Below are 217,602 nucleotides of genomic sequence, written 5' to 3' on the forward strand. Positions count from 1 at the left end.
GCCTGCGGGAACGCTGGGGCCGGGACGTGGTGCACTGCCCCTACTGCCACGGCTGGGAAGTGCGGGACCAGGCCATCGGGGTGCTGTCCAGCGGCCCGATGTCGGTGCACCAGGCGCTGCTGTTCCGGCAGCTCAGCGCCGATGTCACCTTCTTCGCCCACACCGCTCCCCCGCCCTCCGGCGAGCAGGCGGAGCAACTCGCCGCGCGCGGCGTCACGGTGGTGGAGGGCAAGGTGACGGCCCTGGAGATCGCCGGCGACCGGATCGTGGGCGTGCGGCTGGCCGACGGCTCGGTCGTGGCGCGCGAGGCGGTGGCGGTGGCGCCGCGCATGGTCGCCCGCGCGGCCTTCCTGGCGGGCCTCGGGCTACGGCCGGCCGAGCATCCGAGCGGGGCCGGCGAGCACGTGCCGGCCGACGCGCTGGGCCGCACCGACGTGCCCGGGCTGTGGGTCGCTGGCAACGTCACCGACCTGACCGCCCAGGTCGGCGCCGCCGCGGCGGCGGGCGCGTTGGCGGGGGCCCAGATCAACGCCGACCTGGTGGCCGAGGAGGCCCGGCAGGCGGTCGAGGCCCGCCGCCACGGCGGGTGATCCGGGGCCGGTTGCGCGCGGAGCCCTCCCCGTGCAATCTTGGAATGGTTGTACCAAGATTGCACGGGGAGGCGCGAGCGGGATGCCGGACGTCAAGCACTTCGATCCCGACGCGGTGCTGGACCAGGTGGTGCGCCTGTTCTGGCGCCGCGGCGCCGCGGCGACCGGCATCGCTGAGGTGGTCGCGGAGACGGGGCTCAGCCGGTCCAGCCTGTACGCGACGTTCGGCGGCAAGCGGGACCTCTACCTGGCGGCGTTGCGCGGCTATGTGGAGCGCCATTCGCGTCCGGTGTTCGACCGGCTCGCCGCGGACGAGCGGGGCCTGCCCGCGATCGCCGACTTCTTCGGCGGGCTCATCGCCGCCCGGTGCACGGGCGAGTACGCGCGCTGGGGCTGCATGGTGTCCAACGCGCACGCGAGCCTGGACGGCGCCGAGGACGACGACGTCAAGCAGGTCCTGGACGTCCACCACGACGGGCTGTGCGCGGCGGTGCGCGCAGCCCTGCGGGCCGCCGACCGGCGCGGGCAGCTGCGTCCCGGCCTGGACGTGGAAGGCGCCGCGCAGACGCTCGCGCTGCTGGCCTACGGCGTGAACCTGCGGTCGCGCGCGGGCGCGTCCCCCGCCGACCTCGACGCGACGGTGCAAACCGCGCTCGCCTCCCTGACCCCCCGATGAGGAGAGACCGATGACCGAGTTCGCCGTGTACGACGAGACCGACGCCCCCGAGGACGCGCGCCCCCATCTGGAGGCGGCGAAGAAGCGGATGGGGTTCGTCACCACCCTGAACGGCGTGATGGCCGAGTCGCCCGAGCTGCTGGCGGGCTACAACACGCTGTCAGAGCTGTTCGGCAAGTCGTCGCTGCCCAGGAACGCCAAGCACGTCGTGTGGATCACCGTCAGCGTGCTGAACGGCTGCGAGTACTGCGTGGCGGCCCATTCCACGCTCGCGCTGCGGTCGCGCGTCCCGGCCGAGGTCGTCGAGGCGCTGCGCGACGGCCGGGCGCTGGACGACCCGGCCTTGGAGGCCGCCCGCGTGTTCACCGCCGCAATGGTCGACCAGCGCGGGTGGGTCGGCGACGAGCAGGTCGAGGCGTTCCTGGCCGCCGGGTACACCCGCCGCCACGTCCTGGACGTCGTGCTCGGGATCGGCATGAAGACGCTGTCGAACTACACCAACCACATCGCCCACACCCCGCTCGACCCCGCCTGGAAGGACCAGGAGTGGACGGCGCCCGCCACCTCCTGAGGCGCGGCCCGGGACCGGCGGACGTGCGGGCCCGCGCGTCCGCCGGCAGGCGCAGTTCAGCCGGGGCTCAGCGCACCGGTGTGCTCTGGTGCGCGGTGGCCAGCAGCCGCAGCGCGGCGTGCGACGGGGAGTCCTGCTCGACGGTGTGGGCGATCAGCGCCTGGTCGGGGTCGTCGGGCAGGCGCAGCGTCTCGAAGCCGAGTTCGAGGGTGCCGACGGCGGGGTGCCGGTAGACGTACCGGCCGTAGGTCTTCTCCTTCAGGCCGTGCTCGGCCCAGATCTCGCGGAACTCGGGGCTGGCCGCTGAGAGCTCCTCGACCAGCGCCGCGGCCGCGTGGTCGCCGGGATGCCGCCCGATGTCCAGCCGCAGGTAGCCGACGATGTCGGCGGCCTTGGCGCGCCAGTCGGCGTACAGGCCGCGCATGCCCTCGTCCAGGAACACCAGCCGGGCGAAGTTGCGCTCCTCGGGCGGCAGCGCGCCGAAGTCGGTGATCAGCGCGGCGGCCAGGTCGTTCCAGGCCAGCACGTTGGTGTAGCGGCCGACGACGTAGACGGGCACGTCGGGCGTCGACTCCAGCAGCCGCCGCAGGCCGGGCCGGACCCGCTGGGACTCGTGCGCGGGCGCCCCCGCGGGTTCGGTGTAGGGGCGGGCCAGGCGGTACAGGTGGCCGCGTTCGACCTCGTCCAGGCGCAGGGCGCGGGCGACCGCGTCCAGGACGGCCTCGGAGAACTGCAGGGTGCGGCCCTGCTCCAGCCGGACGTAGTGGTCGACGCTGACGCCGGCGAGCCGGGCCAGTTCCTCGCGGCGCAGCCCGGGCACGCGGCGGCGGCCGCCGTAGTCGGGCAGTCCCAGTTCCTCGGGCTTCAGCCGGGCCCGGCGTGAGCGCAGGAACTCCCCGAGTTCCGCTCGCCTGTCGAGTGCCATGCCCCGATTATCCCTTCCCCGCGGCGGCGGGAGGCTGGTCACGCCGTGCCTAGGCTGCGGCCGCCACTGGGTACGGCCGCGCCCGCCGACGACAGTGATCATCACGAACTCCCGCAACCGGAGGAAGAACGATGATCACCACTCGTCCGCTGGGAAGCACCGGCATGGACATCACGACCGTCGGGTTCGGTTCCTGGGCGGTGTCGGGCTCGGGCTGGCGGTTCGGCTGGGGCGCCACCGACGACGCCGAGTCGGTCGCGGCGATCCGGCACGCGCTGCGCTCCGGCGTCAACTGGATCGACACCGCCGCGGTTTACGGCCTCGGCCATTCCGAGGAGCTGGTCGGCAAGGCCATCGCGGACCTGCCGGAGGCCGAGCGGCCCTTCGTCTTCACCAAGGCGGGCCTGGTCTGGGACCCCGCCGACCCGCAGGCCGCGCCGCGCCGCATCATGAAGCCGGCGAGCGTGCGCCGCGAGGTCGAGGACTCGCTGCGGCGGCTCGGCGTCGAGCGCATCGACCTGTACCAGGTGCACTGGCCCGACACCGGCGAGTCGCTGGACTACGCCGGCGACGGGTCCGGCGCGGTGTCGCCGAACGCGACGCCGCTGGAGGAGTACTGGCAGGTGATGGCGGACCTGAAGGCCGAGGGGAAGGTCCGGGCGATCGGGCTGTCCAACCACTCCCCCGCCCTGCTGGGGCGCGCCGAGAGGGTCGCGCACGTGGACGCGGTCCAGCCGCCGTTCTCGGCGATCAACCGGTCGGCGGCCGGGGAGATCGCCTGGGCCCGCGAGCACGGCACCGGCGTGATCGTCTACTCGCCGCTGCAGTCGGGGCTGCTCACCGGCGCGTTCTCGGCCGAACGGGCCGCCGCGCTGCCCGCCGACGACTGGCGCGCCTCCCACCGCGACTTCACCACCGGGCTCCCGGCGAACCTGCGGCTGGCGGACGCGCTGCGCCCGATCGCGGAGCGACGCGGCGTGACGGTCGCGGAGGTCGCGATCGCGTGGACGCTGGCGTGGCCCGGCGTCACCGGCGCGATCGTCGGCGCCCGCAAGGCGGAGCAGGTGGACGGCTGGATCGGCGCCGGCTCGGTCGAGCTGACGCCGGCCGACCTGGAGGAGATCGCCACCGCGATCACCGCGTCCGGCGCCGGCGCCGGCCCCGCGCGCCCCTGAGCCCGCGCGCAACCGAAAAGAGAGGAAGCACCATGTCGCTGACCGTCGTCGCCGAGTGCCTCGCCGCGCCCGGCCGGGAGGACCGGCTCCGCACCGCCCTGGAGGCGATGATCGAGCCGTCCCTGGAGGAGCCGGGATGCCTGTCCTACCGCCCCTACGCCGACCCGAACCGGCCGGCCCGGATGGTGGTGGTCGAGGAGTGGACGGGTCCCGGCGCGCTGGAGGAGCACTTCGCCACGCCGCACTTCCGGCACGTCGAGCAGGTGCTCGCGGAGATCCTCGCCGAGCCGATGACGATCCGGCGGCTCGTCCCGGCCGGTTGAGCCGCCCGCATCCGCCCGCGCCGGTCAGGTCACCAGAAGGCCGGCGCGGGCGGCTGCGCAGGCCGCCGCGGCCGCTCGTGCGGCCGCAGCCTCGTCGATCGGCTCGCCGCTGACGAACAGCCGGTAGTACAGCGGCGCGACGGCGAGCCGGACGACCTCGGCTGGGTCGGTTCCGGCGGGCGCCTCGCCGCGTTCGACGGCGCGCGCGACGATGGGGGCGGACTGCTCGTGGCGCCGCGCGAAGAACCGGTGCAGGGCGCGGGCGGCTTCGGGGCTCTGCGCCGCGGCCTGCACGAACGCGCGCGCCACCGGCCCGTCCTGCGGATCGGTGAAGCCGGTCAGGACGAGTTCGGCGAGGGCGCGCAGGTCGCCGGCCAGGGTGCCGGTGTCGGGGACCGGCCACGGCTCGCCGGAGGCCAGGTCGAGGGCGTCGGCGATGAGCCCGTCGGCGTCGGCCCACCGCCGGTAGAGGGTGGTCTTGTGGACGCCGGAACGGGCGGCGACGCCCTCGACGGTGAAGGCGGCGTAGCCGCGCTCGGCCAGCTCCGCCAGGGTGGCCTCGCGGACGGCGGCGCGGACGCGCGCGGTGCGGCCGCCGGGCCGGACGGTCCCGGGCCCGGCGCTCACCGGTGCGTCCCCATGCCTGCGATCCGCTGCACGAACCGATCGTAACGCAACTTCGGTTGCGTTAGTCTCGGCTCCGCGCGGAAAGAAGTGGGACGAGGGGGGACCATCCATGCCGCAGGGTTCGCACGTCGTGATCAGGGAGTTCGCCGTCACCGGCCCCGAAGCCGGCCCTTACGGAATAGCCGCCGGTCCCGACGGGGCCCTGTGGTTCACGCTGGTGCACGAGGGACGGATCGGGCGGATGGCGCCGGGCGGCGAACCGGAGTTCCATCCGGGCGAGCCCGTCCAGGCCGGGCCGATGAACATCGTTCCGGGCCCCGACGGCGCGCTGTGGTTCACCGGGTTCCGCGGCGACCGCGTCGGCCGGGTCGACACCGGCGGCGCGGTGACGCAGTTCGAGGTCCCGCCCGGCGGGCCGTGCGGGATCGCCGCCGGACCGGACGGCGCGCTGTGGTTCACCCTCATGCACACCGACCGGATCTGCCGCATCACCGCGGACGGCGAGGTCACCGAGTTCCCGCTGCCGGTGCGGGGCGCCTTCCCCTCCATGATCACGGCCGGGCCGGACGAGGCGCTGTGGTTCACCCTCAACCAGGGCAACGCCGTCGGGCGGATCGCACCGGACGGCGACCTCGCCGTGCACGCCCTGCCGACCGAGGGCGCCGCGCCGGTCGGGATCGCCGCCGGGCCCGACGGGGCGCTGTGGTACGCCGCGATCGGCACCGGGCAGATCGGCCAGATCACCACGGACGGGAAGGTCACCGAGTTCCCGCTGCCCGACCCGCGGGCCCGTCCGCACGCGATCGTCGCCGGCCCGGACGAGGCGCTGTGGTTCACCGAGTGGGGCACCGCGCACGTCGGCCGCATCACGCCCGAGGGCCGCATCGACGAGCATCCGCTGCCGACGCCCGGCTGCGAGCCGCACGGGATCGCCCTCGGCCCGGACGGCGCGCTGTGGGTCGCGCTGGAGACCGGCGCGCTCGCCCAGGTCGCCATCGGCTGATCTGTCCGGATCGAGGCGCGCCGATCATGGTTCGAGCCGCGGCGAAACGTCTGCGGGCCACCGTGGAGGCATGAGACCGACGACCCGCACCGGCGCCCCCACCACCACCGAAACGAATCAGACCACCGAAACGAGTCAGACCACCGCCGCGCCCGTCCCCCGGCGCGGGGCCGTGCTCGCCATCCTGTGCGCCGGGATGTTCCTGGTGCTGCTGGACGTGACGATCGTCAACGTCGCCCTTCCCGGGATCGGGCGGGCGCTCGGCACCGGGCTTCCCGGGCTGCAGGGCGTCGTCGACGGGTACGCGGTCGCGATCGCCGGGCTGCTGCTGGGCGGCGGCGCGCTCGGCGACCGGATCGGGCACCGCCGCATGACGCTGATCGGCCTCGGGCTGTTCGGCGTGGCGTCGCTGGCGTGCGGGTCCGCGCCCGGCGCCGGACCGCTGATCGCGGCGCGGGTGGTGCAGGGCGCGGGCGCGGCGCTGCTGCTGCCCGGCAGCCTCGCGGTCATCACCGCGGCGTACCCGGGCCGCGCCGAGCAGGCGCGGGCGCTCGGGGTATGGGCGGGCATCTCCTCCACGGCGCTGCCCGCCGGGCCGCTGCTCGGCGGGATGCTGGTCGACTCGGCCGGCTGGCGATGGATCTTCCTGCTCAACGTGCCGATCGTCGCCGCGGCGATCGCAGGCGTGCTGACGATCGTCCGCGAACCGCGGCGGGAACGGCCGGGCGGCGCGCGGCCGCCGCTGGACCGGGCCGGGATGGCGCTGGCGCCGCTCACGCTCGGCGGCCTGGTGTGGACGGTCATCGCCGCCGGCCACGGGCACCGCGACGAGACGGTCGTGACGGCGGCCGTGACGGTCGTCGCGGCGGCGGCGTTCGTGTGGGCCGAGCGCCGCGCGGCGGCGCCGATGGTGCCGGGCGGGCTGCTGCGCGCCCCGGCGTTCCTCGGCGCCAACGGCATCGCGTTGGCGATGAACCTGGTCACCAACGGGGTGCTGTTCGTCGCGACGCTGAAGCTGCAGCAGGGCGAGCACCATTCGGCGTTCTCCGCAGGGGTGCTGCTGCTGCCGATGGCGGTGCCGCTGGCGCTGCTGGCGCCGGTCAGCGGGCGGCTCACCGCCCGGTTCGGCACGCGAGTCCCGCTGGGCGCGGGCACCGCGCTTGCCGCCGCCGGGTGTCTCAGCCTGCTGCGGGTCGGTGCGGGCGGCTCCTACGCGGCGCTGCTGCCGGTCCTGCTGGCGATCGGGATCGGTGACGGCCTCATCGTGACGGCCGTGGTCGCGGCGGCGATGCGGGCCGTCCCGCCGGAGCACGCGGGGCTGGCGGGCGGCTTCAACAACACCGCCCGGCAGATCGGGACGGCGCTCGGGGTCGCGGTGTACGGGGCGGTGGCGGGTTCGGCGCTGGCGCCGGGGCCTTTCGTGTCCGGCGTGCACGCGCTGGCGTGGGTGAGCGTGGTGCTGTGGCTGGCCGCGCTCGCGCTCACCCGGATCGTCCCGAGCCGCTGAAATTCGGTTGGCACGGCCGACCGGGTTCGTTAGAACGGTCGGCATGCTCCGCAAATACCCCCGCACCCGGCACATCGAGGGGTCGCGGTTGCAGCCGGGCGACCACGACCTGGCCGCGCGGCCGTTCTCGGCGATCGCCGGACGGTACCTGGTGGTGGAGGAGAAGCTGGACGGCGCCAACGCCGGGATCAGCTTCTCCTCCGCGGGGGAGCTGCGGCTGCAGAGCCGCGGCCACTACCTGACCGGAGGGCCCCGCGAACGGCAGTTCGGGCCGTTGAAGGCGTGGGCCGCGTCCGTCCAGCACGTCCTGTGGGAGCGGCTGGGCGACCGGTACGTGATGTACGGGGAATGGCTGTACGCCAAGCACACCGTCTTCTACGACGCCCTCCCCCACTACTTCTGCGAATTCGACGTCTTCGACCAGCGCGAGGGGACGTTCCTGTCGACGGCGCGTCGCCGCGAGCTGCTGGCCGGGACGCCGGTGGTGTCGGTGCCCGTCCTGCACGAGGGGACGCTGCCGGACCTGAAGGCGCTGACGGCGTTCGTCGGCCCGTCCACCTGCCGCACGCCCGGCTGGCGGGACGCGCTGCGCGCGGCGGCGCGGGCGGGCGGCGCCGACCCCGATCGTGTCGCCGAGGAGACCGACAAGTCCGACGAGATGGAAGGCCTCTACATCAAGGTGGAGGAGGACGGGCAGACCGTCGACCGCTACAAGTGGGTCCGGCCGAGCTTCCTGACCGCGATCCTCGACTCCGGGACGCACTGGCAGGAGCGTCCGATCGTCGCCAACGGCCTCGCCGACCCGGAGGTGCTGTATGCGGGTGTTCGATGAGCTGTGCCCGGCGCCGCCGCACTGGGACCTGCGGTGGGACGACGTGCGTGAGGCGTTCGGGTGGGTGCGCGATATGGCGGGCGTCCCGCAGGACGCGGTGTTCCACGGCGAGGGCGACGTCGAGGTCCACACCCGGATGGCGTGCGAGGCGCTGGCGGCGCTGCCGCAGTGGCGCGCGCGTCCGGCCGAAGAGCGGGTGCGGCTGTTCGCGACCGTGCTGATGCACGACATCGCCAAGCCGCACTGCACCCGCACTGAGGACGATGGCCGCATCACCGCGCGCGGCCACTCGCGGCGCGGCGACCTGATGGTGCGGCGGATCCTGTGGGAGATGGGCGCGCCGGTCGCCTGGCGCGAGCACGTCGCGGCGCTGATCCGCCACCACCAGGTGCCGTTCTGGGCGCTGGAGCGCCCGGACCTGCAGAAGATCGCGTTCCGGGTGAGCCTGCTGGCCCGCAACGACGACCTGGTGCTGCTGGCGTCGGCCGACATCCTCGGCCGGATCTGCCCCGACACCGAGGAACTGCTGGACAACGTCGCCCTGTACGGGGAGTACTGCGCCGAGCAGCGGTGCCTGGACGCGCCGCGCGCCTTCCCGTCCGACCACGCGCGGTTCTGGTACTTCCGCAAGGACGACCGCGACCCCGACTACGACGCCTACGACGACACCCGCTGCACGGTGACGGTGCTGTCGGGCCTGCCGGGCGTCGGCAAGGACCACTGGATCGCCGCGAACCGCCCGGACCTGCCGGTGGTCAGCCTGGACCGGCTGCGTGCGGAGATGGGCGTGTCCCCCGCCGGTGACCAGCACGCGGTCGCCGCGGCCGCGCACGACCTGGCCCGCGAGCACCTGCGCGCGGGCCGGTCGTTCGTCTGGAACGCCACCAACGTGTCGCGGACGCAGCGCGAGCAGTGCACCGGGCTCATCGCCGGTTACCGGGGACGGGTCGAGCTGGTCGCGCTGGAGGCGCCGCCGGCGGTGCTGCGCGACCGCAACCGCGGCCGGGCGGCGCCGGTCCCGGACGCGGTCATCGACCGGCTCGTCCGCCGCTGGGAGATGCCCGACCCGACAGAGGGACACAGCGTCCACTGGGTCGGCACGGCCTGACCATAGGTTTCTCAGGTGCGCTTGTAGCTGGTGCTGGTGGCTCCCTTTCCTCAGTGCTGGGTGCGGTGGGCGTTCAGATGGCGGGCGCCGGTGACGTGCGGTGCGGGATGCGCCGGCGCCGGTGCCGGTGAGGCCGGGTTGGTGCCGAAGATGCCGGTGAACAGGTCGGTGCTGTTGACGGCGGGTCCGGTGTCGTTGGTCTCGACCACCGCCGGCTGGAATCCGCGCCCGGCGGCCGCGACGCTCTCGTAGTCACCGAGGAAGTGACCCCATCCAGCGTACGGTGCCTTCAGCCAGTCGAAGACGCGGGAGATGCGGCGTTCGGACGGGCGGCCCTCGCCGCCGCGCGGGAAGGTGAGGTACCACATGGCGGTCGGCAGCGTCGTGGTGTTGCCGGGCTGCAGGTAGCGCAGGTCGTAGTAGGTGATGGCGACCGTCCCGCGGGTGTTCACCGCGATGGACGGGGTGAACGCGGGCGCGTTCGGTGCCTGGTTGATGCGCGCCGGAGCGGACCAGGTGCGGCCGCCGTCGGTGGAGTGGACGAGGAGGATCTGGTCGTAGGAGCCGGTGGGGTCGGCGCCCTCGAACGTCGCGTACAGCTCGCCGGTCTGCGGGTCGGCGGCGGCGCTGATGAGGTTGGCGCCGCCGCGCAGCGCCTTGGACGGGTCGTCGGGGGCGTTGGGGTCGACCTCGGGCACGGCGGTGTCGGGCGCGACCGTGACGGGCTTGCTCCACGTCCGGCCCTGGTCCTTGGAGGCGACGACGGCGAAGTGCAGGTCGATCGGTTCGGTGGCGTTGACGTCGCTGTAGGTCTGCCATTCGAAGAAGTCGTACAGGACGTCGCGGCGGGCGTCGGCGACGATGACATTGCCGATGGTCTGGGAGTTGGGGACCGCGCCGGTGTCCACGAACGGGTGCGCGGGCGTCCAGGTGCGGCCGTGGTCGCGGGTGATGGCGATGTAGGACGGCCCGGTGTAGTGGGCGCCGGGTCCGGTGGTGACCTGGTCGATGCGGTCCCACACCTGGTAGGCGGTGCCGGGGTGGCGCGGGTCGGCGGTGACGGAGTTCTTGTCGTCGATGATGGACGGTTCGGTGTCGTCGATGAGCTGGGTGGTGTGGCGCCAGGTGCGTCCGCCGTCGTAGGAGGTGGCGGCGCCGACGCCGTTGCGGGGCGTGGAGGCGTCGAAGTCCAGGCCGCTGGCGTAGGCGACGCCGTCGGGGCCGAAGTCGACCCAGGCGTCGGAGGCGCGTTCGTAGTTCAGGCCGCCCGGGGCGCACTTGCTGAACGGCAGGGTGGTCTTGGTGAAGTGCCGTCCGTCGCGGCCGTAGGAGGCCGCGAGGCCCTTGGCGCCGCCGTCGGACCAGCGGTCCTGCTGGTAGACGGCGATGACGCGGCCGGGCCGGTGCCGGTCGGCGGCGATCCACGGTTCCACTTCGGCGCCCGGGTACACGGTTCCGTTGGGGCTGGCGCCGGCGGTGCAGGCGGCGTAGGGGTCGCCGGGCGAGATCGGGTGGACGGGTTGCGCGGCCGGGCCGGGCGCCGCGTGCGCGGCGGGCACGGCGGCGGGCACGGTGGCGAGCGCGGAGCCGAGCAGCAGCGCGGCCGCGGCCGCGATCGTTGTGCGGGTCGTCATCGCAGGGGTGCTCCTCGCCGGGTCAGTGGAGCCGGACGGCGGTGGTGAAGATCTGCTCGTCGTTGGCGACCGACGCGTTGGCCGCGGCGGCGGTGCACAGCGCCGGCGGGTGGCCGGGCGTGCCGGTGCCGGGGCACAGGAACAGCGCCGCGGCGCGGGTGTCGGACCAGGCCGGGTAGGCGGTGGTGGCGGTCGCGTCGAGCATGATGTAGTCGCCGTAGAACTGGCCGTTGAACTGCGACGGCGGCGGCATGCTGGAGGAGGTGGCGCGCCTGGTGGTGAAGTGGGTCAGGTCCCGGGTGGCGGCCACGGTGATGTCGGAGAAGCCGGTCGTCTCGTCCGAGCCGTACTGCCGGTCGTAGTAGGCGGTGACCAGTTCCCCGCGCGGGTTGAACACGGTGCCCTGCCAGTACTGGTCGGTGCGGGCCTGCGCGCCACCGGCGCCGACGAGGGGCAGTTTGCGGACGTCGGTGGTGGTGCCGGTGAAGGTGGCCGCGCCGTCGGTGGACGACGACAGCACGACGCCGTTGTTGCAGCCGCCGGTCTTGACGCCGGTGTAGAGGGCGCCGAGGCCCTCCTCGGCGGGGGTCAGCCCGGCGGGGGTGCAGCCGCTCGCCTCGTTGGAGTCGCGGTTGAGGTAGGAGCCGGTGGTCACCACGACCCGCTTCGGGTTGGCGGGGTCGACGGTGATGTTGGGGTAGTTGGTCGCCCGGAAGATCGAGTTGGTGCCGGCGCCCTTCTCCGGGACGCACGCGCGGCCGGGGTCCTTGCCCTCGCCCTGGTAGGTGTCGCAGTCGGGCAGCTCGTAGTAGTCGGCGGCCTTCACCGGCGCCGAGAACGTCGCGCCGCCGTCCTTGGACGTGGCGACCAGGACCTGGAAGCGGTTGTCGGAGCCGGTCTCGGCGACGTTGTAGTTCGCCCACGCGACGTACAGCGTCCCGTCGGGCGCGGTGACGGGCTGGGAGAACTGGTTGTTGTTGCACCGGCCGTGCGGCGTGGGGATACCGTCGGGCTGCGCGCACAGCGCGGAGTCGGAGCTGATCAGCGCGGGTGCGCTGAAGTGCTCGCCGTAGTCGGCGGAGTAGGCGCCGTAGATGTAGCCGGTTCCGTCGGCGGCGAAGGTCGTCCAGGTGACGTAGACGCGGTCGCGGTAGGGGCTGCGGGCGTGCGCGTCGACCGTCATCAGCTGCTTGTCGAGCAGGAAGTTCCCGGCGCCGGCGGTGTCGTCGTGCTCGGCGACGGGCCGTCCGGGGAAGTTGAACGACGCGCCGGCGTTGCCCGTCGAGCGGTACACGTAGAAGCCGCTGGACTGGTCGGGGTCGGGCGAGACGGCGCTGCCGCGCTTGAACTCCTGGCAGGACAGGTAGGCGTTGCCGCGGGTGTCCCAGGCCACGGAGGTGTCGCCGCTGCTCTGGAAGTACTCGCGGGGCTTGCCGCCGAACGCCGCGCCGGACACGAACCCGTTGGGGGCGGTGGTGTCGGACCAGGTGCGTCCGCCGTCGCCCGACCGCGACACCCCGCAGGTGCCGTCGCCGCGGCGGTAGTCGTTGTAGCTGGCCAGCAGGTGGCGGGGATCGCTCGGGTCGGCCGCGATCCAGGTCTCGTTCTGGGCCTGCCCGCGTCCGGCGAGCGGCTGGTCGGTGACGGTCAGGCAGTCCTGGTCGACCTTGACGTTCGCGCCGTGCCGGCCGCCGCACGGCGGGGCGCTCGCGGGGCGGGCGCCGGTGACGGCGCGCGGCGCGAACCTCGGGCCGAGCGCCTCGGCCAGCGCGCCGGAGACGTGCCGCTTCTGGATCGGGGTGAGCTTGTCGTAGCCGAACCCCTGGGCGTGCGCTCCGGGCGCCGCCACGCTCAGCGCGGCGAGCAGGAGCGTGCCTGCCGCCGCCGAGCCCAGTGTTCTGCGCATCCGCATCGGAACCTCCCTGCAGGCGTCGTCGCCTGGGACCGGGGCGCTGGGAGCAACGCCCGCGCGGAACGTAGATCCGCCTCAGCAGGCCCACAAGACCCGGTGGCCGACTCCGGACACGGTCACCGAGGCCGGAACCGGCCAGACGGGAACCAACCGGGCGCGGGATCGGGCGACGGCGGCGGCGACTTCCAGGCCGATCGGAGCCGCCCGTAACGTCGCGTTCGGCCGAGGTCATCCGTGTTGTGAACGCCGGTTTTGACATGGGAGACGCCGGGGAGGGAGGCTCGGAGCGTGTCCGATCATGGGAGCGGCCCCGGCCCGCAGAGCGGTGGGGAGCCGGTCGCGCTCGTCACCGGAGCGGGCTCGGGCATCGGCGCGGCCGTCGCCGCCGCCCTGCTGGAGCGCGGCTGGCGGGTCGCCCTCGCCGGACGCCGCGCCGCCCCGCTGGAGGAGACCGCCGCCCGCGCCGCCGATGGCGCCGCCGCCGGGCGGGCGCTGCCCGTCACCGCCGACGTGACCGACCCCGAGTCGGTCGAGGCGCTGTTCGGCGCCGTCGCCGCCCGCTGGGGGCGGCTTGACCTGCTGGTCAACAACGCCGGGGTGTTCGGGGCGCCGCAGCCGGTCGAGGAGTTCTCCCACCGCGAGTGGCGGGCCGTCCTGGACACCAACCTGACCGGCGCGTTCCTGTGCGCCCAGCAGGCGTTCCGGATGATGCGGGAGCAGGACCCGCAGGGCGGCCGGATCATCAACAACGGGTCGCTGTCGGCGCACACCCCGCGTCCCCTCTCGGTCGCCTACACCGCCAGCAAGCACGCGGTCACCGGGCTCACCAAGTCACTGTCGCTGGAGGGCCGCCCGTACCGGATCGCGTGCGGGCAGATCGACGTCGGCAACGCCGCGACGGAGATGACCGGCCGGTTCGGCTCGGGCACGCTGCAGGCCGACGGGTCGGTGAAGGCCGAGCCGGTGATGGACGTCCGGCACGTCGCCGACGCCGTGCTCTACATGGCGGGCCTGCCGCTGGAGGCCAACGTCCAGTTCATGTCCGTGCTGGCCACCACGATGCCCTCGTTCGTCGGCCGCGGTTAGCCCCCGGCCGGGCCGCGGCGCAGGTTCAGCTCCCACGTTTAGCTCCCTGGCAGGGGGAACGGGTCAGCCAGGCTTCGAAAACCAGAGCACGCGGAGGGGGCCTGAGGGCATGAGCACCCTGCGGACACACGACGGCCAGAGCGCCGCCGAGAGCACGGGGGCGTCCCGGCAGGACGCCGGACGCGCCCCGGAGCTCACCGGCTCGAACAAGAGCGAGGCCGGCACGGGCGAACTCGTCCGGCAGGCCACCCAGCAGGTCTCGGAACTGATGCGCGCCGAGCTGCGGCTCGCCGTCGCGGAACTGAAGGACAAGGGCCGGCACGCCGGCACCGGCGCCGGCATGTTCGGCGGCGCGGCGCTGATCGGGCTGTACGGCGCGGCCGCGCTGCTGACCGCCGCGATCGCCGCGATCGCGCTGGTGCTGCCGCTGTGGGCCGCCGCGCTGATCATCGGCGGGTTCCTGGTGCTGGTGGCGGGCGTGCTGAGCCTGCTGGGCGTCGGGCAGACCAAGCGGGCCACCCCCGCCAAGCCGGAACGGGCGGTGGACGAGGCGCGCCAGACCGTCGCGGACCTGAAGGAGAGGGCGTCGCACCGATGACCACCCAGGGCAGGCACGGCGCCGCCGCCGGCACCGAGGAGCTGCGCCAGGACGTGGACCGGGCCCGGCAGGAGCTCGGTGACACCGTCGAGGCGCTGGCGGCCAAGGCCGACGTCAAGGCGATGGCCCGGGAGAAGGCCGAGCACGCCAGGGAGCAGGCCCGCGAGAAGGCGGAGCAGGCCAGGGACCAGGCCCGCGAGCGGGCCCGGCGCGTCCGGCGGGCCGTCACGTCTCCGCAGGCCAGGACCAGGGCCGTGCAGGGCGGCGCCGCCATCGCGGCCGCCGGCGCCGTCGCCGCGCTGACGGTGTGGATGCGGCGGCGCCGCACCCCGCAGGCGCGGCTGCGCCGCCGCATGCGCAGGGCGCCGGTGCAGGTCCGGGTCCGCCGCACGCAGCGGGCCCCGATCCGGATGCGCCGCACCGGCCGCGGACCACTGAGACGCTAGGGAGCACGCATGCGCAGGCCCGCCGCACCCACCGAACTGTCCGTCCCCTCGTGGGGGCACGCCGCCAAGCGCGCCTTCGGCGAGTTCCAGCGCGACAACCTGTCGGACCGGGCCGCCGCCCTGACCTACTACGCCATCCTGTCGATCTTCCCGGCGATGCTGGTGGTGGTGTCGCTGGTCGGGCTCGGCGGCAAGTCGGTCACCGACGACCTCATCGACAACCTCGGCGGGATCGCGCCGGGCGCGGTGAAGAACGTCCTGGTCGGCGCGATCACGCAGCTGCAGGGCAACCGCGGCGGCGCCGGGGTGGTCGCCGTGATCGGCCTGCTGGCCGCGGTGTGGTCGGCGTCGGGGTACGTGGGCGCGTTCATGCGCGCGTCCAACGCCATCTACGACATCCCCGAGGGCCGGCCGATCTGGAAGACCGTCCCGCTGCGCATCGGTGTCACGATCGTCACGCTGGTGCTGCTGTCGGCGTCGGTGATCGCGGTGATCGTCTCCGGGCCGCTGGCCCGCAAGATCGGCGACATGCTCGGGCTCGGGTCGACCGCCGTGACGGTCTGGAACATCGCCAAGTGGCCGGTGATGCTGGTCGTGGTCAGCTTCCTGTTCGCGCTGCTGTACTGGGCCGCGCCGAACGCCAAGCGCGGGTTCCGCTGGGTCACGCCGGGCGGCCTGCTGGCCATCGCGCTGTGGCTGGTGGCGTCGGGGGTGTTCGCCGCGTACGTGGCGAACTTCTCCAATTACAACAAGACCTACGGCAGCCTCGCCGGCGTCGTCATCTTCCTGGTGTGGCTGTGGATCACCAATCTGGCGATCCTGCTGGGCGCGGAGATGAACGCCGAACTCGAGCGCGGCCGTGCCATCGCCGCGGGGCAGCCCGCAGATCGCGAACCCTATGTCGAATTCCGCGACACCCGCGGGTTCAGCGACGAGGAGAAACGCGAGAGCGGCGTCGCGGACGAGGCCGCCCCGGGCGGCGATGAGGGGGCCGGAGGGCCCGGGGACCGGCCGGGCCGGCACGGCGCGTCCCGCTCCTGATCCGCGGCGGCCTTAGCGCAGGTCGCCCGTGCGACGCGCGGGCGACCGGGCGGTTACCGGGGAACCACGGGTCGCCGAACACGGAAACGGGTGAATAGGATCGGCGCGTGCTGCGTCCCACCTTTCCCATCGAGACCGAGCGGCTGTCGCTGCGGCCGTTCCGTGAGGACGACCTGGACGGGCTGTACGCCTATCAATCCCTTCCGGAGGTGGCGCGTTTCCTTTATTGGGAGCCGCGCGACCGGGAGGAATCGCGGTCGTTCCTGCGGGAGAAAATGGCCGCGTCCGCCCTGGAGAAGGAGGGCGACTGGCTGGTGCTGGCGATCGAGTGGCGCGCGACCGGTGATCTGGTCGGCGAGGTGAATCTGCAGTGGCGCAGCCGCGAGCACCGGCAGGGCGAGATCGGCTACATCCTCAACCCCGCCTTCCACGGCCGGGGGATCGCGACGGAGGCGGCCGGGGCGGTGCTGCGGCTGGGGTTCGAGGGGCTGGGGCTGCACCGGATCGTGGGGCGGCTGGACGGCCGCAACGCCGCGTCCGCGCGGGTGCTGGAGCGGCTGGGGATGCGCCGGGAGGCGCACCTGCTGCAGAACGAGATCGTCAAGGGCGAGTGGACCGACGAGGTCATCTACGCGATGCTGCGCGACGAGTGGGAGCGGCGCGCCGCCGGGTCCGGGGCGTCCGCCGCCGCCGGCTCGAGCGGCTCGACGGGTGAGCCCGAGCGGGACTGATGCGGCCGCAGGCGGACGCGGCGGTCAGCGGGCGGCCTGCTCGTCCAGGCTGCGGGCGAGGGCGCGGAGGTGTTCGCGCAGTTCGGCGGGGCGGCGGATCACGAACGGCCAGCCGAGTCCGGCGAGCATGCGCGCCATTCCGTCCAGGTGCTCGGCGCGGGTGGTCATGACCACTCCCCCGTCGGTCTCGGTGAGCGTGGCGACCGTGGCGGGGATCCGGCGGCGCGCCTGGTCGAGGGTGGTCTCCAGCAGCACCTCGACCTCGTGCGCGTACGGGACGCCCGCCAGGGACCGGGTGACGTGCTGGACGGGGTCGATCCCGGCGGGGATGTCGTAGGTGGCGGTGCCGGGGTCGGCGGAGGCGATCCGGTCGACGCGGAAGGTGCGGACCTCCCCGCTGCGGTGGTCGTGGCCGGTGACGTACCAGCGCCCCGAGTGGAACACCAGGCCGTAGGGGTCCAGGTCGCGTTCGGAGTCGGCGCCCTGCCAGGAGCGGTAGCGCAGCCGGACGCGGCGGCGTTCGCGGACGGCGGCGGCCAGGGTGAGCACGGCTCCGGTGGAGGGCGCGGCGGCGTCGCGGGCGGGCAGGGTGAACCCGAGGGTGTCGCGCAGCGCCTGGACGCGGTCGCGCAGCGCCGTGGGCAGCACCCGCTGCACCTTGGCCAGCGCGCTCTCGGTCGCCTGTCCCGGCAGGCCCAGGCGGCGTCCGGCGATCAGCCCGAGCACGACGGCGGCGGCCTCGTCGTCGGTGAGCATCAGCGGCGGCAGCTTGTAGCCGGGCATGAGCCGGTAGCCGCCGTACCGGCCGCGGTCGGCGACGACGGGCACGCCGAGGTCGTCCAGGCGGGCGGCGTAGCGGCGGACGGTCCGCTCGTCGACGCCGAGCCGCGCCGCCAGTTCGGTCCCGGTGATGCGGTGGTGGGCCTGGAGCAGTTCCAGCATGGCCAGCACGCGGGTCGTCGGGTGGGACGGCCCGGAGTCCGGCGCCGGATGTGACATGGGCCACTCCCCCAAACCGGGCGGGTTCTGTCCGGTATCGAGCCTAGCGTGGAGGCACATCCGCGAGGGAAGGGCGCTGACATGGCGACGTTCGTACTGGTCCCGGGGTTCTGGCTGGGCGCGTGGGCGTGGGAGGAGGTGGCGGCGGGGCTGCGGGACGCGGGCCACGAGGCGCGGCCGGTGACGCTGACGGGGCTGGCCGAGCGCGCCGCCGAGCTGACGCCGGAGGTGGGGCTGGACGCCCACATCGACGACGTCGTGCGGGCCGTCGAGGACGGCGGCGCGGGCGAGGTGGTCCTGGTCGCGCACAGCGGCGCGAACATGGCGGTCACCGGCGCCGCCGACCGGATCCCGGGGCGGGTGTCGCGGGTCGTCTACGTCGACAGCGGGCCGATGCCGCCCGGGATGGCCGGGATCGACTTCCACGCCCCCGACGACCGCGCGGAGCTGGAGAAGAGCGTCGCGGGGGCGGGCGAGGGCTGGAAGATCCCGGTGCCGCCGTTCGACCCGGACGCCCACCCGGTCAACCTCGCGGGGCTGGACGCCGGGCGGCTGGCCGAGATGCGCCGGCGCGGCACGCCGCACCCGTTCGCGGCGGCGTCGCAGCCGCTCGCGCGGCCCGAGCCGTTGCCGTCCACGCCGCGCACCCTGGTGCTGTGCACCATCCCGCTCGCGGCGGTGCGGCAGATGGCCGGCAGCGGCAACCCGGTGTTCGCGATGATGAGCGGCCCGGAGTGGACCTACCGGGAGCTGCCGACCGGGCACTGGCCGATGTTCTCCAGGCCGCGCGAGCTGGCCGCGCTCCTCGCCGAGTCCGCCGGAGGCGAGTGACGCCAGGCGCCTCGTGCTTCAGACGTCCTCGGGCAGGGGCGCCGCGTTGCGGACGCGCCGGGCCGCGGGCAGCGGCGCGCGCGGCACGACCAGCACGCGGGCGGCGCAGGCCAGCAGCATGCCGGTGCCCCAGCCGGCGAGCGCGTCGGTGGGCCAGTGGTAGCCGAGCGCGACGACGGCGACGGCGACCAGCGCGGCCAGGGTGTGCGCGGCGATCGTCCAGCCGCGCGACGCGCCGGTCATCGCGGCGATGAACAGCAGGCAGGCGGCGGCGTTGGCGGCGTGCCCGGACGGGAACGACAGGTGCCCGCCGGCGAACAGCGCGTCCTCGCCGTACAGGGGCGCGGTGCGGGCGAACAGCACCTGCGCGGACCGCACGAGCAGTTCCGTGCAGGCCAGCCAGATCCCGGCGCGGATCAGCAGCGGGAGGCTGCGGCGCTTCCAGGCGGCGGTGACCGCGGCGATCCCGGCGAGGCTCCCGACGATCCAGTACTGGCCGCCGTTGACGATCGTCCGCCAGGTCCAGTGCCAGGCGCCGGTGCGGGGCGGCAGGCCGCCGGAGAACGCCCAGTGGTCCAGGTGGCGCAGCGGCCCGCCGGCCAGCACGTCCAGGACGGCCGCGGCCGTCGCGGCGGCCGCGACCGCCGCCAGTGCTCGGGGCGGGCGTCGCGCGGGGCGCCCGCCCCCCGGCCGGTGCGCCCGCATCCCTCGATCCTGCCCCATGCGCGGGACCGCCCGTCCCGAGAGGTGCCTCACACCGCGCCGCGCGCCGGATGACCCGGCTGTCACCGGACGATCACGACGCATCCGAAATGACTCACTTATCCACAGTGGCGCGGTGGTTTCTTGTCACTCTGGCCTGTAGATCATTTGCCGGGTCGGCGGCACACTCTGCGGAAGTCGCACGGCCACGGGGGTCGGGCCCATTTTCCGCAAGGTGAGCATATGACACCCTCTGTCCGCCGTCCGGTACTCACGGTCGTCCGCTGGCGGCGTTCGGTGACGGCGAGCACCGTCGCCACCGTCCTGGTGGCCGGGCTCGGCGCGGCCGGGGCCGGGGCGGCGCAGGCGGACACGGCGCCGGTGAAGGCGGACGACGGCGCGCGGATCACCCAGGAGACGCAGGTCGCCGACCACGAGGTGGACGTCACCATCTCCTCCCCCGCGCTCGGCAAGTCGGTGAAGACGCGGATCCTGCTGCCCAGGGGCTGGCAGCGCGGGGCGACGCGGACGTGGCCGGTGCTGTACGCCTTCCACGGCGGCCAGGACAACTACACCTCCTGGACCAAGAACACCGACATCGAGGCCTGGGCGGCCAAGTACGACGTCCTGGTGGTCATGCCGGAGGGCGAGAACGGCTCCTACACCGACTGGTACAACTACGGCAAGGGCGGGACCCCCAAGTGGGAGACCTTCCACACCGCCGAGGTGCGCCAGCTGATGGAGCGCAACTACGGCGCGGGCGCGGTCCGCGCGGCGATCGGCAACTCCTCGGGCGGGCAGGGCGCCTACAGCTACGCCGGCCGCCACCCGGGGCTGTTCAAGTACGTCGCCTCGCTGAGCGGCACGCTGTCGCTGCGGTCGGCGGGGATGCCGGCGATGCTGATGTTCACCAACGCCGGCAACGGGCAGGACCCGTTCGCGATCTGGGGCGTCCCGTGGGCCGACGACGCCAACTGGGCCGCCCACGACCCCTACGCGCTGGCCGACAAGCTGCGCGGCACGCAGCTGTTCTTCTCCGCCGGGACGACCGGCCGGCCCGGTCCCGGCGACCCGGACGTGGCGCCGTGGGACATCGGCCTGCTGAGCGAGATCGCGGTCGGCGCGGACAACCAGGAGTTCAAGAAGCGCCTGGACGAGCTGAAGGTGCCCTACACCGCCGACATCTACGGCGACGGGCGGCACAACTGGCCGGCGTGGATCCGCGAGTCCGGCAAGATCTGGCCGACGATGATGAAGGCGATCGGCGCCCAGCAGGTCACCGTCACCGCCAAGCACCGCTGAGCCGCGCCCGCGCGGGCTTCGGCCGCGCGGGTGCGAGCAGAGACCGAACCCGGCCCGGTCCCGGGGACGACCGCGGCCGTCGTCCCCGGGACCGGGCCGTCGGCGTGCCGGAGCCGGTGCGCCGAGCCGCGGCTCTAGCCGTTCCGTTGCCGGTAGGTCAGGCCGTGGCCGAACGGGTACAGGGCGGTGCCGGGGTCGTCGCGGGTGGGGATCGCGACGGGCAGCTTCCCGTGCGGCGGGTTCTCGCCGAACAGGGTCTTGACGGCCGAGCGCAGCGCCTCGGTTGTGTAGGAGTAGGTGGCCAGGTAGGTGGCGGCCTCGGGGAAGTAGGCGATGTCGTAGGGGTCGCGGACGGCGATGACGACGACGGGCTTGCCGGTGGCGACCAGCGCCTTGACGAGGTTCATCTGCCCGGGGCCCTGGTGGCCGGGTTCGGTGCTGACGTCCCAGGCGCGGTTGGTGACGGCGACGACGAGGTCCTGGTCCTTGGCGGCGGCGAGGGCGTCGTCGATTTGGGCCTGGGTGGGGCTGAGCCCGGTGCTGCGGACGGTGGTGGCGGCGCCGTGCTCGCCGATGCCGGCGGCGATCCCGGCGGTGGTGGCGGCGCCCCATCCGGCGACCAGCGCCTTGCGGGGTCCGGCCTTCAGCGGGAGCAGGCCGGCGTCGTCCTTGACCAGGGTGGTGGTGCGGTCGGCGGCGCGCTGCGCGGCGGCCAGGTGCGCGCGGGTGCCGACGGTGCCGCCGATGCGGGAGGTGTCGGCGTAGGGGTCGCGGAACAGGCCGCGCTTCTGCTTGAGGGCCAGCACCCGGTACACCGACGCGTCGAGGCGTTCCCGGCTGATCTCGCCGGTGTCGACGGCGTTGACGACGGCGGCGAGCTGGCGGGCGAACACGCCGTTGCCGGAGGCGTCGGCGGGTGGTTTGAGCAGCACGTCCGCGCCGGCCTTGAGGGCCAGGACGGGGATGCGCTCGTCGCCGTACTTGGTGCGGACGCCCTGCATGTCCAGGGCGTCGGTGACGATGAGGCCCTTGTAGTGCAGCTGGTCGCGCAGGATGCCGGTGAGGATCGGCCTGGACAGGGTGGCGGGGTCCTCGGAGGGGTCGAGGGCGGGCACGATGATGTGCGCGGTCATGATGGCCTCGGCGCCGGCGGCGATCGCGGCGCGGAAGGGCGGCAGGTCGAGCTTCTCCCACTGGGCGCGGGTGTGGCCGATGCGGGGGACGCCGGTGTGGCTGTCGGTGGTGGTGTCGCCGTGCCCGGGGAAGTGCTTGGCGGTGGCGGTCACTCCCCCGGCCCGGTAGCCGCGGATCTGCGCGGTGACCATGGACGACACCAGCGCGGGGTCGGAGCCGAAGGAGCGGACGCCGATGACGGGGTTGGCGGGGTTGACGTTGACGTCGGCGTCGGGCGCGTAGTCCTGGTTGACGCCGATGGCGCGCAGTTCCTGCCCGGTGATGCGGGCGAGCGCACGGGCGTCGCCGGTGCGGCGTCCGGCGGCCAGCGCCATGCTGCCGGGCGACTGGGTGGCGGGCGGCTGGACGCGGGCGACGATGCCGCCTTCCTGGTCGGTGGCGATCGTCTCGGGGACGCGTAGCGGCTGCGCCATCGCGGCGCGCTGGATGCCGTTGGAGAACCCGGCGAGCTGGCGGGGGTCGTCGACGTTGTTGGCGTAGTAGATGAATCCGCCGGGGTGGTAGCGGGCGACGACCTGCGCGGCGTTGTCGACCCCGTACAGCTTGCGGTTGGCGGCGACGTCGGCGGGGTCGGTGGTGTCGGCGCTCTTGCCGTACACCTGCAGGACGAACAGCTGGGCGGCCTTGTCCTGCAGGCTCATCGAGCGCAGCAGCCGCATGAGCGCGGGGTCCTTGCCGCCGTCGCGTCCGATGGTGCCGGTCGTGCCGGCGTGGGCGGCGGGTGCGGTGAGCGAGGTGAGCGCGGTGGCGGCGAGCGCCGCGGCGGTCAGTCCGGCGGCGGCGCGGCGGGCGCGGGGACCGCGGGCCGCGGGCCGGGGAGGACGGTGCGTGCGGGGCAGGTGCATGACGGCTCCCTCCGCCCCCGAGCGGCTAATTGATCAAGGTTCTGCTGGCACGCTAACCCGGCGGGGCGGGCTCGTCCACGGCAATGGTCGACGATGTGGTCCGGGTCCGTCCTGCTGACGGTAAAGGCGTGCGATCGCCGAGGCGGGGGTCATTTGCGGCGCGGCCAGCGTCGCAGGGACCATCGGCGGGTGCGTTCGGGGGGCGAGGTGCGGGTGAGGGGGTGCTCCTCGACGTCGTAGCGGCGGATGTAGGCGCCGGCGAACGCCTGCACGCTCGCGCCGAACGGCAGCGCGACCAGCGCTCCGACGGGTCCGGCGACCGCGACCCCGGCCAGCACGAGCCCGAACGCGACGGCCGGGTGCATGTCCAGGGTCCGGGCGGTGATGCGGGGTTGCAGCAGGTAGTTCTCCACCTGCTGGTAGGCGACGATGAACAGCAGGATCCACAGCGCGGTCGCCGGCGAGCGGGTCAGCGCGATCAGCACCGGTACCGCGCCGGCCAGGTAGGTGCCGACCGCGGGGATGAACTGCGACACCACCCCGACCCACAGCGCCAGCGTCGCCGCGTACGGGACACCGAGCAGGGCCAGCGCGACGTAGTGCGCGATCCCGGAGATCAGCGCGAGCAGCGCGCGCGAGTAGATGTAGCCGCCGGTCTTGCTGATCGCGATCTCCCAGGCCCGCAGTACCTCGCGCTGGCGGCGCGGCGGCAGCAGCGAGCACACCGTGCGGCGCAGCTGCGGGCCCTGCGCCGACAGGTAGAAGGTGAACAGCAGCACCCCGAGCCCTTTGAACACCACCCCGAAGGCGGTGGCGCCGATCCCCCAGACGTTCTGTGCCAGGGACGACAGGTGCCGCGACAGCGTGCCGGTCACGGTGGGGAGCCGCTGGAACAGGGTGTCGCGCGACAGGTGGGTGCCGAAGGTGGCGTTGGCCCAGTCGATGACCTGCCGGACGTAGCCGGGGAACCTGTTGATCAGGTGGGTGGTCTGGGTGGCCAGCAGGGACCCGATCCCGCCGAGGAACCCGGCCAGCAGCGCCCCGATGACCACGAACATGAGCCCGGTGGCGGCGCCGCGCCGCCAGCCGCGCGCCGCCAGCCAGTTCACCGCGGGCTCGATCGCGAACGCCAGGAACAGCGAGACCAGCACGACCAGCAGCAGGTCCCGCAGCCGCTGCAGCAGCCACAGCAGCGCCATGAACGCCAGGACGACGGCGCCGGCGAGCACGAACGCGCGGGGCAGCCATGCCGGTACCCGCCGCGGGCCGGGCCGTCCGTCGGCCGCCGTCCCCGGTTCGGGTGGGTCGGGGGGTGCGGGGGGCGCGTCGGGCGGGACGTCGGCGGGCGCGTATGCGGGCCTGTCGCCGGGCGTCTGCGGCATGCCCGCACGGTAGCCGCGCCGGTGCCGGGCGCCCGCGGGCACGCGCCCGCCTTTGCCGAGACTTCAGCCGGGGCGGGGCGGCGCGGGCCGGTAAAGAAAGGTCGACCGGGGTTTGCCGTCCCCGGCCCCGGGGTGCCGGTACCGGCGCGCCGTCGCGGGAAGGTCGCCGGGATCGCACCGATACGTCAGGGGGTTGGACGGATGGCGTTCGTCACGACGCGCGACGGCAACGAGATCTTCTACAAGGACTGGGGTTCGGGCCCGCCGGTGGTGTTCATCCACGGCTGGCCGCTGAACGCCGACGCGTGGGAGGACCAGATGAAGGCGGTGGCCGACGCGGGGTACCGCGGCATCGCCCACGACCGGCGCGGGCACGGCCGCTCCTCGCAGCCGTGGGACGGCTATGACTTCGACACCTTCGCCGACGACCTGGCCGACCTGCTCGGCACCCTGGACCTGCGCGAGGTCGTGCTGGTGGCGCATTCGATGGGCGGCGGGGAGCTGGCCCGCTACATCGGCCGGCACGGCACCGCCCGGGTCGCCAAGGCCGTCCTGCTGTCGGCGATCCCGCCGCTGATGCTGCGCACCGACGCCAATCCCGAGGGCGTCCCGGCGCAGGCGTTCGAGGACATCAAGGCCGGGATCCTGAAGGAGCGGTCGCAGTTCTGGAAGGACAGCGCGGAGGGGTTCTTCGGCGCGAACCGTCCGGGCAACAAGGTGACGCAGGGCAACAAGGACGCGTTCTGGTTCATGGCGATGCACGAGAGCATCAAGGCGGGCGTGGACTGCACGACGGCGTTCGCCGAGACCGACTTCACCGACGACCTGAAGAAGTTCGACGTGCCGACGCTGATCGTGCACGGCGACGACGACCAGATCGTCCCGATCGACGCGACCGCCCGCAAGTCGGCGCAGATCATCCCGGACGCGACGCTGAAGGTCTACGAGGGCGGCTCGCACGGCATCGCGATGGTGCCGGGCGACAAGGAGCGCTTCAACCGGGACCTGCTGGAGTTCCTCGCGAGCTGACCCGTCGCCTCCCCCGGGCCCCGCCCCGGCCGCCCCGGCCGCCCCGGCCGCCGCGCGGGCGTGTCGCGGCGTGTCCGGGGCACGGCCGGTCAGGCGCCCGGGGTGACGAACTCGGGCTGGTCGAGGACGCGGAGCCAGCTGCCGTCGGGCTGGCGGCGGACGACCTGGGCGCGGGCGCCGGCGCCGTCGCGGGGCGGGGTGGAGGTGAGGGCGATGTCGCCGCTGACCAGGGTGGGCAGCGGCTCTTCGGGTTCGAAGTGCGGGCGTCCGGCGAGCACCTTCTCCCAGAGCTCGCGGATCGCCTCGCGTCCGACGGTCTGGGAGCCGGGCGGGTAGGCCAGCACGGCGTCCTCCTCGTAGAGGGCGGCGACCCCGGCGGCGTCGCCGGCGTTGGAGCGCTCGACGAACAGGCGGGTGATGTCCTCGGGGTGCATGGCCTTCTCCATGGGGTCCTCCCTGGTGGGCTGCTGTGTCACCTCCCATGCTCGGCGCCCGACGACCAGAAGTCCAACAGATGGTTCTTCTCGACCCCAGAAGCGATGGTTATATCCTCCGCCGCGCTCGGCAACGAGATCATTTGGGGGGTGGCAATCCGCTGCTTAAGGGGTGCGGCAGGATGTGGCGGTATGGGGCAGATCTTCGCGCATCGGCTGCGGGTGCGGTACAGCGAGTGCGACCAGCAGGGCGTCGTGTTCAACGGCCACTATCTCTTCTATTACGACGTTCCGGCGATGAGCTGCGGTTTCTCCTGATTCGGGGAGATCGAGGGCACATCGGGGGCACTCCTGCGGAGTCCGGCGTCAATGATGCGGCGCATCCGGCCGCGGCTGTGCGGCATCAGGTGACCGTAGATCGTCGTGGTCGTCTGGACGTTAGCGTGCCCGAGCCACTCGCTGACCGCCACGATGTCCTCCCCGTCCGCCAGGAGCAGCGAGGCGAAGTAGTGCCGCAGCGCGTGCAGGCCGTGCTCGCGCGCCGGCGGCCGCTTCTGCCCCTTCTTGGGCCGCGGAACGATCCCGGCACGCTCGAGGGCGGGCCGCCAGTGGTCCCGGTGGAACACGTCGGTGCGGCAGGCGTCGCGCGGCCCCGGGAACATCAGCAGCGCCGTGTGCGGCGCGCCATCGCGGGTCTTCCACGGCAGCGTCACCTCCCGGGGCGGGAACCGGCGCACGTGCTCCGACAGCGCGAGCTTCACCGACTCCGGTAGAGGGACCTCCCGCTCCTTGTCCCCCTTGGGCCTGGCGAAGATCAACTTGCCGTTGATCCGCTTGACCTGACGCCTGACGTGCACGATGCCGCGCAGCCAGTCGATATCGTCCGGCGACAGCCCGAAGATCTCGCCGCGGCGCAGGCCGAGCCCGGCGCCGGCGTCCACGATCGCGGCGTACTGCTCCGGCAGCTCGTCGCGCATCGCGCAGATGTAGTCGACCGTCCAGGGGACGACCTTCTTCTTGCGGACGGGCGGTAGCCGCACCGCCTTGGACTTCGTTGGGTTCCGGGCGACCTTCTCGTCGGCGATCGCGGAGGAGAAGACGGTGTAGACGTGCGCCATCAGAACGCCGATGTAGTCGGCGCTCAGGCCCTTCTTCTGCAGGTTCCGGATGAGGCCCTGGATCAGGGACGGGCGGCGCGCGAGCACCGACAGCTCCATGTTCCCGATGACCGGGTAGACGTGGTTCTCCATGCGCTGCTGCATCAGCACGCGGGTGCCCTCGTCCAGCGTGCGGTTCTCGATGACGTCCACGGCGTAGACGCGGAACTGGACCCGGCCGGCGGTCGGGTCGATGTAGCGGCCCTCGTTCAGCTCGGAGATGACCTTCGCCTCGAACGCCTCGGCGTAGACCTCCGGGTCGGTCTCGTCCCGGCCGCCGCCGCGGAGGGCGAAGTTCCGCTTGGGCTGCTTGCGCTTGCCGGTCTCGGGGTCGGTCACGTTCCAGCGGACCTGCCAGCGCTGCGCGCAGCCGTGGTCACTGGTGGGGTAGAGCTTGTTCTTGCCGCGGCCGCACTTGCACGGCTCCAGGCGCTGGGCGGGGTCCTTGTGCTTCCACCCGGGGTGGTTTTCCGGGTGCGATAGGTGCCAGCGGTCGTAGATGGCCATAGGTGTCCCATCTGGTTGGGGGGTTGGTGCTGCCGAACAGTACGCGCCACCTGGGACGGCGAGGAGTCCCAGGTGGCGCGCGGCGGGGCGTGCTAGTTCAGGCTGAACACCGCTGCGGCGGTCACGGTGACCGTCGTCTGCAGCGGCGAGGGGCCGGCGCCCGGGAAGGACGAGGCGGCTTCGCTCGTGAAGCCGCTCGGGCCGGGCGTGGGCCTGCCATCGAAAGAGGCGTCGTCCGTCGGGGTCGGCGAGGCCGTCGGGGTCGGGGAGCTGGTCGGCGTCGCGGAGACGGAGGGCGACGGGGAGCCGGACGGGGACGCCGAGGGCGACGGGAGCGGGATCACCGGCTGACCCGGCGCGGCGGGCACACCGACCCTGGCGTTCGGCGCCGGGGCCTGGACCGGCGGCAGTGGGCCGCGGTCGCGAGCGTCCGAGTCGGACGGCTGCGCGGGGGTGTGCTTCACCCAGGGCGGCCGCGCCCTGGTGGTGGCGCGCGTCGGCCAGAAGGGAAAGATCGAGGCCCAGGTGTTCAGGTCGCGGGAGAACAGGTCCCGCGCGGAGGCGCCCGGCGGCCGCTCCACCCAAAGCGGGTCGTCAGAGCCGTCCTGCATCGTGAGCGGCCCAGGGACCAGGGTGAGGCTCGCGGCGGCGGCCGCCGTGCCGACCTTCGCGCTCACCGAGGCCGTGAGGTTGCGCCACAGCGCGCCGAGCGCGACAGGGACGGCGGCGAGGCCGTTGAGGGTGTGGCGGGCTCGGCGGCGTCTGGTTGCCGGGCGCCTGGCGGTGCTGGTCAGGGCGACGGGGCCGTCCGGTGACTGCCACCGCACGACGCCGACCTCCGGGGGCAGGTCGGGCCGCACGTGGTATGGCACGTACGGCCCGGCGTTGATCTGGCTGATGATGTGGTCGACGGCGGCGTCGAGGTCTTCGTCGCTGAGGTCCTGTCCGCCGGCGGGACCCTCGTCCATTTCGCCGTGGTGCTCGAGTATCTCCAGCTCGCGGATTTTAAGGGCGGTGATTCTGTCGAGACGGGCGCGGATTTTCCTCAGCTCGGTGGACAGCACCTTGTAGACGGCGGCGACGGCTGCTATGCACATGGCGGTGCACAGCAGCGGGAGCAAGGACTCGAACATGAAAGCTGTTCCTGTGTTGACTCGGGGGGCGTCCTCGCTGGATCTTTCTGTGCTCGCGGGGTGACTCAGCGTCGAACCGTCCCAGCGGGAGGTACGGGAGGTACGTGAGAGTCACACATTCACACATTTGGTTGGAGCGTTACAAGTGTCGCGCCTTGCTCAAAGGTAAGGTTTTGGTAACCCGGTGTTTACTGACGAGTCAGTAGGTTCCCGCTGGCTGGGACGTCAGCCTTCCATTGCCTCCAGCGTCTCATCCATAGTCTCGGCCCACCGGATAACGACCCGTCGCTCCCGGGTGCTGAGCGCCCGGCCGAGCTTCGCCTCGACCAGCTCCTCAAGCCGTGCCTCGAAGACGGCCAGAGCCTCATCCTCGGAGCGCGGTAGTTCGGGCCGCCCCTTGCGGCCGGCGCTGCGCCGGGACTTCTCCTCGGCCAGGGGGGTGGGGTCCCCGCCGTCATAGATGGCCTCGACGGACCCGTCTTCCCACCGCACCGCCCTGTCGATGGCGGCCGCGGTGATGTCGCTGGCGCGGTAGTCGCCGCGCCGGATGGCGCGCAGTGCCTCATAGGAGATGTCGGCGGCCGTGGCGATCGCCCGCCAGGTCATCCCCAGCTCTCTACGTCGGCGGTCCAACGCTTCGCTGAGTCGCTCGTGCGGCTCCATGATCGTTTCTCCTTGTCATCTCTACCCCCGACGCAGGTTTACGCAACATAACGCAACATGCCGTGCCCGCGAGGGTAGCGACGCGGGGAGACCTTGGTCACTCGAACAGCCGTGCGAACGCCGTCCCCCGGCGGGGCGAACACCCGTTCGAGTGTGGGCGAACACACTTTCGCTTCCCTTGTGGCATGTTGTGTTATGTTTCCCGCATGCCACAAGATCCCACAACCCCCACCCGGGCGACACCGCCCCACAGGCGGGCGGATGGGCTGACCCCCATGGCGATCGCCCGCAGCCGCAAGGGACTGACGCTGGAGGAACTGGCCGACCTGTGCGGGCAGAAGGGCGCCCCCATCTCCAAGGGACAGCTCAGCCGGATCGAGCGCGGCGCGGTCCCCCGCCCCGCGCTCCGCAAGGTCCTCGCCGAGATCCTCGAGCTGGACGCCGGTCTCGACTTCCCGAGGGCGGCATGACCCGCCGCACCAGCAGCGCGACCGCGAAGAAGCCCGGCACCGGCCACACCACGGGCCCGGCCCTCGTCGGCTACGCCACCAGCGCGCAGGTCGCCGAGTACACGGGATTCAGCCCCAACACCCTGCGCAAGTGGCGCAGCCAGCGCAGGCACGGAAAGGACGCCGGACCGGACTTCACCGGTCAGGGCGCCGGCGTCCGCTACCCGTGGCCCGAGGTCGAGCGCTTCATGCGCGAGCGCGGCAGGTGATGACGCCAGACAGCACACGGGCCCGGCGGTTGCCCTACAACCGCCAGGCCCTGGCCCGCACCCACACCCCTGCACGGAGAACGGAGCACGAGATGACAGCCCAGACTATCGCGGTACGGCGGACGCCGTCCCGCAGAGAGGTCGAGGCCATCGCCTACCGGGCGATGACCTTCCCCAACATGTCCCACGCGGACGACCTCGCCGAGGTCGCGCCGCACCTGACCCCGGCCGAGCGGGACGCCGCCCTCGCGGACCTGGTCGACGCGATCAGGCTGCGCGACGCCGCCTGCCGCGCCTGCACCGCCGCGTCCGCCGACGTCGCCGCCGTCCTCGCCGAGCACGCCGACCCGCTCACCGCCCGCGCCGCGAAAGCCGGGCACCTGCTCGTCGACGCGCTGACCGCCGCGCGAACCCGCGCGCAGATCGCGGCCCGCGACCTGGACGCCATCGACGGCCTCGACGCCAACGTCGACGGCGCCCGCGCCGAACTGGACGACGTCCGCGACGGCTACACCACTCCGGCGGAGATGGACGCCGACACCGACCCCGACCGGATGGAGGAGGCCGCCGAGCAGAAGCTCACCGCGGCGCTGGCGAACCTGTCCTTCGTGGTCGAGCACCGGCTCGAGAAGCTGCTGATCGACCTCACCCGCGCGGCCTGGCGCCACTGCGACACCACCCGCCTGCACATGACGGGCGGTGCGGTGTGAGCGACTACCGCGAGGGCGAGCACCTGCGCGTCACGATCGAGGGCACCTTCAAGCGGGACGGCGGCCCCGGCTACCTGATCCTCGACGTCAACGGCACCCTGCACCGCACGCAGGAGGCCAACAAGGCCGTGACGGTCGAGCGGATCGCCCCGGCCGACTGGCCGCCGCAGAAAGACGACGTCTGGTCCGACCGGGACGGCGACACCTGGCTCGGCGTCCTGGTCGACAACGACGACACCGTCGGCGAGCCCTACGTCGACCTGGTGTGCAGCCGGACCAGCAAGCGCGTCCCGGTCGGCTTCACCGACGAGGCCATCAGCCTGTACGGCCCGATGTCCCTCGTCCGGCGGATCCGCGAGCAGTGGACCGACGCGGACGGAACCGCCTGGGACCTGAACCGCGCCTACGTCGACCGCTACGGGCGGTCGTGGGTCCACACCGGCGCCTGGCACGACCTGCGCGACCGCGGCCGCGAGCCGAGCTTCGGCACCGAGGACATCAACGTGCCGGACCTGCCGATCGGCGACCTCATCACGATGCACGGCCTCACCGCCCACGACCAGGAAGGAGCCGACCGGTGAACGAGAACATGCCCACCCGCCCCGCGGACCTGCGGCGGCCACTGCCCGCCGACGTCATCGCGCGGTGCGCCGACACCGACTCGGCGCACGGGTTCCCCACCGTCGTCCGGCCCCTGCCCAGCGCGCAGGACTACGGGCTGAACGGGGCCGACCAGTGAGACGACTCGCGGCCAACCTCCGCGGTCGCCGCCGCGGCCGGATCTGCACGGTGTGCCTCACCGTGCAGACCGGCCGGGGCCGGCACGCCTGCCGCACCTGCGGGTGGTGGTGACCGTGACCGTGACGACCGAAGCCTCCTCCGACGGCGGCCGACCGCTGTCGGTGACCAAGCCCGGCGTGTACGACATGGCGCCGGAGGTCTACCACGCCGACCCGTGCCCGGCCGAGAGCCTCAGCTCGAGCCTCGTGCGGCGGCTGCTGGCGACCTGCCCCGAACGGTTCCGGTACGAGCTGGACACCGGCATGCACAAGCGGACACCGGAGATGGACCTCGGGTCGGCAGCGCACAAGCTCGTCCTCGGGTCCGGCCCGGAACTGGTCAAGGTCGAGGCCGACACCTACCGGACCAAGAAGGCGCAGCAGAAGCGCGACCAGGCATACGCCGAGGGCGCGATCCCGCTCAAGTCCGCCGACTACGACGTGGTCGAGGCGATGGCCGAGAAACTCCGCGAGCACGACCTCGCCTCGGTCCTGCTCGGCGGCGCCGGGAAGGCCGAGCAGGCGCTGTTCTGGAAGGACGGCCCGTCCGGGGTGTGGCGGCGCGCGCTGCTGGACTTCCTACCGGACGTCGAGCCGGGCAGCCGGATGTACCTCGCCGACTACAAGACGGCGAAGTCGGCGTCCCGCGAATCGATCTCCAAGCAGATGTTCGAGCTCGGCTATCACCTGCAGGGCGCGTGGTACGTCGACGCCGTCAAGGCGCTCGGCCTCGCCGAGGACATCCGCTTCTACCTGGTGGTCCAGGAGAAGACGGCGCCGTATCTGGTCAGCGTCGTGGAGGTCAAGCCCCTCGCGCTGGACGCCGGCCGCCACGAGAACCGCAAGGCGATCGACCTCTACACCAAGTGCCGCCGCGAGAACCACTGGCCGCCCTACATCGAGGGCCTGGAGCAGGTCGGCCTGCCGTCCTGGGCCGAGGCCCGGTTCCTCGCCGAGGTCACGGGCTCATGACCGGCTCGGCCTAGCGGCCGCCCCGTGGGCAGCCGCCCCCGCGCAGGCGCGGCGGCTGCCCACCCCTCCCCCACACATCCCTCCTGAAGGAGACACCTTGAGCAACAACCAGATCGAGCGCCCGGCCGGTCCGCGCACCGCCCAGGCCCCGGCCGTCGCGCCCGTGCCGTCCCCCGGCCGGATCGGACAGGGCACGGTGGTCGAGCAGTCCCGCGCCGCCGCGGAGGTCCTCGCCGCCGTCCAGGTCGCGCAGCAGTTCCCGCGCGACATCCAGCGCGCGAAGGCGCAGATGCGGGACTCCTGCGCGCAAGAGCGTCTGGCCGAGCGCGCGTTCTACCGCTACCGCCGCGGCGGCTCGGCGATCACCGGCCCGACCGTGCACCTGGCGCGGGAGCTGGCGCGCTGCTGGGGGCACGTGCAGCACGGCCTGATCGAGCTGCGCCGTGACGACGAGTACCACCAGTCGGAGATGCAGGCGTTCGCCTGGGACGTCCAGGAGAACACCCGGGTCGCGTCGACGTTCATCGTCCCCCACATCCGCGACACCCAGGACGGCCCGGTCGCACTGACGGACATGCGCGACATCTACGAGAACAACACCAACCAGGGCAGCCGCCGGGTCCGGGAAATGATCCTCGCCGTCCTCCCGCCGTGGTTCGTGGAGGAGGCCAAGGACCTGTGCCAGGCCACGCTGCGCGAGGGCGGCGGGCTGCCGCTGGCGCAGCGCATCGCCAACTGCATCTCCAAGTTCGCCGACGTCGGGGTGTCGCTCGACCAGCTCGAGGCCAAGCAGGGCCGCCCGAACGGCCGGTGGACCGAGTTCGACACGGCGCAGCTCGCGATCATCTGGCGCAGCCTCGAGCGGCGCGAGATCACTGTCGAGGACGAGTTCCCGCCGGTGGTCACGACTGCGGAGGAGATCATCGCGGCGCGGACGCCGAAGCCCGCCCCGGCCACGCCGGACGCACCCGCCGCGAACGAGGCGCCCGCTGGGCAGGAAAGCCCGGACGGGCAGGCCGCGCGGCCCACGGCGCCCGCGCAGGATTCCCCCGCCGACGGGCCCGCCCGGACCGAGCCCGACCAGGTCCCGGCCCGCGACGGTGGCGCGGCCGCGGACGAGCCGGGCGCCCCGCTCGGCGACCCCCTGCACTACGACGACGACGAGGTGTTCGAGGGCGGCGGTCACCGGTGACGAAGGCGGCCCGCTCATGACGGGCCGCTGGGTGAGCACCTTCGCCAAGGAGGTGCTCACCCTCACCGGATACCTGCGGCCCGGCCACCCCACCGGCACGCCCTACGTGTGCGCCCGAGGACACCTCACCACCCGGCTCACCGCCCGGCAGCGGCACGCCCTCGAACGGTGGGCCGCGGGGCACCCGGACCGGCTGGCGTGCAGGCGGCGCGGCTGCGGCCTGGAGGTCTGGCCGAGCCCGATCACCCCGGCCCTGGAAGACCGCCTCCGCGGCGCCCTTCACCAAGCCGCCGACACCGTCCACCCCGCCCCCGACGCACTGACCCGCATCCGCGCCCGCGCCCGCGGCAGCCGCCGCCGGCGTGGGCGCCGCACCCCGAGATGACGAGGGAGGCCGACGCCATGACGACCCGAGTCCCCCAGGCCCGTCCGGCGCCCTTCCCCCACCCCGACCCAGAACAGGACTACGGCATGACCAGCAATGACGACCTCACTCGCATCGTGGCCGGGCAGGTCCTCGACCAGGTCCGCAGCAGCATCGCCGCCGACGAGGACCAGCTCCGCGGCCTGCAGGCCGACGCCGACCGGATCCGTGAGCAGATCGCCGACCGTCAGGCCGCGCTCGGCCTGACCGAGCGGCGCGCGGAGGCGTGCGGCATCGCCATCCGGATCAAGCACCAGGTCGTCGCCCTCATGGCGGGGACCGCCGACGTCCCCGACCCGGCGACGGTCACGCGCATCGACGGCCTCGGGATGGTGATCGGCGCGCAGAAGCTGGCGCCGCCGCCCGACTCCCCGATCGAGGTCCTGCACCGCTACCAGGCGCTCATGCGGGAGGTCTACGAGAACGCGTTCGAGGAGACGAAGGCGGCCGGGCACGCGATCAGGGCGGCGCAGGGAACGGTCCAGACCGGTGAGCTGCCCGAGGAGTTCCAGCCGCAGCCCGACCCGCTGACGGCGCCGGCCCTGGAGGTGCCCGGTGCGCGGGCCGCGGCCGCCGAGGGTCAGGCGGAGCTCGCGCCAGCGTTGCCCTGGGCGGAGCACATCGGCCACCGCGTGGAGGTCCTCACCTCCGACCTTGAGCGGACGCGCGGCGACCTGGTCCGCTCGGACGCCGGTGGCCTGGTGCTCGCGGTCCCCGGCGAGGGAGAGCAGACGATCCCGAGGGAGCTGGTCCGGCACGTCGCGCGGGCCGAGGGGTCGGGCGCCTACCCCGTGCAGCCCGCCGTGCAGCCCACCCCGCAGAAGCCCACCCCGCAGTTCCTCGAGCGGCTCCGCGACGGGCTGGAGCGGCTCCCGTCCCGCTGCGGCGACTGCCACGCCAAGCTGCCCGGCGAGCACGTCCCCGGCTGCGTCCAGACCCGCCGCGGGCCGGCCGTCCTGCAGCTCGCCGAGCAGCGCCCCGCCGACACCCGCCCGGACACCGGCGACGGCCAGGACCACCCGGCCGACAGCGGCGTCTCCCCCGCGCCGGTCACCGCGGACGCCCCGCACGGTGAGGTCGCCTGACCATGGCCGACCCGATGACCCCGGATCGGTACGCCGAGATCCGGGACATGGACACCGGTCCCCTCACCGGCCCCGACGCGCCGTACAACCCGCTCGCGCTCGAGCTGAACAAGGCGCGTGAGGACCTGCTCGCCGAGCTGGACGCCATCCGGCGCCGCGACGAGACGACCGGCGGTGTGCTGTACGACGTCATCCGCCGGGCGCGCGCCGGGGAGCTGGACGAGCACGAGGCCGTCCGCGCGATCGAGACGCGCCTCATTCAGCCGCTCGCCGCGCAGGCTCGCGCGGCGCGGCTCGCGGCGCCCGGCCGGTCCCGGCGCCGGGCGCCCGCCGCCGACCGCTGGGCCGCGGACCGGTTCCGCAGGCTCGTGGACCGCGCCCATGACCTGCGGTCGCTCGGCGAGGGCGCTCCCGGCCTCACCGACACCTGGGCCGCCTGGGACCGCGACGCCGCCCGAGCCCTCCGCGGGGAGGCCCAGTGATGGAGGCCGTCAAGGTCGTGTTCGCCGCCGTCCCGGCGTGGGGCTGGTGCCTGCTCGGCTGGTGGGCTCTGGTCGCGCTGTGGCTCGCCTTCATCCACGGCGGAACCCGGCTGCCCGCCCCGCGGCCGCCCCGCCGCGACACCAGCGAGCAGGGGTGGCGGCGGTGAGGGGCCCGTCCGCCGACCGGCACGCCCCGGGCCCGCTCACCAAGGACAAGCTGCACACCCGCCGCCAGTTCGCCGCGCTGGAGGCCGGACAGCACCCGCTGAGCCTGCGGCTCCCGGAGCCGGTAGCGCTGCACCCCGAGGCCGCGCCGGTCGATGACCCGGCCGCCGGTGGCCGCCGCTGCGGCACCTGCCGTTTCCGGCGGCTCGCCGGCCGCGGGGCGTCCGGCCCGAAGTGCGCCCACGAGGCGATGCCGGTCCCGCGCGGCGCCACCACCGACTGCCGCGCCTGGTGGCCGGCCTGCATTCACCACGAACCCAAGGAGGGGCAGTGACGATCACGCCCATGTACCGGGCCGGCCGGGACCGGCGACCCGTGCTCCCGGAGGACCTGCGCGGGATGGTCCAGGACGCCGAGACCGCCCGCCAGCAGGTGGGCAGCCAGTGGCACGCGCTACTGGCCGCGCACGTCGACCGGCTCGCCGACGAGGTCGCCCGGCTGCGGAACGAGCACGAGTGGCACCGGATGACGCTGTCCCGCGCGATCGGCGCGCCGCTGGACCTTCCGTGGCCCGTCCTGCTGAACCGGACCGGCGTCGACTACGCCGCGCTGATCGCGCAGCGGCGCGCGGCGCAGGCCCAGGCCGCCGCGCTGCTCGAGCGGCGCGCCGGGCGGACGGGCGGCGCGTCATGACCGCCCACACCGACGAGGCGCCCGCCGCAGCGAACAGGGGCACGGCGGGCGCCTGCCACACCGGCCCGGCGGCGGGCGACCCCGCCACCGGGATCCCGGCCGCGCTGCTCGCCGACCGGCCCGAGGACCTGCCCGAGCGGTGGGAGTCGTGGGGCGCCGCCGCCCTCCAGCTCGCCGCGGAGCTGCCGGAGCCGGCGCGCCAGTTCCTGCAGGGCCAGGCGCACACCGCCGAGCTGTTCGCCAGGGTCCTGCGGAACGCGCTCCGCGACGCCGAGGCGGTGAGGCCGTGGAACCCCGCGTGATCGGCCTCGATCTGTCGTTGACGGCGACCGGCGTCGCGTGCGCCGACGGCAGCCTGCTCACGATCCGCACTGGCCCGGGAGATCACCTCGCCGACGAAAGGGACCGGCTCCGGTGGATCGCCGACGAGGCGGTTGCCCGCACCGAGGCCGCCCGGGTCTTGACGTTCGCCGTCGTGGAGGGCCCGTCGTTCGGGTCGAAGGGGAACGCGCTGCACCAGCTCGGAGGGCTGTGGTGGCTCGTCGTGGACGCCCTGATGGCCGTCGGCGCCGCTGTCGCCGTGGTGCCGCCCGGGACGCTCAAGGTCTACGCCACCGGCAGCGGCTCGGCGACCAAGCCGGACATGCGGATGGCGCTCTACAAGCGCACCGGCCTGGACGTGAAGGACGACAACCGCGTCGACGCGTGGTGGCTGCGCGCGATGGGCCTGGACTATCTCGGCCGGCCGCCGGTGGCGATGCCACAGGCGCAGCGCGCCGCCCTCGGAAAGGCGCGGTGGCCGCAGGTCCCGCGGGGCTCGACGGCGGCCGCGGGATGAGTACCCGCCGGGCCGGACGCGCCCGCACGCGCCCGGCCCGGCTGACGCACCGGGGGAAGGTGATCACGATCAACAGGCCGATGCGGATGTGGCTCGGCGAGGCGTTCAACGCGCCGCGCGGAGTCCACGAGCAGATCGGGCGGCGTGAGGGGACGCCGAAGCGCAAGAACCGGTCAGGCGGCAGGCGCCGTCAGCAGCGGCGCGGGAAGCGCCAGTGACCAGGCGGCGGCAGATGCGGCCGGGCGTGCGATCGGGCCCGGCCGCCTCGTCATGCCTCGGCGTCGAGCGCCTTGACCGCCCGCTCATAGAAGTCCGGGGTCACCAGGTAGACGCGCCGGCGGCCGCGGACGGTCAGGGCGCTCACCAGGTCGTCCTCGCGCGTCTGCTCGATGAGGCGGGTCAGCAGCGGCCTAGCGATGGTGGCCGGCACGTCCTGCACGCCGTCGTCGGCGATGACCGGGGCCGGTTCGGGGCGTTCGACGCCGGAACGGTTGTACTTCGGCGCTTCGCCTCTGACGGCCGTCACTTCGGCGCGCTCAGCGGTTTCCCGGTCCCCGAGCCAGGTCACCGTTTTGCGCGCGACTTCTGGCCACCAAGGCTTCTCTCGACTGTGCTGGTAGAAGCGGGCCCCGGGGTCATAGGCAATGCCGACGTACAGCAGCAGGCCGTTCGCGTCGTACAGCCGGTACAGGGCGGTTCGGCGGGGCGGGTTCGGAGGGTGCCCGGCGTTCATGCCTCACTCTTCCTAGTCAGGGAACAGCGGAAGCCGACCGGGTCAGCGCAGGCGCTCGAGGCCGTTGGCGTCCTCGTAGTCCCGCTGGAAGCGGCGGACCTGCTCGCGGGTCAGGCCCAGCTCCTTGGCGATCGTCTCCTGCGGAACGTTTTCGAGGCGCGCGTTGCGGATGGCCTCGCCGAGCCTGTGGCGCGCGCGCTGAATCACCAGGCGGGCCTCGTCCTGCGCTTCCTCATACGCCTTGCGCGCGCTCTTCACGTCAACCATCGGGTCTGCCACCCCTCCATCGTCGCACGGGACGCCTACGCCCGCGCTGGCTTCTTTGCCCGAATGCCTGTATGCCTATATGCCTACAGGCCACTTTGCATAGTATGGACCATGGAACGCCGACCACAAGCAGTGAAGGGGTGCACGTGAGCGTCAAGGTGGTGCGCCTCAAGCGGGACGGGTGGGCGCGCATCCCCAACGGCGTCCTGCGCGACCCGCGGCTCAGCGACCGGGCCCGCGGGCTGCTGTGTCGGATGCTCAGCCACAAGGACGGCCGGGGTCCGGCGAGCGCCGCCGAGTTGGCCAAGGGCACCAGGGAGGGCCGCGACGCGGTCAGCCGTGCCCAGGAGGAGCTGGAGGCGGCCGGTTACCTGGAGCGCCGGACGTACCGGAAGCCCAACGGGCAGATGGTCACCGAGGTCACGGTCTACGACTATCCGCACGGCGCCGGTGACGGTTATCCACAGGGCTCGGACGGCGACCGGGACGCCGACGAACCGATTCCGGATTCTCAGGAATCGGCGCGAGCTGCGGAAACAGACGTTTCTGCTGGTCACACCGGATCCGGGTTTTCAGGAACCGGCCGCGAGCAGGGGAAAGACGCATCTGCGCAGGTCGCGCCGGATACGGATTCTCAGGAACCGGCCGGACCTGCAGAAACGGGCGTTTTCCCTGGTCGCACCGGATACGGGTTTTCAGGAACCAATCAGAAGACTAGAGAAGACGAACTACAGAAGACTAAGAAGATCAGTCAGTCCGCGCAGGAGCGCGAGGCCGCCCGGTACCTGCGTGGCCGCTACGGAGACGGACTGACCGACTTCGTCATCGCCCACACCATCGCGGTCGCCCGCGAACGCGCGGCCCGCGCCGGGAAGCCCGTCCGGAACCTGCGCCGCTACCTGCAGTCGTGGGCGGAGGGAGACCTCGCCGACGTCCTGTGCGCCGCGATGGACGCCGAGGACGCCCAGGAACAGGCCGAGCCGCCGTCGCTGCGCGCCATCGATGGCGCCGCCGGACCTGACCAGGCCCGGCCGACGCAGCCGCCGATGCTGCAGGTGATCGAGACCGACCCGCGACCGGCCGCGCCCGCGCCCCGCGAGATTCCGCTGACCCACCGTCGCATCGCGGCCGCGCTCGAGCGCCTCGCCCTCGCCGGGCGCCCCTACCAGGCGCAGGCCGCCCGCTACTTCGAGGCGCACGGCACCGACGCCTCGGACGCCGAGATCGACGCCTACGCCCTGCAACTGGCTTGGGAAGCGCCGAAGGACCGCGCGGTCCTCGCCCAGGCCACCGACGTCGCCGCCGCCCTGTCCGACGCGGCGAACTCCCCCGCTGAAAGGAACGCGCGATGACGCACACCACCCCGCGCGTGCGGCAGGTCCCCGACGCCGGCGTGCCGGACCTGACGCCCGTCGACGGCTGCCGCCACTGCGGCCTGCCCCGCCTCCTGCCCGACGGGCTCCCCCACGCCCGCCGCTGGAGCCGCGGCCCCGGCTGGCACGGCTGGACGGCCCCGACGCAGCAGCAGATCAAGGACCGCATGATCGCGCGCCGCGCCGACCGCATCGTCACCGGCCGCCTCGCCGCGGGCCGCCCCGTCCGAAGGGAGCTGCCGTGACCCACCCCGACCCCCGCGTGCGTGAGGTGCTCGAGCGCAACGCCCGGGACTACGCCGAGGCCACCACCGCCCCGCCCGCCGACGTCGTCAGCTACCTGGAGTGGCGCCGGAACCGGCCCGTTTCGGTGCCTCAGCGGCCCCGTCAGGCCCGTACGTACCTAGATCGTTCTCAGATACCGCACCACCACCGGAAGGGCGCTGACGCGCCGCTACAGCGTTCCGGGCCGCCGCCGCAGGAACGCGACCCCCGGTACGACCGGGCCAAGGCCCAGCTGCAGGCGCTCCCCGACTTCGGCGCGGCGTCGATCGAGGCCGTCCGCGCGGAACTCCCAGCGGACGCCAGCTGGCAGGCCATCGTCATCGCCGCCGCGGCGCGCCCCGTCATTCCGCAGCAGCCCGCCGACGAGCCCGCCGAGGCCCACCGCCCGGCCGCAGCCGCGAAGCCGTGCCCCGACTGCGGCACCGCCCTCGACCCCGACGGGTCCTGCCTCACCTGCACCACGAAGGCCACCGCATGACCACCGCCAAGCGCCGGGCCGCGCTGCACGCCGCCGCCTGGGCCCTGCGCACCCCCGACCCGGCCGCCACCCTCCGGGAGCTGCTCGACGCGCTCGGCGTCCGCCCCGCCCGCCGGCCGCGGCCGCCGCGCGACTTCGAGACGGCGCTGCGGCCCCCGATCGACGCCGACCTGTACCGCCGGGTCCGGGCCGCGTACCGGTCCGGTACCGGCGTCGACGAGATCGCCGCCGACATCGGCCGGACCCGCCGCGCCACTGAACGGCTCATCGCCGGTCAGCTCGCCGGACCGCTGCGGCCCGGACAGCCCGACCCGCGGCCGCCGTCCACCGGCGGCGGCTACATCGCCGACCCGGCCGCGCGCGCCGCCTGGGTCGCCGCGCACGCCCCCGACTACGTCACCCCGATCAACACGGAGCAGCAGTGAAGACCACCCCCCGCACCTACGGCCAGGGCGACCGCGTCCGGCTCCACGGCCCCTACGGCGGGATCACCGGCCGGGTCGTGGAAGTGATCCGCCGCGACACCCCGCCGTTCGCCGGATACCTGGTCGACTTCGGCGACGGCGACCCGATCGAGATCGCCGCGCACGAGGCCCGCGAGCCGTTCCGGCCGATGCTGCGCGAGTGGCGGCGCTGGTCCGCGAAGGACCTCGGCGGCGACTTCGTCGCGTGGCTGACCGACGCGGAACTCGAGCAGCTCCGCGCCGAGTACCTGGAGGAGCACCCCGACCGCCGGTCCGGGCCGCTGGCGCGGTTCGTCCCCCACCGCATCCCCGGCTACGAGCCGCTGCACCTGGTCGTGGTCGCCAAGCAGACCGAGCGGTACGAGGCGACCAAGTCCAACGGGTCGTGCCTGCGCACCAGAGAGCGTCACTTCTGGTGGGTGCGGTGCCTGTGCGGGCTGCACGTCGTCAAGGAGAGCGCCAGCGAGGCGCGGGCCCTGCGCGAGGAGCACGAGAAGCTCGTCGGCCGGCAGGCGGCGCAGTCATGACCGTCCCGCCCCTCACGCCCGACCGGGCCGAGTGGATCCGCGTTCACGTCTGGACCGCCCGGATGCGCAGGACCCACGCCGAGGTCCCCGGCTTCTACACCACCTGCGCCTGCGAGTGGGGGCGCTCGCTCCACTGCGGGCGCGGGCGACACGGCAAGTGCGCCGCCGGAACCCCGCTCCGCGACTACGCGGCCCTCATCGTCTTCGAAGACGGCCGGCCCGCCTACTTCCCCGAGCCGTACGCGCACAAGACCGGTGCATCCGCGACCGGCCCGAAGTTCACGCAGCTCGCGCAGGTGTGGCTTGCCGACCGGGTGTGCCGGTGGGTGTGCCCATGCTCCTGCCACGACGCCCCAGCCTCGGCCCCGGTCGTGTGTCAGCCCACCGAGGCCGTTCAGCTCGATCTCCTCGACCTTGCGTCGGTGTCCGCATGAACAGGTTCACGTTCTACCTCGGCTCGCACCGCCCGTCGTGGCTGACGCGCTCGGACCTCGACGTGCCGCTGTTCTACTCCGCGCCGACGATCCACCGGCTGCAGCGGGAGCGGCGCCGCCGGCCGACCGTGTCCGGTGCCCGGTGGGTGCTGGACTCCGGCGCGTTCATGGCGGTCACCACCGGCAATCCGCTGCTCCCCTGGCACGAGGACCCCGACGCCTACGGCGGGATGGCGGCCCGGGTCGTTGACGAGGTCGGGATCCTGCCGGACTTCGCCGCGCCGCAGGACTTCCCGTGCGAGCCGACCGTCCGCGCGATCACCGGCCTGTCGGTCGCCGATCAGCAGGACCTCACCACCGCGTCCTACGAGTGGCTCGCCGACGGGTTCCCGTGGATCCCGTGGGTGCGGGTCGTGCAGGGCTGGACCGTCCCGGAGTACCTGCGGCACCTGGACGACTACGCCGCCCGCGGCGTGGACCTGTCGGCGGACCCGGTGGTCGGGCTCGGGTCGGTGTGCCGCCGCGGGTCCGCGCGGCCCGTCGTCGCGGTCGTCCAGGCCATCCAAGCGCACGCCGTCGAGCTGTGGGGGCGGCCGCTGCGGTTGCACGCCTTCGGGATCAACGTGCGGGCGCTGCGCGAGGTCGCGCACCTGCTCGCCTCCTCCGACAGCCTCGCGTGGTCAGACACCGCCCGTAAGGAGTCGATCCGGCTGCCGGGCTGCACGCATGAGGCGCAGTACTGCCAGGGCTGCCCGGCGTGGGCGCTGGCGTGGCGGGACAAGGTCCTGGCGGCCGCGGCGCAGCCCGCCCAGCTCGACCTGCTCACCCTCGGAGCCGCGGCATGACCTTCAAGGGCATCACTCACTGTCTGCGCTGCGGGAAGGAGCTGCGCGCCTCCGCACTGTCCTTCATCGGGGACTGCTGCGCGACGAAGGTGACGCCCGCGCAGCTCGAGGCGATGCGGATCTACGCCGAGCAGCTCGCCGACCCGTTCCGCATCCCCGAGCCCCGGCCGATGTCGGCGGAGGGCCGCCGCAACCGCGCGAACCTCCACGCGGCGCTGCAGGTCGGCGTTGAACGGTACTGCCGGCACGACAACGTCATCGGCCGGTGCGGCGCCTGCGTCCGCGAGCGCGACCCAAACCGTGCCGCCGAGCGGATCCTCGCCGACGTCTGCGGCCTGTCCGCCGCTGAGCGCCGCGCCGAGCGCGTCGCCGTCCAGACCGCCCGCCGGGACCGCGGCATCCCCGCGTGGGCGCCGCGCCCCGCCCCTGCCCCCGCCCCGGCGCCGTCCCCGGCGCCCGCGCCGCGCCCCACCAGGCCGCAGCGCGCCACCCGACCCGCCGCCCACCGGGCGGTCCCCACCGGACAACTGGAGCTGCTATGACCACCACCGCCCCCGCCCGCAACCCGCACCAGTGCCCCGGCTGCGGGCTGCGGCCCCGCGCCGCCCGCCAGTACCTGTGCCGCGGCTGCTGGGTCACCCTCCCCGCCGCCACCCGCCGCGCGCTGAACCTCAAGGACGACCAGGCCGCCGCGCGGCTCGCCGAGCTGCACCGCCAGCTCGCCGCCGGCGTCGCCCTCCACCGGATCGAGATCGCGGCCCGATGACCGACACCCCGAGCGTGCGCCCCGCGACGCGGGAGCTGCTCGCTCTCGTCCGGGAGGCGCGCGAGGACATCGACCTGCGGGAGGTGGAGGCCGTCATCGCCGAGGCCCTCGCCGTCGGCAAGCCGTGGCCGGGCTTGCTGGTGCAGACCGCCCGCATGGTCGCCCGCCTGGAGGGCCCTGACGACCTCTGGAACGCGATCAACGACCCCATCGGCCTGAACCCCGCCGCCCGCCGGCGAGCCCAGAACCGCCGCCCCCAGCACCCCCCGGAGAGGACTCTGATGCCCGAGACGCCTACGCCCCGACCCCGGCTCGTGGGCCCGCACTGCCCGCACGGCGAGTGCAGCTGGCACACCTGCAACCACACCGGCTACGCCGAGTACCCGTGCCGCGCGGAAGGCTGCGAGATCTGCGGCGCCCCGCCGACCGACACCCCGGAGCACTGGGGCGGCGACGCCGGCCGGTACGCCGCGATGAGCCCGGAGGAGCAGCAGCGGGTCCGCGCGCACTGGGAGCGGTACCCGCTGCTGCGCCGCGCGACCGACACGACCGAGGTCATCCCCGGCGACCGAGCCGAGGCCGCCGCCCGCGTGATCGGAGGGCAGTGATGCTCACCGCGGCCCGGCAGCTCCCGCGCGCCGACGAGGACCAGGACGCCGCGCCCCGCGCCGCAGCGGCCGGCCGGGACCTCGCCCTCGCCGACGCCGAGGACCGCGTCAGCGCCGCCCGCCGTGACCTGTTCGAGGCGGGACAGGCCGAGCAGGCGGCCCTCGCCGACTACGAGCGGCACCGCATCACCGACCCCACCGGCCCGGCGACCGACCACGCCCGGCACGCCTGGGCGCAGGCCCTCGCCGACCAGGCCGACGCGCGCGTCGCGCTCGCCGCCGCAGCCGACACGCTCCGAGCCGTCCACCGCCAGCCCACCACCCGCAGCGAGGAGAACCCGTGACCGTCCCCGCCAGCTACCCGCCGCCGTCCCGGCGGCCCGTGCCCGTCCTGTACCTCGACATCGACGGCACCGTCCGACGCGGCAAGGACCAGCTCGGCCGGTTCGTCAACGGCCCCGCCGACGTCCAGGTGTTCCCCGAGGCCGTGACGCTGATGCGCCGCTGGAAGGACGCAGGTGGCCGCGTCGTCGGCGTGTCGAACCAGGGCGGCATCGCCCTCGGGCACGTCTCCCGGCACGCGGTCGCCGCGGCGATGGCCGAGACCTGCCGGCAGGCTGAGGACCTCATCGATTACCTGCTCTGGTGCCCGCACCACCCGGCCGCGACCGAGCCAGAGGACGCGCGGTGCTGGTGCCGCAAACCGGCGCCCGGCCTGCTGATCGTGGCCGCTACCCGGCTCGCCGAGACGTTCCCGGAGTACTACCCGCCGCACCTGGGGCGGATGGTCGGCGACCGGCCCGAGGATGAGCAGTGCGCGGCCGCCGCCGGCGTGGACTTCCAGTGGGCCGAGGACTGGAGGGCCGCAGCGTGACGGAGCCGCAGCACGACGACCTGCCCGCCTTCGTCCCCAGCCCGTCCGCTGTCCCGCCGCACCAGCGCGCTGGCTATGACGCGGTGTGGACGCTCCTGCAGGAGTTCCCCGGCGGCGCCGAGCAGAACGCGGTGGTGTGGCGGGCCGTCGAGGCGTACCGGCTCGCGTCCGAGCCCGAGCACGAGCGGGAGCTGCGCGAGCGCGCCGCCGGGGAGATCGCGGCGGCCGCGGAGCCGTACGCCGACACCCGGACGGGCCCGCGCGCGTCGTTCCGGCGCGGGATGCTCGCGGCCGCGAGGCGTATCACGCCGGCGCCGACCCCGCGGCAGATCCTCGACGCGATCGCCGAGGGCCGCGCCGTGGTGTGCGCCCCGCCGGACGCGAGCGGCGGCCGCGCGCCGCGGCCGGGCCCGTCCTGACCGCCACGGCGCCGCTGTAGCGGCCACAGCGGACCGCCCCGCACCCCCAGGGAATGAGGGGGTGCGGGGCGGTCCCGTGTCGGCTGTAGCGGCCTGTTAGGCGCTCTTCGGTGGGCGACCGCCGCCGGCGCCGCGCCCCGGGCGGGACTCGTACCACGCCCGCCATTCGGGCTCGCGGTCCTCCGCCCATCCGGGGTTACGGTCCCCGACCATCACGTCGGGGACCGGCGTGGGGTGGGAGCTGGCGTAGCGGCGGCGCCATTTGGCGACGGTGGGGCCGGGCACGTCGAACCACTTGCCGACCCCCACCATGTCGAGGTACTGCACGGGCCGCTTGTCGCTCATGCGGACAAGGTTAGTGGGCGCCGCGCGCCTCCGCACGGGGGCTGGCCGGTGCGGGCGTGCGGCTGTCTGAACGGGCGTCACGCGGCCGCGCGCCGTGCGGCCGGGTATCGGGGTGGGCTTGGGGGTGTGCACGGTCTCCTCCTTTGCGTACGGGCCGCTCGAGCGGCTGGGCCCGCGGCCGCCCGGGGTGGGCGGCCGCGGGGCGGCGGCGCCGGTCAGGCGCTCCGCAGGGCCTTCACGGCGGCCTGGCCGATGATCCCGGCGGCCTGCGCCGGGTCGGTCAGGGACACCAGGTGCGCGCCCTTCATCGGCTTCGCGTCGCCGAGCGCCAGCCACAGCACCGCGCACCCGGACTTCACCAGCCGGTCGATCTGCGCCTGTCCCCCGTTGATCTCCCGGGGGGCGAACTTGCCGTCGGACACGATCACCAGGAGCCGCGCGGCGCCCGGCTGTGCGAGCCCGAGGACCTGGTCGAGGGCCTGGACAGCGCCGCCGATCTCGTGGCTGCCGTCACCGGCGGGCCAGGTCGCGACGTCCTTGGGGGCCTGGCCGGGACGGGTGACCGCCCGGACGTAGCGGCCGAAGATGACGCTGGCGGCCGTCGCGTCCGGGACGTGGGAGGCGGCCCGGCTGAGGATGTAGGCGGCGGAGGCGACCGGCTCGGCGAGCGGGCCCATGGAGCCGGACACGTCGCAGGCGATCCCGACGCGCAGCGGGGGGTTGGGGACGTGGCGGCGCTGGACGTTCAGGAACGGCTCGGCGGTCGGCTTCTGACCGGCGGCCCGCTGCGCGTCGGCGGCGAGCGCGCCCCGCATCCGCAGCCGTCCGGGGGGCGTCGCCGAGGTGGTCACGGTGACGGCCCGCTCGCGGTGGGCGGCGCCCCGCAGCAGCTTGGCCAGGCGGCGCGCGGCGCCCTGCTCGGCGGCCGTGGCCGTCCGGGTCCCGCTGAACCGGGTGTACCCGGACGTGCCGCCGGGGGCGGCGGTGCCGTCGCCCTTGAAGACGTCCTCGGCGGCCTGGCGGGCCTTCTCCGCCTCCTGGATCGCCTTGGCGACCTTCTCGGCCTCGGCGCGCTCGGCGGCGTGGTCGCGGCGCTCCTTGCTCTCGACCTTCTTGACCGCGCTGGCGACCGCCTCCTCCAGCGGGGTGGGCGCGGGCGGCTCCTGCTGACCGGACCCGCCGGGGTTGCCGCCCTGCTGGCCGTTGCCGCTCTGCTGCTGTCCGCCCTGACCGGCCGCGTTCGGGTCGCTGGGCTTGTCGGGGTCGACGCCGACGACGTCGCACCAGCGGCGGCCCAGGTCGAGCATCGTGGCGGCGTCGGTGTCGGCGGTGACGTGCGCGGCCTGCCAGATGGCCTGCAGGTCGGCGAGGCGGCCCGCGCCGAGCGTCTTGGTCACCAGGGCCTCGACGTCGGCGACCTCGTGGGCGTCGAACACGCCCGCGTCGCGGCGGGCGAGCATCAGGGCGGCGGCGTGCGCGGCCTGCCAGTCGGTCAGCGTCTGGTCGCCGTTGGCGGTGAAGCCGTGCATGACGATCTCGGTCGCGCAGGACCGCAGCCACCGCCGGTCGGCGGGGCGGCGGCGAAGCTGCCCGGCCTCGATGCGGGACTCCTCCAGGAGGATCGCGGCCTCCACGTGCGCGCCGGTCGCGCCCGCCGCGCCGTGCGTCCACCGGCTGTGGTGGGCGTGGGCGGCCTCGTGGGTCAGCACGCCCCACAGCGCCGGGTAGCGGTTGCGGTCGCCGGTCCGCATCGGGTCGCAGGTGGCGGCGTCGACCTTCAGGAACTCGCCGTTCAGCTCGATGTCGGCGACGGCGAACACGAAGCAGCCGGGGGCGCCGCGGCCCGCGCCGGGGACGATCGTGACGGTCAGGTCGTCGCGGTCGGCGATGTCGGCGACGGCGTCGGTCAGGGCGGCCGACAGCTTGAGCCACTTGCCGTAGGCGCGGGGGCGGCGGGTGTTCTCGGTGCTGATGTGGCTGGCGGTCATGTCGTCCTCCGTAACATTGTCCCTTATGGAGACAAAGTTAGCTCGACCTAGAAACGTTGTCAACTCAAGAGACAACGTTTTCGGGGCAGGGCAGGCCGGCCAGCGGTCCGGGGCCCGAGCCCGCCGAGGCGGGCCCGGACCCCGGACCGCTGGTCAGATCTGCTCGCCGAGCGCCAGCGGCTTGTACTCGTCGCCGAACACCGTCTGGACGACCTCGCTGACGACCTCCCGGTCCTCCTCCGGCGCGACCCCGACCAGGTTGGACACGGCGGCCGGGAGCCCGAGGACCTCGGCGATCTTGGAGAAGGCGAGCAGTTCCCGCAGCTGGGGCGCCCAGCCGACCTCACCGTTGCCCTGCTTGGTCGAAAGGTTCTTCGCGACCCGGACCGCCTTGGGGTGGATGTCCAGCTTCGCGGCGAGGTCGTAGTCGCTCGACACCTGGATCTGCGCGGCGAACCGGGAGGACAGGGCCTCGGTCAGGATCGCGCCGTGCACGCCGGGGTTGTGACCGGCGACCACGTAGAACCCCTCGGCGGCGGTGATGGTCTCGCCCTTGTGGGCCTTGACGACGATCTCCCGCCGCCCGTCCATCGCCGGGTAGACGACCGCCAGTACCTTCGGGGAGATCAGCGTCGCGTCGTCGATGAGGAGCGCGCGGCCCTCCTGCATCGCCCGGATGAGCGGCCCGTAGACGAACTCGTATCGGCCGTCGGGGGTCTGGACGTACTCGCCGATGAAGTCGGCGACGGCGGTGTCGCCGTCACCGGCGACCGTGATCAGGTCGGGGAACGCGGCCTCGATCAGGGAGGTCTTGCCGGTCCCGGGCGGGCCGTACAGCAGGGCGGAAACCCCGGCGGCGCGCAGCTTGCGCAGCGCCGTCACGTCCGACAGACCGGCCAGCGTGCGGGGGTGGTAGGTCTGGCCGTTCGGGCGCGTCACCGGGCCGTTCACGGTCGTCTGAAGGGACTGCACGGCCGGGCTCGCCGAGACCGCGCGGGCGGCGGCGGCGCGGGCGCCGATCGGCTGGGTGGCGGCCGCCGAGGTGGAAAGGGTGGCGCGGTAGGTGACCGGCTTGCCGCTCATCTTCTCCGCCTGCCCCTGGTCGGCCAGGGTCTCCAGGGCCTTGCCCACCGCGCCGCTCGAGCGGTTCAGCGCGGTCGCGATCCGCGCGGCGGTGTGGGCGTCGGCGGCGTGCTCGATCAGGTACCCGGCGACCTGGCGGCGCAGCTCGCCGGGGGCGAGGCGGGGGGTCTGGGCGGTGGGGGTCTGGGCGGTCATTTCGTCCTCCGTAAAACCTTGTCTCTTACGGGGACAAAGTTAGCTCGACCCCTAAACGTTGTCAACATGAGGGACAAACTTTTCGCAGGCCAGGAGCATGATCGCTGCTCACACCCCCTTCCGCCGTCCGGCGCCGGCGCCCCGTCGAGGGCGGCCCGCGCCGAGCCCGAGGACCCGCCCGCACACCGTCACACCCGGCCCTGGCGCGCCCGGCGCGCCGCCTGCTCGGCGGCCCGCCGCGCAGCGCGAACCTCGGCCGACAGCCGCAACCGCGCCAGCGCGTCCGCCCCCGCACGCGCCGCATCCGCCTCGAGCGCGCCGATCGCGGCCACCGCCTGGTCCAGCTCCGCGGCCGCCTCGTCGCACCGCCTACGGGCCCGGTCCCGTAGCTCCCGCCCGTACGCGGTGTCGCCGATGCTCGGGCGCAGCTCCTCCAGCGCCGCGCGGCGCCGCTCGGCGCGGGCCCGCAACAGCGACAGCTCCTCCAGCGCGGCCCGGTACGCCTCGACCTCCGGGACGCCGGACGCGACCTGGACGTCCGTCGGCGCGGGCAGGGTGGCCATGTGCTCCTCCGAAATGGTCAGTAGCGGATCGGGGTGACGGTCCGGGCCGGTCCGGTGGGCGCACGGACCGGCCCGGCGGCGTCAGTGCGGCTCGCGTACGGTGAACAGGTGATCGCCGTTGCCGTCCCTGGCGAACGACGCCTCGAGGGCGACGTAGGCGGGCTCACGGTCATCGTCCGGGTCGAACACCACGTCGCGCAGGAAGCACGCCACGTCGAACGGCAGCGGCCGGGTCCGGTTCAGCGGACCGGCGCGGCGGATCGCGTCGGCCAGCGCGCGCAGGACGTCCAGGAGCCGCCCGTCGCGGTCCTGCAGGAGCACGCCCGTCCGGTCGCCGTCCTCCTCGCTCCACGCGACGCACCGGTCCCACGCCTCCGGGGTCAGGAACACCCGGCCGAGCAGGTCGGCGGCGTCGACCCGCTCGGCGGGCGCCTCGATGAGCCGCTGCCCGAACACGGCGTCGTCGCCGAGGTAGGCGGCCGCGTGCTCCTGGGCGTCGTCCTCCGCGTAATTCGCGTCGCAGCCCTCGCCGCGGAACCGGTACGCCCGGCCGCCGAGGCGCGCCTCCACCCAGACCTGCACGCCGGCCTCGTCCGGATCCTCCCGCCGCAGGCGGGCGCACCTGGGGTTCCGCGAGCAGGTGTCCAGCTCCGTGATCTGCTCCACCTTGTCCTCGATCCGCTCCATGATCTCCTCCGGGTCGGGGCCGTCGCCACTCGACTGGCGCCCTGTCCCGGACCCGTCCGCGCGGCGGCGGACGGGCCCCGGACAGGACGTCAGGCGAGCCCGTCCAGGAGCGCGCGCCCCTCGTCGGTGATCATGTGGTAGAAGGTGCCGAGCTCGCGGCCCGCCCACTCCCGGTACTGGATGTCGCGCTCCTCGGTGGTGATCAGGCCGCGCCGCTCGAGGGCGTGGGCGCAGTTGCCGTGCAGGCCGGCCTTGCGCATGTCGGTGAGGTTGGCCTTGACCGCGCCGCCGTAGGCGGCGAGGTTGCGCAGCGACTCGATCGCCTTGGCCGACGGCGGGGTGGTCGGCTTGGGCTGCTCGCGCCGGGTGGTCCTCATGTCTTTCTCCTTCGGTGGTGGGGTGCGCCGGGCCGGTGGCCTGGCGCCCTGTCCCGGACCCGTGCGGGACGGGCCCCGGGCGGGGCGCCAGGTCAGTGCAGGGACACAACGTGGCCGCCGCCGTGGTTGGCGCCGCGGCAGGAGCAGTCGCACCGCGGGCCCGCAGCCGCCTCGCACTTGGGGGTGCAGGACTTCTCGGGGTTGTAGGTGAACCGGCCGCCCTCCCAGCGCAGGAACTTCTCGTGCGCGCCGCAGACCAGGTCGTGGGCGCGCATGGTCGCGATGAACTCGGCGCGGCGCTCCCCGGTGAACCCGGCGTACTCGTAGGCGTTCAGCGAGGTCCACCGGCCGTCGATCTTCACGGCCATGCGCTTGTCGCCGTCCACGACGCGGCGGGTCTTGCAGCCCTTGACGGGGCACTTGCCGAAGTAGCGGATGGCGGTGGTGGTGGCGGTCATCGGGGGGCCTTCCCGTTCGGTGCTCGATACGCCTTTACTGTATCGGGTACCCGATACAAAGGCAAGCGGGGTACCCGATACACGCGCCGCCACGCGCGCCGGCCCCGCCCGACCCGACGGCGCGGCCCGGCAACTCCGACCCGCCACCAGCCGGGTCCGGCCCGCGGTAACCCCACCGCCGCCCCGCCGCGTCTATACGGGCACCGGCACGACGAGGAGCCCCATGACCCCCACGGCAGACCTGCCCGCCGACGTCCACGCCGAGCGGCACCGCCGCCGCCTCTGGTACTCGGTGGTGCTCGCCGCGCTGATCCCCGTCGTCGTGGTCCTCTTCCTCGCCGGCAGTCTGCTCGTCGGCCCGCTCCTGTTCTGGGCCACCCTCCTGTGGGCGGTCGGCGGGGCCGTGTGGATCACGTCCCCCGTCCGCGCCTACCGCCGCCTCGAGCGGCGCCTCCAGGCCGAGGCGCACATCCGGGCCCGCCAGCAGTAACGGCACGGCGAAGGGCCCGCACCCCGACGTGGGATGCGGGCCCTCGAGCGCTCGGCCGGTCAGGCGACTGCGCCACCACCGGTGACGAGGTCGCCCCGGACGCGCGCGATCTTCGACATCGCGGCCACCGCCCGCTCCCCCGGCGCCGCGATCTCCGCGACCCCGTGCGCGGCGGCCTCGGCACCGGACGCGAACAGCGGCACCGGGGACTCGTAGCCGACGACGGCGTCCCGCTCCTCGGGCGAGAGCCGACCGTCCGCCACGGCGATCCGCAGCGCGAGCAGGTTCGCGCCGTCATGCACGCCCGCCCATCCGCCGCACAGCCGCGCGCCGACAGCGTCCCGGTTCTGCTGGTGGCACAGGAACACCCCCGGCGGCTGCGCGAACGTCGGCGCGTCGTAGCGGCGTAGCTTGTCGTACTCGCTCGCGGCCCACACCCCGGACGGCACGTCACGCCGGTACGGGCAGGACGCGCACGGCCTGGGCGCCGGTGGCCGGAGCCGGTTGTCGTCGTCCATTGCGTTCTCCTTCCGAGGGGGCGCCCCGCCGCGGGTTGGCGGGGCGCCCGTCGTGCCGTGTTAGGCGTTCGTGCCGTCCGCGATCGCGAGCAGCCGGTCCCGGACCGCGTGCGCCGCGTCCCATCCGAGGGAGTCGCGCAGCTGGTCGTCCAGGTCGTAGGCGGCGCCCCGGATCCGGTTGGCCATCTGGTCCCGCTCGGACCGCAGCCGCTCCTCCTCCGGCACGGGCGCGTCTTCGCCCTCGTACGCCGCGAGCATCTCAGCCACGCCCGGCTCGACGCGCCCGGCGTTCAGCGCACGCTTCTGCAGGATCGCCGCGGCCGCCCGCACCAGCACCCCGGGCGCCGGGACCGGACCCAGGAGCAGCGCCGTGTGCAGGTTCCGGCGGTCCGTCTGCGGGTCGTAGCACGCCGCGGTCCAGCCCGCTGCGCGCGGGCTCATGCCGCCCCCGCTGTACCGCAGGGCGACGCCCGCCCGGCCGTACTCGTCGGTCCACAGGTCCGGAATCAGGATCTCGCCCCTCAGCTCGTCGGGCCCGCGCGGCGCGGTCACCTCCACCGTGTGCCCGTCCGCGGTCAGCGCCGCGGCGACGGCGGCGACGTAGCCGGCCACCATCTCGTGCGTGATCTCCGTCATGCGTTCTTCCTTGTCGTCGGTGTGGGGGCGTGGCGTTGACCGCCCCGCCACGGGGCCGCGGGGCGGTCAACGTCACGTGACTACTGTATTGGGTACCCGATACATAAGCAAGCGCGCACCCGAGAGAGACGCGTCCCGTCCCGGGCCGCTGCGGGAACGGCCCGGGACGGGGCGTCAGGCACCGTCCCGGAAGTAGCGGATGGCCTGCCCCGGCTCGGCGGCCCGGCGCCGCAGGGTGGCGAGCGCGGGCTCGACCGCGTGCGGCGCGGCGCGGACGAGCGCGCCGAGCAGGAAGTGAAATCCCTCCGCCGTCAGGCCGGCCTCGCCCACCGCCTGGAGCGCGGCGGCACGGGGCACCTCGGCCTCCTCGGCGGCGCGCCGGGCGGCGATCTCCCGGCGCCGGAGCTGCTCGAGGCAGTGGGCGCAGGTGACCGCGGCGTCGGTCGGCCGGAACCGCGTCTGGACGCGGTTGGAGCCGTAGGTGCGGCACAGTGGCCAGTTCTCGAACGCCGGGTGCGGGAGGTGGACCTCGCCGCCACCGACGGGCGTGACGTTCTGCTCGGTCATCTGTCGTTCCTTTCTCGCGGGAGGCGGGGGGCGGGCGCTGCGGTGGGCGGCCCGGCGCCCTGCTCCGGGCCCGTGCGAGACGGGCCCGGAGCAGGCCGTCAGGTCAGGTCGACGCTGGTGACCCGCGCGACCAGGCGCACGCCGCGCCCGATCTCGGTGATCTCCACCCGTCCGCCGTCGATGGCGGCGACCAGGAACTCCCGGCCCACGTACTCGCGCAGGCTGCCCCGGTAGATCACGCGGTCGCCGACCTCCGGCCGCTCCTCCTGGGCGCGCCAGGCCGGGTGACCGTAGGCGAGCACGTCCCCCGGCCAGAGCGGGCCGAACAGGCGGCGCGCGGCGAGGGTGACCTGCGCGCGGTTGCAGCAGAACTCGGAGATGCGGGCGCCGTGGGTGTCGACCAGCCAGTAGGCGTCACCGTCGGTCATCCCCTCGCCGACGAACCGGCCGTCGGTGCGGGTGACGTAGACGCGGAAGCGCTTGGCGGTGGCGGTGGCGATCATCGGATCCTCCTCGGCGCGGTGCTCGGTACGCCATCACTGTATCGGGTACCCGATACACAAGCAAGCGACGGCCCCGGAACAGCCCACCACGGCGGCCGCTCGAGCAGCCGCCGGCAGCCAGGCGCGACCGCCCGCCTCGAGCCGGAGAAGGACCGGACCGAGGCGGGCCGCGCGACACCTGACGGCGCGCACCTGCAGGACTAGCCGAGCCGGAAGCGACGGCGCGCAGCGGCAAGGGCCTCGTCGGAAACGTCCCCGTCGCGGATCACCTCGTGGTCCCCCGGGCTCACCAGGCGCTCGGCGAGGTCGCCGCGGAACATCGCGCCGACCATCGCCCACTCGCTGGGGTCGTCGGAGACCTCACGGAAAGCCGGGTCGTAGCCGTACGACGCGCCCAGGACGGCGAGGATCCGGTTGCGGGCGTCGACGTCGTCACGGGCGCGCACGACCACGACGAGGGTGCCGATGTCGGCCAGCGCGGGGCACCATTCCATGACCGCGGTGAAGGTGTTCAGCGGCGCAGGCCGGGGCGTCGTGGGCATAGGTCGTCCTTTCGGTTCTTCGGGAGGGAGGGGCGTCGCGCGCGTTCACCAGCGCGCGCGGCGGCGGGCGGTGCCGGTGCTCAGCTCGGATAGCTCGCCGGGCTGGAACTCCCGGCGGTATGGCTCCAGGAGGGTGACCCGGGCGCCGGTCTCGGTGATCGTCCACAGCGTGCCCAGCTCGGCGGTGAGGTGAAGGACCATGTCGTCGTACGCGCGCCGTTGGCGGGGCGTGTCCAGCGCAGCGGGGCCGATCCCCTCGGCGCGCGCGGCCCACCACCGCTCGGCGTCGTAGTCGATCAGGTACCCGACCGTCACCTGAACCGTGCCGTCCAGCGCGGGCCCCTGCGGGTCGGGCGGGACAGTGCGGCCGCGCACGCGGATGTCCCAGTTGTCCTCCATGATCGGCAGCGAGTCGATCGCGTCCGAGAGCTGACAGCCGAGCTCGTACTGGCACCGCGCCGGGTCGCAGCCGGTTCGGTCGGCCCACCGCTCGGGGTCGATGTGGATACGCATGGTCAACGCGATTCGCACGGGTGTGGCCTTTCCGCGCGGCAGCCGGGAGGCTGCGCGGCATCGGCGGTTAGGAGGGGGCCAGCGCCCCCAGGACGGGCAACGCATGGCCGGGCAACGCGAGGCGATCAGCGGGCGGCAACGGGGCCGCCCCTGCCGGACGTAGGACAGGGGCCCTCTGCCCGGCCGCGCGACCGTCAGCGACCCTTACAGCGGCTGCGGGGTGCGGCACGTGTTGACCGCCGGTCCCCGTTCCCTGGCGTCCTGCCCCGGGCCCGTCCGTGACGACGAGGACGGACGGGCCCGAGGCGGGGCGTCAGGCCACCCCTGCTCCCAGCGCCGACGGCCTCGTGACCGCCAGCTCCGAGGCGTGCGCCAGGGCGTCACGCGCCAGCCCGTCCGCCGTCGGGCGGTCCTCGGCGCGCCCGAGGAGCTTGTGGCCTCGGTACGGCGCGCCCGACCGCGACAGCAGGTCGCTGCGGTGCTCCCACCGCACGGTCACCTCGCGGGTGCGGCGGTGCCAGACGACGCGCCGGATCCACCGGTCGTCGTCCGCGCACCAGTACTCGGCGGTGTTGTCGCGGATGGTGGTGATCTCCATGGGGTTCCTTCCTGGAGGGGGGCCTTGCGGCCCCCCGGTGGGGTGGTGCTCGTCAGGCGGCGAGCATGTGGGCGGCGGCGCGGTGGTAGCAGGCGTGGCGGGCGCGGAGTCCGGCCGGGCAGTTGCACGCCTCGCGGGCGGTCAGGTAGCGGCCGGTGCCGTCGGAGGAGACGACCGCGAACACCCTGCGGCCGCGCACCGGGACGATGCCGTGGTCGGCGATCAGCTGGAGCGCCTTGTCGATCGCGGCGTCCTTGAAACCGGCCTCGCGGGCGGCGGCCTCGCGGCGGTCGAGGCGGGCGCAGTGGGCGCCCTTGCCTCGGGCGATGCTGGCCGCGCTGCGGAGGATGCGGCCGCAGCGGGCGCACTTGGCGGTGGGGGCGGTGGTGTTCGTGTTCGTCGTCATGCCTATGACTGTACTGGGTACCCGATACACATGCCAGCGGGTACCCGGTACACCTGGGGTGTCGTCCCACACATCGACCGGCCGGCCCCCGATCCGAGCACCGCGACGGCCCCGGACCCAGGGGCCCGGAGCCGTCGTCGTGTCCTGCTCGGGGTTACGCCTCCGCGGTGACGTGTGCCGGTGCAGGCTCGTCCCGGTCCGGGTCCAGCGGCCCCCCGTGGATCAGGTCGGCCATCATCGCCGCGATCAGCTCCGCGGGGGTCGCGGGGGTGAACGTGGCCTCCCACGCAACGGTGCGCCGGTCGCTGTTGTCGTAGGCGCGGATCACCCACAGCGGGGTCTTGCTGTCCCAGCCGTTGGCCGTCGGGGCGAAGCTGTCGCCCTCGGGCAGGTACGTGAGGATCACGGTGCCGTCGGGCGCGTAGGCGAACACGTTGCCGGTGGCGGGGTAGTGCAGTCGCCAGGCCGCGGCGCGGAGCACGTTCAGGACGGCGTCAGGCATCCCCGCTCCGGCCATGTGGCGGGGCATTTCGTTCGTGCCGTTCATCCTCTTCATCCTTCTGTCGGGGTTGGCTTCCCTTGCGCTAATCAATGTATCGGGTACCCAATACAAAAGCCAGCGGGTACCCGATACATCGCCAGTGTGGCTCCACACATCCGCCCGCCGGCCTGTCCGCCAAGAGCGCGAAGGCCCCGGGCGCGCGCCCGGGGCCCTGCTCGCCGCTCACCAGATCAGCGCGGCGCCCGTCGACAGGTCGACAATCCTTGCGTTCGGGCCGAGGTCGAACGAGGCCGACGCGGCGTCGAGGACCTGCGCGGCCATGTACCGGTACCGGTCGCCGATGACGTCGACCACGACGGTGCGACCGTCCTTGATCCAGACGGCGAGGGACCGGGTCGCAGCATCCTGGGCGGCGCGGTACTCGGCGAGGCCCTCGCGGTACGGGAGGTCGGCGATCCGGGCGTCGATGACGCCCTGGACGGCATCCCGTAGGGCGCGAGCGAGGTCGCCGGGGCAGGCGGTGGAGGCGGTGCTGTTCTGCGTCGTCATGCCTCGACTGTATTGGGTACCCGATACACATACAAGGCGGGTACCCGGTACACCCGAGTGTGGGTCCACACAAGTGAGGCTAGGCGGCGACGTATTCCAGGAAGCTGCGTACGGCCGGGACATGCTTGTGCCCGCTCAGCCCATCGCGCAGGTCCGCGAGGGTGCTCGTCGCCCGCGCGGAGTCCACCCCGCCCATCAGCATGACGACCTTGTGCCCGACCTCCACAGCGGCGTCTACGTCGTCGAGCAACAGGTGCGCCTCGGCCTGCCGTGCGAGGTAGATCGCGGTGCCGCGCGTCTCCCGGCTCGTGTCGTACTGGTCGGTGTGGGTGACCGCCGCGGCGAAGTGCTCGAGCGCCCGGCTCGGCTCGTTCAGGCTGAGCGCGGAGCTGGCGGCGACCTGGTGGAGCTCGCCGTGGGTGATCCACGTCATCGACGGCAGGTCCTCCGACGACGGCGGCGCGGAGGCGTAGGCGGCGAACGCGGCGTCGACCCGCCGCCATGCGCTGGTCGGCTCCTCCGCCTTGGAATGCGCGCGGGCCGCGCGGGCGTGCAGCATCGCCATCACGCGCGGCGAGGTGATCTTCCGATGGTCGTTCAGCGCGCCGTCGACCAGGTGGAGGGCGCCCCGCGCGTCGCCGTTGGCGTAGCGCAGGTTCGCCCAGAACGCGAGGATGACGGCGCCGGCGGTGGGGTCCGCTGCCGACCCGGACGCGCGCAGGCCGGTCACGAAGTGCTGCTCCGCCGCGGCGATGCGGCCCGCGTCGTAGGCGCACCACCCGGCCAGGCGGGCGGCCTCCGCGGCGCAGCCGAACAGCCGCCGGCCGACCTCCCCGGAGTAGGACGCGTTCCGCAGCAGGTCGGTGATCAGACGCAGCTCGAGCAGCGCCGCGCTGTAGACCTGCCCGGCGCCCACGATGTCGTCTAGGTGCCGTAGCGCGTGCAGTCGGGCGTCGAACAGCTCCGGAGCCTCAAGGCCGACGCGCCGGCCCCGATCGCCGATCGCGACCGCTGGCGCGGCGGTGACCCACTGCGCGACGGAGGCGGCCAGGGCGCTGGCGGTGACGACGAGGAACCCTCGGCGGTCCAGGTCCACAGACCCTCCCATATCGGTCAGCAGATGCAACGTACCCGCCGGGGTCCACGCCGACTCCAGCACGGCCCGGTCACTGGGGAATGCGAGTATGAGGAAACCGGGCCAGCCGAGCCGGTCGACCTCGCTCGGCGGGATGCCGTGCAGGCGCGCGATGGCGAGCTGCGCGGGACGTCCGGGCGGGTGCCGTTTCCACCTCGTCAGCTTCTCCTTCCGGACGGCCATCCCGCCGTAGCCAAGCGCGCGGTGCTGGTCCGCGACCCGCCGCAGGTACGCCGCGGCGGTCAGGTTGTTCTGCGCCAGCAGCGCCGACAGCGGGTGATCCCAGAGTGCCGCGGCCGTCATTGGACGCCTCCCGGAGACCGGATGCCCGGACACCCCCGAGTGTCCGCCCGCTACGTGCCGCCGCCAAGCCTGTCCTGCGAAGAGGCAACCCGAAGCAACCCAAAAGCAACTCGGAGCAACGCCTCGCCCCTTGGCCAGGCGGCGCGCCGGGATGACGGTGAAGCCAACCGGTACCCCACCGAGGGAGGAACCCACGATGACCGTCACCACGGCCGAACGCCCGTCCCTGCTGGAGGCGTTCCAGCCGCCGGCCGAGCAGCTGCCCGACACCTCCGGGCTGTTCGACGGCGACGCCCGCCTCATCGTCCAGACGCCGCCGGCCCGCAACGACTACAAGAAGGCGTCCGGGTCCAGCGACGGTGCCAAGACCTACGACACCACCGCCACCTGACCCACCCAACCCGCACTGCCGAAGGGGCCCGGCCGCCGAAGGCCGGGCCCCGTCCCGAGCCCCATTGCGGGGAGAGGAGTCTGCTGTGCTGACCCTGCGAATCGACCCGGACGCCTCCCCGGTCTTCAGGTGGGACGGCGCCGCCTACCGGACCGAGGACGACCGCGCCCGCGTCACCCCCTACACGCACCCGATGGTGGAGCACCTCGCCGCATCCGACGGCGCCCGCACCGCCGTCATCGTCCGGGAACGGGTGCCCGGCCGTCCGGCCGCCCCCGCCGAGCTTGTCCCGGTCACTCCCGCCGAGTTCGACGCGATCACCAGCCAGGCACGGCGGTGGCCCGTCGACCACGTCCTGATCGAGTTCACCCCGCACCGGCCGGTCCGAGTCACCGCCGGCGCCGCCCGGTCCACCCCGCTGTTCCTCGCCCACCAGGACGGCGTCCTGCACGGCTCGTGGGACATGGCAGACCTGGCCCCGTTCGCCGGCGGCATCGACCCCCAGGAGGCCACTCGTCTGCTGATCTACCGGCCCCGCTACGCCACCGGCACCCCGTTCACCGGCATCCACCGCCTCACAGAGCGCGCGACTGCGACGTTCAGCGGCGACCTGGTCATCACCTACCCCGACCCGGTCGAGCACGCCGAGCCCCGCGACCTGGCGGGCGGCGACGCTGACGGCGCGGACGTACTCGCCGCGTTCGTCGCGGGGATCGACACCGCGCTCGACGCCCGCCCGATCGACCCGGCCGCGACCGTCGCGCACCTAACCGGCGGGCTGGACTCCGGGTCCATCGGCACCCGCGCCGCCCATCGCTGGCCCGGACAGATCAACACCGCAACGCTGGTCGTTATCGGGCCGGGCCGCCCGCAGCAGATCCGCCGCCGCTGGGAGATGCGCGACAAGGTGCCGTTCGGCCCGCAGGACCTGCGGCTGGACACCCGCGACCGGCTTCTGTTCGGGCCGGGCTGCGGCCGCGTCCGCGGGGAGCCGGTCAGCCCCTACGACGAGCCGCTGTACGAGCTGTTCACCGACCTGAACGGGCAGATCGCCAGCCTCGGCGCGCACACGCTCATCACCGGACTGGGCGGCGACGAGATGGTGGCCGTCGGATCGGAGGAGTCAGCGCGGGCAGCGCTGGACAAGGCGCAGAGCTTCGACCTGCCGTGGTTGGGTCCGCGGGCCCGCGCCGCGATCGAGTACGGCGACGTCGGGATCGCGCCACCCGCCATGGCCGGCGGGATCACCCTCCTGGCCGCCGAGACGGTCGCGCCGCCGCTGCTGCGCGCCGGGGTCTGGCCCGTGCACCCGTTCATGCACCGGGCACTGATCGAGCTGGGCGACCAGCTCCCGTTCTACTGGCGCGAACTCAAGCAGTTGCAGCGCCGGCACCTCGCCACGTTCGGGCTGTCGCACGACGCCTGCAACCCCGAGCTGCGCGAGTCGTTCGCCGAGCTGGTCGAGGAGTCCCTGCGCGTCAACGGGCTGCCGCTGCTGCACCGCATCCTGCAGGACGGGTCACCGCTGATCGAGGAGGGCCTGGTCGACCCCGACGGCCTCAAGACCGCCGCCGCGGAGCTGGACGGCACCGCCTACCAGGAGCACTTCCACTCCAAGCTGCTGGAGGTCATCACCCTCGACCAGGCGGTCAGGGCGTTCCTGTCCTGACCTGCGGCCCGAACCACGCGGACAGGTCGAGCCGCTCGGCCCGCCGCGCCATGAAGTACAGCCGTGCGCTGGTCCGCTGCTCCTCCCGCACCAGCTCGAACCCTTGCGTGAGGTTGTAGCGGGCCACCGCGGCGACCTGACAGTGCCGCCGGACCCACGGCACCGCGAGCCGAGCGGCGCGGTCCACCGCCCACCACGCCATCACCGTCCCCGGCCGCTGGCCAGCGATCGCCGGCGCCGTGGGGTCGGTGATCGAGCCGGACAGGTACAGGGCGGGCTCGGCGCGCTCGGCATCGGTCCATCCCCACGGCGGGCCGACGTCCTGCACAAGCATCTGCCCGATCACGCCGCGCTCGTGGTCCGCGAGGACCCACACGTCTCCGCTGGGGTTGTCGCACTGGGCCACGAGGTCCTCGACGGCGTCCCGCCAGGACGGCTCGTTACGCTCCTCCAGCCAGGAACAGCGGGCCTCCGCTAACCGGGCGACCTGGGCTTTATCGGTGACCGTCGCGGGACGCATTGTCAGCACCCGGCCATTGTGCGCCACCACCCCGGCCGATGTGAGCGGAACAGAGAACGGCGCCCCAGCTTCCGGAAGTCAGCGGGCGGACGCCGACGCCGTCTCCGGCTGGGTCGGGGCAGCGCGGTTTCCGAGCACCGCTGCCGCGATCCACCCGGCGCCCGCGACGGCGATGGTCGCGGCCCCACCGGTCACATACCCGGCCGCCGGGTGATGCCCGGCCAGCACCGGCAGCGCCGCTGTGCCCGCCGTTCCGGCCGCGCGCAGGAGCGTCTGGTCAACGGTCAGCAGGCCGAGCCGTTCACCTCGGCCGAAGCCGCTCAGGTGGGTCCGCAGCCCGACGCCGATGAACGGGGACACCGCGCCGGACAGTCCCGACAGCGCGATGACCTGCCACGTCGTCCAGCTCATCCCGGTCACGATCATCACTGCGCCTTCGGCGGCCCAGGCCAGGCAGTAGGCGCCGGGTATCACGCTGGCCCACCGTGCGTTCCCCGCGATCATGTTCGCCGCGACCGCGCCGACCCCGGCGGCGGTGCCGGCCGCGGCGTACACCTCCGGGCCCGCGCCGATCCGCTGCGCCACCAGCACAGGCAGGACCAGCGTGACCCCGGCGAGCATCTGCCCGGCCGCATGCACCCCGATCATGCAGCCGGTCACCGGATACCGCAGCACCAGCCCCCAACTGCGCCCGGACCGCGCGGGCCGCTCCGGGTCGGGCCGGCCGGGCCGCTCGGCGGTCGCTCCGGGACGGCTGGAGCGGGCCAGCACGAGGAGCGCCGCCGCCGAGATAGCGAAGGTGGCTGCGTCCACGGTGTAGAGCTGCACGTCGGGCAGCACGAGCAGCAGCAGCCCGGCCGAGCCGGGACCGGCGATGCGCGCGATCCGGCCCATGAGGTCCATCAGCCCGGACACCTGCTGGACGTCCTCGGCGCGCACCAGGTCGGGCACCAGCGCGCCCATGCTCGGGTCGAACACCGCTCCTAGCAGCCCGAGTACTCCGGCGACCACCAGCAGCGCGGTCACGCTCGGGCCGCTGACGGTCCAGATCACCGGCAGCGCCGCGACCGCCATCAGCCGGCCGACGTCGATCAGCGCCAGGGGCCCGAAGCCGCCGCAGCGCGCGAGCACGCGCCGCCCCCACAGGCCGACCAGGATGTAGGGCACGGACTCCACGACCGCGACCAGTCCCATCAGCGCGGCGGACTTGGTGGCCTCCCAGACCAGCCACATGACCGCCAGGGCGTACATCCGGTCGCCGAGCACGCTGAGAGTCTGACCGACCCACAGCAGCAGGATCCGAGGTCGCCGCAGCAGCCGCAGATATCCCACGGTTCCTCCCGGCCGTCGCCGACACGACTGTTTTAGCCTGCCGCAAGGTCATCATTTGCGCTGGCTAACAAAGGGTTCGCCGGGCGTCTCGGGACGGACATTAGGCGCCGAACTAAGAAACGGCGGCCGCCGGGGAGTTCCCCCGGGGGCCGCCGTTCTGACGCCGCGCTAGGCGGCGATGAACCCGCGGTTGAGCGCGATTTTCAGCGCGTACCGGCGCAGGGTCGGCAGGAGCCCCGCCCACCCGTAGTAACCCCGCCAGCCCGCGATGAAGCTGGCGCCGCCCGCCTCCTCCTCGGTGACGGCGTTCCAGATCTGCCAGCCGACGACCTTGCCGGTCTCGTCCTCGCAGGGCACCGCGTAGGCGAGCACCCGGTCCCCCAGGCGCGCCTGCGCGGTGATCACGGCGTCGGCCGACTCGTCGTTGACCAGCTCGGCGTTGATCGCGGTGATGGGGTTGGCCTTCATGTGCTGCTCCTTCGGGGGTGCGGCCGGGGTGGGCGCCGGGCCTTGCGGGCGGTGGCTACGTGAACGTCTATATCGGGTACCCGATACAGTAAGCAAGTCGGGTACCCAGTACAAAACACACTGGGTACCCGGTACACTGCCCGGCATGAAGTCCACCGACCCGCCCACCGACCCCACCGCCCAGCGCGCCACCGAACTCGTGCTCGCCCAGGTCCAAGACCTCAGCGACGCCACCGAGCGCGCCAAGGCCGTCGGCGCCATCCTCGACGCGATCCCCTACCTGCAGGCCAACCTCCGCAGCACCCGCCAGACCGCCGTCCGCGAGATGCGCGCCGGCGGCATGAGCCACGCCGACGTCGCCCAGGCCCTCGGCCTGTCCCGCAGCCGCGCCCAGGCGATCGCCGAGGGCCGGTCCGACAGCGCCAAGAGCCGCCGCGCCGCCAAGGAGACCACCGACGCCGGCTGACGCCCGACGCACCGCGCGCCCGCCCAAGCAGCCGAGCACGCAGCGCGCGGCGCCTGACCACGCACCCCCAGGAGCGGAGACGCCGATGTCCCGCACCGCGTACGAGATCACCGTCCGCCTGCATCTCGAGCCGGACGAGTACCCCGAGGAGGGTCGCGCCTGGGCCCTGCTGGTCGACCGGGTCCGCGCGACCATCGAGCAGGCGCGGCAGGACTCGGCGTTCGCGGCGATCGCCGACGAGCTCGACCCGACGTACGCGTTCGAGGTGAAGGAGCGCATCGGCTAGCGCTCCGCCGCGCACGAGAAAAGGGGCCGGTCCCCCGCGGGACCGGCCCCTTCCGTATGGGCGCGCGGACGGTCAGAACTTCCCCAGCTCGCGCAGGGGCGAGCCCTCCGGGTAGATCTGGCCGGTGCGGCGCACGAAGTCCTGCCGCGCCAGGTGCATCGCCTGCTCCAGCTCGTTCGACATGCCGCTGCTGCTGGTCCGGCCCCGGTAGGACAGGACCTCGCGGAGGGCTTCGGTGCGCACCCGGTCGGCGGCCTCGACCAGGTCCGCGTGCTCCGGAGCCTTGCTCGGGTCGTTGGCCCAGAACTCGCGGATCTGCGTGGCCTTCGCCCAGACCTGGGCCTCGGCCTGCGCGGTGGCGAGCTTCTCCAGGGCGCTCCAGTCGAGCAGCTCGCCGTTGGCCAGGCGGCCCGCCGTCTCCTTCTGAACCTCGGCGAGCTTGTCGGCCGCCATGTCGGCCTGGAACTGGAGGACCTTGTTGAGCTGGTCGCGGTCGGTGGTGGTGGTGTTCGCGGTGTTCGTCATGCCCTTACTGTATCGGGTACCCAATACAAAGAGCAAGCCGGTACCCGATACACACAAAGGCCGGCCCCGAAGGACCGGCCTCGTATGCGCACCCGCCGACGGTCAGGAGCCGCCCGCCGCCGCCCCGCCCGCAGCGCTCCCCCGGCGACGGCGCCCGGTACGGGTCACGCCGGTACGGTCTCCAGCTCCCGCAGCGTCTCCGGCTCGCGGGATTCCAGCTCGGCCGGTCCAGCGTCAGGCCGGTCCGGCGTACCGGTCCGGTCCGGGCTGGGCGTACCGGCCGAGCCGGTCCGCTCCGTCCCGGTCCGGTCCGCGCCGGACTGCCCCGTACCGGCGCCGGGCGCCGTACCGGTCCGGCCCGTACCGGCTTCCTCCGTACCGGTCCGGGGCTCGGCGGTCCGGGACGCGACCCACAGCCCGTGAAGCCGCTTGCCGCGCTCGTACCGCGCGTTGCCGAGCACGCGCCGGACCTGCCCGATCGACACGTCCGCCGGCGCCTGCCCCGCGAACGCCTCATCGAGGAGGCGCAGGGCCTTCTCGTCGTCGGCCCTGGCCTCGACGGCCTTGGGGGCGGGCTTCTTCGCGCGCCGCCGGTCAGCGGTCCGGTCGGCGCGGCCGGTGCGGTCCGCCTCCTGGTCCTGCTCGTCGGTCCGGTCCGCGGTACGGTCCGGCGGCGCGTCCCGGTCCGGTCCGGTCCGCTCGTCGGTACGGTCCGGCGACCCGGTACGGGCCGGTACGGGCTCCTCGGTACGGTCCGGTCCGCCGGTCCGGTCCGCCTCCTGCCGGTCCGGTACGGGCGGTACGGGGGCCGCTGGCGGTACGGGGGGCGCCAGCGGTACGGGCGGTACGGGCGGCGCCTCGGCCACGGGTACCGGTACGGGCTCGGCGGCCCGGTCCCGCCCGGCGGACCGGAACAGCAGCAGGCGCCGGACCATACCGGCCACGCGACCCGGACCGGGGACCGGCGCCCGGACCGATACGGCCTCGGGCGCCGCGGCCGCGCGGGGCGCAGGCGCCTCACCGATCAGCGTGTGCAGCGCGATCAGCACCGCCAGGTCGCCGACACCAGGGAACAGCACCGCGATCGTGGGACTGCGCGTCCACACCATCAGCGTGTCGTACTGGGCGAGGACGCTGATCCCGATCGCCGCGAGCATCACCGCGTACGTGACCGTCTGCTGCAGCCAGCCAGCCCGCACCCGCGCCGACAGCGCCGACGTGCCCATCGCCATCAGGACCGGCACCGTCCCGAGCGCGACCGCCAGGGGCCAGGGCATCCCCGTCCCCCACGCGTGCCACAGGTTCCAAAGCATCTGGTTGGCGAGGGCGACGACGAGCACCGCCCACGCCGAGACCCGACCGGGCTGTCCCTTGCCCTGCTTGCTCATGACGTCCTCTCCGTTGCCGCGCCGCCACACCCTCACACCCCCCACCTAAAGGGGGTGTCAGAGCCCTGATTTCGCTGCTGCAGGGGCCCCGCCGAGGCGGGGTGTGGACGGTGTGGGGGTGTGGTTTCCGCAGGTCAGTAGACGTTTCGGGGGTGTGGTGGAGGGGTGTGGCGGCCACGCCCTCCGCCACACCCCGGGGCGTGGTGGGGTGTGGCGTCAGTCGCCCTTCGGGGGCGCCTGCGGCCGCCACCGCTGGACGTCCTCGGGCGGGACCAGGTCGCCGGCGTTGATCCGCTCGGCGGCCGCCTCGATCGGGGCCCGCTCGTACCCGCGCGCCGCCTTCGGCTTGCCCTTCAGGGGGAAGGCGTTCGGCAGCGGCCGCACGTCGAGCTTGGACAGCAGTTGCCCGAGGACCTCGGGGCGGCAGCCGATCCGCGCGGCGATGTCGCGGGTGTGCATCCGCTCGGCCGTCCCGAACGCCGCCAGGACCCGCACGACCAGCTCCGGCACGACCACCTCGTAGGAAAGGATCTCCTCGAACGCGCGCTTGTCGGCCTCCGGGTCGCGCCGCTGCCCGCCGTCGCCGCCTTCACGCGCCGCGCGGGCCCGCGCCGCCGCGGCGTCCAGGCCCTCCAGCGCGCCGGCAAGACCCTCCGCCGCGGACTCGCGCGACGGACGCAGCGGCGGCGGCGCCGGCCACGCCGGACCGGCGGCGCCTCCGGGCCCGCCGGTGCTCGGCGGCGGGACGGCGACCTGGCCGGCCGCCGCCTGCACGAGGTGCCGGGACCGGTCCCACCGCTCGGCGAAGACGCGCTGCCACTCCGGCGACATCGTCTCGGTGACGGCGTCGAGGTCCGGCCGCCATGCGTCCTGCAGCCGCGCGACCTCCTTGATCCTGTTCGGACCGGTCCGGTACCCCTTGAAGATCTGCGGCGGCGCCTGCCCGGCCCGGACGTGCCCGTACCCGGTGAACGGGGCGTCTTCGGCGGCCAGGCCGCGCTGCTGCCCGTACAGGTACCCCAGCTCCTTAACGTCGGTGACGCGCATCGCGGCGCGCACGTGCGCCTGGGCGAGCAGCTCGGTCGGGGCGTACTCCGACGTCGCGCGCAGCGCGCACGTGACGGTCCGGATCGCGGCGCCGCGGCCGCGGTCGTTGATGTCCACGACCTTGGCCTTGACGTCCCGGTCCAGCGCACCGAACTCGTCGGTGACCAGGAAGATCTGCGGCGTGCGCGGCGACGCCGCGACCTTGTCGTCTCCGCGCGCGGTGTTCTCGGCGTAGTACGCCCGCTTGCGGTGCTCGATGGCCGCGGTCAGCCAGTCGCACATCCTGTGCGCCTCTTCGGGGTTGTCGGCGACCCACAGGATCGGCGACTTGCGAATCTCGCCGTTCGCCCACAGCTCGAGCCACGGCAGCGCGACGGACCCGCCGTTGTAGTCGATCACGCAGACCAGCGTGTCGCTGCAGGACAGCAGTCCCGCGATGATCGTCTGCAGCTCGTTGGACTTCCCGGACCCGGTCGACCCGACCAGCAGCATCGACTCATACCGCAGCGGTACCGCGGCGGGCGACCCGCGGCGGATCACCCCGAGCGGCACCAGGTCGTTGATGGACCGCGGCCCCTCCGGCAGCGGCAGCAGGACGTCGTCGCGCAGCGCGTCGTAGGTGCCGACGTCGAGGATCGCGCGGCCGCGGGTCCGGCCGGGCCGCACCTCGACGCCACAGCCCTCGGGGAGCCGCGCGGACGCCGCGAGGTTGTCGGCGTACATCCCGAGCGACTGCCAGGTCTCCCCCGTCACCGGCAGGACCACCTCGAGCGAGTACCCGGTGACGCGCATCTCGCCGTCCGGGCCAGGCCAGACCCAGTCCTCGATCCCGACGACCTGCACGTTCTTGACGCCGCAGACCTGCGCGATCCGGTGAACCCATTCCCCGGCGAGGCCGTGCAGGCGGTCCTGCTCGGCCTCGTCCGCCGCGGCGGCGCGGGCAGCCTCGGCGACCGCGGCCTGCCGGGCGGCGCGGGCCTCGTCCAGCGCCCGGATCGGCCGGGCGACGAGCCCGGCCGTCACCGCGCCGGCCGCGAGCGTCCACCCGAGCGTCGCCGACCACCCGTTCGTGACGGCCTCGGCGAGCCACAGCGACCCGCCGCCGAGCGTCGCGAGCCGGTACCCCAGGCCGAGCCAGGACCGCCGGTCATGCGCCGCGTGCCACGTGATCACGCCCATCGCGGACAGGCCACCGCCGAGTACCCATTCCGGGGACAGGTCGATCCCCGGGAGGGTCCCGACCTGCCACGCCGTCGTCAGCGCCACGGCGCCGTGCAGCGGCCCGGACACCGGGCCGTGCCGCCACCGCCAATCGGTCATCGCCATCGCCATCACACGTTCCAGCGCCGCTCGCCCGGACGGGGCGCCTCGTGACGGTCGAGCTCGGGCGCATGCACCCGCGCGATCGTCGGCTTGATCTCCGCCGCGACGGAGGCCATGTGCACCTGTACCTTGGCCAGCTCCTCGACCAGCTCGGCGACGACGGGGTTCAGCGGCCACTCGTTGCGGCAGCGGTCCGCCATCCGCCCGAGCCCAGCCGCGACGTGCTCGAGCGCATCGGGCAACATCCCGACGTCCTGATACATCTGGGCCATGCCGCCGGGGCCGTCCGGCGGGTCGTAGGTGCTGAAGCTCTGCGCCAGCTCCTCCGCGGCCGCCACGAAGATCGGCACGCCTCGATTCCGGGCCATGCTGTCCACCCCTCCGTCAACTCCCGCCGCGCCCTGGTAGGCAGGGCGGTTCACCGTCGTTTCGATCCGCCGGCGCTGGGGCCGGGCCTGCTGCTCCTGGTCCCGCCTGCGGCTGCGGAACCGCGCGGCGATCCGCCGCATGATCAGCGACGCGCAGCCGAACACGGCCCCGTACGCCCACCCGGCGACCGCCCAGGCCGCCGAGCCGGTCATGCGGCGCCAGTGCCCGCGGGTGACCGGCCGTGCGTGGCTGTCGCGCAGGGAGGCGCGGGCCGCGCCTGCGGCGTCCCGGGCGCGGCCGCCCGCGCGCATCGCCCGGTGCGCGGCTGCGGCGGCGCGCCCGTTGCGCTGTGCGGCCGCGGCCGCCCGGTCGAGCGTGTTGCCTCCGACCCGGCCGGCGGCGCGGACGGCCCGGCCGGTGCCGCGGGCGCCGCGCCCTATTGGCGCTGCCGCCATCCGCGCCCGGGTCGCCCGTCCGCTGGTCCCGGCCCGGCCCGCGCTCGTCCTGCCGCGCGTCCCTGCGCCCTTCACCCCGGCGCCAGCGCGGCCGCCGAGCCGCCCGGTACCGCGGCCGGTCGAGCCGCCGCGCTTCCCTCCGCCGAGTGACGGCATCGCCGACCGGGCCCGGTCGCCCGCTCCGGAGCGGCCCCGTGACCCGAGCCGCGGCGCCGTCCGCCGCCCGCCCGCCGAGGACCCGCCGGTGGACCACGTCCGGGTGCGAAGCCGCCGGGAGCCGCTGCGGCCGCGAGCAGCGAGCAGCGCCGCGCCGGTCCCGACGACCGAAGCGCCACCGGCGGCGACCGCGAGCCATCCCCCGGCGTGGTACAGCGCAGCCGAGACGGCGGCCGCGGTCTCGGCCGTGATCGCCAGCGCGGGCCCGGCGGTGACGACCGCGGGCTGCGCGGAGTCCTGCGCGGACGTCTGGGCCTGCGCCTCCGGCTGCTGTGGCGCGGCCGGCGCGGGCGGTTCCGGCGGCGGGTCGGAAGGTGTGGAGGGTTCGAGAACGGGCTGTGATTCGGGGCCGGTTTGCGGTGCGGCCGCGGCCTCGGCCTGGTCCGCGATTTCCCGCATTTCTGGTCCTCCAGGGGGTCGGGAATAGCCCGGCACTGCGCGGGGCGTCACTTCTTAGGGTGGGTACCCACCCACCGCGAGATCGTACTAGGCTCGGAGCCGGGTGGGTACCCACCTTTTTGTGAGGCGCACTGCCATAGCACCGTGACCAGGAGGTGGCTACTCTGATCGGCGTGCCGACCCAGGGAACTCCCAAGCGAACCGTCCGCGTAGAGGACGAATTGTGGGAGCTATTCCTTGAAGCGAGCAAAGCCCGGGGACTCAGCGGTGCCGAGAACATCCGCCGATTCATCGAGCGCGAGGTCGAGGCGCATCAACAGGCCACCGCCCAGCCGGCCGACGCCGGCGGATGACCGCGCCGCTCCTCTCTCCGCCGGCCAACGACACCCCGCCGCGCCCCCGCCCCTGACCGTCAGGGGCGGGGGCGTCGCCGCTTCGGGTAGCGCTCCCCTGGCCTGCACAAACGCCCGGTTCCATCTGTCTTGCCGATCTTGAATCGCGTATAGTTACAAGCGTTGCGAGGCGGACGGCAACCGCCAGGGACACCAGGAAACCGGCACGAGCAGGAGGCACCATGACCACCCCGACCTTCGACCTGGACGAGGCGCTGTTCCCCGCCGCCCACGTCCTCCCCGGCCTGCTGTCCCGCGAGCGGATCACCCACCTGGAGCAGGCATGGAAGGCCGCCAAGATCGATGAGTGGTGCGCCGTCTCCCGCCTGACGGGCGCCGCGGACACCGTTCGCCGCGCCGCCGGGTTGACCCCCGAGGCGCCGATGGGCTACGCGCTCCCCCGCGCGGAGGACAAGGCGCGCGGCGGCGACCAGCGCGCGGCCCGCGCGGTCGCCGACTACGCCGCGGCCGCGGCGGCGTACGAGGAGGTTCGCGTGGAGCTGGAGGAGCTGCGCCAGGCCGCCCGCGGGTAACCGCCGCAGGCCCACGCCGCCCCCGTCCCCGCTGCAGGGGGCGGGGGCGGTGCCGTGTTGCGGCACACCTTCCTGGCCTGCGGAAACGTCGGTTCCCGGCTGGCTGGACGATCACGGATCGCGTATAGTTACAAGTGTCAGCGGGGCGGACGGCAACCGTCGCGCAGACCAGGGAACCGAGCCACGACCAGGGAGAACCATGGGCACCACCACCCGCCGCCGCCGCGCCAAGGGCAAGGGCGCCGGCACCCGCAAGAGCAAGTACACCGACGAGCAGATCGCGGCGTTCCGCGCCCAGGACGCCGAGCTGGTCGAGCAGGCGCAGGACGCCCTGGCGGACCCGGCCTTCGGCGCGAAGGTCATCGCCGCGACCGGCGGCGGCGCGCTCAGCATCGCCCGCTACAGCCTCACCAACCAGGCGCTGCTGATCCGGCAGGCCGAGGACCGCGGCCTGGACCTGCGCGGCGGCGTCGGCACCTACCGGCAGTGGAAGGAGGCGGGCCGCGCGGTCAAGGCCGACCAGTTCGGCCAGGCCCTGTTCATCACTCGCCCGGTGGGCCGCCAGGACACTGACGCCGACGAGCCGACTGACGGCGAGCAGGAGGGCGCCCCGGTCCGGTTCCGGGCGAAGAAGGTCTACGCCCGCGCCCAGACCACCGGCATCGAGGACGACGCCGACGGCCAGGAGCCGCAGGCCGATGAGGACACCGACCTGGAGGCCGCGGTGTACGAATCGCTGCGCAAGGAGGCCGAGCGCGCCGGGTACACGCTGACCCTCTGGGAGGCCCACGAGCACTACGGCCGGGCCGTCGAGGTCGACCACGACACCCGGACCATCCACGTGCACGACGACGCCCCCGGCGGCCTGGAGCAGCTCGCCGGGATCCTCGGCGAGATCCTCACCGAGCAGACCCGCGCCCGCAGGGAGAAGCGGCAGGCCACTGAGCCGACCGCGCCCGCCGAGACGGTCGAGGAGATCACCGTTCTGTGACCCGGCCGACCGGCCGCCCACCCCGACCAGGAGGGCGGCCGGTCCCGGCGCTCCCCGGAGGGACATCCCTTGACCGTCTCCAAGCGATTCAAGATCAACATCATGGGGTTCGGGACCCTGACCGGCACCTACTCCCACGACTGGGAGACCGGCGTCACCCGCTACGACGTGACCGGCCCCCGCGTGGCCGGCACCTTCACCGTCCAGCTCTCCCCGCACCGGTGGGTGAAGTACGACGCCCCGGGCGTCTCGCCGTACTCCTCGACCCGGTTCAGCCGAACCGGCGAGGAGGCCACCGCCGACGTCCTGGACGTCAACGCCGACACGGTCATGGTCGAGTACGGCCACAGCGGATACACCGAGCACCTGCGTAAGGACCGGCCGGTCGTGAACGGCGTCAGGCTGGTCGGCGCGACGGCCGTCAGCCTGGCCAAGGTCCGCGAGCGGTCCGCCGCCCGGCAGCGTCTCAAAGGCCGTGACATCGTCTGCCGCCGCCAGGTCGGCACCATCCACACCACGTCCGTCCCAAATGCGACGGCGGACCGTACCGCGGTGGTGATCCACGGACTGCTGGTGCACTGGTGCAGCCGCCCCGAAAACGGCGACCTGCGGCGCGCCGCCTGCCGCGCCGAGGCCAACGGCTGGCGCATCGACAGCGCCGAGCGCGACGTGAAGTCCAAGCGGGATCAGCTCGAGCGGGCCCGCATGGAACTCGACCGCGCGGAGGCGTACCTGCGGCAGCTCCGCGGCTACGCCGACATGCCGCCGGTCACCCCGTACGCGCCGCCTGCGGAAACCTCGTCATGAGTTCCGACACCAGCACACCCGCCGCTGTCTACACTGTCCGGAACCCGCCCGCTCGAGGGCGCGGTTTCCTGGAGGCGGCCGAGGTCTTGCCGACCACCCGCAAGGTGGTTGACCTCGGCCGTCGCGCATTCGTGAAGGGGAATACCGTGCCCGACGTCAGCCCATACATGACCGACATCGACGGGGTGCCGCACATCTCGCGCGCCGGCCTGTGCGAGCTGACCGGTCTTTCCCTGGAGAGCGTCAACCACCTGTGCGCGCCGTCCCGGCGGCCCTCCTCCGGCTGCCCCGAGCCCGTCCGCGTCGGCCGGTCCGACTGGTTCCCGCTCGAGCGGGCCCTGCTGTGGGCCGCGGCGGTCCGCCGCCCGGAGCCGCAGCCGCCCGCCCCCGTCGATGACCCTGACGAGCTGATCACGGTGACGCAGTTCCGGACCGAGGTCATGCGCCCGCCGGTCACCGACTCGACGTTTCGCGGGTACATCCGCATGTCGCGCGCCGACTGGGACGCCGGCCGCGACGGCTACCTCCCCCTCCCGGACGGTTGGGAGCCCGCGCGGCGCGGAACGTCTCCGCGGTGGCGCCGCGGTGCGGCCGCGGTCTGGCAGGCCGCCCGGCCCGGCAGGCCGATGACGGGCCGCCCCCGGGAGGTCGACCGGGTCCCGCAGCCCGCGCCGCCCGTCAGCGACCCGGACGAGCTGATCGGGGAGACCCGGTTCCGTACGCAGATCATGCGGCCGCCGATGTCGCGGGGCGCGTTCAAGCGGCTGGTCGCCGAGTCCCGCCAGGCGTGGGCCGCCGGCCGGGACGGGGTGCTGCCGCGTCCGGACGTGGAGGAGCGCGGCGCCGGGCCGGTGTTCCAGTGGCTTGCCGGGCGGGCCGCCGCGTGGCAGAACGACCGGGCACGCGAGGCCGCGAAGAACCCACCCGGAACGCGCTAGAACACATCTCAACTCACCGGAACACACCGCTGCTCACCTGCGGAAACTCTCCTAGAACACGCTTCACCAGGGACCTTATGCTCCAGGTATGAGCGTGACCCCTGACGCGCCCTGCGCTCCCCTCGACCGGCCCCGCTCCCCCGCACCCGCGGCGGGGGCCGGCCCGTGATCAGCGAACCGCGCTACACCCTCGACCAGGCGCGGCAGCTCCTCGCCCGCCAGGAGTGCCGCGCCCGCGGACACGACCTCGACATCGTCACCAGCACCGCCGGCGAACCGCTGTCGGCGCACTGCTCCCGCGGCTGCGGTCACCCCGGCTGGAGGCTCGTCCCGATCATCAGCACCTCCCCCGCCGCCGGCGCCCCGACCCGCGCACCTCAACACCCCGGAGACACCCGCCCATGACCGAAACCCAACCGGCCGACTACCAGCGCACCGCGACGATCTCGCTGGACGAGTTGACCCCGTTCCCCGGCAACAGCAAGCGCGGCGACCTCCAGGCCATCCTGGAGAGCCTGCGCCACAACGCGCAGTACCGCGGCCTGGTCGTCCGGGAGATCGACAACGGCCCGCTGATCGTCCTGGCCGGCAACCACACGATGCGGGCCCTGCAGGCGCACGGCGCCGGAGACTGCGGGCAGCGCGTCAAGGTCAACGGCGTCGAGCGGCCGTGCGGCGTCTGCGGTAACGGGCCCTGGGACCCGGCGGCGCGCTGCGAGGTCATCCGTTGCGACGACGCCACCGCCCGCCGGATCAACCTCGCCGACAACCGCACGTCCGATCTCGGCACCTACGACGAGGAGGCGCTGGCACAGCTCCTCACCGATCTCGACGGCGACTTCGACGGCACGGGGTACATGCCGACCGACCTGGAGGCCCTGCTGGCGCAGGCCGACGAGGACGACGAGACCCCGCAAACCGCCGACGAGCTCGAGCCCGGCGAGGACGTCTACCGCGAGCAGTACGGCGTGATCGTCATCTGCGGCGACGAGGACGAGCAACAGCGCATCTACGAGGACCTCCAAGGCCAGGGGTTCAACTGCCGCGTCGTCACCACCTGACGGCCGGCCGCACACCACCAGCACCACACATCTGCGGGGGCAGCATGAAAATCGACATCGACAACCGCTGTGACGACTACACCGGGTACCGCGCCGCCCGCGTGAAGTCCCTGTTCAACGTCGACTCCGGAAACCGATTCACCCACACCGCCGACCTCGACATCGCCGACGACCAGTGGCGGATCGGCGTGATCGTCGGCCCGTCCGGCTCCGGCAAGACCAGCATCGGCGGCCGCATCTGGGGCCCCGACACCGTCCTGAACCCCGAGGGCACCTGGCCTGACGACAGGCCCATCATCGAGGCGATCGGCCCCGACGCCCCGTTCGACGACGTCACCAACGCGCTCGGCGCCGTCGGCCTCGGCGACGTCCCCGCCTGGCTGCGCCCCTACCGGGTGCTGTCCAACGGCGAGAAGTTCCGCGCCGACCTCGCCCGGGTCATCGCCGAGCGCCCGGCCCGGGTCGTCATTGACGAGTTCTCCTCCGTGGTGGACCGGCAGATCGCCAAGGTCGGCGCCGCCGCGTTCGCCAAGTCCTGGCGCCGCGGCACCGGGCAGGCCGTCCTGCTGTCCTGCCATTACGACGTCCTGGACTGGATCAGTCCCGACTGGGTGTACGACACCGCCACCGGCCAGTTCGCCAGGGGGTCCCTTCAATACCGCCGACCCCGCATCGACGTTGAGATCCGCGAAGGCGGCTGGAGCCTATGGCCGTACTTTGAGCCGCATCACTATCTGAAGGTCGCCCCGATGGTCGCCTCCCGCTGCTACGTCGCGTTCATCGACGGGGACCCCGTCGCGCACGTCGCGGTCGGCACGAAATCGGTACAGCTCAAGGGCAAGCGGATCGGTGTCGAGGCCCGCGCCTGCCGCCTGGTCGTGCTCCCCGAATGGCAGGGCGCCGGCCTCGGGATGCGGTTCCTCAACCAGGTGTGCGAGCTGCAGTTCCAAGGCCGCGGCCGCCTGGAGGGCCGCCGCATGACCACCCTGTTCCACACCAGCCACCCCAACCTCGCGGCCGCGCTCCGCCGCGACAAGAAGTGGCGACAGATCTCCGGCGTCCTGCACGGCAACCACAAGGGCCGGTCCGCGCGGAGCATCAACACCTCGCACGCCAAGACCAACACCAAGGTCGGGCTCGGGAAGAGCGCCGGGTTCGGCGGACACTTCCGCGCCGTCCAAGGGTTCCGGTACTACGGCGAGACGAGCGCCGCATGACCCTGAACGTCTACGTGTCCGGACAGCGCTCGTTCGGCGCCGCCGTCGCCGACCTCGTCACCGCGCGCGGCCACACCCTCGTCGGCGTCGCGTCCCCCGCCTACCGCGGCACGGACGCCTCGCTGCCCTGGGCGTACGGCGACGACGCCCTTCCGTGGGACCGGCTCCGCGAAGCCGCATGGCGGCACGGCGTCCCCTGGACCGAATCCAGCCAGCTCCGCGCCGCGCTCGTGCCGGACGGGACGGACGTCATCATCGCCGCGCACTCCCACGCGTTCATCGGCGCCGCCACCCGCCGGCGGGCCCGCCTCGCCTCGGTCGGCTACCACCCGTCCCTGCTCCCCCTGCACCGCGGGCGGGACGCGGTCCGCTGGACGATCCGCGACGGCGACCGCGTCACGGGCGGGTCGGTGTATCACCTGACCGCCGCGGTGGACGCCGGGCCGCTCGCCGCGCAGGACTACGTGCTCGTACCGCCGGGCGCGACCGCGTCGACGCTGTGGCGTGACCTGCTGTTCCCGCTCGGGGTCCGGCTGCTCGGCGAGGTCCTGGACGACATCGACGCCGGCGACGTCACCGCGGTCCCGCAGGACGAGGTGTGCGCGACGTGGGAGCCGTCGTGGGACAGGCCGCCGCTTCACCGGCCCGAACTGCCCGAGCTACCGGCGGCCGGGGGTTCGGGTACCGGGCTGCGGTGGACGGCCGACAGGGGCGCGCTCAGGCACCGCCGGGAGGTCTCGGCGCGCGGGGCGGCGGGGGCGGTGCGGTGAGGGCTGTGGGCAACCTACGGCGCGGCAACGTCCGGCTTGCGGGGCGTGTCCTTGCGGCGCGGGCGGCCGCCGCCGGCGCCCTGTCCGGGGCGAAAGGCGTGCCAGGCGCGCAGCTCGTCTTCGCGGCTGGGGAGCCAGCCCGCGATCGGACGGCCGATCCCGGTCACGGCGTCGGGCTCGGGGAAGGTGTCGTAGCGCTGCCGCCATTTCTCGACGGTGCCGGGGTTGACGCCGAACAGGTCGGCGATGTCGGCGGCGCTCATGTACTGGGTCGGGCCGGGCATGGGGTCTCCCTGGGAAGAGGCGGAGCGCCCCGCGGTGGGGGCGGTGGTCACTCCGCGGCGGCGATCGCCGCGGCGGGCAGGCGGCCCTTGAGGGGCATGGGGACCAGCTCGAGGCTGACGTATCCGTCGCACAGGGTCAGGGCTCCGTCGGCGCCCTCGGTGACCTTGGCGTACTTGCGGGTGCTGCGCGAGAACCGGGCGTCGGCCTCGGTCATGAAGTCCGCGGCGGCGTCGGCCCGGTCGGCGTACACGTTGATGACCTCGTTGCTGCCGTTGCCCTCGAACTTCAGCACCCAGACGTTCATCGGTATCCCCTCCGTCGTTCCCGTTTCCTTGTCTCTAACTAAGGACAATGTTAGCTCGACCCCTAAACCTTGTCAACATGGCGGGACAAAGTTTAGGGGAGGTGGGCCGCGCCGTCAGGCCGGCCAGCGGTGCAGGTTCATCCCCTGGTACATGCCGTCGACCACGATGGCGCCGCATCCACAGTGGTATCCGCACCGCTCCCCGGTGCCGGTCCTGCGGAAGTACCGCTGTACGTCGGGCTCGGTGCCGCAGACGGGGCATTCGGTGGCGGCGATGTCGCGGGCGTACTGCTCGTTGACGGCGGTCAGGTCCATGCTGGTCACTCCTTCGGGGGCGGGCGGGTGTGCGGCCGCGGGGGCGGCGCGGCGGGCCCGCCGTGTCTGGCGGGCCCGCGCGGGGTTCGGGCTAGATCCCGTGGGCCTTGCGCACCGCGGCGTCCTGCTCCGGGGTGGCGTTGACCGTCATGTACTCGACGCCGCCGTGGCCCTCGCGGGAGGTGATGCACACCAGGTACCGCTCGGGGATCTCCATCCGGTACTCGTAGCGGCCGACCTTCACGTCCACGTGGCGGCCCATCGTGGTGCGCCGGACCGTCCCGGTGCGGGCCGCGGCGAAGACCTCGGCGGCGGTGGTGGTGTCGATCTCGGTGTTCATTCTGACCTCCGCGTTTCCTTGTCTCGATCTGTAGACAAAGTTACTCGCTCCCAGAAACGTTGTCAACACACCCGGACAAAGTTAGGGTGAGGAGAATGCCGCACCGCACCGGCCACGGCCGCGGCGAAGACGCCGCCTCCGCCCGCCGCGTCGAAGCCGCCCAGAAACGCGCCCGCGCCCTCGAACTCCGCAAGGCCGGCGCCACCTACGACCAGATCGCGCAACAGGTCGGCTTCTCCAACCGCGGCACCGCACAGCGCGCCGTCGTCACCGCCCTACGCGAGATCACCGCCGAGCCCGCCCGCGACGTCCTGGCCCTCGAGCTCGAACGCCTCGACGCGATGCTCCTCGGCCTATGGCCCGACGCCCGCCGCGGCGACCAACAGGCCATCGACCGCGTCCTACGCATCCAGGAACGCCGCGCCCGCTACCTCGGCCTCGACAGCGACCGCGGCGGCCTCGGCGCCGCCGGCGTCGAATCACTCCTGGAGGTCCTCGCCGACGACGAGGTGAAGAACGCGCCCCGCCGGCACCCCGCCGAGGTCCTCCTCGACTGCGTCCACACCGCCGACGTCCTGCTGACCGCGACCCGCAAACAGGTCCAGGACGGGCAGGCGTCCCCCGCGTCCCTCGAAGGTCTCCGCGTCGCCTTGGACTACGCGGCCAAATGGGCGGAGAAGACCGTCGCGCTCGACATCGCCTCCCAGCAGCAACGGGTGTTCGAACAGGTCGGCGCGGTCTACGTCGGCGCGCTCCGCCGCATCGTCGAACGCCTCGGCCTGGACGAGCAACAGCGCGCCATGGTCCCCCAGGTCGTGGAGGCGGAACTGGCCGCGATCACCGCCGGCGACCAGCCGGACGACACCCCGACCCTGGAGGGCAGCGTTGAGCGACCTGAGTGAACAGGAAACGACCCGGCGCGTGTCGATCAACCTGATCCTCGCCACCGACCGCGACCCCCAGGACGTCCACCTGGCGCTGCTCGCCGCGATCAGCGACCGGTGGCCGGTCCTGCACACCTCCGTCTACGCCTTCGACATGGACGACCCGGACGTCCCGTCCGTGCAGCTGGTGATCGACCCGGTCGCCGGGATCCGCGGCGCGTTCGTGGACGACCCCGAGCGCGCGGAGGCGCAGGCGAAGGAGCTGGGGTCGGTGGTGGTCGAGCTGCCTATCGACGCCGACCACCGCGGCGAGGTGAACCGGTGACCCTCACCGCGACCGTTCACGTCGCCGGGCCGCCGCAGTTCGGTGGCCTCCGCCAACAGTGCGCCCCCTGCGCTCACGTCCTCCACGACTACACCGGTACGGAGATCGCCTTCGCGCTGCAGCCCGGCGAGCCCGAGCCGCCGACGGTCGGGCACTGGACCGAGGGCGCCCAGGTCGCCCGGGTCGACGGCCTGTCCTACCTGATCCAGGGCCGGGCCCTGGACGACGACGAGCGAGAGTGCAGGCCCGCATCATGACCGACCACCAGCAGCCCACGCGCGTCTCGGGCCTGACCCCCGACGGCCTCGCCGACTTCGCCCGCCGTCTGCCGGCGCCGCCGCCGGTCCGCGCCCTGGAGGTCGGGCCCGGCGTCGCCGAGCAGCTCGCGGCCGCAGCCCCGGCCACGCCCGCCCCGCTGCTCCCGCTGTCACCGGCCGAACTGCTCACCGGCATCCCGGCCAGCGACCTGGCGCCCGGCGCGTGGCGGCTCGTCGGGCAGGACGGCCACACTCTGCGCGAGGGCCACCTCACCGGCGGCGAGGAGCCGGTCTTCCGCTGGCTCGACACGTGACCTCGGCACCAGCCGAACAGAAACGGGGGAACTGATGGGACGACCCGAGATCACGGGCGAATGCCCCGGCGCGTGCAACAGCCGGTACCGCCGCGCCTGGACCGAGCACGAGGACACGCACGCCGCATGGCGGCGGCAGTGCGCGAAAGCGTCTGAGGACGCCGCTGCGATCCTGGCGACCGTCCCCGAGGGTGAGGACCCCGGCCCGGACGTCTACGACGCCCTGTTCGCGATCACGCTCCCCGCCGACCCCGACGACCCGGGCGCGCCGACCCGGCTACCCGACCCGCCCGAGGAGCCCACCGTCGCGTGCACCCTCGGGGAGCCGGTGTGGTGCGCGTCCTGCGTCCGCCGGATCCGCGCCGCGCTCGTAGACATCGGTGACCTCGCCGCCCGATTGGAGGCATGGGCGGACGGGCACCGCGGCGCCGGGTCGGGTGAGCACACCTCGACCCGCCGCGCGTCCGCGCCGAGCCCCTCCCCGGTCACCGACGAGCTGGACAAGCTTTACGGGCTGCTCGCCGACGTGGAGCGGCTGTGGCGCGAGCACGCCGGCCACCCGCAGCGCCCGAACCGGTCCCGCGGCGGGGACGCCCGCCAGCGGACCCTGGAGTACCTGCTCGAACAGTCGGACCACATCCTCGCCAACCCCGGCTCGACCCGGTTCGGGCAGGGCGTCATCGCGTGGCAGGTCAAGCTGCAGCGCATGTCCAAGACGGACCCGGTCGTGCGGTCCCGGCCGGGCCGGTGCCCGCGCTGCGGGTGGGTCAACGTGCTGTACCTGGAGGACGGGATCACCAAGTGCCGCAACGGCAAGTGCGGCCGATACCTGTCTGAAGAGGAGTACCTCGAGCAGGTCCTCGGCGCCGCGGACACGTCGGTGGTGAGCGAAAGCCGCGCCGCCCGCACCTCCTGAACACCGCCGGCCGCGCGCGCCCCTGTCACGCACGCGGCCGGCTACGCGGGCCGTGCCCCACACCCGCCCCGGCCCGTGATGCGACGGAGCGGCGGTCGCGCGATGTCCGGATCCTCTCGGACGTGAGCCACCATCAGCATGCCTCGGCACCCAAGATCTTCAGGACGTAGCGATCCTGTCCCGATCAGCAGCGTTTACGTGCGGCTAACCCTGCCCGCGACCAGCCAAACCCAGCCGAGACTTACTCTTAGTGATCGAGAATCACTCGAAATGGTCTTTACTTGCATTGTCCAACAGTGCATGATCCCTCCTGACAAAGACTTTGCCAAACGACAAGCACCAACCGCTCCCACCCCGCAGGACAGGAGTCAAGGAAAATGATCGCCGCACCTTTGGACGCGGTCACTTGACCCGACACATCCATGCGTCCAGCATGGTGACCTTCGACCCTGCTCCCCTGACTGCCCCTCAGCGCTTTGGCCACGCCTGCGTCGTGTGCGGCAAGCGGTTCCCGCTCCCGCGCACCCAGGTAGGCGTCACGCCCGACGGCGCCGGGGTGAGAGCGTGCGACGATTGCGTTCCCGTCGTCCACCCACCCTGATAGGGCAGTTACTGCCCACGAAAACCACTCCCCCTCGGTTTCGCGTCGCACCGTGAAATGCGGTGGCCACGCCAACCAATCATCCCGAGTTCTGCTCGCATGCCCTGACTGCCTCTGCAGGAGGGGCCTCCGCCGACTTATGCACGCGGAGCGCTACGAGCTGTATTCAGCATGCCAACATCCCACAGCAAAAGGAGCATGTTCGGTGTCACGCCGCATCGTGGCGTGCGTCGCAGCTTCGGTCCTGGCCGCTACCGGTCTGGTAGCAGTCCCCGGCGCCGCTGACGCCAAGCCACGCCCCAAGACCGCATCATTCCAGTTCCAGCACCTGTACCCGGAGATCGGCTCGCCGCACACCAGCAAGCCCAAGCTCGGGCCGTCCAAGCGCGGCCCGGTGCGCCTGGTGTCCCCGAGCACCGTCGGTGAGCCCGCTCGCACGAAGATCCCCACCTACGCCGCCGCCAAGACCACCACCTCGCCGACGATCGCGGCGGCGGCGTCGGTGCCGGTGGGGATCGGCCCGGTCCGCAACGGCACGTTCCTGTCGTTCAACCTGGCCGACTACCTACAGTTGAAGGTGAACGTCGGATCCGGGAACGCGATGGTCCGGTCGACCGACATGTCGCTGCCGGGGATCGGCGGGAACGTCACCGTCGGCGCGGTCTACAACAGCCTGCTGCACGCCGCCGACGTCCCCACCGGCGTTATCTCGCCCGGCTGGCGGACTCGGCTGGGTGAGGACGTGCGGCTGTACAAAAACAGCGACAACTCCGTCACCTACGCCGGGCCCGACGGGGTCTCGGGGGTGTTCACCCCGTCGGGGTCGGGCTACAGCACGCCCAAGGAGTTCAAGGGCGACCTGACCAGCCAGTCCGGCGGCGGCTGGAAGTACCTGGACCACGGCTCGGGACAGCAGAGCTACTTCAACTCCTCCGGACTGCCCTCCAAGGTGGTGGACCGCAACGGCAACACCACCGACTTCACCTACACCGGCAGCCACGTCTCGGCGATCACCTACAAGCCCAAGGGCGAGACGACCGGCCGCCAGATCAAGATCGGCATGTACGACGGGGACCAGATCACCCGCTACACCGAAGATGACGGCAACGGCGGCCAGCGCATCGTCGTGTACAGCTACGACCCCAGCAGCCACCGGCTGAGCCAGATCCAGCAAGCGGCTGGTGAAGTGACCACATTCGGTTACGACGGCGCCGGCAACCTGTCCTCGGTCACCAACGGCAAGGGCAAGACCACCTCCCTGGACTACGACGCGAACCACCGGGTCCTGGCCGTCACCCAGGGCGGCGACTCCACCGCCCAGATCACCCGGCTGGCCTACCCGTCCAGCACCCAGTCCCAGGTCGCCGACCCCAACACCGACCAGGGCAAGGCGGTCGCCGACGTCCCGCACACCACCTACACCATCAACACCAACGACCGGGTCACCAAGACCGTCGACCCGGCCGGCAACACCCGCTCCAAGACCTACACCCCCTTTAGCGACATCGCCTCCTACACCAACGCCAATGGGGGCCTGACCAGCAACACCTTCGGCGCCAACAACGGCGAATCGCTGACCAGGTCGGTTTCCCCGACGGGTGCGTCGGCGTCGCTGACCTACGGCAACTCGCCCACCTCCCAGAACCCCACCGCGGCCTACCAGCCCTCGGCCGGGAGCGACACCCAGGGCAACTCCTCCACCTACACCTACGACGGCGCGGGCAACCAGACCTCGACCAAGAACGCACAGGCCGCCGAGGCCAAGGTGTCCTACAACGACGACGGCACCGTCAAGGACTCCACCGACCCCAAGAACGGTAGCAACTCCAGCACCTACAGCTACGACGGCAACCACCAGCTCGCTTCGGTCACCCCGCCGTCCGGCAACACCCTGAAGAAGAAGACCTTCACCTACGACGGCTACGGCCGTGTCGCGATCGTCACCGACGGCAACGGGAAGAAGACCAGCTACACCTACGACGATGACGACCGGGTGCTAACCATCGGCTACTCCGACGGCACCCCGACCGTGACCTACACCTACGACAAGGCCGGCAACGTCTTCACCCGCGCCGACGCCGCCGGCACCACCACCTTCGGCTACACCGCCCGCAACCTGGTCGCAGCCCGGCAGTCGACCTCCGGCGGCGGGGAGATCGACTGGCAGTACGACGCGGCCGGGAACCTGGTCAACCAGATGGACGGGCGCGGCACCGACCACTACGTGCACTCGGTCCGCAACCTGCTGGCCTCGATGACCGACGCCACCGGCAAGCAGTGGATCTTCAAGTACGACGACGACGGCAACCGCACGGACACCTACTTCAACTACACCACCGGCCCCGCCGCCTGGTCGATGCACACCGTCACCAGCTACGACAAGTCCGATCGCGTCACGCGCGTCAAGACCACCGGCAACTCCATCAGCAACCCGATGGTCTCCGACCTGTCGTACTGCTACGCCAAGCACGTCGACGGCCAAGGCTGCTCCACCGACACTGGTGACGACACTGGCCTGCGGCAGTGGTCCACCGACAACGCCGCGAACAAGACCAGCGTCTACACCTACGACAAGGGCAACCGGCTTACCAAGGCCACCGGCGTCAACGGCCATGACTATGGCTACGGCTACGACTCCGACGGCAATCGCACCAGCCAGAGCGTCGACGGCACCACCACCCAGACGCTGACGTTCAATTCGGCGAATCAGATCACCTCATCGGGGTACGGCTACGACGCCGCGGGCAACCAGACCTCCTCCCCGACCGTTACCCAGATGACCTACAACGCCGCCCAGCAACTGACCCGGACAAAGGTCGGCAACACCACCACCGCCTACACCTACGCCGGCCCCGACCAAACCGAACTCGTCAAGACCGGCACCACCAGTATCGTCTACGGCACCGCCACCACTCCCATCGCGTACACCAACGGCGCCGCCACGACCTACATCGAACGCGACGACTCCGGCGCACCCTTGGCCGCCAACGTGAACGGAACCGACACCGCCTATGCCACCGATGGCCTCGGCTCTGTGGTCGCCACCGTAAACCTCGCTGGCACGAAGGCGACCGGCTACGCCTATACCCCTTACGGCGAACAGACCGGCAAGAACACCGGCGACACCAACCTCGTCGGTTACACCGGCGCCCTGTCCGATCCCGCCACCAGCAACCTCTACCTCTCCCACCGCTACTACGCCCCCGGACAGGGGGGCTTCACCCAGCAAGACACCATCACCAAACTCGCCGATCCCCAAAACGGCAACCTCTACGCCTACGCCAGCGACAACCCCACCAATTACATCGACCCCACCGGCCAATGGAGTTGGTCCAGCTTCTGGGGCTCTCTGGCCAGCGGATGGCTCACCGGATCGGAGTGCTGGGCTGTAGGCGCGATCCTGGCGCCTGAGACCGCCGGAGTAGGCGCGGTTGTGGGCGGCATCGCCTGCGGAGCCATCACCGGCGCTGTCGCAAGCGGGATCATGAGTTAACATATTATCGGCGCAAAGATCGTTCGGGCGGGCCGCACGGCCCGCCCGAACGAACCATATAAGAAGCCAATCCCTAGCATAACAACAAGAACATTACCGCCACACAAGACCTACCTAATCCACAATCAGAGGAGGAGAGTCTATGGACTGGAGTGTATTGGCCGGTAGCGCGACAGGAGCGATTCTATTCTTCCTTGTTGTTGCGGCCATCCAACGGACATGGCCCTTTGGCCGCCGAAAGAAGATCCCTCAGAACGATCGAAATGTTCGCGGCGAAAAGGACTAGCCCTCCAGTCACGCTTGGAAGGCTCAATCCTTTGAAGCTTGCACGCGAGATGGTCGGCGCTGTGATCGCGTGCCATGAACCCGGCAGTCTGCGGTGGCTATGCCGCCAACTATAGAAGAAATCGACCGGACGGGCTGATGAATTAGATTAGCTCTTCATGCAGGCGGTCGCTCACATTCCGTCGGGCGCCCAGGTTACAGGCCTGGTTGTATCTGTTGGGCATCCTGAGAGCTATGGACGGGAGGACGACGGGGTCGCTGGCGGAGTTCGCCGAAGGCACCCGGACGGGACACAACTGCTGATCACGCCCGCTGGGACGTCGGCTTGGCCATGAGACACTCACTTATCCTTGTTCTATGGGCGCACTTCTGCTTGATCGAGACGACGAGTTCTCCCGCGTCCTCACCATCACGGAGGCCGCCGCCGAGGTCGGCCGCCCGCCGGCCACTGTCCGGGACTGGATTCGCAAGAAGTACCTCGTCCCGCTGCGTGTCCCGGGGTCACGTCGCGTCTACACCACCGCCGGCGCGGTCCGCAACGCCGAGCGACGCGCATATCTCAACACGCCACGCCCGTCCCAGACGGCTTGACGCAGGCCAAGCTTCCCCTACCGGTCAGGAGTGGCGGTATTCCGCGAGGATCTGCGCCTCGCCCTCCCCGAAGGTGTACGTGATCACCGACCACGGCGACGCTTCGTTGTGCTTCGCCTCGATGGCGTACGCGGCCGGCTCCTTGTCGGCCTCGACCTCGTACCCGGCAGCCTTCGCCTTCGCCTGGGTGTTCTCCCACGCGGCGCGGGCGTCACCGATCCGCATGGTGACCGAGTACTGCAGGCACGGCACCCCGGCCACGCCAGAGTGCGTCTCGGACTTGATGGTGGCGTTGTCCGGCAGCGGGATCTGACTGCGCGGGCACTCGCCGTCCTGCGCAGGCGTCGAAGGCGCGGTCGTTGACGGCGACGCGGCCGGGGACGGCTCGGAAGAAGTCGGGGCTGGCTCCCCTGAGGCGCTCGCGGCCGGGCGCGCCGGGGAAGACGTCGCGGCGCCGGCGGCTGGGCGGTCCGAGTCCCCGCCGGAATCGCAACCGGAAACCAGCACAGCCGACACGGCGACGACAGCGGCAAAGGCCCAACGGGAAGACGGCATGGCGAGATCCTAGAAACCACCCACAGCCTGCGACACCCGTGGAATACCGGGTTCCGTCTCGCCTGACCGTCGAGGCTGTGACCGCTAAGGTCGCGCACCGGCGACCGTTCACACGCCGCACCGCAAACGCCCGCAGCTTGACGCAGGTCAGAGGGGTACCACAAACTGATCCCAGCGTGGCGACGTGTCGCCGCATCCTTGAGGCCCTGGTCGAGCGTCCGCTCCCGGGGCCTTCCGCATTTTCCGGCCCTGCCCGACGCGCCGCGTAGCGGTACCGCGGCGACCGTCCGCAACGTCTGCAGCACGAGCGTCCAGGGGGGTGAGCGCGTGCCGGCCATGACCGCCCTCGCCCCCACCCTGAACCCGGTCGTGGGGGTCGCCGACGCGATCCGCCGCCAGTTCGCCGCCCCGCCCCCGCAGCCCGCGCAGTTCGCGACGCCCGGCGCGCTCGCCGTGGCGCTCGACCCGACCACCGTGCAGACCCCGGCGCTGGACGTCATCGACCGGGAGCTGGTCGCGCTCGCCGACGGCGACAGCGACCGGCTGATGATCTTCATGCCGCCGCAGGAGGGCAAGTCCGTCAGGACCAGCCAGCGGTTCGTTGAATGGGTGCTCAAGCGGGACCCGAGCTTGCGTGTCGCGATCGTGTCGTACGCCGACGAGATGGCCCGCCGCTGGGGCTCCGACATCAAGCTGGACGTCGAGACGTTCAACGGCGAGGACGGCACGGTCGACCTCGGGCTCCGGCTACGCGCTGATTCCCGCGCTGCCGGCCGCTGGCAGATCGGCGGGCACCGCGGCGGGGTGTACTGCGTCGGCGTCGCCGGCGCCCTCACCGGTAAGCCGGTGGACCTGCTGGTGATCGATGACCCGATCAAGGACCTGGAGCAGGCGCAGTCGGCGACCTACCGGGAACGGGCGTGGCGGTTCTGGCAGGCGGTCGCGATCCCGCGGCTGGGGCCCGGCTCCAAGTGCGTGCTGATCCAAACCCGGTGGCATGAGGACGACCTCGCCGGGCGGCTGCTGGCCAACGAGCCGGGCCGCTGGCGCGTGGTGTCCATCCCCGCGATCGCCGAGTCCAAGGATGACCCGCTCGGCCGCAAGCCCGGCGAGCCGATGATCTCCGCGCGCGGTACCCGGGACTGGGCGTCGATCCGCGCCTCGGTCGGCGAGTACGTGTGGGCGGCGCTCTACCAGCAGCGCCCCGCCCCCGCCGCCGGTGGCCTGTTCAAGCGCGCGCACCTGCGGTACTGGACGCCGATGCCCGCGGACACGACCCGGCACGGGCTGGCCGGCGGCCGCCGTCTCGACCTGGCGGGCCGCACGGTCATGTTGGACGACTGCTGGCGGTTCCTGACCGTCGACCTCGCTGCGTCCACCAAGACCTCGGCGGACTACACCGCGGTCGGGGCGTGGGCGATCAGCCTGGACGGCGACCTCATCCTGCTGGAGGCGCAGCGGGCGCGGATCGAGGAGGCCCAGCACTGGGACCTGGTCCGGCCGCTCCGCGAGCAGTGGGCCGCCGACACCGTGTTCGTGGAGTCCCGCATGTTCGGGACGACGATGGTGATCGACGCGACCCGGGCCGGGGTGCCGGTCGCGGAGCTGCAGGCCGACACCGACAAGATCACCCGGGCGCTTCCGGCGACCGCGCGGGCGTCCACCGCGCGGCTGTGGCTCCCGGCTGGTGACACCGGAGCGGACGTGCGGGACGAGCTGCTGGCGTTCCCCAACAGCGCGCACGACGACTACGTCGACGTCGTCTCCTACGCGGCGCGGGTTCAGGCCGCGCACTGGCTGCCGCAGGAGAAGGCCGACGACCGCGCGCAGCGGCTCGGGCAGGCCCGCCCGGACGACAGCCCGATCACGCAGGCGTACGAAGCGGCGACCGGCACCGCGGCGGCGGGCGACGACTTCATGTCCCTGAACTACTGACCGCCCCCGGCGCGCGGCTGATCGGCCGCCTGTCGGCCGTTCGGGTGGCCGGACATGTTTAAACGATCACCGGGCGGGCGGCGGGCGCCACACGACCGATCTAGACGCGCAGGGGGTGGGACGTGGCGGCACCACCGACCCGGGACCTGGGCACGATCGATCTGCGGGACGTGATCGGCTCGCAGTGGGTGGACACCACCGAGTTCGTCCCGGACCTGGCGTGGCCGGCGTCCGTGCCGATGTACGCGCGGATGCGGCACGACCCGAAGCTGTCGGCGATCCTGCGGTCGTACTCGCTGCCCATCCGCCGCGCGACCTGGGCGGTGGACCCGCGCGGCTGCCGTGACGAGGTCGTGCAGATGGTCGCCGATGACCTCGGCCTGCCGATCCTGGGCGTCGACACCGAGCCCGGCCCGGCCCGGCGCCGCGGCGTCGACTTCGGCGAGCACCTGCGGCTGGCGCTGCTGTCCCTGACGTTCGGGTTCATGCCGTTCGAGCGCCGCTACGAGATCCGCGACGGCAAGGCCCGGCTGATCAACCTCGGCGAACGGATGCCCTGGTCGATCGGCACCATCGACCTGAACAAGGACGGCACGCTCGCCGCGGTCCGGCAGGAGTACGGCGTCACCGCGACCATCCCCGCGAACAGGTTGGTGTGGTACGCCCACGACCGGGAGGGCGCGACCTGGACAGGCCGGTCGCTGCTCCGCGCCGCGTACGGGCCCTGGCTGCTGAAACACGAGCTGTGGCGGGTCCACGCAACGTCGATCCGCCGGTTCGGGATGGGCGTCCCCAGCGTCACCGCGCCGCCCGGCGCCACCCCGGCGCAGGTCCAGGAGGCGCAGCGGCTCGCGTCGGCGATGCGCGCTGGCGACACCGCGGGCGCCGGTCTCCCGAACGGCTACACCTTCCAGCTCACCGGGATGACGGGATCCGCGCCGGACGCCCTGGCCTACATCCAGTACCTGGACCAGCAGATGAGCACCGCGGCGCTGACCGGCTTCCTGGACCTCGGGCAGACCGCCACCGGCTCGTACGCGCTCGGTGAGTCGTTCATCGACCAGTTCCTTCTGTCGCTGCAGGCGGTCGCGGACGAGATCGCCGCCGCGGCGACGTCCGGGCAGCCGGGACTGAAGGGCGCGGTCACGGACCTGGTGGATATGAACTGGGGCACCGAGGAGCCGGCGCCGCGGGTCGTGTGCACCGACGTCGGCCGCCGCCGGGACCTCGCCGCCGAGGCGCTCAAGGGCCTCGTGGACGCCGGGGTCATCACCGCGGACCCGGCGCTGGAGGCGTACCTCCGCAGCGCCTACCGTCTCCCCGACCGCGACCCCGGCACCCCGTTCGGTGGGCTGGCGCAAGCCGGGCTGGAGGGCATCCTCACCATCGACGAGCGCCGCGCGCAGGTCGGCCTGCCGCCGCTCCCGAACGGCGAGGGCAACCGGCTCCTCGAACCCGCTGGCGCGCCCCCGGCCGAGCCGACCGGGACCGACACCCCGACCGCCCCCTCCCCCGTTTCCGAGGGGGCCGGGACTGCGCCGGCCGCGGCCAGGGCGCGGCCGCGCCGGCGCAGGACCCGCCGCGACAGCATCCGCGCCGCCGGAGACGACGAGGCCGGGCACCGGCAGTTGACCGTGCTCGAAGCCGCCTCCGGGATGGACCCCGACCAGCTCGCCGAGGAGCACACCACCGCGCTCGATGACCTGCTCGCCGCGTGGGCCGCCGTGCAGACCGCGCAGGTCGCCGCGCTCACCGACCAGATCGCCGCGGCGATCGAGGACGGCGACACCGCGGCGCTCGCCGCGCTGACCGTCGACACCGGCCCGGCCGCCGAGGTCCTCGTCCCCGCGCTGATCGCGATGGCGCAGGCCGGCGCGGAACAGGTCGTCGCCGAGGCCGCCGCCCAAGGGGTGGAGCTCGACGTCCCGGAGCTGGACGAGGACGAGCTACAGCAGGAGGCCGAGACGATCGCGGCGCTGATGGGGTCGGCGACCGCCGACGCCGCCGGCCGAGAAGCCGTCCGGGTCCGCACCCCCGCAGCGTCCGGCGACACCATCGCCGACCTGGTGCGGTCCCACATGGAGGGCCTGACCGATGCGTGGCCGCGCGAGCAGCTCGGCGGAGCGCTGTGGGCCGCGCAGGCGCGAGGCCGGTGGGCGGTCCTGTCCGGCGCCGACGACGCGCAGATCGTCGCCTCCGAGGTCCTGGACCGCAACACCTGCGAGCCCTGCCGGGACATCGACGGAACCGTCTTCAAGTCCCGCACCGCCGCCGAGGCCGCGTACGCCTCCGGTGGTTACACCGGCTGCCTCGGCCGGCTCCGCTGCCGGGGTGTCCTGATCGCCGTTTGGGGGGACTCGTGACAGAGGTGACCGTCCCGGCCGCGCCGCCGCTCGTCACGGTGCCGAACGTCGAGCTGATGCACGTCGGGACGTGGGACATCTCGACCGGCACCGCGACGTTCACCAGCGGCGACCTCGCGAACGCCGTGGCGGCGCTGGACTGCCCGGCCGTCCGCCGCCCCGTGCTGAAGCTCGGGCATACCGAGCCCGACCCCGACGAGCACGGGATGCGGTGGGACGGTGAGCCCGCGATCGGCTACATCGCCAACATGGCCGTGGTCGAGGGCGGCCGCACCCTCGTCGGCGACTACGCGGGGATGCCCGCGTGGCTGACCGGCGAAGTCCTCGCCTCCGCCTACCCCGACCGCAGCATCGAAGGCCATTACGACTTCCGCTGCCAGCTCGGGCACACCCACCCGTTCGTGGTCACCGCCGTCGCGCTCCTCGGCGTGGTCCCGCCCGGCATCGGCACCTTGCAGTCGCTGCAGGACGTCGCCGCGCTGTACGGCGTCGCCGCGGCTGACGCGGTCGCTGCCGCGTCCGGGGAGCCGCCCGGTACCCCGATCACCGTCGCCGTTCACGCCGCCCGGGAGGACGCCGTGCCCAATCCCCGCCCCGCCGAAGTCCGCGCGGGCGTCACCACCGACGACGTCCGCAGAGCGTTCTACGACAGCGAGTACGGCAAGAGCTGGGACATCTGGATCACGGAGCTACAGCTCGACCCCGAGCTGCAGCTCATCGTCGTGGACGACGCGTCCGGGAAGCTGCAGCGAGTCCCCGTCGTGGTCGGCACCGGCGACGGGGAGGACGCCGTCACCTTCGGCGACCCGGTCCCGGTCGTCGTCCGCTACGAGGACGCGCCGGCCACCGCGAACGCCGCGGCCGCGGTCCGGCCGGCGCTGCGGTACGCCTCCCGGCAGGAGTCCCGCCCGGCGCCGGTCAACGCCGCGGCGAAGGTGTCGGACGCGCCCTGGTCGGAGTTCACGCAGGCGGACTACACCGTCGAGCAGTGGCACGCCGCGTGCCTGATCCACACCCACGACGGCGACCCGACCAGCAAGAACCAGTGCAAGCTGCCGGTGTACGAGCCCGACGGCACGTTGAACCGCGCCGCGGTGGAGGGCTCGGCGTCGTCCGGTATCTACGCGCTGAAGAACGTCACCGACGAGCAGCGCCAGGCGGCCGCCGAGGAGCTGGTGCGGCTCTACAACGACGACCTGAACGAGGACCCGCCGGAGCGGCTGGTCGAGCTGGCCGGCACCGACGACACCGCGGACGCCGCCGCCAGCCGCAGCCGCGCGCAGGACTCCCCGCGCGAGCAGACCGGCAGCCGAACGCCGGCGCGCGCACCCGAGAACTCCCCGGCCGCGGCCGGGGCCCCATCACAGGAAGGAGCCGGAATGGACCCGGCGAAGCTGCGCGAGGCCCTGGGGCTCCAGCCCGAGGCCAGCGACGACGAGGTGCGGGACGCCCTCACCACCCAGGGCGTCATCACCCCGACCGCCCCGAACCCGGCCGGTACCGAGGAGGAGGCGGAGACCGAACCGGCCGCGCACCCGGCCGCCCCCGAGGGCGGCGCCGACACCCCGGAGGGCGAGCAGCCCGGTACCGGTACCGGCACCGCGGCGGCGTCGCTGCCGCCGGGCACCGTCGCCATCGATGAGGCGACCCTCGCCGAGCTGCGCGCGCAGGCGCAGCAGGGCGTCGCGGCCCGCGCCGAGCAGCTCCGGCAGGACCGCGACCGCACCCTCGACGCCGCGATCAAGGCCGGCAAGTTCCCGCCCGCCCGGCGCGCCCACTGGGAGGCGTACTGGCAGCGCGACGAGGAGGGCGCCCGCGCCGCGATCGCCGACCTCGCCGAGGGCCTGGTCCCGGTCGAGGACGCCGGCGAGCCCGGCACCGAGCCCGACGGCGGTTACGACGACATCGACCGCCTGTTCTCCGTCCCCGTCCCGAAGGGCGCCTGATCCATGACCGACTACATTCCGGTTTTCGAGCCCGCCACCGCGGTCACGCTGACCGCGTCCGCCCCGATCTCCGCCGGACAGCTCGTGGAGGTGTCGGGCGACGGCACCATCGGCCCCGCGGGCGCCGACTCCGCCAAGTACGTCGGCGTCGCCGCGCACGCCGCCGTGAACGGTCAGCGGCTCGTGGTGTGGCCGCGCGGCATGGTCCACGAGTCGATCGCCTCCGGCGCGATCGCCGCCGGAGCGGGCATCAGCGCCGCCGCGGCCGGCGCGGTCGCAGCCGCCGGTGCCGGCCCCGTGCTCGGGATCGCGCTGACCACCGCCGCCAACGCCGCCCGCGTCCGCTGGGTCGCCGCCTAACGACCTCCGACGCGACTGCCCCCACCCGGTCCGGGCTGGGGGTTTTTGCGTTGAGAAAGGAAAATCATGCCCACCTTCCCGCCGGCGGCGCCGACCCTGTCGGGCGACCTGCTGACGATCCACCGGCTGCTGCAGTCGCCCACGCTGCTGCAGCGCCGCCTCCGCACCATCACCGACCTGCGGTTTGTCTCGGACCAGATCCTGACGCAGCGTTTCCGCAGCTCGGGCGGCTCGGTGCTGTACGAGGTGTCGGAGCCGATCACCTCCGACCGGCCCGTCGAGTCCGTCGCCCCGGGCGGCGAGTACCCGATGGCCGCGACCCCGGAAGGCGCCGCAGCGCTGGCCGCGGTGCTGAACTGGGGCCAGGCGACCCTGATCACGGACGCCGAGATCAAGCGGACGGTCCCGATGGGCAACGCCGTGGACCGCAAGCTCCGCAAGCTGATCAACTCCGTGATCTCCCGGATCGACTCGATCACGATGAGCGCGGTCGGGTCGGCCGTCACCAACACCCTCGCCGCCGGTGCGGCCTGGGACGCCGACGCCGCGACGATCATGCGGGACCTCGAGCGCGGCAAGGCCGAGATCATCGACCTGAACCAGGGCTACGCGCCGGACACGGTCCTGATGTCCTCGACCAAGTACGCCGAGCTGGCCTCGGACGAGAAGATCGCGGCGCTGCGGCGCCGGGAGGCGACCGACAACCCCGTCTACACCGGGACGATCGACGTCATCGACGATCTGAAGGTCGTCACCACGTCGAGCTCCAACCTGCCCAGCGACGACGTGTGGATCCTCGACAGCGTGCAGCTCGGCGGTATGGCCGACGAGACCGACGTCGACCCGGGTTACACCGTCTCGGACCTGGCCGTTCAGGTGCAGACCCAGCGAGTGCCCAAGCGGGACTCCTTCGAGATGTGGGCGCGGCGCATCACGGTCCCGGTCATCCAGGAGCCGGCCGCCGCTCTCAAGATCACCGGCACCTGACAGGAAGGGACCTCCGACGATGACGCAGTACGTGGTCACCGCGCCGTGCCTGGTGCACGTGCCGTTCGCGACCCCGCAGGGCAGGCAGCTCGGCACCCTGTACGCCGGTGCGCTTCTGCCCGACTCGGTCCCGCAGGACAAGATCGACTTCTGGCTCGACTCCGGAATGATCAAGTCCACCGGCGAGGACACCGCGGCGTCCGAGCCCGAGCCGCGCAGCGGCAGCGAGGACGCCGCGCCGCCGCCCGAAACCGGCACCGGCTCCAGCAAGGAAGCCTGGGTCGACTACGCCGAGAAGCGCGGCATGGCCCGCTCCGACGCCGAGGCCATGAACAAGGCCGAGCTGATCCAGGCCCTCAAGAGTCGCGGCGAGTGACCTGACCCGGCCTCGCCGGACCCCGCCGGAACCCCTGGGGCCGGGTCAGCCAGACACGACAGGAGCAGAGCATGGCGACACTCGACCGGACCGTCCTGACCCCGCTGGGCTCCAACACCCGCGGCGCGGCGGCGGGGCAGGCCGCCGGGTGGCAGCCCGCGACCGCGGCGGGCGGGGACCTCATCCCGCTCACCGGCCGCGGCGTCATCATCCGCGTCCGGACCACCGGCACCGCCTGCAGCGCGGTCATCGACTCGGTGGCGCCCAGCAACTACGGCGGCGACCAGGACCTCACGATGACGCTCGCCGACACCGACGAGCAGGAGGTCTACCTCGACGCCTCGGACGCGCGGTGGGACCAGGGCGGCGCGAACCGCGGCTACGCCAAGGTCACGTGCTCGCAGGTGGTCGGCGTGTCGATCGCCGCGAAGATCGTCCCGTAGCCGTGCCGCGGTTCGAGCTGGACGTCCGGGTCCGGATCGGGGACGGCGAGTGGCTCTCGCCCGTCACCGCGGTCGGCGCCGGCGACAGCGCCGACGAGGTGACCCACGAGGTCGCGGAGGCTCTCCGCGGGATCGCCACCGCGCTGGACACCCTGCCGAGGGCGGTGCCCGACGGTGGCTGAACCGTGGGCGCCGTCCCTGACCGACGTGGGCGGGAAGATCCCCACCCGCACACGGGACTACACCGACCCGGGCGACGACACCCCGACCGGGACGTTCAGCGACCGCACCGTCCCGACTGCCGAGATGGTGCAGCCGACGGTGGACGGCGCCGTGACCGCCGTCCGCTCCGCCGTCTCGCAGATCCCCGACGACCCCCGGTTCTACGCCCTGGCGCGGGAGGCGGCGGCATGGCGCGCGGCCGCCGACATCGAGCTGGCGTGGCCCGAACGCGACGGCGACATACGCGAGGTCTACGACCGGCTCGACGCCCGCGCCAAGCTCGCCCTCCAGGAGCTGGTGGACGCCTGCGACGACGCCGGCACCGGCGTGGACGGCGGGACGCCGTCGTGGGAATTCCCGCGCCCGGTGCCGTGGGGCGACGACTACCTCTGACCTTTGAAAGGAACACGCTGATGGCCGACCAGTCGGGCGACTTCGTCGCGCTCGTGCCGATCTTCTACCGGGGCTCCCGCGCCTACAACCCGGGTGACCGGGTGCCCGCCGTGAACGTGCGCCGACACGAGTACCGGGTCGGCGAGCAGGTCGCCGAGTACGACAGCCCGGAGGCTCGGGCCGTCCTCGGCCTGCCCGAGCCCGCCGCGCCGCAGCCGCTCACCGCGCCGGCGGACAAGGCGCCGTCGAAGAAGACCGCCGACCGGGGCACGAGCTGATGCCGCCTCGTCCCGAGGACCTCGCCGCGCACGGCCTGGTCCCGGAGGTGACGGTCCAGCTCCGTGACCTCGAGCCGGTGCTCGGCCTGGTGTCGGCCGTGTCCCGGTTCTGCGCCACCCTCACCCAAGCCGCGCTCGACGCGATGAGCGAGGACTCCCAGATCGCGCTGGGCGACGTCCAGGCGGTGCTGTGGCGCCTGCAGAACACCGTCCCCGAGCAGCCGCCCCCGGCGGCGAAGGAGCGATGAGCCGATGCCGGTCGGTGGTGTCCTGCGCTGGAACGCCCGCGAGCTGGACCAGCTCCTGAACGGCGAGAACGGGCCCGTCGCGCGGGACCTGCAGCGCCGCGGGGAGATCGGCGCGCAGGCCGCCAAGCGGCTGTGCTCGGTGTCCCCGGCCGGCTCCAACGGCCGCGGGTCCGGCTACACCCGATCGAGCATCGGGTGGGACCTCGGCCGGGACGGGCGCGGCCTGTACGTCGACGTCCGCGCGACCGCGAAGACCCCGGACGGCATCCCGATCGGGCTGCTGCTCGAGCTGGGCACCCGCGCGCACGAGATCGCCTCGCACGGCAACTACCCGCTGCGCAACAGGCGCACGGGGCAGGTGTTCGGCCGGAAGGTGCAGCACCCGGGCACCCGGCCGCGGCCGTTCCTGCGCCCGGCGCTGGTCGAGATGGTCCGGGCCTGACCCGTGGCCGTCGATGCCGAGGGCGCCGTCCGGGAGTGGCTGAACGCCCGCGCGGACCTGGTCGGGCCCGGCCGCCCCATCCCGCTCGGCGCGCACCTGACATACCTGCGGTCGCCCGGCAAGGGCACGTACGCCTACCTGCAGGTCGTGGCCGGGTCCCGCGCGCTGTCCGCCGAGCGGCCCGTCCACGCCGCGCGGGTGTCGGCGATGTTCCACGGCACGACCCGCGAGACGTCCGCCCGCGCCGCCGTCGCGTACGCGACCGCACTCGAGGCCCTGGAGGGGTTCCCGACGGCGATGGGCGCCGGCGCGATCTGCCACACCGTCGCCGACATCTCCGGTCCGCTGGCCACAGACGAGCACGAGTCCAACCGCGAGCAGTTCGTGTACGTGGTCGACGCCGACTTCTACCTGTCCGCGGCGGCGGACCTCACCGCCTGATCTGCGCCCGCGCCGCGTAGCGCGGCGCCCCTGTTTCACACCGTCCCATCACCGGAGGGGCTGTAGCAGCCCGGAAGGAAGACCGTCATGCCCGGGATCACCGTCCCCACCACGGGCCTCACTCTGGGCCCGGGGTTCCTGTTCTACGCCCCGCTCGGGAGCGTGCTGCCCGACAACACCGTCACGAACGGGAAGTTCACCGACCCGTGGCCAGAGGCGTGGAAGCCGATCGGGATCACCAAGGAGGGCCACGAGTTCTCCGTCGAGCCCGACACCGACAACGTCGAGGTCGCCGAGTACCTGGAGACGCTGCAGTACGTGACCACGGGCCGCGAGATCGGCATGAACTTCGAGATCGCCCGCATCACCAGCAGCCTGATGAAGGTCGCGATGAACGGCGGCACGATCACCTCGACGGGCACGGGCACCGACCAGCTCAACCAGTACACCCCGCCGGAGATCGGCGAGGAGACGCGGTTGATGCTCGGCTGGGAGTCCAACTACTTCAACGAGCGGCTCGTCATCCCCAAGGCGTTCCAGCAGGGGAACGTCACCGTCGCCCGTCAGAAGGGCGCCGACAACGCGACGCTGCCGACCGAGTTCCGGTGCGAGCGGCTGCAGGGCGAGCCGCCCTTCTACCACTGGACGATCGGAGCGGACCTGGCATGAGCGAGCAGCCGCTACAGGGCAACGTCGTTCCGCCCTCCCACATCCGCCTCGCCCCGGGCACCGCCGACGCCGGCGCGGTGCCGCCCGGGGACGCGCCGGAGCAGCCCGCCGGCACCGACGTCCAGGACCCCGAGCGCGACGCCCGCGAGGTCCAGGCGATGGCCGAGGGCGTCACCCTCGCCGACCGCGTCGAGTGCATGGGCGGCTGGTATCGCATCAAGGACAAGGTCGGCCTGATGCCGCTCATGCGGTTCGCGCACGTCTCCAAGAAGGTCGATGAGGACGACCTGGAGGCGCTGGTGTGCATCTACGACATGCTGCGCGCCTGCATCCACCCGAAGGACTGGGACCGGTTCGTCGCCGACATGACGGAGAAGGACGCCGAGGCCGAGGAGCTGATGCCGGTCGTCGCGCGGACGATGGAGATCCTTTCGGCCCGCCCTACCCGGCAGCCGTCCGCCTCCTCGGATGGGCGGCCGGCAACTTCGCCTACCTCGACGCGTACGTCCTTGCCGGCGCCGCCGCCGGGCCGGGAGATGCCGGACTGGGTCAACGACACCATCCCGGTGGCGGACATCGCGTCGGCGCGCTCGGCCTGACGTTCCGGCAACTGCTCAACACCGTCTACTTCCTGCTGATCTCCGGCGCGGACGAGGAGTCCGCCAAGGAGCTGGAAGAGACCCTCGCCGCGCCGCTGGACCCCGGCGCGGCCGCCGACATGCGCCGCGCGCAGGCGGCGCTGTCCAACCTCGCCCGGCTCGTCTGACGCCCGGCTCATCTGACCCGCCCCGCCGACCGGCGAAGGAGGTGACCTGTGGCTCCTCTCGCCGAGGCGTTCGTCCGCGTCCGCGCCCAGACCGACACCGTCCGCCGGGACGTCGAGCGGGAGTTCGACCAGGCCGGTCGGCAGGGCGGCCAGTCGTTCGGGCGGCAGTTCGACCGCGAGACCGGCCGGCAGGTCAGCGAGACGCTCGGGCAGACCTCCCGGCAAGCGCAGGACAGCGGCGGGGAAGCCGGCCACCGGTTCGGGTCCGGGTTCGCCGGCACCCTGAAGGACTCCCTCGGGACCGCGCTCGCCGCCGCCGGGATCGGTGCCGCGTTCGGGTCCGCGCTGGCCGAGGCGATCGACCTGTCCGCAGCGCGCGGCACGATCCAGGCGCAGCTCGGCGTCACCAAGGACGAGTCCGCGCGGATCGGCGGCGTCGCCGGGAAGCTGTTCGCCTCGGCGTACGGCGACTCGATGGAGGAGGTCAACGGCGCCGTCACCAGCGTGATCCGCAACATGGACGGGATGCGCAGCGCGTCCTCCAGCGCGCTGCAGGAGACCACCGCCCGAGCGCTCACCACCGGCCGGGTCCTGGACGCCGATGTCGGCGACGTGACCCGGGCGGTTTCGCAGCTCATGCGGACCGGGCTGGCGAAGTCCAGCGCCGAGGCGTTCGACATCATCACCCGCGGCGCACAGGTCGGCGCGGACAAGTCCGGCGACCTGCTCGACACGTTCAACGAGTACTCGGTCCAGTTCAAGGACATGGGGCTGTCCGGGCAGGAGGCCCTCGGGCTGATCTCCCAGGGGCTGCGGGCCGGCGCGCGCGACAGCGACCAGGTCGCCGATGCGCTCAAGGAACTGAACATCCGGATCAAGGGCCTGGACACCAACGCCGTACCCGCCCTGAAGTCGCTCGGCCTGAACGCCAAGCAGATGGCGTCGGCGTTCTCCAAGGGCGGCCCGGAGGCCCGCGCCGCACTCAACCAACTCCTCACGCGCCTGGCGGCGGTGCAGGACCCCGCCAAGCGGGCGCGGCTCGCGGTGGCGCTGTTCGGCACGCAGGGCGAGGACATGGCCCGCTCGATCAACGCCCTGAACCTCAACACCGCCGTGCAGCAGCTCGGGAAGGTGCAGGGCGCCACCGACAACGCCGGCAAGGCGCTCACCGAAACCTCGCAGGCGAAGCTGACGGCGTTCCAGCGGCAGATTCAGCAGTCCGTGGTGAACGAGATCGCCACCAACGTGCTGCCCGTCCTGCAGAACTTCATCGGCTGGCTCGACAAGATGAACATCCCGACCGGCGGCCTGGCCGCGGCCGGGCTGACGCTCGGCAGTCTGGGCCTGGCCGCGAAGGTCGCGTCCACGTCGGTGTCGGGTCTCGTCACGGCGGGGCAGGGCGTCGGCCGGGGCATGTCCGCGATCGCGTCGGGCGCGCAGGGCGCCGCCACCGGGGTCGGGCGGGTCGCGCAGGGGTTCCGGTCGGCGCAGGTCGCCGAGTCGTCGTTCTCCGGCCGGGCCGGGACCTTCGGCGGGAAGCTACGAGGCGCCTACGACGCCGCGGCGAAGGGCGCTCGCGGCCTGGGGACCGCGACGGCGTCCGGGGTACGGACCGTCGCGTCCGGGGCCCGCACAGCCGCAACAGCGGTCGCGGGGCAGGCGGCGGCGCTGCGGACCGCGTCGGCCGCGCAGCTCGCCAACGCCCGCGCGGCGTCGACCGCGGCGGCCGCGAACGCCCGAGCGAAGGCCGCGGCCGCAGGCACGTGGCTGCAGGCGCAGGTGGTGGCGCTGCGCGCGGCGGCTGCGGCTCAGCTCGCGAACGCGCGGGCCGCAACCACGTCGGCGCTGGCGACCCTGCGACAGCGGGCGGCGTCGATCGCGTCGGCGGCTGCGGCCGGGGTGGTGCGGGTCGCGACGATCGCGTGGACGGCAGTGCAGTGGTTGTTGAACGCCGCGCTGTCGGCCAACCCCATCGGTTTGGTGATCTTGGCGATCGCCGCGCTGGGCGCCGCGGTGGTGGCCGCGTACATGAAGTTCGGGTGGTTCCGCAAGGCGGTGCAGACCGTCTTTTCGTGGTTCCAGACCGCGACGGCATTTGTCGTCAATTTTGTAAAGTCGCATTGGCAACTTCTCGTCGTGATCATCGGCGGCCCGATAGCGGCCGCAGTCGTCCTGGTGATCAAATATTGGTCGAATATCAAGAATGCCGTTCTCGCCGCCGTGAATTGGATCGTCGGGTGGGTGAAGTCCCACTGGCGCCTACTGGTGTCGATTATCGGCGGCCCGATAGCGGCGGCGGTCCTGCTGGTGATCAAGCACTGGTCCAGCATCCGCAACGCCACGACCAGCATGATCAACGCCATCAAGGGCGTGATCTCGCGTGGGATGTCCGCAGTCCGTAGCTCCTTCTCGAATGGCGTAACGGCTGTCGGAAAAGCCTGGGACCGAATGCGCTCGGTCACGAAAGCGCCCGTTAATTTTGTGATCGGAACTGTCTATAACAAGGGAATTCGCGGCCTATGGAATAAGGTTATCGGGTGGCTGCATCTCGGTAAAGGGTTGCAGCTCGGGCCCGTTCCTCAGCTCGCGGCCGGTGGCGCGCTGGACAACCCGAAGCGCGTCGGGTCCGGCGGGAAGTACTCCCGCGCAACCGCGATCGTCGGGGAGGGCAACACCAGCCGGCCCGAGTTCGTCATCCCGACCGACCCGGCGCACCGCACCCGCGCCCGCGCGCTGTGGGCGGCCGCCGGCCAGCGGCTCCAGATGCTCGAGGGCGGCGGCATCCTCGGCGGCATCTGGAACGGCATCAAGAAGACCGCGAGCAAGGTCGCCGACGTCGGCAAGCTCGGCCTGGCGCTGCTCGACAACCCCAAGCGCGTGTTCGATGACCTCGCGGCCAAGATGGTCCCCGGCGCGCAGCACCTGGCGACCTCGCCGTGGGGAACGGCGATCACGGCGATCCCGAAGAAGATGCTCAGCGCGACCTGGACCGCGGCGAGCAGCGTGATCGACGCGTTCAAGAAGGGATTCGGGGGCGGCGGCGCCCAGAACGTCGTCAACGCCGCCCGCAAGTACATCGGCGTTTGGTACCGGTGGGGCGGCACCGACATGTCCGGCATCGACTGCTCCGGTCTGACAATGCGCGCGTGGCTCGACGGTGCGCACCGCAACATCACCCGAACGACGTACACGCAGCGGCAGTTCATGAAGACCATTCCGGGCCCGAAGCCCGGCGCGGTCGGCCAGCCCCATCCCGGACACACCTATCTGGCCAGCCGCGTGCAGGGCGGCCGCACCTGGGTCGTGGAAGCCGCGCACACCGGCACCCGTGTGTCCGAGCATCTACTGACCCGCAACACGCCCTGGTGGGGTTACCCGCCCGGCATGGCCTCCGGCGGCGCGCTCGTCAAGGACCTCGGCGAGCAGTTCGTCCGCGGCCGCGGGAAGGGCTGGCAGGCCGCGAAGTGGCTCGGCCTCGCGGGCGACCCGGGCGGCGTCGTCCGCGGCTTCGGCCCGGCGCTGCGGCCCCTCACCTTCGACTCCGGCGGCCTGCTGCCTCCCGGGATGTTCAACAAGACCGGCCGGCCCGAGCGCGTCACCACCGACTCGCAGTGGTCGGCGCTGACCCGCCTCGCCGAGCGCGGCGCCCAGCCGCGGCCGCCGGTCGAGGTCCACGTCCACGGGCTGCCCGGCATCCCGTCGGAACAGCAGATCTCTTCCGCCGTCGACAAGGCGCTGATCATGCACGGCGACTGGTGAGCGAAAGGGGGTAGCCGATGCCGATCCTCGTCCCCGTCTCGGCCCCGCCGGTCGTCACTCCCCCGTCCGTCCCCCAGCCCGCGGTCACGACGATCGTGGATCCGGCGGGGCGGGCGTGGCCGCTGGACGGCTCGAGCGGGATCCACCGGCAGCCGGGCCGCAAAGGATTCCACGCGCCCACCTACGTGCATTACCGGGACGAGTCCCCCATGGTCGACGGGGCGTTCTGGCGCGGCGTCCGCGCGAGCGTCCGTGAACTGTTCATCCCGATCGTCATCATCGGCCAGACCCGCGCCGAGCTGCTCGCCACGAGGCGAGCGCTGATCGCGTCGATCTCCCCGCGCCGCGGTGAATGCACCATCGTGTCCGCGCAGCCGGACGGCACCCGCCGCATGATCGGCGCCCGGTACGTCTCCGGGATGGAGGGCGAGGAGGGCAAAGGCCCCTGGGGCGTGCTGCTGATGTCCTACGGCCTGACGTTCGTCGCCGACGCCCCGTACTTCTACAGCGACCCGATCCCGCTCGAGTGGGGCTCGGGCGACGTGACCCGCACCGAACTGCCGATCCCCGGTGACGACGGCGCGTACGAGGTCGTGTCGGCCTCGCAGATCCTCGGGTCGTCGTCGGTGGTCAATCCGGGCGACGTCGACGCCTACCCGGTGTGGGAGTTCAACGGGCCCTTCACCGAAATCGCGCTGACGAACCTCACCTCCGGCAAGAGCATGACGCTGACGCACACCGCCGGCACGCCAGCCGACACCCTCACCATCGACACCACCCCAGGACAGACCGCCGTCGTGGACCAGGCCGGCGCCAACCAGTGGGACTCCCTGTCGGCGGGGTACTCGCTGTGGCCGCTCGTACCGCTCCAAAACGACCTGTCGATCGAGGTGTCCGGCAGCACCACCCTCACCGGCGCGCGGATGACCTACCGGCCCCGCTACGAGAGCGACTGACCGGTGGCGTTCATCCCGCCGCCGGTCGCCGAGCCGCCGTACTCCATCGAGGTCCGCAACGCCGCCCGCCGGCGGGTCGGGCAGGTCGACCGGCTCACCTCCCTGGAGCTGACGCCCGCCTACAACGCCGTCGGCGGATGGACGATGACGATCCCGGCCGGCAGCCCGCAGGAGGCACTGTTCGCCAAGGGCGGCTGGATCAGCGTGTCCGACCCGTCCACCGGGGAGGAGATCTTCACCGGGCAGGTCCGCGGCCGCAAACGCACCCGGTCCGACAACGAGCCGTTCCTTGGGATGCGGACCTTCTACGGGCCGTCCGCCGAGCAGCTCCTCGCCGACCGGCTGGCGTTCCAGGTCCCCGGGCAGCCCGCCACCGCGCAGTCCGCCGCCGAGTACGACCGCCGCGCCAACGTCGGTGAGACGACCATCAAGCGGTACGTCGACCTCAACTGCGGTCCCAACGCGATCCCCACACGCCGCACTCCCGGCCTGGTGATCGAGCCCGACGCCGGCCGCGGCAAGAACGTCACGGCGTCGGCGCGGATGACCCCGATGCTGGACCTGATCGGCCCGCTCGCCGAGACCGCCGGCCTGGGCTTCCGGATCCGGTTCAACCCCGCCGGGGACCTGGAGTTCCAGGTGTACGTGCCCACCGACAAGGCGGCGACCGCCCGGTTCGGGATCGACCTGGGCAACCTCACGTCCTACGAGCAGGTCGAGGAGGCCCCCAAGGCGTCCGCGGCAATCGTGGGCGGCTCCGGGGACGGCACCGCCCGGGTGTTCCGGGAGGTCCTCGACAGCGACGCGGTCGCCGACTGGGGTATCCGCGCCGAGGTGTTCGTGGACCAGGCCGGCGCCGCCACCGCCGACGAGCTGGACCAGGCGGGAGCCGAGCAGGTCGTGTCCAACGGCCCGGTCAACGGGCTGACGATCGAAGCGATCGACACCCGCCACCTGCGGTTCTTCCGGGACTACTACCTCGGCGACCGGGTCACGGCCGAGGACGTCACCGACATCCTGCGCGGCGTAACGATCAACTGGTCCGCCGCGGACGGCCTGACCGCCAAGAGCACGGTCGGCACCTCCAGCGTGACCGGCACCAAACGCATGATCAAACGCCTCGCGGACCTCACCGCCAAGGTCGCCGCGCTGCAGGCCAAGCAATAGAGAGAAGGGGTCGCCCGTGGTCGCCACGGAGTTCGCTGCGCCGTTCGCCGCCTCGAAGATCGCGACGGCGCTGCAGTTCCGCAAGCGGAACCGGCCGGGCCTGCCCGACGCGGTCGACACCGCGTACGGCAGCGCCGACCTGAAGGTGTCCGCGGTCGGCGGTACCGCGATCAACATCAACAGCGGCCGCGCCACCGTGCAGGCTGCGCTGTACGAGCTGTCGGGCGGGCCGCTGAACCTGCCGGTGCCGGCCAACAACACCGGGAGCGTCCGCACGGACTTCGCGGTCCTCACCTACGACGACAGCCACGATCCGGGCGTGTACGCGCGGGTCCTGCCCGGCCTCGCGCTGACCCAGAACGAGGCGGGCGTCTGGGACTTCCCGCTCGCGACGTGGCAGAAGACCGCGGCCGGCGCCATCCAGAACATGGTCGACCTGCGGGCGTTCCGCGGCTCCCCGGTCGTGCCCTGTACCTCGACGGCGCGGCCCCGCAACCCCACGCGAGGGATGCTCGCCTACGAGGCCGACACCGACCGCGTCATCAAGTGGACCGGGACGGAGTGGGAGGTCCTCAACGAGGACACGGGCTGGGTGACGATCACGCCGAACGGCGCGAACGCGGTCGCCTGGACCAACAACGTCGTGTCCCGGGTGCGGCGCAAGAACGGCCGCGTGCACCTGCGGATCGCGGTCACCCGGCTCTCTGCCTACGGCGACCTGAACCTGTCCGACGCGGACGGCTCGGTCGTGTTCACCCTCGCCGCGGAGTTCCGGCCGACGGTCGAGGAGATCGGGTTCGGATTCCACTCCAGGTCGCCGGTCTGCGTGCGCGCCGAGCGAGGCGGAGGCGTGCGGCTGTTCCCGATCACCGATCCGATCACCAAGGGCCGCACGGTGCAGGCGTCGATGTCCTGGCTCGTGGGCTGAGGAGGAAACAAAGGATGACGCGGTACTGGTTCGGCGGGCAGCCGTCGGATTACACCTACAACGTCGACCCCAGCGGCGCCGTGGTGTTCGCGCCATCGGCGCAGCTCGCGGCGTTCAACGCGCAGACCGGCGGCGCCGCCTATGACAGCCTGCTGGACGAGGGCGGCAACCAGACCGCGACGCTGGTCGCCGGGGACGGGACGATCCTCCCGGCCGGCAAGACACCCCGGTTCCAGGGCCCCGACGAGGTGCTCTCGCTGTGGATCGGGCCCGCGGACGGGTCGGGCACCCGCTACCTGATGCTGACCACCGACCTCGCCGATCTGCTGCGCGGCAAGCTCGACCTCGCCGGCGGGACGATGGAAGGCGAGCTGCGGCTGCAGGACGACTCCCCCGCCGCCAGCGAGGACTACGTCGACTCCCACGGCGGCGCGGGCGGCGCACCGAGCATCCTGCCGTTCTCGGTGACCGGCATCCTGTCCGTACGCGCCGGAACCGCCAGGGTCTACAACGACACCGGCAGGCCGCTGACGCTCGGGACGGTGCGGGCCTCGGCCGCGGTCGCACCGGCCGGGCAGGCGCTGATTGTCGACGTGCTCCTGAACGGCACGAGCATCTACACCACGCCGGCGAACCGGCCGACCATCGCGGCCGGCGCGGTCACCGGGACCGGCGGCACCCCCGGCGTGACCACCTGGGCGCCGGGCGACTACCTGACCGTCGACATCGTCCAGGTCGGCACGACCACGCCCGGGTCGGACCTCACCGTGACGGTTCCGTCGACATGACCCCGCCCGTCGTCCACACCGGCGCAGGCGACTTCACCGTCGCCACCGACCCGTCCAACGGCAACATCACCTGCGGCAAGCCGCCGAACACCTCCAGCGGCGACGTGCTGATCGCTGTCCTGAACAGCACGATCGCCTCCACCTGGGACATCGTCCCCGAAGGGTGGACGCAGGGCGCCATCGTCAACACCACCCGCACCACCAGCGTCTTCTACAAGGCGATCCCGTCCGCGGCCGCCGAGACCGCCACCGATTATCACTGGCACCTGGCTGGCGGCGCCGGACGTATCGGCGCGCTGATCTTCCGGGCGACCGGGGTGGACGGAGAGGACCCGATCGACGCCGTGGGCGCCGGCGGGGCGGGGACCGCCGCGATCGTGGACCCGGCCGTCATCGCCGAGTCCGCCGAGGCGGTCCTCCTCGCGGTGTTCTGTAGCTACATCGCCTCCGGCAGCCCGACAGCGATCACCAAGCCCAACGGCATGACCAACGTGGGCGGCTGGAGCGTCACCACCGGCACGAACTCGACCACGTGCCTGGTCACCTACGAGACCCTCGCGGCGGCCGGTGACAGCGGCACCCGTACCGCCGCCGTCGCCCCGGCCGGCGCGAACGGGACCGGCCTGATGGTCACCCTCAAGCCGGGCACGGTCGCGCAGCCTCCACCGGCGCCGGTCGCGCACTTCGGCGCGGACGACGTGTCCACGGTCGCGGTGTCGTCGTCGCCGCTGCTGCGGGTGCCGAAGCCCCCGGCCACCACTGACGGTGACCTGCTCGTCGGGGTGTTGCAGCACCGCAACTCCGGGCCCGTGTTCAGCACGGTCCCGCCCGGCTGGACGCCCTGGCCGGTCGCCTACAACGCCAACGGGATCCTCGCCGCGTACTGGAAGCGGGTCGATGACGCCGCGGGCGAGCCGGACGTCTACACCTGGCGCAGCCCGAACGGGTCGGCCAGGGGCGCGGCGGTGGTGTTCCGGGTGACCGGCGCGGCAGCGCCCGGCCCGGAGGGCGGCCCGGTCGACTCTGTCGGCGCCGCAACCGGGGCGGGCACCGACAGCATCACCGCGCCGCCGGTGGACATCTCCGCGCCCGCTGCGCTGCTCCTGGCGTGCTTCGCCACGACGGCGAGCAACACCACCCCGCCGGCCGTCACCGCGCCGGACGGGATGCAGGAGGTCGCCGCCGTGCCGGTCGTGACCGGGTCCGCGTCGGCGTTCCTGCAGGTGTCCGCGCTCGAGCTGATGGCGTCCGGGTCGTCCGGGGCCCGGACCGCCGCCGTCTCCCCGTCGGCGGGCAGCGCCGCCGGTTTCCTGTTGGCCGTCGCGCCTCCCGGGTACGGGACGGCGCAGCCGCCGCAGCTCCTCGGCCGGCTGACCGGAGGCGTCACGGCCGAGGCCGCGAGGGTCACCGCGGTGACGAAGTTCGCCGGGTCGGTGCGGTTCGCGTGCAGTATGAGCCCGGACCTGTCCTCGCCGACGTTCACCCCATCGGTCGTCCCGGACCGGGACGGCATCGCGGCCGGGGAGTTCTCCGGCCTGTCCGCCGACACCGTCTATCACTGGGCGGTCGAGCTCGACGGGGCCCTCAACATCGTGGACGTGTCGAGGTTCCGGACCCTGCCGGATGCGGGCGCGCCGGCGTCGTTCTCCTTCGCGGCGGGGAGCTGCGCGGACACCAACTCCAACGCCGCCTCGTTCGCTGACGCGGCCGCCCGGGTCGGACCGACCGGCGCGCCGCCGCTGTTCGTCGCGCACCTGGGCGACATGCACTATCAGGACATCGGCGCTGATGACCGGGCGTGGGTGCTGGCCGCCTGGCTGAACGCGATCGGGCAGCCGAATCAGCAGGCGCTCTACGGGGCGGCGCCATTGGCGTACACGTGGAGCGATCATGACTTCGGCGGCCCGAACGTGGCGGCGAGCAGCCCGGCCGCGCCGGCGGTTCAGTCCGTCTACCGCAGGCTGTTCCCCTCGCATCCGCTGCCGGGCGACGGGGTCGGGATCTACCAGTCGTGGCAGGTCGGGCGGGTCCGGTTCATCCTGACCGACGGCCGGTCCTACATGGACCCGATCACCGCGCCGGACAACGCCGACAAGTCCAAGCTCGGGCCGGTACAGAAAGCGTGGTGGAAGGAGCAGGTGACGGCGCCGGGCGCGGGCCTGGTGGTGTGGCTGCACGAGGACGGCTGGCACAACGCCTCCACGTTCGGGGGCGATGACACCTGGTCGGCGTACGCGACCGAGCGCCGCGAGCTGGCCGACTACATCACCGAGCACCAGGTGCCGCTGCTTTACGTCCACGGCGACGTCCACGCGCTCAGCTATGACGACGGCTCGCACGTCCCCGGCCGTTTCCCGCTCATCAGCGTCAGCCCGTGGGACCAGACGACGTTCATCGGCAACGGCGGCCTCACCGGCGGTGTCGTCCCGACCCCGCAGTCCCCGTCGGTGAAGGCCCAGCAATACGCCTGGTTCGACGTGCTGGACGACGGCGCCCAGATCCTCGTCCGGTACCTGGGCGTCTCCGGCGGCCAGGTCGTCCAGCGCATGGACTTCTCCTGGGGGATCGACCGGCGCACCGGGTGGGGCGTGCCGACGTGAAAGGGGCCGTCGGGTGAGGGGGCTTGGTGGATGACCCGACCGTCAAGTGGCGTCTGGACCGCCTCGAGCAGCAGCAGCACGAGCAGGCAGCTCGCTCCATCTCCCCCGAGCTGTACGCCCGCGATCGCGCTGAACTCGAGCGCGACATCGCTGACCTACGGCGGCACCTGGACAAGGTCGAGAAGGAATGCCAGGACCGGGTGGAGAAGGCAGAGAAGCGGGTCAGTGACCGGCTGGACAAGTCCGGGACGAACTGGAGGCAGAGCCTTTTCCAGGGCGTGCTGCCGACGCTGTTCCTCGCGCTCACTCTCCTGGTCACGGTGCTGCTCGCGCTCCGCGGCGCCGGGAAGTAGGGACCGTGGTTAAACGGATGAGGGTCGCGCGGTGGCAGATCGCGAACGCCATCGGCTGGTGCGCCGTCGGGCTCGTGCTGGTGTTCGTCGTCTCGCAGATCCAGGTGCTCGGCGGGCGGCTGGCGAAGGCGGAGCGGAAGTCGGAGGCGTACGCCTCGCAGCTCCGCGAGCACGGCCTCGAACCGAACCCGCCGGGACCGTCCGGCGCGCCAGGAGCGCAGGGCCCGGAAGGAAGCCCCGGCGCGGCGGGCGCGAACGGCAGCCCCGGCAAGTCGGGACCGCGAGGGCCCGCGGGCGAGACCGGACAGCAGGGCGCGCCGGGCAAGACAGGGGCGTCCGGCGCGCCGGGCAAGGCCGGCGCTTCCGGCGCCCCGGGGCAGCCGGGCAAGGACGGCTCGCCCGGTCCTGCAGGCCCGCAGGGGCCGCAGGGTGACGCGGGCCCGCGCGGCGCTCAGGGGCCGCCTGGCCCGTCCGGGCCGCCGGGCCCGCTGTGCCCGTCCGGCCAGCACCAGGAGGCCCGGACGGTAATGACCACGGACGGCCCGCAGCCGTCCACGATCTGCGTGCCCAACGAAGGGGGCCAGGGATGACGGTGTTCGGGGTGGACTACGCGTGGGGACGCCCCGGCGTGTCCGCGCTCAAGCGCGCCGGCGTGAAGTTCGCCTGCCGCTACCTCTCGCACGACACGACCGGGAAGAACCTGACCCGCGCCGAAGCCGAGGAGCTTTCGGACGCGGGGATCTGGCTCGTGGTGGTGTGGGAGACCGCCGCGAACCGCGCGCTGTCGGGACGGTCCGGCGGCGTCGCGGACGCACGGGACGCTGCGGCGCAGGCAAAGGCGTGCGGCATGCCCGGCGACCGGCCGATCTACTTCGCGGTCGACTGGGACGCCTCCGCCTCGCAGCAGGCGAAGATCAACGCCTACCTGGAGGGCGCCGCGTCCGTCCTCGGCCGCGGCCGGGTCGGGCTGTACGCCGGATACGGGCCGGTCAAGAGGGCGTTCGACGCGAAGAAGATCGCCTACGGCTGGCAGACCTACGCCTGGTCCAACGGCCGGTGGGACTCCCGCGCGCAGCTGCAGCAGTACTCCAACGACCGCCGGATCAACGGCGTCGGTCTCGACTACGACCGCGCTGTCAAGGACGACTTCGGGCAGTGGCGCGTGGGCGTCACGCCCGCCGCTACCGACCAGCAGGAGGACGACGACATGCCCGAGTACGTGAGCCTGGGCCTCTCCAAGCCCGTCGCGCTGAAGGCCGGCGCGAAGACCCGCATCGGGTTCGACAAGGAGTACGCCGACTGGGGCAAGGCGCACGCCGACCCCGGCGCCTACCCCGGGATCCTGTCCGGCGGGAAGGCGCCCGGGACGAGCTTCTCCCTGTCGGTCAACATCACCGACGGCGTGAAGTGGCGGCTCATCGAGACCGACCCCGACAAGAAGTACGCCACCTCCAAGACCTACGAGACCCGCGTCGGCTCCGGGACGGTCACGGGCCGGGTGAACACCAAGCAGCACCTCTACGTCGAGGTCGAGCCCGACAAGGACGTCACGGTGAACGTGGCCGTCCGCGCGCTGTACTGGCGCGCCCGCTGACCCACCGCCGCCTCCACCGCCCCGGCCGCCCGGACCGGGGCTTCGTCGTCTCTGGGGGTCCGATGCTCTGGCGCCTCGCGACGTCCGCCGCCGCGGTGCTGGTCGCCGTCGCCCCGCTCATCTCCCTGTGCGCCCGCTGACCTCCCGTCCGGCTGCGCCCGCTCACTTCCCCGGGGGCTCCCCCTGGGACTGTTCACGCCTTGTAGGAGGGACCTTGTCCGTCACGTTCCAGCCGGGCCGGAAGGCGCCCGTCCCGGAGAAGCCGCGGCTGTCGATGTCGGCGCTCGTCGCCGCGGCGCCGGCCCCGCCCGCGTCGGTCGATTGGTACTCGGCCGTCGGGTCCTGGCCGATGTACCTGAACGATCAAGAGGGCGACTGCACGATCGCCACCGAGGCGCACACCCTGCAGGGCGCCTCGACGTACGGCAACGGCGCCACGGTGACCGTGACCGACGACGACGTGCAGGTCGTCTACTCGCGGGTCAGCGGCTACCGGCCGGGCCACCCGGAGACCGACGTCGGCGCCGTGATGCAGGACGTCTACAACGACTGGCGGCGGACCGGGCTCGCCGGCCACCGGATTCTCGCGTTCGGCGAGGTGCGGGTGTCCGACCGCGAGGAGGTCAAGGCCGCGATCAACGTGTTCGGGTCGGTCGGGCTCGGCCTGGTCGTCAGCGAGCAGATGATGAGCGACTTCAATTCCGGCCGCGGCTGGACCCGCTCGGGCGGCAGGTCGCTGGGCGGGCACGCGGTTCCGGCGGTCGGCTACGACGAGGCCGGCGTCTGGCTGGTGACCTGGGCGAAGGTCATCCACATGTCGTGGCCGGTGTTCGAGGACGTGGTGGAGGAGGCGTGGGCGGCCATCCTGCCGGAGTGGCTGAACGCCGACACGCAGCTGTCCCCGCTAGGCGAGGAGCTGTACGCCCTCGGGGCGGAGCTGGCGGCGCTGACCGGCGGCGAGAACCCGTTCCCGAGCCCGGACGGCCCGGCCCCCGACCCCACGCCGGAGCCCGCTCCGGAGCCGGAGCCGGGCCCCGGGCCGTCCGGGTGCCTCGGGCAGTTCATCGGCGAGCTCAAGACCCTGATCCGCAAGTACGGCGGGTGACCCGTGCCCATCTGGACGGCGCCGCCCCGCAAGCCGGGCCTCGGCCGGATCGTCCACTACCGCGGCAGGGTGGGGCGGCTCGCGGTGCGGGCGGCGGTCGTGACGGCGACGCTCGACAGCCTCATCCCCGACGGCGTCGTGGCCGGGGACGTGCCCGCGCTCGATGACGCGATGCACGTCCACCTGTGGGTGTTCACCCCGGGCGGCGGGTTCTCGGAGTTCAACGTCCCGTACTCGCCGCCGCGGCCCGGAGGGATCACGCCCGGCTGCTGGTGCTGGCCGCCCCGGGACTGAGGACCCCCGCCACCGCCGGCGCCCGCGGGCGCCGGCCGGTCCGCCTCCACCGCTGTGGAGGCCGGGCCCCTTTTCAACGTGGGCGGCGTGGGCCGCCCGGTGACCGAAGGAGGTCGCGAAGCATGAAGATCTTCGGCAGGGAGCCCGCGCAGTGGCTCGCCGCGCTCGCCATCCTGGTCGAGCTGCTCGTCGCCGTGGGCGTCCCGCTGACCAAGGACCAGCAGTCCTACGTCAACGCGGCCGCGACGGCGGTCATGGGTGCGCTGGTCGCCTGGACGGTCGCGCGGGAGAAGTTCGCCGCGCTGGCCGGCGGCGCGGTGTTCGCGCTCGGGCAGCTCGCGGTGTCGCTGGGCCTGGACGTCAGCCAGGACACCATTGCGGCGATCGGGTCGGCGATCACCGCGGGCCTGGCGCTGTGGCTGTACGGGAAGGTGACGCCTCCTGTGTCGGAGGACGAGGTGCAGGCCAGGCGCGCGCGGAAGGCCGAGGCCCGGCAGCGCAAGCGCGCCGCGGCGTAACCGGTCCGGTACGGCGGCGCCCCCGCTCCTTCCTCGGGAGGAGCGGGGGCGCTGTTGGCGTCCTGGGGGTTAGGCGTGCCCGGCCTGCGCCGTAGAACCGGGTGAACTGATCAGCGGACAGGCAGGGTGGGGCCGTAAGGCATGTCAACCCGCGCTGGCACCTCCAGCAGCGCGGCGCACGCCTTCCCCGCCCCCTGCCCTGTCCGCGGTACTTGGATGGTCTTGTACTGGCTGGAGGGGCACAGCTTCTGGTCGAACATCAGTGTGTCGATCTTGGCGTTGTGCGCGTCGTAGAACTCGAACGCGTCGGGGTCGATGTCCAGGTCGTCGCTGCTGCGGTTCTCGTACCGCCACGTGAAGGTGATCTTCTGCGCGACCTTGCCGTCCGGTGCGTTGAGGACGTTGACCTCCGGGTGCTTCTCGGCGCGGAAACCGCTGATGTACACCGTCACCGGCGGGTAGTCGTCGGTGCGTGCGCAGGGCTGTGGTGAGCAGGCGGGCGCTGCGCTGGTGGGCGCGGTCGGCGGAGTCTTCGGTACGGCTGCCGTGCGTTGTCCGGACGTGTGGTCGTCACCGGAGCAACCGGACATGGCCGCGGTTGCCAGGGCGCCGGCGATCGCAGCGGCGGCGAAAGGGCGGGGGGCGAGGCGGAGAGGCGTCGGCATCGGACTTCCCTCGTCGGGGGGCAGGGGTGTCGAAGCGCGCCCTCACCTTAGCCAGGTGATCATGGGGCTGGGTAGCGGTTCAGGGGGAGGCCAGTGGTTTCCCGGACCGCGCCCCACGGCGGCCGAGGCTGGCGGGTAGCGTCGGCGGGCGCAGACTTATCCACAGAACGCGGTTCGAATGCCGCGCGCGGTCGTGGCTTCATACGGTCACGACATGGACACCGAACCGCACGTATCTCGATCACACGTTCGACTACCCTGGGCGCGTGCCCCATGCCCTCGTCGTTGACCGACTGATCACGGCCCGTCTGCTCGCCGTTGCGACGCGGCACGCTGGATGGCGCGTCCCCTGGGGCCCGGATCGCGCGGCCGCACTGCTGGAGCTGCGACAGGTCGCGACCGAGCAGGTGAAGCGTCGGCGGCCGCATCCGCCGGCGGAACGCATCCGGCCCGACCTGCTCGCCGAGGTCGCCGGGCTGCTGATCGGCACGGCGCCGGACTCCCACCCCAAGCAGAACGCGATCGCCGCCGACCCTTGACGTCCTCGCGGAGCTGGTCGACGCCGATACGCGGCGGGGGCTGGTCGACGAGTGGGTGCGGGTGGGCATGGAGCGTGCGGCGGCGGGTCAGGGTGCGCCGTTCTCCCGGCCGCCGCCAGGTGCGCCCGGCGCGGGCCGGGCGCACCGCGGGGAGTGATCCAGGCCGGAGGCGCTGACGGCGGCCCGCAAGTCGCCGCACGGTGGCGGATAACTTTGTCTCAAGAATTGACAAGGTTTCCGGGGGCGTACTAACCTTGTCCCTAGTTAGAGACAAGGAATTGAGGAGACGCCGTGACCGAGAACAGCCAGACCACCGCCGAGTCCGCCGCCCCGCGGGTGGGCCGCCAGTTCACCTACTACGGCTTCGTCTCCCCGGAGACCTACACGATCACCGAGGTCAACTCCGAGGCCGTGGTCATGACCAGGCCCTGCAAGAACCCGCGCACCGGCCGCATCCAGTACAAGGCGCCGGGCATCCCCGCCACCGCCGAGTCCAGCATGACCCTCGCGAACTTCAACCGGATGATCGCGGAGGGCCGGGCGGCATACCTGACCCGCTCGTAGGAGGTGACGGGCGCGCCGGTAGCGCGAGGCCCGCCTCCGCCGGAAACGGCGGGGGCGGGCCGTTTGTCGTCCGGGTTCGGAGCCTGCGGCGCCCCGGTGCGTTTTGTTGTGTTTGTGCTGGTCAGGGCTAACCTGTCCCCCGATCGCGGTAGCGTGTTCCCAGCGCGGTCCGTTTTCCCGGGGGGTGAAAACGGGCCGCTGGCCCGCTCCCAGTAGCCCGGTCGACCCTCCGGGCTTCGGGCGCACAAGAACGGCCCCGCGTGTCGCGCCGCGGGGCCGTTCTGCTGTCTGCCGTTCAGCGGAGCGCGTCGCGCTCCCGCCGCGCGGCGTCGCGCTCCTCGGTCAGCCGCTCCAACTCGGCGGCGACCCGGTCCAGGAAGCTGTCCACCTGCTCGATGGAGTACCCCATCGCCAGGCGGGTGGTGGCGAAGCCCGCGGCGTGGACGTCCGCGGCGGTGAGCCGGTCAGGGTCGGCGCTGTGCCGGGCCTTCACCTGCTCCTCCGTCACCCCGAGGGCGGAGCTGATCGCGGATACCTGCTCGGTGAGGGCGTCGAGCTTGGCGTTGATGTCGTCGGTCATGGGCTTGTCCTAACACGCGATGGACGGCGGCGTCTCAAGTTTCGGCGCCGAGGAACGTCAGCTCGGCGAGGAAGAACCCCACCTTGCCTGAGTAGTAGTGCCCGGCCAGCTTCCAGTCCGACCCGGCGACGACCTCCTGCAGCTCGGACGGGCTGAGCAGCAGCCGGTCAAACCAGTCGGACGTCCACGACTTGTAGCGGACGCGGATGCGGACCTGGCCGGCCGGGCGGCCGCACTCGCGGTTGCGATCGTGGTAGGCGCGGTGCTCGGGGGTCGCCGCGGCGTACGGGTCGTGGCCGACCGCCAGGATCCGCGCACCCGGCCGCGCGAGCCGGGACAGGCTGGCGAGGACGGCGGGCGCGTTCCCCGGTGAGCCGAGCAGGCCGAGGTTGCCGCCAAGGAGCAGGAGGGTGTCGAAGGTGCCGACGTCGCCCGGCTCGAGCACCGTCCCGACCCGGACGTCCAGGCCCTGATCGCGCGCGACCGCCACGGCGCCGGGTGATGGGTCGATACCTACAGCGTCGTGGTCACCGATGAGCGCGAGCAGGTGACGGCCGGCGGCGCAGCCGATGTCCAGGACCCGGCCGCGCGCCGCGGCGACGGCGCGGCGCTCGCACGGCTCCCACTCGTCGGGCCTGGTGAAATAACGGTACGCGTCCTCCACACCGACGTATCCGTCGTCGCGCTCGACCACCTGGAGGTGGGAGCCGCGCCGCGGGCCGGCCTCGTAGGCGTCGCGCAACAGGGCGCCGTATCCGTCGTCGGGTGTGGCTTCGTCGTGTCTGGCGGATGCGTGTGTGCTGGGCGGCATGGTGATCCTCCGGCGCGCGGGAAGGGGGCCGTCGCGGCTCAGGTGCGCGCCTTTGACCTGAGCTGCGGGGAGGTGGAAGGGGCGGCGCGGCCGGGCCGCCGGTGGTCACCGGCAGCGCCGCCCCGGCTCATCGGGCCTTGATCGCGTCGAACAGCGAGCGGAGCTGGCGGCGCGTCAGCAGTAGCCACTCGTCGGGGAAGCGGGAGCTGCGGATGGCGCGCGTCTCCCTGTCGATCACGCCGACCTCGACGCACAGCGCTGCGCCGGGGGCGCTGCTGCTGCGGCTGCTCTTGGTCCAAGTGTTGGGCTGAATCGCTGCCTCCTGGTGCTGGACGGGGGCGGCCGTCGACCGGGTGCCGTCCTGCCAGCGCCGCTCCCTGCTCATGGGGCGGGCTCGTGGACGGGCGCGTTGAGCAGCTCGGCGAGCTTGCGGGCTGCCTGCTCGGCGTCGGGGCCGAGGGTCTTGCCCTCGTACTGGCCCGAGTCGACGACGTACTCGCCGTTGCGGAACCGGACCCGGTACGGGCCGAGCCACTGATACTTAACGCGCAGGAACGGGGCCGGGCCGGTCGCGGCGACCTCGCCGAGCGCGGGCTCGGCCCCGACGTTCGGGGCGGTCCGGCGAAGCGCGGCGTAGAGCGCGTTGACTTCCGACCACAGCTTGCGGGACGGCAGGGGTGGCGGCGGGGGCTGCTCGGTCATCAGGGTCCTCAGACGTTGATCAGTTGGCTCGCGATGTGCATTCGGGGGTCCGGGGCGTCAACAGGCGCGTAGCACTGGCGGTGCTTGCCGGAGATGTCCTTACCGACCCACCAGCGGCGGTCTTCGCAGCGGTAGGCCGCGCCGAGGATCTCGCCGGTGGTCTGGTGGATGAGCAGGAGGAACCGGCCAGTCTCGTCGCCGCGGACGTCGATTGCGTTCTTGGCCAGGTGGCCGCCGGTGGTTGTGCTCATGGCCCCGCCTTCCGAGGGTGCGCGGCGGGCCCGTAGGAAACCGGGGTGACGTAGCCGGCCGGGCCCGCCGCGCGTCGTACGGCGCCGCCACCCCGGGTGGGGTGCTTGCCAGCGGTGCCGCACGTGAAGGGGGCGCGGCGGTGGGCGGGGGCTTGCATCCACCGCCGCGCCTTGCCGCACGCCCGTCCCCTGGCGTCGGGGAGTTCTCCCCCGACGGGCGTGCGGAACTCGAGGAGGACGATCTCGCCGACGGTCGGGGCGTTCATCGCCGCCGCCCGTTCAGCGTGAGGTACAGCTCGGCGGCGCTGATCGCCTGCACGGCGTCGGCGCCGGTGCGGGCCTCGGACACAACGGGCCCGCGGGACGCCCACCACCGCCCGCTCACCTTCGCGATCCGCCAGCCGGGGAACTCGGCCTCCAAGCGCGCCACGAGGTCGCGCTCGTCCGCGTCCTCCGCGGTCCAGGTGGGGGCTGTCATGGCCGCGCCCCCCGGCGCGCGTTCTGCAGGTTCACGTCGACCATCACGGCGAGCGCGTCCTCGCTCGGCGCCTCGACGAGCCGGGCGCCGTGGTAGCCGGGGACGACCGCCCACCACGACCCCGTGGCGTTGCCGTGCCAGTGCGTGATGCCGTCCGGGATGGGCGGGGGCGGGTCGGCGATTGGCGGCATGTCCACCGCTGTGTCGTCGGCGCGCGGTCGGCGCCGGGAGTCGTCGCCGATTTGTGCCGGGCTCAAGCCCGGAGTCGCTACGGTGTGCATTAGCCGGACCTCCGATCCGGTCAGGCCCCGGACCTCCCACTGTGAGCGCAGTGGGCCGGGGCCGTTTTGTCTTTGTGGCGGCGGGCCGAGCGAGCACTAACCCGCTACAAGCAAGTGAATCCATGACGGGTGCCACACAGATAGGTGACAATGGGCGTCACGGGCAGGGTGACAAGCCCCGTGTCACCCTGTCGCCCTTGCCGCCTCAGCCCGCTTTGCGAAGGGTGCGCGACATGAGCGAATCCGACCGGCCCGAATGGGCGGTTCGCCTGCAACTCGAGCGCGAGCGACGCGGCTGGGGAAAATGGGAAACCGCGCGCCGCCTATTCGCGGAGTCGGGCATCATGCATCCCGAGTCCAAACAGGTAAAGGCCCTGGCGAGGCAGATCTCCCGTTGGGAGGCAGGGAAGCACTGCCCCACGGATTGGGCAATCGGCCTCGCCCGGCTGTACGACACCACCCCCGAGGAGCTGTTCCCCTCGCCGCCGGAACAGCCCGCCCGGGGATCGGTGATGCGGCAGCCAGCCGCTCGGCAGCCCGGGGACTGGGGGGAGGTGAGCGAACTGCTGCGCCGGGTCTTCATAAAGCAGAGTGCCGCGTTCGCCGCTATGCCCGCGCTCGGTCGCGGCCCAGGGCACCGCGTCATCCAGGCTCTGGAAATCCTCGGATCCGACCGCCTCGCCGACACCGTGGACGGCCTCGGCGAGCTCATCGACCACTACGCCGGGAGCGTCTGCGCCCTACCGCCCGCCGAGGTCTATGACGAACTGCTGGCGGTGCGGTCGTTCGCCGACCACCTGCGCGAGGGCGCGGGCACGTCCCCGTTGAGTGCCGACCTGGCGCTGGCGTCGGGCTGGCTGTCGCATCTGCTCGCGGTGGCGGCCTGCGACATGGGCGAGCACGCTGCGGCTCGGCTGTGGTGCTCGGACGCCGAGCGCCGAAGCGAGCAGGCGCGGCAGCCGGACCTGGCCGCGTGGTCGGTCCTGACCCGCGCGATGATCGCCTTCTATCAGGGGCACTCGCGGCAGTCGTTGACGCTGTCGGCCAAGGGGCAGCAGATCGCGCCGGTGGGGACGGTCGTCCACGCCAAGCTCGCCTCGCAGGAGATGCGCGCTGCGGCGATGGTCGGCGAGGTCGACAGGATGACCCGGGCGCGGACGCACGCCGCCGCGGCGATCTCCGCGCTGCCGGACGGGATCCCCGAGACGGGCGCCTTCTCCATCGCGCTGGCCGAGGATCCGCCTTACACCGCGACCTCGCTGCTGCTGGCCGGGCGCTCGCGGGAGGCGGTGGCCGCCACCGGACGCGTGATCCAGACCGTCTACCGCCCCGAGCGGCGCCAGCGCGGCGAGCATCCGTCCGGGTACGCGCGCTCGCTGTTGATTCTCGGGCTCGCGCACGCCGAGACGCGCCAGCTCGACCAGGCCGTCGCGGCGGGGTACGACGCTCTGGCCGGCAGCCGTCCGGCGTGGCCGACCATGGTCCTGGCCGGGCGGCTCGATAGGGTCCTCAGCCAGAACTTCGCTGGCGCCCGCCAGGCCGAGGACTACCACGCCCGGTATCTGGAGGCGTGCAGCCTCCCGGCCGGGGGCGCCGGCCAGCTGGCCGCCCCCGACGAGGACGTATGACCGACGACATCACTTCCGAGCAGATCCCCGACATCACCCGCTTCGTGGACGTCCAGGCGCCGCCGCCGGACAGCGAGCCGACAGCTTGCCTGCTGTTCGGGACCAACCAGGTCCCGCCGGTCGACATCGCCGCCGGGCTCTACCATCGGGGACTCGCGCCGCTGATCATCGCGACCGGCGGCGTCAACCGCCACAACGGGATCATCGAGGGGCAGGTGTTCCGCGAGCTGCTGCTCGAACGCGGGGTGCCTGAGGACGTCATCCGCGTCGAGGACCGGTCGGCCAACACCTGGCAGAACGTCGAGTTCTCGCTGCCCTTCGTGCGCGAGGCGCTGGCCGCCGGGCTCCGGATCACGGCGGTGTCCAAGTGGTACCACCGGCGGGCGATCCACGTGCTGAAGACCGTGGGGGGCGACGTCGGGCCGTTCTACGCGATCGGTTGGGATCCCATCTACGCCGGCCGTCCGGTCACCCGGCAGGACTGGCCGGAGATCCCGGATGGCAGGCGCCGCGTGATCCGCGAATGGCGAGAAGTCTCGGCTCGTGTCGCCGATGGCAGTTTCGCCGCGCTCGAACAGGCCAACGGCGCCTGGCGGTGACCGCGGCCGTATGCGTCGAGGGGCCCGCCTCGGGGGCGGCGCGCGGCTATACGGGTGTTGACGCTCGGCTGCGCGCTCGCTCAGGTGGGCTCACCCGGCCGTCATCTTCCGGATGGCCGGCCGCGCGGATTCGGGCGGCGGCAGGTCAGGACGATCGCTCCTGCGCTGTCTCCCGCGCGAGCCAGTCCAGAAACCCCTTCGAGCCACCGGCGATCTCGATGTACATGAGCTCGGGGTTGTCCCAGGGGTGCCTTTCCCGGAGCAGTGCTTCGAGCTCGGCGTAGCGGCGGCTGGTGGTGCGTAGGGTGACCTGCCACTCTTCGCCGCTGCCGAGTTCGCCGAGGTGCCAGAACACGTTGCCGGCGGGGCCGAGCACCTGCCCGCCCGCGGCGAGGTGCGAGGACACTGCGGCTTGGAGCAGTTGCATGCCGGATTCGCGGTCGGGTGTGGCGGTGAAGACGAGGAGAGGCCGGGTGTTCGCCATGCGGCGGACCCTACCTTTCGGGCTGCGCCAAGTACCGCGTATGGTCCAGACGCCACGACGCCCTCCCCGGCCCGCGCCGAGGAGGGCGTCGTTGTTCGCGTCTTCAGCTAGCAGTCATCTTGCGGACGGCCGCGACCATCTTGGCCCGTGCGTCCTTCGACGTGAACTTCTGGTCGCGGGCGGTCCAGGCGAGCACGAACCGGCCGACCTGCCGCCAGTCCCCCAGCTTGCGCATCTCCTTCGTCCAGTGCGCCGCGGTGGCCGCGTCGCCGAACTCGTACACCGAGACGGCGTCGGTGGTGATGAGCTGCACGCAGCCCTTCCCGGTGCTGCCCTTCTTCGCCGCGCAGGCTCCGGTGTTGTCCGTCGGGTTGGGCAGGGGGTACAAATCGGCGAGCCGGGTCACGATCGTGCGCGCGGTGGGCGCCGGTGAGCTCTTCGGCGCGGCCGACTGCGTCTTGCTGGCACTGGAGGGGGCCGCCTTCGGGGTGTCCTTGCTGTTGCAGCCGGCGGCGGTGATGGCGACAGCAGCGAGGGTGGCCGCGAGGCCGATGCGGTACAGGTGCACGTGCTCTCCGTCTGAGATGGGGGGACGTGCCTGGGACGTGTAGTGGCCACATCGCGGTTCACGGCGGCAAGGACGGTGTCACCGATTTGTTACAGCGGGGGCGGTGGTTTCCCGGCGCTGATCCAGGCGGCCATTGCGGCGCGGTAGCGGGCGGGGTCGCCGGCGGAGGCGCGCCAGGCGGCGCGGCGCGCGAGGTACAGGGCGCGGTATCGGGCGTGGAGCCGGGCGCGCCGGACGTCCGGATCGGTGAGGAGGACCGGCGGCGCGTCGGTGGCGGCCGCCGGTCCTCCTTTCCCGCCCGGTGTGGGCGAGGTACCAGGGGTGATCACGCTGCGTGCCCGGTCTGGGGTCCGCCTGGGCCCGAGGGCACATGCGGGGCACAACGACCGTCTCCACCCGGATCCATCGGGTAACACTGAGAAACGGCGTCTTCCCAGGTCAGACGGGGTGCGCGCGGATCTTCGCAGGTCAGATCATGCCTGCACGCACTATCTCTTCTACTACGACGTGGCGTTGACGGAGTTGTGGCGCGCGGCGGTGTGCGGGCCGGAGGAGATGGTGGCCGCGGGGTACGACCTGGTGGTGGCGGAGGCGCGGATCCGGTACCGGGAGGGCGCGCGGTTCGACGACCTGCTGGACGTGGAGATGCCGGTGGCGCACCTGGGCACGACCAGCATGGTGGTGCGGCCGCGGTTCCTGGTGGAGGGGCGGCTGATGGCCGACGGGGAGGTGCGGCACGTGTTCATCGACCCGGGCTCCAAGACCAAGCGGGAGATGCCCGGGGACGTGCGGGCGGCGCTCGCGCCGTACCTGCAGGAGACGGGACAGGCGGCCGGCACCGGGTCAGGCTCATGATCGCCTGGCGACGTTACGAGCGTCGTGCGAGATCCGAACGTGGAATCCGGGGTTTCGCCTGACGGGTCCGGCTCAGTTCCCGTGGGTCCGATTCAACTGGGTGGGGGCCGCCCGGGGCAACCCCTTTTTCCGGGGCGGCCCCGGGGCGGTCGGTCCCCGGGCGGGCGGGTTCAGTGGGCGAACAGGGAGGCGTAGACGGTGCGGTCGCCGTCGGCGACGACCTGTCCGGCCAGGTGCGGGCCGGTGACGGTGGACAGCCGCAGGTCCAGGTACCGTTCCTCCTCCTGCAGCTCGACGGGGCCGTCCGGCAGGGGCCATTCGGCGATCTCGGCGAGGCGGGCGGCGCGGTCGCGGTCCAGGGCGCCGCGCAGTTCGGCCAGGTTCGACGCCTCGAAGGGGACGGCGGGGTCGTGCGGGCCGGGCGGGGCGGGTTCGGCGCGCCAGGCGGCGACGCCGTAGGCGAAGCAGACCAGCGCGGTCCACATCTCGGCGAAGTAGGCGGGGTCGGGGCAGATCTCCAGGCCGGCGAACCGGCCGGCGACGAAGAACAGCGCGCCGACCTGCCCCGGCAGGGGTTCCAGGCGGCTCTGGAACTGGGTGAGGACGGGCCGCTGGCGCGACAGGATCTGCTCCAGGTGGCCGCGGCGGGGCAGCCCGCAGCGGTGGTTGAGGTCGGCGATGTCGTCCCAAAGCTTGGCGTAGCCGTGCACGCCGCGCAGTTGCAGGGCGCGGGCGCGCAGTTCGCCGGGCAGCACGAAGAACCACTGGTCGCGTCCGGCCAGGTAGCCGCCCTGGGTCTGCTGGACGCAGCAGGCGTCCTCGAACAGCAGGCGCTGGCCGGGCCCGAGGAACGCCGAGCGGCACAGCGCGTGGTTCTGGGCGGCGTCCTGGACGTAGCCGAGGTGCAGGGGGACGATCGCGACGCCGGTGGCGGCGCCGTTGCGCAGTTCGAGGCGTCCGTAGCCGGTGACGCGCGACAGCTTCAGCCCGGTGCGGGGCGGGACGAAGCCGGGGCGGGCGGGGCCGGAGATCGGCACCATGGTGAGCGCGCCGGCCTGCTGGGGGGTGCCGAGGCGGTGCCCGGCGAGGCTGAGCGGGCCGGGGACCAGGGTGTCGAGCGCCGTGGTGGCGGTCATGCGGTGCTCTTTCCTGTCGTGCCGGACGGGCCCCGGCCCCGGACGGAGGGTGCGGGTGCGCGGGGGCGGGGGTCAGGCGGCGAGGGCGGTGGTGAGGTCGGTGGCCTGCCGGTCCAGGGCGTCCAGGCGGGCGTGCAGGGCGGCGCGCAGCCAGGGCCGTCCGGCGGGGCAGTGCGCGAACATCCAGGGCAGCAGGGCGGTGAAGTCGTCCTGGTGCCAGAATCCGCGCTGCGGCAGGGACGGGTCGGGGCGGCGCAGGGTCAGGTCGTCGGCGCCGGTGAACAGGGCGTGGCAGAACACCACGGGGGTGGTGACGCCGGCGCGCGGGAGGGTCGCGGTGAGGCGGGCGAGGTCGCCGGGGAACAGGTTCTCGTAGCCGTCGGAGACGACGGCGACCAGGTCGGGGCCGGTGCCGAGGGCGTCCAGGACGCCGGTGGCCAGGTCGGTGGCGCCGCGCGGGGCGCGTTCGTCGCCGCCGACCTCGATGACCTCGAGCCGGTCGCAGACCTGCGCCAGCAGCATCCGCAGCGCGGCGGCCTGCGACAGCACGGCCCATTCGCGTTCGCCGTAGCCGCGCATGGACGCCGAGGCGTCCAGGACGAGCGCGACGGTGCCGGGGAAGCGCGGGAAGGCGCGGGCGGCGTCGTCGAGGTGGCGGCCGAGCGCAGCGTACAGGTCCTCGGCGGGGCCGCCCCGGTACAGGTGGACCAGGGCGGCGGCGATGTCGCCGCGGTTGGTGGCGGTGACGGTCCCGGGCCGCCGGCCGGGGGCGTCGAGGGCGAGGGCGGGCTCGGCGGGCAGCGGCCGCCCGGCGCCCGCGCCGGCCGCGGTGCCCGTGCCGGTCGCGGTGCCGGTCGCGGCGGCGTAGAGGGCCTGGACGCGGTCGGGGGCGGCGGCGGGGACGGCGAGGAAGCGCAGCAGGCGGCGGCGCAGGTAGTCCGAGCCGGTGTCGCCGCCCTCGATGCGGCGGGCGCAGCCGCGGGCGGCGGTCTTGCCGAGGGCGTGCTCGAAGCAGTCGAGCAGGGCGGGGCGGCGCGCGGCGATGAGGGTGTCGGCGTCGGGGTGCTCGAGCACGAACCGCAGCACGGCGCGGGTGGTGTGCTTGTGGTTGGCGCGCAGCCGGCGCAGGGCGAGCAGGGCGGTGATGACGTGCGCGGGCGGCAGCGCCAGGGTCAGGACGCGGGTCAGGCGCGCGAGGGTGTCGCGGGTGGGGGCGTCGAGGCCGGCCTGGGTGGCGGCGAGGGTCTGCAGCAGGACGCGGGCGCGCTGCCAGGGCAGCGCGCCGGGGATCAGGGCCAGCAGGGCGTAGTGCTCGGGGCCGGCGGCGTGGGCGGCGCGGTGCAGGTCCGCGTCGTCCCAGCGCAGGGTGCCGCCCCGCGGCAGGGTGAGCGGGGTGTCGTGGGTCTGCAGGTGGGCCAGGAACGTGGGGGTGTCCATGATTGTTCGCCTCCGCAATCATGGAGTCTAGGAACGCCGCGGAGCGTCTCGACACCTATTTTCCGGCGGCGGCCGCGTGCGCGGCGGTGTCCTAGCTGTCCTGCGGGGGCTCGGCGGCGGGCTCGGGTGCGGTTTTGGGGGCGTAGTCGCCGATGCCGTGTTCCAGCAGGTCGAAGACGCGGGCGGCGGAGGCGTAGACGTCCTCGCGCATCTCGGCGAGGGTCTCGCCGGCGGTCTTGCGGGCGGCGATCTCCTCGATGAGGACGCCCTGGGCGGCGTAGATCATCGCGGCGACGGCGCGGGGGGTGATGTCGTCGGGGCCGGCGCCGGTGTCCTCGGCGAGCAGGTCGGCGAGGACGTCCTTCATCTGCTGGCCGAGCTCGCGGGAGCGGGCGGTGAGGGCGGGGCTGTCGCCGACGGTCTTCAGCCAGACCTCCGAGCCCTCGTGGAAGGCGGTGCGGTAGGAGCCCTCGTCCAGGCCCTCGAAGAAGCGGCGGCGGAACACCGCGACGACGCCCTCGCCGGGGCGGCGGTCGCGGAAGGCGCGGCCGGCGGCCTCGACCATCTCCTCCTGGCGGTCGAAGAACAGGTCCTCCTTGGTCCTGAAGTAGTTGAAGACGGTGTTGACCGACACGTCGGCGGTGCGGGCGACGTCGGCGACGGTGACGTTGTCGAAGCCGCGGGTGATGAACAGCCCGGTGGCGATGTCGGCGATGCGGCGGCGGGTCTCGCGCTTCTTGCGCTCGCGCAGGCCGAGCGCGGGTTCGGGGCGCCGGTCGATCTCCTCTCCCATGCCCGGAATCCTACCTTCGCTGGTGTCACTGAAAACTTGGTGTGACTGCAAATTTGTGGTTACTCTATCGACAGTCGTTCACCCCCACCGGAGGTCATCGTGATCGAGGCACGCGGGCTCGCCCGCACCTTCACCGGCAAGCACGGGACGGTCGAGGCCGTGCGCGGCGTGGACCTGTCGGTGGCGCCCGGCGAGATCGTCGGATTCCTCGGGCCCAACGGCGCCGGGAAGACCACCACGCTGCGGATGCTGACGACGCTGCTGGCCCCGACCGCCGGCACCGCCGCGGTCGCCGGGCACGACCTGCGCGCCGACCCGGGCGGGGTGCGGCGCCGCATCGGGTACGTCGCGCAGGGCGGCGGCACCGACCCGTCGGTCCCGGTCGGCGAGGAGCTGGACCTGCAGGCCCGCCTGTACGGGGTGGACGGCCGGGCCGGGCGGATCGCCGAGCTGTGCGCGCGGCTGGAGCTGCGGGGCTTGGAGGGGCGGCCGTGCGCGGCGCTGTCGGGCGGGCAGCGCCGCCGGCTGGACATCGCGCTCGGGCTGGTGCACCGTCCGCCGCTGCTGTTCCTGGACGAGCCGACGAGCGGCCTGGACCCGCACAGCCGCGGGAACCTGTGGGACCACATCCGCTCGATGCGCGCCGAGGACGGCACGACGGTGTTCCTGACCACCCACTACCTGGACGAGGCGGACGCGCTGTGCGACCGGCTGCTGATCATCGACCGGGGTCGGATCGTCGCGGCGGGCACGCCCGCCGAGCTCAAGCGCCGCGTCGCCGGCGACGTGGTGACGCTGGAGCTGGCCGACCCGGCGGTCACGGCGCCGGCCCGCGAGGCGTTGTCGCGGCATCCGTCGGTGCGGGAGGCGGTGGTCAGCGGCGGCGCGGTGCGGCTGACCGTCGAGGACGGCGAGCGGCAGCTGATGAGCCTGGTGCGGGCGCTGGACGCCGCGGGGGTGGAGCTGGCGTCGCTGAACCTGGCCCGTCCGAGCCTCGACGACGTGTTCCTCACCGTCACCGGCCGCTCCCTGCGCGACGCCGCCTGACCCGCGCGCCCCGCCCGTCCCCGTTCCGAGACAGAAGGAGTACCGCAATGTCCATGACGATGTCGTTGCCGGCGTCGCTGGCGCGGACCGCCGCCGACACCCGGCTGGTGTTCGGCCGGTATCTGCGCCAGACGCTGCGCAGCAAGGTCGCGGTGGTGTTCGGCGCGATGCAGCCGCTGCTGTACCTGGTGCTGTTCGGGCCGCTGCTGTCGCGGCTGGTGGACGTGCGCGGGTTCGGCGCCGGCAACGCCTGGCAGGTGTTCGTGCCGGGTGTGCTGATCCAGCTCGCGCTGTTCGGCGCCGGGTTCGTCGGGTTCGGGCTGATCGGGGAGCTGCGGTCGGGGGTGGTGGAGCGGCTGCGGGTGACGCCGGTGAGCCGCACCGCGCTGCTGCTCGGCCGGGTGCTGCGCGACACCGTCATCGTGGCGTTCCAGGCGGTGATGCTGGTGGCGGTCGGGCTGGTGCTGGGGCTGCGCGCGCCGGCGGGCGGCATCGCCGTCGGGCTGCTGTTCGTGGTGTCGCTGGCGGTCGCGGTCGCGTCGCTGTCGTACGTGCTGGCGATGCGGACGCGCAGCGAGGACGCGTTCGCGCCGCTGCTGTCGGCGGTGACGCTGCCGCTGATGCTGCTGTCGGGGATCCTGCTGCCGATGAGCCTGGCGCCGGGCTGGCTGGACGCGGTGTCGCGGTGCACGCCGTTCCGGTACGTGGTGGATGCGGCGCGCGCGGCGTTCCTGGGCGACTACGCCACGGCGGCGGTCGCCGAGGGCGCGCTGGTCGCGGTGGTGCTGCTGGTGGTGTCGGTGTGGCTGGGCGCCCGGCGGTTCCGCGCCGAGAACGCTTGACCTGCACGGGCGGCCAACACGGGCGTCCGGCGCGAACGTCCGGCGCGGATCCGGGGTCAGTTCGGGGCGTCGGCGGCGCGCGGCAGGCCCCGGTTCGCCGGTGCGGTTCCCGCCGCGCCGGCGACCGGGGCGTCCGGTGCGGTGGCGGCGCGCTGGGCGATGTAGGCGCCGGCCAGGACGATGGCGCCGCCGGTCAGCTGCGCTGCGGTGAGGCGTTCGCCGAGGACCGCCCAGGCGATGAGGGTGGCCGCGACCGCCTCGGTGTAGCAGATGGCGCCGCCGACCTGCGCCGACAGGCGGTGCAGCCCGGCGATCCCGGTGAGGTAGGCCAGCACGGTGCTGACCAGCGCGATCCAGGCGACCAGCGTCCAGCCGGGCGCGGTGCTCCCGGCGATGGGGACGGCGGCGGCGAGCACGTCCCAGGGCAGTGCCCACGGCGCGGCGGGCACGGCCAGCGCGGCCGCGGCGACGGCGCTGCCGGCGGTGGTGATGACCAGCGGGTCGACGCGTCCGGCGAGCCGGTCGACCAGCAGGAAGTAGGAGGCCTGGCAGGCGGCGGCGCCGAGCCCGGCGGCCAGGCCGAGCGGGTCCAGGCGCAGGCCCGTCCACACCTGGACGACCAGCGCGAGCCCCGCCATCGCGACCATGACGCCGATGGCGGCGGTGCGGTGCACGGGGGCGCGGCGCACCAGCCGCAGCCAGGCCAGCACCATGACCGGGCCGGTGAACTCCAGCAGGATCGCCACCCCGACGGGCAGCCGGGACGCGGCCAGGTAGTAGCAGGCCTGGCATCCGGCGACGCCCGTCAGCCCGTACAGCGCAAGCCAGCGGAGGTGGGGGCGCAGTTGCGGGCGCAGGGGCCGCGCGCCTTTCCGGGCCCGTACCGCGAGCACGATGGGGATCAGCGCCGCCGCGGACACGGCGATGCGCAGCCACACCGCCTGCAGCGGGTCCAGGCCGCCTTCGATGAGCGCCTTGCCGAACGGCCCGGACGCCCCGAAGCACACCGAGGAGAACACCGCGAGCGCGACGCCTTGCGCACGGGTGCGCGCGGCCGCGTTCCCGCCCATCGCCGCTCCCCTCGTCCGCTAAGGAGCATCGTGCCATAACACTCATTACATGGCGAGGGCATTGCGGCACCCCGCTACCGTGCTGAACCCGACATGCCGGACACTCCGCCGGGGAGGACTACTATTCGCCGGGTGAGCTGGCAGGGGGCCGGGGCGGGACCCGGCGGGACGGGAGGCGGCCCGGGCGCGGACCTGTTCGCGGCGGTCGAGGGCAACGTGCGCGAGCTGGTCGCCTCGCCGTGGTGGCGGACCGCCCAGCCGCAGGACCGCGCCGGGCAGATCGCCGCGCGGATGCTGTGGGGCGCCGGGGAATGGTGGCTGTTCGGCGCGTGGGGCCGCTGGTACCGGTGCGGGCTGGACGGCGCCTGGCACCCCTCCCCTCCCCCGCCCGACTTCGAGGACCGCCGCGTCGCGGTCCCGGCGCCGCGCGGCGCCGGCACCCCGCCCGTCCCGCCGCAGCTGTACCCGACCGGCCCGGACCTGTCGGCCGGGCGCGTCGCGCCGCTGGGGTTCCTCGGGCCGGTGCCCGACACCGCGGTCGTCGCGCGGATCTCCCAGGCCATCACCACCGCACTCGCGGTCAACCCGCAGCAGTTCGCCCAGCGCGACCCGATGTTCCAGCCCGGCACGCCCAGCACCATCGCCGCCGCGTGGGGCGCGCTGCTGTGGTGCGCGGGCTCCCCGGTCGTGCTGACCGAGCACCCGCTGATCGAGTCGTTCATCCCGTTCCTGACCACCTCGGCCGACCGGCTGCACTGGATGATGCCGCCGGACTTCGCCACCCTGGCCGGCTACTACGTCCACCGGCTCGGCGCCGGCGACGGCGGCGGCGCCGCGCACATCGCCCGGGTGATGTACGAGGTCGCGGCGGGGCTGCAGGCCGATCCGCGGTTCCGTCCCGGCGCCGACGCGCTCGCCGCGGTGACGGCGGCGTCGCTGCGGATGGTCAACCAGGACATGGCCACCGTCCGGTACGGGCCCGAGGCGATCGTGCAGGAGTGGCGGCGCCGCTGCCCCGCCGAGTTCGCCACCCCGATGGTCCGCGACACCGCGCCCGGGGAGTACCTGCGGCTGGCCCTGTACGACCTGCAGGAGATCGTCCACGGGCTGAGCGGGCCGCGTCCGGCGGCGGGCGGCCGCAGCCACGACGAGGTCCGCCGCGCGGGGATCGCGGTGCTGGCCGCCGACCTGCAGGCGGCGCCGGGCGCGCTGCCGGCGCTGCAGCGCTGGCTGGACCCCGACAGCGCCCGCACGCTGCAGGCGGTGCTGGGCGACCCGGCCCATCCGCTGCGGGCGCTGTGGCCGCGCGACGGGCGGCTGCCGGACGCGCTGCGCCGCGACGACGCCGACGCGCTGGCCGCGCTGCTGGCCACCACCTACACGATCGGGCTGACCTGGTGCCGGCTGGCGCAGGTGCCGCCGCCGGCGACGGGGTTCGCGGTGCCGCAGGCGGTCGCGGCGGAGCTGACGTCCCCGGCGATGCACAGCCCGCCCTCGACCGACGAGCTGTCGGCGTGGGACATCATCAAGGCGGCCCGCGCGCACATGGCGGCCGACCGCGCCTCCGCGGGCGTCGACCGTCCGGTCGCGCCGGTCCCGGAGCCGGCGCAGGACGCACCGGGCCCGCCGCCGGCCGTGGCGCCGGTGGAGCCACCCTCGGCCCCGCCACCGGTCGCGTCCTCGGCCCCGCCGCCGGTCGCGCCGCCGGGGCCGCCGGGGCCAGGGCGGGCGCATGGGGCCGATCCGGCGATGCCGCCGCCGGCGCCGTCCGACCCGTTCGGCGTCCGCGCGCAGGCGCAGGCCCCGCCTCCGCCGCCCGGCCCTGCGCCGTCGACGGGGCGGGACGAGCGGCCGGGGCGGGGCGAGGGGCCGGGGATCGGCAACCCGCTGGGCTCGGACGTCCCGCCGCCCAGGATCGCGCCGCCTCCCCCGCCGGCCGCCGAGCCGCGTCCGCCGGGCCGTCCGGAGCCGGCACCCGAGCCCGCGCGGCCGGCTCCGGCGCCGGCGGAGGAGCCGCGGTGGCCGTCGGAGCCCGAGGCGCCCGCGTATGCGCCGGCGACGCAGCTGGACACCGACGCGTTCCGCACCATGCTGGACCAGGGTCCGGCGTGGCCGGGTGCGCCGATGCCGCCGTCCGCGCCCGCTCGTCCTGCGGCGGGTCCGGTGCAGCCGCCGGTGGCGGCGCCCGCGGTGCAGCAGCCGGATCTGCCGCCGCCTCCGGTGCCGGTGCCCGAGCCGGTCCCGCCGGCGCCGCCCGCGCCGGTGCCGGACTCGAGCCCGCAGATCGCCGAGGCGTACGGGATCCGGTTCCTGTGCGGCGCCGACGACATCGGCCGGGTGGTGACCGAGGTGCGGCGGCGCGGCAAGTGGGCGCGGCGGCTGCGCGGGCAGGAGGTGTCGAGCGCGTCGGCGCCGGCGCTGCTGCTGATCGGCGCGCCGTCCAGCGGGCAGCGGCGGCTGGCGCGGATGGTGGCGCGGGCGCTGGCGGAGGTCGAGGCCTCCAGCGGCGAGGTCCACTCGGTGCACGCCGAGGATCTGCGCGACGCCGGCCCCGACGGGCTGCGGGCGGCGCTGGACGAGCACGCCGGGCACGTGCTGCTGCTGGACGGGCTGGACGGGCTGATCCTGGACGAGGCGCAGGGCGCGGGGTACGCGTCGGTGTTGTACCGGGCGCGGCTGGAAGGCGTCAACGACACCGCGCTGCTGGGCACCTGCGAGCCCGACCGGGTCGGGGAGCTGTCGGCGGCCTCCCCGGAGCTGGTCACCGATCTCCGGGCGGTGCGGCTGCCGGACCTGTCGGACGGGCGGGCGCGGTCGGCGCTGGTCGGACTGCTGGCCGAGGAGCGGTCGCTGCGGCTGGGGTCGGACGCGTGGGCGGTGGTGGAGCGGGAGGTCGCGGCGCTGCGCGGGCGCGGGCGGCTGACCGGTGCGCGGCTGGTGGAGGCCTACCTGGACCGGGCCGCGACGCGGCATCTGGGCAACGCCGAGGCGACGCAGGCGATCGGCAGCGCGCTCACGCTGACGGCGGCGGACTTCGAGGGGCTGGCGGCCGAGCTGTCGGGCCAGTGACCCCGCCCGCCCTGTCGGGCCAGTGACCCCGCCCGCCCACCTGGTGCGCGAGGGGCGGGAGCCCTTGTCTCGCGGGGGTTACAGCCGTCTTCGGCGCCGCATAATGTCGGTGGGCGCGGTCACGATGGGTGTGTGGAGCATGTCGATCGTGTGGACCGGTTGCTGGCGCTGGTCGCGGAGCTGCGCGCGGCCTCGCCCGAGCCGCTGGAGCCGCGGGAGCTGGCGGCGCGGCTGGAGGTCAGCGAGCGGACGGTGCGCCGCGACCTGGAGCTGCTGACGCACGGCGGCCTTCCGGTGCGGGCGCGGGGCCGCCGCGGGTACGTGCTGCCGGCGCCCGCGGAGCCGGATCCGTTGAGCGAGGTGGCGTCGCTGATGGGGCCGGTGCGCGACACCCTCGCCGAGGCGGTGCGGCGGCGCCGGGTCGTCCGGCTCGCCTACACCGACCGGTCCGGTGCGCGCAGTTTCCGGGACGTGGAGGCGCACGGCCTGGTGACCGCCCCCTACGGGGAGTACCTGGTGGGGTGGTGCCTGATGCGCGACGGGCCGCGGATGTTCCGGGTGGAGCGGGTGGGCGCGGCGGTGCTGTCGGGCCGCGGCGCGGACGTGCGGGATCTGGACGGGCTGCTGGCGGCGCTGCGGGTGCCGGTGCCGCGTCCGGCGGCGGAGGCGGGGCCGCGCGGTCCGGCGGGGGCGGTGCGGGCGCGGGCGTGGACGCTGGACCGGCTGGAGCTGGTGCGGTCGCGGCTGCGGGACGCGGCGGCGCAGGTGCGCGGCGGTGGTGAGGGCGCGGCGGCGCTGCGGGGCGTGCTGGGGCATCTGGCGGAGTGGACGCGCTGGCAGCTGGCGGCGGTGCGGGCGGCGGCGACGGGCGAGGAGCCGGTGCTGGAGGGGCGCCGTCCGGCGTTCCCGGCCGAGTTCGACCGGGAGCTGCCCTATGACGCGCGGGAGCGGATGATCCAGGACGCGATGGCGCTGCGGTCGCTGGGGGATCTGGTCCGCGACCTGAACCAGGTGCTGGAGGCGGCGGCGCACTGGGCGGCCGACTGCGACGACGCGCTGTGGGAGCAGGAGCTGCCCGATCCGCGCCCGTACGGGCCGCCGGGGCCGCCGCGTCCGCTGGCCGATCTGCTGGCGGGCTGGCGGGGGCCGCTGGCGCACATCGAGTGGCATCTGGACCGGCTGACCGACGAGCCGCCGCGGCCGCTGTCGGAGGACGAGGAGGAGCTGTGGGTGGTGGACCGCTGCCCGCTGCAGGCGTGACCGCGTGACCTGGGTGACCTGGGTGACCCGGGTGGGCGCCGCGGGGCCGGCGCGGGGTCGGCGGGTCAGGCGCGGGCGTGCAGGGCGCCCTTCTTGGCGCGGTTGCCGCAGGTGTTCATGGAGCACCAGCGGCGGGTCCCGGGGCGGGAGGTGTCCAGGAACAGGGCGCCGCAGCGCTCGCCGGCGCAGGCGCGGACGCGGTCCAGGGCGGTGGAGGCGACCAGGTCCAGGGCGTCGCGGGCCAGGACGGCGAGCATCGCGGTGACGGGTTCGTCGGCGTGGTGGCGCAGCCGTCCCGAGGCGTCCAGGGCGGGGACGGGCACGGGGCGGGCGGCGGCGGTGTTGACGGTGGCGCGGGACGCGGCGTCGCAGCGGGCGGGTCCGCCGTCGCGGGCGGTGGTGACGAGCCGGTGGATCGCCTCGCGCAGGGCGCGGGCGGCGAGGAGGTCGGCGGCGTCGGCGCGACCGGCCTCGCGCGCAGCGGTGCCGGTGCCGGTTGTGCCGGTGTTGTCGTCGTAGGGGCCGAACTGGCGGATCCAGGCGTCCAGGGCGGCGGGGTCGGCGAGTTCCTCTTCCGCGTCGGGGCCGCCGCGGTGGCGCAGGGTGCGGATGAAGTCCAGGCAGAGCCGCCCGGCGCCCTGCCTGAACGCGGCGGACGTGGCGGTCTGCGCGGACGTGGCGGTCTGCGCGGACGTGGCGGTCTGCGCGGACGTGGCGGTCTGCGCGGAGGGGGCCATGGCGTCGAGCATAGCCGCGAACCGGTTTAACTGGTACGGTCCTGAACCGGTATAACCGGTTCGTCTTCTGCGAGGTGCCCGTGCCCCCGTCCCCCGACAGCCCCTCCCCCGCCGGCTGCTCCCCCGACGCGCCGTCCCGAGACGCCTCCGCCGGGGCGGCCGGTGAGGTGGTGCTCGGGCGGCGGATGATCTGGTTCCTCGCGTTGACGTGCGGGGTGACGGTGGCGAACATCTACTTCCCGCAGGCGCTGATCCCGCTGATCGCCGAGGGGCTGCGGGTCCCGGACGGCACGGCGGCGCTGGCCGCGACGTCCGCGCAGCTGGGGTACGCGGCGGGGTTGTTCCTGCTGGTGCCGCTCGGGGACCGGGTGCCGCACCGGCGGCTGATCGCGGTGCTGACGGCGCTGACCGGCGCGGGGCTGCTGGCGGCGGGGCTGGCACCGGACGCCCCGGCGCTGGTCGCGGCGGGTGCGCTGGTGGGCGCGACGACGTGCGTCCCGCAGGTCGTCCTGCCGATGGCGGCGGGGCTGGCGGGCGAGCGGCGGCGCGGCGCGGTCACCGGCACGCTGCTGAGCGGGCTGCTCGGCGGGATCCTGCTGGCGCGCGCGTTCGGCGGGGTGGCGGGCGCGCAACTGGGGTGGCGGGCCCCGTATCTGATCGCGGCGGTGCTCGCGCTGCTGCTGGCGCCGGTGCTGGCGGTGGTGGTCCCGGTGACGGCGCCGGTGTCGCGGCAGCGGTATCCGCGGCTGCTGGGCGAGGCGGTGCTGCTGCTGCGACGCGAGCCGGACCTGCGGCGCTCCTGACTGTACCAGGCGGCGATGTTCGGCGGGTTCAGCGCGGCGTGGACGGCGGTCGCGCTGCTGGTCAGCGGTCCCCGGTACGGGCTGGGCGCGCAGGCGGTCGGGCTGGTGGCGCTGGTGGGCGCGGCGAGCGTGGTGTGCACGCCGGTCGCGGGGCGGATGGTGGACCGCGCGGGTCCCGACGCGGTCACGCCGGTGTGCGCGCTGGCGGTACTGGCCGCGGCGGCGGTCCTGGCGGCCGGGTCGGCGGGCGGTGCCGCGGGGATGGCGGCGCTGGTGGCGGGGATGCTGCTGCTGGACGCGGCGGTGCAGTCGGGGCAGGTCGCCAACCAGGCGCGGATCTTCGCGCTGCGGCCGCAGGCGCGTGCGCGTCTCAACACCGCCTACATGACGTGCTCGTTCCTGGGCGGCAGCGCGGGGTCGTGGCTGGGGGCGGCCGTGTACGGCCGGTTCGGGTGGACGGGGGTGTGCGCTCTGGTGGCGTTGCCGGCGGGGCTGGTGGCGGTGGCGGCCGCCCGGCGCGTCCCGCGCCGCCGCGCCGGCGACGTCGCCCGGCCGCCGGTCTCGCCCGCGGCCCGGCCTTCCGTACCGGGGCCGGTGGTCAGCGGTGAGGAGGAGGAGCCGCCCGCAGCCCGGCGTCGGCAGTGACGGGCACGGAGACCGGCGGTGCGGTTGCGGTGGCGGGGTGTTGGCCGTTCAGGCGGTTCAGGTCGCGGGTGAACCAGACGGTCTTGCCGGCCGGGTGGGTGCGGGCGCCGAAGCCGGTGGCGAGCGCGGCGACCAGCAGCAGTCCGCGGCCGGCCTCGGACCAGTCGAGGCCGCGGGGCGCGGCGGGGGCCGGGTCGGGGGGCGCGGCGGGGTCGGCGTCGCCGACCTCGCCGGTGAGGCGGGCGCCGTCCAGGCGCAGCGCCAGGCGGACGGGGCCGGTGCCGTGCACGACCGCGTTGGTGACCAGTTCGTCGACCACCAGGACGATGTCGTCGATGTCGGCGGGGTCGGTGACGTGCCAGGCGGCCAGTGCCCGCACGGTGAGGGCGCGTGCGCGCGCCGCGGTGCGGGGGTCGTCGGGCAGCTCCCATGCCTGCCATGGCGCGGCGCCCGGGTCGTCCCGCAGCGGGGCGCGTTCCCCGACGGCGCCGCCGGGGCAGGTCGCCTCGCCCCTGCCGGTCGTTTGGATGCTGGTTGTGTCGGCGCTGGTTGTGTCGATGCCGGACCCGTCGGCTCCCACGTCCCCGTCTCCTCACCGTTGGCGGTGCGCGGGCCGGGTGCGGCGCCGGGTGTTCCCCGTCCCGGCCGCCGGTTCCGGCTTTCTGCGCGTCGGTTCATCTTCAGGGACGCATCGGGCGCGGCGGCGGTGCACGGGCGCAGGCGATCCTCACCCGCGGGTGAGGTGATGGTGGACACGCGGGCGGCCCCGGTGGAATGAGCAGGGTCCGGTTGCCGTTATGGTGGGTGGCGTCGGTGTGGCATGTGTCCCCCGGGCTCTACACAATGCCTTCGGGGAATACCGCCGGTCCGTACGGTCCGGGCTGGAACTCCGTTGTGCCTTTCGCCGTGAGGCGACCACCACACCGGCTCAGTCGCCGAGGCCCCGGCGAGATCTCATCTCGCCGGGGCCTCGGCGTTCGCATGCCCGGGGGTGTGTCCGGCCGTCCGCGGTCAGGCGGCGGGGTGTCCGGGGCCGCGCGCGGCGGGCGGGGGCCGGCCGGGGCGGCGGGCGGCGGCGGGGGTCACTGCAGCAGAGCGGCGGCGATCGCGGCTCCGATGGCCGCCAGGACGACGACGACGGCGACGGCCGTCGCGGTGATCACGCGGGCGCGGCGGCCGCGGGGGGCGCCGAGCCGTGCCAGGCGGCCGGCCAGCCGCGGGTCGTCCTCGCTCAGGCGGACCTCGATCTGGGTGAGGATCCGCTGCTCCTCCATCGACAGCGCCATGCTCAATACCTCCGGGGGGCGGGCAGTGCTGTGTTCTTCCCCACAGAGCATGATCATTATCCTTCGGCGGCGGTAACCGTTGCGCCGCGCGCGGGGGCGCTCTCGTGGTGGAGGCGGTCCAGCGCGGTGACGTAGTAGGTGTAGGAGCGGCCGGGCTTGGCGGAGGGGTCGATGACGCCGCCGCCGCGCACGTCGCCGATCAGCCGGGCGCGGTCGACGGGGGCGCAGGCGGCGGCCTTGCCGTCGACCCGGTACACCGCGTAGGAGGCCGCGTCCTGGGAGGGCCGCCACTGCACCCGGACGCCCTTGCGGTCGGGGGCGGCGCGGGTGTCCTGGACGGGCGGCGGGGCGTGGCCGCCGCGTCCGGCGACGGCGGGCGGGATCGCGGGGCGGGAGTAGTGGTCGTCGCGGACGCGGGCGGCGAACCCGCGGCGGTTGGCGGCGATGTCGGCGGCGCTGAAGAACACGTCGCCGCGGACCTGCGGGTACCGGCGGTTGAGGGTGAGGTGGCGTGACAGTTCGGCGGGTTTGCGCCAGGCGCCGGCCTCGCCGACGCGGTAGCCGGCCTGCCCGATGGTCAGTTGCACCCGGGTGCCCTGGACCTGGCCGGCCCACCAGGCGACGAGCGCGGCGTAGTCGGCGCGGGCGTCGCCGATGGGCCAGTACAGCTGGGGGGTGACGTAGTCCAGCCAGCCCTTCTTGATCCAGCCGCGGGTGTCGGCGTAGATGTCGTCGTAGCTCTGCAGGGCGCTGGTGGGCGAGCCGTTGGGGTCGCTGGAGCGGTTGCGCCACACTCCGAAAGGGCTGATGCCGAACCGCACCCAGGGTTTGGCGCGGTGGATCTGGTCGGAGAGGGTCTGGACGAGGGTGTCGACGTTGCGGCGCCGCCAGTCGGCCTTGGACAGTCCCTTGCCGTAGGTCTTGTAGGCGGCGGCGTCGGGGAAGTCGCCGTCCTCGGGGTAGGGGTAGAAGTAGTCGTCGAAGTGGACGGCGTCGATGTCGTACTTGCCGACGACGTCCAGGACGGCCTTGGTCGCCAGGTCGCGGACCTGCGGCAGGCCGGGGTCGTACCACAGGCCGCCGCCGTACTTGCGGACCCAGTCGGGGTGGCGGCGGGCGGGGCTGTTCGGCGCGAGCTTCTTCAGGTCGTCCTGGCGGCTGACGCGGTAGGGGTTGAACCAGGCGTGGAACTCCAGGTTGCGGGCGTGCGCCTCCTTGAGCATGAACGCCAGGACGTCGTAGCCGGGGTCCTTGCCCTGCTTGCCGGTGAGCCACTGCGACCACGGCTCGTACGGGGAGGGGTAGAAGGCGTCGGAGTCGGGGCGGATCTGCACGAACACCGCGTTCATGTTCATCGCCTTGGCGGTGTCGAGCAGCCGGGTGAACTGCTTCTTCTGGGTGGCGGGCGGCTCGCCGGGCTCGGCGGGCCAGTCGGTGTTGCCGACGGTGGCGATCCACATGCCGCGCACCTGGCGGGACGGGCCGTCCCCGGCGGGCGCGGCGATCTTGGGGCATTCGGGGTCGGCGCCGGCGGTGACGGGGCCGGCGCGGTCGCCGTCGTCGCCTCCGCCGAGGACGGGCACTCCGCAGCCCGCCGTCGCGCCCGCCACCGCGCCGGCGGCCAGTACCGCCGCGGCCGCCCGGATCCGCGTCCCCGTTCGCCATGCCATAGCGAGCCATTGTTACGCATCCGTTGCGGTGGTTCGGACGGAACGCCGATGTCCGTGTGATGCCTCACGATGCCGCCGCGCCCCTTTCGTCCCCGGAGCCCACGTCGTTGCGATCTTCGAACACGCGTTCCATACTGGGCGGACGCGTAGATCGTTCACATGTTCGAGAGGGGGCGGGGTGCGCTGGGATCACCTGCGGCTTTCCGGGGACGACGCCGACGGCGGCGGGGACGGCGGCGGGGCCGTCCCGCTGATCGAGCGGCGGGCGGTGGCGCGGACGTTCGACACGCCGGAGTTCCGCGGGACGACCTTCTACGAGATCCGGGCCCGGTCGGTGATCAACGCGGTGCCGAAGGCGTCGCGGATGCCGTTCCGGTGGACGATCAACCCCTACAGGGGCTGCACCCATGCATGCGCCTACTGCTTCGCGCGCAAGACGCACGAGTATCTGGGCCTGGACGCGGGCGCGGACTTCGATTCGCGGATCGTGGTGAAGGTGAACGCGGCCGAGCGGGTGCGGGCGGAGCTGGCGGCGCCGCGGTGGCGGGGCGAGCACATCGCGATGGGCACCAACGTCGACTGCTACCAGCGCGCGGAGGGCCGTTACCGGCTGATGCCGGGGATCCTGGCGGCGCTGCGGGACGCGGCGAACCCGTTCTCGGTCCTGACCAAGGGGTCGCTGATCCTGCGGGACCTGCCGCTGCTGCAGGAGGCGGCCGAGCGCACGCACGTGAGCGCCGCGGTGTCGGTGGGGTCGCTCGACCCGGATCTGTGGCGGCTGGTGGAGCCGGGGACGCCGTCGCCGCGCAAACGGCTGCAGGTGTGCGCGCGGCTGAACGAGGCCGGGATCGGCTGCGCTGTGCTGATGGGCCCGGTGATCCCCTACCTGTCGGACTCGCCCGCGCAGCTGGAGACGGCGGTGCGGCAGATCGCCGAGGCGGGCGCGACGTCGGTGTCGGCGATCACGCTGCATCTGCGTCCCGGCGCGCGCGAGTGGTTCCTGGCGTGGCTGCGCGAGCACCATCCGGAGCTGGTGGTTCCCTATGCGCGGCTGTACGGGTCGGGTGCCTAAGCCCCGGCGGAGTACCAGCGGCGGGTCTCGGCGCGGGTGCGGGACCTGGCGGCCCGCTACGGGGTGGGCGGGGGCCGCCGCGCGGCGGCGGATCATCGCGGGTCCGCCGCTCCCCCGCCGTGCGCGCCCGGCCCGCAGCAGCTGTCGCTGCTGTGACCCGCGGCGGGCGCGGGGTTCAGAGGGCGGGGGTTAGAGGGCGAGGTCGTGGCGGAGTTGGGCGGGGGTGGTGAACAGGAAGGCGCGCAGGCCGGCGGTGCGGGCGGCCTCGACGTTGGCGGGGCGGTCGTCGACGAAGGTCAGGTCGGCGGGGGCGGCGCCCAAGCGGGCGGCGACGTGCTCGAAGATCGCGGGGTCGGGTTTGGCCAGGCGCAGGTCGGCGCTGAAGAAGCGGTGGCGGAACACCGCGGACCAGGGCGCGGCCTCGATGTGGCGGGCCATCTCCAGGGGCGCGTTGGACAGCAGCGCCAGCGGGACGCGGCGGGCGTCCAGGTCGCGCAGGATCTGCAGGGTGCCCTCCTGGAGGTGGGACCACATCTCCAGGTCGAGGCGGACCAGGTCCTCCAGCAGGGCGGGGGTGGCGGCGCGGCCCAGGCGGCCGCACAGCTCGCCCCAGTATCCGGCGGCGTCGACGGTGCCGAGGTCGTAGGCGTCGCGGCCGCTCCAGTACAGCTCCCAGAACGCGGCGGGGTCGGCGCCGGCGGCGGCGGCGGCCAGGCGGGCGGCGGCGTCCTCGGGCGGGGTGCGGCAGACGACCTCGCCGTAGTCGACGATCACCCATTCCATCACGGCCCCCTGGCGTCGATGTTCGCTTCACCATGTTTCTAACACATGTTGCGGTTGTTCGAACATATGGAGGGTTCGGTGGGGTCGGGTCAGGTGCGGTGGACGGCGAGGTCGGTGCGTCCGGGCGCCAGGTGGGGGCGCAGGACCAGGTCCTCGTCGTAGCCGCCGCCGCGTTCGGGCCGGTAGCCGATGGGGTCGGCGGTGGGCAGGGCGGTGAGGCGGTCGTCGAGGCGGGCGGCGGCGCGGGCGCGCTCGGCGGGTCCGGCGCGGTCGGCGCCGGTGACCACCAAGGGCGGCAGGACGTCCATGCCGGCGTAGAACAGGGTGCCGTGCAGCACGGGGAACAGGACGTCCTCGGCGTCGCCGTGCAGGCCGCGGGGGCCGAGGCCGGTGCCGCGGGCGCCGGCGGTGGTGACGACCAGGGCGCGGCGTCCGGCCAGGCCGCCGTCGCCGTAGCGGCGGGGGCGGCCCTGGTCGTCGTGGACGCCGAAGGCGTAGCCCTGCACGAACACCCGGTCGAACCAGCCTTTGAGGATGGCGGGCATCCCGTGCCACCACAGCGGGAACTGCAGGACCAGCGCGTCCGCCCAGGCGAGCTTGTCGTGTTCGGCGCGGATGTCGGGGGCGAGCGCGCCGGCGGCGCGGGCGCGGTCGGTGGCGGGGCCGAGGCGCAGGGGCTCGCGGGGGTCGTGGGCGACGTCGGCGGGGCCGGCGACGGGGTTCCAGCCCATCGCGTACAGGTCGGACTGGCGGACGCGGTGGCCCAGGCGGGCCAGGGTCGCGGTGCCCTGGTCGCGCAGGGCGCCGTTGAGGGAACGGGGTTCGGGGTGGGCGAACACCCACAGCACGTTCATCGCGTGTGCTCCTTTCGCTGGATCGCGGTCCGGGTTCGATGCTGCCGGGCGGGGCGGACCGGTCACGAGTGGCCGGTGGGCCATCATGTGCAAGGATCGGGCCATGAGCGGGGTTGCGGACGGCGGGCCGCACCGGGTGGCGGTGCTGGTGCGCGACGGTGTGCTGCCGATGGAGCTGGGGATCGTGCACCAGCTGTTCGGGCGGGCCGTGTCGGCCGGCGGGCAGCGGCTGTACGAGGTGGTGTCGTGCGGGGTCGCGGCGGGGCCGGTGCGCACCGACGCCGATTTCCAGGTGGAGGTGCGCAGCGGGCTGGAGGCGCTGGAGGGTGCGGGGACGGTGGTGGTGCCGGCCTCCCACGAGGTGGACGAGCGCTGCCCGCAGGAGGGCCCGGTCCCGGCGGCGCTGGCGGCGGCGCACCGGCGCGGCACGCGGATCGCCTCGATCTGCACGGGCGCGTTCGTGCTGGCGGCGGCGGGGCTGCTGGAGGGGCGGCGGGCGGCGACGCACTGGCTGTCGGCGGACCGGTTCACCGCGATGTTCCCCTCGGTGCGCCTGGACCCGGCGGTGCTGTACGCCGACGAGGGCGGGGTGCTGACCTCGGCGGGCGAGGCGGCGGGCATCGACCTGTGCCTGCACATGATCCGCCGCGACCACGGCGCGGCGGTGGCGGGCGACGTCGCGCGCCGCACGGTGGTGCCGCCGCACCGGGAGGGCGGTCAGGCGCAGTTCATCGCGCGTCCGGTGGCGGCGCCGCGGGAGTCCTCGACGGCGCCGGCACGGGCGTGGGCGCTGGAGCGGCTGGAGCAGCCGGTGACGCTGGCGCGGATGGCGGCGCGGGCGTCGATGAGCGTGCGGACGTTCACGCGGCGGTTCCGGCAGGAGACGGGGGTGTCGCCGGCGGTGTGGCTGACCGCGCAGCGGGTGGAGCGGGCGCGGCGGCTGCTGGAGGAGACCGATCTGCCGGTGGAGCGGGTGGCCGAGCGGTCGGGGTTCGGGACGGCGGCGTCGCTGCGGGCGCATCTGCAGGCCGCGGTGGGGGTGTCGCCGTCGGCGTACCGGGCCACGTTCCGCGGCCCCTCCCCTGCCGCGGAGCGTCCCGCGGGGTGACCGGCCGGGACGCGGGTCACGCGGGTCAGGCGGGTCAGGCGGGTTCGGTGTCGGTGAGCTCGGTGGGTTCGGCGATGACGTCGACCATGGCGCCGTTGCGCACCACGGTGATGGGCAGGGGCCGTCCGATGGCGCCCTCGAACATCAGCCGCTGCAGCGACTGGGCCTGCGAGACCGGGTGGCCGGCGGCGGTGAGGACCAGGTCGCCGCGGCGCAGCCCGGCCCGGTCGGCGGGGCTGGCGGGGACGACCTCGGCGACGCGCAGCGCCTCGTCCTGGCCGGTGCGGGCGCGCAGCGCCGCGGGGACCGGGACGGGCGCGGCGACCAGGCCGAGGTAGGCGCGGCGGACGCGGCCGTCGCGCATCAGCGCGGCGATGATGCGGCGGGTGGTGGCGTTGATGGGGACGGCCAGGCCGAGCCCGGCGCCGGCGACGGCGGTGTTGACGCCGACGACGCGGCCGCGGGAGTCGGCCAGGGCGCCGCCGGAGTTGCCGGGGTTGAGGGCGGCGTCGGTCTGGATGACGTCCTCGATGACGCGGGCGGTGCCGCCGCTGCGGGCGGGCAGCGACCGGCCGAGACCCGACACCACCCCGGCGGTGACCGAGCCGGCCAGGCCGAGGGGGTTGCCGACGGCGACGACGAGTTGCCCGACGACCAGGCGGTCGCTGTCGCCGAGGGTCGCGGGTCCGGGGACGGCGCCGTCGGCGCGGACGACGGCCAGGTCCGACAGCGGGTCGGTGCCGACGACGGTGAACTCGGCGGTGGAGCCGTCGGCGAACGCGGCCTGCCCGCCGGTCGCGGCGCCGACGACGTGGGCGTTGGTCAGCAGGAACCCGTCGCCGGTGAACGCGACGGCGGACCCGGCTCCCTCGCCGCGGCGGTGGCGGACGCGCAGCGCCGCGACGCGGGGGGTGAGTTCGCGGGCGACGGCGGACACGGTGGCCGAGTAGGCGTCCAGGGCCCGTTCGCCGGCCCGTTCGTCCAGGGCTTCTTCGTCGCGGGGTTCGGGGTCGCGGGGTTCGGGGGACATCGCGCACCTCCAGATGATTACAACATTACCGCGCAACATCCGAAGGTGGCTGTTTGTTTCCGCGCCCCCGTCCAGGCCTCAGGGGGACGGGCGGCACTCCTCGCGCAGGATGCTGTAGAGCACCTCGTCGCCGGCCGCGCGAACGCGCCGCGGCCCGCGGGTCAGCGCAGGGTGGACAGGCCGCCGTCGACGTGCACGACCTGCCCGGTGACGTAGGCGGCGCGGTGCGACAGCAGGAACACCGCGACGTCGGCGACCTCCCACGCGCTGCCCTGGCGGCGCATCGGGATCAGCGCGGCGACCTGCTCGCGGGTGGCGTTGCCGCTGGAGGCGTCTCGGCCCATCACGGTGTCGATCAGCCCGGGCGCGACGACGTTGGCGCGCACGCCGCGCCCCGCGCCCTCGGCGGCGATGTGGCGGACCAGCCCGGTCAGCCCCGCCTTGGACGCGTCGTAGGACGGCGACCGCGAGCCGGGCTTGGTGCCGGCCAGCGACCCGATGAACACCATCGCGGCACCGGCGTCCAAAGCGGGCAGTGCGGCCTTGCCGACCAGGAACGGGGCGCGCAGGTTCACCTGCAGGACCCGGTCCCAGTCGGCCAGGGCGGTGCCGGCCAGGCCGTACCCGACGCCGATCCCGGCGTTGAACACCACCCCGTCCAGCCCGCCGAGCTTCTCGGCCGCGTGCGTGACGACGCGGTCGCAGGACGCGGGGTCGGTGACGTCGGCGACGACGACGTGCGCCCGGCCGCCCTCGGCGGCGATCATGTCGGCGGTCGCGCCGGCGGCGTGCTCGTCGACGTCGGCGCAGGCGACCTCGGCGCCCTCGCGGGCGGCGGTGACGGCGATGGCGCGGCCGTTGCCGACGGGGGCGTCGGGATCGGGACTGGGGCGGGTCCCGGCGCCGACGACCAGGATGCGGCGGCCGGGCAGCAGCGGCCCGCCGGCCTGGGCCGGGCGCGGGGAGGGGTGCGCGGGGGGACGCGGCGCGGAGGGGTCGGGCATGCCCGGCACCGTAGCCGACCCGCCCCCGCCCCGCCCAGCCCCCGCCGGAGCGGCGCGCACCGCCCCGCCGCCGGGCGCCGGGTGGCTAGGGTCGGGGCCATGGACGTGATCGGGGAAGGCCGGGCCGACCCGGTCGTCGTGGAGCGCGCCGCCGGGGTCGGCGGTGAGCTGGTGCTGCGCCGGGCGGGCGCCGACTACGAGATCATCAGCAACGGGACGTTCCTGATGGACACCCGCAACGGCGAGTCCGAGCGGCTGCTGGTCCGCGCCGCCGTCGACACCGCCCTGAACGGCGACGGGGCCGGTGACGGCGGCGGGGGGCCGGTGCGGGTGCTGATCGGCGGCCTCGGCGTCGGGTTCTCCCTGGCCGAGGCGCTGTCGCTGCCCGGCGTCGGGCACGTCACGGTGGTGGAGCGCGAACCGGCGGTGGCCCGCTGGCACGCCGGGCCGCTGCGGCCCTGGTCGCGGGGCGGGCTGGACGACCCCCGCGTCGACCTGGTGCGCGCCGACCTCCTCGACGTCCTCCACCGCCCCGCCGACGGTGCGCCCGGCATGTTCGACGCGGTGTGCCTGGACATCGACAACGGCCCGCACTGGACGGTCACCCCCGGCAACGCCCGCCTGTACGGGCCGGACGGGCTGGACCTGCTGGCCGGACGCCTCACCCCGCGCGGGGTACTGGCAGTGTGGAGCGCCGGCGCCGCACCGGGCTTCCAGGACCTGCTGGCGTCCCGGTTCGCCCGGGTCCGGGCCCTGCCGGTGCCGGTGCCGCGCGGCGAGCCGGACGTGGTGTACCTGGCCGACCGCCCCCACCCGGCGGCACCGCACGAACCCGGACGGGACGCTTCCACCGACCGCGCCCGAGGTTCCGGACGACCCGTTCGCTAGGTTTCGGCTGACACCACCGTTCAAGGGAGGTTCAGTGGCCACTGCTCACGCAGCCCGGCGCGGCCCCGCCGTCCTGGGCGACCTGCTGCCCGGTTCCCTCGCCCGCGACGCCGCGCTCGTCGCCGGCGCGGCCGCCTTCACCGGCGTCGCCGCGCAGATCGCCGTGCCGCTGCCCGGCACCCCGGTACCGGTGACCGGGCAGACGTTCGCGGTGCTGCTGGCCGGCGCCGCGCTCGGCCCCGGCCGCGCCGCCCTCGGCATGCTCGTCTACCTGCTGGCCGGGATGGCGGGCGTGCCGTGGTTCACCGACGGCGCCTCCGGCACCGGCTTCCCGACGCTCGGCTACGTGCTGGGCTTCGTGGTCGCCGCCGCCGTCGTGGGCCGGCTCGCCGAACGCGGCGGCGACCGCACCCCCGCCCGCACCGTCGCCACCATGCTGACCGGCACCGCCCTCATGTACGCCGCCGGCGTCCCCTACCTGATGGCCTCGCTGCACGTCGGCCTCGGCAAGGCGCTGCACCTGGGCATGACGCCGTTCCTGCTGGGCGACGCGCTGAAGGTCGCGCTCGCGGCGGCGCTGCTGCCGGCGGCGTGGAAGCTGACCGGCCGCCTCACCGGCCGCGCCTCCTGACACCCGCCCGCGCCGACCCCCCGTGCGCCCTACCGCGCACGGGGGGTCGGCGCACCGCGTGCATGGGGGCGCGCTGATCGGGCATGTGCAGCCGGTGACGCCGCGCCGGCAGCGCGGGCATGTGGCGCACACCTCACCGGACGCCGCCGCCCCGCCTGTTTGAACAGGTTCAATTCTGCCGTACAGTGGCATTCGTGAAGCTCGCCGTGACAGCACCGGACCGCCTCGTCGTCCGCACCGCCGAGGTCGCCGACCCCGGCGACCTCGTCTCGAGACTTCCGCACCCCTCCGCCCTGGCCTGGATCCGCCACGGCGAGGGCATCGTCGGCTGGGGCGAGGCCGCCCGCATCACCCTGCCCGGCGGCGAGGACCGCTTCACCGCCGCCGCCGCGCTGCTGCGCGACCTGTTCGGCGCCGCCGCCATCGATGACCCCGTCGCCCTCCCCGGCACCGGCCCCGTCGCCTTCGGCGGATTCGCCTTCGACCCCAAGTCGCCCGACTCCGTCCTGATCGTCCCCCGCCGCGTCCTCGGCCGCCGCGACGGCCGCGCCTGGCTCACCACCATCGGCGACGACGCCGACCCCCTCTCCCTCGTCCACGAACCCCAGCCCCCCACCGGCCTGACCTGGGGCGACGGCGCCATGCCCGCACACGCCTGGGGCGAGGCCGTCGCCGCCGCCGTCCGCCGCATCCGCGGCGGCGCCCTCGGCAAGGTCGTCCTCGCCCGCGACCTCACCGTCCGCGCCGACGCCCCCATCGACGCCCGCGTCCTGCTGCGCCGCCTCGCCGACCGCTTCCCCGGCTGCTACACCTTCTCCTGCGCCGGCCTCGTCGGCGCCACCCCCGAACTGCTGATCCGCCGCACCGGCGGCGACATCGAATCGCTCGTCCTGGCCGGCACCACCTCCCGCGGCGACACCCCCGCCGCCGACCACGACCGCGCCGCCCGCCTGTTCACCTCCGCCAAGGACCGCGAAGAGCACCGCTACGCCGCCGACATGGTCCGCGACGCCCTCGCCCCGCTCTGCGCCGACCTGCACGTCCCCGCCGAACCCGAACTGCTCACCCTGCCCAACCTGCACCACCTCGCCTCCCCCCTCCGCGGCCGCCTCACCGCCGACCGCTCCGTCCTGGACGTCGTCGCCGCCCTGCACCCCACCCCCGCCGTCTGCGGCACCCCCACCGACACCGCCATGGACCTCATCCGCGAACTCGAAGGCATGGACCGCGGCCGCTACGCCGGCCCCGTCGGCTGGGTCGACGCCCGCGGCGACGGCGAATGGGGCATCGCCCTGCGCTGCGCCCAGCTCGACGGCACCCGCGCCCGCCTGTTCGCCGGCTGCGGCATCGTCGCCGACTCCGACCCCGCCGCCGAACTCGCCGAGGCCCAGACCAAGTTCCGCGCCATGCAGTACGCCCTCCAGGGCTGACCCGACCGGCCCCGCCCCGGCACCGGCACACTGGACACGTGCGCGCCTCACGCCTGCTGTCCCTGCTCCTGCTGCTGCAGACCCGCGGCCGCATGACCGCACAAGACCTCGCCGACGAACTCGAGGTGTCGGTCCGCACCGTCTACCGCGACGTCGAATCACTGTCGGCCGCCGGCGTCCCCGTCTACGCCGACCGCGGCCCCGACGGCGGCTACCGCCTCCTGGAGGGCTACCGCACCCGCCTCACCGGCCTCACCACCGGCGAAGCCGAATCCCTGTTCCTGTCCGGCATGCCCGGCCCCGCCTCCCAGCTCGGCCTCGGCGACGTCGTCGCCGCCGCCGAACTGAAACTCATGGCCGCCCTCCCACCCGACCTGCGCACCCGCGCCGCACGCATCCGCGAACGCTTCCACCTCGACGCCCCCGGCTGGTTCCGCCACCCCGACGACGTCCCCCACCTGCAGCCCCTCGCCGACGCCGTCTGGAACCAGCAGCGCATCCGCGTCACCTACCGCCGCTGGGCACACCCCCAGCAGGTCACGCGCGTCCTGGAACCCATCGGCGTCGTCCTCAAAGCCGGCACCTGGTACCTCATCGCCCGTGCCCACCACCCCGAAGCGTCCGACACCGACGCACCCGACGCCGAAGTGCCCGACGCAGGCGCGCCCCGCACCTACCGGGTCGCGCGGATCCTGACCCTCGACCCGCTCCCCCAGCACTTCGAACGCCCAGTCGGCTTCGACCTCGCCACCTACTGGGACGGATACGCCGCCCGCTTCGAAGCCGACTCCTACCGCGACGAGGCCACCGTCCGCCTGTCCCCCGACGGCCTCGAACGCGCCCCCATCCTCCTGCCCCCCGTCATGGCACGCGCCGTCCACGACAACGCCGGACCACCCGACCCCGCCGGCTGGACCCGCGTCACCCTCCCCGTCGAATCACAACGCCACGCCCACGTCGAATTCCTCAAACTCGGCGCCGACGTCGAAGTCCTCGCCCCACCCGAACTCCGCGCCATGATGACCGCCACCGCCCGCGCCCTCGCCGACCGCTACCTGCCCCCGCCCGGCCCTCACCCCGACGCCGGCTGACACCCCGGACACCAGAACAGGTTCCGCGCCGCCAGCTCCGCCGACGCCACCGGCGCCCCGCACACCAGGCACGGCAACCCCGCGCGCCGGTACACGTACACCTCACCACCATGATCGTCCACCCGCGGCGGCCGCCCCATCGCCTCCGGCGTGTGCTCCGGACGCACCGTATCGATCCGCCCCGACCGCACACCCTCCGCCATCAGCACCGCCAGATCCGCCCAGATCGCCGACCACTGCGCCTCCGACAGCGCCCGCCCCGGCAGCAGCGGATCGATCCCCTGCCGGAACAGCACCTCCGCCCGGTAGATGTTCCCCGGCCCCGCCACCACCGACTGATCCATCAGCAGCGCCGCGATGCTCGTCCGGCTCCGCGAGATCCGCGCCCACGCCCGCCCCGGATCGGCGTCCGCCCGCAACGGATCGGGCCCCAGCCGATCCCGCAGCAGCTTCACCCCGCCCGGCTCCAGCAGCTCGCACGCGTTCGGACCGCGCAGATCCGCATGCCCGCCCGCACCCGACAACCGCAACCGCACCGCCCCCTGCGGCTCGGGCGCCGGCAGCCCGCCGAACCGCCACGTCCCATAGATTCCCAGATGGACGTGCAGAACGCGATCGTCGTCGAACTCCAGCAGCAGATGCTTGCCGTGCGCGTCCGCGGCCGTCAACACACGGCCGTCGATCCCGGCCGCACCCGCCGCGAACCGGCCCTGCGGACTCTCGGCGGCGACGCGACGGCCGCCGAACACCCGACGGTGCTCGGCGGCCAGACGATGGAGGGTATGTCCTTCGGGCATGACGCCCGCAATCCTACGGTCCGCCCCGCGGTCACCGCAGCGGAGCGCCCACCTCCCGCATGTGCCCCAGCGCCTGCCGGTAGGACTCCACCAGCCCCGTCTCGGTGAACGGCAGCCCCACCGCCGCGCAGTGCGCCCGCACCAGCGGCTGCACCCGCCGCAGACTGCACCGCGGAATCCCCGGGAACAGATGGTGCTCGATCTGGTAGTTCAGCCCGCCCATCAGCCAGTCCACCACCACACCGCCCCGCACGTTCCGCGACGTCAGCACCTGCCGCCGCAGATGCCCCCACCGCTCACCCGGACCCGGCATCGCCATCCCCTTGTGGTTCGGCGCGAACACCGACCCCAGATGCACACCGAACAGCGCATGATGCAACGCCATCAGCACCAGCGCCTTCCCCGGCGACAGCAACGTGAACGCCAGCGACAGGTACGCCACCGCGTGCAACGCCAGCAGCCCGCCCTCCACCAGCTGATCGCGCCGCGACCGGCCCCGCAGGAACAGCACGCTGCCGACCTTCAGGTTCAGCCCCTCCAGCGTCAGCAGCGGGAAGAACAACCCCGCCTGATGCCGCGCCACCCACCGCAGCACCCCGCGCTGCCGCACCGCCTGCCCCTCCGTCCACGCCAGGACCCCCTCGCCCACATCAGGGTCCTTGCCGACATGGTTCGGATTCGCGTGATGCCGGTTGTGCTTGTCGGTCCACCACCCCTGCCCCATCCCCAGCAGCAGGTTCCCCAGCACCAGCCCCAGCACCCGGTTCGCCCGCGCCGACCGCGCGATCTGCCGATGCCCCGCGTCATGCCCGAGGAACCCCGTCCGCGCCGACAGCACCGCCAGCGGAATACCGAGCAGCACCACCCACCAGCTCGCCCCGGCCCACCCGACCGCCGCCCACACCGCCGCCGTCCCGGCCACGTTCAGCCCGATCGCCCGCGCGTAGTACCCGCGACGCCGGTCCAGCAGCCCGCTCGCGCGGACCTGCCGCGCCAGCGGAGCGAAATCACTGCCGGCCGCCCGGACGGGCGGGGCCTCGAGAGTAGCGGGCATCGGTTCCTCCATCGGATCGTCGGTAGGCCATCTGATCCGACAAGCTACGGAGCCGACCACCGGGCGGTCTCCACGCTGAGGAGCCAACCCCGCCCTGGCTCCCAGGTCCCGGTACCCTCACCCGGACCCTGCGTCCAAGACGGAACAACACGTCCATATAGGGTCAGAAGCCATGAACGAACCGACGCGGTGGATCGACCTTGACGGAGCCGTCAACGCCCGGGACCTCGGCGGGCTCCCCACCACCGACGGCGGCACCACCCGCCGCGGCCGCGTCCTGCGCTCGGACAACCTCCAGAACCTCACCGTCGCCGACGTCCGCCTCCTCCTCGACGAATACCACCTCAAGAACGTCATCGACCTGCGCAGCGACGCCGAGGTCCGGCTCGAAGGACCCGGCCCCCTCACCCGCGTCCCCTCCGTCACCCTCCACCAGCTGTCGCTGTTCCCCGAAGGCGGCCACCGCACCGACGTCACCGCCGACACCCCCGCCCGCGCCGACGTCGGCAAGGCCCTCCCCTGGCAGGGCCGCACCGCCGAGGGCACCGAACTCGACCGCTCCACCGGCCACTACCTCGGCTACCTCCACGACCGCGGCGACAACATCGTCGCCGCCCTGCGCGTCATGACCCGCGCCGACGGCTCCTCCCTCGTGCACTGCGCCGCCGGCAAGGACCGCACCGGCGTCGTCTGCGCCCTCGCCCTCGACGTCGCCGGCGTCACCCGCGAGGCCATCGTCGCCGACTACGCCATGACCGGCGAGCGCATCGACGCCATCCTCGACCGCCTGCGCGGCAGCGACACCTACGCCTCCGACCTGGACTCCCGCCCCGCCGACACCCACGTCCCGCACGCCGCCGTCATGGAGAAGCTCCTCGCCCGCATCGACGAGGAGTTCGGCGGCACGCAGGGCTGGCTCACCGGCCACGGCTGGACCGCCGAGGACACCGACGCCCTCCGCGACCGCCTCCTCGGCTGACCGGACACGCAAAACCCCCCGGCAAGGGGCACGACGCCCCGTCCGCGCCCCCACGGCACCGCCGCAGAAACTCATCGGCGCCTGCCGGCACGGCCGTCTACGGTTGGCCGGATGAGGATGGGGATCGATGAGGCCGGTGAATGGCTGCGCGAGCAGCTGCCGCGGCTGGCGGAGCAACACGCAGTGCCCGGGGTGGCGGTCGCCATCGACGCAGGCGGGCAGGTGGTCGAGGCCGCGGCCGGGGTACTGAGCACCGCGACGGGCGTCGAAGCGACGACCGACTCGGTGTTCCAGATCGGATCGATCACCAAGGCGCTGACGGCCACGCTGGTGATGGGACTCGTCCACGAGGGGCTGGTGGAACTCGACGCACCGGCGAGCACGTACCTCCCCGGGTTCCGCAAGGCGACCGTCCGGCAACTGCTGTGCCACACGGCCGGATTCGAAGGGGACGTCTTCACCGACACCGGCAAGGGCGACGACTGCCTGGAAAGGTACGTGGACCTGCTGGCCGACGTACCCCAGATCTTCGAACCAGGGGCAATGTTCTCCTACAACAACGCCGGCTACAGCGTGCTCGGACGGATCGTCGAGGTCATAAGGGGCGAACCGTTCGACCGATGCATGCGCGACCACCTCTTCACGCCCCTGGGCATGACGCACGCCGCCAACGACCCGTACGAGGCGATCCTGCACCGCGCCGCGGTGGGGCACCTCGGCGGACGGCCCGCCCCCGTCTGGGCGATGGCACGCTCGAACGCACCCGCCGGGTCGATGCTCGCCATGACCCCGCGCGACCTGCTGGCCTTCGCCCGGACGCATCTCACCGACGACAGACTGACCGCCATGCGCGAACCGCAGGTCGCCCTGCCCGACATCGGCTGGGGAACGGCCTGGGGCCTGGGCTGGGAACTGTACGACCTGCCGGGCGGCCCGGTGTTCGGCCACGACGGCAACACCATCGGGCAGTCGGCCGCCCTGCGCGTCGACCCCCGCCGCGACGTGTCCGTGGCGATCTTCACCAACGGCGGCGACCGCAAGCCGCTGATGAAGGAGATCCTCGGCCGCGCCGTCGAAACGCCCGCCGAGCCCGTCCCCGAGCCCGCGGCGCGCCCGGACGCCGGGCGCTGCACGGGCGTCTACCTGTCCAGCACGAGCCGGACCACCGTGAGCGAGGACGCACAGGGACGACTCTGGCTCGAGTACGTCCCGCTCGGCTTCGCGGTGCAAGCCGGCGACCAGCCGTACCGGACCGAACTGCTCGGCTGGCGCGGGGACTCCCTGCTGCCCGCGGAGCCCGGCCGCGGCCCCGTCGCGTTCCTCGGAGACGACGGCGAAGGCCGCGCCCGCTACCTGCACACAGGCCGGGCCGACGCCCGCGTGCCCGGACGGAACTCATAGTGTCACCCCGTGTACGGCCACGCCTCACGGGTAGCGCCGGGAACACCCGACACCACCCGGAGGCAACGCCGATGAAACTGCGCTCACCGCACCTGGCCGCCCTGCGCGCCCTCGCCGACCTCACGATCCGGCCCCGCGACGTCCGCCGCACCCTCGGCGTCGAGACCGCCACCCGCCGCTGGCTCATCGGCGGCGTCCTGCCCCTCTGGCTCGGCGCCGGCCTCGCCGACTGGCACCGCCACAAGAGGACCCGCATCGAGATCACCGCCGGCACCCGCGAGTCCATGATCCACTCGCTGATGATGACCGAGGCCGGCGTCCCCCTCGCCCTCGGACTGTTCTGCGAGGTCAACCCGGGCGTCCTCGCCACCTGCGGCGGTGCGCTCGCCGTCCACGGCGCCACCGCCTACTGGGACGTCAGCTACGCCGAGGAACGCCGCCGCGTCACCCCGCTCGAACAGCACATCCACAGCCTCCTGGAAGTCGTCCCCCTCATGGCAACCGGCTTCCTGACCGTCCTGTACTGGGACCAGGCGCGCGGCCTCGCCGGCCGGGACGGCCGCCCCGACTTCCGCATACGGCTCAAGCGCCGCAACCCGCTCTCCCCCAGGACCCGGATCGCGCTGCTGACGGCGATGGGCGTCTTCGGCGCCCTCCCCTATGCCGAGGAAATGCTCCGCTGCCTGCTCGCCCGCCCCACCCTGAAGGCGCAGCCGACCGCCGACCCGGCTCCCACGGCGACACTGTCCATCCCGGCAGACCCGCAGCACGTTACCGCCGAATGATCCGGACTAGCCTGTCGTTGTTAGTAGGTTTATAGTTTGATGATTATGCAAATCACCCGGCGCCTTTACATAGTAAATTAAGGGTTGAACTATCGGAGGCGCCAGCGGTCGCCGGTCTCGGTGCGTGGTCTCTCAGGCGAACAGTTCGCGGACGGCGGCGTGGGCCGCCTTGCGCATCTTCGCGTGCAGCACCGCGTTCGCGTCGCGGTCAGTGCGGGCCTCGACGATCCGCAGCCCCTCCCCCGCGATCACCTTGGGCAGGTCAGCCGCCGTCTCCAGCGGCCGGTACGGGACGCCGTGCGCCGCCGCGACCGCTTCAAGGTCCACCTGGTGCGGCGTGCCGAAGACCCGCTCGAACGGGCCGCGCAGCGCCGCCTGCGGCAGCAGCGAGAAGATCCCGCCGCCCTGGTTGTTCACCACGATGATCGCCAGGTCCGGACGGCGGTCGTGCGGCCCCACGATCAGCCCGTTCTGGTCGTGCAGGAACGCAAGGTCGCCGAGCAGCGCGTACGAGCGGCCGCTGTGCGCCAGCGCCGCGCCCATCGCCGTGGAGATCAGCCCGTCGATGCCGCTGGCGCCGCGGTTGGCCATGATGCGGATGCCGCGCCGCGGCCGCATCACCTGGTCCAGGTCGCGGATCGGCATGCTCGCCGCGGTGAACAGCAGCGACCCGCCCGGCATCGCCGCGACCAGGTCGCGCGCCAGCCGCGGCTCGCTGACCTCCGGCACGGCGTCCAGCACCGCGTCGACCGCCGCCGCGGCGGCCAGGTCCGCCGACCGCCACGACTTCAGCCACGCGTCGTCGCCCGACACCACCGGGATCTCGATCTCCGGCGCCACCTGCGTCGCCGACCGCACCGGGTCGGGCCAGTGCGCCAGGTCCGGGGCCAGCACGATGTGCTCCTCGGCGCGCCGCAGCAGCGACAGCAGCGGCCGCGACAGCCCCGGCTTGCCGAGCGTCACCACCACCTCGGGACGGTGCCGCTCCACGAACTCCGGGATCCCCAGCAGGAAATGGTGCGAGGTCAGCGCGTGGTCGCCGTAACGGGCGTTGCCGTTCGGCTCCGACAGCACCGGCCAGCCGGCCATCGACGCCGCCGCCACGTACCGCTTGACGTTCGCCGCGCCGTCGCCGACCACCAGCACGCCGCGCCGCGTCGGCGGGACGTGCAGCACCGACCCGGGCGTCGCCGCCCGCACCTTCGTCCACGCCCCGGTCGCGTCGCCGTCCAGCGGCTCGCACCACGACTCGTCCCCGTCGGGGATCAGCGGCTCGCGGAACGCCGCGTTCAGATGCACCGGGCCCGGCACCGGCGCCTGCGCCAGCCCCCACGCCCGGCTCACCAGCGACCGCCAGTACGCCACCATCCCCGGACGGTTCTCCGGCACGCCGACCTCGGTGCTCCACCGCGCCGCCGTCCCGTACAGCTTCACCTGGTCGATCGTCTGGTTCGCGCCGGTGTCGCGCAGCTCCGGCGGACGGTCCGCCGTGATCACGATCAGCGGGACGCCCGACTCGTGCGCCTCCACCACCGCCGGATGGAAGTTCGCCGACGCCGTCCCCGACGTGCACACCAGCGCCACCGGACGGCCCGACCGCTTCGCCATCCCGAGACCCAGGAACGACGCCGACCGCTCGTCGATCCGCACGTGCAGCCGGACCCGGCCGGCCTCCTCCGCGGCGTGCAGCGCCAGCGCAAGCGGAGCCGACCGCGACCCGGGCGCCAGCACCGCGTCGGTCATCCCGCAGCGCAGCAGCTCGTCGACCAAGACCGTCGCCAGCGCGGTCGCCGGGTTCACCCGTCCACCTCGACCATCGCCGGGCCCGCAAGGAACGCCTGGGCGTCCACGACCCGGCTCCGCCAGCCCTCGTCCAGGTCCGGCGCCGCGAACCGGGCCAGCGCCTCCTCGTCCACCACGGGCCTGCGCACCTCGATCTCACCGCCGGACTCGCGCAGCGGATCGCGCACGACATCGCCGTCCATCAGCGACAGCGTGCCGAGCCCGCACGCGTACGGCAGGTCCGGCAGCGCGGCGGCCAGCGCCACCCCCGCCGCCAGCCCCACCGACGTCTCCACCGCGCTGGACACCACCACCGGCAGCCCGCACGCCTCGGCGACCTCCAGGGCCGCCCGCACCCCGCCCAGCGGCTGCACCTTCAGCACCGCCACGTCCGCGGCCCCCGCCGCCCGCACCTTCAACGGGTCCTCCGCGCGGCGGATCGACTCGTCCGCGGCGATCGGCACGTCCACCATCCGCCGCACCCGCGCCAGCTCCTCCAGCGTCGCGCACGGCTGCTCGGCGTACTCCAGCTCCCACCGGTCCAGCGACCGGATCATCCGGGCCGCGTGGTCGACGTCCCAGCCGCCGTTGACGTCGATGCGGACCCGACCGTCCGGGCCGATCGCGTCGCGGACGGCCTCGACCCGCGCGAAGTCGTCGGCGTCGTCCTGGCCGCGCTCGGCGACCTTCACCTTCGCGGTCCGGCACCCGGAGGCCTTGGTCATCTCGAACGCCCGGTCCGGGCCGACCGCGGGGATCGTCACGTTCACCGGGATCCGGTCGCGGACGGGAGCGGGCCAGCCCTCGTACGCGGCCTCCCGCGCCGCCGCCAGCCACCGGGCGCACTCGGCCGGCCCGTACTCGGCGAACGGCGAGAACTCCCCCCAGCCGGCGGGGCCCCGGAACAGCACGCCCTCCCGCCGCGTCACACCGCGGAACCGCGTCCGCATCGGGATGGCGAAGACCCGCACCCGCTGACCCCCTGACCTGCCTGCCGAATCACGCTATTCCGGACCACATGGTGCGCCGGACATTTAGTAGTACCACGGGTGGCGCGACCAGTCGGGGTCGCGCTTCTCCAGGAACGCGTCGCGGCCCTCCGCCGCCTCGTCGGTGCCGTAGGCCAGCCGCGTCGCCTCCCCGGCGAACACCTGCTGGCCGACCAGGCCGTCGTCGATGAGGTTGAAGGCGTACTTCAGCATCCGCTGCGCGGTCGGGCTCTTGCCGTTGATCTTGCGGGCCCACTCCAGCGCCGTCGCCTCCAGCTCGGCGTGCGGGACGACCGCGTTCACCATCCCCATCCGGTGCGCGGCCTCGGCGTCGTAGGTGTCGCCGAGGAAGAAGATCTCCCGCGCGAACTTCTGCCCGACCTGCCGCGCCAGGTACGCCGACCCGAACCCGCCGTCGAAGCTCGCCACGTCGGCGTCGGTCTGCTTGAACCGGGCGTGCTCGCGGCTGGCGAGGGTGAGGTCGCACACCACGTGCAGGCTGTGCCCGCCGCCCGCGGCCCACCCCGGCACCAGGCAGATCACGACCTTGCCCATCATCCGGATCAGCCGCTGCACCTCCAGGATGTGCAGCCGGCCCGCCCGCGCCGGGTCGATCGACTCCGCGGTCTCGCCCTCGGCGTACCTGTAGCCGTCCTTGCCGCGGATCCGCTGGTCGCCGCCCGAGCAGAACGCCCACCCGCCGTCCTTGGGCGACGGCCCGTTGCCCGTCAGCAGCACGCACCCGACGTCGGACGACATCCGCGCGTGGTCCAGCGCCCGGTACAGCTCGTCGACGGTGTGCGGGCGGAACGCGTTGCGCACCTCCGGCCGGTCGAACGCGATGCGGACGGTTCCCTGGTCCACGGCCCGGTGATAGGTGATGTCGGTGAACCCGAACCCCTCGACCTCTTTCCACGCGTCCGCGTCGAACAGCTCCGAGACCATGTGATCCTCTCCCGTCGTGGCCCGCCTGGAGCGGCGCCGTGCCCATTCAACCGTCCCGCCGTTTGAACGCGTTCAGCGGGGTCGCCTACCCTGATGAGATCATGGATCGCCGCCTGCACGCCGTCGTGCTCCCGCCCGGCCCCCGCCTGCTGCGGGCGCTCGCCGCCGCCCTCGACGGCGGCCCCGCCGTCTGCCCCCTGCCCCCCGGCCTGCCCGCGCCCGCGCTGGAGGCGATGCTGGACGCGCTGGCGCCCGACGCCGTCGAGACCGAGGACGGCCTCACCCCGCACCGCACCGTCGGCGAGCGCGCCCCGCTCGCCGACGGCACCGCCGTGCTGATCGCCACGTCCGGCTCCACCGGCGCCCCCAAGTTCGTCGAGCTGTCGGCCGCCGCGCTGCGCCACTCCGCCGCCGGCACCCTCGCCCGCATCGAGGCCGCGCCCGGCGACCGGTGGCTGTGCTGCGTGCCGACCAGCCACATCTCCGGTGTCCAGGTCCTCGTCCGCTCCCTGCTCGCCGGCACCGACCCGATCATCACGCCCCGCTTCGACACCGGCGCCGTCGCCGCCGCCGGGCGCGTGCACATCTCCCTGGTCCCCACCCAGCTGCGCCGCCTGCTGGGCGCCGGCACCGACCTGTCCCGGCTCGGCGCGATCGTCCTCGGCGGCGCCGCCGCCGCGCCCGGCCTGCTCACTGAGGCCCGCGAACGCGGCGGCCGCGTCTTCACCACCTACGGCATGAGCGAGACCTGCGGCGGCTGCGTCTACGACGGCACCCCCCTGGACGGCATGCGTGCCGAGGTCGGCGCCGACGACCGGATCCGCCTCGCCGGGGCGTCGCTGTTCACCGGCTACCGGCTGCGCCCCGAGCAGACCGCCGCCGTCCGCGACGGCGAATGGTTCGTCACCCAGGACCTCGGCGCCCTGGAGGACGGCCGGCTCCGCGTCCGCGGCCGGATCGACGACGTGATCAACACCGGCGGGGAGAAGGTCGTCGCCGGCGAGGTCGCCACCGCGCTGTCGCGGCACCCCAAGGTTCGCGACGTCGTCGTGGTCGGCCGCCCCGACCCCGAGTGGGGCGAGCGGGTCACCGCCGTCGTGGTGCCCGCCGCCGAGCCCCCCGCCCTGCCCGAGCTGCGCGCCTTCGTCCGCGAGACGATGCCCGCGGCCGCGGCGCCCCGCGAGCTGGAACTCGTCAGGGCGATCCCGCTGCTGGCCTCCGGCAAGCCCGACCGCGCCCGGCTGCGCAAGGGCTGACCGCGCCGCGGCGACCGCCGCGCATGGCACCGCGACGATCGGGGGAGGACGACCGGCATGGGCGAGGAGCGCGAGGAGCCGGAGAACGAGAGCCGCGTGACCGTCCTGCTGGCGCTCCTGGCCAACCTGGGCATCGCCGTCGCGAAGATCGTCGCCGCGCTGGTCACCGGGTCGGCGTCGATGGCGGCCGAGGCCGCGCACTCGGTCGCCGACACCTTCAACGAGATCCTGCTGATGGTGGGGCTGCGCCGCAGCGGCCGCCCCGCAGACCGCCGGCACCCCTTCGGCTACGGCAAGGAGCGCTACATCTGGACGCTGCTCGTCGCCGTCGCGATCTTCGGCATGGGCGCGCTGTTCTCCTACTACCAGGGCTTCCAGACGCTCTTGCGGGCCCGGTCGGGCGAGGAGACCGACCCGCTGATCGGGTACATCGTGCTGGCGGTCGCGTTCGTCCTCGAGGGGACCTCCTGGCAGCAGGCCCTGCGGCAGACCCGCGCCGCGGCCCGCGAGGAGTCGCTGCCGTTCTTCGCCTACATCCGCCGCACCGACGAGCCCACCTCGATCAGCGTCCTGCTGGAGGACTCCGCCGCGCTGATCGGCCTGCTCCTGGCCTTCGGCGGCCTCGGCCTGCACCAGCTCACCGGCTCGCCGGTCTGGGACGGCATCGGATCGGCACTCATCGGCGTGCTGCTCACCGTCGTCGCGCTGGTCCTCGGCCGCATCAACCTCAACCTGCTGATCGGCAACCAGGCCGACCCGCGGATCGTCGACGACGTGCGCGCCCGGCTGTACGCCGCGCCCGAGGTGGAATGGGTCGTCGACATCATCACCATGACGGTCGGCGCCGACCGCGTCCTGGTCTGCGCGCGGCTGGACTTCCGCGACGCGCTCACCGCCGGCGACGTCGAACGCGCCTGCGTCCGCATGTCGCGCGAGCTGCGCGAGGCGCACGAGGAGATCGACGAGGTCTTCCTCGAACCGGTCCCCCGCGACGACCCTGAGCTGCGGGAACGGGTCGTTGCCCGGTACGGCCGGACGCTGCGGCCGAAGGAGCCGGACGCAGAGTGATCTTGATCATATCGATCCCACCCGCGGCCTTTACGTAGTAAGGTAGGGCTGGAGGCTCGGGACACGGTGTGAAACGCCGCCGACCGGGCACCACGAACCCCTGGATCGCTCCCCTCGCGATCCCCGCCGGGACGCCGATCCGCGGCGCCGGGAACAAGAACCCGGCCGTGCGACGTTCCCGTATATGCGTGCGCCGACAGCGAACGACGACCCGCGCCGCATCCACACACCGAAGGGAGAGGGGTGCCCCCATGCCGCGAAGCGCTATCGAGACCCCGCTCACGGAGTCGGCGAGCCCCGCGCTCGACGACCTCCTGAAGCGCGGCCGCGCCCAAGGGCGCCTCTCGCTCGACGAGGTCAGGGGAGCCTTCGAGAGCGCCGGTCTCAGCCCCGCGCAGGGCCGCTCCATCCTGCGCGAGCTGTCCGAGGCCGGCATCAGCCTGGCCGGCGAGCCCGACACCGTCCGCAGGATGGCCGCGGCCGCCGACCACGACGGCGGCGAGACCGCCCAGGCCACCCCCGGCACGGCCAAGAAGCGCACCGCCGGCCGTACCGGCGCCAAGACCGGCGGGCGCACCCGCAAGGCCGCCGCCCGGAACGGCGGTCGGGACGAGGGCCGGGCCGGCGCGGGCGACGCCGACGTCCCCGAGGAGGGCTTCGAGGTCACCGAGGTCGAGGCCGCCGACTCCCCCGCCGACCTGGACGACCAGTCGACCACCATGGGCGACTCGGTGCACACCTACCTCAAGGCGATCGGCCGCCGCCAGCTGCTCACCGCCGAGCAGGAGGTCGACCTGGCCAAGCGCATCGAGGCCGGGCTGTACGCCGAGCACAAGCTGGAGACCGAGGAGCTGTCCCCGCGGATGCGCGCCGACCTGGAGTGGGTCGCCGCCGACGGGCGCCGCGCCAAGGCCCACATGCTCGAGGCCAACCTGCGGCTGGTGGTGTCGGTCGCCAAGAAGTACTCCGACCGCGGCCTGTCGCTGCTGGACGTCGTCCAGGAGGGCAACCTCGGGCTGATCCGCGCCGTGGAGAAGTTCGACTACTCCAAGGGCTATAAGTTCTCCACCTACGCGATGTGGTGGATCCGGCAGGCGATCCAGCGCGGCTTCGCCGACTCGGCCCGCACCATCCGGCTGCCCGTGCACGTGCTGGAGATGCTGAGCAAGCTCAGCCGCGTCGAGCGCGACATGCACCAGCGGCTCGGCCGCGAGCCCACCCCCGAGGAGCTGGCGGTCGAGCTGGACAAGAGCCCCGAGCAGGTCCGCGAGCTGCTGCGCACCAGCCGCCAGCCGATCAGCCTGGACTCCACCATCGGCGAGGACGGCGAGACCCGCATCGGCGACCTCATCGAGGACACCGACAGCCCCGAGGCCTCCGAGCTGGTCGACCGCCAGCTGATGGCCGACCAGCTGCGCCGCACCCTCGACATCCTGTCGCCCCGCGAAGCCAAGATCATGGCGATGCGGTTCGGGCTGTACGACGGGACGCCCCGCACCCTCGACGAGATCGGCAAGGCCCTCGGCCTGACCCGCGAGCGGATCCGGCAGCTGGAGAAGGAGTCGCTGTCGAAGCTGCGGCACCCCAGCAACGCCCGCCCGCTGCTCGACTTCGCCGTCTGACCCGCGCCCACCGCGGCACCGGCGCCCGCCCGATCATCCGTGATCGGGCGGGCGCCGTCGTTTCCGCAGGCCGGCGGGGTCAGCGGCCCCGGACCGCGAACGCCAGGAACTCGGTGACCTCCTGGGCGTCGAAGTTGTCGTCGGAGCAGATCACCAGCGTCCGCTCCCCCGACTTCAGCTTCGGTCCCCAGCCCATCCCCTCCAGGTTCTGCGTCGGGGAGGCGTACCGGCCGAGGTCGGCGACCAGCTGCTTGCGGACGGGCCGGTACTTGTGCCCCTTCGCCAGGCTGTGGCGCGCCACTACGTTCGTCGCGCTGCGGGTGTCGAACTCGTACAGCTTGACCTTGTAGCCGACGCCCTGCAGCCACGACCGCTCCAGCGCCAGGTAGCGGTGGTCGTCGATCGCCAGGATCTCCGACACGCCGCTGTCGGCGACGCCGCCCGCCGGGACGGGCGCTGCCGGTAGCCGGTCGACCGGGTAGGCGACCTGCGACCGCACCTTCCCGTGCCGGTTCCACAAGGTGAGCCTGGTCACGGCGCCGTGCTGCACCGTCGGCAGCGCGCCGTCCTCATAGCGCGGCCCCTCGATCATCCCGGCGATGGTGTGCGGCGCGATGGCCAGCGCCTCCATGCCGAAGTTGCGGCGCGGCCCGTGGTGGCCGGTGGTGAGCCGCAGGTCCTCGGGCAGCGGCAGCGTGCCGCGGTAGCGGCCGTCGCGGCCCGCCCACTGGACGGTCAGCGGCGCCAGCGGCACCTGGTGGGTCTCGTCGGGACGGTCGCCCTCGTTGCCCCACAGCACCCGCCCGCCGCGCGGGTCGTAGCGGACCGACTCCGGGTCGACCGAGCGGGGCTTGCCGAACCCCGGGTACGGCTTGCCGTCCGCGTCCGTCAGCGTGTGCACGCCGGTGACGGACACGCCGCCGAACCGGCCCGTCCGCCGGTCGATGTCGACCCGCCCGGTGTAGAAGCGGGCCGGGTCGTACCGCCACCGGTCGTCGGAGATCATGTACCAGTCGCCGGTGCGCGGGTCTCGGTCGATCCCCGACAGGCCGCCGACCGTCGTGCCCTGGAACTTCATCAGGTGCGGCAGCCGCTTCTCCCCCAGGAACCGCGTGATCCGCAGTCCCGCCGCCGCTCCCGCAGCCCGGTCCGCCGCCCGCGCCGCCGCCCGCGCAGGGCCCTGCACGACCGCCGGAACCGCCACCGCCGCGAGGACGGCGGCCGTCGCCGCCGTCCCCCGCACCATCCTCCGATGCCCGTTCAACCTGTCCACCATCACCCTTCGCATCCGAGCCGATTCACTGTGTAGCCGGGCTCAGTATGCTGCATCACTCACCGTGGCGATGGAGTTTCGGACGGTGTTTCCGGCGGCGCCGGCGGTCAGTCCGCGTGGCGGAACTCCAGGATCGCGACGCCCATCAGGCCGACGCCCATGGCCACCACGATCAGGATCTCCAGCCAGACCGGGACGACCCACCCGTTCCAGGTGACCCCGGGGTTGAAGGTGCGCCGCAGCGCGGGCGTCAGGTCCAGGTGGGAGAAGACCGCCTGGCGCAGCGGATCGACGGCGTAGGTCAGCGGGTTGAACCGGGTCAGCACGGTCAGCCACGTCGGCAGGCCGTTCAGCGGGTACAGCGCGCCGGACAGGAACATCATCGGCATCATCGCCATCTGCATGAGGCCGAAGAACGACTGCATCTGCTTGATCCGCGCGGCCATCATGACGCCGAACCCGGTCAGCGCGAACGCGCCGAGGAACATCAGCCCCAGCAGCTCCAGGATCAGGACGGGGTCGTAGGGCACCCCGGCGAGCCCGGCCAGCGCGACGATCACCGCGCCCTGCAGCGTCGCCACCAGCGCCCCGCCGATGCACTTGCCGATGACGATCGAGCTGCGACTGACCGGGGCGACGAGCATCTCGCGCAGGAACCCGAACTCGCGGTCCCACACGATCGACCCGGCGGAGAACATCGCGGTGAACATCACCGACATCGCGCACACGCCGGGGAAGATGAACGTCTTCAGGTCGATGTCGCCGTGCGCGCCGCCGCTGGCCATCAGGTTGGACAGCCCGGTGCCCATGACCAGCAGCCACAGCACCGGCTGCACCAGCCCCGACACCATCCGCAGCTTGTCGCGCCAGAACCGGATCAGCTCCCGGTGCAGGACGATCTTCACCGCGCGCAGGTCCTGGCGCAGCCCCGGCTCGGGCACCCGGACGCGCACCACGTCCGCGACCGGCGCCGCCGCCCCGGGCGAGTCCGCCCGCGTCGAGCTCGTCATCTCATCTCCTCGCCGCACGCATCATGACGCGCATCCTGTCGGTGGAGCCGGCCTCGGCGTCGCGGATCGTCGAGCCGGTGAAGGACATGAAGACGTCGTCCAGGGACGGCCGGGACACGCTCACCGACCGGATCGGGACGCCGAGCTCGGCGAACAGCCGCGGCACGAACGCCTCGCCGGAGGCCACCGAGAAGGCGACGGCGCCCTCCGACATGCCGGCCTCCAGGTCGAACCGGTCCCGCAGCGCGGCGATCGCGGCCTCGTCGTCGGCGGTCTGGATGCGGACGCGGTCCTTGCCGACGCCCGCCTTCAGCGCCTCCGGGGTGTCCAGTGCGACGATCCGCCCCGAGTCCATGATCGCGATGCGGTCGCAGAACTCGGCCTCGTCCATGTAGTGGGTCGTCATGAAGATGGTGATCTCCTCGGCCTCCTTCAGCTGCCGGATGTAGTCCCAGATCGACGCGCGGGTCTGCGGGTCCAGGCCGACGGTCGGCTCGTCCAGGAACAGCACCCGCGGCGAGTGCAGCAGGCCGCGCGCGATCTCCAGCCGGCGCTTCATGCCGCCGGAGTAGGTCTGCACCAGGTCGGCGCGCCGCTCCCAGAGCCCGACCATCTCCAGCACCTGCCGGATGCGCTCGCCCATCACGCCGCGCGGCACCCCGTACAGCTCGGCGTGGAAGCGCAGGTTCTGCTCGCCCGACAGGTAGCCGTCGAGCGTCGGGTCCTGGAAGACCAGGCCGATGTTGCGGCGCACGCTGTCGCGCTCGGCCACCACGTCGAAGCCGGCGACCAGCGCCCGGCCGGCGGTCGGCTTCAGCAGCGTGCAGAGCATGTTGATGGTGGTGGACTTGCCGGCGCCGTTCGGGCCGAGGAAGCCGAAGATCTCCCCCGGCGCCACGGTGAAGCCGATCCCCCGCACCGCCTCCACGTCGCCGAACTTCCTGATCAGGCCGTCGACCTCGACGGCCGGTCCCCCGCCCGGCATGGGGCCTCCCCTCCGATGGAGATATGCGCCCATATTTTGGGCTTTCCAACGGTAGGAGTAACCTATCTCTCACGTCAAGAGAGATTTAGGTCGTCCAAGTGACCTGGAGGAGCGGGACGTGACGGAGCAGGCCGACCCGATGTACGACTCGCCCACCTACCTGATGTACGAGACGGTCCGCCTCGTCCGCCGCACCGCGGCGCGGGTCTGCCCGGGGCAGCTGCGCATGCCGCAGCTGCTCGTGCTGTGGTGCGTCGCGCGGTCGGGACCGCTGTCGCAGCGCGACGTCGCGGAGCGGCTGCGCATGGACGCCGGTGACCTCGTCGGCATCGTGGACGCGCTGGAGGAGGCCGGGCACGTCCGGCGGAGCCGCGACCCCGCCGACCGGCGGCGGTACGCGCTGGAGGCCACCGAGACCGGCCGCGCGTTCCTCGAGGAGAGCCTGGACGCCCGCGTCCGCCTCAACGAGCTGCTGTTCGAGCCGCTGTCACCGGACGAGCGGCGGCAGTTCAGGGCGATGCTGCTGCGCGTCCTGGCGCACCACGACGACCGGTTCACCGCCCTCGCGCACGACGGCGCCTCCCCGCAGACCGGCACGCCCACACAGGGAGCGGTGCCACGCGAACGGGTCGTCACCCCGCAGGTCGAGGCCCTGCACGACAGGGCGCGTCAGCACGCGGAGGCGGGCTCGCCGATCCGCGACAGCGCCTCGTCATAACGGCGCAGGACCAGCCGGGCCGCCGCGTCGTGCGCCCCGATCGGCGCGGCCACCGCGTCCGCGCCGCACTCGTGCATCCGGTCCAGGAACCGGCCGGGCGCCAGCAGGTACGAGGCCACGACCACGCGCGCGGCACCGCTCCGCCGCCGCTCGGCGACCACGTCGCGCAGCGCCGGGCCGCCGGCGGCCACGACCCCGTACGGGACGGGCCGCCCCAGCCGCCGCGCCAGCAGCCGCGCCGCCGCCCGCACGTCCGCGACGCCCGCCGGGTCGGCGGAGCCCGCCGCGCCGAGGACGACGGTGTCCTGCGGATGCGGCGGGCCCCCGTTCTCGGGCCGGCCGGACGGCCTCGCGCCCAGCCGTCCGGCCAGCGCTTCGGCCAGCAGCGCGTCCGGGCCCAGCGGACGCGCCGTCACGGCACCGGGCAGCAGCCGCCCGGCGCGCTCAGGGATGTCGATCAACGCGTGGTAGCCGCGCCCCAGCAGCAGCGGCACGACGACCACCGGGCCGTCCGCCCCGCGTGCGACCAGTTCGGCGGCGGCCTCTTCCAGCGACGGCGACACCAGTTCCCCGTACGCCTCCGCCACGTGCAGCCACGGGCGCCGCGCCCGGACCCGGTCCAGCAGCTCCCGCACCACGGCGGGACCGGACGGGTCGCGGGTGCCGTGCGCGACGGCCAGCAGCGCGGGATGCCGGTCAGCCACCGGCACCCGCCGCCAGCCGGTCGACCAACCGGGGATCGCACGCCAGCCGGTAGCCGCGCTTGACGACCGTCTCGACGATCCCGGGACGGCCGAGACCCCGCCGCAGCCGCGCCACCGCCATCTCCACCGCGTGCTCGTCGGCCTGCGGCCGCGCCTCCCGCGACCAGGGCGAACCGGTAACCACCAGGCGGCTCGGCAGCACCCCGCACAGCTCCGCGCGCGACACCACGTGCCCGGGCCGCCGCGCCAGCGCCCGCAGGATCGCCATCGGCGCGGGCGCGATCGGACGCAGCTGCCCGTCCAGCACCACGGCGTGCCCGCGCAGCTCCAGCGACGACCCGCGCACCGACAGCAGCCGCGCGCGCCGGCGCGGCAGGTCCGACACCAGCGCCCGCACCAGCGCGCCGATCCTGGCCCGTTCCGGCTGGACGGTCGGCACGCCGCGCTCGGCCAGCGCCTGCGCGGTGACCGGCCCCACGCACGCCGCGACCACCTGGGTGCGCAGCGCCTCCAGCAGCGCCTCCTCCAGGTCGTCCTCGGCGGCGACCGCGAGCGTCGCGGCGACGGCGGGGGCGCTGGTGAAGGTGATCGCGTCCACGGTCCCGGCGACGGCCTGCCCGACGAGCCGCCGCAGCGGCGTGCCGTCCTCGGCGCGCGCCCACCGGTACACCGGGATCTCGATCACCTCGGCGCCCGCCGCGCGCAGCGCCCCGGTCAGCTCCGGCTGCCGCTCCCCGTACAGCTGGACCGCGATCCGCGCGCCCTTCAGGTCCTTCTCCAGCAGGTGCGCGATGACCTCCGCGCAGCCCTCCGACTCCGGCGACCAGCGCTCCTGCAGCCCCGCCGAGCGGATCGCGCCGCGCGCCTTCGGGCCGCGCGCCACGATGTCGGCGCCGCCGAGCGCCGTGATGAGGGCGTCGCGCAGCCCCCAGCCGTCCGCCGCCTCCAGCCAGGCCCGGAACCCGATCCCGGTCGTGACGACGGCGTGGTCGAGCGGCCGCTGCAGGCACGCCCGCGTCGCCTCCAGAAGCTCGGCGTCGTCGGCCAGCGGGACCAGGCGGATCGCGGGGGCCAGCACCACCCGCGCGCCGCGCCGCTCCAGCAGCGTCGCGAGCTCCTCGTGGCGGCGGGCCGCGGTCACCCCGACGGCGAACCCGGCCAGCGGCTCACTGTCGGTGCTCATCGGTGAGCGCCACCTCCACGCGGTCGCCGGCGGCCGCGCGGCGGACCGGGAAGGTCGGCACCGCCACCCGCGGATCGTCCAGGCAGACCCCGGTGCGCAGGTCGAAGACCTGCTTGTACATCGGCGAGGCGACCGTCGGGGTGCCGTCGCGGGTGCCGAGGATGCCCCGCGACAGCACGTACGCGCCGCTGAACGGGTCCAGGTTCGACAGCGCGTACAGGGTCCCGTCGAACGCGCGGAACACCGCGACCTGCGTGCCGTCCAGCATCGCGCAGGCGCCGCGCTCGGGGATCAGGTCGGTGTAGGAGCAGATGTCGAACCAGCGGGCCGCGGCTTCGGCGGGACGCCTCGTGATCGTCGCTTCGGATGTGATGCTCATCGGACGGCAACCTCCAGGCGAGTCGCGTGCGGGGACATTCCAGGCGGGAAATGAGCAATGGGCGTCATCAGGCCGACGCCTTGACGTTGTAAGGTCCGCGTGGTGGCCGGTGCCGCCGGTCCGTCCCCGATGTTCATGGGACCGAGTCTGCGAAGAGGCCGTTTCACGGTTGGGTCTCCTTTGTCACCGCCGTGTTAAAAGGCGCTCACGCCGAGATCCGGACGGCGCACGCCTTGAACTCCGGCATCCGCGACACCGGATCCAGGGCGGTGCTGGTCAGCAGGTTCGCGCGCCCCTCCCCCGCCCAGTGGAAGGGCATGAACACCGTGTCGCGGCGGATCGCGTCGGTCACGCGGGCCGCCGCCGTCGCCGCGCCCCGGCGGCTCTCCACCTTCACGTCCTGGCCGTCCTCGATGCCGAGCCGCTCGGCGAGGTCGGGATGCAGCTCCACGAACGGCCCGGCCGCCGCGTCGGCGAGCGCCCGGACCCGGCGGGTCTGCGCGCCCGACTGGTACTGCGCCAGGACGCGGCCGGTCGTCAGGTACAGGGGGTAGTCGGTGTCGACGTCCTCGGCCGCGCCGTGGTGCTCGACCGCGACGAAGCGGGCCCGCCCGTCCGGTGTCGGGAAACGCTCCAGGTAGGGGCGCGGCGTGCCGGGGTGATCCTCCGAAGGGCAGGGCCAGAACATCCCGCCCTCGGCCTCGATCCGCCCGTAGCTGATGCCGGAGTAGTCCGCGACACCGCCCGCGCTCGCGCGGCGCAACTCCCCGAACACCCGCTCGGGGTCGGTGCTCCACTCCCCCGGCGCGCCGAGCCGCCCGGCCAGCGCCGCGATGATCTCCAAGTCGGTGCGGACGCCGTCCGGCGGCGCGAGGGCCCGGCGCCGGCGCAGCACCCGGCCCTCCAGGTTCGTCATCGTGCCGGACTCCTCCGCCCACTGCGCCGTGGGCAGCACCACGTCGGCGAGCCGCGCGGTCTCCGACGGCACGAAGTCCGCCACCACCAGCAGGTCGAGCGCGCCCAGCCGCTCCTCGACGGCCGCCGCGCGCGGCGCCGACACCACCGGGTTCGACCCGAACAGCAGCAGCGCCTTCGGGCCGCCGTCGGTGCCGAGCGCCGACAGCAGCTCGTACGCCGACCGGCCCGGACCGGGCAGCGCGTCCGGGTCGACGCCCCACACCGACGCGACGTGCGCGCGCGCCGCCGGGTCGTCGATCTTGCGGTAGCCGGGCAGCTGGTCGGCCTTCTGGCCGTGCTCGCGCCCGCCCTGCCCGTTGCCCTGCCCGGTCAGGCAGCCGTAGCCGGAACCGGGACGGCCCGGCAGCCCGAGCGCCAGCGCCAGGTTGATGAAGCCGCTGACCATGTCGGTGCCGCGCGCGTGCTGCTCGGAACCGCGCGCGGTCAGGATGTGCGCGCGGTCCGCTCCCGCGAGCAGCCGGACCGCCTCGCGCATGCTCGGCAGCGGGACGCCGGTGATGCGCTCCACCCGGTCCGGCCAGTACGCGTTGACGACGGTCCGGACGGCCTCGAACCCGTTCGTGCGCGCCGCGATGTACTCCTCGTCGACGAGCCCCTCGGCGATCGCCAGGTGCAGAAGCCCGTTGGCGAGGGCGATGTCGGTGCCGACCGCCGGCTGCAGGTGCAGGTCGGCCTGGCGCGCCGTCGCGGTGCGGCGCGGGTCGACGACGATGAGCGCGCCGCCGCCCTCCCGCATCTCGGTCAGGTGCCGCATGAACGGCGGCATCGTCTCGGCCGGGTTCCCGCCCGTCAGCAGGACGGCGCCGGACGCGGCCAGGTCGGTGACGGGACCGGGCAGCCCGCGGTCCATCCCGAACGCCCGGCCCGACGCCGCGGCGGCCGACGACATGCAGAACCGCCCGTTGTAGTCGATCTGCGACGTGCGCAGCGCGATCCGCGCGAACTTGCCCAGCTGGTAGGCCTTCTCGTTGGTCAGCCCGCCGCCGCCGAACACCGCGACGGCGTCCGGCCCGTGCTCGGCGGCCAGCCGCTCCACCTCGGCGGCGATGCGGCCGAGCGCCTCGTCCCAGGTGCACGGCTCCAGCGGCGCGTCGCGGGAGCGGCGCATCAGCGGCGAGGTCAGGCGGTCCGGGACGGTGAGCAGCTCGGCGGCGGTCCAGCCCTTCTGGCACAGCCCGCCCCGGTTCGCGGGCACGTCGTCGCGCGGCGTCACCCGCACCGGGGCGGCCGCGGAGCCGCCGGTGCCGTCGAGGGTCATCCCGCACTGCAGGGCACAGTACGGGCAATGCGTAGGAGTCCCGGTCATGCCAGAAGAGTCCGGCGGCGCCGTTTCGCCGCCGCGTCCCGCGTGTGACCCGGGCGTTAAATGCGCTTCACGCCGCGCGTCCCTCAAGGTCAGGCGCGCACCACCCGCACCACCGGCAATGGTTGACGATCGCGTGTCAAGCGTTGTCGGCGATTGTCAGGGTCCATTCGTCGCCGTCCGGACGATTACCGAACCGGATTCGCGGCGCCCTGGCGATCTCGCGGAGAATGCGGTTCCGGGCCCGCCGCGCCAAGGATCACAAGACGGTCATCCGGCCTAATCTCGGTACATGCCCGACCTTGCTTACTATGCCTCGCTGCCGCGCTCCCGCGGCGCCGCGGCGGCCCTGCTCCTGGACGACCTCGGGCGGGTCCTGCTGGTCAAGCCCACCTACAGCGAAGGCTGGTTCCTGCCGGGCGGGGTCATCGAGACCGACGAGTCCCCGCTCGCGGCGTGCGTCCGCGAATGCCGGGAGGAGCTCGGCTTCGTCCCCCGCCTGGACGGCCTGGTCTGCGTCGACTGGGGCTCCCCGCGCGACGACGGCGTCGACTCGGTCAACGTGTTCGTCTTCGGCGGCGCCGTCACCGGCGCCGAGCTCGAGGCGATCCGGCTGCCGCCCGACGAGCTGTCCGACCACGTCATGGTCGCGCCGGAGAAGATCCCCGAGCTGTCGCCCGCGCACGTGTCGCGCCGGATGGAGCCCAGCCTGCGCGCCCTCGCCGACCGCCGCCCCGTCTACCTCGAGGACGGCCGCGAGCCCGCGTTCGGCGCCCTGCGCTGACCGCACCGCCCGCCCGCCGGGGCGCCGGCGGGCCGGCAGGCGCCGCGCCTACACCGGCGCGGCGTCCTGGATGAGGCGGGCGCCCTCCGGATCGGCGGCGCGCGCGCAGTGGGCGCCGCAGTAGAACCGCCCGTCCACCTCCACGCCGTGCCCGAGGATCCGGCACTCGCAGTGCTCGCAGATCGGCGCCATCCGGGTGATCGCGCACTCGAACGAGTCGAAGGTGTGCACGCTCCCCTGCGCGTGCACCTCGAACGCCATCGCGTAGTCGTTCCCGCAGACCTCGCAGGTCGCCATCGGTCCTGTTCTCCCTCCCCCGCCGCGCCGCGATCACTGACCTACCCCGGCGGGAGCGGCCCCACCCGTCTCACACCGGTCGGGGCCACGCTGTGCAGCGGAGTTATCACGGCCGCATCACCGGCTGCACAAGCGCGAAACCGCGCGCTCCTACGGTCGTACCGCGTCAGAGACCACAGGGAGAACCGATGACCGTCACCACCGAAGCCGCGCGCACCGAGCGCGGCCGCCCGCTCCGCGGCCGCCGGATCGACGACTGGCGGCCCGAGGAGCCGGAGTTCTGGGCCGCGACCGGCGCCCGCGTCGCCCGCCGCAACCTCGTCCTGTCCATCTTCTCCGAGCACATCGGCTTCTCGGTCTGGACGCTGTGGTCGGTGGTCGTGCTGTTCCTCGGCCCCGCCTACGGCGTCGACCCCGCCGGCAAGTTCCTGCTCACCTCCGTCCCGGCGCTGGTCGGGGCGGTGCTGCGGATCCCCTACACCTTCGCCGTCGGCCGGTTCGGCGGCCGCAACTGGACGGTGTTCAGCGCGGCGCTGCTGCTGGTCCCGGCGGTGCTCGCCGCGTTCCTCATCAAGCCGGGCGTGTCGTACTCGACGCTGCTGATCCTCGCGGCGGTCGCGGGCGTCGGCGGCGGCAACTTCGCCTCCTCGATGGCGAACATCAACGCGTTCTACCCGCAGCGCCTCAAGGGCTGGGCGCTCGGCATCAACGCGGGCGGCGGCAACCTCGGCGTCGCCGTCGTCCAGCTCGTCGGGCTGCTCGTCCTCGCGACCGCGGGCAAGGAGCACCCGGGCCTCGTCGCCGGGATCTACATCCCGTTCATCGTGCTGGCCGCGCTCGGCGCCGCCCTCTACATGGACAACCTGACCCAGGTCCGCAACGAGAGGGGGGCGATGCGGGAGGTGTGCCGCGACCCCCACACCTGGATCATGTCGCTGCTGTACATCGGCACGTTCGGGTCGTTCATCGGCTTCGGGTTCGCGTTCGGGCAGGTGCTGCAGGTGCAGTTCAAGGCCGACTTCGACACCCCGGTGAAGGCCGCCTACCTGACCTTCCTCGGCCCGCTGCTCGGCTCGCTCATCCGGCCGGTCGGCGGCCGGCTCGCCGACCGGATCGGCGGGGCGAAGGTCACGTTCTGGAACTTCGTCGCCATGGCCGTCGCGGCGGCGCTGGTGCTCACCGCGTCGCGCACCGGCTCGCTCGCACTGTTCATCACCGGGTTCGTCCTGCTGTTCGGCTTCAGCGGCGTCGGCAACGGCTCCACCTACAAGATGATCCCCGCGATCTTCATGGCGAAGGCGCGGCTGCGGATCGCCGGCGGCGAGGACCCGGACGCGGCCCGGCACGAGGCGCGGCGGCTGTCCGGCGCGCTCATCGGCATCGCCGGCGCGATCGGCGCGTTCGGCGGCGTGCTGGTCAACGTCGCGTTCCGGCAGTCCTTCCTGGACTCCGGCACCGGCGACGCGGCCTACCTGGTCTTCATCGCCTTCTACGCGCTGTGCTGCCTGGTCACCTGGACGGTCTACCTGCGGCGCCACCCGAGGAGGCCGGAGGGCGTCTGACGCCCTGCCGCACCGTCCGCTGCCGCCCGCCGCGCGCCCGGCCGGGCCCCTCGCCGGGGTCCGGCCAGCGCGGCGACCGGCCCGAGGACCGCAGCACGGCCTCCCACGCGTCCCCCGGCGCCAGCGGCAGGTGCGGCACCCCCCAGTGCCACGCCGAAACCAGCACCTCGGGGTCGCGCGGGCGGTAGTCGGAGCCGATCGCGCGGGCCATGTCCCAGGCGTGCAGGTGCCACTCCACGCAGGCCGCGCCCGCGTGGTCGCCGACGGTGTACTTGGTGCCCCGGTAGATCAGGTGGGTGCGGTCCCACATGTCGGGCATCAGGTCGGCGTAGGCCCCGGCCGACACCGTGAACGCCGTGATCCGCTCCGGGCCCGGCTCCGGCGGCAGCACGGCCAGCTCGGCGGCGTTCTGCCGGGCCTGCTGGCGGATCAGCACCGCCGACGCCGCGTCCTGCGCGAACAGCTTGGCCAGCCGGCTGTCCGGCGCGTCCTGCAGGTACTCCAGGAAGTTCTCCGCAACGCACCGCAGGTGCCCGGCCAGGTCGATCAGCTGCCAGTCGGCGCACGGCGTCGGCACGTCCCAGTCCTCGACCGCCGACGCCAGCTCACCGATCGCCCGCGTCCCGTCCTGGTAGGACTCGAGTACGCGGCACCGGTCCGGCGGCGTGCGCTCCACGTGACTTCCCCCCGCGTCCAGGGCACCAGCGCCCTCTCCGCCGGAGCGCGTCCCGCGCCCGCCGCGCGCTGCGGCGGGCGGTGCGGACCGCCCCGGCGTTCCCCGAGAGGGCAGACTCTCAAAGTTCGGTGGCCGGTGCCACTCGGTGGTGCTGTGTCGTTCCACGTCGTCACACGTGGTCCCGGGCCGCCGCCACGGCCCCCCGGCCCGGCGGCGGCGCCCGCTCAGACGGCCGCGGCGGGGCGCGTGCGGAAGCTCAGCCGGTGCGCCTCGCGCGCGGTGCGCAGCCGGTCGACCTCGTCGGTCCACGGCCGCACCGACGGGCGCGCCTTGGCCTTGCGGCGCGCGATCTCCGCGGCGCGGCGGGCCTTGGCGTCCTGCCCGTCGGACACGTAGATCTTCGGGCCCATCGCGACCCGCTCCGCCGCCTCGGCTGCGGCAAGCGCCTCCGTCAGGGCCTTGTCGAAGGCGACGGTCAGCTCGTGCAGCTCCGCCTCGGGCACGCCGCCCCCCTGGGCGTCGCGCAGCGCGCGCTCGGCCTCGCCGGCGGCCGCCAGGCGCGCGTCGTAGTCCGCGGCCAGCCGCTCGTCGGCCTCGTACTGCTCCGCGACGTCCTTGCCCACCCTGCGGATCAGCGGCATGGCGATACTCCTCAAGCTCACGATCTTCATCGTCACGATGGAGGCCAGCGTACGCGTGCCGGTCGCCGGGTGTGGCGCCGGACACCGAAGTCGACGCCTTTACGCAGTAAGGTCACGCTGGTCCGCGGCGGGCGCGCGACGTCCCCGATCATGTCGGCGGCCCCCCGTACGCTTGCCCCATGGTCAGGCAGCCCAGCATCAACGCCCAGCACCGCGCGCCGCTGTCCATCGAGCGGATCACCGAGGCGGCCCTGCAGATCGTCGACGGCCAGGGACTCGGCCGCCTCACCATGCGCCGCCTCGGCGACGCCCTGGAGGTCGAGGCGATGGCGATCTACCACCACCTCCCCCGCGGCAAGGAGCAGCTGCTGGACGGCCTCGTCGCGCACGTCGCGTCGGCCCCGGCCGACACCGGCGCCGCCGCCGGGTCCTGGCGGGACGTGCTGCGCTCCTGGGCCCGCGACTACCGCGCGCGGCTCCTGGCGCACGCGGGCGTGCTCCCCCTCGTCGTCACCCGGCGCAACCCCGTCGCGCTCGCCGCGACCGTCGCGTCCCTGCGGGAGGTGCTGCGGCGGGGCGGCGTCGCCGAGGAGCCCGCCGCCGTCGCCGCGCACACGCTGCTCGGCTACGTGATCGGGCACGCCGCCCTGGAGGTCCGCGGCACGGCGGAGGACGGCGCCGACCGCGCGGTCGACTGGGACGCCCGCTTCGCCGCCGGCCTCGACCTGGTCCTCGCCGGCGCCGGCTGACCCTCCCCCGGCTCAGTCCTCGACGACCAGCACCTCGAGGTGCCGCGGGCCGTGCATGCCCTCCGCCCGCACCATCTCGACGCCGTACGTCGCGGACGGGCCGCTGATCCAGGTGAGCGGGCGGGCCGGGTCGAGCCGCTCCACCGCCTCCGGCACCGTTCCCACGATCTGCTCGGCCTGCACGACGCACAGGTGATAGGCCGGGACGAGGGTGAGGGCGCGCCTGCCCTGCGCCCGGCCGCCGTCCAGGACCACGGTCCCGGTCTCGGCGATCGCGACGGCGCAGCCGGTGACGACGCCGTCCGCTGCGGCGAGGGCGTCCAGGTCGATCGCGGGCCGGTCGGCCATCGCCCGCACCCCGTCCAGCTCCGCCAGCCACCCGAACGGCAGGTCCGCCGGGACGACGATCTGCTTGGCCTCCCGGCCCCACAGAGCGGCGGCGACCGCGGTGGCCAGCTCGTCGGCGCCGACGTGCCGCACCGCCGCCCGGTTGTCCGCTACCCGCTCGCTGAACAGCGCCGGCACGTCCGCCGCGCTCTCCCAGGACGGACCGCCGGCCTCAGCGGCGGCCAGCCGGTGCGCGTAGCGGCGCGGCACCGGCGGGCGCGGGCCGCGCTCGCCGCCGAGCGCGTCGCGGACCCGCCGCAGCACCTCGTCCCGGGAGCTCACCGGCGCCTCCGGGCCCACCAGGCGCGGAAGGTCTCCGGCGGCGGCGCCGGCAGGTCGCGGGCCTCGGTCCACTTGCCGAGCAGGCCGGGCAGCCGGCGGATCCGGCCGCCGCGCGACATCAGCCGCGCCCACCGGGTGCCGCGGCGCAGCGCCGTCTCGTACCGGCGCGGATCGCCCATCGTCCAGGCCAGGCCGCGCATCAGCATCAGCTCGGGGGTGGGGACCGGCCGGTGGCGGCGCGACTCGACCACCCTGCCGCGCAGGTGGACCAGCACCTCGGGGATGTCGATCTTCACGGGGCAGACGTCGGCGCAGGCGCCGCACAGCGTCGAGGCGAACGGCAGGGACGCCTCGGCCGCCCGCTCCACGCCGCGCAGCTGCGGGGTGAGGATCGCCCCGATCGGCCCCGGCAGGACGGGGCCATACGGGCCGCCTCCCGTCCGCTCGTAGACGGGGCAGACGTTCATGCACGCCGAGCAGCGGATGCAGCGCAGCGCGGCGCGCCCGATCTCGTCCGCGAGGGCGTTGGTGCGGCCGTTGTCGAGCAGCACGAGGTGGAACTCGCGGGGCCCGTCGCCGGGGGTGACGCCCGTCCACGACGAGACGTACGGCGTCATCCGCTCGCCCGACGACGAGCGCGGCAGCAGCTGGAGCAGGACCTCCAGGTCGGCCCACGTCGGGACGACCTTCTCGATGCCCGCGATGGTGATCAGCGTGTCGGGCAGCGTCAGGCACATCCGGCCGTTGCCCTCCGACTCCACCAGGACCGCCGTGCCGGTCTCCGCCACCAGGAAGTTCGCGCCCGTGACCGCCACGCGCGCCCCGAGGAACCGCTCGCGCAGATGCAGCCGCACCGCCTCGGCGAGCGCGGCGGGATCGTCGGACAGGTCAGGCGCGGCGCCGGGCAGCCGCCGGACGAACAGCTCGCGGATCTGGGCGCGGTCGCGATGCAGCGCGGCCGACAGCAGGTGCGCCGGCCCGTCCTCGCCGAGCTGCGCGACGAGGTCGCCGAACGCGGTCTCGCGGACGGTCACGCCGGCGCGCGTGAGCGCGCCGTCCAACCCGATCTCCCGCGCGGCCGACGACGTCGACTTGACGACCTCGCGCGCGCCCGTTGCCCGCACCAGGCGGGTGACGACGCGGCGCGCCTCGGCGGCGTCGGCCGCCCAGTGCACGTGGCCGCCCGCCTCGGTGACGGCCCGCTCCAGGTCCTCCAGGTGCCCGTCGAGGCCGAGGAGCGTCTCGTCCCGGATGGCGCGGCCGGCCTCGCGCAGGTCCTCCCAGTCGGCGGGCTCGCCGACCGCCGACCGGCGCTCCCGGATCGTCGCGGTGGCGCCGCGCAGCGCGCGGCGCAGGCCGGTGTCGGCCAGCGCGGACCGGGCGGCGGCGGAGAACTTCGGCGGCGCGGCCCGTGCGCCAGGCCTCGCGGCGGGTGCGCCCTGCGGCGCGGCGGGTGCGGGACGGTCCGGCGGCGCGCCGGTCACGCCGGGCCCGTCCCGGCCAGGATCTCGGCCAGGTGCAGGACCCGGACGCCGCCGCGCAGCCGCGACAGCGCGCCGCCGATGTGCGCGAGGCAGCCGTTGTCGACCGCGCAGACCACGTCGGCGCCGGTGTCGCGGACGTGCCGGACCTTGTCGGCCACCATCGCCACCGACACGTCGGCGTTCTTCATGGCGAACGCGCCGCCGAACCCGCAGCACTCGTCCGCCGCCGGCAGGTCGACCAGGTCGAGGCCCTTCACCGCGCGCAGCAGCCGCAGCGGCCGGTCGGCCACGCCGAGGATCCGCGCGGACTGGCAGGACGGGTGGTAGGCGACGCGGTGCGGGAAGTAGGCGCCGACGTCGGTGACGCCCAGCACGTCCACCAGGAACTCGGTCAGCTCGTAGACGGCGAGGCCTTCGGCGGCGCGGGCGAGCGCCGGGTCGCGGGCGGCCCGCGCGATCCGCGGGTAGGCGTCGCGGACGGCGGCGGCGCAGGACGCGGACGGCGCGACGATCACCTCGGCGCCCTCGAACGCGGCGGTGAAGGCGCGCGCCAGGCCGGCCGCCTCGCGGTGGTAGCCGGTCGTCCAGTGCACCTGGCCGCAGCAGGTCTGGCCCGGCGGATAGGAGACCTCGTGGCCGAGCCGCTCCAGCAGCGCCGTCACGGCCTTGCCGGTCGCGGGGAACAACGCGTCGTCGAAGCACGCGACGAACAGCGCGACCCGCATACCGGCCTCACCCCCACTCGCAAAGCCCGGCCCCCCGAGGGACATCGTAGGGCGCCCGGAGGCGCCGTCCGGGGGAAACGATCGCACACGCCGGCCGGATCCGGGCGGCCCGGTAAGGAAGATCGAACCGGCGGGACGCTTTCCTTCCCGGACGGCGTGTCGTCCTTCGTCCGCTATCGCACGTGAGGGACGCTATGCCTGGCACCTCGGAGTGAGGCGGGTCACAGATCACCGGTTCTCCGGTACCAGTGGACAACCGTCCCAACGGGCTATGGCCGGTGCGGGCGAACCGTTCCACACTGGGGTGCGTCATAAGAGAAAGAACCACGACCGACCACCAGTAGTTGAGACCGGAGGCACGCCGATGTGCCCGCACCAGCCGCCCTGTCCCTCGCACAACGCACCCGACCGCGACGCCGCCCGGACGCTCGCCGCCCACCCCGAGCAGGGGTGGAGCCTGCTGTGCAACGGCGTCGTGCTCTTCGAGGACACCGGCGAGCTGCTGCCCGACGGAGCAGTCATCGCACCGCACCGGCCGACGGACCTCACGGCGCCGTCCGCCGCGTGACCAGTCTCCGACGGGGGACTAGTTCGAACGGGTGATCATCCTCGGGGGCACGCCCGCCCGACCACGACCTCTGGGCCCGCACCGGGCCCAGAGGCGTTCTGTTTCCGGGGCCCTCCTCGCGCCCTTGCGGCGGCCCGGTTCAGCGGGCCGCCCGGGCGGGGGACGCCGCCCAGCGGCGCAGCCACGGCTCCGCCGCCCGGCCCGCCTCGGCCGGGTTCCGGTTCAGGTCGTGCCGCTCCCCCGCCAGCACCGTGACCTGCGCCGCGTCCGCCGCGTCCGGGATCCCGAACGGGTCGCGGTCCCCGTTGACGACCAGCACCTCGACGCCCGCGCCGCGCAGCTCGTCCACCCGGGTCTTCTCCGGCTTGCCGGGCGGGTGCAGCGGGAACGCCAGCGCGACCACCCCGGCGGCGCCGGCGGCGGTCGCGGTGCGGCACGCCACCCGGGCGCCGTTGCTGCGGCCGCCCTGGACGAGCGGGACGTCCCCGAACCGCTCCCGCAGCACCGCGACGATCTCCAGCCACGCCTCGTCCTGCTTGGCGGCCGGGCCGGGCGCCCGGCGGTCGGCGAGCCGGAACGGCTGCATCACCCGCGCCACCGCGCCGTCCAGGCCGAGCGCGACGTCCCGGACCGCCAGCAGGTCGGGCGCCTCCACTCCCCCGTTCGAGCCGTGCGTCAGGACCAGCAGGAACGCCGGGCGGTCCGGGCCGTCCAGGGTCGCCTCGGCGGGCCCGTGCGCGGTCTGGATCTGCATACCCCCACGGTATCCGGCCCGCATGGTCGATGATCTTGTGGGGCACACTGGACGGATGGAGCAGATGACCGACAGTGAATGGCGCGCGTTCGTCTCGGAGGGCACCCGCACCGGGAAGGCCGGCGTCACCCGCAAGGACGGCACGCCCCACGTCACGCCGATCTGGTTCGTCCTCGACGGCGGCGACCTGGTGTTCACCACGCACAACGAGAGCGTCAAGGGCCGCGTCCTGCGCCGCGACCCGCGCCTGTCGGTGTGCGTCGACGACCAGACGCCGCCGTACTCGTACGTGGTGATCCAGGCCGAGGCCCGCATCATCGAGGACCTGGACGAGATGCGCGAGTGGGCGACCGTCCTCGGCCGCCGCTACATGGGCCCCGAGCGCGGCGAGGAGTACGGCAGGCGCAACGCCGTCCCGGGCGAGTACCTCGTCCGCGCCCGGATCACCAAGGTGATCGCGGAACGCGACATCGCGGACTGAGGTCAGGCGCCCTGCCGGTCGGGCGGCGGCGCCTGCGCCGGTTCGCCCATCGCCAGCCGCAGCCGCTCGGCGAAGCTCTCGTGCAGCAGCGGGCCCCACGGGTAACCGTCCGGCACCCGGACGGCGTCGCCGACGACCTCGCGGGCCTCACCGGCCAGCCCCTCGCCGGCGTACCGCACGGCCAGCAGCGCGTACATGTGGTCGAGGGCGCCGAACGCCTCGCCTGCCAAGGCGGGCAGCGTGCCCTCAGTGACGGCCTGCTCCACGACCGGTTCCCACCACAGGTCGGCGGGGTCGGCGGCGTCGTCGGGGTCGTCGCCGAAGTCGCGGCGCAGCCGGGCCCTGACCTGCCCGGCGACGCCCGGGTCGGCGAGGCCGCGCCGCCACACCTCGCCCGCCTCCGTGCCGCGCCCGCGCAGCGGCAGCGTCCGCGCGAGCAGTTCCGTCGCCAGCGGCCCGACCTCGGGGTCGGCGGGCTCGGACGCGTCGCCGAGCGCCGCGCCGAACGCGCCGACGGCCTGGTCGAGGTAGGAGATGCCGAGCGCGACGGCGAGCCGCGCGTAGGCGTACGGGGCGCCGTCGGGATCGATCAGCCGGAGCCCGGCGGCCAGCACCCGCTGCGCGCGTGCGGGCTCGCCGCGCTCCAGCAGCCGCTGCGCCAGGTCGTGCGCGGCGGGCGGCCCGTACTCGGCGTCGCCCGTCGCGACCACCGCCTCCCAGTGCCCGCGCGCCTCCTCGAAGTCGCCGGCGTCGTCGGCGAGCCGCGCCAGCGCCAGGTGCGCGGGCGGGAGGTAGGCGGGGTTGCCGAAGTCGACGACGACGCGCCAGGCGGGCGCCGCCTCCTCGTGCTCGCCGGCCCGTTCGTGGGTGAGCGCGAGGTGGTAGGCGGCGCGGGGCCCGTACTCGGGGTCGCCGGTGGCGATGGCGGCCCGGTCGGCCTCGCGGGCCGCCTCGACGTCCCCGCCGTCGTCCAGCACGACCGCGAGGCCGAGCGCAGCCTGGGCGCGGCAGGGGGTGTCGCCGAGCGCGAGCACCCGTTCAAACAGCAGCGCGGCCTCGCGGGCCGCGCCGTTCTCCGCGAGGCTCCGCGCCTCCTCGCACAACAGGGCCGGATCGCCGGCCGCGGACTCGCTCATCGGTCTTCTGCCCTCTGGGGGTCGGGGTCCGCCCAGAGCCTAGCGACCGGACCCCGCCCCGTCCCGGCCGACACTCAGAAACCCCACCAAGATCACACCGACAGGACCGTGTCCCGCGCCGGTCGAACACGCGTCCGGAAGACCAGACCCCTGCCGACCGTGACGGGGGTTCAGGGGGTCGTCCCCCTAGTCCTCGAACGCCTCCGGCGGGGGGCAGGAGCAGACGAGGTTGCGGTCGCCGTAGGCCTGGTCGATGCGGCGGACCGGCGGCCAGTACTTGGTCTCGCGCAGCGCGGGGACGGGGTAGGCGGCCTCGTCGCGGGTGTAGGCGTGCTTCCAGTCGTCGGAGACCAGGCAGGCCGCGGTGTGCGGGGCGTTCTTGAGGGGGTTGTCCTCGCGGTCGTAGCCGCCGTCGGCGACGCGCTGGATCTCCCGGCGGATCTCGATCATGGCGTCGCAGAACCGGTCGAGCTCGGCGAGGTCCTCGGACTCGGTGGGCTCGATCATCAGGGTGCCGGCGACGGGGAAGGAGAGCGTCGGGGCGTGGAAGCCGTAGTCGATGAGGCGCTTGGCGACGTCCTCGGCGGTGATCCCGGTCTCCTTGGTGATCTTGCGGAGGTCGGCGATGCACTCGTGGGCGACGAGGCCGTTGCGGCCGGTGTAGAGGATCGGGTAGTGCGGGCCGAGGCGGGCGGCGAGGTAGTTGGCGCCGATGATGGCGCCCTCGGTGGCGGCGCGCAGGCCGTCCGGGCCCATCATCGCGATGTACGCCCAGGAGATCGGCAGGATGCCCGCCGAGCCCCACGGGGCGGCGGAGATCGGGCCGACGCCGGTGCCGGCGGGGCCGGCCTCCTCGCGCAGCGGGTGGTTGGGCAGGAACGGGGCGAGGTGCTCGCGGACGCCGATCGGGCCGACGCCGGGGCCGCCGCCGCCGTGCGGGATGCAGAACGTCTTGTGCAGGTTGAGGTGCGAGACGTCGGAGCCGAACTCGCCGGGGCGGGCGAGGCCGACGAGCGCGTTGAGGTTGGCGCCGTCGACGTAGACCTGGCCGCCCGCCTCGTGGACGGCGGCGCACACGTCGGTGATCGACTCCTCGAACACGCCGTGCGTGGACGGGTAGGTCACCATGATCGCGGCGAGCCGGTCGCCATGCTCGGCGATCTTGGCGTGCAGGTCGTCGAGGTCGACGTTGCCGCCCTCGTCGCACTTGACGACGACGACGCGCATCCCGGCCATGACGGCGCTGGCGGCGTTGGTGCCGTGCGCCGACGACGGGATCAGGCAGACGTCGCGCCGCTCGTCCCCGCGCGAGGCGTGGTACCCGCGGATGGCAAGCAGCCCGGCCAGCTCGCCCTGGGACCCGGCGTTGGGCTGCACGGACACCTTGGCGTATCCGGTGATCTCGGCGAGCGCGTCCTCCAGCTCGCCGATCAGCTCGACGTAGCCGGCGGCCTGGTCGAGCGGCGCGAACGGGTGGATGTTCGCGAACTCCGGCCAGGTGATCGGCTCCATCTCGGCGGTGGCGTTCAGCTTCATGGTGCAGGAGCCGAGCGGGATCATCGAGCGGTCGAGCGCGATGTCCTTGTCCTGGAGCTTGCGCAGGTAGCGCAGCATCGCGGTCTCGGAGCGGTGCGCGTGGAAGACCGGGTGGGTCAGGTAGGGGCTCTCGCGGCGCAGGCCGTCCGGGATCGCCTCCTCGGCGCCGGCGACGTCGGCGGGCACCCCGAACGCCTCCAGGACGGCGGTGACGTGCTCAGGCAGCGTCGTCTCGTCGCAGGCGACCGCCACGTGGTCGGGGCCGGACGGGCGCAGGTTGATCCCGCGCTCGCGGGCGGCCTCGACGACCTCCGCGGCCCGTCCCGGCACGCGGGCGAGGACGGTGTCGAAGAACGCGCCGTGGACGACCTCGACGCCGCCGGCGCGCAGCCCCGCGGCGATCTCGGCGGCGCGGCGGTGCGTCCGCTGGGCGATGGCGGCGAGTCCCTCGGGGCCGTGGTACACCGCGTACATGCTCGCCATCACGGCGAGGAGGACCTGCGCGGTGCAGATGTTGCTGGTGGCCTTCTCGCGGCGGATGTGCTGCTCGCGGGTCTGGAGGGCCAGCCGGTAGGCGGTCGCGCCGTCGGCGTCGACGGACACGCCGACGAGGCGTCCGGGCAGCTGCCGCTGGATGCCGTCGGCGACCGCCATGTAGCCGGCGTGCGGGCCGCCGAACCCGTACGGGACGCCGAACCGCTGCGCCGAGCCCACCGCGATGTCGGCGCCGGACTCCCCCGGCGGCCGCAGCAGCGTCAGGGCGAGCAGGTCGGCGGCCACGACGACCTTCGCGCCGCGCTCGTGCGCCTGTGCAGCGATCGGCTCCAGGTCGCGGACGGCGCCCGACGCCCCCGGGTACTGCAGCAGGACGCCGAAGAAGTCGCCGCCGGGCAGCCCGCCGGACAGGTCCGCGGTGACGACCTCGATGCCGAGCGGGACCGCCCGGGTCCGCACGACCTCGATGGTCTGCGGCAGTACGTCGGCGTCCACCAGGAACGTCCCGGGCTCCTTGCGCTTGGACACGCGGTGCGCCAGGGCCATGGCCTCGGCGGCGGCGGTGCCCTCGTCCAGCATGGAGGCGTTGGCGACCGGCAGGCCGGTCAGGTCGGACACGGCCGTCTGGAAGTTCAGCAGCGCCTCGAGGCGGCCCTGCGAGATCTCCGGCTGGTACGGGGTGTAGGCGGTGTACCAGCCCGGGTTCTCCAGCACGTTGCGCAGGATGACGCCCGGCGTGGTCGTCCCGTGGTAGCCGAGGCCGATCATCGAGGTGAGGACGGTGTTGCGGGACGCCAGCTCGCGCAGCCGGGCCAGCGCGGCGGTCTCGCTCAGCGCGGGCGGCAGCTCCAGCGGACGGGAGGTGCGGATCCCGGCCGGGACGGCGTCGTCGACCAGCGCCTCGGCGCCGGAGTAGCCGATGGCGGCCAGCATCCGGGCCCGCTCGTCCGGGGACGGGCCGACATGGCGGTCGGCGAACGTGGAACGGGGATGCTGCGGCGAGGCCACGGGGGCGAAGAACTGGGCGGTCATGGAGAGCCTCCTGGCTGCTGCGGTCGCTCAGGGCCGCCGCCGGCACGGCCGGCGGCCGGTCTCCCCCTCTGTCATCGGCACCTGAGAGCTTCCCCCGCGCGCGGGATTTCCCCTTCGGTGAGCCGCCCCTCCCCGTCACGGGGATCGGCGCCTGCTTTCCAGAGGTGCCTCGCCCGAGCGGTCCTTTTGCCTGAGAGGTTCCGGGGAGGTTGCCCCTTCGGCGCCCCACGCTGGCCGCGTGGGGTCTCTCCCGCACAGGGTCGACGGCATGTCCGGAACAAACCCTACCCAACCATCCCCCCGGCGATCGTCGGGCGCCCCCGCGAACCGTCGCATGGGCGGCGCCTCGCGCCGCGCGGAACCGGGGTGATGGGCGGCCGGGGCATCTACCGGCAAGTACGATGTGCACAGCTCACCGGGGCGGGACGGGCCGCGGGCCGTGCCCGGCCCACCGGGCGGCACGGGCCGCGACGCCGCCCGGACGGCCGGCCGGACCGGGGGCCGCCGTTCGACGGCGCCCCGCCGGCCCTGGGACGCTGATCACGATGGCGGACGGTCAGGGCGGCGGTACGGCGTGACACAGACCCACGGCGGGACGGTGCGCCCGGCGACGGGCGCCACCGCCGGCGTCCCCGTGGACGAGCCCGCCCAGCCGGACCGGATCCGCCGCTCCTCCGACGCGATCAGGTTCGGGGTCTCCTGCGTCGGGCTGGCCGTGGTGATGCTGCTGGTGTCGATCGCGCAGCAGACCACGCACGGGCTGCAGACCGACATCGCGCAGGGCACCGCGCACGCCCCCCGGATGCTGCTGTCGCTGGCCACCCTCGCCTCCAGCTTCGGCGTGCTGACCGCGCCGATCGCGTTCGCGGTCGAGCGGCTCCTGCACAAGGACGGCATGCGGGTGGCGATCGCGCTGCTGGCCGCCATGATCGCGTTCGGCGTCACGGTCGGGCTGGACGACTGGGTGACCAGCGCCGCGCCCGGCGGGGTGCTGGACTCGCTGATCTGGGGCGGCACCAGGACCGCGCCCGTGCACACCGACATCGCCCCGGTGATCGCGTTCGTCACGGCGGTCGGGATGGCGGGCCGGACCCGCTGGCTGGCGGTGACGTGGACGCTGATCGGGCTGGCCGCGCTGACCGGGCTCACCGCGTCGTACGCGTCCGTCGCGGCGCTCGCCGCCACCTACCTGCTCGGCCGCGCGATCGGCCACGGCACGCTGTACGCGGTCGGCACGCCCAACCCGCGGCCGTCCGGGACGGCGGTGGTCTCCACGCTGGAGCGGCTGGGGATGTGCCCGCGCCGCGCCGCCCGCCTCGACGACCCCGGCGAGACGGGCCAGGACCGCCGCTACGGCGTCGTCCTCGACCCCGAGGACGACGGGCACCGCGCACCGCGCGGGACCGGCCGCTGGGACCTGGAGGTCCGGGTCCTGGACCGCGACCAGCAGACCGCCGGGCTGCTGTACCGGATGTGGCGGACGCTGCGGCTGAGCCGCACCACCACGGGCCGGGCGCTGCGCCCGCTGCGCCGCTCCCTGGAGCTGGAGTCCCTGATGGCGTACGCGGTGGACGCGGCGGGCGTGCGCACCCCGCGGCTGGTGGGGACGTCGGAGGTCGGCACGGAGGCGGCGCTGCTGGCCTACGAGCACGTGCCGGGGCGGCGGCTCGGGGACGTCCCGGACGAGGAGGTCACCGACGGGCTGCTCACGGACGTGTGGCGGCAGTTCCGGCGGCTCCAGGACGGCCGGCTCGCGCACCGGCGGCTCGAGGACGACGCGGTCCTCGTCGGCGACGACGGCCGGGCCTACCTCACCGACATGCGGTCCGGCGAGATCGCCTCCGGCGACCTGGCGCTGCGGCTGGACCTCGCGCAGCTGCTCACCACCGTGGCGCTGCGCGCGGGCCCCGAGCGCGCCGTGCGGACCGCGGCGTCCGTGCTCGGCGAGGACGCGCTCGCCGCGGCGGTCCCGCTGCTGCAGCGGGTGGCGCTGTCGCGGGCGACGCGGACGGCGCTGCGCCGCGACCGGGACCTGCTCACCCGGATCCGGGAGCAGATCGTCGCGCTGAAGCCGGCGACGGAGGCGGCGCCGGTCCGGCTGGAGCGCTTCCGGCCCCGGACGATCTTCAGCATCGTCGGCCTGTCGGTCGCCGGGTACATCGTGATCCCGCAGCTCGGCAGCCTCGACTTCGCGCACCTGCTGTCGACGGCGACCTGGCACTGGGTGTTCATCGCGCTCGCCGCGTCGGCGGCCACCTACCTCGCGGCGGCGTACATGCTGCTGGGGTTCGTGCCGGAGCGGCTGCCGGTCGGGCGGACGGTGCTGGTGCAGGTCGCCGCGTCGTTCGTGCAGCTGGTGGCGCCGGCGGCGGTCGGCGGCGTCGCGATCAACACCCGCTTCCTGCAGCGCTCGGGCATCCGCTCGGGCCCGGCGGTCGCCAGCGTCGGCGCGTCCCAGCTCGTCGGCCTGGTGGTGCACGTGCTGCTGCTGGCGCTGTTCGGGTTCCTCACCGGCTCCACCCACAACGCCTCCAAGGACCTGGCGCCGTCCCGCACGATCGTGATCGTGGTGCTGGCGCTCGGCCTGGTCGCGGGCGCGGCGCTGACGATCCCGCGGGTGCGGCGGTTCGCCGCGTCCCGGCTGCGGTCGATGTTCTCGGGCGTGGTGCCGCGGCTCGTGGACGTCCTGCAGTCGCCGCGCAAGCTGTCCACCGGCCTCGGCGGGACGGTGGGGCTGACGGCCGCGTACGCGCTGTGCCTGGACGCCTCGATCCGGGCGTTCGGCGGGTCCCTGCACTGGACGGCCGTCGTGGTGGTGTTCCTGACCGCCAACGCGGTCGGCTCGGCGGTCCCGACGCCGGGCGGGCTCGGCGCCGTCGAGGGCGCGCTGACGCTGGCGCTGACGATCTCGGGGCTGACGGCGGAGACGGCGACGTCCGCGGTGCTGCTGTACCGGCTGCTGACGCTGTGGCTTCCGGTCCTGCCGGGCTGGGCGGCGTTCGCCTACCTGCAGCGCAAGGACGCGATCTGAGGGGCCGGGTCCGTCGAGGGGGTCAGGTCCGTCGAGGGGTCGAGTCCGTCTCGAGGGGCCGGGCTTCCGAGGGGACCGGGGCTTTCGAGGGGTGGTCTGCGGGTGGCCGGAGGGGGTCAGCCGGTGCGGCGGGCGCGCCGGCGGTTCGCCAGCTCATCGTGGGGGTGGTCGTGCGGGTCGGGGTCGTCGGTGGCCGCCCGTTCGCCGGGAAGCTCCGCCAAGCTTCCCTCCACCTCCTGCCACACCCGGCCGAGCGCGATCCCGAACACGCCCTGCCCGCCCTGCAGCAGATCCACCACCTCGTCGGCGGAGGTGCACTCGTACACGCTCACGCCGTCGCTCATCAGGGTGATCTGCGCCAGGTCCTGGACGCCGCGGTCGCGCAGGTGCGTCACCGCCGTGCGGATCTGCTGCAGTGACACCCCCGTGTCCAGCAGCCGCTTCACGACCTTCAGCACCAGGATGTCGCGGAAGCTGTAGAGCCGCTGGCTGCCCGATCCGTGCGCCGCGCGCACGCTCGGCTCGACCAGCTTCGTGCGGGCCCAGTAGTCCAGCTGCCGGTAGGTGATCCCCGCCGCGGCGCACGCCGTCGGGCCGCGGTAGCCGACATCCTCCGGCGGCGCCGACACCTGCGTGTCGAAGAGCAGGCCCTGCTCTCCGGCGCGCTGTGACGCCATGTGCCTGTCGGGGGTCGCCTTGCCCTCGCCGCTGCTCACCGCCACGCGGACCTCCGGCTTCTATCAGCCCGTGGCGCTTCGTCAAGGGGGTTTGACGAATTACACCACGGGTGTTCCACCAGCACGGTAGGTGCCGGTCAGGGTGTGGTCAACGTTCGCCGTCGGCGCGTCGCATGCCCGGATGAACCGGCTTCACGTGGGCAAACTGCGCACCTTCGCCGCCACCGCACTCCTACCCCGATGGTCGCCCCTCGGAAACTGCCAGGTCCAGGGCAATGCACGACCAATCGCGGCACGACACGACCTTACCCCCCGAAGTGACATTCCCCACTTCATCCCGGAGGCCCGGCCCGCACCGCTCCATCACACAGCGTAACCGATGCCCGCTCCAAGACAGGGCACGAGGGCGAGCGCGGCTTGCGGGGTTCCGTTGGGCGCGGCCTAACCGGCGCGGCCGAAGTCCTCCGGGGAGATCGTGTCGAGGAACTCGCGGAACTTCTCGACCTCGTCCTCCTGCTCGTCGGGGATGGCCACGCCGGCCTCCTCGAGGACGTCCTCGCTGGCGAAGATCGTCGCGCCGGTGCGCAGCGCGAGCGCGATGGAGTCCGACGGGCGGGCGCTCACCTCGACGCCGTTGGAGAAGACCAGGTCGGCGAAGAAGATCCCCTCGCGCAGGTCGGTGATGTTCACGGTGCGCAGCTGGACGCTCAGGGCGTCGAGCACGTCCCGGAAGAGGTCGTGGGTGAGGGGACGGGCGGGCAGCACGCCCTGCTGGGCGAAGGCGATCGCGGTCGCTTCGACCGCCCCGATCCAGATGGGCAGGTAGCGCTCGCCCTCCGTCTCCTTCAACAGGACGATGGGCTGATTGGAGGGCATCTCGACCCGGACGCCGACGACCTCCATCTGCTTCACTGCGGCTCCCTGCTGGTCGACGCTGTCTCGATCACCACGTGCACCGGTCGGATCCTCGACGAACCCTGTAGCCCAACGTACACCCGACCCCGGACGCGGTGCGGCGGCGGCGGGGCGGCAAATGCCCGCGCGGTCCGGGTGATCAGGGGTCCAGGCTTTCGCGCAGCCCCGCCGACAGCAGCGCGGCGTGCAGCCGGGCCGACAGCGCGGCGATGTCGCGCGCGGTCTCGGCGGCCTGGTCGTGGGCGCCGGGGCTGCGGCGGCGCAGCTGCGGGGCGACCATCTGCTCGATCAGCCCGACCTGCCGGTCGGCGGCGGCCTTGGCGGCGCGCAGGTGCCGCACCTCGAAGCCGTGCTCGCCGAGCGCCGCGGCGGCGCGGGCGACGGTCAGCGCCTCGCCGTCGTAGTGGGTGCCGTTGCGCCGGACGAGGCCGTACTCCTCCAGGTCGGCGAGCAGGTCCTCGCCGATCCCGGCGCCGTCCAGCAGCTGGCGGCGGGTCAGCCGGACGGCGGGGTCGGGCGCGTCGGCGCCGGCCGCGACGAGGGTGCGGGGCCGGCGGGACGGCGCGTCCGGGCGGGCGCCGAGCGGCGGGACGGCCTCGCCGCGGTCGCGGGCCTGCAGGTACTGCCGGATCGCGCGCAGCGGCATGTAGTGGTCGCGCTGGGCGGTGAGCACGAACCGGAGCCGCTCCACCTCGGCCGGGCCGAACTTGCGGTACCCGGACGGGGTGCGCTCGGGCTCGACGAGCCCCTCGGACTCCAGGAACCTGATCTTGGAGATGGTGATGTCGGGGAACTCGGTCCTGAGCAGCCCGAGGACGTCCCCGATGGTCATCGGGGACCGGGCCGGCCGCGCGTTCAAGGGCCCTCCCATCGTCGCCGCGCCCCCGTGCTCCCCCGCCGTCCCGGTTCCGCTCAGGCGTGCGCCGGGTTGGTCAGGAAGACCAGCCGGAACTTGCCGATCTGGACCTCGTCGCCGCCGGACAGGCCCGCCTGGTCGATCCGCTGCCGGTTGACGTAGGTGCCGTTCAGGCTGCCGACGTCGCGGACGGAGAACGTGCCGCCGTGCCGGGCGAACTCGGCGTGCCGGCGGGAGACGGTGACGTCGTCCAGGAAGATGTCGCTCTCGGGGTGCCGGCCGGCGGACGTGCGGTCCTTGTCGAGCAGGAACCGGCTTCCGGCGTTCGGGCCGCGCTTGACGACCAGCAGCGCGGTCCCGGGCGGGAGCGCCTCCATGGCGGTCTGGTCGGGGCCGGCCTGCTCGCCCTCGTCCTGGCCGGTGTCCAGCGCCTCGAAGCCGCCGATGGAGATCGTCGAGGTGGACTCGCCGGGCGACTCGCGGTACGACGGCGGCTGGGCGCCCCGCGTCAGCGGGGTGCCGCAGTTCGAGCAGAAGCGGGCATCATCCGGGTTGGCGTGACCGCACTGCGTGCAGTAGACGCTCGGCATAGATCGGCTCGGCCTCCTACCATCGGCGCGCCGCCCGCGGACGCCCCGCTGCTCGCGGGGGCCGCCTGCGCCACGCGCATCCTTCACCCAACCCACGCCGGGGACCCGCCCCCGACCACGGTCCTGCTCACCGCCCGCGCACGCGACGGTCGCCGCAACTTACGCGGGTCTTGCCCGAGGGGTCAACCGGAACGGTGAACCGACCGCACCAAACTACCTTCGCCGATGATCGCCGGTCTACGCCGCCGCGCGGACGGCGCCGCCGGCGACGTCCGGGACGGCCGCTCACCGATCCCCCCGTTCCCTCTACGGAGACCGTATCGCGCTCACGGTCACTTTCGCGCGCGGGGTGATCGAGACGGTGGCGCCGGCGCCCTGGAGCGTCCGGACGACGCCGCCCGGGATGTTGAGCGCCGTGATCAAGGTGTGCGGGTCCCCGATGGCCAGGAACGTGTAGGGGGCGCGCAGCGGGTGCCCGTCGGCGACGACGCCGTCGCGGGCGTCGAGGAAGTAGGTGTCGACCCCGGCGCGGACGCCGTTGACCTGCACGACCTCGGCGCCGGCGTCGCGGAGCTCCTGCAGCGCGTCCAGCAGGTCGCCGGCGCGGACGCCGCCGCGGGGGTCTTGAACGGCCAGCTCGATCCCCGGCCCCTCGGCGGGGAGGGTGCCCGCGAGCAGCCCGTAGGTGGTGGCGCGCTTGCGCGCCTCCTCCAGCGCGGCGTCGCCCTGCGCGTCGCGCTGCAGTTCGGCTTTGGTCTCCTCGAGGTCACGTATGTCGCCCCGGAGCCGCTCGGACCGCTGGCCCAGATCGGCCAGGATGCCGACCAGCTCGTCCTGCCGGGCGGTGGCGAAGGTGGTGTCGCGCTTGGTCGACTGGATCTGCACGACCACCGCGAAGCCCACCACCACGCACAGCAGGCCGCCGATGAGCTGCCCCCAGCTAGCCCTGGGCCGCAGCAGCTCGATCACCCCGGTCAGGGCGCCGGGCCGGGCCTGTTCCGGCTCGGTGGGCGTCTCGGCGCCGGGCGGCGCCTCGCCGTCGTCGCCGCTCATGCGCCGAACAGCTTCCGCCGGATCCCCGCCGCGTTGGCGAAGATCCGGATGCCGAGCACGACCACCACGCCGGTGGACAGCTGGGAGCCGACGCCCAGCTTGTCGCCCAGGAACACGATCAGCGCCGCGATGACGGTGTTGCTGAGGAACGAGACGACGAACACCTTCTCGTCGAAGATCCCCTCCAGCCGGGCCCGGACGCCGCCGAACATGGCGTCGAGCGCGGCGACGATCGCGATGGGCAGGTAGGGCTGCAGCCACAGCGGGACGTCGGGCTGCAGGACGAAGCCCAGCGTCACGCCGATCACCAGCCCGATCAGCGCGATCATGCCCGGTCCGTCCCTTCCCCGCCCGCCGGCCCCAGGTTCATAGCCCCTGCGCTCCTCGCCCCCGCGTTCATCCCGCCCACGTTCATCGCGCCCATCGCCGCGTCACCCGCCCGCTCCCGGAGCGGGCACGGCGTACCTCAGCGCGAGCGCGCCGGCCGCGGGCAGCCGCGCGCCGGACGTGCGCCGTGTGCCGTACCGCAGGCCGTAGCGCTCTTCCAGGGCGCGCAGCCTGCGGTCGGCGGCCGAGCCGGTGAACGCCTCGCGCATGCGGTCCGGGTCGCCGAGCGCCGTCACCTCGTACGGGCCGGACAGCGGACGGTAGTCGACCAGGATCGCCTCGCCCGCGGTGCGGATCGCGGTGACCGGCGTGAGCCGCCGCCCGTTGATCCCGATGGCGGTGGCGCCCGCCGCCCAGAGCCCGTTGACCAGCACCTGAAGATCCTGATCATAGACCCGGCCGCCCGCGCCGCCGCCGCCATCGTCACCGTCGGAGCCGGCGCCGGGCGCGTCGTCCACGGTGACGACGAGGCCGGAGCCCCCCGCGGGCTCGGCGGCCGCGGCGGCGGCCTGCGCGGTGAGGTCCTGCCGGGCCCGGCGGCCCGCTGAGCTGCGCGCGAGGGCGGCGGCCCGCTCCTTGCCGGTGTCGGCGCGCAGCCGGTCGAGACGGCGCTGCAGGGCGTCGGTCTCGCCGGTGCGGGCGTGGATCTGGTCGATGAGGCGGGAGCGCTCCTTGGCCGCCACGGGCTCGCTGCGGCGCACCTGGACGCCGGCCACGGCGATCAGGACGCCGATGGCGACCAGCACCGCGATCATCCCGCTCCCTCGCAGGCGCCCGCCGCGCGGACGGGTCCCGCCGGCGGCCGCGCGGCGCGCCGCGGCCTCGGCGTAGCCGGGGTCGAGCAGCTTGCCGGAGAACAGGTCGGACAGCAGGGACATCGACGCGTCGGGGCGGCGCCATCCGGCTTCCCGCTCCGCCTCGTCCGGTCCCCGTCGTCGCGCGATCACCGCACCATGATGGCAAGCCGTACCAAATCGAGCGCCGTCCCCCGGCCCGGCGCGCCGATCGGACGGTACCGGTCAGGTGACGGCGGCGCGCGTGCGGTCCAGGCCGATGCGCACGGCGAGCCCGCCGAGCACGGTGCCCATCGCGTAGCGCTGGACGCGCTGCCAGGCCGGGCGGCGGGCCAGGAACGCGGCGATGCCTCCGGCGCCGAGCGCGATCAGGCAGTTCACGGTGATCGCGACGGTGATCTGGGTGAGCCCGAGCAGCAGGCTCTGCAGGGCGACGTGGCCGCGCGAGGGGTCGACGAACTGCGGCAGCAGCGACACGTACAGGATCGCGATCTTGGGGTTGAGCAGGTTGGTCACCAGGCCCATGAGGAACAGCCGCCGCGGCGGGTCGGCGGGCAGCTCCCTGGGCGCGAACACGGCGGTCCCGCCCGGCCGGACCGTCTGCCACGCCAGCCACAGCAGGTAGGCGGCGCCGGCGATCTTCAGCGCCGCGTACACCGGCGGGACGACCTGGAAGACCGTCGTGATGCCGGCGGTGGCGGCCAGCACGTACACGAGGAAGCCGAGGGCGACGCCGCCGAGCGAGATGAACCCGGCGCGGCGGCCCTGCGTCACCGACCGCGACACCAGGTAGATCATGTTCGGCCCCGGGATGAGGACGAGCCCGAGCGCGACGAGGGCGATGCCCGCCAGGGAGGAGGGAGAGATCATTGCACCGATGCTAGCTATCAGCTCAATTCGGTGCAATACTGACAATGTTCTCGGTGCAATGCGGAGGAGCGGCATGGACGACTACCGGAGGGTCGCCGATGCGGTCGCCGCCGACATCGCGGCGGGGCGGCTGCGTCCCGGCGACCGGCTGCCGCCGCAGCGCGCGTTCGCCCGCCGCCGCGGCATCGCCGCCTCGACGGCCGCGCGCGTCTACCGGGAGCTGGGTCGGCGCGGACTGGTGGTCGGCGAGGTGGGGCGCGGGACGTTCGTGCTCGCCGCGGACCGGCGGCCGGCCCCCGCGCTGGCCGAACCGGCGGACGCCCGCGTCGACCTGGAGCTCAACTACCCGGTCGTGCCGGAGCAGGCCCCGCTGCTGGCCGCCGGCCTCGACCGGCTGACGCGCCCGGACGCGCTGGACGCGGCGCTCGCCCCGGTCGGCGTGGCGGGCACGCCGACGGCGCGCGAGGCCGCGGCAACGCTGCTGACCGCGGGCGGCTGGGCGCCCGCGCCGGACGCGGTGCTGTTCGCCGGGAGCGGCCGGCAGGCGATCGCCGCGGTGGTGGCCGCGCTGATCCCGGCGGGCGGGCGGCTCGCGGTCGAGGCACTGACCTACCCGGTGATCAAGGGGGTCGCGGCCAGGCTCGGCGTCACCCCGGTCCCGGTCACGATGGACAAGCACGGGATGGTCCCGGACGCGCTCGCCGCCGCCCACCGCGCCGCGCCGCTCGCCGGCGTCTACGTCCAGCCCACGCTGCACAACCCGTACGGGACGACGATGCCGGAGGCGCGGCGGGCCGAGCTCGCCGACATGCTCGACCGGCTCGGGCTGTATGCGATCGAGGACCGGATCTGGGCGTTCCTGCGCGCGGACGGCCCGCCGCCGCTGGCGTCGTTCGCCCCGGACCGCACGGTCCTCGTCGACAGCCTCTCCAAGCGCCTGGCGCCCGGGCTGAGCGTTGGGTTCGCGGTCGCCCCGCGGCGGGTGGCGGGCCGGGTCGCCGCCGCGCTGCGGTCGGGCGCGTGGGCGCCGGCGGGCTTCGCGCTGGAGGCGGCGGCCGGCTGGATCGCCGACGGGACGGTCGAGACGATCGTCAAGGCGAAGCGGGAGGACGCCGCCGGCCGGCAGCGCATCGCGGCGCGGCGGCTGGCCGGCGCCGCCGTCCGGTCCGATCCGGTCTCGTACTTCTGCTGGTGGGAGCTGCCCGCGCCGTGGCGGGCCGAGACGTTCGTGGCCGCGGCCGCGCGGCGCGGCATCGCCGTCACGCCCGCCGCCGCGTTCGTGGTGGGCGGTGCCGCCGCGCCGCGGGCGGTCCGGTTCGGCCTGGCCTCGCCGCCGCGCGACGTCCTGGCCCGGGCGCTGGACGTGCTGGCGGAGATCGCCAGCGGCACGCCCGACGACGTCTCCGTCGACTGAGCAGGGGCGGCGCTGGACGCGGGCCCCGGCGTCGTTCATGTTCTTCTGGGGGCGGGCGGCCCTCCGGAGCGGATGGGGGCGTGGCGTGATCGAGGTGCGCGGGGTCGGGCAGCGGGTGGACGGGGGGCGCCGCACGCTGCGGGACGTGTCGCTGACGATCGGGGCCGGGGAGCTGGTGGCGATCATCGGCGGCAGCGGGTCCGGCAAGACGACGCTGCTGGACGCGATCGCCGGAGTGCGTCCGCCCGCCGAGGGCGAGGTGCGCTATGAGGGCGCCACGGGCTCGCTGGGGTACGTGCCGCAGGACGACATCGTCCACATGGACCTTCCGCTGCGGCGCACGCTGCGGTACGCCGCAGGCTTGCGGCTGCCCGCGGGCACGGCTCCGGAGGACGCCGAGAAGGCCGTGGACGGCGTGCTGGACGACCTGGCCCTCACCGGGCGCGCGGGGCAGCGCGTCGGGAGCCTGAGCGGCGGGGAGCGCAAGCGGGCGAGCATCGCGGTGGAGCTGCTGACGCGTCCGCGGGTGTTCTTCCTCGACGAGCCGACCTCGGGCCTCGACCCGGCGTCGGCCGCCGACCTCATGCGGCTGCTGCGCGGCCTCGCCGACGCGGGCACGACCGTCGTCATGACCACCCACCATCCGCCGGACGTCGCGGTGTGCGACCGGGTGGCGGTGCTGGCGCTGGACGGGCGGCTGGCCTTCCACGGCTCCCCGGACGAGGCGCTGGAGGAGTTCGAGGCCGGCGCGGTCGACGACATCTACCTGCGGCTCGCCGGCGCCGCGTCGCCCGGCTGGGAGAACCGGTTCCGCCGCCCCGGCGGCGGCGCGGCGGCCGGGCCCGGAGTGGGGGCGGTACGGCAGTGGGCGCTGCTGACGCGGCGCAACCTCGATCTGCTGACCCGCAACCGGCTGACCCTCGCGGTGCTGGCGGGGTCGCCGGTCATGGTGCTGGCGATGTTCGCGGTGCTGTTCCGGCCGGGCGCGTTCGCGCCGGACTCGCCGAGCCCGGGCGCGACCGTGATGATCCTCTTCTGGATCGCCTTCGGCGGGTTCTTCTTCGGGCTGACCTACGGGCTGCTGCAGGTCTGCACCGAGCTGCCGGTGCTGCGGCGCGAACGGCTCACCGGCCTGCGGATCGGGCCGTACGTTCTGGCGAAGGCCGCCGTCCTGCTGCCGCTCCTGGCGGTGGTGGACGCGCTGATGCTCGGCGTCCTGCGCGCTCTCGACCGGCTGCCGGCGATGGGGTGGCGGACGTTCGGGGAGCTGTTCGTCACGCTGCTGCTGTGCTCGGTGGCCGCGCTGGCGCTGGGGCTGCTGGTGTCGGCTTCGGTGACCGACCCGGCGCAGGCGACGATGGCGCTGCCGATGCTGTGCTTCCCGCAGGTGCTGTTCGTCGGCGCGATCCTGCCCGTCCCGGTGATGGCGGCGCCGGGACGGTGGCTGAGCTGCGCGATGTCGAACCGGTGGGCCTTCGAGGCGCTCGGGCACAGCCTGGGCGTCGAGCGGCTGTGGGGGTCGGGCCGCTCACCGCTGGGACCGCCGCTGCTGGCCTCCTACGGCGGCACGTTCTCGCGGGCGGTGACGGCGGACTGGGCGATCCTCGCCGGCTTCACGGCGCTGTTCCTCGCGGGGACGGCCGCGGTCCTCGCCCGCCGCACCCGGACCTCCCCCGGCCTCCCGTCCCGGCCGGCGCATAGAACCTCCCCAAACTCAGACACACCGTCCTAAAAAGGTCATAACATCCCCTTGTCGCCCCTTCCTCGATTTCGGACCGTTCTGATGAGGAGTGCGGTTTGTACTCGGGGGTGCGAGAATGTCCGCTTCAATCGATTCCTGGGCGGGGACGACGCCCGACGCCGACGCCGAGTACGCCTCGACCCGCCGGCTGGACGAGCTCCGGGCCGCGGAGTACCGCCACCTCGACGCGGACGGCCGCGTCTACCTGGACTACACCGGGTCGGGCGTGGCGGCCGATGCGCAGATCCGCGCGCACGCCGCACGGCTCCTCGGGCACTGCTACGGCAACCCGCATTCGGAGAACCCGACCTCCAGCGCGTCGACCGAGCTGGTCGAGCGGGCGCGCGCCGCGGTCCTGCGCTTCTTCAACGCCTCCCCCGCCGAGTACCAGGTCGTGTTCACGCCGAACGCGACGGGCGCGTGCCGCCTGGTCGGCGAGGCGTACCCGTTCCGGCGCGGGACCCGGCTGGTGCTCACCGGCGACAACCACAACTCGGTGAACGGGATCCGCGAGTTCGCCCGGGCGCGCGGCGCCCAGGTCGTCCACCTGCCCGTCCGCGGGCCGGAGCTGCGCGTTCCGGGCGACGACGTGCGCGGCGCGCTCGCCCGCCGGCGCGGGCTCCTCGTCTACCCGGCGCAGAGCAACTTCACCGGCGTCCAGCACCCCCTGGAGTGGGTGGACCTCGCGCACGCGCACGGGTACGACGTGCTGCTCGACGCGGCGGCGTTCGTCCCCGCCAACCGCCTCGACCTCAGCCGGACGCGGCCCGACTTCGTCCCCGTCAGCTGGTACAAGGTGTTCGGCTACCCGACCGGCGTCGGCGTCCTGGTCGCGCACCGCGCGGCGCTCGCCCGGCTGCGCCGCCCCTGGTTCGCGGGCGGCACGATCCAGGCGGTCAGCGCGCTCGGCGGCTGGCACGTCCCGGCCGGCGACGAGACCGCGTTCGAGGACGGCACCCTGAACTTCCTGTCGATCCCGGACGTGGAGTTCGGCATCCGCTGGATCGAGGACATCGGCGTCGACCTGATCCACCGCCGGGTCGCCCGCCTCACCTCCTGGCTCCTGCACCGCCTCGGCGGGCTGCGGCACACCGGCGGCTCCCCAATGATCCGCGTCTACGGCCCCGGCGGCGCGGACCGGCGCGGCGGCACCGTCGCGTTCAACGTGCTCGACCGGCGCGGCCGCATCGTGGACGAGCGGATCGTCGCCCGCGACACCACCGCCGCCGGGATCTCGATCCGCACCGGCTGCTTCTGCAACCCGGGCGCCGGGGAGGGCGCCTTCCGCATCTCCGAGCGCGCCCTGCGCGACCGCCGGACGCTGCGCGGCGGCATGCGGAACCTCGACGAGTACCTCGACCTGCTGCACCTGCCGAGCGGCGGCGCCGTCCGCGCCTCGCTCGGCCTGGTGTCCAACGTCACAGACGTCGAGCGGCTCGTCGCCTTCCTGGCGGAGACCTACGGCGACCGGGAGCCCGACGCGACCGGCCTGAGGCCCCGCGAGCGCTGCTGACCCCCGCGCGCCCCAAGAGCCCGTGCCCTAGGAGCCCGCGCGCTCGACGACGACGGCCCACTCCTCCAGCAGTTCCTGCGCGGCGTCGGCGTCCGGGCCCTCGGCCCACAGGTGCGTGACGGCCTCCGCCGGGTCGGGCAGCACGAGCACCCAGCCGCCGTCGTCCTCCACCACGCGGACCCCGTCGGTGGTGTCGAGGGTGCGGCTCCCGGCGGCCTCCACCACGTGCCGCATGACGCTCCCCTTGGCCGCCCACGGCGTCGGGACGGACCGGCGCAGCAGATGCGCGACGGGGATCCGCCGGTCGATCTGCGACAGCGTCAGCCGCGTCCGCGCCACCAGCCCGACCAGCCGGGCGAACGCCGCGATCCCGTCGACGGTGCCGCTGAACTCCGGCATCAGGAACCCGCCCCGGCCGTCCCCCGCGAAGATCACGTCGGGCCGCGCGGCGGCCTTGGTCAGCACGTCCTGCGAGGTGGAGGTCCACTCCACCTGGACGCCGTGGAACCGGCAGACCTGCTCGGCCACCCGGGTCGTGGTCACCGGCAGCGCGACCCGGCCGCCGCGCCGCTCGGCCGCGACCAGGTCGAGCATCACCAGCAGCGCCCGGTCGTCGGGGACCAGCTCGCCGTTCTCGTCCACCAGCGAGATCCGCTCCCCGACCGGGTCGAACCGGACGCCGAACGCCGCCCGCGACGACGACACCAGGGCGCCGAGCCGCTCCAGGTCGCGCATCCGCTCGGGGAGCGTCTCGGTCGGGTTCGCCTCGTCCAGCGCGTTGTTGCGGGTCAGCACCTCCACCCCGACCATGCCGAGCAGGCTCGGCAGCACCAGCGACGCGACGCCGCCCGCGCAGTCCAGCACGATCTTCAGCCCGGCCTCGCGGACGCCGCTGATGTCGATGCGGCGCAGCAGGTCGCGGGTGTAGGTCTCCACCACGCGCGGCGGGTAGCTCAGCTCCGCGATCTCGCCGGGGAAGGCGCGCCGGTACTCCTGCCGCCCGAACACCCGCTCCAGCTTGCGCTGCGCGGCCTGCGACAGGTCCGCGCCGTCGGGGGCGAGGAACAGGATGTCGACGCCCTGCGGGTCGCCGAGCGTGGTGCGGATGTAGATGCCGCCCGCGCAGTCCTCCCGGCCGGTCTCGAACCGGGCGACGGTCAGCGGCGTCGCCTCCAGGTCCTGCACGTTGATCGCGCTGGCGGTCAGCGCGCTGATCACCGCGCGCTTGAGCGTGCGGGCGGCGCGCGAGACGTCCCGCCCGGCGACGACCGTGGTGCCCTTCTTCAGCGTCGTCGCGTACGCGCTGGCCAGCCGTACCGCCAGCTCCGGCGTGATCTCCACGTTGACCAGCCCGGACACGCCGCGCGGCCCGAACAGGTTGCGCTGCCCGCGCGACTCCCAGATCACGCTGGTGTTGACGACCGCGCCCGCCTCGATCGTCTTGAACGGGTAGACCTTCACGCCGCTGGAGACGTACGCCTCGGCCTCGATCACGCACTCGTCGCCGACGATCGCGCCCTCCTCGACCCGGGCGCCCGCCATGATGTCGGTGTTCTTGCCGATCACGCAGCCGCGCAGGTTCGTCGACGGCGCGACGAACACGTTGTCGTGGACGATCGCGCGGTGCAGGAACGCGCCCTCCTTCACCACGACGTTGCTGCCGAGCACGGTGTACTCGCGCAGCTCGACGCCCGCCTCGACCTTCGCGTAGTCGCCGATGTACAGCGGGCCCTTGAGGACGGCCTCGGCGTCGACCTCGGCGCCCTCGGCGACCCATACGCCCGGCGACATCTCGAACCCGTCCAGCTCGATGCCGACCTGCCCCGACAGCATGTCGGCCTGCGCCTTCAGGTAGCTCTCGTGGGTGCCGACGTCCTCCCAGTAGCAGTCCGCGACGTACCCGTACAGCGGCGCGCCCTCGGCCAGGAGCTTGGGGAACACGTCGCTGGACCAGTCGACGGACTCGCCCGCCGCGACGTGGTCGAGGACCTCCGGCTCCATCACGTAGATGCCGGTGTTGACGGTGTCGGAGAACACCTGCCCCCACGTCGGCTTCTCCAGGAACCGCTGCACGCGGCCCGCCTCGTCCACGATGATGATCCCGAACTCCAGCGGGTTCGGCACCCGCTTGAGGCCGATGGTGACCAGGGCGCCGTTGCGCTCGTGGAAGCGCACCATGTCGGTCAGGTCGATGTCGGTCAGCGCGTCCCCGGAGATCACCAGGAACCGGTCGTCGCGCAGCGCCGCCTCGGCGTTCTTCACGCTGCCCGCGGTGCCGAGCGGCACCTCCTCGGTCGCGTAGCTCAGCGACATGCCGAGCTCCTCGCCGTCGCCGAAGTAGTTGCGGATCAGCGCCGCCAGGAACTGCACCGTGACGACGGTCTCGCTGAACCCGTGCCGCTTCAGCAGCCGCAGCACGTGCTCCATGATCGGCCGGTTGACGAGCGGCAGCAGCGGCTTGGGCTGGTTGGCGGTCATCGGACGCAGCCGCGTCCCCTCGCCACCCGCCATCACGACGGCCTTCATCGGGGGGTCTCAGCTCCCTTCTGCTCGCCGGCCGGGGACCGCGCGCCCGCGCCGGGCGCGCGCTCGGGTGGCGCGCCGCGGCCGGCCAGCACCAGTTGCCGCGTCTGCGCCCAGTACAGGACGGCCGCCCACCAGTACAGCGCCGTCCCCCAGATGGCGAAGGACCACCCGATCACCTTCGCCGCGGTGCCCGCCGCCCCGTCATGGTCGCCCAGCAGGAGCAGCGGGAAGGCGTACAGCAGGCACAATGTGCCCGTCTTGCCGATGAAGTGCACGGGGAGCGTCCCGCCGTACCCGAGCCGCCGCACGATCGGCGCGATCGGCACGATCGCCAGCTCGCGCGCGACGAGGGCGGCCAGCAGCCACAGCGGGATGATGTCGCGGATCGTCAGGCCGACCAGGGTCGCGAAGATGTACAGCCGGTCGGCGGCCGGGTCCAGCACCATGCCGAGCTTGCTGGTCTGGTTCAGCGCCCGCGCCAGCTTGCCGTCCAGCCAGTCCGACAGGCCGGCGAACACCAGCAGCCCGAGCGCCCACCAGTCCTGCTCGACCAGGACCAGCCACAGGAAGAACGGGACGCCGACGAGCCGCGCCATGCTGAGCAGGTTCGGCACCGTGAAGATCCGGTCCCCCGCCGCCTCGGCCGCCGTGCCGGCCTCAGTGCTCACCGCTGCGCTCCCCTCCCTGACAGCGCCCTTCGGGCGATGGCCCTGGGGTCCGGGGGTCCGCCCCCGGAGGTCGCGCCGTCCCCTTGATCCTGACCCTACCGGTAAGGGTTTGAAAGCCCCCGATAGCGTCCGGCCATGCGATGGACGGTGCACGGCGAGAGAACGATCTACGACAGCCCCTGGATGGACGTGCGGCTGGCCGACGTGGAACTGCCGGACGGCCGGCGCTTCGACCACCATCTCGTCCGGGTGCGGCCCGCGGCGGGCGTGGCGGCGGTCGACGGCGCGGGCCGCGTGCTGCTGATCTGGCGGCACCGGTTCATCACCGGCGCCTGGGGGTGGGAGATCCCGGGCGGCCGGGTGGAGGACGGCGAGGACCCGGCGGAGTCGGCGGCGCGCGAGCTGGTCGAGGAGACCGGGTACCGCGCCGGGCCGCTGGAGCACCTGCTGGCCGTGCGGCCCTCGCCCGGACTGCACGACGGGATCCATCACGTCTACCGCGCGGACGGCGCCGAAAAGATCGGCGAGCCCACCGACGTGGAGGCGGAACGCATCGAGTGGGTGCCGCTGGAGTCGGTCCCGGAGCTGGCGGCGCGCGGCGAGATCGGCTCCGGCTCCACCCTGTCGGGCCTGCTGTTCCTCTACGCCCGGTCGGTCAGCCGGGGGTGACCGGCTCGGCGCCGGAGCGGTCGGCCGCGCACGGCAGGACGGCGGTGACGACGAACCCGCCGTCCTCGCCCGGGCCGGCGTCCAGGGTCCCGCCGACGCTGCGCGCCCGCTCGATCATGCCGAGGATCCCGAACCCCTCCGGCCCCGCGCCGGAGGGGCCCCGGCCGTCGTCGGCGACCCGGACGACGAGGCTGCCGTCCTCCCGCGCGAGGGTCACGGTGACGCGGCTCGCGGCGGCGTGCTTGACAACGTTGGTCAGGGCCTCCTGCACGATCCGGTACGCCGCGACGCCGACCTCCGGGGGCGCCGACCCTGCGCCGTCGGCGCTCAGCGTCACCTCTAGCCCGGCGGACCTGGCCGCCTCCGCCAGGCCGCCGATGGCGTCCGGGCCGGGCAGCACGGCGGGTCCGCCGACGTCGGTGCCGCGCAGGACCTGCAGGGTGCCGCGCAGCTCGGTGCGGGCCTCCCGGCAGGTCGCCGCGATCGCCTTCAGCGCCTCGGCCAGCTCCGCGCGGTCCAGCGGCCGGTCGCCCGCGGCCAGGTGCGCGGCGGCGCCCGCCTGCACGCCGATCACGGTGATGCTGTGCGCGAGCAGGTCGTGCAGGTCGCGGGCGATCCGCAGGCGCTCCTCGGCGACCCGGCGGCGGGCCTCCTCCTCGCGGGTGCGCTCGGCGCGCTCGGCCCGCTCGGTGATCGTCGCCACCCGGGCCCGGTGCGACCGCCAGACCTGCACGGCGATCACCACCGACACCACGGCCTCGACCACCGCGATCTGCTCGCGGACCGAGGCGCCGCCCGCCCGCATCGCCATGCCGATCACGCACACGCCCAGCAGGAAGGCGACCACGCCGAGGACGAGCCGCACGCGGCGCCCGAGGACGGCGTAGGCGAACAGCGCGATCACCTCGGCCGGCACCAGCGCGTGATGCTGGTACTGCAGCAGGTGGTAGGGCAGGACCAGGACCACCAGCGCGATCAGCGCCGGTGTGGGCCGGTCCCTGAGCACCGCGAGCGGGGTGTGCGCGGCGAGCAGCAGGAGGGCGCCCAGGGCGTCCAGCTCCCGCACTCCGGGCCATGCGACCGCCAGCGCGAGCGCCGCGACCGCGAGCGCCGCCGCCAGCAGGGCGTCCCGGGTCGCCGGGCCGGACCGGGGCATCGTCACCACGGGCCCATCCTCCACGACGGCGCGCCGTCCGCGCATCCGGGGCCGCCGGACCGTGCCCCGCGCGCGGTCCCCAGGTGCACCGGCCGCGTGCCCGTACGGGTCAGATGAGGCCCTGCGCGAGCATCGCCTCGGCGACGCGCTCGAACCCGGCGATGTTGGCGCCGACGACGTAGTTGCCGGGCGCGCCGTAGCGCTCGGCGGTCTCGTCGCAGGTGTTGTGGATCCGCGTCATGATCCCCGCCAGCTCCGCCTCGGCCTGCGGGAACGTCCACATCTCGCGGCCCGCGTTCTGCCGCATCTCCAGGGCGCTGACCGCGACGCCGCCGGCGTTGGCGGCCTTGCCCGGCCCGAACGCCACGCCGGCCTCCTGCAGCACGTGGACCGCCTCCGGCGTGGCCGGCATGTTGGCGCCCTCGGAGACCGCCTTCACGCCGTTGCGGACGAGCATCCGCGCGGCCTGGGCGTCCAGCTCGTTCTGCGTCGCGGACGGCAGCGCGATGTCGGCCGGCACGTCCCAGACGCTGCCGCCCTCGACGAACCGGGCGGAGCCGCCGCGCCGCTCGGCGTAGTCGGAGACGCGGCCCCGCTCGACCTCCTTGACCTGCTTGAGCAGGTCGAGGTCGATGCCCTTCTCGTCGACCACGTAGCCGCCCGAGTCGGACGCGGTGACCACGTTCGCGCCGAGCTGCTGGGCCTTCTCGATGCTGTAGATCGCGACGTTGCCGGATCCGGACACGATGACGGTCTGGCCGTCCAGGTCCTCGCCGCGCTTGCGGAGCATCTCCGCGGTGAACAGCACGCTGCCGTACCCGGTCGCCTCCGTGCGGCAGGCCGAGCCGCCCCACGGCTGCCCCTTGCCGGTCAGGACGCCCGCCTCCCAGCGGTTGCTGATCCGCCGGTACTGCCCGAACAGGAAGCCGATCTCGCGGCCGCCGACGCCGATGTCCCCGGCCGGGACGTCGGTGTCGGCGCCGATGTGGCGCTGCAGCTCGGTCATGAACGACTGGCAGAACCGCATCACCTCGGCGTCCGAGCGGCCGCGCGGGTCGAAGTCGCTGCCGCCCTTGCCGCCGCCGATGCCGAGCCCGGTCAGCGCGTTCTTGAAGATCTGCTCGAAGCCGAGGAACTTCACGATGCCGAGGTTCACCGTCGGGTGGAAGCGCAGCCCGCCCTTGTACGGGCCGAGCGCGCTGTTGAACTCGACGCGGAAGCCCCGGTTGACGTGCACCGCGCCCGCGTCGTCCGTCCACGGCACCCGGAAGACGATCTGCCGCTCCGGCTCGACGAGCCGCTCCAGCAGCCCCGACCCGGCCAGCTCCGGGCGGGCCGCGACCGCGGGTCCGAGCGAGTCGAGCACCTCGTGGACGGCCTGGTGGAACTCGGGCTCGCCCGGGTCCCGCACCAGGACCCGCTCGTAGATCCTCTCCAGCACGGTGCGCGTGCCGGTCGCACTCGGCGTCCGGGGGGCTGCGGGCATGCGGCGTTCCTTCCTCGCACGGCGGTCAGGACGTGGTGATCATGCGTTTCCACTCTAGGCCGTGGCAAGGACCGCGGCCGCGCACGGGCAGGTCAAAGCCCTGGAACGTCTCCGATCACGGGCTTGAGGTCCAGCACCGGCGTGCCGTCGAGCGCCTCCAGCCCCCGCACCCGCAGCCGCCGCCCGGTGACCTGGAGGATCTCCACCGGGTGCAGGCCGACCGGGTTCGGGCGGGCCGGGGAGCGGGTGGCGAACACGCCGGTCTCCGGGTTGGCCGGGTCGTCGCGCGGCCGGGTCCGCAGCACGTCCCGCGGCGCGAGGTGCAGCCAGGTCAGCACGATCACCCGGTCGCCCGCGCCCAGCCCTTCGAGGGCGCCGACGTAGGGCGGCTCGAAGACCAGCCACGCGTCGGGCGCGCCTTCCGTGCCCTGTTTGGGCGCGTCGGCCCGGTCCTTCAGTTCCGACGACACGTGCCCGACCGGCGTGAGGACGAACTCCCCTTGGACGTTCCGCATGCCCCGATCCTTCCAGGCGGAGGCCGTCCGCGCGGGCGCGTTCTAACCCACGGGCGCCGGTTGCGGCAACGGGGGTGGGCCGGGTTACCGTCGAGCACGACAGATCGCGGGGGTCCGGCGAACCGGGCTGAGATAGCGGCTGAGACGGCCGCTGACCGCATGAACCTGACCGGGTAATGCCGGCGTAGGGAGAGATCGAGTCGTCATGACCGAATCCGTGGTTCCAGCTGCCCGCAAGACCTACCTCCAGGGCTCCCGGCCCGGGATGCGCGTCCCGATGCGGGAGGTGCCGCTGACCAACGGCGACGTCGTCGTCCTGTACGACACGTCCGGGCCGTACACCGACCCCGAGCACGAGACCGACGTCCGCAGGGGCCTGCCCGCGCTGCGGGAGGCGTGGATCGCCGGACGCGGCGACACCGAGCCGTACGAGGGGCGGCCGGCGCGTCCCGAGGACGACGGCCGCCGCTCCGCGCCCGTGTCCGACGGGCTGCTCCCCCGCAGGCCGCGCCGGGCGAGCGGCGGCGCGGTGACCCAGCGCGCGTACGCGCGGCGCGGCGAGATCACCGCGGAGATGGAGTTCGTCGCGCTGCGCGAGGGCGTGGCGCCGGAGTTCGTCCGGGCCGAGCTGGCGGCGGGCCGGGCGGTGCTGCCCGCCAACGTCAACCATCCGGAGACCGAGCCGATGATCATCGGCCGGAATTTCCTGGTGAAGGTGAACGCCAACATCGGCAACTCGGCGGTGGCGTCCTCGGTCGAGGACGAGGTGGAGAAGATGACGTGGGCGACGCGCTGGGGCGCCGACACGATCATGGACCTGTCGACGGGCCGGGACATCCACACCACCCGCGAGTGGATCCTGCGCAACTCGCCGGTGCCGGTCGGGACCGTCCCGCTGTACCAGGCGGTGGAGAAGGCGGGCGGCGACCCGGCCGAGCTGACCTGGGACGTCTTCCGCGACACGGTGATCGAGCAGGCCGAGCAGGGCGTGGACTACATGACCGTGCACGCCGGGGTGCTGCTGCCGTACGTGCCGCTGACGGCGCGGCGCAAGACCGGCATCGTCTCGCGCGGCGGGTCGATCATGGCGGCGTGGTGCCTGGCGCACCACGAGGAGAACTTCCTCTACACCCACTTCCGCGAGCTGTGCGAGATCTTCGCGGCCTACGACGTCACCTGGTCGCTCGGCGACGGGCTGCGGCCGGGCTGCATCGCCGACGCCAACGACGAGGCGCAGTTCGCCGAGCTGCGCACCCAGGGCGAGCTCACGAGGATCGCGGCCGAGTTCGACAACCAGGTGATGAACGAGGGGCCCGGCCACGTCCCGATGCACAAGATCAAGGAGAACGTGGACCTGCAGCAGGAGTGGTGCGACGGCGCGCCGTTCTACACGCTCGGGCCGCTGACCACCGACATCGCGCCGGGCTACGACCACATCACCTCGGCGATCGGCGCCGCGATGATCGGCTGGCACGGCACCGCGATGCTCTGCTATGTCACGCCGAAGGAGCACCTCGGGCTGCCCGACCGCGACGACGTCAAGGCCGGCGTGATCGCCTACAAGATCGCGGCGCACGCCGCCGACCTGGCCAAGGGGCATCCGGGCGCGCAGGCGTGGGACGACGCGCTGTCGGACGCGCGGTTCGACTTCCGCTGGGAGGACCAGTTCAACCTGTCCCTCGACCCGGACACCGCCCGGGCCTTCCATGACGCGACGCTCCCGGCCGCGCCCGCCAAGACCGCGCACTTCTGCTCGATGTGCGGGCCGCACTTCTGCTCGATGAAGATCACCCGGGACGTCCGCCGGTACGCCGACGAGCACGGCCTGGCCGAGGACGAGGCGCTCGTCGCCGGGATGCGGGAGAAGGCCGGGGAGTTCCGGGCCGCCGGCGGCCGCGTCCACCTGCCGCTGGCCCCCGGCGGTTCCTGACCGGCGACCGGACCGGGACACCGGTCACCCGCTTCCCTCCCGCCCGCCCTGCCCACCGGAGCCCGCCGCGGACCTCGCGCCCGCGGCGGGCTCCGGCCGTCCGGGTTCGCCGCCGCGGGACCCGGTGCCCGCCCGGGGCCGGCGCCGCGCGCTGCGACTAGACTTCGGGGAACGTTCCAACACCGCGGACCGCTCCCCTCCCCGCCGCGGCACCGCATGCGTCAGGGAAGGACCGGGGAACCAGGTGACCAGCGACGACACGCCGCGCACCCGCGCGCCGCGCGCGGACGTCCGGCGCAACCGCGCCCGGCTGCTGGCCGCCGCGCGCGAGATGTTCCTTCGCGACGGCGCGGGCGCCTCGCTCGAAGGGGTCGCCCGGCTCGCGGGCGTCGGCGTCGGGACCCTCTACCGCCACTTCCCCACCCGGCAGGACCTCCTGGAGGCGCTGCTCGCCGACTCCTACGACGCACTCGCCGAGCGGGGCCGGGAACTGCTGGAGTCGCCGGAGCCCGGGCGGGCGCTCATCACGTGGCTGGACGAGTTCGTGGCAGCCGTCTCCCGGTTCCGGGGGACGGCCCCGTCCGTCCTGGTCTCGCTGACCGGCGAGCGCTCGGAGGCGTTCGGGTCGTGCCGGGCGATGCGGGACGCGGGCGAGGCCCTGTTCGCCCGCGCCCAGGAGGCGGGCGAGGCGCCCGCCGGCGCCGCGTTCCTGGACGTGCTGAAGCTCGCGGGCGGCATCGCGATGGCCGCCGAGCGGGAACCGGACGCCGCCGGGCGCCTGCTGTCCCTGGCCGCGTCCGGCATCGCGCCCGGAGCGGCCCGCGACGCGTCCGGCTGAGGCGTCAGGTCCGGACAGGGACGGGCAGGACGCGGCGCGGGCCCTTGGGCGCGCCGCCGTGCCGGCGCCATTCGCGCGGGTAGCCGACCGACACCTCGATGTGGGGCACGCCGTCGGTCCAGATCGTCCGGGGGATGTGCAGGTGCCCGTACACGACGGCGACGGCGCCGAACCGGTCGTGCCAGCCGGCGGTGCGCTCGGTGCCGCACCACTGCGCGAACTCCGGGTACCACAGGACGCGGGTGGGTTCGCGGACGAGCGGCCAGTGGTTGACCAGCAGGGTGCGGGTGCCGGGGGCGAGGGCGGCGAGGCGGGATTCGGTGTAGGCGATCCGGGCGTCGCACCAGGCGTCCCGGGTGGGGTGCGGGTCCGGGTGCAGGTAGACCTCGTCGGTGCAGACGACCCCGCTCTCGTGCGCGATGGCCAGCGCCTCCTGCTTGGTGCGCGCGCCGTCCGGCCGGAACGTGTAGTCGTACAGCAGGAACAGCGGCGCGACCGTGACCGGGCCGTCCGCGCCGTCCCAGACGGGGTAGGGGTCCTCGGGCGTCAGCACGCCGAGCCCGCGGCACATGTGGACGAGCCGCCGGTACCGGGCCTCGCCGCGCAGCGCCACCGGATCGTCCTTGATCGTCCACAGTTCGTGGTTGCCGGGGACCCACAGGACGCGCTCCCACCGCCCGGCCAGGACGCCCAGCGCCCACTCGACGTCGGAGAACCGCTCCGCGACGTCCCCCGCGACGATCAGCCAGTCGCCCGGCGACTCCGGCTTCAGCGCCTCCACGAAGGCGCGGTTCTCGGGGAAACCGACGTGCAGGTCGCTGATCGCGTACACACCGCTCATCCAGCGATCGTAAGCGCAGAACGGGCGCGGCCCGCGCTCGGTGGCGAGCGCGGGCCGCGAATGCCGGCGGGGAGGCGGCGGGAGCGGGCGGGGATCAGCCGTTCCTGCCCCACAGGTAGGCGCCGGCGCCCATCGCGAGGAGGCTGACCCAGCTGAACACGGCGCGGACGGTGTTCCACGAGGTCCAGCGGCCCGAGTAGTCCGACCAGATCTTCGCCGCTTCGGCGGCGTCCTTCGGGATGTGCACGCCGTCCAGGTCGTTGTTCATCGGGATGTTCACCGCGAAGCTGGGGAACAGCGCGCCGAGAATGTACACGCCGGCCGCGGCGAGGAACAGGATGCCCGCGGCCTTCTGGTCCATCGTCATGAGCAGGACGCCCGCCGCCGCCGCGAACACCGGCAGCAGCATGAACATCCCGACGAACAGCGGGTTCTGGATGCGCTGGTTGATGGTCTGCATGGCGTCGATCGCCGAGGCCGGCCGCGAGCCGTTCAGGCCCGGCATGACGCCGGTGGAGAAGCCGAAGAACGTCCCGGCCATGCCGGCGGCCATGATGATCGAGAGGGTGGCCGAGGCGGCCGCGAAAGAGAACTTCATCAGATCGTCCGATCAATCAGTGGGGTGGGGAGGGGTCAGGCGTTCCAGATGCCGGTGGCGGCGGTCTCGCGGGCGTAGGCGGAGAAGTCGCGGGCCTCGCGGCCGAGGGCGCGGCGGACGCCGTCGGCGGGCTCGGCGTTGCGGCCGTCCAGCACGGTGGTGAACAGGTACGTCAGCAGGCCGATGACCTCGTCGGGCAGGCCGTGCTCCTGGAGCGCCGCGGCGTAGTCGTCCGCGCCGATCTGGACGTAGGCGATGTCGCGTCCGGCGGCGCGGCCGATCTCGGCGACCGCCTCGGCGAAGGTGAGGGCGCGCGGCCCGGTGACCTCGTAGGTCTCGCCGGCGTGCCCGTCGCGGGTGAGGGCCGCGACCGCGACGTCGGCGATGTCGTCGGCGTCGGCGAACGGCTCTGGCACGTCGCCGGCGGGCAGCACGACCTCGCCCGCGCGGACCGGGTCGAGGAGGTAGTCCTCGCTGAAGTTCTGCGCGAACCAGGCGGCCCGCACGACGGTCCATTCGAGGCCGGAGTCCCGGACGACCCGCTCGCAGGCCCGCGCCTCCTCCTCGCCGCGTCCCGACAGCAGCACGACCCGCCGCACTCCGGCGGCTGCCGCCGCGGCGGTGAACGCGCCGATCGCCTCGGGCGCGCCGGGGGCGGCGAGGTCGGGGTAGTAGGACAGGTACACCGCCTCGACGTCGCGCAGGACGGGCGCCCAGGTCGTCTCGTCGGTCCAGTCGAAGCCGGGGTCGGCCGAGCGGGAGCCCATCCGCACGGGGACGTCCAGGGCCTCCAGCCGCTCGACGACGCGCCGGCCGGTCTTGCCGGTGCCGCCGAGGACGAGGGTGAGGCCGTTCTCGCCGATGGCCCGCGTGCTCTTCACCGCGGTGCCCGTGCTGGTGCCCGTGCTGGTGTTCGTGCTGCTGTTCGTCATGCCCTTGAGTCAACCGCCGGGCGCGTCCGTCCGACATCGTTGAGAAGCTCGCCCCCATACGCGAGCGTCCACACCATTTACGCTGGGCGGCATGGACGCTCTGACCGACCTTCTCGACGGCCCCCGCGCACGCGGAGCGTTCATGATCCGCTCGATGCTGAACCCGCCGTGGTCGGTGCGGATCCAGGACGAGGCGCCACTGACGCTCGTGGCCATGGTCCGCGACGAGGCGTGGGTGATGCCCGGCGCGGGCGAGCCGCTGCACGTCCGCCCCGGCGACCTGGTCATCTGCCGCGGTCCCGACCCGTACGTGGTCGCCGACGACCCGGCGACCGAACCGCAGGTCGTCATCCACCCGGGGCAGCTCTGCACCACCCCGGACGGGACGAGCCTGTCGGAGGCGATGGACCTCGGCGTGCGCGCCTGGGGCACGGACCCGGACGGCAAGGCGGTGATGCTCGTCGGCACCTACGAGACGCGCGGCGCGGTCACGCAGCGGCTGCTGGCCGCGCTGCCGCCGCTGGCGGTCGTGCGCGGCGACGACTGGCGGACGCCGCTGGTGGGCCTGCTCGACGAGGAGATCGTCAAGGACGAGCCAGGCCAGGAGGTCGTCCTCGACCGGCTGCTGGACCTGCTGCTCATCCAGACGCTGCGCGCCTGGTTCTCCCGTCCCGAGGCCGAGCAGCCCGGCTGGTACCGGGCGCACGGCGACCCGGTCGTCGGGCCGGCGCTGCGGCTGCTGCACGACGACCTGGCGCACCCGTGGACGGTCGCGGACCTGGCCGCCAAGGTCGGCGCCTCCCGCGCGGCGCTCGCGCAGCGCTTCGGCAAGCTGGTCGGGGAGCCGCCGATGGCGTACCTGACCGGCGTCCGGCTGGCGCAGGCCGCCGACCTGCTGCGCGAGAGCGACGCCACGCTCGACGCCGTCGCGCGGCAGGTCGGCTACGGCACCGCCTTCGCGCTCAGCACCGCGTTCAAGCGGGAGCACGGGATGAGCCCGCAGGAGTACCGCTCCGGCGCGGCGACGGCCTGACGACGGCCTGACACCGGCCTCGCAGCCGGATCACGCGAGGCGGCGCATGGACGGGCGGCCCGCCGGGACTCCCCGGCGGGCCGTGTCACGCGTCGCGCGCGGGCCGGCGAGCGTCAGCCGTCGGCGTCGGGCGACGGCAGGTAGCGGCCGGGCACCTCGGCCGGGGCGAGGATCTTCTTCTCACCCGGGTACGGCTTGGTGAAGCCGTGCGTCAGGTACCACGTGTAGTGGTCCATTTGGTCGGGGTTGGCGCGGTCGGGCTGCGGGTTCTGGTCGTTCTGGTGCTGCTGCCGGTTCCACGCCTCCCACAGGTTCGCGACGCCCTTCTCCCCCGCCGGCACCGGCGGCGTCGGCGACTGCGCGGGGGCGAGCGAGGCCTTGGTCGTCGGGACGGGGTCGTCGCCGCAGGCCGGCGGGGATTTGAGCCCGTAGGTCAGCGGGACGCGGTTCTGCACTGCAGTGAACGGCGTGTTGTCGGGCCGTCCGGTGAACGCGGTGAACATCGGGGTGGCCGCGCTGTCCTTCTGGTTCATCGGCCTGACCCCGAGGATCTGCTCGATGGTGCGGATCACCGTGATCTGCGAGTAGTAGTGGCTGTCGACCTTGCCGTGGTTGGCGTAGGGGCTGATGATCTGCACCGGGCCGCGCGCGCCGTCGACGTGGTCGACACCGTCCTGGGTGTCGTCCTGGATGACGAAGATCGCGCTGTCCTTCCAGTACTTGCTGTGCGAGATGTGGTCGACGATGCGGCCGACCGCGAGGTCGTTGTCGGCGACCTGGGCGATCGGGTTCGGCGCGCCGCCGGTGTGGTCGCTGGACAGCCAGAACATGTTGAGGTTGCCCGGCCCCTCCGCGTCGAAGTGGCGCTTCCAGATCTCGTACCGGTAGATGTCGGGGATGTTGGTGTCGAACTTCGGGTAGTCGTGCGCCGTGACGTCGTTCAGCGACGGGATCGGCGAGGACGAGTCGGTCTTGATGGTCGTGTTCTGGCCGGTGTCCGCCATGGTCCTGGCGTCGCAGTAGAACTGCTGCCACGTCGCGGTGGACGGCTTGGTCTCGAACTGCAGGAACTCGCCGTAGTTCTTGACGGTGCCTCCGGCCGCCTGGACGCCGCTCCACAGCGTGCCGGAGCGCTGGTGGCCGAGCGCGTCGTCCTCGGTGTCGTAGCTGCGCGTGTACGCGCCTGCGCCCGACTCGGTGTACTCGGGGTTGTCGGATTGCATCAGCCAGTTGTGGCCCTCGGCCGAGTTGGTGCCGACGTCGTAGGTGTTGTCGTAGAGCCCGAACTGCCTGGCCAGGGCGTGCTGGTTCGGTGTCGCGTTCTCGCCGAACTGCGCCAGCGCCGGGTCGCCGTTGCCCCGCTTGTCGTCGCCGAACACCTGGTCGTAGGAGCGGTTCTCCTTGACGATCAGGAAGACGTGCTTGATGGTCGACGGGTCGCCGAGCCGGACCGGGACCGGCACGGGCCGCGCGCGGCCGCCGGTGCGCAGCCCGACCAACGAGGCGGCGTCCCAGCCGTTCTGCTGGAACACCCGGACCGTGTAGGCCCGGACGAGCCGGTCGTCCGGCAGCGTGAATCGCAGCAGCGAGCCGGTCGAGTCGTGGGTGTTGTGGCCGGTGGCCGGGGACGTGCCGGCCCCCTTGTCGATCGTGCGGGTGGGGCCGCGCTCGCCGATGCCGCGCAGGTTGGTGACCACGACCTGGCCGCCGACGGTCGTCACGTTCTCGGGGAAGTAGTCGGTCGGCAGCAGGCCGACGTACCGGACCGGCTCCTTGGGGCTCGCGTACCGGTAGACGGCGAGCGCGTTGGCGCGGCCGAGTGTGACCAGCAGGCGGCCGTCGCCGGTGAGGGTGATGCCGTCGGGCTCGTAACCGACCTTGGCGCCGGGCCACGGCTGCGTCGTGATGGTCTGGACGACGGCGTCCTTGGCGGTGTCGACGACGGAGATGGTGTCGCTGCCGGTGTTGGCGACGAACAGCACCCCCTTCGCCGCGTGCAGCGCGGTCGGGTGCAGGCCGACGTCGATCGACTTCACCGAGGCGCCCGTGTCGGCCACGTCGATGACGCTCAGCGTGCCGGTGGTGACGGCGCCGGTCTTCGGGTCGGCGGGGACCTGGGTGCCGTAGGAGTTGAGCGTCTGGTCGCCGTCCTTGGCGGGACGCCCGCCCTCGTTGCCGACGTAGAGCTTGTCGCCGACCAGGGCCATGTCGCGTGGAGCGTTCCCAACGCTCCAGCTGTGCTTGATCGTCCCCGTCGCCGGGTCCATGGCGACGACGCGGTTCTGGCCGTTGACGGCGGTGTACAGGGTGGCGCCGTCGGACGAGAACACCGCCTGGGCCGGCAGCGGGTGCTTCGATCCGTCGTTCGGGATCGTGATGAACGTCGGGGCGCCGACGGTGCCGTCGGCGTTCACCGGGAACCGGTTGAAGCCGTTGATCTGCGGCATCCAGAGGGTCCTGCCGTCCGGGGAGTAGGTCGGCCCCTCCTGCCCGACGTTGTTGTTGGAGATCTTCAGGTCGGCGTCGGCGGAGGTGCCCGCCTGCTGGAGGATCTTGTAGTTCTTCAGGTCGACGATCGTCAGGGCGATCGACCGGTCGGTGGTCAGGGCCGCGAGGTGCCGGCCGTCCGGGCTGACGGTCGAGGAGAGCAGCTTGCCGTTGTCGACCAGCAGGCGGTCGCCGAGCGGCTTGTCGAACTGGTCGCTGGCCAGGAGCGTCCCCAGGCCGGTCGTGTCACCGACCTTGTGGGTGCCGAACGCGTGCGTCGAGGCGAACGCGACGCCCCCGCCGGTGACGGCGAGAGCGGCGGTACCGGCCGCGACGACCCGGACCCGGCGGCCGGTGAACCTGCGGAAGACCCCGGAGCGGGTCTCCGCGGCGCTCCGGCGCCGACGTGTGACGTGCATGGACTAACCCTTCTGAGCACTGGCGGGGCTGGCGAGCAGGTCGACGTCGCCGTCGAACTGCCACAGGGGGTTGGGCGCATCCCCGCTGGAGGTGCGCACCTGGAAGTAGCCGTTCACCTCCTTCGGCCCGTCGCCGTCGGCGACGTACCGCCCGTCCGCGGTGACGTCGAGCTGGTAGATGGCGGTGCCCGGGGAGGCCACGCCGGGCAGGTGCCACGTCACGACGCACCGCCAGTCGTTGCCGGGCCCCTCGTCGGCGACGCGGGCGCCGCCCTTGTCGCAGGAAGCGGCGGCCCGCAGCTGCGCCTCGGTGACGGCGGGCCGGTGGAGTTCGCGGGTCTGCAACCGGTACAGGTGCGCGTACGACGTGGCGAGGGAGTTCTCGAGCTTGACCCGCGTGATCCCCGACCCGTTCGCCGAGGTCGTCCAGGAGACGACGGCGACCGTGGCGACGAGGAGCCCCGCCAGCGGCAGGGCCCCGGCCATGACGACGCGGCGTCCCGAACCCTCGTAGGTCAGGTCGGTGAAGTCCCGGCGCAGGAACAGCCGGTAGGCCAGCGCGGTGGCGGCGACGGCCCAGACCAGGCTCACCACGAGGCCGATGAGCAGCGGCCGGGTCTGCGCCGGGTCGGTGAACAGGCCGCGCCAGGCGAGGAACGCCTCGCCCGGCAGGGCGACCCGGACGGCCACGGGCAGCGGGAGCATCTGCGCGAGCTGCAACCCCAGCGCGAGGAGCGCGGGCATCAGCAGCCCCATCGGCGAGCGGCCCAGGGCCACCGAGCCGAGCAGCCCGACCGCCGCGAACGCCAGCGTCGGCGCGAGCGCGCAGGCCCAGGCGAGCAGGACGGTCCCGGCCGCGTCGCCGGACGACAGCATGTGGCCGTCCAGCCCGGCGAACGGCCGCGCCCCGGCCGCGGCCAGGCCGCCGGCGATGCCGGAGGCGGCCAGCCCGGCGACCATCGCCAGGATCACGGTGAGGCTGGCGAGGGCCTTCGCCACGAAGATCCGCCGCGGGGAGCGGACCGCCACCAGCAGGTGGCGCCAGGTGCCCAGCCGGTCCTCCGCCGCGAAGACGTCGCCGGCGGCCAGCGACACCAGCAGCGGGAGCGCCCACGTGCACGAGAAGCCCAGGACCACCAGCGATCCCGCCCAGCCGGAGGCGTGCATCCAGCGGCCGAAGACCGTGTCGGCGGGCAGCGAGCTCTGTAGGCTCACCGCGGCCACGAAGGCGGCGGGGCCGATCCAGCACGCCGCGAGCAGCAGCCGGATCCGCCACTGGGAGAGCAGCTTGACCAGCTCGAACCGGTAGGCGCGCCGCAGCCGGGCGGGGCGGGCCTCGACCCCGGCGGGCCCGGTGGTCGCGGTGGTCGCGGTCGTCGCGGTGGACGCGGTCATCGGGAGTCCTCCTCGGTCTCGCCGGGGACGGCCCCGGTCCCGGTCAGGGCCAGGAAGGCGGCCTCCAGCGGAGGGATCACGGGCGCCAGCTCGCGCACCGCGACGCCCGCCCCCACCAGCCGCACCACCAGGTCGTCGAGGGCCTCCACCGGCCCGCGGACGACGAGGGCGGCGGGGGCCGGCCCCCCGCCCGCGCCGCGCACGGTGTGGAGGCCGGGGGTGCCGGACGCCACCTCGCGGGCGGCCGGCGGGTCGGAGGTGAGCAGCCGGTAGTCGAGCTCGCCGCTCTCGGCGGCGAGCTTGCTCACCGGCCCGGAGAACACCACCCGTCCGGTGGACAGGATGGTGACCTCGGGGCACAGCGCCGCGAGGTCGTCCATCCGGTGGCTGGACAGCACCACCGCGGCCCCGCGGGCGGCCAGCTCGGTGATGACGCGGTGCACATGCCGTTTGCCTGCCGGGTCCAGGCCGTTGGCCGGCTCGTCGATGACGAGCAGCCGCGGCTCGGTGAGCAGCGCGGCGGCCAGCCCGAGCCGCTGGCGCATCCCGAGCGAGAAGCCCCGGACCCGGTCGTCCGCGACGTCGGTGAGCCCCACCTGCTCCAGTGCCGCGCCGATACCGGTGGAGCCGTGCCCGCGCAGCGCGGCCAGCGCGGAGAGGTTCTGCCGCGCGGTGAGCGAGGGGTAGAGCCCGGGCCCGTCCACGAAGCCCGCGACGCCGTCGGGGACGGCGAGCGTCCGCCCGACCTCGGTCCCGAGGATCTCCAGCCGGCCGCCGTCGGCGACCGCCAGCCCGAGCAGCAGGCCGAGCAGCGTCGTCTTCCCGGCGCCGTTCGGGCCGACCAGGCCGTGGACCTGCCCTGCCTCGACCTCCAGGTCGACGCCGTCGAGCGCGACCACCTCGCCGAACGCCTTGGTGATGCCGCGAGCCCGGATCGCCCTGCCTCTGCCCATGCCACTTCCCCACTTCGACGCCGCCGCTGGAACCTAGGGAGCGCGGTTTGCATCGACGGGGCGCGCAGCCGAACGTTGGGCGAATGATCACCGACCGGCCGGGGCGCGGCGGCCGTCACGCCCTGGCCACACCTGCCTCACCAGCGTCATCGGGACTGTGCAGCGCCGTCCGCGCTGGTTACTGTTCGTGCTCGAGTCGTTATTCGGAGTCACCTCGGGGTGACAGTGAGGCGGGGAACATGCGCGTCGGGACTCGGGCCGGTCTGGCCCTCATGATGTCGGCGGTCACAGTGGGGTCGTCGGTGCCGGCGGTGTCGGCGTCGGCTCTCGCGGGCTACGACGCCTGCCCGCGCGGCCGCATGTGCATCTGGCACGACCGGAACGGCGGCGGCGCGCGCCTGTCGTTCGCGCACGAGGCGCGGGACCTGAGCGAGCTGGCCGGAGGGCTCAACGACCACGTGCTTTCGGCGTGGAACCGCACCGGGCACCGCTGGTGCCTGTACGAGAACGCCCGCTACAAGGGCGACAAGCGCGCCGCCGCGAAGGAACCGCTGGTGGGGTCCAAGGGCAACACCAACGAGTTCGGCTACAAGATCAGCTCGCTGAGACCCTGCTGAGTCGGGCGGCCCGGGGTCATTCAGCCCCGGGCCGAGGCCGGCGGCCGGCCCGGAGCCCGGCGTGACACCCGGGCGGACGCGAGGAACGCGGCGGCGCCCTCGGGGCCGGGCCCCCAGAATCCGATCGCCAGGCCGGTGAGACCGGCGGCGGCGACCACGGCGAAGAGCCTGCGGGGACGTGGCATCGGAGTCTCTCCCTCCGGAGGCGTTACGCGCCACGGTAGGAGCGACGTCCGGCTTCGGCGTGAACGCGGAAGAAATGCCGCAGAACGTCCGCCGGGCATGCCGGACGCCCGGCGCAGCGGCGCCGGGCGTCCGGGACGGAACCGGGAGGGACTCGCCTCAGCCGGACAGGTGCGCGCGGGCGTGCCGCTCCACCAGGATGGGGACGAAGTCGCGGATGGGCCGCCCGTCGAAGTCGCGGTGGACGGCCTCGACCGTCCGGGTGATCTCCTGCGGGCTGTGGTCGTCGCCGTAGGTCTGCAACAAGCGGGTGGTGACCTGCTCCATGGCGGTCCTCTCGAAGACCTCGGTGTCCATCGTCCGGCTCCCTTCGGTGGGATTCATCGCCACGAGGAATCCGTAACCGCTCAAGCTCCGCCCCATACGCACGCCAAGCTCTGTTTACCGAATGTTCACCGAGGGCCCCAGGCCGAACGGCTCCCCGCCGGCGTGTACAGGCGGATGTCGTCGACCTTCGCCGTGCCCTCGTAGAAGTTCATGTGCGGGTCGCCGATCACGAACCGGTCCGGATAGGCGGAGCCGGCGGGCCAGGTGTCGTGGTCGACGAGGGTGCCGCCGGGCCCCTTCCAGGTCCAGTCGGCGTTGTAGCGGCCGTCGTAGGCGTCGGATTTCTGGTTGTAGTGCCAGATCGGCTCGCCGTCCTGGACGAACTTGCGGGTGTACCGGAACGTCGCTTGGCCGACGTGCGCGAAGACTCCCGACATCTCCATCGTGTAGGCGCCGTCCCGCCGCTCGACCGCGAAGGTGTACGGGTTCCGGGGCAGCAGTTCCGGGCGCAGGTCGACCGTCGACACGATCGCGCCGCCTTTGACGAATCCGCATTCGCTCTGCATCAGGTACTCGGTGCCGGGCATGGCCGGGTACCGGCGGTCATCGGTCATGAAAATGGCGTTGACGCCGTTTCCGGTGCCGGCGGAGTACGGCTCGTACTGCCTGGTGGCGGGGTTGCAGTACTTGAGCCCGGAGCCGGTGTACTTGTACCTGTTGTAGCCGTCCATGGCGACCTTGCGGTGGCCGTGGATGAAGACGTTGTTGTGCGGCGCCACCTGCCGGTAGTCCATGATCGACATGTAGTAGAAGCCGTTGGAGTCGGTGCGCGCGTCGGCCCATTCGCATTCGGGCCTGGAGAAGTCGCCGCCCGACGCCCAAGGGAAGACGGTCTTGCAGCCGCCCGGCGCGTAGCCGTTGATGCGGCCGTCGGGATAGTCCCACGATCCGTTGCGCTCGCCGCCGAAGTCCAGGCCGCGCAGCGTCATCTCGATCCGGTACTCGGCGGGCAGGTCCCGCGTCGAGCGGATGACGACGCCGCCTCGATAGTCGGGCTCGTCGAGGTTCGCTACGCCGTGACCTGACGTGAGTGTCGGCGCCCCGTCGGGCCGGCCGTCTCCATCGCGGTCGCGCGCCGCGAGTTCGGCGGTGAGCCAGCCGCGCCGGCCGAACGCGAAGGCCTTGCGGTAGGTGCGGACCTTGGCGAGCTGCGTCCGGAACGCCGGGCCGCCGACCGTGGCGAAGTACGCGCCGTCGTTGTCGTACATGTCGACGTCGTACGGGCTGCCGGGTCCGTCGTCGTCGGGCCGCCACGGCACCCGCGCGTCGTCCAGCCGCCGGTCGAAGGTCTCCGCGGCGACGAGGCGCCAGCCGGGCCGGTCCCCCGGCGGGCCGGTGGCCGCCCCCGCCGCTCCCGCCGCCGCCGTGCCCGCCGTCGCGGACAGGATGAGCGGGATCGTGAACGCCAGGCCCGTGCGCACGAGTCCGTGCATGGTGCCGCCTCCCCCGCCGCGCCGGCCCGGCGCGGCGCTCGGCCGGTGTCAGGACGATCTTCGGTGACCGTAGGCCGCGGGCCCGCGGACCGCCACGGCAAACATCGACAAAGTGGTATTGACCAGTTGGCACGACGGGACGTAGCGTGTGCGGCGACGGGATCGGCTCCATGGAAGGGTGGAGGCGTGCGGTCTGGCGGTGAGAGCCGTAACGGGAACACGAAGCGGCAGGCGGTCCGCCGCGAGCTGCTCGCCATGCTCGAGGACCTGGAGCCCGGTGACGCGCTGCCGTCCGAGCGCCGGCTGGTCGAGGACCTCGGCGTGTCGCGGCCCACGTTACGGCAGGCCGTGGACGGCCTCGTCGCGGAGGGCCTGCTCGAGAGGCGGCACGGGAGCGGCACCTACGTCGCCGAACCCCGGATCGCGGTGCCGCTCACCATGACCTCCTTCACCGAGGACATGATCCGCCGGGGCATGAAGCCGGGCGGCCGCGTGCTGTCGTTCCGCACCGAGACCGCGGGGGCGCGGATCGGCAGGCGGCTCGCCCTGTCGCCGACCGAAGAGGTATTTACCATTCGGCGGCTGCGGCTGGCGGACGGCGCCACGATGGCCATCGAGACGCTGTTCCTGCCCCGGGCGCTCATGCCCGGGCTGCGCCGGGACGTCCTGGAGGGCCGGTCGTTCTACGACCTGCTGCGCGGCGCCGGCATCGTGATCGCCTCGGGCACCGAGACGATCGAGCCGACCGTCACCACCCCGGAGGAGGCCGCCGAGCTGGGCGTGCCGGTGCACACGCCGGCGTTCCTGTTCGAGCGGGTGACGCGGGACGAGGACGGCCGGCCGCTGGAGTACGTCCGGTCCCTCTACCGCGGCGACCGGTACCGCCTCGAGCTGGACCTCCGCCCGCCGTCCCACTGACCGCTCTCCGGCGCGCGCCCGGCGCGCGTCCGGGGCACGACCGTCCACCAGCGCTGGCGGGGGCCACAGCGCACGTTCCACCCCTGAGAAGTGAGGCGACTTCACCATGGGCGTCATCAAGGACATCCTCACGTTCCTGGCGAACAACGTCTTCGGCCAGGTCCCGATCCTGATCGGGCTCATCACGCTCGCCGGGCTGATGCTGCAGCGCAAGCGGGCCGAGGACGTCGTCGCCGGCGCGCTGCGCGCCACGATCGGCGTCGTGATCCTGTTCATCGGCGTGGACGTGTTCACCGGCGGGCTGTCCAGCTTCCAGACGGTGCTGGCCAGCGCGATGGGCACGACGCCGCCGCACGCCGACCACTCGCTCACCGACTTCCTGACCGAGCAGGGCGGAACGATCGCGCTGGTGATCACGGTGGCGTTCCTCGCGCACGTGCTGATCGTGCGGCTGTTCCCGGCGGCGCGGTACCTGTATCTGACGGGCCACCTGATGTTCTGGATCAGCACGGTCACCGTCGCGTCACTGGTCACGATCGCGCCGGGCGCGAACCAGGCCACGCTGGTGCTGTGCGGGGCCGGGTTCGTCGCCGCGTACTGGACGCTGCAGCCGCTGTGGATGCGCCCGCTGATGCGCCGCGTCATGCCGGACGACCGGTTCGGATACGCGCACACCAGCTCCCTGGCCTGCCTCATCACCGGGTACGCCGCCCGGCCGCTCGGCAGCCGCGAGAAGCACGACACCGAGAAGCTGACGCTGCCCCGGCAGCTGTCGTTCTTCAAGGACGTCAACATCAGCACCGCGCTGATCATCTCGGTGATCATGCTGCTCGGGGTCGCGTTCGCCGACGACGGCGTGGTGGCCAAGGCCGCCGCCGAGATGGACGCCAAGCTGTCCCCATGGGTGTGGGGGCTGCTGGTGGGGCTGCGGTTCGCGGGCGGCATCGCGATCCTGCTGTACGGGGTGCGGATGTTCCTCGGCGAGATCGTCCCGGCGTTCAAGGGCTTCAGCGACCGGGTCATCCCCGGCACCCGGCCCGCGCTGGACGCGCCGACCGTCTTCCCCGTCGCGCCGACCGCGGTCATGCTCGGGTTCGTGACGTCCACGGTGGTGTTCCTGCTCTGCCTCGCGGTCTCCGCGGCGGCCGGCTGGTTCACCCTCGCCCCGCCCATGATCATGCTGTTCTTCGTCGGCGGCGCGGCCGGGCTGTTCGGCAACGTGGTGGCGGGCTGGCGCGGCGCCGTCCTCGGCGGTGTGGTGTCCGGCCTGATCCT

General features: G+C 73.5%; 245 protein-coding genes and 3 riboswitches (2 of these 248 cut by a window edge). Of the genes, 135 read left to right on the forward strand and 110 right to left on the reverse strand.

All coding sequences use genetic code 11. The features are described from left to right. The 3 genes from QP089_RS00315 to QP089_RS00325 all read left to right on the forward strand — a co-directional run. Nucleotides 1-590 carry the 3' portion of an NAD(P)/FAD-dependent oxidoreductase gene (locus tag QP089_RS00315; RefSeq protein ID WP_285909053.1) on the forward strand. Its footprint begins 370 nt before the window's first position, so only the last 590 of its 960 coding nucleotides appear in the window; the start codon falls outside the window, past its left edge; it ends in the stop codon at nt 588-590. Between the two features lie 82 nt (nt 591-672). After that, on the forward strand, nt 673-1,266 hold the full coding sequence (locus QP089_RS00320) for a TetR/AcrR family transcriptional regulator (protein ID WP_285909054.1): 594 nt from the start codon (nt 673-675) through the stop codon (nt 1,264-1,266). A gap of 10 nt (nt 1,267-1,276) precedes the next feature. Next, a complete protein-coding gene (locus QP089_RS00325; RefSeq protein ID WP_285909055.1) occupies nt 1,277-1,837 on the forward strand; it encodes a carboxymuconolactone decarboxylase family protein in 561 nt (186 codons plus the stop codon). Between the two features lie 67 nt (nt 1,838-1,904). Here the strand turns inward: QP089_RS00325 and QP089_RS00330 are convergent, their stop codons facing one another. Continuing rightward, entirely contained in the window at nt 1,905-2,762 is an 858-nt protein-coding gene (locus QP089_RS00330; RefSeq protein ID WP_285909056.1) for a helix-turn-helix transcriptional regulator, read from the reverse strand. A gap of 131 nt (nt 2,763-2,893) precedes the next feature. Here QP089_RS00330 and QP089_RS00335 point away from each other — a divergent pair, with 131 nt between their 5' ends. Further along, nucleotides 2,894-3,937 carry an aldo/keto reductase gene (locus QP089_RS00335; RefSeq protein ID WP_285909057.1) on the forward strand — a complete coding sequence of 348 codons (1,044 nt, stop codon included), beginning with the start codon at nt 2,894-2,896 and terminating at the stop codon, nt 3,935-3,937. A 32-nt stretch (nt 3,938-3,969) separates the two neighbouring features. Continuing rightward, entirely contained in the window at nt 3,970-4,260 is a 291-nt protein-coding gene (locus tag QP089_RS00340) for a putative quinol monooxygenase (protein ID WP_285909058.1), read from the forward strand. Nucleotides 4,261-4,284: 24 nt separating this feature from the next. Here QP089_RS00340 and QP089_RS00345 read toward each other — a convergent pair whose 3' ends face one another. Then, a complete protein-coding gene (locus QP089_RS00345) occupies nt 4,285-4,887 on the reverse strand; it encodes a TetR/AcrR family transcriptional regulator (RefSeq protein ID WP_285909059.1) in 603 nt (200 codons plus the stop codon). Nucleotides 4,888-4,996: 109 nt separating this feature from the next. Here QP089_RS00345 and QP089_RS00350 point away from each other — a divergent pair, with 109 nt between their 5' ends. The 4 genes from QP089_RS00350 (at nt 4,997) to QP089_RS00365 (ending at nt 9,337) form a co-directional block, all read left to right on the forward strand. Next, nucleotides 4,997-5,890, forward strand: a complete 894-nt coding sequence (locus QP089_RS00350) for a Vgb family protein (protein ID WP_285909060.1) — start codon at nt 4,997-4,999, stop codon at nt 5,888-5,890. Between the two features lie 70 nt (nt 5,891-5,960). Further along, nucleotides 5,961-7,397: an MFS transporter gene (locus QP089_RS00355; RefSeq protein WP_285909061.1), complete on the forward strand. Its 1,437-nt coding sequence runs from the start codon at nt 5,961-5,963 to the stop codon at nt 7,395-7,397. Nucleotides 7,398-7,440: 43 nt separating this feature from the next. Next, a complete protein-coding gene (locus QP089_RS00360) occupies nt 7,441-8,229 on the forward strand; it encodes an RNA ligase family protein (RefSeq protein WP_285909062.1) in 789 nt (262 codons plus the stop codon). Next, nucleotides 8,213-9,337: an AAA family ATPase gene (locus QP089_RS00365; protein WP_285909063.1), complete on the forward strand. Its 1,125-nt coding sequence runs from the start codon at nt 8,213-8,215 to the stop codon at nt 9,335-9,337. Before QP089_RS00360 ends, QP089_RS00365 begins: the two co-directional genes overlap by 17 nt. 50 nt (nt 9,338-9,387) lie before the next feature. Here QP089_RS00365 and QP089_RS00370 read toward each other — a convergent pair whose 3' ends face one another. After that, a complete protein-coding gene (locus QP089_RS00370) occupies nt 9,388-10,971 on the reverse strand; it encodes a sialidase family protein (RefSeq protein WP_285909064.1) in 1,584 nt (527 codons plus the stop codon). Between the two features lie 22 nt (nt 10,972-10,993). Then, nucleotides 10,994-12,877: a sialidase family protein gene (locus tag QP089_RS00375; RefSeq protein WP_285909065.1), complete on the reverse strand. Its 1,884-nt coding sequence runs from the start codon at nt 12,875-12,877 to the stop codon at nt 10,994-10,996. A 294-nt stretch (nt 12,878-13,171) separates the two neighbouring features. On the opposite strand from QP089_RS00375, the gene QP089_RS00380 reads away from it, so the two are divergent. From QP089_RS00380 to QP089_RS00400, 5 genes are all read left to right on the forward strand, one after another. Further along, nucleotides 13,172-13,969 carry an SDR family oxidoreductase gene (locus QP089_RS00380; RefSeq protein WP_285909067.1) on the forward strand — a complete coding sequence of 266 codons (798 nt, stop codon included), beginning with the start codon at nt 13,172-13,174 and terminating at the stop codon, nt 13,967-13,969. A 109-nt stretch (nt 13,970-14,078) separates the two neighbouring features. Beyond that, nucleotides 14,079-14,567 (forward strand): phage holin family protein, encoded by a 489-nt coding sequence (locus tag QP089_RS00385; RefSeq protein ID WP_285909068.1) that lies wholly within the window; start codon nt 14,079-14,081, stop codon nt 14,565-14,567. Then, a complete protein-coding gene (locus tag QP089_RS00390; RefSeq protein ID WP_285909069.1) occupies nt 14,564-15,013 on the forward strand; it encodes a DUF3618 domain-containing protein in 450 nt (149 codons plus the stop codon). The genes QP089_RS00385 and QP089_RS00390 overlap by 4 nt, the downstream gene beginning before the upstream one ends. A gap of 9 nt (nt 15,014-15,022) precedes the next feature. After that, the gene (locus tag QP089_RS00395) at nt 15,023-16,054 is read left to right on the forward strand and encodes a YihY/virulence factor BrkB family protein (RefSeq protein WP_285909070.1); all 1,032 of its coding nucleotides are present in this window, start codon (nt 15,023-15,025) and stop codon (nt 16,052-16,054) included. Nucleotides 16,055-16,161: 107 nt separating this feature from the next. Continuing rightward, entirely contained in the window at nt 16,162-16,785 is a 624-nt protein-coding gene (locus tag QP089_RS00400; RefSeq protein WP_285909071.1) for a GNAT family N-acetyltransferase, read from the forward strand. 24 nt (nt 16,786-16,809) lie between these two features. Here QP089_RS00400 and QP089_RS00405 read toward each other — a convergent pair whose 3' ends face one another. Then, entirely contained in the window at nt 16,810-17,784 is a 975-nt protein-coding gene (locus QP089_RS00405) for a helix-turn-helix transcriptional regulator (protein ID WP_285909073.1), read from the reverse strand. An 81-nt stretch (nt 17,785-17,865) separates the two neighbouring features. Between QP089_RS00405 and QP089_RS00410 the strand changes: the two genes are divergently transcribed. Then, nucleotides 17,866-18,615, forward strand: coding sequence for an alpha/beta fold hydrolase (locus QP089_RS00410; protein ID WP_285909075.1), 750 nt, complete (start codon nt 17,866-17,868; stop codon nt 18,613-18,615). Nucleotides 18,616-18,633: 18 nt separating this feature from the next. On the opposite strand, the gene QP089_RS00415 is transcribed toward QP089_RS00410, so the two are convergent. Beyond that, the gene (locus tag QP089_RS00415) at nt 18,634-19,320 is read right to left on the reverse strand and encodes a phosphatase PAP2 family protein (RefSeq protein WP_285909076.1); all 687 of its coding nucleotides are present in this window, start codon (nt 19,318-19,320) and stop codon (nt 18,634-18,636) included. A gap of 240 nt (nt 19,321-19,560) precedes the next feature. Between QP089_RS00415 and QP089_RS00420 the strand changes: the two genes are divergently transcribed. Continuing rightward, nucleotides 19,561-20,619, forward strand: coding sequence for an alpha/beta hydrolase (locus QP089_RS00420; protein WP_285909077.1), 1,059 nt, complete (start codon nt 19,561-19,563; stop codon nt 20,617-20,619). Between the two features lie 134 nt (nt 20,620-20,753). Here the strand turns inward: QP089_RS00420 and QP089_RS00425 are convergent, their stop codons facing one another. Then, the gene (locus tag QP089_RS00425) at nt 20,754-22,658 is read right to left on the reverse strand and encodes a glycoside hydrolase family 3 protein (RefSeq protein ID WP_285909079.1); all 1,905 of its coding nucleotides are present in this window, start codon (nt 22,656-22,658) and stop codon (nt 20,754-20,756) included. Between the two features lie 149 nt (nt 22,659-22,807). Further along, nucleotides 22,808-24,040 carry an AI-2E family transporter gene (locus tag QP089_RS00430; protein WP_285909080.1) on the reverse strand — a complete coding sequence of 411 codons (1,233 nt, stop codon included), beginning with the start codon at nt 24,038-24,040 and terminating at the stop codon, nt 22,808-22,810. Nucleotides 24,041-24,241: 201 nt separating this feature from the next. Between QP089_RS00430 and QP089_RS00435 the strand changes: the two genes are divergently transcribed. Further along, nucleotides 24,242-25,069 (forward strand): alpha/beta fold hydrolase, encoded by an 828-nt coding sequence (locus QP089_RS00435; protein ID WP_285909082.1) that lies wholly within the window; start codon nt 24,242-24,244, stop codon nt 25,067-25,069. A gap of 89 nt (nt 25,070-25,158) precedes the next feature. Here QP089_RS00435 and QP089_RS00440 read toward each other — a convergent pair whose 3' ends face one another. Continuing rightward, on the reverse strand, nt 25,159-25,515 hold the full coding sequence (locus QP089_RS00440) for a YybH family protein (RefSeq protein WP_285909083.1): 357 nt from the start codon (nt 25,513-25,515) through the stop codon (nt 25,159-25,161). Between the two features lie 180 nt (nt 25,516-25,695). On the opposite strand from QP089_RS00440, the gene QP089_RS00445 reads away from it, so the two are divergent. Beyond that, nucleotides 25,696-25,821 carry an acyl-CoA thioesterase family protein gene (locus QP089_RS00445; RefSeq protein WP_285909084.1) on the forward strand — a complete coding sequence of 42 codons (126 nt, stop codon included), beginning with the start codon at nt 25,696-25,698 and terminating at the stop codon, nt 25,819-25,821. Here QP089_RS00445 and QP089_RS00450 read toward each other — a convergent pair. The 3 genes from QP089_RS00450 to QP089_RS00460 form a co-directional block, all read right to left on the reverse strand. After that, nucleotides 25,785-27,167, reverse strand: a complete 1,383-nt coding sequence (locus tag QP089_RS00450) for a site-specific integrase (RefSeq protein WP_285909085.1) — start codon at nt 27,165-27,167, stop codon at nt 25,785-25,787. The genes QP089_RS00445 and QP089_RS00450 overlap by 37 nt on opposite strands. Nucleotides 27,168-27,259: 92 nt before the next feature. Beyond that, complete coding sequence (locus QP089_RS00455) at nt 27,260-28,300, reverse strand: hypothetical protein (RefSeq protein WP_285909086.1); 1,041 nt, start codon at nt 28,298-28,300, stop codon at nt 27,260-27,262. Nucleotides 28,301-28,525: 225 nt separating this feature from the next. After that, entirely contained in the window at nt 28,526-28,963 is a 438-nt protein-coding gene (locus tag QP089_RS00460; RefSeq protein ID WP_285909087.1) for a helix-turn-helix domain-containing protein, read from the reverse strand. Between the two features lie 275 nt (nt 28,964-29,238). On the opposite strand from QP089_RS00460, the gene QP089_RS00465 reads away from it, so the two are divergent. The 16 genes from QP089_RS00465 (at nt 29,239) to QP089_RS00540 (ending at nt 37,239) form a co-directional block, all read left to right on the forward strand. Further along, a complete protein-coding gene (locus tag QP089_RS00465; protein ID WP_285909088.1) occupies nt 29,239-29,433 on the forward strand; it encodes a helix-turn-helix domain-containing protein in 195 nt (64 codons plus the stop codon). Beyond that, nucleotides 29,430-29,681 carry a helix-turn-helix domain-containing protein gene (locus tag QP089_RS00470; RefSeq protein ID WP_285909089.1) on the forward strand — a complete coding sequence of 84 codons (252 nt, stop codon included), beginning with the start codon at nt 29,430-29,432 and terminating at the stop codon, nt 29,679-29,681. Before QP089_RS00465 ends, QP089_RS00470 begins: the two co-directional genes overlap by 4 nt. Before the next feature lie 92 nt (nt 29,682-29,773). Continuing rightward, nucleotides 29,774-30,391, forward strand: coding sequence for a hypothetical protein (locus QP089_RS00475; protein ID WP_285909090.1), 618 nt, complete (start codon nt 29,774-29,776; stop codon nt 30,389-30,391). Next, nucleotides 30,388-30,972, forward strand: a complete 585-nt coding sequence (locus QP089_RS00480; protein WP_285909091.1) for a phiSA1p31-related protein — start codon at nt 30,388-30,390, stop codon at nt 30,970-30,972. The genes QP089_RS00475 and QP089_RS00480 overlap by 4 nt, the downstream gene beginning before the upstream one ends. Then, nucleotides 30,969-31,130: a hypothetical protein gene (locus QP089_RS00485; protein ID WP_285909092.1), complete on the forward strand. Its 162-nt coding sequence runs from the start codon at nt 30,969-30,971 to the stop codon at nt 31,128-31,130. Before QP089_RS00480 ends, QP089_RS00485 begins: the two co-directional genes overlap by 4 nt. 115 nt (nt 31,131-31,245) lie before the next feature. Continuing rightward, nucleotides 31,246-32,142, forward strand: coding sequence for a PD-(D/E)XK nuclease-like domain-containing protein (locus QP089_RS00490; RefSeq protein WP_285909093.1), 897 nt, complete (start codon nt 31,246-31,248; stop codon nt 32,140-32,142). A 97-nt stretch (nt 32,143-32,239) separates the two neighbouring features. Beyond that, complete coding sequence (locus QP089_RS00495) at nt 32,240-33,334, forward strand: hypothetical protein (protein WP_285909094.1); 1,095 nt, start codon at nt 32,240-32,242, stop codon at nt 33,332-33,334. A gap of 16 nt (nt 33,335-33,350) precedes the next feature. Beyond that, nucleotides 33,351-33,719 (forward strand): hypothetical protein, encoded by a 369-nt coding sequence (locus QP089_RS00500; protein ID WP_285909095.1) that lies wholly within the window; start codon nt 33,351-33,353, stop codon nt 33,717-33,719. A gap of 17 nt (nt 33,720-33,736) precedes the next feature. Further along, nucleotides 33,737-34,843 (forward strand): hypothetical protein, encoded by a 1,107-nt coding sequence (locus QP089_RS00505; protein ID WP_285909096.1) that lies wholly within the window; start codon nt 33,737-33,739, stop codon nt 34,841-34,843. A 14-nt stretch (nt 34,844-34,857) separates the two neighbouring features. After that, nucleotides 34,858-35,325 (forward strand): hypothetical protein, encoded by a 468-nt coding sequence (locus QP089_RS00510; protein WP_285909097.1) that lies wholly within the window; start codon nt 34,858-34,860, stop codon nt 35,323-35,325. Next, nucleotides 35,325-35,492, forward strand: coding sequence for a hypothetical protein (locus QP089_RS00515; RefSeq protein WP_285909098.1), 168 nt, complete (start codon nt 35,325-35,327; stop codon nt 35,490-35,492). The genes QP089_RS00510 and QP089_RS00515 overlap by 1 nt, the downstream gene beginning before the upstream one ends. Beyond that, nucleotides 35,480-35,824, forward strand: coding sequence for a hypothetical protein (locus tag QP089_RS00520; RefSeq protein ID WP_285909099.1), 345 nt, complete (start codon nt 35,480-35,482; stop codon nt 35,822-35,824). Before QP089_RS00515 ends, QP089_RS00520 begins: the two co-directional genes overlap by 13 nt. Then, on the forward strand, nt 35,821-36,183 hold the full coding sequence (locus QP089_RS00525; RefSeq protein ID WP_285909100.1) for a hypothetical protein: 363 nt from the start codon (nt 35,821-35,823) through the stop codon (nt 36,181-36,183). Before QP089_RS00520 ends, QP089_RS00525 begins: the two co-directional genes overlap by 4 nt. Next, nucleotides 36,180-36,485, forward strand: a complete 306-nt coding sequence (locus tag QP089_RS00530; RefSeq protein ID WP_285909101.1) for a hypothetical protein — start codon at nt 36,180-36,182, stop codon at nt 36,483-36,485. Before QP089_RS00525 ends, QP089_RS00530 begins: the two co-directional genes overlap by 4 nt. Next, on the forward strand, nt 36,482-37,021 hold the full coding sequence (locus QP089_RS00535; protein ID WP_285909102.1) for a hypothetical protein: 540 nt from the start codon (nt 36,482-36,484) through the stop codon (nt 37,019-37,021). The genes QP089_RS00530 and QP089_RS00535 overlap by 4 nt, the downstream gene beginning before the upstream one ends. Further along, nucleotides 37,018-37,239: a hypothetical protein gene (locus QP089_RS00540; RefSeq protein WP_285909103.1), complete on the forward strand. Its 222-nt coding sequence runs from the start codon at nt 37,018-37,020 to the stop codon at nt 37,237-37,239. The genes QP089_RS00535 and QP089_RS00540 overlap by 4 nt, the downstream gene beginning before the upstream one ends. Before the next feature lie 50 nt (nt 37,240-37,289). On the opposite strand, the gene QP089_RS00545 is transcribed toward QP089_RS00540, so the two are convergent. Continuing rightward, a complete protein-coding gene (locus QP089_RS00545) occupies nt 37,290-37,754 on the reverse strand; it encodes a GIY-YIG nuclease family protein (RefSeq protein WP_285909104.1) in 465 nt (154 codons plus the stop codon). Between the two features lie 42 nt (nt 37,755-37,796). Then, nucleotides 37,797-38,021 carry a helix-turn-helix domain-containing protein gene (locus QP089_RS00550; protein ID WP_285909105.1) on the reverse strand — a complete coding sequence of 75 codons (225 nt, stop codon included), beginning with the start codon at nt 38,019-38,021 and terminating at the stop codon, nt 37,797-37,799. Nucleotides 38,022-38,167: 146 nt separating this feature from the next. Between QP089_RS00550 and QP089_RS00555 the strand changes: the two genes are divergently transcribed. From QP089_RS00555 to QP089_RS00615, 13 genes are read left to right on the forward strand one after another with little or no spacing between them, the layout of a single operon-like run. Beyond that, the gene (locus tag QP089_RS00555) at nt 38,168-39,373 is read left to right on the forward strand and encodes a helix-turn-helix domain-containing protein (protein ID WP_285909106.1); all 1,206 of its coding nucleotides are present in this window, start codon (nt 38,168-38,170) and stop codon (nt 39,371-39,373) included. Beyond that, nucleotides 39,370-39,639, forward strand: a complete 270-nt coding sequence (locus QP089_RS00560; protein WP_285909107.1) for a hypothetical protein — start codon at nt 39,370-39,372, stop codon at nt 39,637-39,639. Before QP089_RS00555 ends, QP089_RS00560 begins: the two co-directional genes overlap by 4 nt. Beyond that, nucleotides 39,636-40,157, forward strand: coding sequence for a hypothetical protein (locus QP089_RS00565; RefSeq protein WP_285909108.1), 522 nt, complete (start codon nt 39,636-39,638; stop codon nt 40,155-40,157). Before QP089_RS00560 ends, QP089_RS00565 begins: the two co-directional genes overlap by 4 nt. Then, nucleotides 40,154-40,582: a hypothetical protein gene (locus tag QP089_RS00570; RefSeq protein ID WP_285909109.1), complete on the forward strand. Its 429-nt coding sequence runs from the start codon at nt 40,154-40,156 to the stop codon at nt 40,580-40,582. Before QP089_RS00565 ends, QP089_RS00570 begins: the two co-directional genes overlap by 4 nt. Beyond that, a complete protein-coding gene (locus QP089_RS00575; protein ID WP_285909110.1) occupies nt 40,579-41,148 on the forward strand; it encodes a hypothetical protein in 570 nt (189 codons plus the stop codon). Before QP089_RS00570 ends, QP089_RS00575 begins: the two co-directional genes overlap by 4 nt. Beyond that, entirely contained in the window at nt 41,145-41,582 is a 438-nt protein-coding gene (locus tag QP089_RS00580; RefSeq protein ID WP_285909112.1) for a DUF6248 family natural product biosynthesis protein, read from the forward strand. The genes QP089_RS00575 and QP089_RS00580 overlap by 4 nt, the downstream gene beginning before the upstream one ends. Beyond that, nucleotides 41,579-42,427, forward strand: coding sequence for a deazapurine DNA modification protein DpdA family protein (locus tag QP089_RS00585; protein ID WP_285909113.1), 849 nt, complete (start codon nt 41,579-41,581; stop codon nt 42,425-42,427). Before QP089_RS00580 ends, QP089_RS00585 begins: the two co-directional genes overlap by 4 nt. After that, nucleotides 42,424-42,969, forward strand: a complete 546-nt coding sequence (locus tag QP089_RS00590; RefSeq protein ID WP_285909114.1) for a hypothetical protein — start codon at nt 42,424-42,426, stop codon at nt 42,967-42,969. Before QP089_RS00585 ends, QP089_RS00590 begins: the two co-directional genes overlap by 4 nt. Further along, a complete protein-coding gene (locus QP089_RS00595) occupies nt 42,966-43,193 on the forward strand; it encodes a hypothetical protein (RefSeq protein WP_285909115.1) in 228 nt (75 codons plus the stop codon). Before QP089_RS00590 ends, QP089_RS00595 begins: the two co-directional genes overlap by 4 nt. Continuing rightward, nucleotides 43,190-43,801 (forward strand): hypothetical protein, encoded by a 612-nt coding sequence (locus tag QP089_RS00600; protein ID WP_285909116.1) that lies wholly within the window; start codon nt 43,190-43,192, stop codon nt 43,799-43,801. Before QP089_RS00595 ends, QP089_RS00600 begins: the two co-directional genes overlap by 4 nt. Further along, on the forward strand, nt 43,801-44,145 hold the full coding sequence (locus QP089_RS00605; RefSeq protein WP_285909117.1) for a hypothetical protein: 345 nt from the start codon (nt 43,801-43,803) through the stop codon (nt 44,143-44,145). The genes QP089_RS00600 and QP089_RS00605 overlap by 1 nt, the downstream gene beginning before the upstream one ends. After that, on the forward strand, nt 44,142-44,675 hold the full coding sequence (locus tag QP089_RS00610; RefSeq protein ID WP_285909118.1) for an HAD-IIIA family hydrolase: 534 nt from the start codon (nt 44,142-44,144) through the stop codon (nt 44,673-44,675). The genes QP089_RS00605 and QP089_RS00610 overlap by 4 nt, the downstream gene beginning before the upstream one ends. Continuing rightward, complete coding sequence (locus QP089_RS00615) at nt 44,672-45,094, forward strand: hypothetical protein (RefSeq protein WP_285909119.1); 423 nt, start codon at nt 44,672-44,674, stop codon at nt 45,092-45,094. The genes QP089_RS00610 and QP089_RS00615 overlap by 4 nt, the downstream gene beginning before the upstream one ends. A gap of 96 nt (nt 45,095-45,190) precedes the next feature. Here QP089_RS00615 and QP089_RS00620 read toward each other — a convergent pair whose 3' ends face one another. From QP089_RS00620 to QP089_RS00650, 7 genes are all read right to left on the reverse strand, one after another. Continuing rightward, entirely contained in the window at nt 45,191-45,439 is a 249-nt protein-coding gene (locus QP089_RS00620) for a hypothetical protein (protein WP_285909120.1), read from the reverse strand. A 215-nt stretch (nt 45,440-45,654) separates the two neighbouring features. Next, the gene (locus QP089_RS00625; protein ID WP_285909122.1) at nt 45,655-47,427 is read right to left on the reverse strand and encodes a vWA domain-containing protein; all 1,773 of its coding nucleotides are present in this window, start codon (nt 47,425-47,427) and stop codon (nt 45,655-45,657) included. 153 nt (nt 47,428-47,580) lie between these two features. Continuing rightward, complete coding sequence (locus tag QP089_RS00630) at nt 47,581-48,705, reverse strand: AAA family ATPase (protein ID WP_285909123.1); 1,125 nt, start codon at nt 48,703-48,705, stop codon at nt 47,581-47,583. 188 nt (nt 48,706-48,893) lie between these two features. Then, nucleotides 48,894-49,268, reverse strand: a complete 375-nt coding sequence (locus tag QP089_RS00635; protein ID WP_285909124.1) for a hypothetical protein — start codon at nt 49,266-49,268, stop codon at nt 48,894-48,896. 81 nt (nt 49,269-49,349) lie between these two features. After that, nucleotides 49,350-49,955 (reverse strand): hypothetical protein, encoded by a 606-nt coding sequence (locus tag QP089_RS00640; protein WP_285909126.1) that lies wholly within the window; start codon nt 49,953-49,955, stop codon nt 49,350-49,352. A gap of 89 nt (nt 49,956-50,044) precedes the next feature. Then, nucleotides 50,045-50,332, reverse strand: a complete 288-nt coding sequence (locus QP089_RS00645) for a hypothetical protein (RefSeq protein ID WP_285909128.1) — start codon at nt 50,330-50,332, stop codon at nt 50,045-50,047. A 92-nt stretch (nt 50,333-50,424) separates the two neighbouring features. Next, complete coding sequence (locus tag QP089_RS00650; protein ID WP_285909129.1) at nt 50,425-50,790, reverse strand: hypothetical protein; 366 nt, start codon at nt 50,788-50,790, stop codon at nt 50,425-50,427. 223 nt (nt 50,791-51,013) lie between these two features. Here QP089_RS00650 and QP089_RS00655 point away from each other — a divergent pair, with 223 nt between their 5' ends. After that, a complete protein-coding gene (locus QP089_RS00655; protein ID WP_285909130.1) occupies nt 51,014-51,280 on the forward strand; it encodes a hypothetical protein in 267 nt (88 codons plus the stop codon). 59 nt (nt 51,281-51,339) lie between these two features. On the opposite strand, the gene QP089_RS00660 is transcribed toward QP089_RS00655, so the two are convergent. The 11 genes from QP089_RS00660 to QP089_RS00710 all read right to left on the reverse strand — a co-directional run bounded on the left by QP089_RS00660 (nt 51,340) and on the right by QP089_RS00710 (nt 58,052). Further along, the gene (locus QP089_RS00660) at nt 51,340-51,798 is read right to left on the reverse strand and encodes a DUF6283 family protein (RefSeq protein WP_285909131.1); all 459 of its coding nucleotides are present in this window, start codon (nt 51,796-51,798) and stop codon (nt 51,340-51,342) included. A 60-nt stretch (nt 51,799-51,858) separates the two neighbouring features. Beyond that, nucleotides 51,859-52,434, reverse strand: coding sequence for a hypothetical protein (locus tag QP089_RS00665; RefSeq protein WP_285909132.1), 576 nt, complete (start codon nt 52,432-52,434; stop codon nt 51,859-51,861). Nucleotides 52,435-52,608: 174 nt separating this feature from the next. After that, the gene (locus tag QP089_RS00670; RefSeq protein WP_285909133.1) at nt 52,609-53,001 is read right to left on the reverse strand and encodes a hypothetical protein; all 393 of its coding nucleotides are present in this window, start codon (nt 52,999-53,001) and stop codon (nt 52,609-52,611) included. Nucleotides 53,002-53,099: 98 nt separating this feature from the next. Then, nucleotides 53,100-53,504, reverse strand: a complete 405-nt coding sequence (locus tag QP089_RS00675) for a hypothetical protein (RefSeq protein WP_285909134.1) — start codon at nt 53,502-53,504, stop codon at nt 53,100-53,102. Between the two features lie 200 nt (nt 53,505-53,704). After that, a complete protein-coding gene (locus QP089_RS00680) occupies nt 53,705-54,046 on the reverse strand; it encodes a hypothetical protein (protein ID WP_285909135.1) in 342 nt (113 codons plus the stop codon). Between the two features lie 45 nt (nt 54,047-54,091). Then, complete coding sequence (locus tag QP089_RS00685) at nt 54,092-54,559, reverse strand: hypothetical protein (RefSeq protein WP_285909136.1); 468 nt, start codon at nt 54,557-54,559, stop codon at nt 54,092-54,094. Nucleotides 54,560-54,872: 313 nt separating this feature from the next. Beyond that, on the reverse strand, nt 54,873-55,157 hold the full coding sequence (locus QP089_RS00690; RefSeq protein ID WP_285909137.1) for a hypothetical protein: 285 nt from the start codon (nt 55,155-55,157) through the stop codon (nt 54,873-54,875). 52 nt (nt 55,158-55,209) lie between these two features. After that, nucleotides 55,210-55,563: a DUF6011 domain-containing protein gene (locus tag QP089_RS00695; RefSeq protein WP_285909138.1), complete on the reverse strand. Its 354-nt coding sequence runs from the start codon at nt 55,561-55,563 to the stop codon at nt 55,210-55,212. 154 nt (nt 55,564-55,717) lie between these two features. Then, complete coding sequence (locus QP089_RS00700; RefSeq protein WP_285909140.1) at nt 55,718-56,110, reverse strand: SPDY domain-containing protein; 393 nt, start codon at nt 56,108-56,110, stop codon at nt 55,718-55,720. Between the two features lie 177 nt (nt 56,111-56,287). Next, nucleotides 56,288-56,614 (reverse strand): hypothetical protein, encoded by a 327-nt coding sequence (locus QP089_RS00705; RefSeq protein ID WP_285909141.1) that lies wholly within the window; start codon nt 56,612-56,614, stop codon nt 56,288-56,290. A 79-nt stretch (nt 56,615-56,693) separates the two neighbouring features. Further along, nucleotides 56,694-58,052 carry an NsdA family TPR-like regulatory protein gene (locus QP089_RS00710; protein WP_285909142.1) on the reverse strand — a complete coding sequence of 453 codons (1,359 nt, stop codon included), beginning with the start codon at nt 58,050-58,052 and terminating at the stop codon, nt 56,694-56,696. Between the two features lie 196 nt (nt 58,053-58,248). Here QP089_RS00710 and QP089_RS00715 point away from each other — a divergent pair, with 196 nt between their 5' ends. Beyond that, complete coding sequence (locus QP089_RS00715) at nt 58,249-58,443, forward strand: hypothetical protein (RefSeq protein ID WP_285909143.1); 195 nt, start codon at nt 58,249-58,251, stop codon at nt 58,441-58,443. Nucleotides 58,444-58,528: 85 nt separating this feature from the next. After that, nucleotides 58,529-60,112 carry an asparagine synthase gene (locus QP089_RS00720; RefSeq protein WP_285909144.1) on the forward strand — a complete coding sequence of 528 codons (1,584 nt, stop codon included), beginning with the start codon at nt 58,529-58,531 and terminating at the stop codon, nt 60,110-60,112. Here QP089_RS00720 and QP089_RS00725 read toward each other — a convergent pair. From QP089_RS00725 to QP089_RS00735, 3 genes are all read right to left on the reverse strand, one after another. After that, nucleotides 60,093-60,632 (reverse strand): GNAT family N-acetyltransferase, encoded by a 540-nt coding sequence (locus tag QP089_RS00725; RefSeq protein WP_285909697.1) that lies wholly within the window; start codon nt 60,630-60,632, stop codon nt 60,093-60,095. The genes QP089_RS00720 and QP089_RS00725 overlap by 20 nt on opposite strands. A gap of 78 nt (nt 60,633-60,710) precedes the next feature. Further along, on the reverse strand, nt 60,711-61,964 hold the full coding sequence (locus QP089_RS00730; RefSeq protein ID WP_285909145.1) for an MFS transporter: 1,254 nt from the start codon (nt 61,962-61,964) through the stop codon (nt 60,711-60,713). A 168-nt stretch (nt 61,965-62,132) separates the two neighbouring features. Then, the gene (locus tag QP089_RS00735) at nt 62,133-62,432 is read right to left on the reverse strand and encodes a hypothetical protein (RefSeq protein ID WP_285909146.1); all 300 of its coding nucleotides are present in this window, start codon (nt 62,430-62,432) and stop codon (nt 62,133-62,135) included. A gap of 145 nt (nt 62,433-62,577) precedes the next feature. Here QP089_RS00735 and QP089_RS00740 point away from each other — a divergent pair, with 145 nt between their 5' ends. After that, complete coding sequence (locus QP089_RS00740; protein WP_285909147.1) at nt 62,578-62,898, forward strand: hypothetical protein; 321 nt, start codon at nt 62,578-62,580, stop codon at nt 62,896-62,898. An 85-nt stretch (nt 62,899-62,983) separates the two neighbouring features. Further along, a complete protein-coding gene (locus tag QP089_RS00745) occupies nt 62,984-63,184 on the forward strand; it encodes a hypothetical protein (RefSeq protein ID WP_285909148.1) in 201 nt (66 codons plus the stop codon). A gap of 72 nt (nt 63,185-63,256) precedes the next feature. Here QP089_RS00745 and QP089_RS00750 read toward each other — a convergent pair whose 3' ends face one another. The 4 genes from QP089_RS00750 to QP089_RS00765 all read right to left on the reverse strand — a co-directional run bounded on the left by QP089_RS00750 (nt 63,257) and on the right by QP089_RS00765 (nt 68,906). After that, complete coding sequence (locus QP089_RS00750; protein WP_285909149.1) at nt 63,257-63,709, reverse strand: hypothetical protein; 453 nt, start codon at nt 63,707-63,709, stop codon at nt 63,257-63,259. A gap of 164 nt (nt 63,710-63,873) precedes the next feature. Then, nucleotides 63,874-65,097 (reverse strand): hypothetical protein, encoded by a 1,224-nt coding sequence (locus tag QP089_RS00755; RefSeq protein WP_285909150.1) that lies wholly within the window; start codon nt 65,095-65,097, stop codon nt 63,874-63,876. Between the two features lie 216 nt (nt 65,098-65,313). Continuing rightward, the gene (locus QP089_RS00760; protein ID WP_285909151.1) at nt 65,314-67,470 is read right to left on the reverse strand and encodes an FtsK/SpoIIIE domain-containing protein; all 2,157 of its coding nucleotides are present in this window, start codon (nt 67,468-67,470) and stop codon (nt 65,314-65,316) included. Nucleotides 67,471-67,475: 5 nt separating this feature from the next. After that, nucleotides 67,476-68,906 (reverse strand): hypothetical protein, encoded by a 1,431-nt coding sequence (locus QP089_RS00765; RefSeq protein ID WP_285909152.1) that lies wholly within the window; start codon nt 68,904-68,906, stop codon nt 67,476-67,478. Nucleotides 68,907-69,061: 155 nt separating this feature from the next. On the opposite strand from QP089_RS00765, the gene QP089_RS00770 reads away from it, so the two are divergent. The 9 genes from QP089_RS00770 to QP089_RS00810 all read left to right on the forward strand — a co-directional run bounded on the left by QP089_RS00770 (nt 69,062) and on the right by QP089_RS00810 (nt 75,615). After that, nucleotides 69,062-69,259: a hypothetical protein gene (locus tag QP089_RS00770; RefSeq protein ID WP_285909153.1), complete on the forward strand. Its 198-nt coding sequence runs from the start codon at nt 69,062-69,064 to the stop codon at nt 69,257-69,259. Between the two features lie 221 nt (nt 69,260-69,480). Beyond that, the gene (locus QP089_RS00775) at nt 69,481-69,831 is read left to right on the forward strand and encodes a hypothetical protein (RefSeq protein ID WP_285909154.1); all 351 of its coding nucleotides are present in this window, start codon (nt 69,481-69,483) and stop codon (nt 69,829-69,831) included. A gap of 199 nt (nt 69,832-70,030) precedes the next feature. Next, nucleotides 70,031-70,822: an ArdC-like ssDNA-binding domain-containing protein gene (locus QP089_RS00780; RefSeq protein WP_285909155.1), complete on the forward strand. Its 792-nt coding sequence runs from the start codon at nt 70,031-70,033 to the stop codon at nt 70,820-70,822. 69 nt (nt 70,823-70,891) lie between these two features. Beyond that, nucleotides 70,892-71,629, forward strand: coding sequence for a hypothetical protein (locus QP089_RS00785; protein WP_285909156.1), 738 nt, complete (start codon nt 70,892-70,894; stop codon nt 71,627-71,629). A 146-nt stretch (nt 71,630-71,775) separates the two neighbouring features. Beyond that, complete coding sequence (locus QP089_RS00790; protein WP_285909157.1) at nt 71,776-72,567, forward strand: hypothetical protein; 792 nt, start codon at nt 71,776-71,778, stop codon at nt 72,565-72,567. A 165-nt stretch (nt 72,568-72,732) separates the two neighbouring features. Further along, the gene (locus QP089_RS00795; protein ID WP_285909158.1) at nt 72,733-72,972 is read left to right on the forward strand and encodes a hypothetical protein; all 240 of its coding nucleotides are present in this window, start codon (nt 72,733-72,735) and stop codon (nt 72,970-72,972) included. Beyond that, complete coding sequence (locus QP089_RS00800; protein ID WP_285909159.1) at nt 72,969-73,628, forward strand: ParB/RepB/Spo0J family partition protein; 660 nt, start codon at nt 72,969-72,971, stop codon at nt 73,626-73,628. The genes QP089_RS00795 and QP089_RS00800 overlap by 4 nt, the downstream gene beginning before the upstream one ends. A 44-nt stretch (nt 73,629-73,672) precedes the next feature. After that, nucleotides 73,673-74,845, forward strand: coding sequence for a hypothetical protein (locus QP089_RS00805; protein WP_285909160.1), 1,173 nt, complete (start codon nt 73,673-73,675; stop codon nt 74,843-74,845). Next, nucleotides 74,842-75,615: a formyltransferase family protein gene (locus tag QP089_RS00810; RefSeq protein WP_285909161.1), complete on the forward strand. Its 774-nt coding sequence runs from the start codon at nt 74,842-74,844 to the stop codon at nt 75,613-75,615. The genes QP089_RS00805 and QP089_RS00810 overlap by 4 nt, the downstream gene beginning before the upstream one ends. A 14-nt stretch (nt 75,616-75,629) precedes the next feature. Here QP089_RS00810 and QP089_RS00815 read toward each other — a convergent pair whose 3' ends face one another. From QP089_RS00815 to QP089_RS00830, 4 genes are all read right to left on the reverse strand, one after another. Continuing rightward, nucleotides 75,630-75,899, reverse strand: coding sequence for a helix-turn-helix domain-containing protein (locus QP089_RS00815; RefSeq protein ID WP_285909162.1), 270 nt, complete (start codon nt 75,897-75,899; stop codon nt 75,630-75,632). Nucleotides 75,900-75,946: 47 nt separating this feature from the next. Beyond that, complete coding sequence (locus QP089_RS00820) at nt 75,947-76,204, reverse strand: hypothetical protein (protein ID WP_285909163.1); 258 nt, start codon at nt 76,202-76,204, stop codon at nt 75,947-75,949. A gap of 114 nt (nt 76,205-76,318) precedes the next feature. Continuing rightward, nucleotides 76,319-76,519, reverse strand: coding sequence for a hypothetical protein (locus tag QP089_RS00825; protein WP_285909164.1), 201 nt, complete (start codon nt 76,517-76,519; stop codon nt 76,319-76,321). A gap of 91 nt (nt 76,520-76,610) precedes the next feature. Beyond that, entirely contained in the window at nt 76,611-76,859 is a 249-nt protein-coding gene (locus QP089_RS00830) for a hypothetical protein (protein ID WP_285909165.1), read from the reverse strand. Between the two features lie 95 nt (nt 76,860-76,954). Between QP089_RS00830 and QP089_RS00835 the strand changes: the two genes are divergently transcribed. From QP089_RS00835 to QP089_RS00865, 7 genes are all read left to right on the forward strand, one after another. Beyond that, entirely contained in the window at nt 76,955-77,761 is an 807-nt protein-coding gene (locus QP089_RS00835; protein ID WP_285909166.1) for a hypothetical protein, read from the forward strand. Beyond that, nucleotides 77,745-78,068, forward strand: a complete 324-nt coding sequence (locus tag QP089_RS00840; RefSeq protein WP_285909167.1) for a hypothetical protein — start codon at nt 77,745-77,747, stop codon at nt 78,066-78,068. Before QP089_RS00835 ends, QP089_RS00840 begins: the two co-directional genes overlap by 17 nt. After that, on the forward strand, nt 78,065-78,325 hold the full coding sequence (locus tag QP089_RS00845) for a hypothetical protein (protein ID WP_285909168.1): 261 nt from the start codon (nt 78,065-78,067) through the stop codon (nt 78,323-78,325). Before QP089_RS00840 ends, QP089_RS00845 begins: the two co-directional genes overlap by 4 nt. Further along, the gene (locus QP089_RS00850; protein WP_285909169.1) at nt 78,307-78,639 is read left to right on the forward strand and encodes a hypothetical protein; all 333 of its coding nucleotides are present in this window, start codon (nt 78,307-78,309) and stop codon (nt 78,637-78,639) included. Before QP089_RS00845 ends, QP089_RS00850 begins: the two co-directional genes overlap by 19 nt. A 34-nt stretch (nt 78,640-78,673) precedes the next feature. Beyond that, nucleotides 78,674-79,555 carry a hypothetical protein gene (locus QP089_RS00855; protein ID WP_285909170.1) on the forward strand — a complete coding sequence of 294 codons (882 nt, stop codon included), beginning with the start codon at nt 78,674-78,676 and terminating at the stop codon, nt 79,553-79,555. 806 nt (nt 79,556-80,361) lie between these two features. Further along, nucleotides 80,362-83,649, forward strand: a complete 3,288-nt coding sequence (locus QP089_RS00860; protein ID WP_285909171.1) for an RHS repeat domain-containing protein — start codon at nt 80,362-80,364, stop codon at nt 83,647-83,649. A 642-nt stretch (nt 83,650-84,291) separates the two neighbouring features. After that, nucleotides 84,292-84,525: a helix-turn-helix domain-containing protein gene (locus tag QP089_RS00865; RefSeq protein WP_285909172.1), complete on the forward strand. Its 234-nt coding sequence runs from the start codon at nt 84,292-84,294 to the stop codon at nt 84,523-84,525. A 24-nt stretch (nt 84,526-84,549) separates the two neighbouring features. On the opposite strand, the gene QP089_RS00870 is transcribed toward QP089_RS00865, so the two are convergent. Then, the gene (locus tag QP089_RS00870) at nt 84,550-85,080 is read right to left on the reverse strand and encodes a hypothetical protein (protein WP_285909173.1); all 531 of its coding nucleotides are present in this window, start codon (nt 85,078-85,080) and stop codon (nt 84,550-84,552) included. A 336-nt stretch (nt 85,081-85,416) separates the two neighbouring features. On the opposite strand from QP089_RS00870, the gene QP089_RS00875 reads away from it, so the two are divergent. From QP089_RS00875 to QP089_RS01005, 27 genes are all read left to right on the forward strand, one after another. Continuing rightward, nucleotides 85,417-87,015 carry a phage terminase large subunit family protein gene (locus tag QP089_RS00875; protein WP_285909698.1) on the forward strand — a complete coding sequence of 533 codons (1,599 nt, stop codon included), beginning with the start codon at nt 85,417-85,419 and terminating at the stop codon, nt 87,013-87,015. A 122-nt stretch (nt 87,016-87,137) separates the two neighbouring features. Further along, nucleotides 87,138-89,378, forward strand: coding sequence for a phage portal protein family protein (locus QP089_RS00880; RefSeq protein ID WP_285909174.1), 2,241 nt, complete (start codon nt 87,138-87,140; stop codon nt 89,376-89,378). Next, nucleotides 89,375-91,324 carry a hypothetical protein gene (locus tag QP089_RS00885; protein ID WP_285909175.1) on the forward strand — a complete coding sequence of 650 codons (1,950 nt, stop codon included), beginning with the start codon at nt 89,375-89,377 and terminating at the stop codon, nt 91,322-91,324. Before QP089_RS00880 ends, QP089_RS00885 begins: the two co-directional genes overlap by 4 nt. 3 nt (nt 91,325-91,327) lie before the next feature. Beyond that, nucleotides 91,328-91,684 (forward strand): capsid cement protein, encoded by a 357-nt coding sequence (locus tag QP089_RS00890; RefSeq protein ID WP_285909176.1) that lies wholly within the window; start codon nt 91,328-91,330, stop codon nt 91,682-91,684. Nucleotides 91,685-91,750: 66 nt separating this feature from the next. Further along, nucleotides 91,751-92,671 carry a phage major capsid protein gene (locus QP089_RS00895; protein ID WP_285909177.1) on the forward strand — a complete coding sequence of 307 codons (921 nt, stop codon included), beginning with the start codon at nt 91,751-91,753 and terminating at the stop codon, nt 92,669-92,671. A gap of 19 nt (nt 92,672-92,690) precedes the next feature. Next, nucleotides 92,691-93,047: a hypothetical protein gene (locus QP089_RS00900; protein WP_285909178.1), complete on the forward strand. Its 357-nt coding sequence runs from the start codon at nt 92,691-92,693 to the stop codon at nt 93,045-93,047. A 71-nt stretch (nt 93,048-93,118) separates the two neighbouring features. Further along, a complete protein-coding gene (locus QP089_RS00905; RefSeq protein ID WP_285909179.1) occupies nt 93,119-93,490 on the forward strand; it encodes a hypothetical protein in 372 nt (123 codons plus the stop codon). Nucleotides 93,491-93,492: 2 nt separating this feature from the next. Continuing rightward, nucleotides 93,493-93,672, forward strand: coding sequence for a hypothetical protein (locus QP089_RS00910; RefSeq protein WP_285909180.1), 180 nt, complete (start codon nt 93,493-93,495; stop codon nt 93,670-93,672). Continuing rightward, nucleotides 93,665-94,105 (forward strand): hypothetical protein, encoded by a 441-nt coding sequence (locus QP089_RS00915; RefSeq protein WP_285909181.1) that lies wholly within the window; start codon nt 93,665-93,667, stop codon nt 94,103-94,105. The genes QP089_RS00910 and QP089_RS00915 overlap by 8 nt, the downstream gene beginning before the upstream one ends. A 20-nt stretch (nt 94,106-94,125) precedes the next feature. After that, nucleotides 94,126-94,383 (forward strand): hypothetical protein, encoded by a 258-nt coding sequence (locus tag QP089_RS00920; RefSeq protein WP_285909182.1) that lies wholly within the window; start codon nt 94,126-94,128, stop codon nt 94,381-94,383. Continuing rightward, nucleotides 94,383-94,631, forward strand: coding sequence for a hypothetical protein (locus tag QP089_RS00925; protein WP_285909183.1), 249 nt, complete (start codon nt 94,383-94,385; stop codon nt 94,629-94,631). The genes QP089_RS00920 and QP089_RS00925 overlap by 1 nt, the downstream gene beginning before the upstream one ends. 4 nt (nt 94,632-94,635) lie before the next feature. Then, complete coding sequence (locus tag QP089_RS00930; protein ID WP_285909184.1) at nt 94,636-95,073, forward strand: hypothetical protein; 438 nt, start codon at nt 94,636-94,638, stop codon at nt 95,071-95,073. A gap of 3 nt (nt 95,074-95,076) precedes the next feature. Further along, nucleotides 95,077-95,514, forward strand: a complete 438-nt coding sequence (locus QP089_RS00935) for a hypothetical protein (protein ID WP_285909185.1) — start codon at nt 95,077-95,079, stop codon at nt 95,512-95,514. A gap of 87 nt (nt 95,515-95,601) precedes the next feature. Next, on the forward strand, nt 95,602-96,183 hold the full coding sequence (locus QP089_RS00940; protein WP_285909186.1) for a phage tail tube protein: 582 nt from the start codon (nt 95,602-95,604) through the stop codon (nt 96,181-96,183). After that, nucleotides 96,180-96,782, forward strand: coding sequence for a hypothetical protein (locus QP089_RS00945; protein ID WP_285909187.1), 603 nt, complete (start codon nt 96,180-96,182; stop codon nt 96,780-96,782). Before QP089_RS00940 ends, QP089_RS00945 begins: the two co-directional genes overlap by 4 nt. 215 nt (nt 96,783-96,997) lie before the next feature. Further along, nucleotides 96,998-100,708 carry a phage tail tape measure protein gene (locus QP089_RS00950; RefSeq protein ID WP_285909188.1) on the forward strand — a complete coding sequence of 1,237 codons (3,711 nt, stop codon included), beginning with the start codon at nt 96,998-97,000 and terminating at the stop codon, nt 100,706-100,708. 17 nt (nt 100,709-100,725) lie between these two features. After that, nucleotides 100,726-101,664 carry a phage distal tail protein gene (locus QP089_RS00955; protein WP_285909189.1) on the forward strand — a complete coding sequence of 313 codons (939 nt, stop codon included), beginning with the start codon at nt 100,726-100,728 and terminating at the stop codon, nt 101,662-101,664. Nucleotides 101,665-101,667: 3 nt separating this feature from the next. Then, on the forward strand, nt 101,668-102,831 hold the full coding sequence (locus tag QP089_RS00960) for a siphovirus ReqiPepy6 Gp37-like family protein (protein ID WP_285909190.1): 1,164 nt from the start codon (nt 101,668-101,670) through the stop codon (nt 102,829-102,831). 16 nt (nt 102,832-102,847) lie between these two features. Continuing rightward, the gene (locus QP089_RS00965; RefSeq protein ID WP_285909191.1) at nt 102,848-103,759 is read left to right on the forward strand and encodes a hypothetical protein; all 912 of its coding nucleotides are present in this window, start codon (nt 102,848-102,850) and stop codon (nt 103,757-103,759) included. A gap of 14 nt (nt 103,760-103,773) precedes the next feature. Then, the gene (locus QP089_RS00970; RefSeq protein ID WP_285909192.1) at nt 103,774-104,547 is read left to right on the forward strand and encodes a hypothetical protein; all 774 of its coding nucleotides are present in this window, start codon (nt 103,774-103,776) and stop codon (nt 104,545-104,547) included. Further along, a complete protein-coding gene (locus QP089_RS00975; protein WP_285909193.1) occupies nt 104,544-107,147 on the forward strand; it encodes an alkaline phosphatase D family protein in 2,604 nt (867 codons plus the stop codon). Before QP089_RS00970 ends, QP089_RS00975 begins: the two co-directional genes overlap by 4 nt. A 23-nt stretch (nt 107,148-107,170) precedes the next feature. After that, entirely contained in the window at nt 107,171-107,500 is a 330-nt protein-coding gene (locus QP089_RS00980) for a hypothetical protein (protein WP_285909194.1), read from the forward strand. Nucleotides 107,501-107,517: 17 nt separating this feature from the next. Beyond that, nucleotides 107,518-108,090 (forward strand): collagen-like domain-containing protein, encoded by a 573-nt coding sequence (locus QP089_RS00985; RefSeq protein ID WP_285909195.1) that lies wholly within the window; start codon nt 107,518-107,520, stop codon nt 108,088-108,090. Further along, entirely contained in the window at nt 108,087-109,094 is a 1,008-nt protein-coding gene (locus QP089_RS00990; RefSeq protein ID WP_285909196.1) for a glycoside hydrolase domain-containing protein, read from the forward strand. The genes QP089_RS00985 and QP089_RS00990 overlap by 4 nt, the downstream gene beginning before the upstream one ends. Before the next feature lie 214 nt (nt 109,095-109,308). Then, a complete protein-coding gene (locus QP089_RS00995) occupies nt 109,309-110,199 on the forward strand; it encodes a C1 family peptidase (protein ID WP_285909197.1) in 891 nt (296 codons plus the stop codon). Nucleotides 110,200-110,202: 3 nt separating this feature from the next. After that, complete coding sequence (locus QP089_RS01000) at nt 110,203-110,493, forward strand: hypothetical protein (protein ID WP_285909198.1); 291 nt, start codon at nt 110,203-110,205, stop codon at nt 110,491-110,493. Nucleotides 110,494-110,615: 122 nt separating this feature from the next. Then, nucleotides 110,616-111,011 (forward strand): hypothetical protein, encoded by a 396-nt coding sequence (locus QP089_RS01005; RefSeq protein WP_285909199.1) that lies wholly within the window; start codon nt 110,616-110,618, stop codon nt 111,009-111,011. A 110-nt stretch (nt 111,012-111,121) separates the two neighbouring features. On the opposite strand, the gene QP089_RS01010 is transcribed toward QP089_RS01005, so the two are convergent. Further along, the gene (locus QP089_RS01010) at nt 111,122-111,676 is read right to left on the reverse strand and encodes a hypothetical protein (protein ID WP_285909200.1); all 555 of its coding nucleotides are present in this window, start codon (nt 111,674-111,676) and stop codon (nt 111,122-111,124) included. 266 nt (nt 111,677-111,942) lie between these two features. Between QP089_RS01010 and QP089_RS01015 the strand changes: the two genes are divergently transcribed. After that, nucleotides 111,943-112,215: a hypothetical protein gene (locus QP089_RS01015; protein ID WP_285909201.1), complete on the forward strand. Its 273-nt coding sequence runs from the start codon at nt 111,943-111,945 to the stop codon at nt 112,213-112,215. A gap of 291 nt (nt 112,216-112,506) precedes the next feature. After that, entirely contained in the window at nt 112,507-112,779 is a 273-nt protein-coding gene (locus tag QP089_RS01020) for a hypothetical protein (protein WP_285909202.1), read from the forward strand. A 295-nt stretch (nt 112,780-113,074) separates the two neighbouring features. Here the strand turns inward: QP089_RS01020 and QP089_RS01025 are convergent, their stop codons facing one another. From QP089_RS01025 to QP089_RS01055, 7 genes are all read right to left on the reverse strand, one after another. After that, nucleotides 113,075-113,359, reverse strand: coding sequence for a DivIVA domain-containing protein (locus QP089_RS01025; RefSeq protein WP_285909203.1), 285 nt, complete (start codon nt 113,357-113,359; stop codon nt 113,075-113,077). 34 nt (nt 113,360-113,393) lie between these two features. Then, the gene (locus tag QP089_RS01030; RefSeq protein ID WP_285909204.1) at nt 113,394-114,170 is read right to left on the reverse strand and encodes a class I SAM-dependent methyltransferase; all 777 of its coding nucleotides are present in this window, start codon (nt 114,168-114,170) and stop codon (nt 113,394-113,396) included. Nucleotides 114,171-114,297: 127 nt separating this feature from the next. Continuing rightward, nucleotides 114,298-114,555, reverse strand: a complete 258-nt coding sequence (locus QP089_RS01035) for a DUF397 domain-containing protein (RefSeq protein WP_285909205.1) — start codon at nt 114,553-114,555, stop codon at nt 114,298-114,300. Then, on the reverse strand, nt 114,552-114,872 hold the full coding sequence (locus QP089_RS01040) for a hypothetical protein (protein ID WP_285909206.1): 321 nt from the start codon (nt 114,870-114,872) through the stop codon (nt 114,552-114,554). The genes QP089_RS01035 and QP089_RS01040 overlap by 4 nt, the downstream gene beginning before the upstream one ends. 8 nt (nt 114,873-114,880) lie before the next feature. After that, complete coding sequence (locus tag QP089_RS01045; protein WP_285909207.1) at nt 114,881-115,123, reverse strand: hypothetical protein; 243 nt, start codon at nt 115,121-115,123, stop codon at nt 114,881-114,883. A 262-nt stretch (nt 115,124-115,385) separates the two neighbouring features. Next, nucleotides 115,386-115,601, reverse strand: a complete 216-nt coding sequence (locus tag QP089_RS01050; RefSeq protein WP_285909208.1) for a hypothetical protein — start codon at nt 115,599-115,601, stop codon at nt 115,386-115,388. Further along, the gene (locus tag QP089_RS01055; protein ID WP_285909209.1) at nt 115,598-115,798 is read right to left on the reverse strand and encodes a hypothetical protein; all 201 of its coding nucleotides are present in this window, start codon (nt 115,796-115,798) and stop codon (nt 115,598-115,600) included. Before QP089_RS01055 ends, QP089_RS01050 begins: the two co-directional genes overlap by 4 nt. Before the next feature lie 317 nt (nt 115,799-116,115). Here QP089_RS01055 and QP089_RS01060 point away from each other — a divergent pair, with 317 nt between their 5' ends. Together QP089_RS01060 and QP089_RS01065 are read left to right on the forward strand one after the other, a co-directional pair. Further along, entirely contained in the window at nt 116,116-117,510 is a 1,395-nt protein-coding gene (locus QP089_RS01060) for a helix-turn-helix domain-containing protein (RefSeq protein ID WP_285909210.1), read from the forward strand. After that, nucleotides 117,507-118,109, forward strand: a complete 603-nt coding sequence (locus tag QP089_RS01065; protein ID WP_285909211.1) for a YdcF family protein — start codon at nt 117,507-117,509, stop codon at nt 118,107-118,109. Before QP089_RS01060 ends, QP089_RS01065 begins: the two co-directional genes overlap by 4 nt. Before the next feature lie 145 nt (nt 118,110-118,254). On the opposite strand, the gene cutA is transcribed toward QP089_RS01065, so the two are convergent. From cutA to QP089_RS01080, 3 genes are all read right to left on the reverse strand, one after another. Next, on the reverse strand, nt 118,255-118,593 hold the full coding sequence (gene cutA, locus QP089_RS01070; RefSeq protein ID WP_285909212.1) for a divalent-cation tolerance protein CutA: 339 nt from the start codon (nt 118,591-118,593) through the stop codon (nt 118,255-118,257). A 103-nt stretch (nt 118,594-118,696) separates the two neighbouring features. After that, nucleotides 118,697-119,161, reverse strand: coding sequence for a hypothetical protein (locus tag QP089_RS01075; protein ID WP_285909213.1), 465 nt, complete (start codon nt 119,159-119,161; stop codon nt 118,697-118,699). A gap of 89 nt (nt 119,162-119,250) precedes the next feature. Beyond that, nucleotides 119,251-119,490, reverse strand: a complete 240-nt coding sequence (locus QP089_RS01080; RefSeq protein WP_285909214.1) for a hypothetical protein — start codon at nt 119,488-119,490, stop codon at nt 119,251-119,253. Between the two features lie 118 nt (nt 119,491-119,608). Here QP089_RS01080 and QP089_RS01085 point away from each other — a divergent pair, with 118 nt between their 5' ends. Then, on the forward strand, nt 119,609-120,016 hold the full coding sequence (locus QP089_RS01085) for an acyl-CoA thioesterase (protein ID WP_285909215.1): 408 nt from the start codon (nt 119,609-119,611) through the stop codon (nt 120,014-120,016). Nucleotides 120,017-120,186: 170 nt separating this feature from the next. On the opposite strand, the gene QP089_RS01090 is transcribed toward QP089_RS01085, so the two are convergent. The 3 genes from QP089_RS01090 to QP089_RS01100 form a co-directional block, all read right to left on the reverse strand. Next, a complete protein-coding gene (locus tag QP089_RS01090; protein ID WP_285909216.1) occupies nt 120,187-121,152 on the reverse strand; it encodes an ARPP-1 family domain-containing protein in 966 nt (321 codons plus the stop codon). Nucleotides 121,153-121,224: 72 nt separating this feature from the next. Beyond that, the gene (locus QP089_RS01095) at nt 121,225-122,589 is read right to left on the reverse strand and encodes a hypothetical protein (RefSeq protein WP_285909217.1); all 1,365 of its coding nucleotides are present in this window, start codon (nt 122,587-122,589) and stop codon (nt 121,225-121,227) included. A 91-nt stretch (nt 122,590-122,680) separates the two neighbouring features. Then, nucleotides 122,681-123,382, reverse strand: a complete 702-nt coding sequence (locus tag QP089_RS01100; RefSeq protein ID WP_285909218.1) for a TetR/AcrR family transcriptional regulator — start codon at nt 123,380-123,382, stop codon at nt 122,681-122,683. A gap of 99 nt (nt 123,383-123,481) precedes the next feature. Here QP089_RS01100 and QP089_RS01105 point away from each other — a divergent pair, with 99 nt between their 5' ends. Together QP089_RS01105 and QP089_RS01110 are read left to right on the forward strand one after the other, a co-directional pair. Continuing rightward, on the forward strand, nt 123,482-124,429 hold the full coding sequence (locus QP089_RS01105) for an ATP-binding cassette domain-containing protein (protein ID WP_285909219.1): 948 nt from the start codon (nt 123,482-123,484) through the stop codon (nt 124,427-124,429). A gap of 47 nt (nt 124,430-124,476) precedes the next feature. After that, on the forward strand, nt 124,477-125,271 hold the full coding sequence (locus tag QP089_RS01110; protein WP_285909220.1) for an ABC transporter permease: 795 nt from the start codon (nt 124,477-124,479) through the stop codon (nt 125,269-125,271). A gap of 56 nt (nt 125,272-125,327) precedes the next feature. Here the strand turns inward: QP089_RS01110 and QP089_RS01115 are convergent, their stop codons facing one another. Next, a complete protein-coding gene (locus QP089_RS01115) occupies nt 125,328-126,341 on the reverse strand; it encodes an EamA family transporter (protein WP_285909221.1) in 1,014 nt (337 codons plus the stop codon). Between the two features lie 132 nt (nt 126,342-126,473). Between QP089_RS01115 and QP089_RS01120 the strand changes: the two genes are divergently transcribed. Both QP089_RS01120 and QP089_RS01125 read left to right on the forward strand, forming a co-directional pair. Beyond that, nucleotides 126,474-129,410, forward strand: coding sequence for a hypothetical protein (locus QP089_RS01120; RefSeq protein ID WP_285909222.1), 2,937 nt, complete (start codon nt 126,474-126,476; stop codon nt 129,408-129,410). Between the two features lie 132 nt (nt 129,411-129,542). Then, nucleotides 129,543-130,670: a helix-turn-helix transcriptional regulator gene (locus tag QP089_RS01125; RefSeq protein WP_285909223.1), complete on the forward strand. Its 1,128-nt coding sequence runs from the start codon at nt 129,543-129,545 to the stop codon at nt 130,668-130,670. Nucleotides 130,671-130,735: 65 nt separating this feature from the next. Here the strand turns inward: QP089_RS01125 and QP089_RS01130 are convergent, their stop codons facing one another. Beyond that, nucleotides 130,736-131,407, reverse strand: coding sequence for a CGNR zinc finger domain-containing protein (locus tag QP089_RS01130; protein ID WP_285909224.1), 672 nt, complete (start codon nt 131,405-131,407; stop codon nt 130,736-130,738). A gap of 80 nt (nt 131,408-131,487) precedes the next feature. Here QP089_RS01130 and QP089_RS01135 point away from each other — a divergent pair, with 80 nt between their 5' ends. Both QP089_RS01135 and QP089_RS01140 read left to right on the forward strand, forming a co-directional pair. Continuing rightward, the gene (locus tag QP089_RS01135; protein ID WP_285909225.1) at nt 131,488-132,210 is read left to right on the forward strand and encodes an MFS transporter; all 723 of its coding nucleotides are present in this window, start codon (nt 131,488-131,490) and stop codon (nt 132,208-132,210) included. Nucleotides 132,211-132,225: 15 nt separating this feature from the next. Continuing rightward, nucleotides 132,226-132,855 carry an MFS transporter gene (locus QP089_RS01140; protein ID WP_285909226.1) on the forward strand — a complete coding sequence of 210 codons (630 nt, stop codon included), beginning with the start codon at nt 132,226-132,228 and terminating at the stop codon, nt 132,853-132,855. Here the strand turns inward: QP089_RS01140 and QP089_RS01145 are convergent. The 3 genes from QP089_RS01145 to QP089_RS01155 all read right to left on the reverse strand — a co-directional run bounded on the left by QP089_RS01145 (nt 132,809) and on the right by QP089_RS01155 (nt 135,811). Beyond that, nucleotides 132,809-133,435 carry an ATP-binding protein gene (locus QP089_RS01145; RefSeq protein WP_285909227.1) on the reverse strand — a complete coding sequence of 209 codons (627 nt, stop codon included), beginning with the start codon at nt 133,433-133,435 and terminating at the stop codon, nt 132,809-132,811. The genes QP089_RS01140 and QP089_RS01145 overlap by 47 nt on opposite strands. 502 nt (nt 133,436-133,937) lie before the next feature. Beyond that, complete coding sequence (locus QP089_RS01150; protein WP_285909228.1) at nt 133,938-134,141, reverse strand: DUF3040 domain-containing protein; 204 nt, start codon at nt 134,139-134,141, stop codon at nt 133,938-133,940. Nucleotides 134,142-134,197: 56 nt separating this feature from the next. Next, nucleotides 134,198-135,811 (reverse strand): glycoside hydrolase family 10-like protein, encoded by a 1,614-nt coding sequence (locus QP089_RS01155; RefSeq protein ID WP_285909229.1) that lies wholly within the window; start codon nt 135,809-135,811, stop codon nt 134,198-134,200. Between the two features lie 178 nt (nt 135,812-135,989). On the opposite strand from QP089_RS01155, the gene QP089_RS01160 reads away from it, so the two are divergent. Then, nucleotides 135,990-136,883, forward strand: coding sequence for an Rv2578c family radical SAM protein (locus QP089_RS01160; protein ID WP_353070368.1), 894 nt, complete (start codon nt 135,990-135,992; stop codon nt 136,881-136,883). Between the two features lie 189 nt (nt 136,884-137,072). Here the strand turns inward: QP089_RS01160 and QP089_RS01165 are convergent, their stop codons facing one another. Further along, entirely contained in the window at nt 137,073-137,666 is a 594-nt protein-coding gene (locus QP089_RS01165) for an HAD family hydrolase (RefSeq protein WP_285909230.1), read from the reverse strand. A gap of 89 nt (nt 137,667-137,755) precedes the next feature. After that, entirely contained in the window at nt 137,756-138,520 is a 765-nt protein-coding gene (locus tag QP089_RS01170; RefSeq protein ID WP_285909231.1) for an NAD(P)H-dependent oxidoreductase, read from the reverse strand. Nucleotides 138,521-138,623: 103 nt separating this feature from the next. On the opposite strand from QP089_RS01170, the gene QP089_RS01175 reads away from it, so the two are divergent. Then, nucleotides 138,624-139,628: a GlxA family transcriptional regulator gene (locus QP089_RS01175; RefSeq protein ID WP_285909232.1), complete on the forward strand. Its 1,005-nt coding sequence runs from the start codon at nt 138,624-138,626 to the stop codon at nt 139,626-139,628. Between the two features lie 34 nt (nt 139,629-139,662). Here QP089_RS01175 and QP089_RS01180 read toward each other — a convergent pair whose 3' ends face one another. Both QP089_RS01180 and QP089_RS01185 read right to left on the reverse strand, forming a co-directional pair. Beyond that, on the reverse strand, nt 139,663-140,658 hold the full coding sequence (locus QP089_RS01180; protein ID WP_285909233.1) for a S1C family serine protease: 996 nt from the start codon (nt 140,656-140,658) through the stop codon (nt 139,663-139,665). A gap of 161 nt (nt 140,659-140,819) precedes the next feature. Beyond that, nucleotides 140,820-141,662, reverse strand: coding sequence for an SDR family NAD(P)-dependent oxidoreductase (locus QP089_RS01185; RefSeq protein ID WP_285909234.1), 843 nt, complete (start codon nt 141,660-141,662; stop codon nt 140,820-140,822). Between the two features lie 99 nt (nt 141,663-141,761). Here QP089_RS01185 and QP089_RS01190 point away from each other — a divergent pair, with 99 nt between their 5' ends. From QP089_RS01190 to QP089_RS01205, 4 genes are all read left to right on the forward strand, one after another. Further along, nucleotides 141,762-142,550 (forward strand): spermidine synthase family protein, encoded by a 789-nt coding sequence (locus QP089_RS01190; RefSeq protein ID WP_285909235.1) that lies wholly within the window; start codon nt 141,762-141,764, stop codon nt 142,548-142,550. A 34-nt stretch (nt 142,551-142,584) separates the two neighbouring features. Then, nucleotides 142,585-143,181 (forward strand): biotin transporter BioY, encoded by a 597-nt coding sequence (locus QP089_RS01195; protein ID WP_285909236.1) that lies wholly within the window; start codon nt 142,585-142,587, stop codon nt 143,179-143,181. A 194-nt stretch (nt 143,182-143,375) separates the two neighbouring features. Beyond that, nucleotides 143,376-144,611: an isochorismate synthase gene (locus tag QP089_RS01200; RefSeq protein ID WP_285909237.1), complete on the forward strand. Its 1,236-nt coding sequence runs from the start codon at nt 143,376-143,378 to the stop codon at nt 144,609-144,611. A gap of 38 nt (nt 144,612-144,649) precedes the next feature. Then, a complete protein-coding gene (locus QP089_RS01205) occupies nt 144,650-145,702 on the forward strand; it encodes a helix-turn-helix transcriptional regulator (protein WP_285909239.1) in 1,053 nt (350 codons plus the stop codon). Here QP089_RS01205 and QP089_RS01210 read toward each other — a convergent pair. Together QP089_RS01210 and QP089_RS01215 are read right to left on the reverse strand one after the other, a co-directional pair. Next, nucleotides 145,684-146,499 carry an Fpg/Nei family DNA glycosylase gene (locus tag QP089_RS01210; protein ID WP_285909240.1) on the reverse strand — a complete coding sequence of 272 codons (816 nt, stop codon included), beginning with the start codon at nt 146,497-146,499 and terminating at the stop codon, nt 145,684-145,686. The two genes, QP089_RS01205 and QP089_RS01210, sit on opposite strands and share 19 nt — an antisense overlap. A 31-nt stretch (nt 146,500-146,530) precedes the next feature. Then, the gene (locus QP089_RS01215) at nt 146,531-147,553 is read right to left on the reverse strand and encodes a fatty acid desaturase family protein (protein ID WP_285909241.1); all 1,023 of its coding nucleotides are present in this window, start codon (nt 147,551-147,553) and stop codon (nt 146,531-146,533) included. 172 nt (nt 147,554-147,725) lie between these two features. Between QP089_RS01215 and QP089_RS01220 the strand changes: the two genes are divergently transcribed. The 3 genes from QP089_RS01220 (at nt 147,726) to QP089_RS01230 (ending at nt 150,718) form a co-directional block, all read left to right on the forward strand. Then, the gene (locus tag QP089_RS01220; RefSeq protein WP_285909242.1) at nt 147,726-148,532 is read left to right on the forward strand and encodes a tyrosine-protein phosphatase; all 807 of its coding nucleotides are present in this window, start codon (nt 147,726-147,728) and stop codon (nt 148,530-148,532) included. 111 nt (nt 148,533-148,643) lie between these two features. Beyond that, nucleotides 148,644-149,933 (forward strand): serine hydrolase domain-containing protein, encoded by a 1,290-nt coding sequence (locus tag QP089_RS01225; RefSeq protein ID WP_285909243.1) that lies wholly within the window; start codon nt 148,644-148,646, stop codon nt 149,931-149,933. A 71-nt stretch (nt 149,934-150,004) separates the two neighbouring features. After that, nucleotides 150,005-150,718, forward strand: a complete 714-nt coding sequence (locus QP089_RS01230) for a diguanylate cyclase (protein ID WP_285909244.1) — start codon at nt 150,005-150,007, stop codon at nt 150,716-150,718. 132 nt (nt 150,719-150,850) lie between these two features. Here the strand turns inward: QP089_RS01230 and menD are convergent, their stop codons facing one another. From menD to QP089_RS01245, 3 genes are all read right to left on the reverse strand, one after another. Continuing rightward, nucleotides 150,851-152,518: a 2-succinyl-5-enolpyruvyl-6-hydroxy-3-cyclohexene-1-carboxylic-acid synthase gene (menD, locus tag QP089_RS01235; RefSeq protein WP_285909245.1), complete on the reverse strand. Its 1,668-nt coding sequence runs from the start codon at nt 152,516-152,518 to the stop codon at nt 150,851-150,853. Continuing rightward, entirely contained in the window at nt 152,515-153,471 is a 957-nt protein-coding gene (locus QP089_RS01240) for an o-succinylbenzoate synthase (RefSeq protein ID WP_285909246.1), read from the reverse strand. The genes menD and QP089_RS01240 overlap by 4 nt, the downstream gene beginning before the upstream one ends. 63 nt (nt 153,472-153,534) lie before the next feature. Beyond that, complete coding sequence (locus tag QP089_RS01245; RefSeq protein ID WP_285909247.1) at nt 153,535-154,434, reverse strand: 1,4-dihydroxy-2-naphthoyl-CoA synthase; 900 nt, start codon at nt 154,432-154,434, stop codon at nt 153,535-153,537. A 101-nt stretch (nt 154,435-154,535) separates the two neighbouring features. Here QP089_RS01245 and QP089_RS01250 point away from each other — a divergent pair, with 101 nt between their 5' ends. From QP089_RS01250 to QP089_RS01260, 3 genes are all read left to right on the forward strand, one after another. Then, nucleotides 154,536-155,690 carry an AMP-binding protein gene (locus tag QP089_RS01250; protein WP_285909248.1) on the forward strand — a complete coding sequence of 385 codons (1,155 nt, stop codon included), beginning with the start codon at nt 154,536-154,538 and terminating at the stop codon, nt 155,688-155,690. A 57-nt stretch (nt 155,691-155,747) separates the two neighbouring features. Continuing rightward, the gene (locus QP089_RS01255; protein ID WP_285909249.1) at nt 155,748-156,758 is read left to right on the forward strand and encodes a cation diffusion facilitator family transporter; all 1,011 of its coding nucleotides are present in this window, start codon (nt 155,748-155,750) and stop codon (nt 156,756-156,758) included. A 251-nt stretch (nt 156,759-157,009) separates the two neighbouring features. Continuing rightward, the gene (locus QP089_RS01260) at nt 157,010-158,380 is read left to right on the forward strand and encodes an RNA polymerase sigma factor (RefSeq protein ID WP_285909250.1); all 1,371 of its coding nucleotides are present in this window, start codon (nt 157,010-157,012) and stop codon (nt 158,378-158,380) included. Nucleotides 158,381-158,459: 79 nt separating this feature from the next. Here the strand turns inward: QP089_RS01260 and QP089_RS01265 are convergent, their stop codons facing one another. The 3 genes from QP089_RS01265 to QP089_RS01275 form a co-directional block, all read right to left on the reverse strand. After that, a complete protein-coding gene (locus QP089_RS01265) occupies nt 158,460-159,644 on the reverse strand; it encodes an esterase-like activity of phytase family protein (protein ID WP_285909251.1) in 1,185 nt (394 codons plus the stop codon). Nucleotides 159,645-159,760: 116 nt separating this feature from the next. Further along, nucleotides 159,761-160,663 (reverse strand): ABC transporter permease, encoded by a 903-nt coding sequence (locus tag QP089_RS01270; RefSeq protein ID WP_285909252.1) that lies wholly within the window; start codon nt 160,661-160,663, stop codon nt 159,761-159,763. A gap of 1 nt (nt 160,664) precedes the next feature. Beyond that, the gene (locus QP089_RS01275; RefSeq protein ID WP_285909253.1) at nt 160,665-161,648 is read right to left on the reverse strand and encodes an ATP-binding cassette domain-containing protein; all 984 of its coding nucleotides are present in this window, start codon (nt 161,646-161,648) and stop codon (nt 160,665-160,667) included. 118 nt (nt 161,649-161,766) lie between these two features. Here QP089_RS01275 and QP089_RS01280 point away from each other — a divergent pair, with 118 nt between their 5' ends. Then, complete coding sequence (locus QP089_RS01280) at nt 161,767-162,366, forward strand: MarR family winged helix-turn-helix transcriptional regulator (protein WP_285909254.1); 600 nt, start codon at nt 161,767-161,769, stop codon at nt 162,364-162,366. Here the strand turns inward: QP089_RS01280 and QP089_RS01285 are convergent. The 4 genes from QP089_RS01285 to QP089_RS01300 all read right to left on the reverse strand — a co-directional run bounded on the left by QP089_RS01285 (nt 162,318) and on the right by QP089_RS01300 (nt 166,916). Beyond that, nucleotides 162,318-163,070 (reverse strand): sirohydrochlorin chelatase, encoded by a 753-nt coding sequence (locus tag QP089_RS01285; protein WP_285909255.1) that lies wholly within the window; start codon nt 163,068-163,070, stop codon nt 162,318-162,320. The genes QP089_RS01280 and QP089_RS01285 overlap by 49 nt on opposite strands. Next, the gene (locus tag QP089_RS01290) at nt 163,063-164,253 is read right to left on the reverse strand and encodes a uroporphyrinogen-III synthase (protein WP_285909256.1); all 1,191 of its coding nucleotides are present in this window, start codon (nt 164,251-164,253) and stop codon (nt 163,063-163,065) included. The genes QP089_RS01285 and QP089_RS01290 overlap by 8 nt, the downstream gene beginning before the upstream one ends. Then, nucleotides 164,237-164,632 carry a nitrite reductase small subunit NirD gene (gene nirD, locus QP089_RS01295; RefSeq protein WP_285909258.1) on the reverse strand — a complete coding sequence of 132 codons (396 nt, stop codon included), beginning with the start codon at nt 164,630-164,632 and terminating at the stop codon, nt 164,237-164,239. Before nirD ends, QP089_RS01290 begins: the two co-directional genes overlap by 17 nt. 205 nt (nt 164,633-164,837) lie before the next feature. Further along, a complete protein-coding gene (locus QP089_RS01300) occupies nt 164,838-166,916 on the reverse strand; it encodes a molybdopterin oxidoreductase family protein (protein ID WP_285909259.1) in 2,079 nt (692 codons plus the stop codon). Between the two features lie 289 nt (nt 166,917-167,205). On the opposite strand from QP089_RS01300, the gene QP089_RS01305 reads away from it, so the two are divergent. Next, nucleotides 167,206-167,697 (forward strand): NUDIX domain-containing protein, encoded by a 492-nt coding sequence (locus QP089_RS01305; RefSeq protein ID WP_285909260.1) that lies wholly within the window; start codon nt 167,206-167,208, stop codon nt 167,695-167,697. A gap of 48 nt (nt 167,698-167,745) precedes the next feature. On the opposite strand, the gene QP089_RS01310 is transcribed toward QP089_RS01305, so the two are convergent. Further along, nucleotides 167,746-167,994: a metallothionein gene (locus QP089_RS01310; RefSeq protein ID WP_285909261.1), complete on the reverse strand. Its 249-nt coding sequence runs from the start codon at nt 167,992-167,994 to the stop codon at nt 167,746-167,748. A gap of 188 nt (nt 167,995-168,182) precedes the next feature. Here QP089_RS01310 and QP089_RS01315 point away from each other — a divergent pair, with 188 nt between their 5' ends. After that, nucleotides 168,183-169,556: a nitrate/nitrite transporter gene (locus QP089_RS01315; protein ID WP_285909262.1), complete on the forward strand. Its 1,374-nt coding sequence runs from the start codon at nt 168,183-168,185 to the stop codon at nt 169,554-169,556. Here the strand turns inward: QP089_RS01315 and QP089_RS01320 are convergent. Then, nucleotides 169,504-170,232: a maleylpyruvate isomerase N-terminal domain-containing protein gene (locus QP089_RS01320; RefSeq protein WP_285909264.1), complete on the reverse strand. Its 729-nt coding sequence runs from the start codon at nt 170,230-170,232 to the stop codon at nt 169,504-169,506. The two genes, QP089_RS01315 and QP089_RS01320, sit on opposite strands and share 53 nt — an antisense overlap. A gap of 224 nt (nt 170,233-170,456) precedes the next feature. Further along, nucleotides 170,457-170,894, reverse strand: coding sequence for a plectin (locus QP089_RS01325; RefSeq protein ID WP_285909265.1), 438 nt, complete (start codon nt 170,892-170,894; stop codon nt 170,457-170,459). Between the two features lie 158 nt (nt 170,895-171,052). On the opposite strand from QP089_RS01325, the gene QP089_RS01330 reads away from it, so the two are divergent. Continuing rightward, nucleotides 171,053-171,622: a TetR/AcrR family transcriptional regulator C-terminal domain-containing protein gene (locus QP089_RS01330; RefSeq protein WP_285909266.1), complete on the forward strand. Its 570-nt coding sequence runs from the start codon at nt 171,053-171,055 to the stop codon at nt 171,620-171,622. A 12-nt stretch (nt 171,623-171,634) separates the two neighbouring features. Here QP089_RS01330 and QP089_RS01335 read toward each other — a convergent pair whose 3' ends face one another. Genes QP089_RS01335 through QP089_RS01345 form a run of 3 tightly spaced genes read right to left on the reverse strand, consistent with a single transcriptional unit; the run spans nt 171,635 to nt 174,500 of the window. After that, complete coding sequence (locus QP089_RS01335) at nt 171,635-172,291, reverse strand: LutC/YkgG family protein (protein ID WP_285909267.1); 657 nt, start codon at nt 172,289-172,291, stop codon at nt 171,635-171,637. Then, nucleotides 172,288-173,775 carry a lactate utilization protein B gene (locus QP089_RS01340; RefSeq protein WP_446473999.1) on the reverse strand — a complete coding sequence of 496 codons (1,488 nt, stop codon included), beginning with the start codon at nt 173,773-173,775 and terminating at the stop codon, nt 172,288-172,290. The genes QP089_RS01335 and QP089_RS01340 overlap by 4 nt, the downstream gene beginning before the upstream one ends. After that, nucleotides 173,772-174,500: a (Fe-S)-binding protein gene (locus QP089_RS01345; protein ID WP_285909268.1), complete on the reverse strand. Its 729-nt coding sequence runs from the start codon at nt 174,498-174,500 to the stop codon at nt 173,772-173,774. The genes QP089_RS01340 and QP089_RS01345 overlap by 4 nt, the downstream gene beginning before the upstream one ends. A 364-nt stretch (nt 174,501-174,864) precedes the next feature. On the opposite strand from QP089_RS01345, the gene QP089_RS01350 reads away from it, so the two are divergent. Further along, on the forward strand, nt 174,865-175,068 hold the full coding sequence (locus tag QP089_RS01350; RefSeq protein WP_285909269.1) for a DUF5999 family protein: 204 nt from the start codon (nt 174,865-174,867) through the stop codon (nt 175,066-175,068). 139 nt (nt 175,069-175,207) lie between these two features. On the opposite strand, the gene QP089_RS01355 is transcribed toward QP089_RS01350, so the two are convergent. After that, entirely contained in the window at nt 175,208-175,822 is a 615-nt protein-coding gene (locus tag QP089_RS01355) for an alpha/beta hydrolase family protein (RefSeq protein ID WP_285909271.1), read from the reverse strand. A 64-nt stretch (nt 175,823-175,886) separates the two neighbouring features. On the opposite strand from QP089_RS01355, the gene QP089_RS01360 reads away from it, so the two are divergent. After that, entirely contained in the window at nt 175,887-176,303 is a 417-nt protein-coding gene (locus QP089_RS01360) for a PPOX class F420-dependent oxidoreductase (protein ID WP_353070380.1), read from the forward strand. 2 nt (nt 176,304-176,305) lie between these two features. Here the strand turns inward: QP089_RS01360 and QP089_RS01365 are convergent, their stop codons facing one another. Further along, nucleotides 176,306-177,439, reverse strand: coding sequence for a tetratricopeptide repeat protein (locus QP089_RS01365; protein WP_285909273.1), 1,134 nt, complete (start codon nt 177,437-177,439; stop codon nt 176,306-176,308). 186 nt (nt 177,440-177,625) lie between these two features. Then, nucleotides 177,626-180,502 (reverse strand): aminomethyl-transferring glycine dehydrogenase, encoded by a 2,877-nt coding sequence (gene gcvP, locus QP089_RS01370; RefSeq protein WP_285909274.1) that lies wholly within the window; start codon nt 180,500-180,502, stop codon nt 177,626-177,628. A gap of 58 nt (nt 180,503-180,560) precedes the next feature. Beyond that, nucleotides 180,561-180,670, reverse strand: a riboswitch (glycine riboswitch). Further along, nucleotides 180,671-180,765, reverse strand: a riboswitch (glycine riboswitch). It abuts the riboswitch before it with no gap. A gap of 311 nt (nt 180,766-181,076) precedes the next feature. On the opposite strand from gcvP, the gene QP089_RS01375 reads away from it, so the two are divergent. After that, complete coding sequence (locus QP089_RS01375; RefSeq protein ID WP_285909275.1) at nt 181,077-183,533, forward strand: lysylphosphatidylglycerol synthase transmembrane domain-containing protein; 2,457 nt, start codon at nt 181,077-181,079, stop codon at nt 183,531-183,533. Between the two features lie 116 nt (nt 183,534-183,649). Here QP089_RS01375 and QP089_RS01380 read toward each other — a convergent pair whose 3' ends face one another. From QP089_RS01380 to QP089_RS01415, 8 genes are all read right to left on the reverse strand, one after another. Beyond that, entirely contained in the window at nt 183,650-184,255 is a 606-nt protein-coding gene (locus QP089_RS01380; protein ID WP_285909276.1) for a MerR family transcriptional regulator, read from the reverse strand. A 396-nt stretch (nt 184,256-184,651) separates the two neighbouring features. Beyond that, on the reverse strand, nt 184,652-185,122 hold the full coding sequence (locus tag QP089_RS01385; protein ID WP_151546279.1) for a bifunctional nuclease family protein: 471 nt from the start codon (nt 185,120-185,122) through the stop codon (nt 184,652-184,654). Between the two features lie 142 nt (nt 185,123-185,264). After that, nucleotides 185,265-185,984 carry a transcriptional regulator FtsR gene (ftsR, locus tag QP089_RS01390; RefSeq protein ID WP_285909277.1) on the reverse strand — a complete coding sequence of 240 codons (720 nt, stop codon included), beginning with the start codon at nt 185,982-185,984 and terminating at the stop codon, nt 185,265-185,267. A gap of 53 nt (nt 185,985-186,037) precedes the next feature. Continuing rightward, entirely contained in the window at nt 186,038-186,571 is a 534-nt protein-coding gene (locus tag QP089_RS01395; protein ID WP_285909278.1) for an FHA domain-containing protein, read from the reverse strand. 306 nt (nt 186,572-186,877) lie between these two features. Further along, complete coding sequence (locus QP089_RS01400; protein WP_285909279.1) at nt 186,878-187,624, reverse strand: DUF881 domain-containing protein; 747 nt, start codon at nt 187,622-187,624, stop codon at nt 186,878-186,880. Next, a complete protein-coding gene (locus tag QP089_RS01405; RefSeq protein WP_285909280.1) occupies nt 187,621-187,953 on the reverse strand; it encodes a small basic family protein in 333 nt (110 codons plus the stop codon). Before QP089_RS01405 ends, QP089_RS01400 begins: the two co-directional genes overlap by 4 nt. Nucleotides 187,954-188,055: 102 nt before the next feature. After that, a complete protein-coding gene (locus tag QP089_RS01410) occupies nt 188,056-188,958 on the reverse strand; it encodes a DUF881 domain-containing protein (protein ID WP_285909281.1) in 903 nt (300 codons plus the stop codon). A gap of 72 nt (nt 188,959-189,030) precedes the next feature. After that, nucleotides 189,031-189,675: a LysE family translocator gene (locus tag QP089_RS01415; RefSeq protein ID WP_285909282.1), complete on the reverse strand. Its 645-nt coding sequence runs from the start codon at nt 189,673-189,675 to the stop codon at nt 189,031-189,033. A gap of 73 nt (nt 189,676-189,748) precedes the next feature. On the opposite strand from QP089_RS01415, the gene QP089_RS01420 reads away from it, so the two are divergent. From QP089_RS01420 to QP089_RS01430, 3 genes are all read left to right on the forward strand, one after another. Continuing rightward, nucleotides 189,749-191,089, forward strand: coding sequence for an aminotransferase-like domain-containing protein (locus tag QP089_RS01420; protein WP_285909283.1), 1,341 nt, complete (start codon nt 189,749-189,751; stop codon nt 191,087-191,089). 85 nt (nt 191,090-191,174) lie between these two features. After that, nucleotides 191,175-192,821, forward strand: coding sequence for an ATP-binding cassette domain-containing protein (locus QP089_RS01425; RefSeq protein ID WP_285909284.1), 1,647 nt, complete (start codon nt 191,175-191,177; stop codon nt 192,819-192,821). Between the two features lie 85 nt (nt 192,822-192,906). Next, complete coding sequence (locus tag QP089_RS01430) at nt 192,907-194,343, forward strand: aminotransferase class V-fold PLP-dependent enzyme (protein WP_285909285.1); 1,437 nt, start codon at nt 192,907-192,909, stop codon at nt 194,341-194,343. 27 nt (nt 194,344-194,370) lie between these two features. On the opposite strand, the gene QP089_RS01435 is transcribed toward QP089_RS01430, so the two are convergent. Next, entirely contained in the window at nt 194,371-196,869 is a 2,499-nt protein-coding gene (locus QP089_RS01435) for a mannose-1-phosphate guanyltransferase (RefSeq protein ID WP_285909286.1), read from the reverse strand. Then, nucleotides 196,866-197,537: a cardiolipin synthase ClsA gene (gene clsA, locus QP089_RS01440; RefSeq protein WP_285909287.1), complete on the reverse strand. Its 672-nt coding sequence runs from the start codon at nt 197,535-197,537 to the stop codon at nt 196,866-196,868. The genes QP089_RS01435 and clsA overlap by 4 nt, the downstream gene beginning before the upstream one ends. 135 nt (nt 197,538-197,672) lie before the next feature. Here clsA and QP089_RS01445 point away from each other — a divergent pair, with 135 nt between their 5' ends. After that, on the forward strand, nt 197,673-198,206 hold the full coding sequence (locus tag QP089_RS01445) for an NUDIX hydrolase (RefSeq protein ID WP_285909288.1): 534 nt from the start codon (nt 197,673-197,675) through the stop codon (nt 198,204-198,206). Here the strand turns inward: QP089_RS01445 and QP089_RS01450 are convergent. From QP089_RS01450 to tsaA, 3 genes are all read right to left on the reverse strand, one after another. Further along, nucleotides 198,193-199,362, reverse strand: a complete 1,170-nt coding sequence (locus QP089_RS01450; RefSeq protein ID WP_285909700.1) for a sensor histidine kinase — start codon at nt 199,360-199,362, stop codon at nt 198,193-198,195. The two genes, QP089_RS01445 and QP089_RS01450, sit on opposite strands and share 14 nt — an antisense overlap. Nucleotides 199,363-199,471: 109 nt before the next feature. Continuing rightward, entirely contained in the window at nt 199,472-200,848 is a 1,377-nt protein-coding gene (gene gdhA / locus QP089_RS01455) for an NADP-specific glutamate dehydrogenase (protein WP_285909289.1), read from the reverse strand. A gap of 92 nt (nt 200,849-200,940) precedes the next feature. Further along, a complete protein-coding gene (gene tsaA, locus QP089_RS01460; protein ID WP_285909290.1) occupies nt 200,941-201,363 on the reverse strand; it encodes a tRNA (N6-threonylcarbamoyladenosine(37)-N6)-methyltransferase TrmO in 423 nt (140 codons plus the stop codon). Between the two features lie 96 nt (nt 201,364-201,459). Then, a riboswitch (TPP riboswitch) is annotated at nt 201,460-201,573 on the forward strand. On the opposite strand from tsaA, the gene thiC reads away from it, so the two are divergent. After that, nucleotides 201,569-203,293, forward strand: coding sequence for a phosphomethylpyrimidine synthase ThiC (thiC, locus tag QP089_RS01465; RefSeq protein WP_285909291.1), 1,725 nt, complete (start codon nt 201,569-201,571; stop codon nt 203,291-203,293). (Overlaps the previous riboswitch by 5 nt.) A 244-nt stretch (nt 203,294-203,537) precedes the next feature. Then, on the forward strand, nt 203,538-204,131 hold the full coding sequence (locus tag QP089_RS01470; protein WP_285909292.1) for a TetR/AcrR family transcriptional regulator: 594 nt from the start codon (nt 203,538-203,540) through the stop codon (nt 204,129-204,131). Between the two features lie 4 nt (nt 204,132-204,135). Here QP089_RS01470 and QP089_RS01475 read toward each other — a convergent pair whose 3' ends face one another. From QP089_RS01475 to QP089_RS01485, 3 genes are all read right to left on the reverse strand, one after another. After that, nucleotides 204,136-204,972: a metallophosphoesterase family protein gene (locus QP089_RS01475; protein WP_285909293.1), complete on the reverse strand. Its 837-nt coding sequence runs from the start codon at nt 204,970-204,972 to the stop codon at nt 204,136-204,138. Nucleotides 204,973-205,066: 94 nt separating this feature from the next. Continuing rightward, complete coding sequence (locus QP089_RS01480) at nt 205,067-205,570, reverse strand: anthrone oxygenase family protein (protein WP_285909294.1); 504 nt, start codon at nt 205,568-205,570, stop codon at nt 205,067-205,069. Nucleotides 205,571-205,605: 35 nt separating this feature from the next. After that, complete coding sequence (locus QP089_RS01485) at nt 205,606-206,502, reverse strand: NAD(P)H-binding protein (protein ID WP_285909295.1); 897 nt, start codon at nt 206,500-206,502, stop codon at nt 205,606-205,608. A gap of 91 nt (nt 206,503-206,593) precedes the next feature. Here QP089_RS01485 and QP089_RS01490 point away from each other — a divergent pair, with 91 nt between their 5' ends. After that, entirely contained in the window at nt 206,594-207,535 is a 942-nt protein-coding gene (locus tag QP089_RS01490) for an AraC family transcriptional regulator (RefSeq protein ID WP_285909296.1), read from the forward strand. A gap of 113 nt (nt 207,536-207,648) precedes the next feature. Here the strand turns inward: QP089_RS01490 and QP089_RS01495 are convergent, their stop codons facing one another. Genes QP089_RS01495 through QP089_RS01505 form a run of 3 tightly spaced genes read right to left on the reverse strand, consistent with a single transcriptional unit; the run spans nt 207,649 to nt 212,789 of the window. Next, entirely contained in the window at nt 207,649-210,441 is a 2,793-nt protein-coding gene (locus QP089_RS01495; protein ID WP_285909297.1) for an alkaline phosphatase family protein, read from the reverse strand. 3 nt (nt 210,442-210,444) lie between these two features. After that, a complete protein-coding gene (locus QP089_RS01500; RefSeq protein ID WP_285909298.1) occupies nt 210,445-211,836 on the reverse strand; it encodes an ABC transporter permease in 1,392 nt (463 codons plus the stop codon). Continuing rightward, nucleotides 211,833-212,789, reverse strand: coding sequence for an ABC transporter ATP-binding protein (locus tag QP089_RS01505; protein ID WP_285909299.1), 957 nt, complete (start codon nt 212,787-212,789; stop codon nt 211,833-211,835). The genes QP089_RS01500 and QP089_RS01505 overlap by 4 nt, the downstream gene beginning before the upstream one ends. 239 nt (nt 212,790-213,028) lie before the next feature. On the opposite strand from QP089_RS01505, the gene QP089_RS01510 reads away from it, so the two are divergent. Continuing rightward, complete coding sequence (locus QP089_RS01510) at nt 213,029-213,406, forward strand: peptidase inhibitor family I36 protein (RefSeq protein WP_285909300.1); 378 nt, start codon at nt 213,029-213,031, stop codon at nt 213,404-213,406. Nucleotides 213,407-213,426: 20 nt separating this feature from the next. Here the strand turns inward: QP089_RS01510 and QP089_RS01515 are convergent, their stop codons facing one another. The 3 genes from QP089_RS01515 to QP089_RS01525 form a co-directional block, all read right to left on the reverse strand. Further along, a complete protein-coding gene (locus tag QP089_RS01515; protein WP_285909301.1) occupies nt 213,427-213,591 on the reverse strand; it encodes a hypothetical protein in 165 nt (54 codons plus the stop codon). Nucleotides 213,592-213,748: 157 nt separating this feature from the next. Next, on the reverse strand, nt 213,749-213,946 hold the full coding sequence (locus QP089_RS01520) for a three-helix bundle dimerization domain-containing protein (protein ID WP_285909302.1): 198 nt from the start codon (nt 213,944-213,946) through the stop codon (nt 213,749-213,751). A 95-nt stretch (nt 213,947-214,041) separates the two neighbouring features. Further along, a complete protein-coding gene (locus tag QP089_RS01525; RefSeq protein WP_285909303.1) occupies nt 214,042-215,409 on the reverse strand; it encodes a hypothetical protein in 1,368 nt (455 codons plus the stop codon). A 186-nt stretch (nt 215,410-215,595) separates the two neighbouring features. On the opposite strand from QP089_RS01525, the gene QP089_RS01530 reads away from it, so the two are divergent. Both QP089_RS01530 and ulaA read left to right on the forward strand, forming a co-directional pair. Then, the gene (locus tag QP089_RS01530) at nt 215,596-216,327 is read left to right on the forward strand and encodes a GntR family transcriptional regulator (protein ID WP_285909304.1); all 732 of its coding nucleotides are present in this window, start codon (nt 215,596-215,598) and stop codon (nt 216,325-216,327) included. Between the two features lie 106 nt (nt 216,328-216,433). Next, nucleotides 216,434-217,602 carry the 5' portion of a PTS ascorbate transporter subunit IIC gene (gene ulaA, locus QP089_RS01535; protein ID WP_285909305.1) on the forward strand. Its footprint extends 265 nt past the window's final position, so 1,169 of the gene's 1,434 nt are visible here — the first part of the coding sequence; the start codon lies at nt 216,434-216,436; its stop codon lies beyond the right edge, outside the window.

Source organism: Actinomadura opuntiae (assembly GCF_030283205.1).
Classification (GTDB): domain Bacteria; phylum Actinomycetota; class Actinomycetes; order Streptosporangiales; family Streptosporangiaceae; genus Spirillospora.

Excerpts from the sequence above, each read along its gene's own strand:
- QP089_RS00320 (WP_285909054.1), top strand. The coding sequence starts at position 673 with ATGCCGGACGTCAAGCACTTCGATCCCGACGCGGTGCTGGACCAGGTG.
- QP089_RS00325 (WP_285909055.1), top strand. The coding sequence starts at position 1,277 with ATGACCGAGTTCGCCGTGTACGACGAGACCGACGCCCCCGAGGACGCG.
- QP089_RS00330 (WP_285909056.1), bottom strand. The coding sequence starts at position 2,762 with ATGGCACTCGACAGGCGAGCGGAACTCGGGGAGTTCCTGCGCTCACGC.
- QP089_RS00335 (WP_285909057.1), top strand. The coding sequence starts at position 2,894 with ATGATCACCACTCGTCCGCTGGGAAGCACCGGCATGGACATCACGACC.
- QP089_RS00340 (WP_285909058.1), top strand. The coding sequence starts at position 3,970 with ATGTCGCTGACCGTCGTCGCCGAGTGCCTCGCCGCGCCCGGCCGGGAG.
- QP089_RS00350 (WP_285909060.1), top strand. The coding sequence starts at position 4,997 with ATGCCGCAGGGTTCGCACGTCGTGATCAGGGAGTTCGCCGTCACCGGC.
- QP089_RS00355 (WP_285909061.1), top strand. The coding sequence starts at position 5,961 with ATGAGACCGACGACCCGCACCGGCGCCCCCACCACCACCGAAACGAAT.
- QP089_RS00360 (WP_285909062.1), top strand. The coding sequence starts at position 7,441 with ATGCTCCGCAAATACCCCCGCACCCGGCACATCGAGGGGTCGCGGTTG.
- QP089_RS00365 (WP_285909063.1), top strand. The coding sequence starts at position 8,213 with ATGCGGGTGTTCGATGAGCTGTGCCCGGCGCCGCCGCACTGGGACCTG.
- QP089_RS00370 (WP_285909064.1), bottom strand. The coding sequence starts at position 10,971 with ATGACGACCCGCACAACGATCGCGGCCGCGGCCGCGCTGCTGCTCGGC.
- QP089_RS00375 (WP_285909065.1), bottom strand. The coding sequence starts at position 12,877 with ATGCGCAGAACACTGGGCTCGGCGGCGGCAGGCACGCTCCTGCTCGCC.
- QP089_RS00385 (WP_285909068.1), top strand. The coding sequence starts at position 14,079 with ATGAGCACCCTGCGGACACACGACGGCCAGAGCGCCGCCGAGAGCACG.
- QP089_RS00390 (WP_285909069.1), top strand. The coding sequence starts at position 14,564 with ATGACCACCCAGGGCAGGCACGGCGCCGCCGCCGGCACCGAGGAGCTG.
- QP089_RS00395 (WP_285909070.1), top strand. The coding sequence starts at position 15,023 with ATGCGCAGGCCCGCCGCACCCACCGAACTGTCCGTCCCCTCGTGGGGG.
- QP089_RS00405 (WP_285909073.1), bottom strand. The coding sequence starts at position 17,784 with ATGTCACATCCGGCGCCGGACTCCGGGCCGTCCCACCCGACGACCCGC.
- QP089_RS00410 (WP_285909075.1), top strand. The coding sequence starts at position 17,866 with ATGGCGACGTTCGTACTGGTCCCGGGGTTCTGGCTGGGCGCGTGGGCG.
- QP089_RS00415 (WP_285909076.1), bottom strand. The coding sequence starts at position 19,320 with ATGCGGGCGCACCGGCCGGGGGGCGGGCGCCCCGCGCGACGCCCGCCC.
- QP089_RS00420 (WP_285909077.1), top strand. The coding sequence starts at position 19,561 with ATGACACCCTCTGTCCGCCGTCCGGTACTCACGGTCGTCCGCTGGCGG.
- QP089_RS00425 (WP_285909079.1), bottom strand. The coding sequence starts at position 22,658 with ATGCACCTGCCCCGCACGCACCGTCCTCCCCGGCCCGCGGCCCGCGGT.
- QP089_RS00430 (WP_285909080.1), bottom strand. The coding sequence starts at position 24,040 with ATGCCGCAGACGCCCGGCGACAGGCCCGCATACGCGCCCGCCGACGTC.
- QP089_RS00435 (WP_285909082.1), top strand. The coding sequence starts at position 24,242 with ATGGCGTTCGTCACGACGCGCGACGGCAACGAGATCTTCTACAAGGAC.
- QP089_RS00440 (WP_285909083.1), bottom strand. The coding sequence starts at position 25,515 with ATGGAGAAGGCCATGCACCCCGAGGACATCACCCGCCTGTTCGTCGAG.
- QP089_RS00445 (WP_285909084.1), top strand. The coding sequence starts at position 25,696 with ATGGGGCAGATCTTCGCGCATCGGCTGCGGGTGCGGTACAGCGAGTGC.
- QP089_RS00450 (WP_285909085.1), bottom strand. The coding sequence starts at position 27,167 with ATGGCCATCTACGACCGCTGGCACCTATCGCACCCGGAAAACCACCCC.
- QP089_RS00455 (WP_285909086.1), bottom strand. The coding sequence starts at position 28,300 with ATGTTCGAGTCCTTGCTCCCGCTGCTGTGCACCGCCATGTGCATAGCA.
- QP089_RS00460 (WP_285909087.1), bottom strand. The coding sequence starts at position 28,963 with ATGGAGCCGCACGAGCGACTCAGCGAAGCGTTGGACCGCCGACGTAGA.
- QP089_RS00465 (WP_285909088.1), top strand. The coding sequence starts at position 29,239 with ATGGCGATCGCCCGCAGCCGCAAGGGACTGACGCTGGAGGAACTGGCC.
- QP089_RS00470 (WP_285909089.1), top strand. The coding sequence starts at position 29,430 with ATGACCCGCCGCACCAGCAGCGCGACCGCGAAGAAGCCCGGCACCGGC.
- QP089_RS00475 (WP_285909090.1), top strand. The coding sequence starts at position 29,774 with ATGACAGCCCAGACTATCGCGGTACGGCGGACGCCGTCCCGCAGAGAG.
- QP089_RS00500 (WP_285909095.1), top strand. The coding sequence starts at position 33,351 with ATGACGGGCCGCTGGGTGAGCACCTTCGCCAAGGAGGTGCTCACCCTC.
- QP089_RS00505 (WP_285909096.1), top strand. The coding sequence starts at position 33,737 with ATGACGACCCGAGTCCCCCAGGCCCGTCCGGCGCCCTTCCCCCACCCC.
- QP089_RS00510 (WP_285909097.1), top strand. The coding sequence starts at position 34,858 with ATGACCCCGGATCGGTACGCCGAGATCCGGGACATGGACACCGGTCCC.
- QP089_RS00515 (WP_285909098.1), top strand. The coding sequence starts at position 35,325 with ATGGAGGCCGTCAAGGTCGTGTTCGCCGCCGTCCCGGCGTGGGGCTGG.
- QP089_RS00530 (WP_285909101.1), top strand. The coding sequence starts at position 36,180 with ATGACCGCCCACACCGACGAGGCGCCCGCCGCAGCGAACAGGGGCACG.
- QP089_RS00540 (WP_285909103.1), top strand. The coding sequence starts at position 37,018 with ATGAGTACCCGCCGGGCCGGACGCGCCCGCACGCGCCCGGCCCGGCTG.
- QP089_RS00545 (WP_285909104.1), bottom strand. The coding sequence starts at position 37,754 with ATGAACGCCGGGCACCCTCCGAACCCGCCCCGCCGAACCGCCCTGTAC.
- QP089_RS00550 (WP_285909105.1), bottom strand. The coding sequence starts at position 38,021 with ATGGTTGACGTGAAGAGCGCGCGCAAGGCGTATGAGGAAGCGCAGGAC.
- QP089_RS00560 (WP_285909107.1), top strand. The coding sequence starts at position 39,370 with ATGACGCACACCACCCCGCGCGTGCGGCAGGTCCCCGACGCCGGCGTG.
- QP089_RS00570 (WP_285909109.1), top strand. The coding sequence starts at position 40,154 with ATGACCACCGCCAAGCGCCGGGCCGCGCTGCACGCCGCCGCCTGGGCC.
- QP089_RS00580 (WP_285909112.1), top strand. The coding sequence starts at position 41,145 with ATGACCGTCCCGCCCCTCACGCCCGACCGGGCCGAGTGGATCCGCGTT.
- QP089_RS00585 (WP_285909113.1), top strand. The coding sequence starts at position 41,579 with ATGAACAGGTTCACGTTCTACCTCGGCTCGCACCGCCCGTCGTGGCTG.
- QP089_RS00590 (WP_285909114.1), top strand. The coding sequence starts at position 42,424 with ATGACCTTCAAGGGCATCACTCACTGTCTGCGCTGCGGGAAGGAGCTG.
- QP089_RS00595 (WP_285909115.1), top strand. The coding sequence starts at position 42,966 with ATGACCACCACCGCCCCCGCCCGCAACCCGCACCAGTGCCCCGGCTGC.
- QP089_RS00600 (WP_285909116.1), top strand. The coding sequence starts at position 43,190 with ATGACCGACACCCCGAGCGTGCGCCCCGCGACGCGGGAGCTGCTCGCT.
- QP089_RS00605 (WP_285909117.1), top strand. The coding sequence starts at position 43,801 with ATGCTCACCGCGGCCCGGCAGCTCCCGCGCGCCGACGAGGACCAGGAC.
- QP089_RS00620 (WP_285909120.1), bottom strand. The coding sequence starts at position 45,439 with ATGAGCGACAAGCGGCCCGTGCAGTACCTCGACATGGTGGGGGTCGGC.
- QP089_RS00625 (WP_285909122.1), bottom strand. The coding sequence starts at position 47,427 with ATGACCGCCAGCCACATCAGCACCGAGAACACCCGCCGCCCCCGCGCC.
- QP089_RS00630 (WP_285909123.1), bottom strand. The coding sequence starts at position 48,705 with ATGACCGCCCAGACCCCCACCGCCCAGACCCCCCGCCTCGCCCCCGGC.
- QP089_RS00635 (WP_285909124.1), bottom strand. The coding sequence starts at position 49,268 with ATGGCCACCCTGCCCGCGCCGACGGACGTCCAGGTCGCGTCCGGCGTC.
- QP089_RS00640 (WP_285909126.1), bottom strand. The coding sequence starts at position 49,955 with ATGGAGCGGATCGAGGACAAGGTGGAGCAGATCACGGAGCTGGACACC.
- QP089_RS00645 (WP_285909128.1), bottom strand. The coding sequence starts at position 50,332 with ATGAGGACCACCCGGCGCGAGCAGCCCAAGCCGACCACCCCGCCGTCG.
- QP089_RS00650 (WP_285909129.1), bottom strand. The coding sequence starts at position 50,790 with ATGACCGCCACCACCACCGCCATCCGCTACTTCGGCAAGTGCCCCGTC.
- QP089_RS00655 (WP_285909130.1), top strand. The coding sequence starts at position 51,014 with ATGACCCCCACGGCAGACCTGCCCGCCGACGTCCACGCCGAGCGGCAC.
- QP089_RS00660 (WP_285909131.1), bottom strand. The coding sequence starts at position 51,798 with ATGGACGACGACAACCGGCTCCGGCCACCGGCGCCCAGGCCGTGCGCG.
- QP089_RS00665 (WP_285909132.1), bottom strand. The coding sequence starts at position 52,434 with ATGACGGAGATCACGCACGAGATGGTGGCCGGCTACGTCGCCGCCGTC.
- QP089_RS00670 (WP_285909133.1), bottom strand. The coding sequence starts at position 53,001 with ATGACCGAGCAGAACGTCACGCCCGTCGGTGGCGGCGAGGTCCACCTC.
- QP089_RS00675 (WP_285909134.1), bottom strand. The coding sequence starts at position 53,504 with ATGATCGCCACCGCCACCGCCAAGCGCTTCCGCGTCTACGTCACCCGC.
- QP089_RS00680 (WP_285909135.1), bottom strand. The coding sequence starts at position 54,046 with ATGCCCACGACGCCCCGGCCTGCGCCGCTGAACACCTTCACCGCGGTC.
- QP089_RS00685 (WP_285909136.1), bottom strand. The coding sequence starts at position 54,559 with ATGCGTATCCACATCGACCCCGAGCGGTGGGCCGACCGAACCGGCTGC.
- QP089_RS00690 (WP_285909137.1), bottom strand. The coding sequence starts at position 55,157 with ATGGAGATCACCACCATCCGCGACAACACCGCCGAGTACTGGTGCGCG.
- QP089_RS00695 (WP_285909138.1), bottom strand. The coding sequence starts at position 55,563 with ATGACGACGAACACGAACACCACCGCCCCCACCGCCAAGTGCGCCCGC.
- QP089_RS00700 (WP_285909140.1), bottom strand. The coding sequence starts at position 56,110 with ATGAACGGCACGAACGAAATGCCCCGCCACATGGCCGGAGCGGGGATG.
- QP089_RS00705 (WP_285909141.1), bottom strand. The coding sequence starts at position 56,614 with ATGACGACGCAGAACAGCACCGCCTCCACCGCCTGCCCCGGCGACCTC.
- QP089_RS00710 (WP_285909142.1), bottom strand. The coding sequence starts at position 58,052 with ATGACGGCCGCGGCACTCTGGGATCACCCGCTGTCGGCGCTGCTGGCG.
- QP089_RS00715 (WP_285909143.1), top strand. The coding sequence starts at position 58,249 with ATGACCGTCACCACGGCCGAACGCCCGTCCCTGCTGGAGGCGTTCCAG.
- QP089_RS00725 (WP_285909697.1), bottom strand. The coding sequence starts at position 60,632 with ATGCGTCCCGCGACGGTCACCGATAAAGCCCAGGTCGCCCGGTTAGCG.
- QP089_RS00735 (WP_285909146.1), bottom strand. The coding sequence starts at position 62,432 with ATGAAGGCCAACCCCATCACCGCGATCAACGCCGAGCTGGTCAACGAC.
- QP089_RS00740 (WP_285909147.1), top strand. The coding sequence starts at position 62,578 with ATGAAGTCCACCGACCCGCCCACCGACCCCACCGCCCAGCGCGCCACC.
- QP089_RS00745 (WP_285909148.1), top strand. The coding sequence starts at position 62,984 with ATGTCCCGCACCGCGTACGAGATCACCGTCCGCCTGCATCTCGAGCCG.
- QP089_RS00750 (WP_285909149.1), bottom strand. The coding sequence starts at position 63,709 with ATGACGAACACCGCGAACACCACCACCACCGACCGCGACCAGCTCAAC.
- QP089_RS00755 (WP_285909150.1), bottom strand. The coding sequence starts at position 65,097 with ATGAGCAAGCAGGGCAAGGGACAGCCCGGTCGGGTCTCGGCGTGGGCG.
- QP089_RS00760 (WP_285909151.1), bottom strand. The coding sequence starts at position 67,470 with ATGGCGATGACCGATTGGCGGTGGCGGCACGGCCCGGTGTCCGGGCCG.
- QP089_RS00765 (WP_285909152.1), bottom strand. The coding sequence starts at position 68,906 with ATGCGGGAAATCGCGGACCAGGCCGAGGCCGCGGCCGCACCGCAAACC.
- QP089_RS00775 (WP_285909154.1), top strand. The coding sequence starts at position 69,481 with ATGACCACCCCGACCTTCGACCTGGACGAGGCGCTGTTCCCCGCCGCC.
- QP089_RS00780 (WP_285909155.1), top strand. The coding sequence starts at position 70,031 with ATGGGCACCACCACCCGCCGCCGCCGCGCCAAGGGCAAGGGCGCCGGC.
- QP089_RS00800 (WP_285909159.1), top strand. The coding sequence starts at position 72,969 with ATGACCGAAACCCAACCGGCCGACTACCAGCGCACCGCGACGATCTCG.
- QP089_RS00805 (WP_285909160.1), top strand. The coding sequence starts at position 73,673 with ATGAAAATCGACATCGACAACCGCTGTGACGACTACACCGGGTACCGC.
- QP089_RS00810 (WP_285909161.1), top strand. The coding sequence starts at position 74,842 with ATGACCCTGAACGTCTACGTGTCCGGACAGCGCTCGTTCGGCGCCGCC.
- QP089_RS00815 (WP_285909162.1), bottom strand. The coding sequence starts at position 75,899 with ATGCCCGGCCCGACCCAGTACATGAGCGCCGCCGACATCGCCGACCTG.
- QP089_RS00820 (WP_285909163.1), bottom strand. The coding sequence starts at position 76,204 with ATGAACGTCTGGGTGCTGAAGTTCGAGGGCAACGGCAGCAACGAGGTC.
- QP089_RS00825 (WP_285909164.1), bottom strand. The coding sequence starts at position 76,519 with ATGGACCTGACCGCCGTCAACGAGCAGTACGCCCGCGACATCGCCGCC.
- QP089_RS00830 (WP_285909165.1), bottom strand. The coding sequence starts at position 76,859 with ATGAACACCGAGATCGACACCACCACCGCCGCCGAGGTCTTCGCCGCG.
- QP089_RS00835 (WP_285909166.1), top strand. The coding sequence starts at position 76,955 with ATGCCGCACCGCACCGGCCACGGCCGCGGCGAAGACGCCGCCTCCGCC.
- QP089_RS00855 (WP_285909170.1), top strand. The coding sequence starts at position 78,674 with ATGGGACGACCCGAGATCACGGGCGAATGCCCCGGCGCGTGCAACAGC.
- QP089_RS00865 (WP_285909172.1), top strand. The coding sequence starts at position 84,292 with ATGGGCGCACTTCTGCTTGATCGAGACGACGAGTTCTCCCGCGTCCTC.
- QP089_RS00870 (WP_285909173.1), bottom strand. The coding sequence starts at position 85,080 with ATGCCGTCTTCCCGTTGGGCCTTTGCCGCTGTCGTCGCCGTGTCGGCT.
- QP089_RS00875 (WP_285909698.1), top strand. The coding sequence starts at position 85,417 with ATGACCGCCCTCGCCCCCACCCTGAACCCGGTCGTGGGGGTCGCCGAC.
- QP089_RS00890 (WP_285909176.1), top strand. The coding sequence starts at position 91,328 with ATGACCGACTACATTCCGGTTTTCGAGCCCGCCACCGCGGTCACGCTG.
- QP089_RS00895 (WP_285909177.1), top strand. The coding sequence starts at position 91,751 with ATGCCCACCTTCCCGCCGGCGGCGCCGACCCTGTCGGGCGACCTGCTG.
- QP089_RS00900 (WP_285909178.1), top strand. The coding sequence starts at position 92,691 with ATGACGCAGTACGTGGTCACCGCGCCGTGCCTGGTGCACGTGCCGTTC.
- QP089_RS00905 (WP_285909179.1), top strand. The coding sequence starts at position 93,119 with ATGGCGACACTCGACCGGACCGTCCTGACCCCGCTGGGCTCCAACACC.
- QP089_RS00920 (WP_285909182.1), top strand. The coding sequence starts at position 94,126 with ATGGCCGACCAGTCGGGCGACTTCGTCGCGCTCGTGCCGATCTTCTAC.
- QP089_RS00925 (WP_285909183.1), top strand. The coding sequence starts at position 94,383 with ATGCCGCCTCGTCCCGAGGACCTCGCCGCGCACGGCCTGGTCCCGGAG.
- QP089_RS00930 (WP_285909184.1), top strand. The coding sequence starts at position 94,636 with ATGCCGGTCGGTGGTGTCCTGCGCTGGAACGCCCGCGAGCTGGACCAG.
- QP089_RS00940 (WP_285909186.1), top strand. The coding sequence starts at position 95,602 with ATGCCCGGGATCACCGTCCCCACCACGGGCCTCACTCTGGGCCCGGGG.
- QP089_RS00945 (WP_285909187.1), top strand. The coding sequence starts at position 96,180 with ATGAGCGAGCAGCCGCTACAGGGCAACGTCGTTCCGCCCTCCCACATC.
- QP089_RS00955 (WP_285909189.1), top strand. The coding sequence starts at position 100,726 with ATGCCGATCCTCGTCCCCGTCTCGGCCCCGCCGGTCGTCACTCCCCCG.
- QP089_RS00970 (WP_285909192.1), top strand. The coding sequence starts at position 103,774 with ATGACGCGGTACTGGTTCGGCGGGCAGCCGTCGGATTACACCTACAAC.
- QP089_RS00975 (WP_285909193.1), top strand. The coding sequence starts at position 104,544 with ATGACCCCGCCCGTCGTCCACACCGGCGCAGGCGACTTCACCGTCGCC.
- QP089_RS00985 (WP_285909195.1), top strand. The coding sequence starts at position 107,518 with ATGAGGGTCGCGCGGTGGCAGATCGCGAACGCCATCGGCTGGTGCGCC.
- QP089_RS00990 (WP_285909196.1), top strand. The coding sequence starts at position 108,087 with ATGACGGTGTTCGGGGTGGACTACGCGTGGGGACGCCCCGGCGTGTCC.
- QP089_RS01005 (WP_285909199.1), top strand. The coding sequence starts at position 110,616 with ATGAAGATCTTCGGCAGGGAGCCCGCGCAGTGGCTCGCCGCGCTCGCC.
- QP089_RS01010 (WP_285909200.1), bottom strand. The coding sequence starts at position 111,676 with ATGCCGACGCCTCTCCGCCTCGCCCCCCGCCCTTTCGCCGCCGCTGCG.
- QP089_RS01025 (WP_285909203.1), bottom strand. The coding sequence starts at position 113,359 with ATGACCGACGACATCAACGCCAAGCTCGACGCCCTCACCGAGCAGGTA.
- QP089_RS01030 (WP_285909204.1), bottom strand. The coding sequence starts at position 114,170 with ATGCCGCCCAGCACACACGCATCCGCCAGACACGACGAAGCCACACCC.
- QP089_RS01035 (WP_285909205.1), bottom strand. The coding sequence starts at position 114,555 with ATGAGCAGGGAGCGGCGCTGGCAGGACGGCACCCGGTCGACGGCCGCC.
- QP089_RS01040 (WP_285909206.1), bottom strand. The coding sequence starts at position 114,872 with ATGACCGAGCAGCCCCCGCCGCCACCCCTGCCGTCCCGCAAGCTGTGG.
- QP089_RS01045 (WP_285909207.1), bottom strand. The coding sequence starts at position 115,123 with ATGAGCACAACCACCGGCGGCCACCTGGCCAAGAACGCAATCGACGTC.
- QP089_RS01050 (WP_285909208.1), bottom strand. The coding sequence starts at position 115,601 with ATGACAGCCCCCACCTGGACCGCGGAGGACGCGGACGAGCGCGACCTC.
- QP089_RS01060 (WP_285909210.1), top strand. The coding sequence starts at position 116,116 with ATGAGCGAATCCGACCGGCCCGAATGGGCGGTTCGCCTGCAACTCGAG.
- QP089_RS01065 (WP_285909211.1), top strand. The coding sequence starts at position 117,507 with ATGACCGACGACATCACTTCCGAGCAGATCCCCGACATCACCCGCTTC.
- cutA (WP_285909212.1), bottom strand. The coding sequence starts at position 118,593 with ATGGCGAACACCCGGCCTCTCCTCGTCTTCACCGCCACACCCGACCGC.
- QP089_RS01090 (WP_285909216.1), bottom strand. The coding sequence starts at position 121,152 with ATGACCGCCACCACGGCGCTCGACACCCTGGTCCCCGGCCCGCTCAGC.
- QP089_RS01095 (WP_285909217.1), bottom strand. The coding sequence starts at position 122,589 with ATGGACACCCCCACGTTCCTGGCCCACCTGCAGACCCACGACACCCCG.
- QP089_RS01100 (WP_285909218.1), bottom strand. The coding sequence starts at position 123,382 with ATGGGAGAGGAGATCGACCGGCGCCCCGAACCCGCGCTCGGCCTGCGC.
- QP089_RS01110 (WP_285909220.1), top strand. The coding sequence starts at position 124,477 with ATGTCCATGACGATGTCGTTGCCGGCGTCGCTGGCGCGGACCGCCGCC.
- QP089_RS01115 (WP_285909221.1), bottom strand. The coding sequence starts at position 126,341 with ATGGGCGGGAACGCGGCCGCGCGCACCCGTGCGCAAGGCGTCGCGCTC.
- QP089_RS01130 (WP_285909224.1), bottom strand. The coding sequence starts at position 131,407 with ATGGCCCCCTCCGCGCAGACCGCCACGTCCGCGCAGACCGCCACGTCC.
- QP089_RS01140 (WP_285909226.1), top strand. The coding sequence starts at position 132,226 with ATGTTCGGCGGGTTCAGCGCGGCGTGGACGGCGGTCGCGCTGCTGGTC.
- QP089_RS01150 (WP_285909228.1), bottom strand. The coding sequence starts at position 134,141 with ATGGCGCTGTCGATGGAGGAGCAGCGGATCCTCACCCAGATCGAGGTC.
- QP089_RS01155 (WP_285909229.1), bottom strand. The coding sequence starts at position 135,811 with ATGGCATGGCGAACGGGGACGCGGATCCGGGCGGCCGCGGCGGTACTG.
- QP089_RS01165 (WP_285909230.1), bottom strand. The coding sequence starts at position 137,666 with ATGGAATGGGTGATCGTCGACTACGGCGAGGTCGTCTGCCGCACCCCG.
- QP089_RS01170 (WP_285909231.1), bottom strand. The coding sequence starts at position 138,520 with ATGAACGTGCTGTGGGTGTTCGCCCACCCCGAACCCCGTTCCCTCAAC.
- QP089_RS01175 (WP_285909232.1), top strand. The coding sequence starts at position 138,624 with ATGAGCGGGGTTGCGGACGGCGGGCCGCACCGGGTGGCGGTGCTGGTG.
- QP089_RS01180 (WP_285909233.1), bottom strand. The coding sequence starts at position 140,658 with ATGTCCCCCGAACCCCGCGACCCCGAACCCCGCGACGAAGAAGCCCTG.
- QP089_RS01185 (WP_285909234.1), bottom strand. The coding sequence starts at position 141,662 with ATGCCCGACCCCTCCGCGCCGCGTCCCCCCGCGCACCCCTCCCCGCGC.
- QP089_RS01190 (WP_285909235.1), top strand. The coding sequence starts at position 141,762 with ATGGACGTGATCGGGGAAGGCCGGGCCGACCCGGTCGTCGTGGAGCGC.
- QP089_RS01210 (WP_285909240.1), bottom strand. The coding sequence starts at position 146,499 with ATGCCCGAAGGACATACCCTCCATCGTCTGGCCGCCGAGCACCGTCGG.
- QP089_RS01215 (WP_285909241.1), bottom strand. The coding sequence starts at position 147,553 with ATGCCCGCTACTCTCGAGGCCCCGCCCGTCCGGGCGGCCGGCAGTGAT.
- QP089_RS01220 (WP_285909242.1), top strand. The coding sequence starts at position 147,726 with ATGAACGAACCGACGCGGTGGATCGACCTTGACGGAGCCGTCAACGCC.
- QP089_RS01225 (WP_285909243.1), top strand. The coding sequence starts at position 148,644 with ATGAGGATGGGGATCGATGAGGCCGGTGAATGGCTGCGCGAGCAGCTG.
- QP089_RS01230 (WP_285909244.1), top strand. The coding sequence starts at position 150,005 with ATGAAACTGCGCTCACCGCACCTGGCCGCCCTGCGCGCCCTCGCCGAC.
- QP089_RS01245 (WP_285909247.1), bottom strand. The coding sequence starts at position 154,434 with ATGGTCTCGGAGCTGTTCGACGCGGACGCGTGGAAAGAGGTCGAGGGG.
- QP089_RS01250 (WP_285909248.1), top strand. The coding sequence starts at position 154,536 with ATGGATCGCCGCCTGCACGCCGTCGTGCTCCCGCCCGGCCCCCGCCTG.
- QP089_RS01255 (WP_285909249.1), top strand. The coding sequence starts at position 155,748 with ATGGGCGAGGAGCGCGAGGAGCCGGAGAACGAGAGCCGCGTGACCGTC.
- QP089_RS01260 (WP_285909250.1), top strand. The coding sequence starts at position 157,010 with ATGCCGCGAAGCGCTATCGAGACCCCGCTCACGGAGTCGGCGAGCCCC.
- QP089_RS01270 (WP_285909252.1), bottom strand. The coding sequence starts at position 160,663 with ATGACGAGCTCGACGCGGGCGGACTCGCCCGGGGCGGCGGCGCCGGTC.
- QP089_RS01275 (WP_285909253.1), bottom strand. The coding sequence starts at position 161,648 with ATGCCGGGCGGGGGACCGGCCGTCGAGGTCGACGGCCTGATCAGGAAG.
- QP089_RS01290 (WP_285909256.1), bottom strand. The coding sequence starts at position 164,253 with ATGAGCACCGACAGTGAGCCGCTGGCCGGGTTCGCCGTCGGGGTGACC.
- nirD (WP_285909258.1), bottom strand. The coding sequence starts at position 164,632 with ATGAGCATCACATCCGAAGCGACGATCACGAGGCGTCCCGCCGAAGCC.
- QP089_RS01300 (WP_285909259.1), bottom strand. The coding sequence starts at position 166,916 with ATGACCGGGACTCCTACGCATTGCCCGTACTGTGCCCTGCAGTGCGGG.
- QP089_RS01305 (WP_285909260.1), top strand. The coding sequence starts at position 167,206 with ATGCCCGACCTTGCTTACTATGCCTCGCTGCCGCGCTCCCGCGGCGCC.
- QP089_RS01310 (WP_285909261.1), bottom strand. The coding sequence starts at position 167,994 with ATGGCGACCTGCGAGGTCTGCGGGAACGACTACGCGATGGCGTTCGAG.
- QP089_RS01315 (WP_285909262.1), top strand. The coding sequence starts at position 168,183 with ATGACCGTCACCACCGAAGCCGCGCGCACCGAGCGCGGCCGCCCGCTC.
- QP089_RS01330 (WP_285909266.1), top strand. The coding sequence starts at position 171,053 with ATGGTCAGGCAGCCCAGCATCAACGCCCAGCACCGCGCGCCGCTGTCC.
- QP089_RS01345 (WP_285909268.1), bottom strand. The coding sequence starts at position 174,500 with ATGCGGGTCGCGCTGTTCGTCGCGTGCTTCGACGACGCGTTGTTCCCC.
- QP089_RS01350 (WP_285909269.1), top strand. The coding sequence starts at position 174,865 with ATGTGCCCGCACCAGCCGCCCTGTCCCTCGCACAACGCACCCGACCGC.
- QP089_RS01355 (WP_285909271.1), bottom strand. The coding sequence starts at position 175,822 with ATGCAGATCCAGACCGCGCACGGGCCCGCCGAGGCGACCCTGGACGGC.
- QP089_RS01360 (WP_353070380.1), top strand. The coding sequence starts at position 175,887 with ATGACCGACAGTGAATGGCGCGCGTTCGTCTCGGAGGGCACCCGCACC.
- QP089_RS01365 (WP_285909273.1), bottom strand. The coding sequence starts at position 177,439 with ATGAGCGAGTCCGCGGCCGGCGATCCGGCCCTGTTGTGCGAGGAGGCG.
- gcvP (WP_285909274.1), bottom strand. The coding sequence starts at position 180,502 with ATGACCGCCCAGTTCTTCGCCCCCGTGGCCTCGCCGCAGCATCCCCGT.
- QP089_RS01395 (WP_285909278.1), bottom strand. The coding sequence starts at position 186,571 with ATGCCGAGCGTCTACTGCACGCAGTGCGGTCACGCCAACCCGGATGAT.
- QP089_RS01400 (WP_285909279.1), bottom strand. The coding sequence starts at position 187,624 with ATGAGCGGCGACGACGGCGAGGCGCCGCCCGGCGCCGAGACGCCCACC.
- QP089_RS01405 (WP_285909280.1), bottom strand. The coding sequence starts at position 187,953 with ATGATCGCGCTGATCGGGCTGGTGATCGGCGTGACGCTGGGCTTCGTC.
- QP089_RS01415 (WP_285909282.1), bottom strand. The coding sequence starts at position 189,675 with ATGATCTCTCCCTCCTCCCTGGCGGGCATCGCCCTCGTCGCGCTCGGG.
- QP089_RS01420 (WP_285909283.1), top strand. The coding sequence starts at position 189,749 with ATGGACGACTACCGGAGGGTCGCCGATGCGGTCGCCGCCGACATCGCG.
- QP089_RS01430 (WP_285909285.1), top strand. The coding sequence starts at position 192,907 with ATGTCCGCTTCAATCGATTCCTGGGCGGGGACGACGCCCGACGCCGAC.
- QP089_RS01435 (WP_285909286.1), bottom strand. The coding sequence starts at position 196,869 with ATGAAGGCCGTCGTGATGGCGGGTGGCGAGGGGACGCGGCTGCGTCCG.
- QP089_RS01445 (WP_285909288.1), top strand. The coding sequence starts at position 197,673 with ATGCGATGGACGGTGCACGGCGAGAGAACGATCTACGACAGCCCCTGG.
- QP089_RS01450 (WP_285909700.1), bottom strand. The coding sequence starts at position 199,362 with ATGCCCCGGTCCGGCCCGGCGACCCGGGACGCCCTGCTGGCGGCGGCG.
- gdhA (WP_285909289.1), bottom strand. The coding sequence starts at position 200,848 with ATGCCCGCAGCCCCCCGGACGCCGAGTGCGACCGGCACGCGCACCGTG.
- tsaA (WP_285909290.1), bottom strand. The coding sequence starts at position 201,363 with ATGCGGAACGTCCAAGGGGAGTTCGTCCTCACGCCGGTCGGGCACGTG.
- thiC (WP_285909291.1), top strand. The coding sequence starts at position 201,569 with ATGACCGAATCCGTGGTTCCAGCTGCCCGCAAGACCTACCTCCAGGGC.
- QP089_RS01475 (WP_285909293.1), bottom strand. The coding sequence starts at position 204,972 with ATGAGCGGTGTGTACGCGATCAGCGACCTGCACGTCGGTTTCCCCGAG.
- QP089_RS01480 (WP_285909294.1), bottom strand. The coding sequence starts at position 205,570 with ATGAAGTTCTCTTTCGCGGCCGCCTCGGCCACCCTCTCGATCATCATG.
- QP089_RS01485 (WP_285909295.1), bottom strand. The coding sequence starts at position 206,502 with ATGACGAACAGCAGCACGAACACCAGCACGGGCACCAGCACGGGCACC.
- QP089_RS01490 (WP_285909296.1), top strand. The coding sequence starts at position 206,594 with ATGGACGCTCTGACCGACCTTCTCGACGGCCCCCGCGCACGCGGAGCG.
- QP089_RS01495 (WP_285909297.1), bottom strand. The coding sequence starts at position 210,441 with ATGCACGTCACACGTCGGCGCCGGAGCGCCGCGGAGACCCGCTCCGGG.
- QP089_RS01500 (WP_285909298.1), bottom strand. The coding sequence starts at position 211,836 with ATGACCGCGTCCACCGCGACGACCGCGACCACCGCGACCACCGGGCCC.
- QP089_RS01505 (WP_285909299.1), bottom strand. The coding sequence starts at position 212,789 with ATGGGCAGAGGCAGGGCGATCCGGGCTCGCGGCATCACCAAGGCGTTC.
- QP089_RS01510 (WP_285909300.1), top strand. The coding sequence starts at position 213,029 with ATGCGCGTCGGGACTCGGGCCGGTCTGGCCCTCATGATGTCGGCGGTC.
- QP089_RS01515 (WP_285909301.1), bottom strand. The coding sequence starts at position 213,591 with ATGCCACGTCCCCGCAGGCTCTTCGCCGTGGTCGCCGCCGCCGGTCTC.
- QP089_RS01520 (WP_285909302.1), bottom strand. The coding sequence starts at position 213,946 with ATGGACACCGAGGTCTTCGAGAGGACCGCCATGGAGCAGGTCACCACC.
- QP089_RS01525 (WP_285909303.1), bottom strand. The coding sequence starts at position 215,409 with ATGCACGGACTCGTGCGCACGGGCCTGGCGTTCACGATCCCGCTCATC.